We start from the raw sequence: 230686 nt of genomic DNA, 5'->3' as shown, positions 1-230686 counted from the left end.
CCGGGAAGCTAGCTGGCTGATAATTTTTCCATGCCTGCCAGCGAGCTGGCCGCATTTTAGTGCTGACATTACCCTTGACCAATCGCACTATCATATCAAGGTGTTCAACGCGCAAGCTTCTCCAGCAATGTTAGGCCAGAATCTATCAAGCCAAACGCTATCAAGCCAGACCCTATCAAGTCTGTCCCTATCAAGCTCAAGCCAAGCCCTCACTGCAACACTGGATGGCGTTTACTTAGTAGAAACAGGGGTTGGCATGCCTATTAGGGTGCCGCTAGATAATCAGCATCATCAACTAGAGATAGTTATCCGGCGATGCGCCCCTGCATAATGACGATGCGATGACTAATTATTTAATTTCTTGTATAACTTTTATGAATGTATTTCTTTATACGTTAGGGGAGCAATTACTCTACGCGCCCCTAGCAAGCAAGCGGGGTCTTTCGTTCAAATTAATTTTTTGAAATATTTCTAGTTTGCGATTGAATCTCTCGAAACAGTGTATTAGCCTCGTGAGGGTACAAGAGGCGTACAAAAGAGCGTCAAATTTAATACAGCACAGCATTTGTAAACGTTAGCATCTGTAAACGTTAGCATCTGAAACCGTTAGCATTCACAAGGAGTCGTGGCATGCAACCTAACCAGCTAAGCGATATTTCCCGAAAAGGCCTCCAACTGGCCATTCAAGAGATCAGGGAAGAAATGTTTGATACCCCAGAATGCGATTACACCATCGCCAAACTGCTTAGCCATTGCGGCCAGTTTGAAACAGCTGAACGTCATATCGACGAAATGTTGCTGAAGTGGGGTGCATCACCAGAGGTAACTCGTCTGACCGAGCAGGCCTACACCGATCTAGTGACGTTTAGTGCTGATAATACCGAGTCATTATCTTCTAGCGCGCCAAGCCGTCATTCCTCTGCCGAAGTGACTTCTCAACTACCTGCTATTGCATAACCAATATCGGCGTGTACTAAACAAAACGGCTTGCCCTAATCCCTCAGAATCAACAGTGAGGACGCTGCTAAGGCGGCAAGCCGTTCGATTTTTTTAGTCGAGATGATCCAACGTCACCACAAGATCCTGGGTTGATACGTCTACATTCCAAAAGGTGTAACTATCCTCATCTTCATCAACTAAACGAATATCGAAGATAGGACTGTTGTAACCCGTAATTGTCACCCGTTGTGTGTCACCATCCATCAGAACATCATTGCCGAGTACATCTTCTTCCCAGCTTTTCGAGTCTGCGGGGCTTACGTACATATAGTAAAGGGTATAACCCGTACGATTAGTAATATCTACGTAATAGTCAGCAGCCATGACAAGCGAAGAGCTACACAGCATCAGCAGTGCAGCCAATAACACTTTTATGCGCATTGATATGTTCCTTATTTTTTTTCTTTTGAGAGAAACAGCAGGTCACAACGTCATCGCTAAGTGCAAAACCTAGCCACCGGCGCAGTATATCGATAAACACTCATTTAAGTGAGCCGCTACTTAACATTTTTTATCACTGCAATGGCCGAGTTCTGCGTAACGATGCCTTTCCTGACCAATGGTGGCAACGTTCTGACCAATGGTGGACACACTCTACAATTGACATCCCACTGTTCTTTATATAGAACGTTCTATAAAAGGAACAGTAGGGTAGCAGTATGGATAAGCACTCATTAATCACGTTAGGTAAGCATTTGCAGTCTTTGCGTCAAGCGCAAGGCTGGTCACTCTCCTATTTAGCTAACGCCGCTGGCATTGCCAAATCAAACCTGTGTCGTCTTGAGCAAGGTAATGGTAACCCCACCCTGGACACTCTCTGGCGATTAGCCGTTCAGCTTAATGCGCCGTTTGGCACGCTAGTGGCGCCTATTAGCGTTCCCCTTGGCGAAGATGGCGTGCAGGTGCAGCTGATTGATCAGGGCAAAGGTTCACCACAAGTAGATGCTTACTGGATGCGCTGCGCGCCCCATACCCTGCGCCACGCTGAAGCTCACACACTTGGCACCCAAGAAACGCTAACCCTAATTAGTGGCTGGCTGGAAGCAGGTCCAGTGGGAGCCACCACCGTGCTAACGCCCGGAGAGACCAAAACGTTTCCCGCCGACCAGCCGCACTGCTACCGCACCCAAGACCATGAGGCCACCCTGCTACTCACCGTTACTTACGGTGAACAAAGGGACGCGCCATGAATCATGCCATCCATTCCCCCTGGCGTAGCGCGCTGCAAGGCGTGCGCGAAGCCATCCCGCTGTTGGGCGGCTATATTCCAGTGGCACTGTCGTTTGGGTTAGTGGCTAGCCAAGCAGGCTTCAGTACCTTGGAAGCCACCGCTATATCCGCACTGATTTATGCAGGCGCTTCGCAGTTTCTGTTTGTAGGCATGATCGCCACCGGCGCGCCGCTATGGCTGGTAGTGGCGATGACGCTACTAATTAACGTGCGCCATGTGGTGTATGGCCCCAACCTTGCTGAGCTGTTGCCGCGCAGCCGCCACTGGCCATGGCTAATGCATGGCCTCACCGACCAAGTGTTTGCCTTGGCCTTGACCCGGCTTCCACAGCTGCCTGACGTAAAGCGCTTTAGCTGGTTTGTCGGCGCATCACTGCTTGCATGGGGCGCATGGATTGTGGGTACAACGGTGGGGGCCACGGCGGGCGAGGCCTTTACCGCCCGCTGGCCACTACTCGGGGAGATCATGCCTTTCGCACTGCCTGCTCTATTCTTAACCATGGTGGCACCCCGCTTCACCAATAAACGCTGGGCAGCCGCCATGGGGTGCGCCATTCTGGCCGCGCTAGGTTTAACCATCGCGGGGTGGAGCAACGTGGCTATTCCGCTGGCTGCCGCTTGTGGCGCGCTATGCTTCTATACCGTCAAACTCCAAGCCCAGAGGCGACCAGTATGAGCTTCGAACTATGGCTAGCCGTGGCGGTTTGCGCTATTGGTACCCTACTGATGCGCGTGGTGCCGTTCTTATGGATGCAGCGCCGTCTGGGTAGCGATACAGGCATTAACACCATGCCCCAGTGGCTGGGTATTCTTGGACCATTAATGATTGCCGCCGTGCTGGGAGTTTCCATTGTGCCGGTCAACCCAAACGCCATTTCATGGCTAGCCACCGCCATCGGGCTTTCCGTGACGTTACTGGTATGGTGGCGGCTACGCTCGTTAGGCTGGCCCGTGGCGGCAGGTGTTGCGGTGTTCGGCTTGGTGGAGATCGTTGCGACGCTTTAACGCGTCGCTGATTGCTCCATCAAATACTCCGCGACGGCTTGATAAGCGGGAAGGGAAGTAGGGTCGTTAGCCGCATTGCCCGCCACGGGATGTGAGGCAAAGCGCACAATGACCATCTCAGCGGTGGGGTCAATGTAAATCGTTTGCCCATGCACGCCTCTCGCAGCAAAGGCACCATGTTCGTTATGCAGCGACCACCACATACCCCGGTAGCTGCCGCCCGGTAAATAGCGGTAACCCGCAGCGGCAAATGCCTGTCTGTCACCCCCTTGACGAATACGCTCAACGGCCGCTGCAGGAAATAGCCGCTCGCCATTCATCACACCTTCATTAAGCACTAACTGTCCTATCCTGGCCATGTCCCTCAGCCCTGCACTTAAGCCGCCACCCGCAAACGGCGTACCGATAGAGTCCACGGTAAAGTAGCCATCCTGTTCAGCCCCCATGCGTTGCCAGATGCGTGATGAAAGCAGCGATGTCACCGACTCTCCCGCGGTACGCGCAATTACCCACCCCAGCGCATCGGTGTTGATTGTTTTATAGCCAAATACCTGCCCATGCTCACCTTCCGGCTCTACCGTCGCTAAATATTCGTAATAAGTGCGCGGCCCGGTGTAATCGTCTGGCTTAGGTAGTGGGCTTGCTGCTGCATTGTAAGCCCAGATTTCAGCGTTAGGGTCACTGTAATCTTCGCTGTAAGCAAGGCCCGTGGTCATCTCAAGTAGCTGTTTTACGGTGGCGCTACCAAAAGCACTGTCGGCCAGTTCTGGCAAAATATCGCCTACCAGCGCCTGCTCATCCAGTGCGCCTTCGGCCACTAGAATTTCACCTAGAAGCCCAGTCATGGATTTAGTGACCGACATTGCGCCATGCTTGCCCGCTTCATCCAAACAGCCGGAATAGGTCTCATACACCACCTGCCCCTGATGAAGAATCAGCAGACCATCGGTGTAGTTTTCGTTTAGCGATGCCTGCCATGTCATAGGTTCGCTGCCGTCTATCGGCGTAAAAGTAACCTCGTTGATTGCATCGTCTAATGCATAGCTAAACGGCACCGGAGCGCCCAAGCCACGACTAACCTGCTTAGTAGGCAATAGCTCGCGGAAGTGACACACCGTCCAGCGCATTTTGGGGAAGCTAAAGTAGTTAGAGTCCGGCTGGCCAATCACCCGCTCTGGGGCGGGCGGAAAGCCCTGCATCCATCCCAAGCGGTTAGGGTCGGAATCTTCAGCACTTAACAACACGGTGCTGGCCTGCTGGGCGCTAACAGAGGCTGCCCCACTAAGGAACACAGCGGAAAGCATAAGCGTGAATACAGAGGTAACGTGGCAGCGTAGAGGTGGCATCACCGACTCCTTGGTTAGCTGTTTAACACCCAATTAAACAGGCGATGCACCCAGTATAGATAGAAACGCCGTTTGCTTAACAGCATGACGGACATGCGAACACCACAACCCCAGCCGTTAGCTGGGATTGTGGTGCTAGATGAATAATAAATTGGCGCTGCTTTCCTTGCAGCGCGCAGTGCAACGTCCTGTTTAGGCAGCTCCTTTGCCCCACTGATACTGATAGTAGGCGTTAAATTAGTCGCCTACTGTGCGTTGGCGAACACTAGCGAAGAAATAGTGATAGCTGACTGTATTTATATCGCCCCCATCGGCTTAAACAGCGCTATGTGCGATAGCGTACAGAGATTGCCTCCTGAGCCTCTATACTTGAGAGGCATGTGCCTATCACTAGCCTTACATAACCAACTGTAATCAACACTTGCGTGACAGCTAGGAATAATCGGGGGTATTCAATGCTTGAACCGCATGTTTTTCAGAAAAATGCATTGCTTGGCTTATTACCAGAGGAAGAACTAAGACGCCTAATGCCCCACTTTGAGGAGGTGACGCTTACCTTGGGGCAGTCACTATGTGAATCAGGACAGCACATGAATCATGTCTACTTTCCGCTGGACTCCATCGTCTCGTTGCTATGCGTAATGGAGAACGGTGCCTCAACGGAAATCGCCGTTGTCGGCTATGAAGGAGTAGTGGGCGTGTCGCTATTTATGGGCGGTGAGACCACGCCCAGCCGAGCGATTGTGCAGAGTGCTGGAAAGGCGTTACGTCTAAAGGGCCAGCTGCTCAAAAACGAGTTCTACCGCGCAGGACCCATGCAGCGACTGCTGTTACGCTATACCCAAGCCCTGCTAACACAAATGGCTCAAACGGCGGTTTGCAATCGCCATCACAATCTTGATCAGCAGCTATGCCGCTGGCTACTGCTCAGCCTAGACCGGCTGTGGGGCAATGAACTGATCATGACACAGGAATTAATTGCCAACATGCTGGGCGTTCGTCGTGAGGGGGTTACCGAAGCAGCAGGTAAACTGCAAAGGGCTGGCCTGATCTCTTATCACCGTGGGCATATTAATGTGTTGGATCGGCAAGGCCTTGAAGAGCGTGTATGTGAGTGCTATTCGGTCGTCAAAGACGAGTACGACCGCCTGCTTAACCACCATAACGTTATGTGAACAATTAGGCGCAGCCACCAACGTATTACAAAAAACAGCAGCGCCTTGTGTACGCTAGCGTGCCGACGCTTGATTAACCTAATGGTAATATGTAGGTAGGCCGTTGCTGATAAATGATGGCCTATCTGCAGCCGACATCGAAATGATTACCCCCCTCATTGTGCCGTTTGCCAGGTTTTTCTAATAACCGGAGAGGCACATGACATCTGTTTTTCACGCTACCGATGCCAATCAATTACTAGCTGAGCTACCTACCGCTGAGCGGGATGCGTTGATGGCCATCTGCGACACCGTACAGCTCTCATTTGGAGAAGTGCTGTTCCAGCCCACCGATACCATCACCCATGTCTACTTCCCCATCGATAGCTTCATTTCACAGATTGTTATTCTGACGATGGACAGTCGGCTGGAAGTCTCGATGGCAGGACGTGAGGGCATGCTAGGCATTTCACTGGTGCTCGGTATCGCAGAAACACCGTTGCTCGCATTAGTCCAAGGTGAAGGGCTAGCTCTGCGCATTAACGCGGCCAGCTTTCAACAGCTGCTGCTAAACGCACCTGTATTGCACCAGCGGCTAAAACGATACCTCTACGTGGTTATCAGCCAACTGGCTAACTCAGCGGCCTGTATTCATTTTCATCGAATTGAAGAGCGCCTCGCCCGCTGGCTTTTAATGACCCAAGATCGCGCCAAGTCGGATAGTCTGCAGCTTACCCACGAGTTTCTAGCCATGATGCTAGGCGTACGCCGAGCTGGTATTACGCTCGCGGCCATTGCGCTGCAAACACGCGGTCTTATCCGTTATCACCGTGGTGAAATTATCATCATTGATCGCTCAGGCTTAATCAAAGCCGCCTGCAAATGCTATACCGATGACTGCGAACTTTATACTAGGATGTTGATGCGCTAGGGAAACGCTGACCGGTCTACGCCCTGGCCCTGCTAATAAACCAACTCACCTCGTCGCCCTTATTTGAACTGGCGACGCTTTTCATACCCAGGGAGATAAGCGAAAGCACCGCCCTAAGGCGATGCTTCCTCTACTTCAATGTTGCCAAGGTACGGCTACTTAAATTTTACCCAAGTACTGCATCTCATCCAGCATGTGAGTAGGTACATCTTCAATCAATACCAACGTGATTTCAGAGTCGCCATCGGTAGTGGTAGCTACGCCTTCACCTAGCGATGCATTGAGAGTATCAGGCGTAAGGTTGTACATTGCGCCAGTAAGAGGGTCGACAATTAACCAACCAATTAGACCACCGAAAATTATGTTTCCGCCGATATACCAACCATTGGGGCTGGAGTTAATCATCATTGTGCGGCTTTCATAACCCTCTTTGGCAATCTCAACGGTATATGTTTTACCGCCGAAATAGCTTCCATCTGATTTACGCAACTGCACTGTTGTTGGTGTATTTCCAGAATGCACTTGCATACTGCGCTCATCCGTAATTATCACATTTGCATTGCTCGGACTGCTGTTGATCGTGATGCTTTGCTCCTTTTCGCCTACAATAGTGGCGCACCCTGTCATCAACGATACGGTGGCAATAGCAGCAGTCATCTTAAGCATTTTCATTACAATGATCCCTTTTGATTCATGTTCTTCTTAGCGGCTTCTGCCACTTTTCTATTACGCGGACACCATGGCCGCACATCTGGCGTTATGCCAAATTCTTTATTCTCAATAACGTTCTCAAACCACTTGAGTATTATTCTTGCCCTAGCGGAACCCATCGTGGGTTTATAATAATCTGTAAAGTAAGTGGTTAATGCTTTAGTTATCCAGTGGGAATAAAGTAACTTTTCACTTACTTCTCTCGTCTATGTGTTCCCACACCCGTCCGTAGTATATTGGGCACACAGGCTCTGGCCTCATAGTTACAGTACAAAGCTCATGGCATCTTTTAACACAACCTCATTATTACAATGGTCGATACCGCTCATAATCTTTCTAGAGGTAAAGACTGCCAGTGTCCTTATTTCAACTAAAGGCGGGGCAAAAAGCGTTGTAAGGAGAGCGAACGAAAGCTCCGACATTTCGTGTCTTATTATATCCAACATGCTAAGCATGTGAGCGCTTACTAATAATAGTGAGGATATCATTATACTGGCAGAAGAAAAAGTCTATCTTACCAACACTTAACTAAATCATTAGTATTAGCTTAATCAAGCAAAGCGACAATAAACGTAGGCGAACCGGACTTATTGGGAAAAATACTCTCTCGTGGGCTTTTTAAGCCATTTTTGATGCTAACACCGGCAGCCCATCAAAAATTCGAGTGCGACAGCACAGATGTTCAACCCAATCCATGTAGTGCCACACTATGGCATCGCCGCGCTTATTTAATAGCCGTAGAAACAGTGCCGTGTCCAAGAGAGTCGCTAAGTTTTGTGAGGCACGTTAAACTATATTAACTTTCATCATGACTGCTAGGGTTGGCATCACCGTGTCATATACTTGCGATCAGCTCTTTCGCCATATGACGCTTCTTCAGCTGATTCCACGTAACCCTGGTCGAATGACCACCCTAGTGCTGAAAAAGAGCTCTGCTGATTTGTTGTATATGCCTGAAACAGCAGGAGGCGCACTGCCCGTTCATAACACGGCTAAGTCACTTTAAGGAGATAGCCATGCTCTGCTTTGCATACGGCTCTAACATGTCTACCAAGCGCTTAGCAGCCCGCATTCCGGCACGCTTTGTGACCACTGCCCTGCTGCCTTCCTATCGCCTTGCTTTTCACCAGCGTGGCGGGGACGGTTCAGGCAAATGTGATATCGTGCCAGCATCAGAGCAATCAGCCGTGTATGGCGTAATTTGGGAAGTAGCTTCTCACCACAAATTGACATTAGACCGCTATGAAGGACTTAACGTTGCCTACGATGAAACCTGGCTAACGGTGACAGACCTCACTGGCGAAGGGCAGTTTGAAGTGCAAGCGTATGTTGGCAAAACGAGCGCTATCGGTATGCGACCTTATAGCTGGTACAAGCATCATGTATTGGCCGGTGCGTGTGAGCATGGCCTGCCAGCAGCTTATATTCGTGCACTTGAGCGCATAGAAGCCCACCAAGACCCCGATAACGAACGCCACGCACTTGAAATGGCCCTACACGAGCTCGATGAGCCGTTAATCAGGGGGCATCATGGATAATGATGCACGCTTACTCGCGTTTTATTATGGGGAGGGTCACGACCATAAAGGGCGCCATCTTGACGATATCTGGGCACTTTCTTCATTCTGGTTAGAACATACCCACGACTATATACAGTGGCTATTTCCAATTCCTGAAGCAGGCCGTTTTAATGGCTTTGCGCCGCTATTAACTCCTAAGATACAAGCAGCGTTTGAGCATGAAGCGCGTTTACGCCAACACCAGCAGCGCTCGCTTGATGTGATGCTAGCCTTCTATGGACTTCAGCGTGACGATAGCGTCATAACCGCTCAGCCCACCTTGTCAATTCAGACGCATAATTGGTTAAAAGCCGGTGGCCACAATCACCTGCGTATCACCCGCATCATTCGGTCGTTAGCGCTATGTCACCAGCCAAATATTGCAAGCGCGTTGCAGCACGCCGTTATCGATAATGGCACTCGTCATGGTGTGGTATCGGAAACGTCAATCCAGTTTTGGCGAAACGCCATTTAAAACAGCTTTCCATCTGTTCCTACTACCAACACTCTATTGAACAAGAAATAATGCAAAAATCGCCTACATAGAAGGCAGTATTGTTCCCCAGCTATTCGCCATTGAAGCCTACAAAATCAGCCATAGAAGCAATCTTCGTGCTAAAGGGCTTGGCCTGGCAACGTTTGGGCTGTTATGAATTGAAGGGGGGAGGTTTCCAAATGAGCATTTTTGAAAAACTGCAATCATCGCTTACTTACTCATCAATATAAAAACATAACCGCCGCAAAAGTTTCCATGTCATGCACCTATTCTGAGCGGACCAAAAGCAATCTCAGGATGTGAGAGTCGATCTGCCGTATTCCTTTAAGAGCAACTGGTAACAAAAAAAGCATCGACCAGCAGCATTGCCCCCCACCTATCATCATGCAACTCGCAAGAAAAGCTGTCCTGGATCAATGAAGCGACGGCCACTAATAAGGCAAGCTGAAAGCCTGACTTAGGAGAGTTCATCATGTATCGACTCACTCGGACATCACCCACGCAACGCACAGGAGGTCGCTGGCTGACCCTCCTGCTCGCACTGCTGTTGGCGATAGTCACGATGTCGAGTCACGGCGCCATGGAGAACCATCAAGTCGATTGCGGTGCCACTGCCGAGTGGATGTTGGATAATAGTCACTCGGTTGACGGCCGTTCAGGTGACAGCCAAAGCGTAGAGCATGACCATAACGCCTCATCCTGCGTCACCTGCACCACCGCCATGAGCCAGACGCGATTGCTCGTGCTTGGCCCGGAACGCCTAGCTAACTCACCGGCCATGGCATTATCCCCACAGTTTCCGCTTACCCCCAGACGCCCTCCCAGAACCTGATCGAACGTAGACGATCTGCCATCGGTTCGCGACACACACTCGCGTCCAACATTACGTTCATCAGGAGTTAAACATGTCTATACGTTTCTCATCGCTCGCAATAGCGCGCCAAGCATCCCTGCCTTCCCCATTTTCGCTCAACGGGAAGCAATGGCTCCTCGGCTGGCTCATGGCCGCTGGGCTGGCCCTATCCTCAACCCCGACGCTCGCCAGCGCCCTGCCCGCGGGAGTCGTCGTCACCGCCAACGAGCATGGTGCCTCCCTCACACACCTCAATTTGACGAATGGTGATGCCACTAACCAATCCATCGGCATTGCGCCCCACAATGTCCAGGTCAGCGCTTCCGGCCGTTACCTGATGGCCGTTGGCGAAGCGAAATCCAACGACCATGGCCACGGTGGCGAGCATGCCCACGGTGATGCCACCGGCAGGCTCAAGCTCTACCCAGCCAATGATCCAACCGGCAGCCCCGTGGCCAGTATCGAGGTGGGCAGCCATCCAGCCCATGTGGTCAGCGATTTGGAGGGCCGATTCGCTTACGTCACCAATGCCGGAGGTAACAGCCTCTCAGTCGTCGACCTGGAAGCTGGCGCCGTTATCAACCGCCATGACACTGGCCAGGGTCCCAACGGCGTGACCTGGGTTGGCCACTGAGGAGGTATGACCATGATTGCACACTGCACTGCCCTGATGGGCAACCTGCCCTGGCTGGCCTGGATCATGCCCGTTGCCATGCTCAGCTTGCTCGGCCTCGGCATCGCCGCCCTTGCCAAGTACCTCTTCTCTTCCTCTCGCACGTCCCGTAACCATCCGGAGGCCCGCTCATGAACTGTCTTGGCCCTACTCTCCTGCTCTCCGCCACCCTACTGCTGGGCACTGGCACCGCTCAGGCCGCCTTGCCCGTCGAAGCGACCATGTTTAAGAACCCACAATGTGGCTGCTGTGACGAATACGCTCGACAACTTGAGGATCGCGGGGTAACGGTGAAGATCGTCGACAATATTGAAGTGGGCAAGATCAAACAGAGCATCGGCCTGCCTTATGATCTCGGCTCCTGCCACACCCTCCAAATGGGCGACTACGCCATCGAAGGGCACGTACCCTTCTAAGCAGTGGAGAAGCTCTTTGAGGAACGCCCGGACACCCGTGGCATCGGCCTAGCTGGCATGCCTATCGGCACCCCCGGCATGCCGGGGCCCAAACAGGGTGACTGGGATGTCTATCAGTTCCGCAACGGAGAGGCCGCGCACTTCATGACCCTCTGATCGAAACTAGAACCCCACTAGCAAGAAATGCCGCTTCCACTAGTTGAGAAGCGGCGTTAATCACGTCTATCTAAGCTCCATCAGCTAGTAGGCCTCATGGATAATCCTTATGCCTATACGATCCGTCCGGCTAGCGTTGCTAAATTTCGACAGTCACGGCTAGAACAAGGGCTTTCACCCAATACCGTTAACCACGATATAGCTTATCTTCGCGCTGTTTTTAACGTACTCATACAGCTAGGGGAATGGCATGGTGACAACCCCTTTGCCGCGATCAAAGCCATACGGCTACCAGAACGCGAACTAAGCTACCTTACCCATGAACAGATCAAAGCTCTGTTTGAGCAGCTAGAGCAGTCGCGTAACAAGCACGTCACGCTAATAGCTACTTTATGCTTGGCTACTGGAGCCCGATGGAGTGAAGCCCAATTTCTGCGCGCTGAATTGGTTAGGGATGGCCGTGTTACCTATGTCGACACCAAAAATGGCCGAAGTCGTTCGGTGCCTCTCTCTGACGAACTTTACCAACGTCTCAAATCACACGGGCCGCAGATCGGACGGCTATTCCCACGCGATGCCTACTAAGCGTTTACCAATGCTATTAAGAACGCAGGTATTACCCTGCCTAAAGGACAGCGCACACACGTTTTGCGGCACACATTCAAAAGCCACTGCGTAGTAAACGGCGGTAACTTACTAACACTGCAAAAAATAATGGGACACCAAAGCATACAAATGACCATGCGTTATGCACATGTAGCCCCTGACCACCTGACGGAAACCGTCACGTATGGGCCAAAATTTTAGGCTGTAGACAGTTTGTAGACACTGGCAAAAAAGATACAGCGGGGGAAGGCACTTAGGAGGGTAAGTCTTTGATTTAATGGTGGGCCCAGTAGGACTTGAACCTACGACCAAGGGATTATGAGTTGGCTACTATAACAATAAGTTACTGACAAATAAAGGAAAGTAGCCGTAATTTAGAAAAAGGTACAGTTGTTTATAATCAGTAGTTTAGAGAAGTTAGAAGATAGCATGCGAAGCTAGTGTGTGTACCGATGGTGTACCTCATAGCGCATTATTTGAGGTATGACGCGATGTAGACTTTTTACCCACCACCTATTAGATGTCTTCAAAACACATATCACCTCAAAAAAACGAGCTTAAAAAGCCTTTTATTCATCTATTCCAATGAATTTTCTCTGCTTTTGTTTCAAAACTTTATAATCGATGCCAAAAACACTTCTAATCATATTATCAAGTGCATTACCTCTTGCACTAACTAAGAAGTCATCTAGCTGCCCTTCATTGTCAAACCTACCATAATAATTTTTATATCCCTCACATACGTTATCCAGCCTGGATAGAAAATGAGTTATTGTTATCCCCCTAGCATTACAATAATCAAGGTCGGACGTTTCTAATATTTTTGATCTAATTTTTTTAAATTGCTGACCGGTCAACTCAACACTATAACCTTCCTTTTTTTTCACAATCCCAAGACCTAGAAAATCAGCTGTATCGCCAGGTTTATATACACCTGACTTACTATCTTTTATATCCAGTCCAACTTTACCCAGCTCAGCTTTTATAACACTTTCTATCTCTTCACAACCACTTTCACTGTTTGAAAATGCGATAATATCATCAGCATATCTAACAACATAAAATCCTTTTGAAATCAGTGCATTATCAAATTTTTCTAAAAATAAATTGGCGAAAAACGGAGAAATAGGCATTCCTTGCCTTACACCTTGTCCAGGCACTAAGCCTTGGCGGCGCATTCTTTTTTCTTCTGTTTTCGTAGTAGCATCCACTTCTAGGTGTGCAGCAGAAATTATTAAATCATGAAGAGACCTATGCTTAACCTTTTTCTTTATTCTTTCTTGCAGTTGATCTCTTTTTATATTGTCGAAAAAAGATGAAATATCAGCTTTGTAAGCAAACTCTCTATTCTCCCTTAGCTTTGAAGCCTTTTTTAAAGCATCACTGACACTTCTTCCTCTTATAAAGCCATAGCTTATATTTGTTTCTGCCCTACAGCCATTATCGTATAGAAACTTCAATATCGCTCTCTGAACCAATCTATCCTGAACGACAGGAACGCAGATTAATCGATCTTTACCATCGGGCTTAGGAAGAAAAACAGGAGATAAATTCCAAAAAGAATAACATGAGTTTTTAAGGTCGTTGGATATTTTCTTTATAAACTCTTTCTTGTGTTCATGGAAAGAGCTGATGCTTACCCCATCTCTTCCTTTTGAGCCTCTTTTCCTTGAAGGTGTATTATTATACATATCTTGCCACACCATTTTTAAGTAATCAGGTGATGCGACGATTTTCAGAGCGCTTTTACTCATAGGTAGGATTCCTTACCCCGCTGTGCTCCTAGCCCCTTCAGCGGGTATCAGACATGCACCGCCCTGAGAATACGCGTCCAGGGTGTTTCCCTGCGTACGCTCAATGGACTTCTCGCGACTGCGATCACACGCGCTATCTCGATTGAGCCAATGTTTCGCCTTATCCGCAACCTGCGAGACTGCAAATTGGGCATGCGATTCAAATTCTACCCCAATGATGCGAATGCCTATCGCTTGCACTTCGATTTTCATTTGGAGCACAACTCCCGTATCGTTTTGGCTTATTTGAAGACCAATGTCTCCACTCAAGCCTACTAAGACCGCTATCGCGAGCAGATAGCGCTGGGCGGCATGCCACCAAAGTGCAAACCTGCCTCCCGAGCCCGCACCCTGCTTGGCGGCCGCTTTAAAGGCTTTACTGGCTCCCCGAGCAATAAGGGAAAGGAGCCTATTAACGATTGGCAACAGACCCTGAGAATACGCGTCCAGGGTGTTTCCCTGCGTACGCTCAATGGACTTCTCGCGACTGCGATCACACGCGCTATCTCGATTTCGCCAATGTTTCGCCTTATCCGCAACCTGCGAGACTGCAAATTGGGCATGCGAGATTCTGGTAAGAATAATTTACCACAACTTCAAGAAACTAATCAATTCCCCTTCAGTTTAAGCATATTTCACGCAGGGCATGAAAAAAAGAAGTAGCTAATTTATATAATATTTTTATCAGGGAAGATTCGTGAGCTATCAGGCATTTGGCGAGAAGCTCTATTTGCTCTTCGCCCTCATCTCCACCAAAAAAGACGTCCTATTAAACGCGCCCCAGTAGCTGGCGTTCAATCAAGCAGAGCCACATTTACGCTAAGGTCGCAAGGCTACCTCTGATGAAAAAAGCTCGGAGTAGAGATGAGTCCAGTAGCCGAACAGTCATTCAGCGATGAGTGTATCGTCCGGGTGTTACATTATCATCAGTTAGGCGCAGCTGGCCGAATGTAACAAAAACCGGTGTTAGACCTAGATGGCAGAGATGAATAGCATCGCTACAGAGGTTTTTTAATCACGCGTCTCCAAGCTTCAATCTTATGGCTCAAGAAGTCAGCACGATCATTGGAAGTATGCCAGTGCATTAATGGCTGCACCTTAACAAGCCTTTAAGCGATAGTTGTTATCGCCTTCATTGAACAGGATACGTCGAGCCCATCAGGGCGAGTAAGTTACAGGTAATTGCTATGCCGACGCTTGCGGCGGTATAGCAATTACACATCCTGCCCGCATCCAAAGCTACAATATTGTGCCCGCATAGCGACACCTTCATCAAAAACTGACAATTCAACCAATAAACTCGTGGAATATAGAATATTTATCAATATAAAAAGGCAGATTGATAACCATCACTTAATTAGTGTCGCTAAAGTGTCCTAATACTGTCTTTAATGTGTCATTAACGTGACCCAACCACATGTCTTTCAATAACTTACGATATATCGTAAGTGTTTGACTCGTCTCCAGCATTTATCATCCCAACTGTGTAATACGAGGATTACGCCGATGGGATTGATAGAAGAACTCCATGCTGCCAAGAAAAAAAGCCCAATGGGGAGTGGGAAAATTATTTTTTTTAGACATATGCATGAGATCGAAGAAGCCTTAAACCAAGGATACACCGCGATGGACATTTGGACCCTGTTACACAACAAGGGTGAACTCCAAATTAAATACAACCAATTTTCAGTTTATGTGAGGAAGTACATTAAGGAGAAAAACGATGAATAAGCGAGCTGCTACTTTTTTATTAATTGCAACTTTTACTGCTTCATCACCAAGCTTTTCAGGAGGCGGTGGACTCACTGGCGGGGCAACAGAAATAACCCAACTTTTAAATAACGCAGAACTTCTGGATATTGCAATTAGCGAGGCGCAAAACCTAGCTTATCAAATTCGCCAGTATGAAATTATGTATGAAAACATGCGTAATCTGCCCAGCCACATCAAACAACAAGCGTTGGCGGATCTCCAGGCGCTTGCCAGCATCGTCACCACCGGCCGAGCTGTAGCATATAGCTCTGGGCAGATCGACGAGGACTATCAGCGAGAGTATCGCGACTTCGAATACTACGCTCAACGCCAGCAAGGCAACCATGATGCATTGGCAGAGCGCTACAGAGATTGGTCTCAATCTAATCATGACAGCGTGCGTGGGGCACTACGTGCGGCTGGTCTACAGGCCCAGCAATTTGACCGGGAAGATTCAGCGCTTCGCACCATTGAAGCCCAAATGGAAAGCGCGTCCGGTACTAAGCAGCTTCTCCAAGCTGGGGGCTCTATCGCTGCCATGCAGGTGGAACAGCTCCAGAAACTCCGGCAACTACAAATGGCTCAGATGCAGCTACAGGCTAGCCATGTAGGGGGCCAGGTCGACCGACAGGCAGAGGATGACTCCGCTTGGCATCGAGCCGTTACGCCCCGTGATAACAACCCAGATACCCAGCAGCCCATCCAGGCCAATGATCTGTTTTGAGGAGTGAGACATGAATACTAATACCACAACTCTGATTGTCATTGCTGGATTGGTGGCGACTATCGCAACCGCAGCGGCCCTGTGGCAGAACGATAAGGCAGAAGAAGATGCCGCTTGGGAACGTGCCACCGCTCCACGTGAGAGCGAACCATCTTCTCAGCGGCCAATCACCAGCGATGATCTGTTCAGTTCAGAAGTCGGGGAGGATGAGCAATGAGACTTTGGCTATATCCGTTGCTCTATGCTGGCCTGGTGCTGCTCAGTGGGCCAGTCGCCGCTGCGGATGGCGATATAGTACGCGACCTTCAGGAGGGATTTCGAGACTCTGTAGCCTTGTGGTACGCCCCGTTGCAGCAGGTAGCTACCTGGCTACTGCTATCGCTGGCCGTGATTTCCTATACCTGGTCAGCAAGTCAAATGGTGCTGCGAAATGCTGATTTGGGCGAGTTCGTGGCAGAGTTCGTCAGGCTGGTGATTTTCACTGGATTTTTCCTGTTTCTGATCCAAGGTGGTCAACAATTGGCAGAAACCATGATCAAGGGCTGGGTCTGGATCGGCGGACAAGCTACCGGTACTAGCTTGAGCCTTAGTGTGCCGGAGATCCTGGAACGGGGATTTACCCTTGGGGGCGATGTTATTTCGGCAGGCAGTGGCTTGAGCCGGATCGCCTACACCATCCTGGCGCTGCCTGTTGTCATCCTGTACACGCTGATTGCTGCTTATGCCTTCTTTGTGCTGGCTGAAATGTACGTGGTCACGGCAGCAGGCATTGTTCTGCTGGGCTTTGGCGGTTCGCAGTGGACGGCGGATTACGCCAAAAAGTACATCACCTACACCATCAGCATCGGTGCCAAGCTCTATGTCATGTTCTTGGTCATCGGCGCGGGTGAGCAATTTATCCACCAGTGGGCTGTGAATCAGGATCATGAGTCGTTTCGGGCCATCCTCGCCATCATTGGGGTACTGTTGATGATGGCCATTCTGGTGAAGATGATTCCTGACGCGGTTCAAGGAATCATCAACGGGGCTTCTCTCGGCAGTGCAACGCCGTCTGTAGGCGGCATGGCAAGGGCTGCCGGATCTGTCGCGGTAGGGGCTGCTGTAGGCGCTGCGGGTGGCGCTATGGCCATGCGTGAAGCTTCCAAGCTGGCTGGTGAACAGCTCGGTGGCAGTGGCGCGCTCGCTTCGGCGGTAGCTCCAGGCGGTGGTAGCTCTACAGGTGCTGGAAATGGGCCGCTTCCCATGCCGGGCTCTGCCTCGTCGTCGAACGGTGCCGCTGCGGGCATGGGCCACGCTGGAAAGACTATGAAGAACCTGACAAAGGCGGCAGGTGAAACCTTGGGCGGTAAGATTATGGGTGACTACAACGCCAGTCACGGCTCATTCGGCGGCTCTATGGCTCAGAAACTCCGGGCTGAACGACTCGGCATGTCGGAAGGCGGTGGCGATTCAGCCCATATGGGTGGCCAGCAGAACAGCGGCCAGACAGGTGCCATGAGCGGTACTATCCGAGCTGCATCACCTTCTGACGGCGGCAGTACGCATAATCAGACCCCCCAAGCTACGCATAATCGCCCCCCCTTTGAATCGGCAAGTAGCGAGCATGGCGGCTCAGAGCAGCCCTACATGTCACCGGCAAGGAGCATAAACGATGAACAGTGAACGTCCGCAAGCCCCTGTTTGGTATCTAATAGCCTGGTTGGGAATAGTGCTGTTGCTGGTTGGCTTCGCTGTCATCGGCTCATGGATAGCCTGGCTGATGTTGCCGGTATGCTACCCCTTCATCATGAAAGCCGTCTCATGGCGGCCAGAGCCTCAAGATCGCCGCAGCAACCTTGATGCCTGATCGTGGCCATTGAGGCTATTTGTCGCGTAGGGGCGGTACGCATAATCAGACCCCCCTACGCATAATCAGACCCCCCCTACGCATAATCGGACCCCCCTACGCATAATCAGGCCCCCCTACGCATAATCAGCACCCCCTACGCATAATCGGCCCCCCCCTACGCATAATCAGACCCCATCGCTAAACTGGCATATTCCAACCATGTTGGGCGCTACCCGGCGTTTTAACTCCAAAAAGGGGCGGCGATATCAGCCGTGGTGTCGAAACCAGCCGGGTTATCCCATCCATAATAATAAGAAGAAGAATATTCTGATTATTATTATGGTCACTGGCATTCTTTTGATGCCGTCTTGCAGCGGCCTCAAGAGCTAGCCCAAGTAGCGTCAGGGTTTGGCACTGGCGCTGGGTGAAAGCCTTCCTTTTTGGCGTTCAATCAGCAAGGCCAGCTCGCGCCTTCCAGGCGCGGGCTGTGTCGCGCAGCGTAGTAGTTCTTAGTAACTACTAGTACGGATTTTATCGGATTCGCTAAAAGCCAGTACTGGCGGGCTTTCCAGCGATTTTTTGGGAGTATGGACGTGACCGTTAATACGGTAAAGCGTGACTGTTAATACGGTAGAACGTGACCGTTGATACGGTACTCGCGCTCGACTAACCGTGGGCGTTTGATGGTCGCTTTCGCAGTAGCTCCCCGACCATCGACCAGTACCTGCCAGCCATGCAATTTACCGATAGCATCCAGCGCTTTGCCGATCCGTTCTCGGCGCTTGCGATTGGTGCCAACAGACTTGCTGGGCGGCCCCCAGACCTTTTCAGCCAGCCGGTCAAACCGAATACTGTTGCTGGCTCCCTGCCGCAGCCATGCGGACAGCCACGCATGGGTGAGCTGAGCGGCATCGCTAAGCAGTGCCCGGCGTTCAACGAGTGATACATAAACATGATGCCCCGATAGCGCCTCGGCAAGGCGGGAATTCAAGGCGATATGTAGCTGACCCTCGGGCGTCTCCGCATAGGACAGCAAGCGCATTGACCAGTCGTAGCCGTCCTTACGGGCACGGCAACCCACCATACTAAGGCGCTCAAGACAGTCCTCCAGCCGATTGTATTCGGCCTTGCCATCTGCCATGCCTGCGGCCTGCAATAGCGCGTAGCGGGTCATTTTGACCACGGTGGCCTGATCCATCATCGCTAGATCTTCGGGTTGCAGCCGTTGCCAAAGCTGTTGTGCTCTGCAATGACTAATACCGGCATGTAACTCCTGCCTGCCTAGCACGCCTGCCAATGCAATCGTTGCCAGCAAGACAGATTGGTCGCGGGCATCCAGTGCCCGCCAGACATTAAATTTCAACTTAAACCCGTTGTGCTCATGTTCGATTGTAAGGCCGCCAGGGCGGCGGCCGCGACACATGGTACGAAACAATGAAGCAAGCCATAAAGCAGGGTCACAGCGGGCATACTCAACGCGAGTGAGTCTTTCAGCCGGTATAGACATTCGTAGCCCGCCCCTTTTTGGCGTTTTCTTGTTTGGCAGGGACTAACTCGATAGGTATCAACACGCCTTCTGCTTGGCGCTCGTACCAACGATCATCCATTTCTTCACCGTAATTAATTTTGCTGGTACCGAACCGCAAGAAATACTTACGCCGGTCATCACCAATTGGGCGACGATCAAAGGTGCGATCACTTAGCAGCTCAGCCTTCTCCTCCGTCATCCGTTCGACAAAGCCGCACCAGCGAGCATTGTCTATCAATGCTGACGCACCTCGGGCCGCTTGCTGCTGTCCGGTTTGGCCGTCTCGGGCACTGTTCTTATTTACATGGTGCAGGTAGAGCACTGAAGCGCCAGTGAGGTAGGCAATCTGTTCCAGACGAGACACCAGTTGTGCCATTTCACCATTGCTGTTTTCATCGAGATGATGCACTCGACTCAGTGTGTCGAGGACAATCAAGCGAGCGCCTTGGCAAAAGTCCAGAATCCTCTGCATGTGGCGTTCATCCATGATGTTGAGTCCCTTACCCATTATTGATTCCAGCACCAGATTCTTTGCTATGGCTGCTCTGGCGGCAGGACTCAGATGCTTGCCAATAGCATGGATACGTCGCAGCAATACTGGCTCTGGATCTTCACCTGCGAGGTAGATCACCCGCCCTGTTTTTGATGGATTTAGCTGCAGAACGTCGCCACCAGGAACACTGCTTGCGATACACATTGCCGCCTCAAGTGCCCAGTAGCTTTTTCCTGTCGCGCCAGGCGCAACCAGAGCCCCTACGGTGCCTGATAGAAAGCCGGACCAGATGAAGTCTAAGGGCGGCGGTTCATTCTCAAATGCCCACATCAGATCAATCGCCATGTCTCACCCCCTATCGCCGCAGAGCCGGTCACTGTCCAGCAGCTCGGCAATTTGCGAAGTGCGGAAATAGACACGCCGACCGACTTTCAGCTTTGCCTGGTTAATCTCTGCTGCCCAAGGGTTGCTTGTGCGTAGGCTTATCCGCAGACCGTCTGGTGAGCGGTCAAGAACAGTGGCCAGTTGGGGAAGGCTCAGTAGTGGGCCAAAACGGTCGAGAAGGGAATCCTCGATAGTCATTGTGTAATCCTCCGTAATTGATACTTGCCTTACGAAGGTTATGAATATCGGGCTGGTTTGTATACTTACGATATATCGTAAGATATTGAAAAATAAAGACTAAAGACACATTAGCGCCACATTAGTGACAGTGTAGAGACACTTTAAAGACACTCGATATACTGAGGCGATTAAAACTAGTATTTATATTCAAAAATATTCTAAATAATTTAGCATTATCGCTCATTACAGTATGTGTTGGCCTTCAAACTCCAACCGTGTCGCTGAAATGCGGTCTTGCTAGCGGGCAGGATGTGTAAATGGTCCACCGCCAGTAAGCTGGCGGCGTCCGTTTACCTATAACTTACTCGCCCTTGTAGGCTCGACGGTGTTGGTATTCGAGTGGCACAGACCTTACAAGTCTATTTCAGTCACGCCTTTGAGCGTCGCTGCTCAATAGCATCGAGCTGGTCTACCAGGTCTTCGGCGCGTAGGTGGGTGTAGCGCCGCAGCATTTGCATGGACTTGTGGCCGCTAATTGCTGCCACCTGCTGATCACTTAAACCAGCTTCGACTAATCTGCTCACAGCCTCATGGCGAAGGTCGTGAAAGCGGAAGTCATCCAGACCAGCTTGCTTCTTCGCCTGGTTCCATAGTTTGGTATAAGCATAGGGACCCCGCTTTCCATCCTGGCCAGGCTCACCGAAGAACACTAGATCACAGTCGAGCGGGCGAACTGGGTTATTAAGCGCTTGTTTGAACGCTTCGGTTGCCACTTGAGTCAACGGCACTAGGCGGGCTTCGTTGTTTTTGGTGTCTGTAAGGCGCACCACGCGGCGTTTAACGTCGACCTGATTGCGAGTGAGGGTCAGGATCTCTGAAGAGCGCATACCCGTTTCCAGGGCTACTCTGGCGATCCAGGCTAGCATTGGGTTGCTATGCTGCCGCAGAACAGCAAACAGCCGCTTTTCCTCGTCAGAATTCAGGCGACGGTTACGCCCTTCTCCTGGGCTAGGCTTGCGGATGTTCTGGACGGGATTATAGGTAAGTCCCAGTCCCCATTCCTGTATGGCCACGGTGTAAAGGTGTCCGAGTAAGGCAAGCTCCAGGCGCACGGTATTAGGGCTGATAAGCTGCCCACGGCGTCCTAGCGTGTTGAGTCGTTTATCACGGTAGTTGGCAATCAACTCCGGGGTCAGCGCTGCGAGGGAATACTTACCCAAATGCTCAATAAGCGTCGTCGCTTTTTGGCGTTCACTTTTTTGAGTACTGGGTTTCTTAGTAGGCGTTATATCGGCTAGGTAGCGCTGCAAGGCTGCTTCAAGCGTCATGCGCTCTGAGGCACTACGTTGGATATAAACACCGCGCACCATTTCATCTTCAGTGCGGCGTGCCCAATCTTGGGCGTCACGTTTGGTGCGGAAGGTCTTTGCGATGGTTGGCCAACCCGACTTGCGGATGACGGCTTTCCAGGTTGCAGAAGGGGTCTTGACGATAGTGGCCACAAAAAATCTCCAGGGTCTGAAAGATCGGCACTGTACCGAAACTGTACCCTTGGACTAGGGGACTCACCAGAGACAATTGCTAAGTTACTGATTTTAATGGTGGGCCCAGTAGGACTTGAACCTACGACCAAGGGATTATGAGTCCCCTGCTCTAACCAACTGAGCTATAGGCCCGCAAAGCGTGCATATAATAGCGAATGTGTTCGGGCGAGGCTACCCCCTGTAGCGCTATCTTGTGGCAATAGCAGCAATTTTTTAGGGGCACTTATTGAAAAGTATGGGGTCTGGTAGTGAGTTCCTACTGCGGAGACGCGCTGTGAAAGCTTTGATTGCTCTTATCCCGCTATTGTTGGCGGTGCCGGCACATGCGGATTGGCAGCTAGATCCTGGTCAGTCGCGGGTACAAGCGTCTATTACCCAATTAGATGGCGACGCTCCACAAACCCATCACCATCAGGTGAATAATTTGCAGGGCGATATTTCTGCCGATGGCACCCTGCGCCTGCCGTTGCGTTTGAGCCAAACGGATTTGCTGACTCGCTTTGGTGATTTGCCGCCGTGGGTGGGGTTACTGGCCAATACCCCGCTAGTCACGCTGGTCGCGCAGATGCCGCCGGAGCGGTTAGATGGCTTAGACATTGGTGAATCCATGGTGGAAACGCTTAGCTTTCGGGTGCAAACCGATTTGATCAACCAGGAAGAAGCGGTACCGCTGCGCTTTACCCGTGAAGGGCTGAACGAGGTGCGTGTTACCCATGCTGAACCCATGGCGATGGATGGCCGCGCGCTGATGGCTAACAGCACGGTGCGAACCGTGCTGTCGTTGCTGGGCTATCAGGAGATTGACGAGCATGTACCGGTCACCTTGAATGCGCTTCTAGTGAACCGCTAGTACGCTGTCAATCCCTCTCCTTTCAGTGGCTGAGTGTCTCCACATCTCCTGCCAGGGCAGCGCCGGTTTGTACTCGCCACTGGGCAGCATAGTGGCCATCAGCCGCCAGCAGACTTGCGTGGTTGCCGCGTTCAGCCACTTGGCCTTTCTCAATCACCACGATTTCATCGGCATGCACAATGGTCGAAAGCCGGTGGGCAATCATAATCACCGTGCGGCCATGGGCGATGCGTTTTAGCGAACGCTGAATAGCAGCTTCAGTTTCGTTATCCACCGCGCTAGTGGCTTCATCCAGCACTAGAATCGGCGGATCTTTAAGCAGCGCCCTGGCCAGCGAAAGCCGCTGACGCTGTCCGCCAGAGAGTAATACCCCTCGCTCGCCAACCGGGGTTTCCAACCCTTGGGGCAGCGTTTCAATAAAGCTCCAGGCTTCAGCGGTTTTGGCGGCGTCAATAATCTCGGCCTCCGAGGCATCGGGTTTGCCGTAAGCAATGTTATCTCGAATGCTGCCTTCAAACAGGTACACATCCTGGCTCACCAACCCTATCGCTTGGCGCAGCGAGTGCATGCTGACCTCCGTGATCGGCTGACCATCGACCAGTACGCGACCGCTGGCAGGGTCGTAAAAGCGCAGCAGCAATTTGATCAGGGTCGATTTGCCGGAACCGGTAGCACCTACCAGCGCTAGGGTGTTGCCTGCGGGCACGTGGAGATCAACGCCACTCACCCCCACCTGGCTAGAGGCATAGTGGAAGCTCACGGCTTCGAACTGCACCTCGCCTTTCACAGGCGCAGTAAGAGGCGTTGTACTTTCATCTTTCACCGTAATTGGCACTTCCAATAGGTCAAGAATCCGCTTGGTGCTGGCCATTGCGCGCTCGAACAGATCAATCACTTGGGCAAGGCCGGTGAGCGGCCACAGCAAACGCTGGGTAAGGAAAACCAGGACGCCATAAGCACCTACATTCAGGCTGCCGTTCAGCGCCATCATGCCGCCGACGGTAAAGGTGGCGAGAAAGCCCGCCAAAATCGCCATACGGATCACAGGTATAAACGCGGAGCTGACCTTTATCGCCCGGCGGTTGGCTTCTAAATAGGCTTCGCTGGCATCACGCAGGCGCTCGGCTTCCCGTGTTTCACTGGTAAAGCTTTTGATAGTGGCAATGCCGCTTAGATTATTAGAAAGGCGGCTGGCAAGGTCACCAACTTTTTCACGCACATCGCTGTACAGCGGCCCAGCTTTACGTTGGAAGAAGAAGGCACCCCAAATGATCAGTGGGATTGGGGTAAACGCCAATAAAGCGATAAGCGGCGACAGCACAAAGAACACCGCACCCACCGCTACTACGGTCACGCCCACTTGAATCAGCGCATTGGCACCGCCGTCCAGGAAACGCTCCAGCTGGTTCACGTCGTCGTTCATGGTGGCCACGAGCTGACCGGAGCTTTTTGATTCAAAAAATGCCATGTCCAATCGCTGGGCATGCTCGTAGGTGTCCTGGCGCATATCCGCCTGTAGCCGCTGGGCAAGGTTGCGCCAGAGAATTTGGAACAGGTACTCGAACAGCGACTCCCCCGCCCAGATAAAGAACGTCAGCACCGCCAGAATGGTGATTTGTTGATGGGGCGTTTCAAACCCCAGCCGCGCTACAAAGCTGTTTTCCTGATTTACCACCACATCAATCGCCACACCGATCAGAATTTCCGGAGCGATATCAAATAGCTTATTAATAATGGAGCAGGCGGTGGCCGCAGCAATCCGCCGCCGATAACCTCTGGCATAGCGCAGCAGCCGCACGAGCGCTTGAAAGCTTTGGTTTGAAGACGTCGCTTGAGCGTGAGGTGGTGAAGAAGCCACATCGGTTCCTTTTAGAAGTTATTGAGAGAATAGAGAGAGAACGAGAACTATGGGCTGAAGTTACTGAGTGGCACTTATGCCGACTGAGCCACGCGACGCACGTTAGCCAGCAAGGGGCTGCCGGTATCCGGGTCAAGCAGCAGCGTGCAATCTACCTGGTAAAGCTCGCGTACCAACTCAGGCGTCACCACCTCAGCGGGCGCCCCCTGAGCAATAATCTGGCCATCGCGCATGGCAATCAGGTTGTCTGAATAACGGCAGGCACTGGCGAGGTCATGCAATACCATTACGACCGTGCGGCCATGGCAAGCTAAGTGGCGCACTAACTCAAACACTTCAATCTGGTGGCCTAAGTCTAGCGCAGAGGTCGGCTCATCTAATAGCAGTAGCGGCGTTTGCTGGGCAATAGTCATCGCGATCCAGGCGCGCTGGCGTTGCCCTCCGGAAAGCGCTTCTAACGGCCGGTCGGCGAGGTCTTCCAAACCAGCAGCATCGAGCGCGTATTGCACCACGCGCTGGTCTTCCGCCGACCATTGACGCAGCCAGCCTTGGTGGGGCTGGCGGCCAAAGCGAATCAATTCAGTGACGGTTAGCCCTTCTGGAGCCACCGCCTCCTGGGGCAACAGTGCTAACTGGGTGGCTAACTGACGCGCAGGCAGGCGTTGAATATCCTGACTATCCAGCAGTACCGCACCGCTGTCTGGTTTGTGCAAACGAGCAAGGCCAGAAAGTAGCGTTGATTTACCGCAGCCGTTAGGGCCAACAATGGCAGTAACCTGCCCGCTGGTCAGGCTAACGCCCAGGTCTTCAATCACTCGGCGCTGGCCATAGCTCATGCACAGCGCATTGGTGGCAAGCATTGGTGAAACATGCTCTGGTGAAACATGCTCGGGGGAAATAAGTTCTGGTGAAATATGTTCTGCTGAAATAAGTTCTGGCGAAAGAGACGAGTTGTTCATGGGCGGCTCCGTTGTGGGCGCATTAATATCCATAGCAGCCAGGGCCCGCCTACCACCGCCGTGACAATGCCCACGGGAATTTCAATCGGTGCCAAGAGAGTGCGCCCAGCAAGGTCGGCCAGCACCATCACCAGTGCTCCCGCCAGCGTGGCGGCTAGTATGGGCACCTGGCGGGCGCTGGAAAGCGAGCGGGCAATTTCAGGGCCAATCAGCGCGACCATGCCCACCGGCCCCGCTACGGCAACAGCAAAAGCGGTAAGCACGACAGATAGCATCAGGATCTGTAGCCTGCGGGCTTTGACACGAACTCCGAGACCGCTGGCAGTGGCGTCGTTAAAGCGCAGTAGCGTCAGTGAACGCGCCAACGCCAAGGCGGCAATAATCCCCAATGCCAAGCCAATTCCCAACAATTGCACAGCACCGCCTGGCCGGGCATTGAGTGATCCTACCGTCCATGGGTAGGCGGCATTGGCGGTGTCAATCGCTACCCGTGCCAGCATTAATTGAGTGACAGCACCAAACATTGCCCCCACGCCAATGCCCGCGACAATAAATCGATACCCCTGCGTGCCACTGCCTGCCGCGAGGCCAAAGGTAAGCACGGCGGCGGTCGTCGCCCCAGCCAAGGCCATCGCTGGCGGTGCAATCGACACGCCCATGCCCACAATAGAAGCCACTGCAAACGCCGTCGCACCATTATCAATTCCGATAATACCGGGCGTGGCTAGGCGATTGCGTGCCAGGGTTTGCATCAAAATGCCTGAAAGTGCGAACGCCGCTCCGGTAAAGCAAGCAGCGATTAAACGCGGCAGACGCAGCTCCTGAACCATAAAGGCCGTCATCATATCGCCCTTACCTAACACGGCAGGAATAACCTCGCTTGGCACCAGCGGCACGCTACCTAAGCTTAGATAAAGCAAGCACGCTGCCAGCAGCGCAACCAACAAACCCATATTGACGGCTAGCGCGCGCTTTTCGAGCAAAAAACTATAGCCCCAACGGGGCAGCGCGATATGCCAGTAGCCCTCTGGCGCTAGTACGCTATCGGCATGTTCCGCGGCATGGTTTGTAACAGCATGGCTTCGGCGGGTGGCAACGCCCGTTAAAGACGAATGATTCGCCATTATTTTCATATCAACACATCACCAAAATGACACCACGATGCCTGATCGGCAGGGTGTTAAAAAAAGCGTCATAGCATGGGTAACCGTTTAGCACGCACCACCGCTATCAATACCGGCGCGCCACATAGCGCGGTGAGCACACCCAATGGCAGCTCGGAAGGAGCGACGACAACACGCGAGATAATATCAGCCGTGAGCACAACCAGGGGGCCAATCGGCAGGCAAAACCACAACGTGCGGCGAATATCGGGCCCTGCAAACGCGCGCGCTACAAATGGCACCACCAGCCCTACAAAGGCAATCGGCCCGGCAATGGCAGTGGCTGCGCCCACCAGCAAGGCCACGCAGCCTACGGCTACCCAGCGGATCAGTGTGGGGTGATGCCCCAAGCCACTCGCCGCTCGTTCACCGAGCGCCAGCGCCGCCAGTGGCCGCGCCATAATAACCACCGCGATGGCAGCAACCAGTAAACTCGGCAGCACCGCCACAAGATCATCCAACCGTCTTCCCGCCAGGCTGCCTACCACCCAAAAACGAATCTCATCGGCAGCGCGCTGGTCATACAGCAGCATTAATGAGGTGAGCGAACCTAACAGCCCAGAAAACGCCGCCCCTGCTAGCACCAAGCGCACGGGGTCATTCCCCACGCCGCGAAAACGCGCCACGCTGAGAACACAAATACAGCCCACCAACGCCCCTAACTGGGCAACCGAAATACGCAGCGTGGCAGCGCTAGCCCCTAGCACCAGTGCCAGTGCTACCGCAAAGGCTGCCCCGGCGCTTACCCCTAGCAAACCAGGTTCGGCGAGTGGGTTGCGGGAAATGGCTTGTAGCAGCGCCCCGGCAACGCCCAACGCAATACCAACAACAATGCCAATCAAGGTGCGCGGAGTGCGCAGCTCCCAAACAATAAACTGCGCTTCGCTGTCGCTTGCGCTAAGCAGCAACCCCAGCACTCGCTGCGGCCCCACCTCACCCGCTCCAATCAGCAAACTAACGACGCTCACCGCCACAAGGGCGGTGAGCAGAATAAGCATCCATGTACGGGGAGCATAGCGCCGACTGGCGCTGCTCACTGCGCTAGGTAGTGATGTCACGGCATCTTTCACGGCAACAATGCGTTCTCAATATCATTCAAAATAGCTTGGGCGGCTAAAGGGCCATTAGCACTGCTCCACAGCTGGCCATTCACCGGTACGACCTGGTCTTGTTTAACTACGTCCAAACGGGTGAAAGCGGCGCTTTGCTTGGCGGCATCTAAGGCCGCTTGGCCATCGGCGTTAAGCGTCGCTAAGAACAGCCAATCGCCGTCCACTTGGGAAAGATTTTCAAGACTGAGTATATCGCTATGGGGGTGCCCTTCATCGACCAGACCGGCATCCTGGACCTCTAACCCCACTTTCGCTAATAGCCCAGTGGCGATCAGCGCTTTGGACATCACCATCGGGCCATTGGGCATCCAGCGCGCCAGCACTGCAGTACCACCTGCGTTAGCATCATCAATCGCGGCGGCTAATTCGCTAATACGGTGATCAACGGCTGAAATGGCATCTTCGATTTCCGCTTCACGATTGAGCGCCTGGCCATAAAGCCGCGCTTCCGCTTCCCAACTATCGGGCGCTAACGGCTGAGCATGCGGCACCACAGTGGGAGCGATGCGAGAAAGTAAACGATACTGCGGTTCTGGTAGCTGAGCAGCCGCCAGAATTAAATCGGGCTGCTGAGCCAGTACGGCTTCAATATTGATTTCACGTACCACACCGACAATCTCAGGACGCTCGCCACTGAAGTGAGCTTCCACGTACTCAGCAACATTATCGCCACCGCGGGTGGTGACTGCGCCAACGGGGGTAACGCCTGCCGCCAGGGCGGCATCCAGCGCGCCTTCATATAAAGTAACAACACGCTGTGGTGCATCGCTAACCTCAACGTCTCCGTAAGCGGTATCCAGCGTGCGTGCGTGAGCAACGCTTGCCAATGTTCCACTCACTAACGATCCACCTAACAACAGTCCGCTTACTACAATCCCCATCAATCCCTTGCGTAGTGACGAGTAATCCATAAGTGACGCTCCTGAGAATTTATAGCCATGATAATAACGATTCTCAAAAGCACTTGCATTACTATTCCAACGAATCGCACGTTCCAGATGCTGCAACTCGCGTTGAATTCGTTTTTCTAACAACGTCTATCACTATGCTGCTTATGCCCCTAAACGCGTGTTCGATAGTTAGCAACACAGCGTTCGATGAAACAAACTCGCATATGGGAACTTTTCTTTTTAGAATCACCACCTCGCTTGATAACCATTTTCATTAGCAAATAAGTTTCATCTCAGGGGATCACCATGCCACGCTTTACTCGCACCGCCTTAGCCAGCGCCGTCGCTCTTAGCGTCTCCGCCACCGCGGCCTTAGCCCAAGAAGCAGAACAACTGGACAATATTGTTGTTTCTGCCAGCGGTTTTGAGCAGGCACTGGTTGATGCTCCTGCCAGTATTTCCGTTGTTTCTCGTGAGGAACTGGAGCGCAAGCGCATTACCAGCGTGGCTGATGCGTTACGTGATGTAGAAGGTGTTGATGTTGGTGGAGCAGTCGGCAAAACCGGTGGCAGCAATATCAGCATTCGCGGGATGCCTAGCGACTATACGTTGATTCTTATTGACGGCCGTCGGCAGAACGCAGCTGGCAGCGTCACACCTAATGGGTTTGGCGAAACGTCTACCAGCTTCTTCCCACCTGTTTCTAGCATTGAACGTATCGAAGTGATTCGTGGCCCAATGTCGACGCTATATGGCTCTGACGCCATGGGCGGAGTAATCAACATTATTACTCGCCGAGTAGACCGCGAGTGGGTTGGTTCTGTAGGTATTGAAAATACATTTAATGAAGATCGTGATTTCGGTGACCGCCGCGAAATCAATCTTTATACCAGCGGACCGCTTATTCAAGACACGCTTGGCATTCAGGTACGCGGTCGTTTATATGAGCGGGACGCATCAGAACTTACTTACACTGACGGCAACGGCAATCCCATTGAGGTTAGCCAGCGTGGCCCCAGCCCGGTAGAAGGCGATGTCTATAACCTGGGTGGTAAGCTAACTTGGACGCCCAATTCAGACCATGATCTTTGGGTAGATGGCGAAGTTAACCGACAGCGCTATAACAATGACGAATGCCAGCTCGGCACATTGGATGGCCGCTCCCGTAGCTGTGAGCCGGCACCTGGTGTCGCGAATGGCTACGCTGACGAGCTGCGTTTTGAGCGTCAGCAAGTTGCTATTGGCCACACAGGCCGCTTTGCATCAGGTACGCTTGAAACTAGCTTAATGCGCAACCTCACAGAAACCAAAGGCCGCACTATTCCTGGTGAAAATGGCGTTGCCTATGACGGCTTCCCGGGCATCGTGGGCGGCGCGCCTCGCGAACTAGAAACCACCAATACTGTGTTAGACAGCAAGTATGTCATGCCACTAGGCGACCACATGACCACGGTGGGCTTGCAATGGTGGGACGCCGAACTCGACGATGGTTTGGCAAATGAAACCTTTGAGCAAACCACCTGGTCGCTCTTCGCAGAAGATGAGTGGTTGATACGTGACGATTTGGCGCTAACGCTTGGCGGCCGCTACGATCACCACGACGCTTTTGGCAGCCAGTTCAGCCCACGTAGCTATTTGGTGTGGAATACCACTCCAAACTGGACACTAAAAGGTGGCGTCAGCCGAGGTTACAAAACGCCTACGCTGAATGCGTTACATGCGGGTATTAATGGCGTCACGGGCCAGGGCACCATACTGACGATTGGTAACCCAGACCTAGAGCCAGAAACCAGTACCAGCAGCGAAATTAGTGCTCATTACGACAGCCAGACAGGCTTCACCGCTAGCGCCACACTGTTCTATAACGAGTTTGACGACAAAATAGCCAGCGGCAACGACATTGTTGTTGAGAACGATCCGCTCGTGCCTGACGGTGTTTATAGCCAAGACATCAATATTGATGAGGCCGTCACCCAAGGTGTCGAGCTTGCTACTAGCTATCAGTTCACACCAGATTGGCGTTTATCGGCCAACTACACCTATACCGATAGTGAACAGAAAAGCGGTAACAATCGTGGCGAGCCACTGACCGACACGCCAGAGCATGCATTCAATGCTACGCTGCGCTGGCAAGCCACGCCTCAGCTGGACACGTGGCTTTCCGCTGAGTATCGCAGCGAGCGTTACCGTAACCGTGAAAGCGTTAGGGGCGCGCCCTCGTTCGACGACCTAGGCGACTTCAAAACCTATTCACTGTTCCACTTAGGCGGCAGCTACGCATTTACCGAACAATTTAACGTCAGTGCCACCATTTATAACGTGTTCGATAAAGATTTTGTTGATTATCGCGCTTACGGTGACGGCACTAGCTTTGGCAATGTGTATGCCAATAGTGAAGAAGGACGTCGATTGTGGCTATCTGCACGCTACGAGTTCTAAACGCTGCTAGCTAGAAGTTTCTGTTTACTGTTTCAATGAAACCTTGCTGCCCTGGCCATGTGCCAGGGCTTTTTTACGCCGTAAAGTTGGGCGGTAGCCAACCTCTATGCTGGCAATTCATTAAGTTAATCTCTCGTAAGCGTAAAGCTTAGGTACTATTAACCAACTTCCACGCCCGCTTAACAGCGAATTCGATGTTTATTAGGAAACTGTCTGTTATGACCGCGTACCCGCTCGTCCGCTATCTCGCCTTGGTGCTACTGTTGCTCGGCGGCCTAATACTCTCTAGCGCTTCCTTCGCGCAATCAGCCCCCAGGGTCGAACTAGCCCCTGTAAACCGCGAGCCAATTTATACCGAAACAAAGCTGGTTGGCACAGTGAACTCCCTGGAAGATGCCCTGCTCTCAGCATCCGTGGCAGGGCTTATTATTCAGGTAGCGGTTAATCCTGGCGACCATGTTGCCAAGGGAGACACGTTAATCGCGTTGGATGACGACTTGGCTCGTTTTGACCTAGCAGCAGCGGTCGCCGCAGAACAGGAGGCCCAGGCCACTCTGGCAGAGGCCGAACGATTACTACAGGAAGCAGAATCGGTGGGTGTGGGGCGCAACATCGCGGCGACTGAAGCTAGCGCTCGGCGCAGCGCCGTTAATGTGGCCCGCGCCGCACGCTCGCGTTTAACAGCAGAACAAGCGCGTTTAAGCGCCCTACTGGCTCGCCATGAAATCAACGCCCCTTTTAATGGTGTCGTCAGCGCTCGCAGCGTTAATCTTGGCGAGTGGGTCACGCCAGGGGATAGCGTTGCGCGCCTCGTTAATCTTGATGAACTGCGCGCTGACTTCCAAGTACCTGAAATCTTTTATGCCGCCCTTCAAGACGAAGCGTTTATCAGCCTGCGCGTGGGTCAACACACCTACGAGAGCACTATCGCCACGATGGTGCCGATCAGTGACACCAGCGCCCGCACGTTCCTATTACGCGCCCATGTGCCTGAAGCAGCTGCACTGTATCCAGGTAATGCAGTGGATGCTGTGCTGCGGGCCTCAACCGGTAGCGATGGGCTGACGGTTCCCCGCGATGCGTTAAGCCGCTACCCAGATGGGCGAGTCACCGTATGGGTCGCCACGCCTAACGAAAACAACACGTATCAGGTTACTGAACAGCGTGTGCAGTTAGGCATTAATTTTGCCGACCGTGTGGAAGTTGTCGAGGGTCTCTCCGGTGATGAGCAGGTCGTCGTTCGTGGCAATGAATCGCTGGTCGAAGGGGTCAGCGTAGAGAATATCGCTGTTGAGAATGACGCGGCGGGGAGCGAGTAATGTTTGCAGCCCTACTGCGCCAGCAAACGCTGGTCACGGTTATCGCGCTGATTTTCCTGCTGCTAGGCATTGCCGCCACGCTGCGCATTCCCGTTCAGATGATTCCCGACATTGAAGCCCGCACCATTACGGTCGAGACGCGCTGGGCGGGAGCGACACCCCAGGATATCGAAAAAGAGATCCTCATTGAGCAAGAGCAGTACTTGCGCAATGTGCCGAACCTTACCCGCATGACAGCCATCGCCGAAAGTGGCAGCGCTGAAATTGAGCTTGAATTCCCGTTTAGCGTGGATATGACCGCCGCACTGATTCAAGTCAATAACGCGCTTAGCCAAGTATCGTCCTATCCCACCAATGTGGACCAGCCACGCATTGTTTCTGCCGCTTTCTCGACAGACGCATTTTTGCGTTTTCATGTGGGTACGCTACCCGGTAACCCTAAGGCGTTAGATATCCAATTGATGAGCGACTTTATCGACGACCGCGTTCGGCCTCGCATGGAAGGCGTCGAAGGCGTGTCGGAAGTCGGCGTAAATGGCGGCGCTCAGCGGCAGCTACAAATTTTGGTCGACCCTGGAGCGCTGGCTCAGCGCGGGGTCTCACTTACCGAATTACGCGATGCCATCACCCAGCGTAACCGGGATATTTCAGGGGGCGAATTAGAAGCCGGTAAACGCCGCTATCTGATACGCACGCTGGGCCGCTTTGATGACGCGGAGGCCTTGGCGCAGTTGGTTGTCTCTCGCCAAGGCGATAGCATCGTGCGGCTTGCTGACGTTGCCGAGGTTCGCCAGGGGCAGTCTCGCTTAAGCCAGCTATCGTTTTATAACGGCCAGCCAGGCATTGGTATGGATCTTCGGCGGGAAAGCGGTGCAAACGTCATCGATATCAAATACGCCATTGAAGAAGAAATAGCGGCCATTAACGACAGCATTCTGCGTCCGGCGGGAATGGAAATGGTGCTGACTGCCGATGACGTGCGCTACGTGGAAGCCTCGGTCAGTAATGTATGGAGCAACCTGCTACTTGGGGCGGCCTTTGCAACGTTGGTGATGTACCTGTTTTTGCGCTCTGCTCGCGCCACCTTTATTGGCGTTATTGGCATCCCCTTTTGCACCATTGCTGCTTTTTTAGGGCTGATGCTAACGGGGCGCACGATCAACGTGATTTCCATGGCAGGCATTGCCTTTGCCATTGGCATGAGCGTCGATAACAGCATTGTGGTGTTGGAAAATATTGAGCGCTACCGCCGTTTAGGGCTCGACCGCATCGAATCGGCGTTACGTGGCGTGCAGGAAGTCTGGCCCGCGACGCTGGCATCGACAGCCACCACCATTTTGGTGTTCCTGCCGATTCTGTTTATCGAAGAAGAAGCTGGGCAACTGTACTCTGATGTGGCCATTGCCGTTTCCGCCGCTATTTTTGCCTCAATGCTGGTGGCAGTTACCCTAGTGCCGTCACTGTGTTCGCGCTTTAATTTTTCGATGCGCAACGAGCATGAGGATAGCTCTGCGGCCTCACGCCCTTCGTGGGCTGGGGAACGGCTTGAGCGAATAATCGCCACCCCTTTTCGCCGCGGAGCGATCCTGGTCATCACGGTAGTGATCAGCGGTTGGACTATCGTTGTCCTCACGCCACCCGCCGAGTACTTGCCCGAAGGTGAGGAACCTAAAACCTTTGCGGTGATGAGTCCCCCGCCTGGCTATAGCCTGCAGGAAATGGCGGGAATCGCTGCGCAAGTAGAGGATTACTTTTTACCCCATGTAGACGCTGACCCAGCGGCTTTTTTAGCGGGCGACACTGAGGTGCCACCGCTGGCTTATATGAATATGCGAGTCGCTCCTACTCGGCTATTTATCGTCGCGGAAGCAGCTGACCCAGGTAACATCGAAGCGTTAATGGACGCACTTACCAACTACTACGAACGCTTTCCAGGAATGCGCGCGTTTGCCTCAAAAGGCTCGATTATTTCAAGTAACGATGGCGGTACGCGGAGTATCAACCTGGATATCGCCGGACCAGATTTGGCGACTGTTTATGAAGCCGCCAATAACCTCTATCGAGAAGCCCGCAATGAGTTTGGCAATCCGCGTATTCAGAGCCAACCCTCATCGCTATCGCTGGATCAGCCGCTAATACAAATTCGCCCAGATTGGGCGCAGGCGTCAGCGCTTGGCTTAGCGGCAGAAGACGTCGGGTTTTCAGTCGCTGCACTCACCGAAGGTGCCTATGTGGATGATTTCTTTCTCGATGACGAAAAGATCGATATTTATCTTTATGGCCCCCAGCTGTCGCTACCTCTGGACCAACTATCCAACCTTCTGCTTCATACTCCTAGCGGCGCGACGTTGCCGCTCTCTGCCGTCGCCAGCATTGATGAAACCATGGACACCAGCGTTATTCGCCGGGTCGATAGTAGCCGCACGGTGACCCTGAATGTCATCCCACCACCCAGTATCGCCCTAGAAGCAGGGGTTGAGCAGGCCGAGAGAATGCTGGAGCGTCTACGCCGTGAGGGGGAACTACCCTCGGCGGTGGATATTTCGATTTCAGGAGCGAGTGATCAGTTGAATGCCACGCGAGACGCGCTAATGGGCAACTTCTTGATTGCCATTGTGATTGTCTATTTGCTACTGGTAGCGATTTTCTCTCACTGGGGGTACCCGCTGCTGATCCTTACCTCCATCCCTTTGGGCGTGGTGGGTGGCATTATGGGTCTGGCAGCTATGAACGCAGTAGGCAGCCTGCTGCCACTCATTGGCATCGCTCCACTAAGTCAGCCCTTCGATATGATTACTATGCTGGGCTTTTTGATCTTAATGGGAACCGTGGTGAATAACCCTATCCTGGTGGTCGACCAAGCACGCCGACGGCTACACGATAAGCAGCTATCCGTTCAGGAAGCCGTGTTTCAGGCGGTACAAACCCGCTTGCGACCGATTGCGATTACCACGCTGACCACCCTGTGCGGGCTTTCGCCGCTGGTATTTTTACCCGGTGAAGGCACCGAGCTTTACCGTGGCGTGGGGGCGATTGTCTTATTTGGCTTGCTGGGAGCCTCCATCGTGACGGTGACGTTCCTGCCTGCTTTAATGATAAGCGTACTGACGCTTACCCAACGACATACCCAGCCTGGCCGAAGCCAACACCCTTAAATAAACGCTTGGGCCACTTAAACATGCGGCCACCTGATCAGGTGGCCGCAACGTTTAACAAAAAGGCTAAACAAGTACTAAAACGCCACGTTGAGCCCTAACCATACACGGCGGCCATCGTCCACATAGCCGTACTCTTCATAAGTAATACGTTCATCAAACATATTATAAATACCGGCGTTTACCGTGGCGCTATCGTTGAGCTTGTAACCCACTCCTGCATCAACAAAGGTGTAGGAAGGTGCCACCACAGAGCGGCTGGATGGGCCGGTAGTGGGCTGGCTCTCTTCACCACGATAACTGACTTTTGTCCATTGACTGAATCGCGAATTAACCTGCCAATCAAGCGTCGCTGAAACCTGATGACGCGGTAGCTTCGTTAAAGGCTCGCCTGCATATTGACCACTTTTTTGTTCAGAGTCAGTGAAGGTATAGCTGGCCGTTAGCGCTACTGCATCTGTCAGCGGCGCTGCCAGACTGGCTTCTACCCCTTGTGTAATCGCCTCATCCACGTTGACGCGATAAGTAGGGTCGCTGCCAAAATCATTACGGCCATCGGTACAGATATCGATAGGACAAGCAATACGAGTAATTTTATCTTCAAAGTCGTTGTGGAACAGCGTCAAACTGCCGTTTAGACCTGCCTCGTTGGCGTAGAGCAACGCAATCTCTTTGTTAAGCGACGTTTCAGGTTTAAGGTCTGGATTACCGTAGATATTACCACCGCGGCTGATCTGCCCCCAATCGGGGGTGATTTCACGCAGGTTTGGCGAACGATAACCGGTTGAAACGCCGCCTTTAAGCGTCCAATCAGGCGTTATATTCCAAACGCTGTAAAGACGCGGACTAACGTGACTGCCATAGTTATCATCGTCATCAACGCGCAAACCGCCAGTCAATGCCCAAGTGTCCGTCAGCATCCATTCATCTTCTACAAACAGCGCCCGCTGGCTACTGTCGATTTCAGTCCGGTCAGATATCTTGTTGGTGGTGGTATCGCTCAGCGACTCCTCTTCGTAGCTCGCTCCAACAGTCACTAAGTGCGTACCTAGTGGAATCACCGCGCTGGCTTTAGCGGTAGTGTTGGTAATTTCGATATCGCGGGATTTGTTGTCGCTACGCTCACGCTGCACAAAGGTTTCGCTGGTGCCCCAGTCAAAGCGGCCACTGTGGGTAACGGCAACGTGAGTGTTGGTGTATTCGCCGATACTGTCGGTGCAACCACCTTTGCAACCCTCAGCAGCGCCAGAGCGCCCTACCCGTGAGTAGCGATCCTGTTTGGTAATGCCAGCTTCAGCAGTGAAATCGTGATTATCGTTCGCCGCGAAGTTCAGCCGCGCGGTTAGACTTTGCAGGCTTTTTTCTTCGTAGCCGTTCAAAATATCATCTTCATCCCGCTCAGAGGCACGTCCGAAAAGCTGTAGGCCTAATCGCTCACCCACTAACGGCCCGCTGAGGTAGAAATTTGCTTGGCGGCTGTCTCCAGAAGCGCTGTTTTCTTGAAGCACGGTGTCGAGCTGCACATTGCCGTGCCATTCATCAGACACCTTGCGGGTGATCACGTTGATTACCCCACCGATAGCATCTGAGCCGTAAAGTGTCGACATTGGCCCACGCACCACCTCAATACGCTCAATCGCTTGTAGCGGCGGAAGCCAGTCTTGTTCAAACCCCGCGCTACCGTTCGGGCGTGATTCCCGAGAATTTTGCGGACGTCCATCCACCAAAATCAAGGTGTACTGGGAGGGCATACCACGAAGTGAAATATCATTGCCACGGTCACCTGCGCCACCACCGGTAACAACCACACCCGGCACGTCACGCAGGGCGTCGGTGATATTTTGATAGTGGCCACGCTCAAGCTCTTCCCGAGAAATAACGCTGATAGATGCAGGCGCACTGGTAATTTGCTGTTCAAAACCTGAAGCGGTCACCACAACATCATCTAGCCGAGGCGTTTCTTGAGCCCATAGGGCACTACAGGCCAACGAAGAGATGGCGCTGGACAATAACGCGCGACGCAAACGAGTGGACATAATTGGGTTCCTTAATGTGAAAGAGCTCTTGCAGTCAAATGCGAATCGTTAGCATTATTATTTTTGCATAATCTTTGCACAAATAGGTTGCACAGCACGTTCAACCAAGCGGAACACAAATGCCAATTATTTGCATTACCATCGTTAGATGTCACAATAGCGCTTCGATTGTTGCCTAGTGGCCCCGACCATGTACGATTTTGATGAACTTGCCGCCTTTGCCGATGTGATGACCACCGGTAGCCTAACGCGCAGCGCACAAAAACTAGGGCTTGCTAAATCGACGCTGAGCCGCCGTATTAGCCAGCTAGAAACACGATTGGGCCAGCCGCTGCTCAGGCGGCAAGCCAATCGGCTGATTCCTACTGAGGCAGGCTTGCTGTTTCATCACTACTGCACAGAACTGCTGGCATTGGCAGCCCACAGTCATGAAGCATTGGCAGAACTGCGCGAGGAAATCAGCGGAAAAGTAACCCTGGAAGTACATGGGGCGTTGGCACGAGGTTGGATGGCAGGCGTTGTGGATGCGTTTTTAACCCGCCACCCTAAAGTAGAATTAACCCTTCATACCCGCGAAACACCCCCAACTAAAATGCACAGTAACAGTGTGCACATATGGCTAGGGGCAACACATGAATGCGGTCTTAATCAGGAGCGCTTGGGGCACTTGACCCGTGGCCTTTATGCCAACCCCAGCTATCTTGCCAACGCTGGTTACCCTCAGCACCCAAGCGAGCTAGAAGAACACGCGTGGATTGATTTACTCGATAGCGCTTCTAGCGGCCTACTGTTACACCATACCCATCACGATGACTTTCTCTTTCATGCGCCCCGCTCGCGGCTGCGAGTCGATTTAACGGTGCTTCAAATTGATGCCATTGCTTATGGTCAAGGCATTGGGCTACTGCCCCATTGGATGGTCGAAAAACGCGAGCAGCATCATCCTGGCGATTTAGTCAGTTGTTTACCTGGCTGGGAACCCGCCCCACTACCAATCACCATGTTGTATGCTTACGGTCATCACTCACGGCGGGTTAATGCGCTGCTAACATTTTTACGTGAACAGGTTCCCGCTGCTTGGCAAACCCATCACTCCATAGTTAACGCCAATTAACCAATTCACCTTGCCAGTTAGCGGCCTAATTAACGACAATGAGCCGCTAATAATCGTCAAGGAATGGGAATGCTCGCCGAACTTTTTGCCGTGATGGCGCCAGTACTCGCTGGCGCTGGACTGGGATATTTATGGGTCCGCTTAGGGCATCCCTACCCGGTCGATTTTATTACCCGCTTAGTATTTAACATTGGTACACCTGCGCTTGTGCTTACCTCACTGTCTGGGGCTACTATCGATGCCAGTAGCTTTGGGCAAATGATGCTTGCAACGGCCCTGGTGATTCTCACTATGGGCGCGGCGAGTTTTGTGGTGGCCAAACTATTGCGCCGCAGTTGGCGTGTATTACTGGCACCAATGATGTATCCCAACACCGGCAATATGGGGCTACCCGTTGTACTGTATGCGTTTGGCAGCGCTGGATTTGCCTATGGCATTACGGTGATGGTGACGGTATCGCTGTTTCAGTTTACGTTAGGGGCGGTGCTCAATAGCAACGGAAATCCGATTAAGACGTTGCTTAAAACACCCACGGTGTATGCCATTTTAATTTCGATGGCACTGCTGTTAACCGATACCTCATTGCCTGCTTGGTTAGACAATACGGTAGATCTGATGTCTGGATTTACAGTACCGCTCATGCTCATCACACTGGGTGTTTCACTCGCCAGTATTCAGGTAAAAAGCTTACGCTCGGGCCTTGGATTCAGCCTAGTGCGTATTCCTCTTGCCGCTGCAGCGGCATGGTTGATTGCTGGTTGGATTGGTCTTCCACCGTTGGCCCAAAGCATTTTGGTACTACAAATGTGTATGCCTGTGGCGGTATTTAACTACTTATTTGCCCAGCGTGCTCAGCGCGAACCCGCCTATGTCGCCAGCTTGGTTTTCTGCTCTACGCTGCTTGCCCTGGTATATTTACCAATTTTGCTGGCTTTTTTGATGTAGCGATTTGGCTATAACATTCTGATATGTCAATAAAAGGAGGGAACCCCGTCCAGGTTAAGCAGTCACTGCTAGACTTGAACATGACCATCACCCGCTATCACCGCAGGAGTAACGCTAATGCGCCAACCACAAACACAAGACCGCCAGGCAGCGTTAACGATTCTCTCTTACCGCTGGTGTCTGACCGCTATTAGTGGGCTAGTGCTGACAGGCACGCTTAGTAATGTCCAGGCAGACATGGTGTACGAGGCAATGGAAACCGAACAGGTAACTTTTTCGCTTGAACGCGTGGCAAAGGGGTTGAGCAGCCCTTGGGCAGTCGCTTTTTTGCCTGACGGTCGCTTTTTGGTCAGCGAACGCCGTGGACAGCTTACGCTGGTGGATCAAGACGGAAGTCAACAGGCGCTTGACGGATTACCCACGGTCAGCCACCAGGGACAAGGTGGGCTTCTCGATATTACTCTTCACCCGGCTTTTGGGGAGGGAGAACACGACTGGATTTATTTCACCTGGAGCAAACCCGACGGCAATAACAGCCGTTCAGCGCTATCACGGGTGAAGTGGCAGGGTGATTCATTGGGTGAGGTCGAACACCTTTTTGAACAGGACCGCGCCTCTTCCCCCGGACGCCATTACGGCTCTCGTTTGGCATGGCTAGCAGACGGTACGCTATTAATGAGCATTGGCGACCGAGGCGTTACCCCGGCCCGTGCCCAGGCAAGCGATGATCATGCAGGGTCAACACTGCGCTTAACAGATACAGGCGGCGTCCCTGACGATAATCCTTTTGTGGACGATGATAGTACCCGGGATGAGATTTATTCCATGGGCAACCGCAACATTCAAGGCATGACGGTGCTTAGCAATGGTGAGCCCTGGGCGAGCGAACATGGCCCGCGCACAGGTGATGAACTTAATCACATCGAAGCGGGCAGCAATTATGGCTGGCCGGAAGTTAGTTTAGGTAATGATTATCGGACTAATGAGCCGATCGGAGTCGAATCAATGCCTGGCATGGTGGACCCGGTTTACCGCTTTGAGGGTCGCTTTGCACCTTCAGGCCTGACTGAAGTCACCAGCAACACGTTTGGAGACTGGCAGGGGCAGCTATTAGCCGGTGGTTTAGCCAGCGAGACCTTGTTACGCCTGCAACTGGAAAACGGCCGTGTTGTGGATGAAGAGGTCATTCTTGACGGCCAAATTGGCCGCATTCGCGATGTGCGCCAGGGCCCTAACGACGCCATTTATTTGCTAACCGATGGTGATCAGGGCAGCCTTTATCGTTTAAAGGTGGTTAATTAACCCACACTAACGTTATCTGAAGCGCTACTCTTTATACTGCCTACATACACTGTTTATGCTGTTCACTGATGACCGGCTGTTATTCACACGGATGCATAATGCGACTTCGTAATTTAATTATTTTGACGGTCATCGTGCCGCTCTTTGTCGTTTTAGTGGTATTTAGCCTGGTGGCCATCAAGTCGCTGGAAGATAATGTGCGTTCCAAGCTGCAGACTGAAGTTGAAATTATCACACGGGCACTGAGCACATCGCTGAGCTATGCCGTCGCTCGTGATAGCGACACGCCGTTAGAAGAAGCACTGCAATCCGCTTTTTCATTTCATCGTATCTATGGTGCTTATGTGTTCGACACCCAAGGCCGTGAAGTTTATGGGCTGGGCTTGGGCAAAGATCTGTTCACACCGAGTGAAATTCAGCAGGTTATCGAACAAGATGACCTCTACAGCAATTACCGCCAGCAAGAAGGTTGGACGTACTACTCAGCATTGATTCCGCTACGGGCGCAAGACGGCACGGTGCAAGGCGTCCTGCAGGTAAACCGACTTAATACCGGCATTGAAAACTATACGGGCTTTATCAGCATTGTGGCGGTGTTGGTGTTTGTGATCGGAGCGGCCGGTATTGTATTTAGCATTTGGTGGGGCTTTCGGCACTATATTGAGCGGCCACTTAACCGCCTATTGCACGTGATGTTACTAGTAGAAGATGGCGACCGTAGCCAGCGGGCTACGGTCGATGGCCCGACAGAGTATCGCCGCTTAGCATCAGGGTTGAACGGCATGCTGGATGCCATGGCAGATAAAGATCGCGACATAGATGCTCGTCGGCAGCGCGAAATCGAACTTGAAAAGCGCTTGCGCAAATCTAAAAAGCTGGCCGAACTGGGTGTTTTGGCGGCTGGTGTGGCCCATGAGATTGGCGCACCGTTAACCGTCATCAATGGCCAAGCTCAGCGTTTAGCCCGTCGGAATGTTATTGGCGACGACGAACGCGCACGCCTTAGTCGTATTCGTGGCGAAGTCGAACGCATTGTCCAAATTGTCCGCCAGTTAATGGAGCTGGGGCGACAACATAACGTAGAGAAAGGCACGCAAGCCCTCGATCAGCTTATTCTGAGTGCAAGTGAACTCGTGGAAGAGGAGCTGGAGCCACGAAATATCCGTTTAGATATTGACCTTCCTTCCCCTCCCCCCCATTTATTAGTCAATGGTCAGCAAATTGTGCAAGTGCTCACCAATTTATTGCGTAACGCAGCGCAAGCGCCAAACGTAGGCCACGTACGTCTTAGTGCCAAACAATACGGGGAAGAGTTAACGCTGTGGGTAGAAGATGATGGGCCTGGCATTCCAGCATCACAACATCAACAAGTATTTGACCCTTTTTTTACAACTAAACCGGTGGGCCAAGGCAGTGGCTTAGGGCTCTCCATGGTGCATCGCATTATTAACGACCACGGCGGGACGATTGGCGTATTTAATAGCGGCCTTGGCGGCGCTGGATTTGAAATTACGCTCCCCCTTAGTGAAACCGCATCCGCTTGAGGAAAACGTTTGTGACCCATCAGGAACACCTTTTACCTTTATTGGTGGTGGAAGATGACGCCGCTATACGTGAGTTATTGGAAGAAGAACTTAACGACGCGGGCTACGATACGCTAGGCGTGCCCAGCGCAGAAGATGCCTTGGCGCTACTTAGCCATACCCCTGTTGCAATGATGATTACGGATGTTCGTCTTCCTGGAATGACCGGCATTCAGTTACTTCAGCAGCTTCGCCAAAGTGGCAGCGAGCTGGGTATTATTGTCATCACTGCGTTTGGCACCATTGACCAAGCTGTCGAGGCGCTAAAACTGGGCGCCGATGATTTTCTAACCAAACCATTAGATCTAGATGCAATTCGCGAAGCGGTCTTTCGCGTCTTAGAGCGCCAGCGCTTATCGCTTTCCCACGATACTGAATTGAGCCACTTCCACGGCATTGTTGGCAAAAGCCCAAGCATGCAATCCCTGTTTCATGATGCTTCTCGGCTGGCTAAAAGCGATGCGCCTATTTTGATTCTAGGCGAAAGCGGTACCGGTAAAGAGCTATTGGCCCGTGCTATCCATCAAGAGAGCAAACGCCATGATGCACCTTTTGTGCCCGTGAACTGTGCCAGCATTCCTGCTGATCTAATGGAAAGCGAGTTTTTTGGCCATGTAAAAGGAGCGTTCACTGGGGCCAACGAAGCGCGCAGAGGTCTGTTTCATAGTGCCAAGGGCGGCAGCCTTTTCTTGGATGAGATTGGCGAAATGCCCGTTAATCTTCAGGCTAAATTGCTGCGCGCATTACAAGAAAAAACCGTGCGTCCGGTTGGCGGCGAGCGCGAAGAACCGGTTGATGTGCGTATTATTGCAGCGACTCACCGAAATCTTGAAAAAGAGATCGAGCAGGAAAACTTCCGAAGTGACTTGTTCTATCGACTTGAAACATTCTCGCTACGCATCCCTCCGCTGCGCGAACGGGGCACCGATATAGAACATCTCGTGTTTGCATTAATTGACAAACATGCCGAAGCGCAAAATAAACAAATTGAACAAATTGAACCTGAAGCGCTGAACAGCCTGTTGAACTACCCCTATCCTGGTAACGTGCGCGAGTTAGAAAATGCCATTATGCGTGCCGTAACCCTGAGCGAAGAGGGTGTATTGCAGCACAACGATTTGCCAGAACGGCTACGCGAGCAGGCCAGCCAACATAACGGCTCGGAAATAACGCCGACCCTTAGTGGCGAGGTGTTGCCCGGCACCCAGGTGCCAGCGCCTGCACCAGCGCGTTGGCCAAGCTTGGAAGAAGTAGAGAAGCGCTATATTCGCAAAGTGCTAGAAGCTACTGGCGGCAATAAGCGGCGTACTGCTGAAGTGCTGGGTATTGCTCGACGAACGCTCTATCGGCGTTTGGAAGATAACGAGGATTAACGTAATAGGATAAACCGGTCACACACCAAAGTGACCGGTTCAGCTTTCTATAAGACGCCAGATTATTCGGTAACGCCCTCTCCTGGCGTTTCTTCAGGCGTGGTTCCATCATTAGCCATCGGCCCCGTGCCCATCGGCTCTTCTATCTCTTGCTCTGCATCGGCGTTAGGGGGTGAATCATTGCCACAACCGGATAGCACACCAGCAACCAGCAATACACTCAGCAGTAACGCTAATAATCGTACAGTAGGTTTCAGTGACATCATGTCGTTCTCCTTCCTTGATTGATTAATTGCAAAGGCGCTTTTTACACCCACCGCCTCTTAACCTTAGTGACTATTTGCTAGGTTGCCAAAAAAGCATGGGTGGGAAGACCCGCTCTACAAACTCTGCAAAGCCAGTTGTAGGCGCTGGTATTGTTGCCATAAAATAAAAAAAACCCCCGCGGGCGCGGGGGAAAAAGATGATAAATCGGGTGGAGCAGCCGCAGGGAACAGACAGCTGGGTCGATTTACCATCGTAGGGAGCGTTAACGATTACTGACCGCTATTCATCTCGTCGTCATTCTCATCCGTGTCATCTTCATCCGTGGTTGGCATTGGTTCAGTACCTTCACCAAAGCCTGGGTTCTCTTCAGGATCTTCTTCTCCAACATTTGCTTCTGCTTCTGGCATCGGTTCTTGTGAAGCCGCTGCATCATCGCTTAATCCAGGGTCTTCATTCATAGCGGAGTCTTCTGCCACGTCAGGATCATCGTTCATCATAGGATCTGAGGTGGTATCCATGGCCGTATTGTCATCACCAGACGACACTTGATCCGTTGAAGAAGTGGCATCCTGCTCCATGGTTTCTGGCTGTTCTGCAGGCGGCATGTCGTCGTCACCGTTGCCACAACCGGCGAGCGCAAGCGTGCTTACGGTGGCCGCTAACATGCATAGTGTAAGTACACGTGGGCGTTTAGTAACTTGTTTAGCGTGCTTATCCATACGACTTACCTCCCTTCCAACATAAAAGCTGTCAATCGTAAAAACTGTCAATCATAAAGCTGTCGACCAAAAAAAGGTTCAGTGACAAAGACAGTTTAAAAATAAAATCATTACGTTACTTATAATCTTGCATAACCTATGCCTACACTCAGATAAAAAACAATTATTGTTAAAAATCATAAATTTAAATAAAAAAAAACCCTCCAATCATTAACAAGCAGTGAACGGACGTGGGTTCAAACTGGCACATGTGACGACATTGGACGCCTAGCACAGGAGGCGTTGTGACACACCTTGTCTACTTATGTATAATAAATATTAATAAATAACCGAACCCAAACTTAAATTTCAATTATGAACCGTTTTGTGTCGCTGTTTGCAGGGAAAGCCATCTGGTCACTAGGAAGCGAACTGAGCAACGACACAAGGCTGCTCATTCACGCAATAGGCATCGCTGATGGACGAGACACGCCCTGTCAAAATTCAGGTACGCGGCTTAAGCAAGGTATTTGGTAAGCAGCCAAAAAAAGCCCTTGAGCTCCGCGACCAAGGCTTAAAACGCCCTGAAATCCTTGAAAAAACGGGTCAAACGCTAGGCCTTTCCAATATCTCTTTCGATGTCTATGAGGGCGAACTGCTCGTCATCATGGGGCTATCAGGTTCTGGCAAGTCAACGTTGATTCGTTGTTTAAATCGCCTGATTGATACCACCGAAGGCGAGATAGTGATTGATGGTGAAAATATTCCCACGCTGGGCGAAAAGGCGTTACTGGAGTGTCGTCGCCGTCATTTTTCTATGGTGTTTCAAAACTTCGCGCTATTTCCTCACCGCACAGTGCGTCAAAACGCTGAATTCGGACTTGAAATTCGCGGCGTAGATAAAGCGGAACGTAAGCACATTGCCCAAAACGCGCTAACACAAGTAGGGTTAGATGGTTGGGAAGAGGCTTACCCTAACCAGCTTTCCGGTGGTATGCAGCAGCGTGTTGGCCTAGCCCGTGCGCTAGCGAATGACTCCACCGTACTATTGATGGACGAAGCATTTTCAGCGCTTGACCCTCTAATCCGCAAAGATATGCAGCAAGAGCTGCTGCAACTGCAATCTAAAATGCAGAAAACCACCGTCTTCATTACCCACGACTTGGATGAAGCGCTCAATATTGGTGACCGTATCGTACTGCTGAAAGATGGCGAAGTCGTACAAATCGGCACCCCGGAAGAAATATTGACCCAACCAGCCGATGACTATGTACGCCGCTTTATTGAAGGTGTCGATCGTTCGAGGGTACTCACTGCTGAAAGTGCTATGCGCCCAGTGCGCTCAACTGCCCGTGACAGTGATGGCCCACGTACGGCTCTACATCGCATGCGCGACCATAGTATTGATTCAATATACGTCACTGACCGTGATCGCCGCCTAATCGGCTTGTTAGAGGCTGAATCGGCAAGCAGAGCGATTGATGCCAAGTCAGAAACGATTACTGATCACCTGACTCAAGACTTCCGCAAAGTCCCTCCCGAGGAACCCCTGCACAATCTGTTCGCTATGTTTAGCGATAAAAGCTTCCCCATCGCCGTTGTTGATGATCAGCAGCGGTTACTTGGCGTTGTTGTGAAGGGTGCGGTACTGGATGAATTAGCACGGGCAGGAGAACAGTAATGGATATTCCAAGCATTCCTCTTGGCGATTGGATTGAGAGCGGCTTAACCTGGTTAACAAGCGAGTACTCGTCTGTAACGCGGGGCATCTCTCGCTTTACCCAAACGGGCATTGATGTATTAAACGACAGCTTGATGTGGCTACCTGAATGGGCGCTACTTGGCTTGATCGCACTACTTTGTTTGAAGTTAGCGGGTGTCCGCTTAGCACTTGGTGCAGTGGCTGGGTTAGCCTTAATTTGGAACCTAGGGCTCTGGAACCCGATGATAGAGACCCTCACGCTGGTGGTCTTCGCCACCCTGGTGGCCGTGGTTATCGCATTGCCAGTAGGCATTGCGGCAGCCCTATCAAATCGGCTTTACCGCCTGATCATGCCCATACTGGATTTCATGCAGACCATGCCTGCATTTGTGTACCTGATACCCGCCATTCCATTTTTCGGTATTGGCTCTGTCTCCGCCATTTTTGCGACCGTAATTTTCTCGATGCCGCCTGCTATTCGCTTTACAACGCTTGGCATTCGTCAGGTCCCGGTTGAGCTTATTGAGGCCGCTGATGCCTATGGCGCAACACGCAGTCAAAAATTATTCAAGGTACAACTTCCGCTATCACTACCGACAGTAATGGCAGGGATTAACCAGACTATTATGTTGGCACTTTCGATGGTGGTTATCGCCGCCATGATCGGCGCGGATGGCCTGGGGAGCGAGGTGTGGCGTGCAATTCAGCGACTGCGTCCCGGCGATGGTTTCGAAGCTGGAATCGCTGTTGTCATACTAGCCATGCTACTTGACCGTTTAACGCAATCGCTACGGAAAACGCGTCGTTCGCAATAAGCCTAGTTAAGACGGGGCTCGCAGCTATCAAAAATACTGCGTTGACCAGTCTACTTGATTCACTCTGCTGGCATCCGCATGCTAATGGTGTGATCTAAATTTATAATTAAGCAGCGCTTGTTAGCTTGTTTATTACAGTCGTGGCACTTACTCGCTGTCTATTGTGAATTGTCTGTTGTAATAGAGACAACGATAGAGAAGAGATAAAAGCCACTACTTTTACCAAGGAGCACAAGTATGAAAACTCGTAAGTTAAATCACCGCATCCGCCTCGCCTCATTAGCCCTAATTGCTGGTACTGGCATGACTGCCGGCAGTTTGGCTTATGCCCAGGATCAGGGCACGATCAACCTTGCCTACGTTGAGTGGTCGTCTGAAGTGGCTTCTACCAATGTCATGGCAGCCGTACTCGAACAAGCAGGGTTTGAGGTTGAGCTAACATCACTTTCGGCCGCCGCCATGTTCCAGGCACTTTCAACAGGGGATGCAGATGCCATTGTTGCCGCTTGGCTGCCGACTACCCACGCTGACTACATGGAGCGTGTAGGAAGTAACGTTGAAGATCTCGGCATGAATCTGGATGGTACCAAGCTAGGTCTAGTTGTGCCGTCTTATACCGACGTTGATTCTATCGCTGACCTAAACGATAACGCCGACAGCTTTAACGGCGAGATCATCGGTATTGACCCCGGTGCAGGCCTAATGGCGCTTACCGAAGAGGTTGTGGATACCTATGATCTCGGACTGCGTCTGCGTAGCGGTAGCGGTGCTACCATGACCGCAGCGCTTTCAAGCGCAATTAACAATGAAGAAGATGTCGTGGTGACTGGCTGGACACCGCACTGGATGTTTGCTCGTTTCGACCTGAAATATCTTGAAGACCCAGAAGAAGTGTATGGCGGTGCCGAGCAGATTCACACCGTGGTACGCCAAGGCTTAAAAGATGACATGCCAGAAGCCTACGCCATTCTTGATGCCTTTGAGTGGACACCCGAACAGATGGGTGAGGTCATGCTGATGAATCAGGAAGATAACAGCGACCCCTACGAGAATGCTAAACAGTGGGTAGAAGATAACCAAGATGTTGTAGAAACGTGGCTCAATTCCTAATAGTACCTAAACTGTACAAGGTATAGTGTCATAAGCCGCTGAACTGGAGAGTTTGAAAACACCGGTTCAGCGGCTACAGCCATTCACTCTATTGATGTGTCCAGTGTCATCAGATGCTCGAAATTCAGTGTAGTAACTACGCCGTATCGAGCACCCAGATAGGCCACTCTAGGAGCTTGCCATGTTTAACAACATTATGGTGCCTGTAGACCTTGCCCACCTAGAAACTCTTGAACCCTCGTTACGCGTTGTTGCTGACCTTGCCAAACAATATGACTCGCATATCACCTATGTCGGCGTCACGGCTAATACGCCAACCAGCATCGCCCGCACACCCCAAGAGTATGAGCAAAAGCTTGAGGCTTTCGCCCAAGAACGGCACAGCGTTCATGGCCAGCCCGTTAGCATCAAGGTGTATAGCTCAACCGACCCCATTGCTAACGTTGATTCGCTGCTGGTGAAAGCAATTGATGAGGTAGGGGCAGATTTAGTCATGATGGCTACGCATTTACCACGTCACCTAGATGCCATTATGCCGTCTCATGGTGGCAAGGTTGCCACGCATACGGGTGCCTCCGTTTTTCTCATTCGGTTGCCGCAATAAAGAACATTGCGTTGTAACGCTTACAATTTCGATAATTAAGGGAGCAGCTTTGTGGATAAAAAACCGCAAAATCTATCACCCGATGAACCAGCCTCAGAGGGTATTCCAGCCCCAGAGGGGCCGGCAAATCTTATCGACACTGATTATGTGATCGGTCAAGACAATATCACCACAAGTACAATGGGAGTTAACCTTGACTTGCATGGCAAGGTATTCACGATTTCATCGATCGTCATCCTCCTGTTTGTCATTCTAACACTCGCTTTACAGGACACCATTGCTCCCGTTTACGATGCTATTTTTAGCTTCTTGACCGGCAATTTGGCGTGGTTCTTTATTCTTGCTGCCAATATTTTCGTTATCTTGTGCCTTGGGTTAATTATTTCGCCACTGGGTAAAATTCGCATAGGCGGCGCTGATGCTAAACCAGACTTTACCTATGTGGGCTGGTTTTCAATGCTTTTTGCCGCAGGTATGGGCATTGGCCTAATGTTCTTCGGCGTTAACGAGCCGTTGACCCACTTTGGAACGTCTTTTGACGGTGGAAGCTGGGCACCCTTAGCGGGCGCTGAGGGTGATGCAGCCGGTGCTGCGGCGCTAGGTATGGCAGCGACTATCTTTCATTGGGGGCTTCATCCCTGGGCAATTTACGCGGTAGTGGCACTGTCCCTTGCCCTGTTTTCGTTTAATAAAGGCCTTCCCCTCTCTATGCGTTCGGTGTTTTATCCCCTCCTGGGCGAACGCGTGTGGGGATGGCCAGGCCATCTGATCGATATTCTCGCGGTCTTCGCCACGCTGTTTGGTTTGGCTACATCGCTTGGCTTAGGGGCCACCCAGGCAGCCGCAGGGTTGTCCTACCTGTTCGGCGCACCGGAAAGCGATATCACCATGATCCTGCTGATCATCGGTATCACAATTATTGCCATCGGCTCTATTTTAGCGGGTGTGGATAAGGGCGTTCAGCTGCTGTCGAAAATCAATATCGCGATGGCAGCGGTGCTACTCTTCTTCGTGATTGCCGTTGGTCCAACGCTGCTCATAGCCACAGGTTTCTTTGAAAACTTGCTTAACTATGTTGTTCACCTCCCTGCGCTCTCAAATCCATTTGGCCGTGAAGATGCGAACTTTAGTCAAGGTTGGACAGCCTTCTACTGGGCATGGTGGATTTCCTGGTCTCCGTACGTCGGTATGTTTATTGCACGGGTTTCCCGCGGCCGTACCGTACGCGAGTTCTTAATTTCGGTACTGTTGGTGCCATCCATTGTATCGGTACTCTGGATGACCACCTTTGGCGGCACCGCTATTGATCAGTACGTTAGCCAAGGCATTGAGGCCGTGCGTGATGCAGGCGTCGATTTACAGCTGTTTGTGATGCTTGAACAATTGCCGCTGTCACAAATTACCTCGTTTGTGGCAATTCTGCTGGTCATTATTTTCTTTGTGACCTCTTCTGACTCCGGCTCGTTGGTTATTGACTCCATCACCGCAGGCGGCAAAGTAGATGCGCCTAAGCCACAGCGTGTCTTCTGGGCCATTATAGAAGGGGCTATCGCTATTGCGTTGCTATTGGGCGGTGGTTTAACCGCGCTGCAAACCATGGCGGTGTCTACCGGCTTCCCATTTACCATTATTTTGCTGGTGGCATGTTATGCCATTATCAAGGGTCTAATGAGCGAGCCTAAAGCGGTATAGTAAATCGTTAATACTTGTACTAAATCGCAAACGGGCAGCCATTTGGCTGCCCGTTTGCGTTATGCACCGCCCTACTTTTTACGCCCTACTATTTAGGCTCAAACGACACTTACTCAAACCCAAATATCACTCAAGGGTGTTTCTTTCGTGTAGTGATAACTAACTTGAGCTTGTAGTAACTCTGCTGTCGCAAGTGCATCCACCAACGCATGATGACCTTGATAAGCTGGCAAAGAGTAGCGTTCACGGCTGGCATTTAAACGAATCGATACTGGCGGCTGCCCTAACCAACGTCGAAAGCGTGCCCACAGCGTTTGTCTATGCATGCGCGCCTCCAACGACATGGTGTCAATCATCGGGAACAGCAGCCCTTCTCCCCGTCGTGCTTTCACGGCAGCATCAAGAAACGGGCGCTCGATATTGCGAAAATGAACCACCACCACGCGACCAGCTAGCACCGCTAATAAATCATCTAGCACGTCGTCTAGGTCAGGCGCACTGGCAATTTCGGAGTGGGTAATATGATGATAGGCAATAGACGCTTCATCTAACGGCCGTGGCGGCTTCAATACCCAATAACGACGCTGAGCTAGTGGGATGCGGTCCAATGTAAAAGGTACCACCCCTATGCTAACAATCGCATGTCGCCGCTCATCCAGGCCTGTAGTTTCCATATCCAACGCCACCATCGGTACCTGAGAGATAGGGGTATCCGGGCTGGGCAGCGGCGTCGCATAAAATTGCTTTAGCGCACTATTGTTAGATAACTCAGCACGCTCAGCCATATAATCTAACCAGTTAGCTTGAACCACTTTTTGACGAAGCCGGATTCCATGCATATTATCGCCCCTGCCGTTGGGCAGGTAAGGGATAGCGGAATTTCAGGAATTTTTGCGCATTACTGAGTACTTGAAAGGCATCTTTCAGCGTATGGCGCTCGCTATCGTCAACATTCTCCGGCTCGATATTGTTATCGGGCGTGCGGTCTTCTTGGAGATCAATCATTTGGTGGCGAATTCGTGACATGCATAAAAACTCAAACGCGTAGCTGAGCTTGTCACTAACACCGGTTGCCAATAGCTGGGTATTGCTAATATCGTTTAAGCGCTGAAACGAGTTCTGCGCTTTTGAGCCACAGGCCAACGCATGAATTCGAATAAGATCGACCATGGGGGCAGTACCGCGCCGTTTTAAGTTAATGGAGTTGTTATGCTTTCCATCTTTTTCCATCACAAAGGTACGGAAGAACCCTAGCGGCGGCGTTCGATTTAGCGCATTGCGGGCCATGGCTGCCAAAAACAGCGGCGACTGTGGAGCAGTGTGGGCTATCAAGTCTTGCAGCGCTTCGACAAAATGGTCTTCGCCATAAATGCTGTCTAAATCAAAGAAGATCGAACTATGCAGCAGCCTTTCAGGGGTTGGATTGGCCATCCAGTCTTGAAAATAGCGCTTCCAAACATGTAACGGCTGACGCCACTGGCGGTTAGTCGCCATCACATCGCCTTTGCAGTAAGTATATCCACAGGCATCTAAGCCATCGCTTACAAAGGCGGCTAACGCATGAAAGTAGTCGTCATGTTCCTCAGGATTAAAATCATCTGATAAGATCAGCGCGTTATCCTGATCAGTGACGATACTTTGCTCATTGCGCGCCATGGAGCCATTGACCATGAAGCAGTAAGGTACTGGCGGTGGACCCAGCGTTTCTTCAGCAAGCTCTAACAAACGTCGGGTAAAACTACGCCCAATGGTCGATAAGGCACTCCCCACCATTTGTGAATTAGCACCTTCTTGCACCATTCTTACGAAAGCAGCACGTACATCTGGAGCGAGTCTCGCTAACCCCTGGGCGCTGGACTGGTTGAAAATATTACTTACCAGATACAACCCACTTTGCGTTTCGTAGCGAATAATATCAGAAAGGTGAACAACCCCTACCGGTCGCTGGCGATAAAGCACGGGTAAGTGGTGAACATTGTTACGTAGCATCGTCAGCATGGCCTCATAAACCGATGCATCTGATTGAATGGTGATTAGCCGCTCAGAGATGACGTCGCCAATCGCCGTTTGAGCTGATAAACCTTCTGCCACCACCCGAGTGCGAAAATCGCTATCCGTCAGAATGCCGCACATTTGCCAGGTTTTGCCTTCGCTATCTTGAAAGCTGTAACGAGGATTATTACTGCCCTCATTAATCACCAGCACCGCAGATGCCTGAGCGTCGCTCACCTGTTGAGCCGCTTGCTGGACAGTGATTGTTGACTCAACCATCACGGGATAGCGCGTTACCAATTTGCGTATCCTAGTGACCATCATGTCATTGGACTTTTTTTGCTGCTCTGCAGCGGTTTCTAAGCGAGGGCGTTCAAGTTCAACGAAGTCAGCAAAGTCATCGTCTTCTTCGCAAAGCCGCTGGAAGACGTCATTAGGTATAAAATAAATTAGCGTATCTTCGATCGCCTTCGCGGGTAACCGCACTTTATGGTTTCGCAGCAGGCTAAAATGGCCGAAGATATCCCCTTCTCCCAGACGGTTATAAAGCTCGCCCTGACGGCGGTAGACTTCTACCGCGCCACTGCGGATATAGCATAACTCTGTAAGCGTATCGTCAAACTTTAATATATCGCTCCCCGTTTTGTAGTAGCGTACTTGAACGTGCTCAGCAATGGCGTCTAGCAACGCATCCGATAAACCATCAAACGGGGGATACTGCCCCATATGCTGACGTATTTCTAATAGCTCAACATCCATGCGATCTCCTGCACTTGGCGCGACAGCATTAACAATAGATGAAGTTTGTCTTGGATAGCGTGAACCGTAAACCCTCAGGCCATCAATGGGTGGTAACAAAAGCAAAAAAACCCAGCGCAGAACGCTGGGTTTACATTGGATCAAACACGTTATGTTAGCTAGATTTTTATGTTCAAGGAGAACTCACTATAAAAACCTGATTGCCATAACATTGACTAAACTTATGACTGGTTAGCCATTTCCTGAACACGCTGCATCATTTCAGGGTCTTGCTGAATTGACTGACCAATGGCGTTAAAGGTATCAACATCTAAACCGCTATCTTCAACGACTTCGATCATACGGTCGTTAGCTTCAGCGCGAACTTCCTGTTGAGTGGATTCATCTTCTGCTTCCTGCAGACGCTGTGTGTACTCTTGAGAGATCACGGCGATTTCTTGAGAAGCATCGGCGAACTGCTGTAACTGCTCATCAGAAAAATCCTGGGCTGGTGCTTGCTGGGTAGCCATTGGATCTTGAGCCGGGTCTTGAGTTTGCTGCGCATGCGCGGTACCAGCCAGTAGACCTGTAGCGAGAAGAGCAGCAGAGAACAAAGCAGTCATACGTTGCATAGTAAGAAACCTCATTGATGCGTTATGAATGTGCTTCGTGTGACGCGCTGTTCAGCTACAGGTTCAAATTTTCATGTAAAAGTTAGTAACAAAAAGAACGCAATGTAGCAATTAAGCGCACAGAGAGCGCCTATAATGAGGAACTATGTCTAAAAGTATCAATAACTTAGAAAATATCAATATGGCCTCTTTAAGCCTTACAGCCATGCCTGGACTATTTGTTTTACTCTGGAGCACAGGGTTTATTGGCGCAAAATTTGGCCTGCCCTACGCAGAACCATTTACCTTTTTGTTTGTTCGATTCGTGCTCACTCTTATGTTGCTGATTCCATTGACGTGGCTAATGCGCATTGCATGGCCGTCATCACCCGTGCTTTGGCTACATATAGGTGTTTCAGGGCTGTTGGTACACGGCACTTATTTAGGTGGGGTGTTTTACGGGATTTATTTAGGTATGCCTGCCGGTTTAGCGGCGCTTTTGGTTGGCCTGCAACCATTGCTAACCGCTGCCTTTGCTGGCCCATTATTGGGTGAGCGTTTAACACCCCGCCAATGGTTGGGGCTACTGCTTGGCCTTGTGGGCATCTGTCTTGTGTTAGGCAGCAAGCTAGAGTTCGGCACCTCGCTGTTTTCGGGATTTGGCCTTGGCGCCTTAGTTAGTGTTACCGCTGCCTTGCTAGGCATCTCATTAGGTACGCTTTACCAAAAACGCTACTGTACAACGATGCCACTTCTTTCAGGGGCAGCGATTCAATATATCGCGGCGGGGATACTGCTGGGGAGTGGGGCACTGCTGTTTGAAACTCGCCAGATTGAATGGAGCCTAACGTTTGTGCTCACACTAGGCTGGCTGGTACTGGTGCTCTCTATTTCCGCCATTCTGCTGTTAATGGCGTTAATCAAAAAGGGGGAAGCATCGCGAGTGGCCAGCTTATTTTACCTGGTGCCACCGGTTACCGCGCTACAGGCGTGGTGGCTGTTTGATGAGCGTTTACCCCTGCTTGGGCTAGTAGGCATGGCTATTGCTATCGCAGGGGTCGTGATGGTGGTACGAAAACCAAAAGAGCGAAAACTAAAAGAGAAAACCTGACGCGTTACAGGCGCTCTAAATAACGGACACCACCTAAATTACGCATCTGCTGTCGAATCCACTGGCTACGGCGCTCGACCTGAGCGTCTGGCCGTGAGGCGCTGCGGGTACGCGGGCTAGGAAGAATAGCCGCTAGTAGGCTTGCTTGCCGTTCGGTCAAAGCACTTCCAGACGCACCAAAATAGTGATCAGCTGCAGCTTCCAAACCAAAAACACCGGTGTCCCACTCCGCAACGTTCAAATACACTTCCAGTATACGTTGCTTGTCCCACAAGACTTCTATCAGCAGCGTAAACCACGCCTCTAGCCCTTTACGCGCCCAGCTTCGACCGCTCCATAAAAACACATTTTTGGCCGTTTGCTGGCTTAACGTACTCGCACCACGTAAACGTGCTCCATCTCGGCTAGCTTCCCAAGCACGACGCATTTCCACTAAATCAAACCCTCTGTGCTCGGGGAAACGCTGGTCTTCAGCCGCAATCACTGCCAGCTTGGCATTGCTGGATAGACTATCCCAGCTTCTCCATTGGCGTTGTATATCGATAGGTTCACTGTTGATCCAGCTTTGTACTTTACGCTCTACCATCACCATTGAGCCGGGGGGCGGCACAAATCGGAACAGCATCACCAGTGCAATCGAGAGGACAATAAAAACTAGCGCGCCACGCCAGATAAGACGCCATATCAAACCAAGAGAACGGCGCAACGCGCGATTGAGCATTTCGATATCCTTAGCGCTTCATGAGGTGGTCTGCATGATAGCGTAAATGTTCCTCGATAAACGAAGCGATAAAGAAGTAGCTATGGTCGTAGCCTGGCTGGCGACGAAGTGTCAGTGGGTGATCATGTTCTTCACACACCGCTTCCAAACGCTCCGGCATCAATTGTTCATCCAAGAACTGGTCGGCCTCGCCCTGGTCGATAAACAGCCGCTGTCGCGAGGCGCCATTCGCCACTAGCTCGCAGGCATCATACTGACGCCAACGGGATTGGTCATCGCCTAAATAACTAGTGAACGCTTTTTGTCCCCAGGGGCAGTTCATGGGGTTAACAATCGGCGCAAAAGCGGATACCGAACGGAACCGGCCTGGGTGACGCAACGCCAGGATTAGCGCACCGTGGCCGCCCATGGAGTGACCACTGATCGACTCGCGCCCGTTCACCGGGAAGTGCTGACGTACTACCGAAGGCAACTCTTCTATCACATAGTCGTACATGCGGTAGTTAGACTTCCAAGGAGCTTGCGTGGCATTTACATAAAAGCCTGCACCTGACCCTAGATCATAACTTTCATGTTCACCGGGCAGCTCAGTACCACGAGGGCTGGTATCGGGGCAAACAATCGCCACTCCTAGCTCAGCAGCGATGCGATGCGCGCCAGCTTTCTGCATAAAGTTTTCATCGTTACAGGTTAAACCTGACAACCACCAAAGCAGCGGTACGCGCTCATTCTCTGCCTGAGGTGGCAGGTAAACCGCAAATACCATGTCGCAGTCCAGCGCCCGGGAGTAGTGGCGGTAGCGCTTGTGCCAGCCACCAAAACTACGGTTGGCAGACACTAGTTCTAAAGTTTCGCTCATGCTCATGGGCAAGCTCCTTGAAAAGATGAAAACGCGGCGGGTTTCCCCTACCGCGCTCCTTTACTCTATAACCAATAATACTCAGTAATGCAGTACGGTACGAATGCTCTTCCCTGCGTGAAGCAAATCGAAGGCTTCATTAATTTTCTCAAACGGCATGTCGTGAGTAATAAAGTCGTCAATATTCAGCTCGCCATTCATATAGCGCTCGACGTATCCCGGTAACTCACTGCGGCCTTTAACACCGCCAAACGCAGAGCCTTTCCAAACACGCCCGGTGACCAGCTGGAAGGGGCGCGTGGAGATCTCTTCGCCAGCGCCCGCTACACCAATAATAATCGACTCGCCCCAGCCTTTATGGCAGCACTCAAGGGCCGAGCGCATTACATTAACATTACCGATACACTCGAAAGAGTAATCGACACCGCCATCGGTCATATCGACAATGACTTGCTGAATCGGGTCGCTGTACTCTTTCGGGTTGACGAAGTCAGTCGCGCCAAACTGTTTAGCCAATGCAAATTTATCGGGGTTTACATCGATGGCAATAATCTTAGAGGCCTTTGCCATCACCGCCCCCTGGATGACCGCTAAACCAATCGCGCCCAAGCCAAAAACCGCAACCGTCGAACCTGGCTCTACCTTTGCCGTATTCAGTACTGCACCAATACCGGTAGTTACACCGCAACCCAACAGACAAATTTTATCCATGGGTGCTTCTTTGGAGACCACCGCCAGCGACACTTCTGGCAGTACGGTGTACTCACTAAAGGTCGACGTGCCCATGTAGTGATGGAGCATTTTGCCCTCTAGTGAAAAGCGCGAGGTACCATCAGGCATCACACCTTTACCTTGAGTAGCGCGCACGCTGCCACACAGATTAGTTTTTCCGGATAGGCAGAATTTACATTTTCCGCACTCTGCAGTGTACAGCGGGATCACATGATCACCCGGCTTAACACTGGTCACTCCCTCGCCCACTTCTTGTACCACGCCAGCACCTTCGTGACCCAATACTGCAGGGAAATTACCTTCGGGGTCAGCGCCAGAAAGGGTATAAGCATCGGTGTGGCATACGCTAGTCGCAGCCATCTTAACCAGCACTTCACCCGCTTTAGGGCCTTCCACATCGATCTCAACTAATTCAAGCGGTTTACCCGCTTCGAGTGCTACAGCGGCGCGTGATTTCATAAAAACTCCTAACAATTAACTGAGTGCGCCTTGCAGCAGGCGCCTTCGTTGAGATTTGCGTAGTGCTATTCGTCGGTAGTGACCGGGCCAAACTCAATGGGCACCCAGCGATAGCCATCTTCACCTTTGACGACATGACCAATACCAGGGAACGGCATATGCGCACCGGCGACCCAGTGCTTATCTTCTGCGGCACTTTCCAGCACTGTTTCACGGGTACGAATGGCTTGTTCAGGATCAGTATCAAACTCAATCGCTACGCTGGGGTCGGCAAACTGAACGCCGTAGCTGTGGACGACGTCGCCCCATACCAGCATGGCGTCATCATCGCTGTTAAGCATAAAACTTGCGTGTCCAGCGGTGTGGCCGTGGGTATCTTGCGCCACGACTCCCATCAATAGTTCATCACCGGGCGTAAAAGGGTTAAAACGATCGGCATCTTGATAAGGGGCAACGGCTTCTTGGGCCATAATAAAAAAGGCACGATCGGCTTCTGGCAACGCTTGGGTACGCTCTTCATCCAGCCAAAAATCCGCATCATCCTGGCTAGCGCGCAGTTCCGCATTGGTATAAATAGCATCGCCGTTATCGTCGACTAACCCACACACGTGATCGGGGTGTAAGTGTGTCATCAGGACGGTATCAACGTCCTCTGGCGTATAACCAGACGCGCGCAAGCTCTGCTCTACTTGGCCTAATGTGGGGCCAAAGCAAGCGGCCGAGCCAGCGTCGACCAGAACCAGATTTTCACCAGTGTGAATTAAAAAAGCATTCACGGCTGTCTGCATACCACTGTCAGCATCAATAAAGAGAGCATCAAGATGGCGAAGAATATCGTCTTGCTCCATGCCTTTTAGCAGCGATGTATCTAGAGTGGTATGACCATCGTAAAGTGCAGTGACTTCATATTCGCCTACCATCATCCGGAACCAGCCTGGCGCTTGCTCTAGCTGCTGAGCAGGTAACTCGGCCTGAGCTGCCGCAACCCAGCCTGCACCGATAGCAATAGCCAACCCGCGGCGAGTCCAGCGTGAAGAGTTCATCGACATAAGCAAAGCACTCCGTAAGGCATCAAAGTTGATTGCAGTGTAGGCCAGCTAGGCGAGTGGGATAAAGCGGGATACACTCACAAGATTATTGTCACTGAGCAACAATTAGAGATTAACTAAGGGTAATTCGTGCAACGCTGGGATCGTATCGAGGCATTTGTCGAGGTGGTCAGGCTGAGTACCTTCTCGGCCGCCGCACGCCACTTAAAAGTATCGACATCGCATATCAGTCGCTTAGTGAGCCAACTGGAAAATCAGCTGGGCGTTCAGCTTTTGTATCGCACCACACGGCAAATTCGTTTAACCGATGCTGGGGCAATCTACGTTGAGCATTGCCGTCATCTCTTTGATGGCCTTCGCGATGCCGAGCAAGCTATCAGCGAACTTCAAGCGAATCCGCGTGGGCTGCTGAAGCTGACTTCTGCGACAACGTTCGGCGAGCGCTATATCGCGCCACTCGTCAATGATTTCCAGTGCCTGCACCCACAGCTTGAGGTGCATATGCACTTCACCAATCGCTCTGTAGAGATTATTGAAGAGGGCTACGATATTGCCATTCGCATGGGGGTGCTCAAAGACTCAAGCCTGATTGCGCGAAGGCTGTGCGAACGACGTGAGTATGTGGTGGGATCGCGGGCTTACTTTCGCCAAGCCCCTAGACCACACACGTTATCGGAACTTGGCCAGCACCGCTGCTTGATGGGGTCACGCCCCAACTGGTTATTTGAGGTCAATGGGCAGCGCCGCGAAGTTAAACTGGAAGGCTGTTGGAGCGGCAATTCTGGCCCCGCGCTGCTTGATGCCGCGCTGAAAGGGCTAGGGCTGGCCCAGCTGCCGGATTACTACGTCGCCCCCTACCTTGCCAGCGGTGAGCTGGTGTCCGTTTTAGAGCCTTTCCAACACAACGACACCGCAGTATGGGCGGTCTACCCCCGCCACCGGCATCTATCGCCCAAAATCCGCCAGCTCGTTGATTACTTAGTGGCCAATATTAGCGCCACGCTGCCACCCTACCCGCCCGTTTAACACTCAACGGCATTAACAGCCAAGCCGCCCTTTGACGTTTCTTTGTATTTATCTTGCATATCCCGGCCAGTATCACGCATGGTGCGAATCACTTTGTCCAATGATACAAAATGCTCACCATCACCATGCATCGCCATACGTGCAGCATTGATTGCCTTCACCGAGGCAATAGCGTTTCGCTCAATACACGGCACTTGCACCAACCCCGCTACAGGGTCGCAAGTAAGGCCAAGATTATGCTCTAAGCCAATTTCAGCAGCGTTTTCCACCTGCTTAGGCGAGCCACCCAGCACTTCAGCAAGTCCCGCTGCGGCCATAGCGCAAGCTGAGCCGACTTCCCCCTGACAGCCAACCTCAGCACCGGAGATCGACGCATTCTTTTTACACAAAATACCCATAGCACCCGCCGCCAGCAAAAAAGTTACTACGTCATCGTCACAGGCATTTGGCTCAAATTTTAAATAGTACGCCAATACAGCAGGCACAATACCAGCGGCGCCGTTCGTTGGTGCAGTCACCATGCGTTTACCTGCGGCGTTCTCTTCATTCACTGCCAGCGCAAACAAATTAACCCAATCCATCACCGTAAAGCTCGATACGATTAAGCGTTGGTTCGGCGGAGGTGAAAGCAGCTGTTGGTGAAGCCCATGGGCACGCCGCCGAACGTTCAACCCTCCGGGCAAGTGCCCCGTCGCTTTTAAGCCATTTTCAATACTGGTGCGCATGGCTTCCCAGATCGTCAGTAGCTCTGTGCGAATCACCCCTTCACTGCGCCATGCTTTTTCGTTTTCAAACATTAGCTCACTGATACGCAGCCCATTTGTTTGGCAAAGCGCTAACAGTTCATTTGCCGTTTCAAATGGGTAAGGTAGTGCCGTTTTGTCTTCGTCTAACCCTCCCTGATCGGCACAGGCTTGGTCGACATAAAAGCCACCACCAAGGGAATAATAGGTATTTGTCGCAATAACCTTATCGTGCTGATAGGCCGTTAACATCATGGCATTCGGATGAAAGGGTAAACAATGTTCGTCCCATTCAATATCATGGGCACGATCAAACGTTAGCGCTTGACCATTGGGTAGCGTTAACAGAGCGCCCTCATCCAGTGCGCGCAGTCGCTCGGCAATAGTATCTGGATCAATTGACTCTGGCATTTCTCCCATCAAGCCCATGATGATGGCACCGTCAGTACCATGGCCGATGCCGGTAGAAGCTAATGAGCCGTGGAGCCTAATCACCATACGCGTCAGCGACGGTGAAGTAACCGACTGGCTAAAATCCCGAGCTGCACGCATCGGCCCAACGGTATGAGAGCTTGATGGGCCAATCCCAATTCTAAAGAGATCAAAAACGCTTATCGCCATTGTATTTTCCGCCCCTCAACGGTAGTGGTTGATGTCCTGATCGCTACGTTACTGTGCAGCTTTATCCTCTTGTTAGTCGAGCGGTCGACCTTAAGTTCGACGTGCGAGCATAGAAGGGTGACGATATAATGGATATTCTTCTATACATGCTTTTGAGCATCTCTCTTATAACGTCATTTCTCCGATAAGGATGTTGGTATGCCCTCCACCCCACCGCAGTGGCCCATTAGCTTTGGTTATGCGCTTCTGCGTGCAACGCTTTATGTATTTTTTATCGCTGGCATTGCCCAGGGCGGTTATTTTGAAGCGCTCTATTTACCTGACGTACGCTATACCGAACTAGGCTTTACGGAGTTTGCCCAAACCCTGATATTGGCCAGTTGTTGTGGCTTATTAATTTATGTGCGCCAAGTACTTAAAGTGTGGCCTACTGTCACCCTTTTGCTGCTGGCATTTGTGGCTTCTTCGCTGGTACGCGAACAGGATTACTTTTTAGATTACTACGTTGCGGAACACACCTGGAAAGTACTGGTATCGTTAATTGTGATACCCAGCCTAGTGTGGGTCGTCGTGCAGCGTCGCCGATTTATTGAAGAGTTTTCACATTATAGCAACACGTTTGCGTTTGGGCTTTTTACTGCTGGCGTATTGGTTACCTACATTTTTTCTCGTCTTTATGGTCGCCAAGATTTTTGGCGAGCCGTCATGCAGGACAACTATATCCGCGAATTTAAGGATGTTGCAGAGGAAGCCATCGAGCTTTTGGGCTACAGCTTGATTCTATTTGCCATGATCGAGCTTTTGTTGATTACACGGCGTATTTACAAGGCGCGCCAAAACGCTCGCTAACTCTCCTCTTAACTCTTGCTAGCCACTCTTCGCTATCGCCGCCTTACGCTCTGCGTAGGCGGCATTTCATTTTTTACATCTCGTTATACACAAAGCCATTTGCGACCCTGTTGGCTTCAACGTAGTGTCGTCCGTCAGACTCATGGGCATTTTTGCTGAAAAACAACCTACTGACGACACAAACCTTATGACAAACTCACAAAATCGCGAAGAAAACCTAAAGCGAGGTGCGTTTACTCGCTTTCTTGATAGCATTGAGTGGCTGGGCAACCTGCTTCCACATCCTGTTACCCTATTCGCTATCTTATGCGTGCTGGTAGTAGTCGCCAGCGGCATCGCCGGTGCGTTAGGGGTATCTGTTGCCGACCCTCGCCCTGCTAATGAGGGTGAATGGATAGCGGTTAATTCACTGCTTAATGCAGAAGGCCTGCGCCGTTTAGTCACAGAGATGGTAACCAACTTCACTAGCTTCGCGCCGCTGGGCACGGTATTGGTGGCCATGCTGGGGGTCGGCGTTGCAGAACACTCCGGCCTGCTTTCAGCCAGCATGCGCGCACTAGTACTTAACCGCTCGCCGCGCATTGTCACCTATGCCGTAGTGTTTGCTGGCATCATGTCGAACATGGCAGCTGAGCTCGGCTATGTGGTGTTGATTCCTCTAGCGGCCATGATCTTCCACTCATTAGGGCGGCACCCATTAGCGGGCCTTGCTGCTGCGTTCTGCGGCGTTTCTGGAGGCTACAGCGCTAACCTACTGATTGGTACCGTTGACCCATTACTGTCAGGCATTACTCAGGAAGCAGCGCGCCTTCTCGACCCTACTTACATTGTAGGCGCCGAGGCAAACTGGTTCTTTATGTTCGCCAGCACGTTCTTTGTCACGCTTATTGGTGGCTTTGTTACCGAGCGCATTGTAGAACCCAAGCTTGGTAAGTTCGATTCTGCCTACGCTGATAGCGATATTGAAAACCAGCGCATGGAAGGACTATCAACATCAGAAAAGCGCGCCTTAAAAGGGACAGGGCTTGCAACACTAGCGTTAGTCGCTCTAATCGCTGTCATGGTCGTACCTGAAAACGGCATATTGCGTAACCCCGACACAGGGTTGATTAGCGGCTCGCCCTTTTTGCGTGGCATTGTAGTGATTGTCGCGGTGTCGTTCACTGTATTGGGGTTTGTTTATGGCCGCTTGGCAGGCACCATGCAAAACGATCGCGATATTGTCGATGCCATGGCAAAAAGCATGAGCAGTCTTGGCCTGTATATCGTGTTGGTCTTTTTTGCGGCGCAGTTTGTGGCGTTGTTTAACTGGAGCAACTTTGGCACCGTGACGGCCGTTGCTGGCGCTGATCTGCTGCAGTCCCTGGGTCTACGTGGGCCAGGCTTATTCGCGCTATTTATTATTATGTGTGCGTTCGTCAACCTGTCCCTAGGCAGCGCCTCTGCTCAGTGGGCAGTAACGGCTCCTATCTTTGTACCGATGCTAATGCTGATGGGCTATGCCCCTGAAGTGATTCAGGCGGCTTACCGGATCGGCGACTCCGTGACCAACCTGATTACGCCAATGATGAGCTACTTTGGTTTGATTCTGGCGGTAGCAACCCGCTATCGGAAAGATATGGGCATTGGTACGCTGGTAGCACTTATGCTGCCTTACACGCTATTTATGCTGATTGGCTGGAGCCTGCTGTTCTTTATTTGGGTATTCGTTTTTGGCTTGCCTGTTGGTCCGGGGTCAGCCACGCATTACACGCTATAAGCATTTTCATCGTATAACGCAGCATAACGCAAAAACCCGCCGTTCATAGAACGGCGGGTTTCTTATCAGCAAACCCAAAGGCGGCTAAACTTGTGCCTCTGGTCTACCTACTCGTCGAGGAACGAGCGCAGCGGTTCAGAACGACTTGGATGACGTAGCTTGCGCAGCGCCTTCGCTTCGATCTGACGAATCCGCTCGCGGGTTACGTCAAACTGCTTACCCACTTCTTCTAACGTGTGGTCGGTATTCATATCAATACCGAAACGCATGCGAAGCACTTTCGCTTCACGAGCGGTTAAGCCACCAAGGACGTTACGCGTCGCTTCGATCAAGCCTTCGCCAGTCGCCATATCAATCGGCAGCAACATCGTGCCGTCTTCGATAAAGTCACCTAGGTGTGAATCATCGTCGTCACCAATCGGCGTCTCCATAGAGATCGGCTCTTTGGCAATTTTCAACACCTTGCGCACTTTGTCTTCCGGCATTTCCAGACGTTCGCCCAACTCTTCCGGCGTTGGCTCGCGGCCCATTTCCTGCAGCATCTGGCGAGAAACGCGATTGAGCTTATTGATCGTCTCAATCATGTGTACCGGAATCCGGATGGTACGCGCCTGGTCAGCGATAGAGCGCGTAATCGCCTGACGAATCCACCACGTGGCATAGGTCGAAAACTTGTAACCACGGCGATATTCGAACTTATCCACCGCTTTCATTAGGCCAATGTTGCCTTCCTGAATCAGATCCAAGAACTGCAGGCCACGGTTGGTATATTTCTTAGCAATCGAAATTACCAAACGCAGGTTAGCCTCAACCATCTCTTTCTTAGCACGACGCGCTTTCGCCTCGCCGATAGAGAGCTTGCGGTTAACTTCTTTGAGGTCAGCCACGGTGAGCTGCACCATGTCCTCTTCAAAGGCAATTTTGCGCTGAGAGCGAGCAATATCGGCGCGCAGTGGCTCAAGGCGGTCAGCATACTTGGGCTGCGCCTCCTGGAAGGTGTCCAACCATTTTGGATTAGACTCGTACCCAGGGAACGACTTAATGAACGTCTTACGTGGTACTTTAGCTTTCTTCACGCACAGCTGCATGACCGCTTTTTCTTGGGCACGCACCTGCTCAACGCTAATACGTACCTGACCGACTAGTCGCTCAAAATGCTTCGGCACCAGCTTAATAGGCGAAAATAGCTCGGCTAAGCGCGCTTGCTCATTTTTAAGCTCAGCACTGCCACGACCGTATTTCGCGAGCGCAGCTTCGACAGCGGCGTTCTGTTCACGGATTTGCTCGAAGCGAGCTTTCGCTTCTTCCGGATCAGGTCCACCTTCGCTGGCAGTGCTGTCCTCGTCCTCGTCGTCACCGTCGCTGTCGAGATCATCATCATCGCTCAGTTCGGTTTCCACTTCGGGCTCAGGCACTTCGGCTTCTGCAACGCCTGGAATCCCTTCGTCCGGGTCGATAAAACCAGAGAACAGGTCAGATAAGCGGCCAGGCGCTTCTTCGTCCTGTGTGGCATCGTAAGCATCCAGGATAGAGGCAACCGCGCCAGGCAAATAGGCCAGCGCCGACATCACTTCCCGTGTGCCTTCTTCTATCCGCTTGGCGATTTCGATCTCACCTTCGCGGGTTAGAAGTTCAACCGTGCCCATTTCGCGCATATACATGCGCACAGGGTCGGTAGTGCGACCTACGTCGCTTTCCACGGCGGCGAGTGCCGCGACGGCCTCTTCCGCAGCGGACTCGTCCGTGGAGTGATCCGACATCATCAAAGTGTCTTCATCTGGCGCTTCTTCAACGACACTGATACCCATGTCGTTAATCATGCCAATGATGTCTTCCACTTGATCCGGGTCGGCGATATCCTCGGGTAGATGGTCGTTGACCTCGGCATAGGTCAGGTAGCCCTGTTCCTTGCCGCGCGCGATCAACTCCTTCAGACGTGACTGCTGCTGCGCATTTCCAGCCATAGAAACCCTATCTCGACGAAGAAGAATGAAACACCTGGGGCGCTGAATCGATTAAACTCAACAAGCCGAACAGTATAGCGTAAATAGCAGGAATTTTTCCAGCGAAACGTATTTGCGCGGTCATTCAGGTGTGTTAGGTTGTTCGGTTAGGTCAGCGCCTGGCGACTGACCCTTTATGTGGTGCCAACGTTAGGGAAATTCAACCCTAGCGCCTAAAACTCTGATCATTAGCCCTGGTCATCAGCTCTGATCATGCAGAGACAAACGCCTTAGTCCCTGCTTAATGTCGTTTAACAAGTTCCATTACCAAGCTTGCCAAACGTTGCCGCTGTGCTTTATCTAGCTTTTGCCCAGAACGCTCTAAATCCAGCAACGCTTGGTACTCTTCCTGTGGTGAGCGCTTGCGCTGAACTTCCACTAAATGCTCAACCAATCCTGTCAGCTCGGCTTCTCGAGTTCCCTTGGGAATCAGCAGCTCTCGTGACGCCAACTCAGCTAATACCTGCCCTTCATAGCTACCCTGAAAATGTGCCAACACCACCTGCGGGCTGCGATAACGCCCGGCACGTAGCAACTCAATCAAGTCGCGACATAGCGGTGTTTCTTCACTCTCTGGCAACCAGTCCAAGGAATCCGGTAGTGCTGCCACTAAGCTAGGCTCATTCAACAGTAGCTGTACAATCCGTGCCACGGTCGAAAGCACTTGCGGGCGATGCTGCAGTGCCTGCCTTTGTGGTGACTTTTTCTTACTGGAGCCTGAAGGTTTAGGTTTGGCGCTGACCAACGGTCCCTCATGATGCTCAAATGGCATCATGTCAGGCGACTCGACCTGCTCCCAGTACACGGCCTCCTGCGAAGACGCCTTCTGCGCCTCTTTTTGTGCACTGACAGCCGCACGCTTATCAAGCAGGTTTTTTAGCTGCGATTGCGCCAATCCACTGCGCTTAGCTAATGCCTCTAACAGTAACGATTTGAGCATTCCTTCAGGCACTTTGTTCAATGCCTCAAGCACCTGACTTGCAAACCGCTCTCGCCCCTCCACGGTATTCAAGTCACGCCCCTGCGCTGACTGCTCAAAGAGAAACTCAGACAGCGGCATCGCGCAGGTAACGCGATTTTGGAACGCCTCACTACCTTCACGACGCACCAACGTATCCGGGTCATCACCTTCTGGCAAAAACAGGAAGCGCGCTTCACGACCGTCAATCATCTGCGGCAATGCTGTTTCTAAGGCACGGCTGGCGGCTTGGCGCCCTGCTCGGTCGCCGTCAAAGCAAAACACCACACGGCTGACCAAACGAAACAGTCGGCTTAGGTGGTCTTCTGTCGTTGCCGTACCCAGGGTAGCAACTGCGTTATTGATGCCGAACTGCGCTAGCGCGACGACATCCATATAGCCTTCCACAATAACAAGCTGTTCAAGCTTGCTTGAGGCTTGGCGAGCCTCATACAGCCCATACAACTCACGCCCCTTGTGAAAGACAGGCGTTTCTGGCGAGTTCAAGTATTTAGGCTGGTCATCGCCCATTACCCGACCGCCAAACGCAATGGTTCGCCCCCTTAAGTCCCGAATGGGAAACATCACACGATCACGAAAGCGGTCATACGTCCGCCCTGTGTCTTCACGGTGAATAAGCAAGCCATACTCTACTTGGACAGGCTCACCAATACCCCGTGCGCTCAAGTGCTGTTTTAGGGCTTCCCACCCACCAGGCGCATAACCAATACCATAGGTACTAACGACGTCCTGCGATAACCCACGGCCTTGCAGATAACGCTGCGCTCCCTGCCCCTCCTGCATTTTTAGCCGTTCTCGGTAAAAACTGGCAGCAAGTTCAAGAAGGTTAACGCCCTCTTTGCGCTTTTTTTCGCGCTGCTGAGCGCGCGGATCATCGGCACCCTCACGAGGAACCTCTAACCCTAAACGGCTAGCCAATTGCTCAACCGCATCGGGAAAGGGTAGTTTGTCGTATTCCATTAGAAAGCGTAGCGCATTACCGTGGGCACCACACCCAAAGCAGTGATAAAACTGTTTATCAGCGCTGACCGTAAATGACGGAGTTTTCTCTTGATGGAAAGGACATAGCCCAGAATAGTTACGCCCGGCCTTTTTAAGCTGCACACGCTCACCAACCACCTCGACCACATCTACACGGCCTAAAAGGTCATCAATGAAACGTTGTGGAATTTGGCCTGCCATGAACTGCGGGCATCCTCGCGCAAAGCGCTAGATCACCTGCCTAAGGTCATCAGGCATGTTGCCAGATCACCATAAACAGCGATGAATCAAAACAAAAACAAACGGCCACCTAGTGGCGGCCGCTTGACATCCCTCTTGAGACGGCCAGCTAACTGCTCCGGCCCCCTCGGGTACGGATCAATAGAGCCGTTCGAAACGCTTTTGCTCACGCTGAATCTTCTTGGCGTGGCGTTTTACGGCAGCTGCCGCTTTGCGCTTACGCTCAGCAGTCGGCTTCTCATAGTGCTCGCGGCGGCGTACTTCAGAAAGAACACCGGCTTTTTCGCAAGAACGCTTGAAGCGACGCAGGGCGACGTCAAACGGCTCGTTATCACGTACTTTTACAGAAGGCATTAAGCACTCACCTACCTTAAGGAGTCTTGAGTTCGGATAGTTCGTACACTGACAAAGACACAGTATACGACCCAGTTTTACAGCGCACAGTAGTCTAGTCGTGGTTGATGATCTTTGCAAATGCTTACGCGCTTCAAGCATGAGAATGCTAAACTAGTCTCCTGGTTTCCAGCACTGTTTTTACCTACGATTTTCAACTGACAACGAGTTCTTCAGCTATGCGCGTACTGGGCATTGAAACATCTTGCGATGAAACGGGCGTCGCGATTTATGATACTTCGCACACTGGAGGCAGCGGCCTGCTTGCCGACGCGCTATATAGTCAAATTGCCATGCATGCCGAGTATGGTGGCGTGGTGCCTGAACTTGCCTCTCGCGACCATACGCGCAAGCTGTTACCGCTGATTGAGCAAGTATTGCACGACGCAAAGCTGACGCGTAACGATCTAGACGGCATTGCCTACACCGCAGGCCCGGGGTTAGTGGGCGCACTAATGGTTGGCGCCAGCACAGCGCACGGCATGGCACGCGCCCTGGACATCCCAGTACTTGGCGTACACCACATGGAAGGCCACCTGTTAGCCCCTATGCTGGAAGATGACGCTCCTGACTTCCCCTTTGTCGCCTTGCTTGTCTCTGGCGGGCATACTCAGCTTGTCGAAGTGCAGGCGCTTGGGCACTATCAGCTACTCGGCGAATCGGTTGATGATGCAGCGGGTGAAGCCTTCGACAAAGCAGCCAAAATGCTTGGGCTTGCCTACCCCGGCGGACCTCACGTGGCTAAACTTGCTGAGCAAGGCGACCCAAAACGTTTCCGCTTTCCACGACCAATGACCGACCGCCCTGGCCTAGACTTCAGTTTTTCCGGCTTAAAAACTCATACGCTGACCGCTATTCGCCAATTGGAAGCAGCTGGAGAACTAGACACCCAAGCCAAAGCCGACGTGGCGAGAGCCTTTGAAGAAGCTGTCGTGGACACCCTGGTTATCAAATGCCGACGCGCATTAGACCAAACCGGTTTAAAGCGCTTGGTGGTCGCAGGTGGCGTCAGTGCTAACCAACGCCTGCGTGAGCGCCTAGCGGTCGAAACAGAGAAACGTAACGCGCGGTCTTATTACCCTCGCGGGCGCTTTTGCACCGACAACGGCGCAATGATCGCTTATGTCGGCGCCCAACGCCTAGCGGCGGGAGAGCGTGATGATAACGGCGTTATGAAGGCGACGCCGCGTTGGCCGCTGGACACCTTAACGCCCACCTAACTTCTATAGCGTCCCCTACTAGCCGCGTAAATGCGGCTCTTCTCCTCGACGCAGGCGACGAATATTCAATCCATGCCGCGCGAGCACCAATAGACTGAAACCACTCACGACCATAACGTAGTCGGGTGCTAGCCAGACGCAGGCCAGCGGCGCAACAAATGCACTAATAAGCGATGCTGCCGCAGCCATTCGCAGCCGCCAAGCAAGCAGCATCCAGCATATGGCACTAAGCAGCGCCACGCTGGGCACCAAGATCAGTAGCACGCCAAACGCACTGGCAACCGACTTACCACCGCGAAACCTATGCCAAAGAGGATAGCTATGACCCAGGAGAACGGCTAATCCTACTGCCCCCTGTAGCCAAACAGGTAGCCCCAGCCATTTGGCTGCCAGCACTGCAGGCGCCCCTTTTAATGCATCTAGCAATAGCGTGGTGACTGCTAAGCGCGGCCCGTAAAGGCGCAGCACGTTCGAAAACCCAGGGTTACATGAACCTTGATAGCGCGGATCAGGCACGCCTGCCAACCGACATACGCTCAGCGCCGCTAACCAGCTTCCGCTTAAGTAGCCCACCACGATCCATATCATTCCGCTCACCACCTTGGCTCCTACCCAGCGTTAGACCGTACTCAGCTGTCGTTTCGCGCTATCCTCAAGTACAATCGCCCGCTTGTTGACGCTAGGGGAAAACCTGTGGATCGCATTTTGATCGAAGCGCTGGCAGTAGATACCGTCATCGGTGTGTACGACTGGGAGCGCACCATTGTTCAGTCTTTAAGCTTGGACTTATCGCTCGCAACGGACATACGTCCCGCTGCCGCTACAGATGACTTGAGCTTAACGCTTGATTATGCAGCCATTTGCCAGCGAATCCAGCGCTTTGCTGACGAGCACCAATTTGCTCTCGTCGAGACCTTTGCAGAACGCCTGGCTGAGTGCTTACAGCAGGAGTTCTCCATTACCTGGCTGCGCCTTACCGTACGCAAACCAGGGGCAGTTCCACAAGCCGCTAGCGTGGGTCTTGAAATTACCCGTGGCACGCTTCCATGAGCTTGGTTACTCTCAGTTTAGGCAGCAATATCGATCCTGACACTCATATTCGCCTGTGCCTAGACGCGCTTGAAGATACCTTTGGCACCCTGCAAATATCACGTGTTTTTGAAAGCGAGCCGGTGGGTTTTAATGATAATCGCAACTTTTATAACCTTGTAGTTGCGTTTGATAGCGACTGGACGGTGGGTGAGCTTCAAGCGTGGTCTAAACAGCTTGAAATCGCCCATGGTCGTACTCCCGACATGGTTAAGTGCAGCTCACGGGCATTAGATATTGACCTACTTACGGTGGGAGACGTGTGCGCCACCATTGATAATGTCACCCTACCCCGAGAAGAGATCACGCACAACGCCTTCGTTCTACAGCCCTTAGCCGAACTGCTACCCAATCAACGTCACCCCCTCTGTGGCCTGCCTTACGCCACATTGTGGCAACGCTTCGATATGGGCAGCCAACGCTTATGGGCCATCGATTTTCAATGGCGTGGCCGCTGGGTTTCCCAGGCAGACCCCGCGCCAAAGAAGGCATCTGTTCGCTAACCAGAGTTCACAGTTAACGCTTAGCGCATCTCCAAAATTGCGTTCGCCACTACCTGCTGTCGGCGTTCACGTAGCGCCTGACCTAAGGCTGCTCCGCGATAACCCTCTTGCAATAGTGCTTGTGGGTCTACGCTTTGTGCGGCATGCCACGCTCGGCTCAGCGGTTCAACCGCCTCTTTAGCTAAACGCTTGATGAGCTGTAACTGCGCATTAACCTGCGTAGGCTTACGCCAGCCATCCAAACGCTCTAGCCAATGCAGAACGCGTTCGTCGCTTAATGGCTCGGACAATACATGCATACTAAGCGCTACATGGTGGGCAAGTTGTGTCACCGCATTGGGTAGCCGCAACCTTACCGCCAGCTCATCACGCTGTGAATCACTCAATACCGATACCATCAACGCGTAGCGCCAGTGAGCTAGTGGAAGAGAGCTGTCGATTGCCACTTGCTCGGCTGCCTCCAGCGCCATTGCTTCAAGCGCACTTTTCAGTACCACCTCATCCGCCAGCTCTGGCCACCAAGTTACCAGCGCCTCGCAATCGTTCAGAGCAATGAAATAACAATCGGGGGTAGGTTCGCCCAGCGCTTTTTCAGTTTCCACCCACACTCGCTCAGCAGCAAGGTGGATAAGCTCTCCACTACGGCTCACCTCTCGCATTAGCGCTAGGGTTTCAGGCGCAATGGTAAACCCTAAGTGTGCGTAACGGGCAAGAAAGCGTGCCGTGCGCAATACTCGTAGGGGGTCTTCACTAAACGCTGGGGACACGTGGCGCAACAGGCGCTGCTCAATATCCCGCTGACCGTTAAAGGGATCGGTCAACTCGCCATCAAAGCGCTGCGCAATTGCGTTGATGGTTAAATCACGTCTTGAAAGGTCTTCTTCCAGGGTTACATCAGGGCTTGCGTGTACTTCAAAGCCGCCATAACCGTGGCCAGACTTTCTTTCAGTTCGTGCGAGCGCATACTCTTCGGCAGTATCAGGATGCAGAAAAACCGGAAAATCGCGCCCCACTGGTTTAAAACCCCGCTGCTGCATAACGTCTGGCGTGGCACCGACGACGACCCAATCATTATCAACTACCGGCCAGCCTAACAGCGCATCGCGCACTGCCCCGCCAACACGATAAACGTCAAGCCCTTTGGTTTTCGCATCCACCTGAAACACGGCTATCGCCCTTTTTTTCAATGTCTCGTGTTTTAATGTCTCGTATTTTAATGTCTAGGCCGACGGCTAGGTACGCTGATGCGCTCACCCGACTCCAGATTGAGAGCGGTTAACGACCCACCCCACACGCAACCCGTGTCCAGCGCCTCAACATGAATCGCGGCATTCGGGGTACGGCCCTCTAATGCGGCCCAGTGTCCGAACAGCAGCTGTAGCGTATCCGCCCTTGGGTACTGAAACCAGGGAGCAAATCCGTCGGGAGCACTTTCCAAGCCTTCCTTAGCAGCAAAGTCCAGCTTGCCGTCGCTATTGATAAAGCGCATACGGGTAAAAACATTAACGAGACAGCGCATACGATCCATCCCTTCCAGGTCGTCACGGAACTGGTCAGGCTGATTACCAAATAGTTGCGTTAAAAACTCGCCTGAACGCTCACTGAGCAAAGCCGCCTGAACTTCTTGGCTAAACGATATCGCCTGCTCTGCGCGCCACGTGGGCAACACGCCCGCATGGGTCATCAGTGTATTATTTTCATAAATTGCCAATGGTTGGCTTTGCAGCCAGTCCAGCACCTGTTCGCGCTGCGGTGCTGCAAGAATATCGCTGAGGGTGTCGTTTTTTTTCAACTTTCCGCCACCGCGTGCCACCACCAGCAGATGAAAATCGTGATTACCCAGCACGCAGCGGGCAGCACCGCCTAACGCCTGCACTTCCTTCAAACAGGCAAGCGACCCAGGGCCGCGATTGACTAAGTCGCCAACCAGCCAGAGTGTGTCGTTTGCAGGATTAAAGCCAAGCTGCTCTAGCAAGCTGACAAACTCAGCATGACAGCCGTGCAGATCACCAATGACATAAGTGCTCATGGCTACCCCTTTTAGAGAATGGTCAATGAAGCTGACGCGGCACCGCTAGCCTAAAAGGTGCAATGGGCACATCAAAGGCCCGCTGGGTGTAGGTATTGAGCAACGTATAAGCACCTTCCATAACACCTACCGGCGTTTGCAGAATAGCTCGACTGGTGTAGCGAAAACGCTGTCCTGGGCCAATTAACGGTTGCTGGCCCACCACCCCTTTGCCACGTACCTCTTGGCTATCGCCGTTACCTTGGGTAATTTTCCAGTAGCGCGCCATGAGCTGCACGCTATGAGGGCTTTGGTTATGCACCGTTACGGTATAACTAAACACAAAACGCGACTCACTGTCGTTTGACTCTGCCACCCGGTACTCAGGCGCAATGCTAACCTCAATGGCTAAAGCACTCACGCGTCGTCACTCCCTTTGTTACTAAGCGCTTCGTCCGCCGCCACTTGATTAGCGATAGTTACGTACTCAGCAACCGACAGGGTTTGCGGACGCCGTGCGGGATCAATGCCTAACGCCTCTAATGTTTCTGCGCTCACTCTACCTTTTAAGTTATTACGTAGTGTTTTGCGCCGCTGACCAAACGCTAACTTGACCAGCTCAAACAGCAGCGCTGGGTCATCTGCCGTTTGGGGCAAGCTTTCATGAGGCGTCAGCCTAACAATGGCGGAGTCAACTTTCGGCCTCGGAACGAAGGCTTCTGGCGGCACGATAAACAGCTGGTCAACATGGCAGTAATACTGCGCCATCACTGACAGCCGCCCCCAATCAGTGCTGCCTGGCTCAGCGGCCAAGCGCTCAACGACCTCTTTTTGCAGCATAAAGTGCATATCGGCAATCGCATTACCCATGGTCAATAAATGCACAATAAGCGGTGTCGAGATATTGTAAGGCAGGTTACCAACCACTCGCAGCGCTGGGCCATCCCCTTTTAGCGCAGTGAAATCAAACTTCAGTGCATCACCTTCATGAATCACAAAGTCAGGGTAGTTAAAAAACTGCACCCTTAAACCAGGAATCAAGTCACGGTCTAGCTCAATGACTTCAAGCTTTCCTGTCGCCTCTAACAACGGAGCAGTAAGCGCGCCTTGTCCTGGGCCAATTTCGACGAGTCGGTCGCCTTCGCGAGGTCCAATAGCACGGACAATACGCGAAATGATGCCGAGGTCACGCAGAAAGTTTTGACCAAAGCGTTTACGAGCACGGTGCTGCTGAGGCACTTGAGACATCTAACAGTGTTCCTTGGAGGGTTGATTCATAAAGCAATGGAGGCATTGGCGCGCCGTGCAGCAATTTGCTTTGCTAGCGCAAGGGCCACACCTAAGCTATTGGGGTCGGCAATTCCGCGGCCAGCTAAGCTAAGCGCGGTGCCATGGTCAACGGAGGTTCGTACCAACGGTAGGCCAAGCGTAATATTCGCCGCTTGACCAAAGCCTGCGTATTTTAACACCGCTAGCCCTTGGTCATGATACATCGCCAGTACTGCATCAATACCCACCAAATGACGCGGTGTAAAAAGCGTATCGGCCGGAAACGGGCCTTGAACATCTAGGCCTTCAGCACGCAGCGCCTTTAACGCGGGAATAATAACATCGAGCTCTTCGTGCCCTAAATGGCCATCTTCACCCGCATGGGGGTTTAGCCCACACACCGCAATGCGAGGAGTAACAATGCCAAACTGGCGCTTTAGATCCGCCGCGAGCAGACGGCTAACACGGGTGATTTTATCGTAGGTAACCGCGTCTGCCACCTCACGCAGCGGCAGATGCGTAGTCACCAGCGCCACGCGCAGATCACCACTACCCTGCCAGTGGCTGGACTGGGCGTGCAGTGCTTGATCAGTGGCTAACAACATCACGACCTCATCAACCCCACACGCATCGCGCAGCCATTCAGTATGACCAGTGAAGTTGGGGAAGCCACCTTCAATAATCACACCTTTATGAAGCGGCGCAGTAACCATTGCTGCTGCATGGCCCTGTTGGCAGGCGTCTACAGCAATTTGCAACGTTTCTAGCACATAGCCTGCATTGGCAGGATTAAGCACGCCTGGAAGCGCTGGCTCGCGAAGTGCGGCGGGCCATACGACCAATCGCCCGGGTGAAGACACCTCTTCGCTTCCAGGGGCTGCTTCTACCACATCGAGCTGAAGCCCGAGCAGTGCCGCGCGCTGATTTAGCAACTGGATGTCGCCAATCGCTACGGTGTTATTCAGTTGGCCATTGGCGGCCAAGATCAGCGTAATCTCTGGCCCGATGCCTGCGGGTTCGCCGGTAGTAATTAGCAGCGGTGCAGCACTATTGCTCATTGCGTTGGCTCATGGTGATTGCTCGTTAGAGGCGAATATCAACGAACGCCTGTTCCCGCATTTCACGCTGCCACGTCTGCAGTTCTTCGTTAGCACGACGCTGGAAAATGGCTTGGCGAACCTGTTCACGACGGCTCTCTTCCGTTACGTCTTGACGGCGACGCTCTAGCACTTCAATGACGTGGTAGCCAAACTGGGAACGCACTGGCTCAGACAGCTGATTAGTATTCAATGACCCCATGGCTTCTTCGAAGGCAGGAACGGTTTGGCCGGGGCGTACCCAACCCAGTTCACCGCCATTCATCGCACTGCCGCGGTCGTCACTAAACTCGCGGGCCACGGATGAAAAGTCTGCCCCCTGCTGTAAACGCTGTCGAGCTTGTTCGGCGCGAGCACGGGCTTGGTTTTCATTGCGCGTTGGCGTTAGCTCTACTAAGACGTGGCGGGCACGCGTTTCTTCAATAAACGCTTGTCCTTGCTGAGACGGCTGCTGACTCAAGAAGCGATCAACGTCACGATCAGACACGTTGACACGCTGACTAATTTGGCGCTGCTGCACTTGGCGCATCAGCATTTCTCGGCGGACTTCTTCTCGCACGTCAGCCAGGGTCATGCCGTCCGCTTCTACGGCATCAGCAAATTCGTCAAGCGTCATGCCGTTAGACTCTGCGATGGTACGCAGCTGGCGGTTAAGCTCCGTGTCATCCACGCTAAGATTAGCTTCACGGGCCATCTGAAGCTGAATTTCGTCCATCACCATGCGCTCCAGCACCTGCTGAGCCAGCTGGCTGCGTGGCGGTAAGTTACCGCCCTGGCTTTGCGCCTGCTGCTCTACCTGGGCGATACGGTCATCAAGCTCACTACGCATAATGACACCGTCATTAACGACAGCCACAACACTATCCAGCATTTGCCGCTGGGTCGATTCAAAATTTTGTGCGTAAACCGATAGCGGTACAAGTGCAGCACCTGCTCCAAGGCAGAGCACCATCATGCCGCCAGCAGAGAGCAGCTTTGCCCGCTTTTTTAAGGCACAGGTCAGCAGGGTCTTTCTGGTAGTCATAAAAATTCTCTTTCAGTCAGCCACCATTTAACGACATCGTTACAGGGGCGTAGGGCGGTAGCCAGGAATGGCTTGTTCAAAGTAGCCGTCAGCCTGTTGGCCAACGCCACCAAGGCCACGGAATACAAAACGTACAAATAGCCCGCGGTCGTTAAAGTCATCGCCTATACGGGCGGTGTCGTTATCATCTACCCATTCACGCCAGACCAGCTGTAAACCATAGCAGCAGTCATTCCACTGCACGCCGGCCAGCTGCTCAAGCGCACGGTCGTTGGTTTGATCGTGCAGGTAGCGACCAATCAAATCAATCCTCGGGCTGGCTTTCCAAGCAAGTGACAGGTCCCACTCTTCTCGACTGTAATCTCTAAAGCCGTCATCGCCTGGCACAACACCTGGATCAAAACCTTCGATCTCCCAACGGTAACCAAGGTTCACTACGTGACCAGCGGGATGACGATAACGGGCATCAACGCTAGAGCGTTCAGTCTGCTCACGCTGGTCGTCGTATAACCACTCATAACCTGCACTCCACCGATCATTAATCTGCCAATCGAGACGAGTTACCACTGGAGAGCGGTCCCGCGTGGCCTGATAACGGCTCAGCGGATTCACGTTTGCACTATCTTCCGGACGTGCAGGTAATGTATCTGGGTCACCGTCGCTATCAATACGACGGTCAGATAGATAAATGCTTTGCCCGACACCAAGGGTTAACCGATCTTGCCCAGAAGCATCTTCAATAAAACGTGACTCTACGCCTAACGACACACGATTCAGGTCACCTAAACGGTCAGCACCTGAAAAACGATGAGGCGACCATAACTGGGCCCATGAGAAGGCTCGTTCACGGCTATCAAAATCAGGTAACTGCGTTTGGTTAGTGCGCGGCACGTAAGCATAGTTCAAACGCGGTTCAAGGGTTTGCCGATAATCACGGCCGCGTAGTTCCAGTTCACGTTCAAACACAAGGCCACTATCGATTGATGTGACCGCCGCACTGCGACTGGGAGACGTACCTCGGTCAGTGACACGATCGCCATAATCTAGCTCATAGGCAGTGTGCCATAGCTCGGTACGCGGCTCGATGTACCCCCAGGGCTGCTCAAAGCGCCAGCCAATTGCTGGCGTAAGATGCAGACGCGTACCAATGGCGGCTTCACGCTCAGGCACGCGACGCTCATCAACATCACGCCAGAAATAAGTCGCGTTAGAACGCCACTGAGTATAAAGGCCACTGCCCAGCTGCCAATCAGAATTGGCTGTCAGGCTTGGCAAACGATAAAAAGGCTTATCGGAGTCACTTAAGGGATCTTCTAAACGCTGGAAGCCTTGAGCGCGTGCATTTAGCTGCCAACGCTCACCGCGATAATCTACCTGTGCCAAACGCTCCATACTAACGCGTTCACTATTGCCAAACTCATCACCAAAATCATCAAAATAGCGCCCGTCGCTTGCGGCACCATAGCGTAATTGATAATTACTGCGCGGGGTCAGGCTACCTGCGTGCTGGGCATCAATATACCAACGGTCATCACCCTCAAAGCGGTTATCACCGTTGTTACTGCCATCATCGCTACTGATATACCCACCTTCCACCGTTCCTTGGCTCTCTTCAAGCAGGTAGCGGTACTCACCATTGAGCAATAAGCCACGATCCGACATCCAACGCGGCGTAATAGTAGCATCATGATTCGGCGCTATATTCCAATAAAAGGGCTGAGCATAATCAAACCCGTCATTGGAAAAACTGACGGAAGGCGATAGCAGGCCTGTATGGCGGCGGTCGTCAATAGGGAAACGCAGCCAGGGCCAATAAAAAATCGGTACATCTTTTACTTCAAGGCGTGCGTGACGCGCGGTGCCAAAGCCTTCTTCTTGGTTTAATTTTATATCGCTGCTAACGAGCTGCCAGCTATTAGTGTCTGGATCACAGGTCGTGAATGACGCGTTTCGCAGGCGATACTCCCCATCACCGGTTTGCTCTAACTGACTGGCCTGCCCCCTCAAGTGTTGCGCATAAAGCACATAGTGGCTATTGCGCAACGACGCTTGGTCGTTATTGAGCATTAGTGTCGCTTGTTCGCCACGCACCAGTGCCTGGCCATCACGTATGGCCAGATTACCCTCGGCGTCGACTCGCTGACGGTCTGCGGGCAGATACATCTGTGCCGCCTGTAGCTCAGTATTGCCACGGCGCAGCACAACATCACCGCGCAACAACGCCTCACCATCTGCCGCGTAATCAACTTCTTGCGTCTCAACCGACAACGTTTCGGGGTTATCTTCCGCTGGCAAGCGGTAGTCTGGCATCACATAACGCCCTCGACACAGCTGGTGCGGTGCTTCGTCTTGACTCCAGGCCTGCCAGTCCAGCGCCTCGGCAGGTAGCGTCTGACCTTGCGCCACCACTGAAAATGAGGCGCCAGCGAGCAAACTGCCCAACAGCGTGTGCGCAACCGGTACGGTACGCGAGATTCGCTTGCCCATGTTCGTTATCCTTGGCATCCATAATCGGTATTATACAGCCCGCATGATGCCCGACCAGCAAGGAGCTTGCATGTCCTCTTCTCGGATTGACGCCCTCACCCAGTGGGCGGCTGAACAAAATGGCCTAAATAGCGCCGCTATCCGCCTTTCTCCAGCGGGCGGTGACGCAAGTTTCCGGCGATATTTCCGGCTGACACTGCCCTGTGGCAGCACTCGCATAGTAATGGATGCCCCCCCCAACCAGGAAGACTCAACGCCGTTCGTCGCTATCGGAAAACGCTGGTACGCGGCAAAACTGCCCGTGCCGCATATTTACGCCGCCGATCTCGACGCGGGTTTTTTGCTGCTTGATGACCTTGGAGATACGCCGTTACAGACGCTATTCACTGATGAAGCGCGCATTCAAAACAGCCATTTCGATGCGCTGGCTTTGATTGCCAAGTTACAAAACCACGCCAACCCTGCAGTGTTGCCGCCTTATGATGCGACGCTGCTGAATCGAGAGCTCGACCTTTTTCCTGAGTGGTGTTTAAACAATTGGCTGTCGCTACCAACGCCAGACAGCTGGAGTGCGCTGCGTGGACACCTCGTTAAGCAAGCGCTCGATCAACCCGTCGTCAGCGTACATCGCGATTACGATGCGATGAATATCATGGTGCATGACCAGCAGCTTTACATGATTGACTTTCAAGACGCGGTGGCTGGGCCAATCAGTTACGACGTTATTTCCTTACTACGCGGACGCTACTGCCGTTTTTCTCAGGCGCAGTTTATGCAGTTCGTCGACGCTTTTTATCGCCAAGCGCGTCAAGATGGGCGTCTCTCTCGCCATGTCAGCAATGATGAATTTCTTACCCAATGCCAAGCGATGGCCGCTCAACGCTCGCTAAAAGTGCTGGGAATTTTTTGCCGCTTAACGCTTCGCGATGCAAAACAAGGCTATTTATCACGTCTGCCGCATTTTTTGGCGCATTTAGAAGATAGCCTAACCGCGCTCCCCCAGCACAGCGAGTTTGCTGAATGGGTAAGCGGCACACTGCGTCCCGCCATTGCCCAACGTTTAGCGGAAAATACGTTATGAAAGCGATGATTTTAGCCGCAGGCCTTGGCAAGCGAATGCGGCCACTTACTGACCACTGCCCAAAACCACTACTACCGGTAGCTGGTAAGCCACTTATTGTGCATCACCTCGAACGGCTAAAGCGTGCTGGTATTGACGAGGTGGTCATCAACGTGAGCTATCGGGCAGAGCAGATCATGGCCGCACTAGGCGATGGAAGCGCCTTTCAGCTACGGATTCACTGGAGCCTTGAAAAGACCCCTCTAGAAACCGGCGGCGGTATTCAAAAAGCGCTGCCCCTGCTGGGCGAAGCCCCGTTTCTACTGGTCAATGGGGATGTCTGGTGCGATTACACGCCACCAGCATCACGACTACAGGGTAACGACTTGGCCCATCTAGTGCTGGTCGATAACCCTTCTCATCACCCTAGTGGTGATTTTGGCCTCATTAATGGTCGCGTTGCGCCAGCAAGCCACACGCGTCTTACCTTCGCGGGTATTAGCCTGCTACATCCAGATCTTTTAGCCGACCAGCCGCCTGGGGAATTTGCCCTGGCACCGCTACTAAAGCATGCGATGACAAGCAACCTGGTTAGCGGCGAGCACTTTTCAGGCCACTGGGTGGACGTAGGCACGCCTGAGCGCCTGAACGACCTTGAGCATTATCTTTTAGCAGCGCAGTAACGCAGACGATGAGCCGTGCGCCTAACGCTAGAAATGTTATGCTGCGCAACTTACCTTTCGTCGCCTAGATGAGGAGAGCAACGTGAAAGCACGGGTAAAATGGACAGACGGCCGCCAATTTGTTGCGGAATCAGGTAGCGGGCACAGTGTCGTGATCGACGGCCCACCTGATCTTGGTGGCCGCAATACCGGTCCCCGCCCAATGGAAATGCTACTGATGGGTATGGGTAGTTGTACTGCCTTTGATGTCTTGAATATTCTTGATAAAGCTCGCGCTGATGTCACCGACTGTGTTGCAGAGCTTAACGCCGAACGTGCTGATGATGTGCCTGCCGTATTTACCAACATCCACGTGCATTTTGTGGTGACTGGCCGTAGCTTAAAAGAGAAGCAAGTACAGCGGGCAGTTGAGCTATCTGCAGAAAAGTACTGCAGCGCGTCCATCATGCTGGTAAAAGGCGGCGTCGAAATAACCCACTCTTTTGAGATTGTCGAAGCTTGAGCGACTCAAAGCGTCATCTTTCTCATGTATCAACGACATATGTATTAAAAAAAATAGCGCGGCTGGATGCATACCATGCGCTTGGCGGGCATAATATGCTCGCTTGTTTTTACCCCTACTGCGTAGCAGACGGCCGCTTTGCAAAAAGCGACCCCAGCATCACGGTGACAAGTTTTTATCGGTTCCGGCGCTGGCTCGTCGGGGTGTCTTCATCTGCCATAGGGAGGTTCGGACGTGTCAGATAATCTCCGACTCCACGGGTTTAATAACCTGACTAGCTCGTTGAGCTTTAACATTTACGACATCTGTTATGCCAAGACCGAAGAGCAGCGTGCGGCTTATATCGACTATATCGATGAGCTCTACAACGCCGAACGTTTGACGCAGATTTTAAAAGACGTCACCAATATTATCGGCGCTCATGTGCTTAATATTGCTCGTCAAGATTACGAACCCCACGGGGCCAGTGTCACCATTCTGATTGCTGAACACGAGCTGGATGAAGCAAATCCAGAGCAAACGGAACCAGGCCCAGGCCCACTGCCTGAAACAGTTGTGGCGCATCTTGATAAAAGCCACGTGACAGTACACAGCTATCCTGAGTCGCACCCCGACAATGGCATTAGCACCTTTCGATTGGATATTGACGTATCTACCTGTGGCCATATCAGCCCGTTGAAAGCGCTGAACTACCTAATTCACAGTTTCGACTCTGACATTGTCACCATGGATTATCGAGTTCGCGGCTTTACCCGTGATGTCGATGGTAAAAAGCTGTTTATTGATCACGACATTACCTCGATTCAGGATTACTTGGCAGAAGATACCAAGCACGCCTATCAGATGATCGATGTAAACGTGTATCAAGAAAACATGTTCCACACCAAAATGTTACTGAAAGACTTCGAACTTGATAACTACTTGTTCGGCACATCGCGCCGCGACATTACGTTTGAAGAAGCACGAGATATTGAAAGCAGGCTGCGTAAAGAGATGCTCGAGATTTTCTACTCTCGAAATCTGGACTAGCACCTTTTTTTCAAACTAATGAAAAGCCGTTCTGCGAGTTCGCAGAACGGCTTTTTTTGTTAATCATCCGCCGCTAGTAAACGCTTGGCTCGCCTTCCGGGCGGGTCTTAAAGCGCCGATGCAACCATAAGTACTGCTCAGGATGTTTGCGTATGGCCTGCTCGATAAATTCATTAACCCGCGTGGCATCGGCCACCTCATCCCCACTTGGGAAGTTATCAAGCGCGGGCAAGCAGGTGATGGTATACGTCTGATTATCGGGATTACGGTGAAACATTAGCGGCACCACTGGCGCACCTGTCATGCGAGCGATTTTTGCAGTCAGTTTAATAGTGGCTGCTTGCTGACCAAATAGCGGTGCGAACACGCTAACGTTACGGCCAAAATCTTGGTCCGGGGAGTACCACACAATGTGGCCTGCTTTGATCCTGCGTACAACGCCACGCAAATCATGGCGGTCGATAGCCTGACCAAAAATGCGCGAACGGGCGCGGGTCATGAAGCGCTCGAACAGGGGATTGTTATGGGGTCGATACACCGCATCGGCTGAGAAAAATAGCGAGTGCAGCGCGCCGCCTAAATCCAGCGTTGAGAAATGTATTCCCACCACCAACACACCTTTACCCTGCGCTTTTGCTCGGGCTAAGTGTTCCTGGCCATGATAGGCCACACGATGACGCAATCCCTCCGCATCACGACACCAGCCCGTAGCAGTTTCTACCAGCCCCATCCCATTAGCTATAAACACTTGTTTTACTAAGTGACGCTGCTCATCAGCACTTTTTTCAGGAAAGCAAAGTGCAATATTTGTCTCGGTGATATGCCGCCGACGCTTAATAAAACGCCATGCAAGCAAACCGATTATTTTTCCCACCCACAACTTAAAGCGCCAGGGTAACCAGGCAACGACATGCATCGCACCTATCGCCAGCCAGGTTGACCAATAGCGCGGGTGTGCAAACGACTGTGGATAAGAGGTTTTAGACATTCTGATAACCGTTTAAGCGAAGGCCCCGTAATAGCGCCGCGGCGCTCTTGGCAGTACGCCTGTTAACAGGGTATAGCTGATGGTATCGCAGTAACGTGCGACTTCATCGATAGGCAATACAGTACCGTTGTTGGCGGCTCCCCACAGCACGACCTCGCTACCAATGTCAGCCCCAGGCACATCGGTAACATCGACGGTTAGCATATCCATTGAGACCTTACCGGCAATTGTACAGCGCTGGCCGTTAACTAACACCGGGGTGCCATCTATGGCGTGACGATCATAGCCATCGCCATAACCAGCGGCCACTACGGCAATTTTAGAACGCCGTGGCGCGCACCAGCGACCTCCGTAGCCAACAGGTTCACCCTCCTCAAGCTCACGAAGTGCAATAATCTCAGAACGTAAACTCATGACTGGACGCAGCTGGCCGGTAAGCTCATTGGCTTCTTCTAGTGGGTCACTGCCATACAACATGACACCGGGACGATTCCAATCACCATGAGCAACAGGCCATGCCAGTGTCGCGGGTGAATTGGCCAAGCATAGAGGCGCATCGAGCGCTTTTGCCAAACTCGTTAAAGCTGCCATTTGCCGATTGAAGTAACTTCCCTCACGGGCATCTGCGGTAGCAAAGTGGCTCATCAAATGTAGCGCTGTCACCTGTGGCGCATTCACTAACCGCCGCCAAACGTTAGGCGCTTCCTCTAGAGAGAACCCTAGACGATGCATACCAGAATCGACTTTCATCCATACGGGAATCGGCTGCTGGGGAGAAAAAGCGAGTAAAGCAGCCACCTGCCACTCACTGTGGACGCTGATCCAGAAACTGTATTGATCAACCAGCTTCAGCTCGTCAGCGGTAAAAATACCTTCAAGCAATACAATGGGTTTTTTAATCCCCCCTTTACGCAGGCTGATCGCTTCTTCTATACACGCGACAGCAAATGCGGGCACATCGGCTTCTAGGGCGCGCGCGCATTCAAGCGCACCATGACCATAAGCATCCGCTTTAATAACGGCTACCGAGCGACTTTGGGGCGCGCAGCGGCACGCTAGCTGATAGTTATGACGCAGTGCGTCTAAATCAATATGGGCCACCAGGGGGCGCATCACGTTTCTCACTTACACAGTCAATAGTTAACAGGTGATCAACCAAAGGGCGTCAAAAATAACGCACCGAGCAATGAACTCGGTGCGTTATAGTCGGTGTGGCGCAATAGCTTACCGCGTTTAGCTCTCGAAAATAGCGTTGAGGGACAGGCCCTGCTTTTCCAAAGAGCGACGCAGCTTCTTTAGCGCCTCTACTTGAATTTGCCGGACGCGCTCGCGTGTTAGACCAATTTCAGCGCCAACTTCCTCTAACGTGGCGGCTTCATGGCCTCGTAATCCAAAGCGGCGAACTACCACTTCGCGCTGCTTCTCACTAAGCTCATCCAGCCAGTGGTCTACGTGCTCGCGTACATCACCATCAACTAGACATGCTTCCGGGCCTAGCACTTCGTCGTCAGTTAAGGTGTCGATTAACGGCTTATCACTTTCCCCCCCCATAGGGTAATCAACTGACGAGACGCGCTCATTGAGCCCGAGCATCTTCTTAACCGTTTCTACTGGCTTGTCGAGATGATCGGCAATCTCTTCTGCCGTTGCTTCATGATCAAGCTTTTGGGTTAGCTCACGCGCTGCACGCAGATAAATATTCAGCTCTTTAACCACGTGTATGGGTAGACGTATGGTACGCGTCTGATTCATCAAAGCGCGCTCTATAGTTTGCCGAATCCACCACGTGGCATAAGTAGAAAAGCGGAACCCCCGTTCAGGATCAAACTTTTCGACGGCTCGAATTAACCCGAGGTTTCCCTCTTCAATCAGATCAAGCAGCGTCAGCCCGCGGTTTAAATAGCGTCTGGCAATTTTCACTACCAAACGCAGGTTAGACTCGATCATCCTTGAGCGGCCAAGTGGATCGCCTTTACGCGCTAAACGGCCATAATAGACTTCTTCTTCCGGCGTTAATAATGGCGAAAAACCAATTTCATTAAGGTAGATTTGTGTCGCATCCAAGCTTTGAGTCGATTGACGCTCATCACGGCCTAACGCTTTTTCAAAAGCATCCTCCTCCGCAGTGACCTCTTCATCGGCACCATCCAGAGCCTCTTCAACAGCGTCCAGGTCAACCTCCTGTAGATCCTTCTCCAGCATACTCATGGTAGTATCCCCCGTTATTTCGCCTAACCGCCATTAAGAAAAGTAAAGGTGGCCGCACTCCCTGTGCGCTTGCACCATTTATTGTTATATGACGCCCTACTCCAGCTAGTCGGGTACTCCAAACAATCCAACCAACAGAATTGCTTAGTAGTGGTTAGCGAGACGGCAGATAGTCCAAGGGGTTTTGAGGCTGCCCATCGCGACGCACCTCAAAGTGTAATTTGACGCTGTCTGCATCACTATCACCCATTGAGGCAATCACTTCTCCCGCTTCAACCACATCGTTTTCTTTAACATTTAGACTATCATTATGCGCATAAGCACTTAAGTACTGATCGTTGTGTTTAAGCAGTATTAAGTTGCCATATCCTCGTACACCACTACCTGCATAAACCACGATGCCTGGACCCGCCGCCTTAACAGGTTGCCCCTTTTGGCCAGCGATATCAATCCCAGCCGTAATGGAGCCACCCTGGCCAAACTCTCCAGTCACTTGACCTGCCGTTGGCCATTGCCAGTTAATATTTTCGACCGGCGTAAACGTACGCGAGGAACGATCAACGCGTGCAGGTTGGCTCGGCTCTGCAGACTCAACAGGCGGCGCTGTTGCTGTGGTCTCTGCCTCAGGTTTTTGCTCAGGCTCTTGTACAGGTTCAGATGTTGGCTCGGTTTCTTTGGTGGGTTCAGGCTGAGCCTCTTCAGATGCTTCACCTGTAGGCGTAGCATCGCGATTGGACGTGCTTGCACTATTAGCAGTGCTTGCGCTGTCGGCCACTTGCTGCACGGCGGCCACCGATACTTGTTCAGCACGCTCCGCTCGCTCAGCCGTTAACCGTTGGTTCCGCTCAATCGCACTTTCATCAGGCAGCAACCAGTCTAACTGTTGATCGTCACTGGCGACGGAGGTGGTTTGAGGGTTTAGCCCCGTTGCCACAGCACCCGAGACACGACGTTCTGAAGTAGCAGCACCTGCTGACTGATTGCTTGATGCCTCCACTCCTTCACGTAGCGCGATAGTTTGGCCTGGAAATATCTGATAGGGCGCATCGATATTATTGATTTGCGCTAACTCGCGGTAATCAAGATTGTGCTGCCATGCGATGCCATAGAGGGTATCACCTGCTTTAACGGTATACTGAGGCGAGTCTGCTACCGCGCGGCGCGCTTCACTTAAATCACGCACCTGAGGCGTGTTGTGCTGCTGATTGGCACAACCGCTGACGGCGAGTGCCAAAACTGACATCATGAAGACCTTACGCATGAAAACCCTACTCCTTTTCAACGTCGCGCGCGTTTCCTATTGACCTATGCTCGGCATAGTGAGCTGCGCGACGGTTTAATAACACTACCAATAGTGCGCCAACCATCATCAGTGCCACAACGCCTACCGACTGAGCAGAGCCTCCAGACAGTACCGCATAATCACTAGGTAACAGATAACGATGAGCTAACGGAATCATTTGTCCATCAGGGCCAAGCTGGTAACGCAACAGCTCTTTCCAAGGCCACAATACTGGCAGCGAGCCAATAATAAACCCTAGTAAAAGCTGCATAGTGGCATCATGGTGACGGCGTAATAACCATGATAACAATCGCGAAAATAGCGCGAGGCCAACAATACATCCCATACCGAACAGCATAATAATGCCAATATCAAAACTTCGAATAGCCCCTAAAATAGTGCCATAAAGCCCCATCGTCAGCAGCAGAAAACTACCGGACACTCCCGGAAGCAGCATCGCGCTAATAGCAATCGCACCGGCAACCATAACTACCACCGCTTCATTACCGATAAGTAACACTAACGGCATCATGCCTGGCAGCGATTTAGCCAGTAATAGCCCTACCACCAGCGGTAATAGATACCAAAACTTCCAACGCCCACCTGCCTGGGCAACGACAAACCCTGACGCAGCTACCAAGCCAAAGAAAAACCCTTCAATTAGCAGCGGGTGAGCCTCCATTAGCCAAAGCGCTAAATGCGCAACGCTGAAAAGGCTCACGGCAACGCCCAGCAACAATGGCACGATAAAGGTTATATTCAGGTGCTGAGCTAACGCCAGCCAACCGCCTTGCCGCCAAGCAACAAAAGCGCTGGGGCCAAACTGCTTGATAGTATGAATAAACTCTTCATAAATACCGGTAATAAACGCGATCGTTCCGCCTGAAACACCGGGCACCGCATCGGCCGCCCCCATTCCTGCGCCTTTTAAAAACAGTTCTACAAATCGACGCTTCAATCCACCACTCCTTGCAATAGGGGTACAAAACGCACGGGTTCAAGCCGACGCTTTTCAAAGGCACTGCCAATGCGTTTTATTTGGGTAAGCCATTGACTGCCATCAGGCTCTTCTAGCGGTGCAATCAGCACACCATCATGGCTAAGCTGCTCCAATAGTGCTTCTGGCAGCGTTTGGGCGCAGGCAGTTAACAAAATCACATCAAAGGGCGCAACTTCTGGCCACCCTTCACCACCATCCGCCACTGCCAGCATTGCTGGCGCATCAAGCCGCCAAAGACGTTCTGCGGCTCGCTGGTGCAAAGCGTGAATGCGTTCAACCGAATAGAGCGTAGGCACTAGCCTGGATAGAATTAGTGTTTGATAACCCGAGCCAGTGCCCACTTCCAGCACACGCCTAGGCCCCGCCCGCACCACAAGCTCTGTCATTCGCGCAACTGTCAGAGGTTGCGATAATGTCTGCCCAAAGCCAATAGGTAACGAGGTGTCTTCATACGCGCGATGGGCCAACGCTTCATCGACGAACAAGTGCCTTGGCTCACCCGCCATAACATTGAGCACTCGCGCATCTTGAATGCCTTGCTGCTCAAGCCGCTTTACCATGCGATTTCGAGTGCGTTGAGAGGTCATCCCTCTACCGCGCAGCTCGCTAGGCGAAAGCTCAGGCAAAAGCATCCAACCAGTCCTGCACGTCACTACGCGCGGGATGGCGCGTTAGATCTGTTTGTAACGGAGTAATCGATATATAACCTGCTTCGATAGCAGAAAAGTCGGTATCCTCGCCATCATCAGCGTTAGCGGCGACCGGAGCTATCCAGAAACGCGTGCGTCCGCGTGGGTCTTTAACAGGCACCGGTTTCTCTGCTGGCCCACGATAGCCTAAGCGAGTCACTTTAACGCCTTTAATCTCTTCCCACGGCATATCCGGCACGTTAACGTTCAGAAGGGTACGAGGTGGCAACGACAGCTGATCGGCAGCTCCGATTAAGCTAGCAGCTACCTTGGCAGCCGTCGCAAAGTAACGATCACCACATAGCGACATTGCTATGGCGGTCATGCCCAAGTTGCGCCCTTCCATAGCAGCGGCTACCGTGCCTGAATAGAGCACATCATCGCCAAGGTTACTACCGTGGTTAATTCCTGAAATCACCAAGTCAGGACGCTCATCCCAGACACCGTTCACGCCCAGATAAACACAGTCTGCTGGCGTACCATCTACGCTATAAAAGCCGTTATCCAGCGCTGTTAAAGAGAGCGGACGGGAAAGCGTCAGCGAGTTACTGGCGCCACTGCGATCTCGATCAGGCGCTACCACGCGTAAATTCGCATGGGCAACAAGCGCATCATGCAGTGCCCGCAACCCTGGCGCGTGGACACCATCGTCATTGGAAAGCAGCAGTCGCCGCATTCGTGTCTCCTTTAAAGATGCCGCATTAAGATAAGTGTATATGGGGCGCGTTAAGCAAAATCCGGATGCGCGATTAACTCACTGACCACGGCGGTCGCAAAGCTCCCTCGTGGCAAGGCAAACGAGAGTAGCACGGCATTGGGCAATGTCTCGATACTAGGCGAAATTAACCTTACTCGTAGCGCTCGATGGGAACGCTTAACGCCACTTTTCACTAACCCCTCGCACAGCATCGGATGGCATGTTAACAGCCGCTTTTCATAGTCTGCCACCTGATATTCAGCAAGTCCCCCTGCGCCCCACAGAGCACCGGTCGGATGGATATCAAGCGCAGCGGCACGTCTTATTAAGTCGTCCTCCACGGCATCAACGGTAAAAACACTGTGCGTGCCATCCAGCATGAGCATATCGCCCGCTAGAGGCTGGCACCATGTCCCATCCGCCAGACGGTTGCTTAACAACTCGTTAAACAAGAAACTACGAGCCGTGGAAAGCATCATTCCTTGGCGGTCATCGCGCTTGCGCCAGCCTTTCGCTAAAAGTGCTTCTGCACGCTGTAAATTGCGGCCTTCAGGCCCAAAACGCTGAGGTCCAAAATAGTTAGGCACCCCTTGGCGACAAAGCGCCTCCCAGCGGTCAAAAAAATGCTGGCTTTGAAGCGCTTCACCGCTAAGGCGCAACGTGAAGTGATTAGTGCGATGGACACCGCGCTTCAACTTTCGGGGATGTCTTGCCTGGGCCAACACCTTAATCCCCAATGCCGCTAATGAGTCACCCAAGTCGCTAGGTGCCTCGCGCCCTGGAAGATGTACGCTTAACCACTGCCGGGTCACTGCGACTCGGTCCTTCATCCCGGAGTAACCCACATCTCGGGGTGTGACACCACAAAGACGGCTGACGCTTTTCACCACATCTAACGTGGTTTGATGGCGCTTTTCAAGCCGTAACCACAGGTGCTCACCCTGATTTTCAGGCGTAAAATTCAGTTGCTCGTCAACCACAAAATCTTCTGGCTGAGCGCGATAATGGCCCGGTTTAGGAGCACCGAATTCAGCATCTAAGCAGCGCTGCCAAGCGGGTAAATTAACCATTCAGCGCCTCTTGGTGCTCCAGCAACACCACTGCCTCAGCGGCAATACCTTCCCCCCGTCCGGTAAACCCGAGCCGTTCGGTTGTCGTGGCTTTAACATTGACCTGACCAAGGCGAATACCTAAATCTTCAGCAATGACCGCGCGCATCGTATCAATATGCGGCGCCATTTTAGGTGCCTGTGCCATTAACGTGGCATCTAGATTAACCACGCAGAAGCCTTGTGCATGCACCAGCTGAACCACATGGCGAAGTAAATGGCGGCTATCTGCACCAGCCCATGTTGGGTCGGTATCGGGGAAGTGCCGCCCTATATCACCGAGTGCACAGGCACCCAGCAGTGCGTCACTGATAGCATGCAGTAACACATCGCCATCCGAGTGGGCAACAAAACCATGTTCAAAAGGCAGCTTAATGCCACCAATCATCAAATGGTCGCCAACGCCAAATCGGTGCACATCAAATCCGTGGCCAATTCGCATTAACAACTCCTTTTAGATTCAGAAAATTGGGCAGATTCAGAGGATTGAGCAGAATCAGAGGCTTGAGCGACTTGCGACGCCATAATAGCAGCAGCAAGGGCAAGGTCATCAGGATGGGTGACTTTAAGATTATCGCGACGTCCACTAATCAGCCTGGGTGCATGCCCTAGCGCCTCAACAGCGGAGGCTTCATCGGTAACAACACACTGACCAGTGACGGCATGTTCAAGAGCACGACGCAAAAGCGCGTAGCGAAAGCTTTGAGGCGTTAGCGCATGCCATAGCCGATCACGAGACTCAGTGGCAGCACTTAACTGCTCGGCATTGGCTCGTTTCATGGTATCAGCCACCGGCATCGCCAGAAGTGCGCCACTAGGGTGCTGCTGGGCAGCGTGATACAGCGTCAGCAAATCAGACGATGTCACGCAGGGACGCGCAACATCATGCACCATCACCATATCGTCTTCTTGCGCGTTTATAGCGTGCAGCGCATTTAAGACGCTATCCATCCGCTCAGCACCACCGGTCACTCGCTGCCACTGGGCAAATGGCACCCATTCAGGGTTGAACCAGCGATCATCACTGTCCAGACACAGCACAAGATGCGCAGCGGGAAAAGCACGGTGCAGCCGACTAAGCGTATGCGCCAGGATCGGCTTTTCACCCAGCGGCAGATACTGCTTCGGCTTATCGGCTCCCATTCGCTTGCCTTGCCCGGCGGCGGGTACGATTAACCACAGCGGGTGACTCATTCGTCAGCACCTTCACTGGGCAAACCTGGTTGAGTAACTAGCCCCGCATTAATCCCTACGAGTTCGGCTTCAATCGCCACACCAGGCACCCAAAAAAACTGTTCATCGCTACGCACCATACCCATATCGCTTCGGGCACGCTCTTCAACAGCGTCTAGGCCGGTTTTCAGATCGGTGACTTCAGCTGCTAACCGCGCGTTACGCTCTCGCATGGGCACATTGGCAGCTTCTTGAACGGCAACGCGCTCTTCAACCAGCTGTAAATCTTCCCAGCCACCGTTACCTAACCAGAGCTGGTATTGGAGAAACCCCAATATCGCAAGCAGCGCAACCGTAAGCCATTTATGCATCACCGCCTTCCTTTGTTTAGGCCTAAACGAAGCGCATTATGCCATTAAGGGCTATTTCCAGCGAGTTACGCCTTACCTAACTGATTTTTCACCTAACCGGATTTCATTTAAACGGTAATGCATCGTTCGCGGCCTCACGATAGGCGCTAATATGGGCACCCTCTTCATGGCAGAATTGAGCAACGCCTGCTGCCAAGCCAGGGTGTACAAGGTAGTGCAGCGAACGTACCCGTTGAGGGGCAAAGCCACGCACCAGCTTGTGTTCACCCTGGGTTCCGGGGTCGAATAAAGAGAGCCCGTTTTCCAGACAAAATTCAATTCCTTGGTAATAGCAAGCTTCAAAATGGAGACAGTCAGCAACCACTTCGCTCCCCCAATAGCGGCCGTACAAAGTGTGCTCGCCACGAAAATAGAGTGCGGCGGCAACGGGCTGACCATTTAATAGCGCCTGAACCAACACAAGTGCCTCAGGCATCATATGGCGTAACCGCTCAAAAAAAGCCTCATTCAAGTAAGGCGGGCGGCCCCGCTCGTGATATGTGATCGTGTAGCAGCGAAAGAAGTGCGCCATGGCTTCTTGAGTAATTGCCTTGCCCTCTAAGCGCCGTAACGTAAAGCCTTGCTCGGCAACCAAGCGCCGTTCGCGCTTAATCATTTTGCGGCGTTTCGACGTAAGGCTCGCCAAAAAACCATCGAAATCGCCAAATCCACGATCTCGCCACTGAAACTGAACGCCCTCTCGCGCAATTAACGCTGGAAACTGCCGCTGCCAGGCAGCCACTTCGTCATCCTGCGCAAACAGCAAATGCCAACTCGACAACGCTTGCTCTTCACAATGCGCTTGCCACGTCGCTGCTAATAATCCGCGAACATTTTCGGCATTAACATCATCAGCAATTAAAGTGCGCGTGCCAGGAACCGGGGTAAACGGAATAGCGCTCAGTGCTTTAGGATAATAGTGGCCGCCTGCACGCTCCAGCGCATCGGCCCATCCCCAATCAAACACATACTCACCATAAGAGTGGTGTTTGCGATACATGGGCAACGCCCCCACCAAACGATTATCTTGCCATACGCAAAGGTGGCAAGGCTCCCACCCGGTCGCGCGACAGACAGCACCACTACGCTCTAACGCCTGTAAAAATGCATGACGTAAAAAAGGTTGTTCACCGCTGACCAGCGCATCCCACTGGGCGGCGTCCACAGCGTCGATAGCGGGTAGCATAATGCATGACAGTGAGTGCGAAAGCATGATGCCTCCCAAGGCGTATCGTTAGAAATATTAGTACATGACCTTACCACTAACGAGACGCTCAGTGCGTTTGTTGATGCTGTCATTTCTGTGCGGAGTACGGTATTCAAGTAGTCACGACAACCGTCTATTGTTATTAAGAGTTGACTAAAGGAGCAGCCATGAAACGCGACTTAACGCGCCTGTTGCACGCTCAGCGTCATGCGGCTAACCGCACTTTTGCCACTTTAAGCATGCGTAGAAAGCGTTTAGAACGTCTTGCACAAATGACAAAACATCACCAGCGGGACATCATTCACGCCATTCAAGCTGACTTCGGCAAACGTAGCGAAACGGAAATACGTTTGGCAGAAATTAGTGCGGTGTTACAAGCCATTGGTCATGCACGGCGGCACCTCTGGCACTGGATGCGTCCCTGTGCGGCTACTATGCCGTGGCGCTTATGGCCTGCCCGTGCACGCATTACACCTCAGCCGCTTGGTGTGGTCGGCATTATGTCGCCTTGGAACTACCCGTGGAGCTTAGCATTGATGCCGGCTATTGATGCTGTCGCAGCAGGTAATAGCGTCATAATCAAGCCCAGCGAGTACGCTCCCAATACCAGCGCTCTTTTGGCAAAGCTGGTACCACAATATTTTACTGACGAAGAGTTGTGCGTTGTTGAAGGCGGTCCAGATATCGCCAAAGCGTTTAGTGCCCTGCCTTTTGATCATCTAATTTTCACCGGATCAACGGCGGTGGGCCGTCAGGTTGCGCTTGCCGCTGCCGAACAGTTAACCCCGGTAACTCTAGAGCTGGGTGGCAAATCACCTGCTATTGTGGCGAGCGACGCTGATCTAGACCGCGCCGCTGCCTCAATTATTTTTGGCAAGGGAATGAACGCTGGGCAGACCTGCATAGCGCCGGACTATGTATTGGTGGAAAGCCGCCACCTTGAAACACTTATCCAAGCGCTTAGTCGAGCCATCGAGCAGCAGCGCCCAACCGATAAAGAGGCCACAGGGTTCGTCAGCCCTCATCATCAACAGCGTAGCGAACGGCTGATAGCGCAAGCGAGAGATCACGGCTGTCGCATTATTGATAGCGGACCCCATGCTCCCGCGCTGGTCATTGACCCAACACAAAACCTTGAACTGATGCGTGAGGAAATTTTTGGCCGTGCTCTACCGCTGATCAGCGTTAAAAGCATCGATGACGCAATTGCCTTTGTGAATACCCGACCACATCCACTAGCGCTGTATGCTTTTACCAACGATAAATTGCTGCAAACCACATTACGTCTCTCAACCCGCTCTGGCGCACTGGTATTCAATGAAACGTTGCTTCACCACGCGGTTCCTTCGCTACCTTTTGGTGGCGTTGGAGACAGCGGCATAGGGGCGTATCACGGTCGCCACGGCTTCGAGCGTTTCAGTCATTTAAGAAGCATTTTTTATCAATCAAAACGGGCTTCAAGCTCACTCATAAGGCCACCCTATAAACGTTGGCTATTAAAATTACTGAGGATTAGTTAAAGCTTGTTCAAAAATGACCGATAATTATTAATATTTAATGTTTGATTGTCTCTTGGGCACTCTATTTTTGAACGACTTATCTTCTAGGACACACAATGCAAGCCGCAGACTTTCCTGAGAATGAACACCAGCGTTTAGCGGCATTGCATGCTTTACAGGTGCTTGACACCCCTGCTGACGAAGCGTTTGACCGTATTACCCAGTTTGTCTGTGACTTATTTGATGTACCTATTGCACTCATATCACTCGTTGATACAAAACGCCTATGGTTTAAGTCCCAGCAAGGACTGTCTGCCAGTGAAATGTGCCGAGATATTTCGCTGTGTGCACATGCTATTGCACTTAACGACATGCTCGTTGTTGAAAATACGCTTGATGATCCACGCTTTGCTGACAATCTGCTCGTCACTGGGACGCCACACGTTCGTTTTTATGCTGGCCAGCCGCTGCAACTGGCGGATGGCCTATCAGTAGGCACACTCTGTTTAATCGATCGTCAGCCGCGTTCGTTTAGTCAACGCGACCGAGGCATTTTAAAAAGCATCGCGGGACAAGTGGAAGAGCTGTTGCGTCAGCATCAAATACGCAGAGCCTTGGCTCAAACCACGCGCCGTTATGAAGCGCTGTTTAACGAAAGTGCCACGGGTATCGTGCGTATCGACCGTTCTGGCCATGTGTTAAGCATTAATCCTTTCGCACTCACGATGCTGGGTTATCAGCAGCACGAAGTGGTTGGTAACAATGTCGCGATGTTTACGCCTGAAACAATCAGCGCACATCACGACAGTTTTCTTGCCAATTTTTTAGCAGGCAGCGAGCCAAAGGTGATTGGTCGAGGCAGAGAAGTGGAAGCACTTCATAAAGACGGCCATTTAATTCCCGTTCATCTTGCTGTCAACGCCATCCATAATGAGCAAGGAAATGTTGCTGAATTCCTGGGCATTTTAACTAATCTAACCGAGGTTTATAATGCCACCCAACAAATCAATAAAGAACAAAGCCTGCTAAAAGTACTTCATCAAGGTATTACAGATTACCAAGCACTCATGTCGGTTGAGCAGCTATGGACATTCTTAATGGAAGCGCTGCGCGACCTTACCGATAGCGATTATGCGCTCATTGGAGAAGTGTTACCTACTGATACGACTAACGCACTTAAGATACACGCCATCACTGACCTTTCATGGAGCGATGATTCCAGGCACCTAATGGAGCGCCTACGTAGCGGTGACATGACGCTCACCAACCCTAACTCACTGTTAGGAAGGGTATTCGCCCACGGCGATGTCATTATGACTGACGACGTTTATCGCCATACGAAGCGCGGTGGTTTCCCACCAGGGCACCCACGTTTAGGCAATTATTTGGGCGTACCTATTTTCAGTGGTGATAACCTCATTGGCATGTTTGCCATTGCAAACAGTAAACAGCCCTTAAACCAAGCGCTTTTAGACTGGCTTCAACCATTTACCGATACATGTGCACTGCTCATTAACCTTTATCGCCAAATGGCCGAGCGCGAACAAGTTACCTGTGATTTGGCAACCGCTAGAGATCAGGCAGAGCAAGCCAATAAGGCAAAAAGTGAATTTCTGTCTTCAATGAGTCACGAACTGCGTACACCGCTTAACGCCATTATCGGCTTTGCTCAGCTGCTCGCAAAAGGTCGCCGTGATCCACTGAGTGAAAAGCAGCAGCGCCAAGTAGGGCAAATCGAGAAGAGTGGACAGCACCTGTTAAGCCTAATTAATGAAGTGCTGGATTTAGCAAAGATCGAAGCGGGTTACATAACTCTTTCGCTAGAGCCCATGTTAATTGAAAACGTATTAGACGATGCCTGTACCACGCTAGAGGCGAACATCGATGCAGCAAATATTACGCTAACGCGTCATTCAGTGTCGCCAGCCTGCATGGTGTTAGCAGATTACACACGGGTAAAACAAGTACTGCTCAACCTGCTTTCCAACGCAATTAAATACAACCGAGCAAACGGCACTATTCACGTTAATATCGAGCCGGTTGGGTCCGAACTAAAGGTTAGCGTTATCGACTCAGGGCATGGCATTGCGCCAGAGCGTCAGCATGAGCTTTTTGAACCCTTTAACCGGTTAGATGCCGAGTATGGAGGCATTGAAGGCACTGGCATTGGCTTGGCCATTACGCGCGAACTGGTAGAGCGGATGAAGGGAAGCCTTGGTGTTGATAGCCAGCCGGATAAGGGCTCTACTTTTTGGTTTACGCTGCCCATTGCCGAAGAACAACCTAGCGAACACGAACAGACCTCTCTTCCTAGCGCCATGGACACTGCCAGTAACGTCCAACCTTTCTTCACCCTGCTATATATCGAAGATAATCCCGCCAACCAGCGGCTTATGGAAGATATCATAGACGACTTTCACTCGATAAAACTGCAGGTTGTCGCAAGCGCCGAACTTGGTTTAGATATCATGCGCCACTCACCCCCTAATCTTGTTCTAATGGATATCCACCTACCGGGCATGAATGGGTTTCAAGCATTAGATATTATTCAAAACGATTCGGCGCTGAAACATATTAATGTAATTGCGTTATCTGCCAACGCGATGGAACGTGACTTACAACATGGACTAGCAGCAGGGTTTGCTGACTATCTGACGAAACCTATCGATATTGATAAACTAACGGCCTCACTTAATCGATTCATCACTACTGCACCCCCAAGAGCGCAGCCATGAGCCTGAACCACAAACACATCCTTGTGGTGGATGATAATTCCATTAATGTCAACCTGTTATTAGACCTGTTGGATGAGCATGGTTTTGAAAATGCCCATGGCCTAAACGACCCACGCGAAGTACTAACACATTGCCAGCAAACGTTACCTGACCTGATTCTGCTGGATATACGAATGCCTTACCTGGATGGGTATACGGTTATTAATCAGCTGCAAACAGAGTTTGGGCATAATACCCCGCCAATTATTATTCTCACCGCACAGATTGATGATGAAACCCGACACCGTTCACTCAGCATGGGCGTGCGCGACTTCGTCACAAAACCGTTCCAACATGACGAAGTGCTGCAGCGCATTCGCATTACATTGAACGTTGAACACCGTTATCAGGTTCGCAATCAACAGGCAGACACGCTAGAACGCATGGTGGCAAAGCGTACCAAAGAGCTGAATCGTCAGTCTCGTACCGACCCTATTACCCAATTAGCTAATCGTCGCGCGCTCACCCAAATGCTCCGCGAAGCAGCATTGCGAGGAACGGGAACGGGGCTACTTTTTATTGTACTGGATCACCTAGACGATGTGATTAAGCTACATGGTTACGGTGTCGCTGATAAATTAATGATGCATATTAGCAGTCAGTTGTCAGCCAAGCTCAGCGAGCAGTGCCAACTAGGCTTATGGGGTGGTAGCGAATTATTAGTGATTACTGATCACGCTGATCTTGAAACATTAAGGCAGTCTGCGGCTCAACTATTGAGTTGTTTCGATCAAGATCAGGCACTGGGTGGTCTGCTTCTGCCTTTAAATGCGCGGATTGGTATTAGCTGGGCAGATGCCCATTTTGAAATTGAGCGCCTTGTCCATATGGCTGCCTTAGCGCTACCACAAAGCGGCACGCTACGTATTCAATGTTATAACGAAACCTTAGAAGCCCAACAGCGTCACCGTCTAAACCTTCAGCAAGCGATTCGTGGTGCAACCGAACGTGGTGAGATGTCGCTGGCTTTCCAACCTAAAGTTTCACTGACAACGCAGTGCGTCATTGGAGCCGAAGCCCTGCTGCGCTGGCACCATCCGGAGCTAGGCCATATTTCACCAGCGGACTTTATTCCCCTTGCGGAAGCAAGTGGTGATATCCTTTCTATTGGTGAGTGGGTGCTTGAGAAAGCAATGCAGCATATCGTCGAATGGCGGCTAAAAGGCTTGCTGGATGATCACTTCCATATTGCGGTGAACGTTGCAGCCCGCCAATTGGCGCGAAAAGACTTCGCTCAAACGTTGCTTTCTAAACTGGCAGAGCATGAGATCCCAGCCCCCTTTTTCGCCTTGGAAGTCACAGAATCAGGTTTATTAAGCGATATGCAAAACGCCCGTACGCAGCTGGCTCAGCTTGCTGAGGCAGATATTGCCGTAGCCATTGACGATTTTGGTACTGGGCACTCCTCGCTTGCTTATGTTAAGACATTGCCTTTCTCCACGCTAAAAATAGACCGCGCCTTCGTTATGGACCTAGAAGATGACGCGGTGGATCGTCATTTAGCCTTAACGATTACCCAGCTTGCCCATGCGGTTGGGTGCGATGTGGTAGCAGAAGGCATTGAAACATCTGCCCAGGCGGACTACTTACGTTCTATTGGCTGTGAAGCGGCGCAAGGGTATTACTATGCTCGCCCGCTAACCGCCGACGCTTTTTTTACCTGGTGTACAGAATGGGCACCCAACGCTCAAAAAAATATTGCCATGGAGGCTGTTGATGGCGCATGACCTGCTTGACCGCTTACGCGAACGCTTAGAAGAACTCAATCGCTCTGAACGCAAAGTTGCCAATGTCATCCTGGAGGACCCGGCGGTAGCCACCAGCCTAAGCATCGCAAGCCTTGCCCAAGCGGCCAGCGTCAGTGAGCCCACGGTCAACCGGTTCTGTCGCAATTTCGGTGCCAAGGGCTACCCAGATTTCAAAATTAAACTTGCCCAAAGCTTGGCGGGCGGAACGCCTTATGTCACACGGGCTGTAGAGCCTGGAGATACGGCAACACAGTACACTCACAAGATTTTCGGCGCGACGATTGCCGCCCTAGACGAAGCCCAACGTGAGGTCGACATGGCCGCCGTGGAGCGCATGGTTGACTACCTTACTCAAGCAAAACAGATTCATTTTTTTGGTTTAGGTGCCTCTGGCGCAGTCGCCCAGGATGCCCAGCACAAGTTCTTCCGTTTTAACTTGCCCGTGGTTGCTTATGTGGATGTGCTGATGCAGCGTATGGTGGCCGCTGCCTGCCATACAGGAGATGTGGTAGTGATTATCTCGTACACAGGCCGCACTAAAGAATTGGTCGATATTGCACGCGTTGCCCGTGAAGCAGGCGCCGTCGTGCTGGGGATTACCGCTCCTCATTCTCCTCTATCCTTGGAGTGTACCGCGACGCTCGAAGTCGCCACCCCCGAGGACACCGACCACTATATGCCCATGACCTCGCGGATGATTCAATTAACGCTGATTGATGCCTTAGCTACCGGCGTTACCTTAAGGCGCGGCGAAGATTTTCTGCCACACCTGAAGAAAATCAAAGACAGTCTTCGCGATACCCGCTTTCCAGTGGAAAAGACGGGTAAGTAGCCTGCAAACCATCAATCACTAATGCGGGCAACTTAACTGCTAACAGCGGTAGTAACCGTAATTTCCACTTTTAACTCATCGGCAGGTAGCGGCGCGCAGACACAGGTGCGTGCCGGTGCATAACCTTCGGGCACCCAGGCATCCCACACCTCGTTCATTGAGGCAAAATCATTGCCATCTTTAAGGTAGATTGTCGCGCTTAACAGCTGCTCACGGCTAGAACCAATCTCTTTTAGCAGTGCATCTACCCGTGCCAGCATACTTTCTGTTTGCGCTTTAATGCCGTCATGGCGAGCCTCGGGCCCCGCTACCTGACCACACAAATAAGCCACACCTTGATGAATAACAGCACGGCTCATACGAGCTTTTGTATCATGGCGCTGAATTGTCATGGTTCAATCTCCTATATAAGACAAAAAAAGCAGTGTAAACCGCCGCAGACTAGTTGCCTATGCCTTCTTCATCAAACGCGCTCAGTGGGCACAGGGCGATGCTCGAAGACTCGTCGCAAAACAAAACTCGTATGAGCGCCCGTCACCCCTTCGATACGGTTAATCACATGCAGTAAAAGATGCTGATAGTCATCCATATCACGAACCAGTATCTTGAGCTGAAAATCCGCCGCCTGACCGGTAATAATTAAACACTCAATCACGTTGGGAATTTTACGGATGTGACGCTCGAAGTTATCGAAGCGTTCGGGAGTATGTTGATCCATTGAAATATGCAGCAACACCATCAGTTGATAGCCCAACTGGCGCGCATCAACCTCAGCCCGGTATTGGGTAATTAGCCCGTGCTCCTCTAGCGCACGTACTCGGCGCAAACAGGGCGAAGGAGACAACCCGATGCGCTCGGCTAGCTCCTGATTACTAATCCGCCCTTCCTGCTGTAACACATTTAGAATATGGCGATCAAAACGATCAAGCTCAAGCGGCACAACAGGCATGACAGCATCTCCTACCAATAAAAATCAAATAACCAATATTTAATGCCAATTATTGGCGTAAAAACCATATTTTCGCAATAACCTTTCGCCTTCTATCACGTAGACTGTAATGACTGTCACAAGCAGCCCCTATAAGGTGTCTTACCCGGGCACCGGTTAACGCGGCTTACGCCACAAGCGGCCGCCTAAATAATTCACCGCCTTCAGGAAACTCACCATGTCTGCTTTTGATCATCGCAAATATCGCCCTGCTCCTCGCGTTCCTGCATTCAACCGCCAATGGCCGGACCGTGACCTAACGCAAGCGCCCATTTGGGTAAGTGAAGACCTACGCGATGGCAATCAGGCGCTATTAGAGCCGATGACAGTTGAGCAAAAGCAGCGCTTTTGGCACCAGATTATCAAGGTGGGCATTAAAGAAGTGATGGTCGGCTTTCCCTCGGCTAGCCAGCCAGACTACGATTTTGTACGTTGGCTAATTGAAGAAGACCAAATTCCAGACGATGTCACTATTGCGGTACTTGTTCAGTGCCGCGAACATTTAATCGAGAAAACCTTTGCCTCGCTGGTGGGCGTCAAACGTGCCATTATTCACCTTTATAACTCCACCTCCACTATCCAACGCGAGCGTGTATTCGAGATGGATCGCGACGGCATTACCGATATTGCCGTACAGGGCGCTACCTGGGTGAAGACCTATGCTGCCCAATACCCAGGCGTTGATTGGCGCTTCCAGTACTCGCCGGAAAGCTTCTCTAGCACTGAAATTGATTTCTCATTGGCCATTTGCGAGGCGGTGATGGATGTTTGGCAACCAACGCCAGACAACAAATGCATCCTCAACTTGCCCACCACGGTAGAAGTTGCAGGGCCGCATCATCATGCTGACCAGATTGACTACTTTTGCCAGCACATTAGCCGTCGCGACAGCGTAATTATTTCGGTGCATACCCATAACGACCGTGGTGGCGCTGTCGCTTCGGCAGAGCTTGCGTTGCTGGCAGGTGCCGACCGCGTTGAAGGCACCCTACTGGGTAACGGCGAGCGCACCGGCAATATGGATATCGTCACCCTGGCGATGAACCTCTATAGCCAGGGCATTGACCCTGAGTTGGACCTTTCCAACCCAGACGAAATTGTCCAAGTGGTGCATGAGTGTACCGGTATCACTATGCACCCGCGCCACCCCTGGGTCGGCGAGATGGTGTATACCGCGTTTTCCGGCAGCCATCAGGATGCTATTCGTAAATCACTCAAGCATCAAAAGCCCGACGAGCCGTGGCAAGTGGCTTACCTACCCATTGACCCGCATGATATTGGCCGCGACTACCAAGCCGTTATCCGGGTGAATAGCCAGTCTGGGAAAGGCGGCATGGCCTTTTTGCTGGAGCGAGACTACGGCATTAATTTACCGCGTTGGATGATGCTGGCACTTGCTCCTTACGTACAACAAGAGAGCGAGCGCCGTAACGGCGAGCTTTCCAGTGAAATTATTCGCCAAGTGATGTTTGATAATTTCACTCAGGATGCGCCACTGGCATTGGCCGATTACCGGCTATCTAAAGGGCAGTACGAGGGAATAGAAATAACCCTTTGGCAAGGCTCTGAAACACTGCGCCTGTCAGGTACCGGCAACGGCGCGATGTCATCGTTCACCGATGCTTGGAAAAAACACTCAGGCAGCAATGTAGCAATTATTGACTACAGTGAGCATTCACTCGGCGGCGACAGCGAAGCCAACGCGATTGCCTTTGTTCAGCTGAATATTGATGGACAACGTCTTTGCGCCGTGGCCGAAGATAGTGACACCGTTAGCGCATCGCTGAAAGCGCTGCTGTCAGGCATTAATATGGTGCAGGCCACCAAACAGCATCAGCAGGAAAACGCCGCCATCGAGGCATAACCGCTTATTCGGCACACTTGATACATTTCAGCACTAACGGGTCCCAGGTGAGGCGTTTGGCACCAATCCATTCGCCACACTCAATGCACTCGCCAAAGTTCTGTTGTTCAATACGCTGCAAGGCGCCGCTAATACGCTTAAGCGATATTTGACGGCGCTGCTCCTCTGCCTTTGCCATGGCTTGACCCTGCAGCGCATCCATACGTGACAACCGCCCTACCGTCGTTTGATCAAGCTCCACCGTCTCTCTTGAAGACGCGCTTTCAATGCTTTCTTCTCGCAAAGAAACCTCTAGGGCCAACAGCTTTTGGCGTATCGCGGCTATGTCTACCTCAGGGTGATTCATCTGCCTCTCCTAATGACTTCAGCGCAGAATCAGCACCGGCAAATGGGCATTGCGCAACATGGCGGTCGTCGTGCTGCCAACCAGCAAATGACGAATACGCGAATGACCATAGGCACCCATGACCAACAAATCGATACCGTGCTCTTGCTTATAAGCGCGCAACGTTTCTTCTATTTCACCAGCGCGAATTACCCCTTCAGCTTGGTGACCAGAAGACTCAAGGACATCAATTGCCCACTCAAGCTGTGACCGGTTTTCTGCAGTCTCAGCGCCCACGATCACGACATGGCAGGCAGCACCTTCAAAAAGCGGGCTTTTGGCTAGCATTTCAACGCCTTTGCGAGCTGTTTTGCTCCCATCAAACGCCATCATCACGTTTTTCGGCTGCGTAAACTGCTTAGGCACCATCAATAGAGGGCGATGCATCTCGCGCACGACACGTTCAAGATTCGAGCCTAGATGGCCACTAGCTTGATGCGCGGTTTCGCCACGCTTGCCTAATACCAATAAACGCATCTCTTTTTCGTTCTCAACCAAAGTCTCTACCAACGTACCGTTGCGCTGGAGGCAGAGTGGATCAGCAATACCGGCTTCCATTGCGCGTGCTTTTGCCGCATCGAGCATATAACGCCCCTGCTCACGGGCAACTTTCGCACGCTGCTCTTCAATATCAGATAGCTTTTCTAGCAAATGCTCTCGGGTCCCTAAGCCTAAATTCCCGGTTAGATCAGGCTCTGTCACCTGAGGGTGGTTATCCAAGGTATGAATAAAGCTTAATGGCGCATCAAGTGCCTTGGCAGCCCAAACAGCATAATCACAGATGCTTTCTGAATACTGAGATCCATCAATAGCGGCAAACACGCGATCAGACATAAAAACGACTCCTTGAGCGGGTGCGTTAAGATTTTTATTATTCTCATTCTTTTTTACACGAACTTATTGACCAGCGACACCTTAACGCACTCTTTGTGTTCATCCCTATCGTTATAGGGTGAGTGGTACACTTAACGGCCTATTAACGCGGCCAGTTAAAGGAGTCACGATGGAGCATGGTATCGCGAGCATGCTACTGGTAGCCCTAGGCGGCGCGTTGGGCGGCATGAGTCGCTATGCTGTTTCTAGCCTTATGGCCTACCTGCTGGGTAACACCTTTCCTTGGGGCACCTTACTGGTGAATGCCAGCGGTGCGTTTATAGCGGGCGGGCTACTCGGATACTACGGCGTGCCAACCACACAGCCACTGTGGCTATTTGCTATCGCAGGCTTGTTAGGTGGCTACACCACCGTTTCATCATTTAGCTTACAAACTATTGAACTGTGGCAAAGCGGCCAAGCGCTGCGTGCCGCCTTGAATATTGCCGCCACCTTACTGCTCGGCATGGTGATGGTCACGCTAGGCTGGCTACTAGCTAAGGAGCTGCTATGAGTTGGCAAGCCTATTTGGCAGTCGGTATTGGCAGCGGGATTGGCAGTGCACTTCGCTACGGGGTATCTCTCGTGTCTTTGGCAGCGCTTGGCGGCTATTTCCCCTGGGGTACGCTGCTGGTTAACGTACTGGGCTCTGGAGTCATCGGATGGGTTGCCGCTACCGCCTCACGTTTTCCTAAGGGCAAGCTTGCGCACTGGCAGCCGCTGTTAGTCGCCGGTTTTTGTGGCGGCTTTACCACGTTTTCACTCTTTAGCCTGGAAACCTTGCACCTTATTCAGCAAGGACTTTCTGGGCTAGCGCTGCTTTATATACTCATCAGCCTACCGCTTTGGTTACTGGCGGCCTGGCTAGGAGAACGTATAGCGCTTTCTCGTTTATAGCCGTAGGTATTTTATGCGCGAGCAGTTAGAGCGACAGCAGTCTTGGCTTTACCTAGGGTTTATCTGCTTAGGGCTTACGTTGGGTCTGGTAGCTCCCTTACTAGCGTCATCACTTGAACAGCTGTTATGGCCGCTACTCGGTATACTGCTCTACGCCACCTTTACTCAAATACCGCTATTACATATCAAGCAAAGCGTTACCGATAAACGCTTTATGGCAGCACTGCTGATTGGCAACTTTATCATCATCCCTGCGCTACTAGGGGCCTTGGTGCTAAGCCTTTTAGTACTGGGGCTACCGCTTCATCCACCGGTGATGGCGGGTGTTTTGCTAGTGCTGCTGATGCCCTGCACAGACTGGTTTATTACCTTCACGCACTTAGGCAAAGGCGATGCCGCCCGCGCTGTTGCGGCAACGCCAGTGCTGCTGATCATGCAAATGGTCGCGTTACCCGCTTATCTATGGCTATTTTTAGGCGGCGAGTGGTTTCAGTTAACGTTGTCTGCCGGCCTTTTCAGCGCTTTTACGGGAGTGATCCTGCTGCCCTTAGGCTTGGCATGGCTAACAGAGCTTACCGCCCAGCGCTATCACGCGGTTGAGCGAGCCACCGACCAGCTTGGCTACTTGCCAGTGCCGCTGCTGGCATTGGTCGTATTGGTCATTGCTGCAACACAGGTGAATAGCGTACTAGCGCTTTCTCACGTACTGATGCAAGTAGTGCTTATTTTTGTAGGCTATTTAGTAGTGGCGGCATTTATAGGTAAAGTGCTGGGCAGGCTATTTAAGCTTCCCGCCACTAGCGCCCGAACACTTGCCTTTAGTTTTAGTACGCGCAATTCGTTTGTCATGTTGCCTATTGCGCTTACTCTGCCCAATGGATGGCAAGCCGCGGTGGTAGTGATTGTTTTTCAATCGCTAGTAGAGCTATTTGGCATGGTGGCGTTTATACGCTGGGTGCCAAGCAGGCTAATTCCGAGCCGCCTATAAAAAACGCCGGCCCCTTTGCGTGGTGACCGGCGTTAAAGTGTGCGTATTGATTAACGTAATATCAGTACCGGAATTCGGCTGCCACGTAGCATCGCTGTTGTGGTGCTCCCCACCAGCAAGTGACGGATACGCGAATGGCCGTAAGCGCCCATCACTAGCAGGTCAATAGCATGCTCCTTCTCGTACGCTTGCAAAGCGTCGTCTACCTCACCGGAACGGATGGCTCCCTCGGCTTGGTGACCTGCATCGAGCAGCGTACTCAACGCCCATTCAAGCTCACTGCGATGCTCTGCAGTGTCAGCACCCACAATTAGCACATGACATTCGGTACCCGCGAATAAAGGCGAGCGCGCCAGCATCTCGACCCCTTTCCGGGCAGTTTTGCTACCGTCAAACGCAATCAGTACCTTTTCCGGCTGCTTAAAGGCTTTAGGCACCATGAGAATTGGGCGGTGCATTTCACGCACCACACGCTCAAGGTTAGAACCTAGGTGGCCGCTGGCATGGTGAGCCGTTTCGCCACGCTTGCCTACCACCAATAAACGAATGTCTTTCTCTAGCTCTACCAAGGTTTCGACCAGCGTGCCGTTAAGCTGGCGAACAATGGGATCAACGACCCCATCTTCCACTGCCCGTGCCTTAGCAGCTTCCAACATGAGCTTGCCTTGCTCACGGTTCACCTTAGCGCGTTGCTCATCAAGCTCGGAAAGCTCTTTCATCAAGCGCTCGCGGGCACCAAACCTTAGGTTACCCGACAAATTTTGTTCTTCTGGTACATCAGAATGATTATCCACCACATGCACAAAGCTAAGCGGTGCATTTAATGCCAAGCTTGCCCAGGCGGCGTAGTCACAGACGCTTTCTGCATATTGGGAGCCGTCAATCGCGGCGAGTACGTGTTCAGTCATATCGCTCTCCTTGCGGTAGTTAGTGGCCGCCCATCAGCTTTTCAACAGCTTCAGGATCGTTGTGTACCGCGTAACGATCTACCACGGTGGCACTGGCTTCACTCAAGCCCACTAGTTCGACCTCGGTACCTTCACGGCGGAACTTAATCACCACGCGGTCCAGGGCCTGAACAGCGGTAATATCCCAGAAGTGAGCACGGGAAAGGTTGATGGTGACCTTATCGATGCTCTCTTTAAAATCGAAGGCGGCAATAAAACGCTCAGAAGAGGCAAAGAACACTTGGCCAACCACTTGGTATTCACGCTCTTTACCGGGCTCTACTTCTTTCGAGCCGATATACATGATGTTGCCGACTTTGTTAGCAAAGAACATCGCCGCCAACAGCACACCAACAAACACGCCAATAGCCAAGTTGTGTGTGCCTACTGTTACGACAACGGTAGCTACCATCACAACGTTGGTGCTCATCGGGTGTTTTTTCAGATCGCGAATCGATTCCCAACTGAAGGTACCAATCGACACCATGATCATGACTGCCACCAACGCTGCCATGGGGATCTGCGAGACCCAATCAGCAAGGAAGACCACCATCATTAATAGCGCAATACCAGCGATTAACGTTGAAGTACGGCGACGGCCACCCGATTTAATGTTGATCACTGATTGGCCAATCATCGCACACCCCGCCATACCACCGATCAAACCAGCACCGATATTAGCGATACCTTGACCTTTACACTCGCGGTTTTTATCACTTTTGGTGTCGGTTAAATCGTCAATAATGGTGGCTGTCATCATGGATTCCAGCAGTCCCACCACGGCCAACATTAGCGAGTAGGGCAATACGATCATTAATGTTTCGAAATTCAGCGGCACATCAGGCCACAAAAACATTGGCAAGCTATCCGGCAGTTCACCCATGTCACCTACACTGCGAATTTCCATGCCAGTCACCATGTAAACAACAGTGAGGACGACAATACATACCAACGGCGATGGAATGGCTTTGCCAACCACAGGCACATAGGGAAAACCGTAAATGATGGCTAAGCCTGCAATCGTCATGACATATACATGCCAAGTAACGCCGGTTAACTCAGGCAATTGGGCCATAAAGATAAGAATTGCTAGCGCGTTTACAAACCCGGTAACCACCGAACGAGACACAAAACGCATTAGCTCAGCAAGCTTTAAGTAGCCTGCAATAATCTGTAGTACACCAGTAAGCAGCGTGGCCGCCAACAGGTACTCCAAACCGTGCTCTTTTACCAGCGTAATCATCAACAACGCCATGGCACCGGTTGCAGCAGAGATCATACCCGAGCGCCCACCAGTGAAGGCAATGATGACGCAGATCGCAAAGGAAGCATAAAGGCCCACTTTGGGGTCTACGCCCGCAATAATTGAGAATGCAATGGCTTCAGGAATCAGCGCAAGCGCAACGACAATCCCCGCAAGGGTGTCGCCCTTGAGGTTAGAAAGCCAAGATTGTTTAAACTTTTCGTACATGCGAAGGGTCCATGGTTAAGGTTTGAAGATTGGCCAAAAGCGGGCAGACAACGCCACCAAGCATTGGCACGCTGAGGATGTACCACTTTTTATTGTGAAGATAAGCTGGCGTTTGATACTGAGACGACCACGCACTACATGAGATGAGCGCGGCTAAATTTAAGTACCAGAAAGCAATGACAGCGCGATGAATGCGCAGCCATTGCCTTAAGAAAGGCGGGGAGCTAGGGCGGAGTCATCAGCCCAGAAAAGATGTGAGTAAATGCGGTCATTAGTAATATTCTGTACGGTTGCAATAAGCAAGGTGCGACAAAGCGCAATATTCTAACAGCATCATAGCCGCATTGCATCTCACGTTATTCTCAGTAGCCCACGTTCTGACACACGCGGATGCGCCGTCACCGCTACTTAGGCAGGGTGACCTATCACCTGATTGTGGCGTACCATTGCGCCACCAGAAACGATGACAATTGCCAACGTTTTGTGTTGAAGCGGCACATATATGCACGTGCCGAATATGCCCGCCAAAGAGGAGAAATGGATGATGAGCCAGTCAATTGCGGTGATTAAAGGCGACGGTATCGGCCCCGAAATTATGGATGCAACCCTGCGCGTGCTTGATGCGCTGGAGTGCGGCCTGAATTATGAGTTTATCGATGCTGGCTTGGCGGCGCTTGAAAAGCACGGAACGCTGATTCCTCAAGAATCGCTTGATACCATCGAGAAGTACGGTATTGCCCTGAAAGGCCCGCTGACCACCCCCATTGGCAAAGGTTTCTCCTCCATCAACGTGCAGCTGCGTCGTCACTTTGACTTGTACGCCAACGTGCGCCCAGCGATTAGCTTCCCCGGTACGCGTTCGCGTTACAACGATATCGATATGATTACAGTGCGGGAAAACACCGAAGGTGCTTACCTCTCTGATGGCCAAGAGATGATTGACGATGGCAACACCGGCATCTCAGTTATCAAAGTGACTCGCCAGGGTTCCGAACGTATTGTGCGCTATGCGTTTGAACTAGCAAAAAATAACGGTCGTAAGAAAGTCACCGCTGTACATAAAGCTAACATCATTAAAACCAGCTCTGGACTATTTTTGGATGTCGCGCGGGAAGTCGCCAAAGAGTATCCAGAAATCGAATTCCAGGAAATGATTGTGGATAACGCCTGCATGCAGCTGGTGATGAACCCCCACCAGTTTGATGTGGTTGTCACTACCAACTTGTTTGGCGATATTCTTTCCGACCTCTGTGCAGGGCTAGTTGGCGGGTTAGGTCTGGCACCCGGAGCTAACATCGGCGAAAAAGCCGCTATTTTTGAAGCAGTTCACGGCTCGGCACCGGATATTGCCGGACAAAAAATCGCCAACCCTTGCGCCCTACTGCTAGCAGCGGCCCAAATGCTCGACCACTTGGGCATGAACGAAAAAGGCGACGCTATTCGTCACGGAATTCGCGCGGTGCTGGAAACACGCCGCGATATGGTGACACCCGATATGGGCGGTACTGGCACCACCGATACCTTTGCCCAGGCGCTGGTTGAACAAGTAGCTGCCTAATTCCCTCCTGCTCATTTCCTCTCAGTCAACACTATAGAGCCCTATCCATCATCGCAGCATTCGCCGCGGTGATGGATGCTTTAGCCTGCCTCTCTCATCTTTCACCCTAAATAGTTACACAGCCTTCCTTTTTATCGACTCAATTTGCTATACAAAACCATTACAAAAAAGTGCCTTTTATTAATCCTTGGTTTATTATTCATTTATTAACAGATGACAATAGACTGGCTTAAGGGACTAATAATGCTCGAATATCTCACTTTTAACGCCTTACGTAGCGCTCTTTCTCACCATACCGCCTGTATCTATTTTTCATCTGAAGGCATTATCCAAGAAGCTAGTGAGCCATTTCTAACCATGATGGGCTACTCTCTATCTGACATTAAAGGTAAACACCATCGTATTTTTTGTTTGCCTGAGGAAACATCTACTCATCAATATATGGCGTTTTGGACATCCTTGGCAGCTGGCGAAAGCCAACAGGGCCGCTTTCGGCGCGTGAACGCACTCGGCGAAGAAGTTTGGCTTGAAGCGACTTATGTACCGATTAAGAACCGTCGCGGTAAGGTTGTAAAGATTTTCAAAGTCGCCAACGACGTTACTCAAAAGCACCAAAACGCCGCCGGTGAACGCTCCATCCTTCAAGCTCTAAATCACTCAATGGCAGTGATTGAGTTCACAACTGACGGCTATATCTTGGATGCCAATACCAATTTTGAACATGCAATGGGATATCCACTGCACACTCTTCGCGGCGAGCATCACCGCATGTTTTGCGATGATAGCTTTTATCGTGAACATCCCGATTTTTGGAAGTGTTTAAGCGAAGGAGAGTACAAACAAGGTAAGTTTTTGCGCCATAACGCGAAGGGCGACACCGTGTGGCTGGAAGCAACTTATAATCCAATCTTTGATGAGGAAGGTAACGTCGTTAAAGTAGTTAAATTCGCCACCGATATTACTCAAGCAATGTTGGCATCTGAGGCGGCTAAAGCCACGGTCAGCAGTGCCCAAACATCCTCTAGCCAAACCGAACGAATTGCTCAAGATGGATTGACGCATTTACAAACCGTGCTTTCCGAATCACAACATGCCGCTCATGCACTTAATGAAGCACAACAGCTTATCAATGCGCTCAATAAACAGGCCGAGCAAATTAATAGCATTACCGCATCCATCGCGAAAATTGCCAGCCAAACAAATTTGCTTTCGTTAAATGCAGCAGTAGAGGCAGCAAGAGCAGGCGAACAAGGGCGAGGATTTGCGGTCGTGGCGAATGAAGTGCGTCAGTTAGCAAAAGGTTCCAGCGAAGCGGTTAGTGAGATCACTCGGATACTTAAAGAGAATAACGCACTGGTAGCTCGCACTACTCAAGCAATGCAGCAAGTCGTCCAGCAAGGCGAAACCAGCCAGACTAGCGTTAAAGAAATAGAGTCTATTGTCAGTGAGATCTTGCAAGGCGCAAAAAGCGTTTCACACTCTATCGAGCAACTTGCTTTAGACCCAATGTAAGACAAGCTTGTCCATAAGTTTCCCCGCCAGCGCGGCTAAAAAGCAGCTAGCGGGGAAACACGCGCTAATAAGCTAATATGTTAGCGTAATTTCGTTTTACGCAGGTACGGCAGAACGGCGTCGAATTCACCAAACTTCTGCTTGGCATCTTCATCGGACACGCTTGGCGGAATAATAACGTCTTGACCCACTGTCCAGTCAGCGGGCGTTGCAACGCCATGTTTTGCCGTGGCTTGCAGAGCATCTAGCGCGCGCAGGATTTCTGCGAAATTACGGCCTACCGTCATGGGGTAAGTCATCGATAGCTTCAACTGCTTATCCGGCCCGATAATGAACACCGAGCGAACAGTAGCGCTATCAGCCGGGGTGCGGCCATCTGGCAGATAAGCATCTTCTGGCAGCATATCGAACAGTTTGGAAACCTTTAAGCCTTCATCGGCAATAATGGGGAAGCCAACCGTATTGCCGCAAACTTGCTCGATATCGCTTGCCCAGCGTTTGTGATCTTCAACGCCATCCACAGAGACACCAATGACTTTGGTGCCCCGTTTTTCCCATTCGGGGGCCAGTGTTGCCACTGCACCGAATTCTGTGGTGCAGACCGGCGTGAAATCTTTAGGGTGAGAAAAGAGGATCGCCCAGGTATCGCCGATCCAGTCGTGAAAACGAATCGGGCCTTGGCTAGTTTCTGCTTCGAAATCAGGCACTACCGCATTGATACGTAATGACATCGTTCCTCCTTATTAGGGTCAAGTGACCTTAATACCTTATATGACTTTCAACACCTTCACTATAGAACGTTTCGCGCTATAGCAATGAAGTATTCGCTGTGGTCAATCAAGCGGTTTGTCGTCTTTCTCTTCCCGCTTAATGCGTTTTACCCAGCGCTGTTTTGCATAATGGCGCAAGTTCGCCACACTATCGGTTTCATCGACTATATCTTGTCCTAATATCGTCTCAATAATGTCTTCCAGTGTAATAAGACCCACAAAAGTGCCGTGTTCATCATAGACCACCCGCATGTGTAAATGGTCCTTCAACATTGATGTAAACACCTGCTCGACATTGTTCGATACGTCGACACTACCAATCGGATGCATCAGCTCGCGCATAGTTTTGGCGTCATCAGCGTGATACATATCGGCCTTATGCACATAACCAAATGCCTGCTCGCCGTTATCCATTACAGGGAAACGGGTGAAGGGCATTTTGCCATACTGTTCGTCAAACTCCTTAACCGTCATGTTAGGCAATACCGTTTCACAGACAGTACGGGGCGTCATCGCTTTATTGACCGCAATTTCATGCAAATTCAGCATGTTAATAATAGTGCGCGATTCGTCCGCATCTAATACTTTCTCTTCCAAACCTACCCGCGCCAGCACTTTAATTTCATCGCGCAAGTCAACATCATGCTCTGACTTTCCTAAACGGCGCGTAATCTGTTCGGACATCCAGATAAACGGCAGCAACCCAATGATCATTGGGTTCAGTAACCGTGGTAACACGGGTGATAAGCCTCGCCAATAGGTAGCTCCAATCGTTTTGGGTATGATTTCGGAAAGAATTAAAATCAGCATGGTCATAACGGCAGACACAATGGCAATAGATGCTTCGCCAAACACGACCGCAGCCTGCGCCCCTACTGCCGTTGCACCGACAGTATGCGCAATGGTGTTAAGGGTTAAGATCGCGGCCAACGGCCGATCAATATTGGTTTTTAGCTTCGTCAGCGCCGCATGAAGCTTGGGATTATCTTCTTTTTGCTTGGCAATATAGCTTGGCGTAATAGACAGCAGCGCTGCTTCAAGGATAGAGCACAGAAAGGAGAACGCGATTGAAAGAGTAGCAATCGTGATGAGAAGGAACATGGGAGCTCATAGTGATGGATGATGCGTCGTATATAAGGCCATGAATGCTTGGTGTCAATGTGTAAACACATCTTTATTTTCAGACAGCCTGCTAACATCATTTCTCGTGAGCATTTCTCACCACTGCCACTCGCTTCTCGCCACCGCATCGTGGGCATGCAAACTTTCTGCGTGAACTACTTTTAGCTGGTACCCAGAAATATCAGCCATCTTTCTAAGTGCAGCATCCAGACGTTTGGCTGCATCTTCACAGAACATAAGATTCTGGCCATTGGCGAGGGCAAATGCCTGCTCATCGATACGTTTAACGGCTGTCTGTAACGCTGTCCCTAGAGCACTCTCAATACGCTCAATAAGTTCGGCAAGCGGTATGCCATCGTTTCCTGCCAGCCGTATGGAACAGTGGGCGACGCTGCGCTGGCTATGCGGCGTCGCGAGAACACCCTCTTCACTTCCCAACCACGCAAGTACGGCCTGTTTGGTTAACGGTATCTCTTCAAAATCTTCCGCAAACGCTTGCTGAATTAGCTGCCGCGCTAATGCAGCGGAACAGGGGCATGTTGAGGAGTAACCAACGGCTACGTCTAACTCTACCTTGAAACCTGATGGTGTGAGCTGGCTGCGCAGTGTAAACGGATAGCCTTTCCAACCTGACAAAGGGCTGATGAGCGCGTCACGTTTAAGTAATACCTCCCCACTGAACGTTAGGTAAGCGTTTTCTGATAATGCTTGGTGACTCTCTAAAAAGGCCGCAAGAACACGATGAAGTAACGTAGGCGTTAGTGGCTGGTGTTCTAATGCATCCAATGCGGTATACAGCCGTGACATGTGGATACCACGAGCACAGGTTTCCTCAAGGCTAACACCAGCTGACACATTGGCGTTCACTTGGCTCCCCGCCAGCTGTACTGGCAACGCAATGCCTTCCATACCAACCCAGGAAAGCGTGCCCGGCAAACGTGAAGGTTGTTGGGCAATATCGGGTAACGTAAAAGCCATCATTGCATTGCCTCGTTAGTTGATGAGTTAAAGGGTGTGAAAAAACGATAAAGCTGCGCCACAGTGGCAGGCGCGACATTTTGAGTAATGAAGACAAACCGAGAAATGCGGTCATTAACACACTGCATCGGCAGAGGCGTCGGCGGATGGAAAATGTGCTGGACGCCGTGCAGTGCGAGCGGTTCATCGCGATCGGTAAGGTGCACAATCGCTTTAATGCGTAGCATTTTCTCGCCCATCAACGACATCAATAGATTCAGCCAGTTTTCCAAAGCGTCCGGGGTAATTAGCGCCTCCACACAAAAACAAAACGCATTGATATTTTCACCATGGCGAGTCAGCGTTGGCTGGCTAGTGGGCTGTACAAATGCAGCACTATTGTCCCCATGACGACTCCTCTCGTGATTGACATCTTCAGCATGGATAACGCTGTAACGTGCCGACTTAAGCCACTGGTCTACCTGGTAACGTTGAGAATCCCGACGAAAGAGCCCTGCGCCTACCAATAACTTGGGTGAAAGGTTACCGTTCACCACCTGCCACTGCTCTGCTGCCGGGTTAATGGACGCCAGTTGGTTAGCCAGTGGTGTTAGGCGGACTTCGTCGACCAGGTCAGTTTTGGTGATGAGTAATCGGTCTGCTATCGCTATCTGGCGCTGTGACTCACGATGCGCCTGCAACGTTGCCTCACCGTTCGCGGCATCAACACAGCACACCACGCTATCCAACTGAAAACGGTGAGCAAGCCAGTGATCGGTCATTAACAGCTGTAAAATGGGTGCGGGATCGGCAAGTCCTGTGGTTTCAATAACAACACGGGAAGGTGCTGGTTTACCCGCGGCCAACAGCGAATCAATAGCCTGCTGTAGTGTGCGGCTCAAGTCTCCTCTCAATGTGCAGCACAAACAGCCGCTGCTCATCTCCACCACGGCTTGCTCATCGCTTTGCGTAATCAACTGATGATCAAGACCAATATCACCAAACTCATTAATCACGATCAGCGTGTTTTGCATTGACGCTTGGCGTACCCAGCGATTAAGTAATGTTGTCTTACCGCTCCCTAAAAAGCCGGTCAGTACATTAACTGGTGTCAGCATGGAGAATTGCATCACTCCACCCGTGCCTTGCGGAAATGGTGCTCTTTACGCTCTTGGCGCTCCTTCGCTTCAATGCAAAGTTTTGCCGTTGGACGAAAAAGTAGGCGTGGAATACCAATGGGCTCGCCAGTTTCTTCACAGAAGCCGTATTCACCATTTTCGATACGCTGTAAAGCTGCATTAATATTATTGACCAACCGACTTTCGCGATCTGCTTGGCGAAGTGACAACCGTAGCTCCTCCTCAAACGAGGCCTGATCAGCCTCGTCGCTATCTCTCTCATGGGAGGCGATAGCCGTTTTCACCTCTTTTAAATGCGCCTCAAGCTCCGCACGTTCGTTCAAAAGCCGCTGACGGAAAAACGCAAGCTGTACGGCATTCATGTACTCGTCTGCTGATGAGGCCAACAGCAAAGCCTCCTCAGCTTTTTTTGCATCTAGGAATTCAGCGCCATTGTCTGTTCTGGCAGTTATTGACTGAGTGATATCGGGTTGCAATGTATAGCCTCCTATTGATAAAAACGTTATAACATAACAAATAGAGCTCTGCGACCTAACCTTTCTCAATGCTAATGCACTGCCAAACGTAACAGGAGATCTAAATGCCTACCCCAGACTCCCATCAAGCTGCATCTTGGGTGCTACCACAACACGCCGCACTGGATACCGACATCAGCGTACTTCCGCGTATATTTGAAGAACAGATTAACATCGCTATTCTGCACCGCGCTCTGCCCGCCGATGTGGCGCTAAGCGCAAACGCACAGAGCCAGACATCGCGAGACTGGCAGTACGCATGGCTTGGCAGCCCTAAAGATGACTTTAAAAATGACTTGCGCCGAAAGCTCCCAGAGCCGTCAGCGGGTGATGCACTGGTTGATGATATAACCATCATTGCTGAAGCTATCGCATTCCTGTTTGATACCGACACTGTGGGCATTCGTTTACGCTTACTAACGGCGGCGATGTGCCCACGCTTTCACTGCGACAACTTGTCGGTACGCTTAGTAACCACCTATGTTGGCCCAGGCAGTGAATGGTTACCTGAAAGTGCCATTAACCGCGCCGGGCTAGGTGCACCAACATCTGATCGCCCAGAGATTATCAACGACCCAACTGCCATTCAGCGTTTGCAGGCTGGTGACATCGCGTTAATAAAAGGCAGTGGCTGGGTAGGCTGTGAAGAACACGGTTTAGTACACCGCAGCCCCTCTTTGGAGGCAGGTCAAAAGCGGCTACTGCTAACCATTGATCCCGCTTAACGCCTTGAACTTGTCACTAATCCGTCATTCCCCCCTGATAAGGTTTAATAAATTAAATCGCTCATGGGAATGGTCATGCATAACAAACTACTGCTTGCAGGTGTCATAAGTCTCTCGATGTTAACAACCACGGCGTTTGCTGAGTCATTAGGCAACCTAGCCTTTTCTGAAACAACGCCCTATTCCTCAGCAATGACCCTAAAAGATGATTTCACCATTGTAGGTGATGACGAATTAATGGCGATGGATGCCATTAATAGCAATGGTTTTGCTAACGCCATTATCGAGATACCAACAGGCACATCTGCCAAATGGGAAGTTAGCAAAGAAGACCCAAACGCGGTTTATTGGGAGTATAAAGACGGCGAGCCGCGCGTCGTGAATTACTTGGGTTACCCCGGAAATTACGGCGCCATTCCTGGTACTGCCCTGCCCAAAGAACTTGGGGGTGATGGTGACCCATTGGATGTCATTGTATTGGGTCAGGCGATACCGCGCGGTGAGATTGTTGATGTACGTGTTATTGGCGTTTTAAAAATGTTAGACGACGGCGAGCAAGACGACAAACTGGTGGCAGTGCTTACCCAGGATTCACCGTTTGCCCATATCGAAAGTATGCAGCAACTCGATAGTGAGTTTCCTGGCGTTAGCCAGATCGTTGATATCTGGTTTGCGAATTACAAAGGCCCTGATGGTGGCATGGAAGGTCTAGGGTTTGAAGACGCCGAATCTGCATTAACCGTACTAGAAGCAGCGGCTGAGAATTTTTCAGCCCCACAATAAACTTATCGAATAAGACCGCCAAAATTTACGTCGTTTAACCGTCACTGCTCTAAACAATAGAGCAGTGACGTTTTCTTATTTATACATTGTGCTCATTAGCGCTGTTACTTGCATTTATCGCGGCCAAAACACCATGACGTTGATACGTTCTTAGCATGCTCTCGAGGGCTGCCTGCAGGTAGTGAGTAGATGCGGGGCCTTTGGAGTCTTTGGTGAGATGGCTCGGTTTGCCATCTTGTAGCAGGCTGATCTCGCCTTTTTCTAGTGCCACTGAGGTGGCTGTTTTCAGTTGTTCAAAAGACACTGGGGTTTCCAGTAACTTGGCCAGAACCATAGCAAGCGGGGAAAGTGCCACCATTTCATGCCAGGGCGAAGTTGCCCAGCCATTACCATGGCGAATGACCCCACTGTGCCACTGCCACTTAACTGTTGCGGGATCAGCTTCTGCCTCTGCATTTACTGTCGCCATTTGGCTAGCCACGTGTGTGCGTATGCGTACGTGACCACGAATCACATAGGTTTCCAGAAACGCTAAAGCGAGCGCTCGGGCATCCTGCCCAGTAGAAAGCTGGCCGCTGGCAATAAGCGCGGCGGTCAGCTGGTCTACGTTAAGGGTAGCAGGGTAGACTTTCGAGAGTGCTTCCATAAATGCATATTCTAGGGCACTGCCCGGTATGACCTCACCGCCCCGCCAATCCGTGTAAGTTTTAGGCTGACGCGTATCACTGGTAATCTGATGATCAAAGAAGACGCCAGCAACGTAGAATTTCTGCAAGCGCTCAGCATCCAGTGCATAGCGAATTTTTGCCTGTTGAGATTTATGCACTAGCAGGGTCTGCCGGAAGGCACGATTACGCACAAAATCAAGGTACTGCTCTAGCTGCTCTTGATGGGTAACTTCTTTACTTAATGGTTCGGCAATAGAGGAGGCATAATTGCTTAGGAACATAGTGTTGGGCTCAGCTTCTGCCAGATACCCCAGTCCATACTCACCTGCCAGCGCCATAAAGTCCTTGAAATACATCGGCTGGTTACAGGGCTCTAGGAACTCGTGGAGCAGGTAGCTGGCTTTACCTTGGCGGATGTGGTCGGCATTTTCATCCAGCACTTTCCGTAAAACGCTATTATCCAGGCTGACCTGCTGAAGAAAATCCACCATGCCCATAGCGTAGGAGAGTTTTTCTTCCGGCGTGACGCGCTCAGCACCCCGCAACAGCATGGCATCACGGATGATCTCCTTGGTTTTCCAACCTGGGTACGTGTTGTAGCTGATATAGGCAATACCGCTTTCGCTCAAGTTTTCAGAGCAAACTCGTAAAATAGCCTGCTGTACTGATGTGGGCACCCAGCTAAACACGCCGTGACAAATGATATAATCATAAGGCTGCTCAGCCTTACCTATCTCTTCAATATTAACGGCTTGTAGACGCACATTGGCTAACCCAATCTCATTTAGCCGCGCTTTGCCATGGTTAATCTGCACGTCGGAAAGGTCGATACCCACCACCTGAGCCTGGGGGTTACGAGCGGCATAAGGGAAAATATTCTCCCCAGCAGAGCAGCCGATTTCTAGCACCCTTGCCGTTGCTGGGTCTGGCGCGTCAAGGCCGAATAGAAAAGCCAGTGCATGAAGATGCTCTGGTGCTGTTTGCGGAAAGGGATGAGATTCGTAGGGTACGCTGTCGTAGCTCTGCTTCAACAGGGAAACGAGGTCTTTTGTCATATTCGTTACCATAGTCGTTACTGTGCGAAAGGCGTACCCTTCTACTGCTTAGCACGCATGGCTCAGAATATACGAACGATGTGATTTGTCGTGCATTTGGTTTACTTATGCCGTTTAAGTACCGTTTATCGATAACGTTGCCGCATCTATCTCCAGACAAAAGCACCCAGGGTTAGTGTTAAGCCCGCAGTGGTAGTGCCGCGCCAATAGCGACAAAAATACCTCCACAGGTGCGGTTGAAACCACGGCCAACACGCTTCAACCAATGACGAATGCGGTTAGCCATATTGGCAAGCAAGCCTTCAACTAAGCATTCAATGATCACAAAGGTGCCTGCCAGTACGAAAAACTGCAGGATCAAGCTACGTTGCGGGTCAATAAACTGAGGTAAAAATGCGCTGAAAAACAGCAGCACTTTTGGGTTAGTGATGGATGACAGTGCGCCTTGGCGGTATAGATGCCAGCCACTCTTCCAACTGGCATTCACATCAACTTCCCCACTGATAGGCGGTGAACGCCATACCTGAATACCCAACCATACAAGGTAGGCTCCGCCGACCCATTTCAGCACGGTTAGCCACACCACAGACGACTTAACCAGCGCCCCAATACCAAACAAACACAGGGCGATGATCAAGATAAATCCTGTAGCGCCCCCGGCGATAGTGAACAGTGTTTTTCGGCTGCCATGCAGCGCCCCGTGGGTAAGCGCCAGCAGGCCGTTCGGCCCTGGTGAAAGCGACAAGCCTATGCAGGCAATGAAATATAGCAACCATGTATCGAATAACATGTTAATGCACCACCCACTGATAAGTACGCTTGAGTTGCCAGCATGTCACTGCCACTCAGCGTTTTCCACCAGTTAATAGACTAATACTAAAACGCCTCCAAAAAGGAGGCGTTGGACGAACAAGTCGCGCGCTGGCATCTAACGTTTACGCAAATACTTGGTTCCATTCACTGCGCTTAGCCAGCAGGTCTTTAGCAAGCTCTTGGGCACCTTCCAGGCTGTGACTGGCGGCCCAGCCGCACTGCATTTCATTACAGGCGGGTACTTCCGTTGCGGTTAGCACATCATTTAGCGTCTTCTCGATGATACTTAACACATCGTCATAATCATCGTGGTTGATCATTGCGATATAAAAACCGGTTTGGCAACCCATCGGGCTAATGTCAACCACCTTGTCGGTGTGATTACGCGACATCTCAGCCATCAAGTGCTCTAAGGAGTGCAGTGCCGGCATCTCCATGTGCCCTTTATTAGGCTGGCAAATGCGCAAATCATACTTATGAATGCGGTCGCCATGTTGGCCTTCTTTAATATCAGCCAAACGTACGTAAGGCGCTTTTACCTTGGTATGGTCCAGGTTAAAGCTTTCGACGTTCATTTTCTTTTCGGTCATATTGGCTCCGTCATCTTGGTATATCGCTTGCGTCGTCTAAACAACCGCTAGTGCTTTTTACACCTTAGGAGCGTCAAAGTTCCACGGCTCGTCGGTATAGACACACACGTTTGCATCTTCAATGTCGCCCTCAGGGGACTCAACGTGCTTAGCGAAAAAATCTTGAATCTCTTTACGCTGGCAATGGGCCTCAAACTCTTCACGGCTGGCCCAAATTTCGTGAAATACAATTGGATAGCTGGTGCCTTGGGCAAACGGGTTATCAATCTGCCGCGTGACGGTGTAGTGAATACAGGCATCTTCGCGATGGGTGTTAGGTTCCAAAGCTTGCAGTGCCTTAAATACCGCTTCTTCTTTTCCGGCCTTGGGCTTAAAGCTGGCGATACAGTAAATTTTTTCTGACATAGTTATATCCTAAGCGGTTGAGTGGGCATCATTATGCGGCCTGTCGATGCGGGTTCACAACCTAACGACTCATTCGGTCCGCCAGCGCTTCTAAATCAGTTACCGTCATATCCGGTTCACCTCCCCAGGGGTCAAACGGAGCGTCAGAGTGACGGCGCACCCAGGCGCTGCGCAAGCCAGCATGGGTTGCCCCAATGACATCAAACGGGTTGCTGGAAATCAGCCAGGTGTGTTCTGGGCGTGCTTCTAAGCGGGTGCGTAAATAAGCATATACGGCGGGGTCCGGCTTGAAGCGTTTAACATCATCAACACTGACCACGTCATCCATATGGCTTTCCACGCCCGCGCGCGTAAGTAGCTTAGTGACGGCTTCTTGAGTGCCGTTAGAAAACGCCACGCAGCGAATACCCGCATCACGGAGCTGGTCAAGCGCGGGGATCACATCGGCAAATGCAGGCAACTCAGCATAGACGGCCATTAAGTGGTCTTGGTCGTTATCTGATAGGCCCGTTTGCAGCGCGCGGTCGGTGAATACTAATGCCTCCCGCGTGCATTCCGAAAACGGCACATAAGCCCCCATCAACCCATGACGAAAGCTATATTCCAGCTGTTTTTCCCGCCAACGCTTAGCAAACTCTGCTGCTTTGGTGGCATCACTAAGGCGGCGTTCCAACTCTACCGATACCCCTTGGGTATCAATAAGCGTGCCGTATACATCAAAGGCGAGTACTGGTTGCATGACAGCTCCTGGCGTGGTGGATAAGACAATCATTGGCGATAGGTGGTTTTATTTCTCTAGCATAGCTGCCCTCTTAAAAAACAAAAACGCCGCTGCGTCGGGCAGCGGCGTTTGGCTAGCAATACGCGTTATTAAATTGTAAAAGCGGCTTCTTGCTGACCGGTTTTAAGATCGCCAGAACGCACCAACTCATCAGTCACGCGATCAATGGCACGCTTGGCACGACCAATCATTTCGTCAACTTCAGAGCGGTTAATAGTCAACGGTGGCGCAAAGCCCAGAATATCGCCTTGCGGCATGGCACGGGCAATCAGATTCTCTTCCATTGCTGCTGCTGCGACACGCGGTCCAACTTTAAGTGCTGGGTCGAAATGCAGGCGCTGTTTGGCGTCTGGAGAGAACTCTAGCGCGGCCATTAGGCCAACACCGCGTACGTCACCCAGCAACGGATGACCCTCAAAGGTGGCCTTGAGCTGCTGCTGGAAGTAACCGCCAGTTTCGGCAGAGTTACCTACTAGATTTTCGCGCTCGATAATATCCAGGTTAGCAAGGCCTGCGGCACAGCCCAGTGCGTGACCTGAATAGGTCCAACCATGACCGATGGGACCAAATTCGCCGGTTCCCTGCTCCAGTACCTTCCATACTTTGTCGCCAACAATCACGCCAGAAAGCGGCTGGTAGGCGCTAGTTAGCCCTTTAGCAATGGTGACCAAGTCAGGCTTCATGTTGTAGTGGTGGCTACCAAAGTCTGAACCGGTACGGCCAAAGCCACATACGACTTCGTCAGCGATCAATAGTACATCGTACTTATTCAGTACCGCTTGAATGGCATCCCAATAGCCTTCTGGCGGCGGCACGATACCACCGGTACCCAGTACCGGCTCACCAATAAAGGCCGCCACGGTGTCGGGGCCTTCTTCCAGAATCATCGCTTCCAGCTTATCGGCACAGTAGCCAGAAAATTCACGCTCGGTCATGCCGTGCTGTTCTGCCGCGCGCAGATAGTAATGCGGTGCTTCGGTATGGCGAATGGTGTCAATCGGCAGATCAAAGTGGTCGTGGAACGCTTTCAAACCGGTGAGCGAGCCGGAAGCGATGCCGGAACCGTGATAACCACGCATACGCGAGATCACTTTTTTCTTCTGCGGGCGACCCAGCACGTTGTTGTAGTAGCGCACAATTTTGAGCTGGGTTTCGTTAGCGTCAGACCCTGACATGCCGTAGTAAACCTTAGACATGTTCATACCGGCAATTTTCAGAATGCGCTCAGAAAGCTCAATCTGCGGCTCGTTCGAGTGGCCCACATAAGTATGGTAATAAGAAAGTTCTAGCGCTTGCTTATAGATCGCTTCGGCTACTTCAGTGCGGCCATAGCCGATATTGACGCAGTAAAGACCCGCAAAGCCATCGATAAACTCACGACCATCTTTGTCGACGATGTTAATACCCTTGCCGCCGGTAATAACACGGCCTGGTAAATCACCATGGGCGAAGTCGCGAAGGTGGGTTGAGGCGTGAAAAGTGACTTTACGGTCGCGTTCGATCAGATCCTGATGCAAGCTCATAACGTTCTCTCTATACAGTAAACCTCCCCATTGGTTGGAGAGGGTGTTTTATCATTGGTGACTCATAATTTGCGCACCTAGCGAACCTTTCGCCCGGCGGAGCCAACCTCCCACAAGCGCTCTAGCATTACTAAGTTGCGGTTATGGGAGAGCGTTTTAGCGCGCGACGGTTAGCTTCCCGAGACGGAACCTAGCGCCCCTAGGCAGTAATACTTTGTTTCTAAATACTCATCGATACCCGTAGCGCCGCCTTCACGGCCCAGGCCGGACTGTTTCACGCCACCAAAAGGCACTGGTGGTCCAGTCATTTTCACTGAGTTGACGCTGACCATGCCATACTCAAGCGCACGCATTAGCTTCCAAATGCGGCGAATATCGTGGGTGTAGATATAAGCTGCTAAGCCATACTCAGTGTCGTTGGCCATCTCAATGACGTCGTCGTCGCTACTATAAGCGGTAATACCGGCCACAGGTGCAAAGTTTTCTTCACGCCATACTTTCATCTGCGGCGTCACGTTGGTTAACAGCACCGGCATAAAGAAGTTATCACCCGGCGCTTGGCTTTGATCGCCTGCAATCATCGTGGCGCCTTTGGAAATCGCATCATCGACAATCGATGCCGCTTTTTCGACAGCCTGACGGTGGATAAGCGGGCCAAGGTCAACTTCCCCATGCAGGCCGTTACCCACGGTCAGTGCCGCCATGCGCTCAGTAAATTGCTCAACGAATTCATCGTGGATAGATTCGTGTACCAGAATACGGTTGGCTGCCAAGCAATCTTGTCCTGCCGTCTGGAATTTCGCCGAGACTGCGGCATAAGCGGCCTCTTTAGGGTCCATATCAGGCCCCACGATAAACGGCGCGTTGCCACCTAGTTCCAGCGATAGGCGTTTAACCGTGTTTGCGCTCTGTTCGATTAACAATCGGCCAACACGGGTGGAACCAGTGAACGAAAGCGCGCGAATACGCGGCTCGCTGCACAAAATTTTCGAGACCTCGGCAGGATCACCCAACACGACGTTAAAAATACCGTCTGGAATACCTGCCCGCTCGGCAAGCTCCGCCAGCGCCAGCGCTGAAAATGGCGTTTCATTGGCAGGCTTAATGATTACCGGGCAGCCAGCCGCCAATGCCGCTGCGGCCTTGCGGGTAATCATGGCCAGCGGGAAGTTCCACGGCGTAATCATCGCCGCAATACCGACCGGCTCCTTAATGGTGCCAAGTGAGGCGTTGGGGATATGGCTGGGAATGGTTTCGCCGTAGGTGCGTTTACCTTCTTCAGCGAACCAGCGCACGAAACTGGCACCGTATTCGACTTCACCACGAGCATCCGGCAGCGGCTTACCCTGCTCCAACGTCATGATGGTCGCTAGATCTTCACGGTTCGCTTGAATCAAGTCGTACCATGCCAGCAGCCGCTCGCAGCGTTCGTCAGCACGCAAGGCGCGCCAGTGAACAAAAGCGGCTTCGGCCGCATCAACTGCAGCGGTAATTTGTTCGGCTTCCAGCAGCGGAATGTGCCCAATGACTTCGTTCGTCGCGGGGTCGTAGACGGCTTCTTCACGGCCAGCATCGCCATGCGTCCATTTCCCGTCGATGTAGGCGTACTGCCGGAACAGGCGCGGATCTTCCAGGCGTTTAACAAGCGTCGTCGATAGTAGGGTCATGGGCACCTCCCCAGGTTGCAGCCATTTACGGTGAAGCCAAGCATGGCCAGCAAGCCGTTGCGCATAAAACGATAGGTCATCAGCTCAGCTGAAAACTGAACTGATTCAGTGTGTGTAGGTTAAGGGAGTTAGCGCACGAAGTGTTTTTGAAAGCGCCGGAGAATTCCGGCACTTTTTTTGTGAAAGTCTATTTTGAAGGGTGTTTTTTCGGGGCGGTCCTTTAAATCACGGCAGCGACAAACCGCGGCAACGACAAACCACTACAGCGACGTGCTGCAGTCCACACCGATAGGTTCATGCTTAACTGTTTTCGTAACGATGTAGGTAAAGTAGCGCTCAATACCCGCATCAGATACCAGCCATTTGTCGATTAAGCGCTGATAGCTATCAATGGTGCGGGCTTCAAACTTAACTAAGTAATCGACGCCGCCCCCTACTGCCACACACTCAGTTACTTCTGGCGTCTGCATGACCAAGGCTTCAAAGCGGGAAAAACTTTCAGCGTTGTGCTGTTTGAGTTCAATCTGCACCCAAACAGGGTTGCGCGGCACCAATACCTCGGCATTGATGCGCGCAGTGTAGCCCTCAATCACCCCGGCATTTTCCAGCCGTTTCACCCGCTCCCAGCAGGGGCTAACCGAGAGATTAATCGCTTCGGCGAGCTTCGACTTGGTTATCCGGCCATCCCGCGCAAGAATATCAAGGATCTTTAGGTCATAACGGTCTAGTTTCATCATGCCGGATGTTACGCCTCCAGGCGTTCAACAACATCGGCAATCACCGCTAAGGTGTCCCCCATATTGATTAACGATGGCGCTCGGCGAGCCATTAAAATACCGTCGCGTTCCGCTTTATAAGCCACTGGCGCGGTACCGCTGCGGGTCATGTCGTACACATAGGCAATGGTTTGACCATTTTTCACTTCATCACCCAGCGCCACCAACAGCTCTAACACCCCAGAGTGCTGGCTTTGCACGTAGCAGCTGGCATCCGGCATATCGAGGTACATCTGCCCGCCTGCAGGCATAGTGATGGTGCCTTCCACCAGTCCGTAATGAATTAAAAAGTTGCGTACGCCACGCTCTGCAATCGCAATACTTTGGGGAGTAGACGTGCCGCCGCCGCCAAGTTCGGTAGCCACAAACACTTTGCCCTGACGCTCACAGGCAGTATCGAATAGCTTTTCTGCGTCTAGCTCGAACATCACCATGGCGTAGGGGGCACCGAATGCTTTGGCACCCTCTAGTGCCGCCTGCTGTTGAGCCTTGTCGTCTAACACATGGGAGGCGCCAAACGGCAGAATATCCAGGGTACGCCCGCCAGAGTGCAGATCGAGCACGACATCGCTCATGGGCACCAATACACGGGTAAAATAATCAGCAATTTGCGATGTTACGGTACCGTTAGGATCACCGGGAAAACTACGGTTCAGATTGCCTTTATCCATCGGCGACGTGCGCTTGCCCGCCATAACTGCGGGGGTATTCATACACGGCACAATAATTACTCGGCCACTCACCTCTTCAGCTTTCAACGTGGAAGATAGTTTAAGCAGCGAGGTAATGCCTTCGTATTCATCACCATGATTACCGCCAGTTAGTAGTGCCGTGGGGCCTTCCCCATTTTTCACTACGGTGATAGGAATCATCACCGCGCCCCAGGCAGACTCATCGGTCGAAATCGGCAGTTTTAAAAAGCCGTGTTGAATGCCGTCGGCGTCGAAATCAACGGTGGCAGAAATAGGGCTTGGCCGCAGTTGGTTCGGTTGAAGCGTCATCGTATGTCCCTTGTATTGTATAGACAGCTACTTAACAAACAGCTGGCGCGGAAAATTAGCCAGGGTTTCACAGCCATTTTCAGTAATCAGAATGCTTTCGGTAATTTCTAGCCCCCAATCTTCTACCCAGAGGCCAGGCATGAAGTGAAACGTCATGCCTGGTTGAAGAATAGTGTCGTCTGACGGACGTAAGCTCATTGTGCGCTCGCCCCAGTCCGGCGGGTATGAAATACCGATAGGATAGCCACAGCGTGCGCCACCACGGTCAAAACCGTACTTATCCATCGCCGCACCCAGCGCCATGGCAATATCCGCCGTACGATTACCCGGCTTAGCCACGGCAAGTCCACTCTCGATGCCTTCCAGCAAAGCAGATTCAGCACGAATGAAGTCTGCCGGGGGCGTACCTAGAAAGACGGTGCGCGACATCGGTGCGTGGTAGCGCTTGAACACACCGGCAATTTCGAAAAACGTACCTTCGCCTTTGCGAAATGGCGTGTCATCCCAGGTTAAGTGTGGCGCTGCGGCATCTTTTCCAGTGGGCAGCATAGGCACAATGGCAGGATAGTCACCACCAAACACCTTACCGTTCTCGTCAATAAACCCTTCGATGCCGACGCGGTAAATTTCCGAGACCAGCTTACTTTTTGGCAGCCCAGGTTCAATGACTTCCAAAATGCGCGTATGCATGCCTTCAACAATTTTTGCCGCCACGCGCATGTAGGCGATTTCTTGAGGCGACTTAATCGCTCGGCACCAGTTTACGAGAGCGTTGGCATCCATAAAGCGCGCATGGGGAAGCTCACGCAAAAGGCTTTGGTAGGCTTTAGCAGAGAAGTAGTAGTTGTCCATCTCCATGCCCACCACGCCGGTATGCCAGCCACGGTCGGGCATTATCGACTGGGCCAAATATTCCATCGGATGCATGTCTGGATTTTGGACATAGTAGTCTGGATAGTAGGTGATATTGTCGGGGTCTATCCAGCAGGTTCGCAGAGCGCCGTTAGCATCCATACGGCGACCAAACCATACAGGCTCACCTTCAAGCCCCACAAGTACACACTGATGCACATAAAAAGACCAGCCGTCATAGCCGGTTAGCCATGCCATGTTGGAAGGGTCACTGACGATCAATACGTCAATTCCACGGACAGCCATTTCTGCACGCACCTTCCACAAGCGATTAGCATACTCTTTACGCGTGAAAGGCAGGGAAACCTCAGTCATCGGGCAACTCGCCATCAAAGATCACTAAGAACCAGCGCCTTCACTTGTTATAAGTTAGTTACGCTGGGCCACAGGATCGACCTGGCCACCGCCGCAGTAGGCCCGCCAATGTCGTCTTAGGGCGATACTAGCACCGACCCTTGGTTGCCGGTCAAAGCCTTTATGACAAAAATTGTGACGCACCGTGGTAGCGTAACCATAGTTAATCTGCTGTGAGGAGGAAAAATGAAAATAGTTGTACATATCGACGATGCGGCCCAGTGGCAAACCGCCCTTGCTGAGGCCTTGCCACAGGCAACCGTACTTACCAGTGATGCCCCTGAGAATGAGCGCCAAAACGCAGACTATCTCGCGGTTTGGAAAGCACCGGCTCATTTACTTAACGAGCAAATCCAACTAAAAGGCATTATCAACCTGGGTGCCGGTGTCGATTACTTGCTGAAAACCCCAGGTTTACCAAGCGACGTCCCAATCGTGAAACTGCGCGATGCGGGCATGGGCGAACTTATGGCAGATTACGTGCTATACGGTGTACTGCACTTCTACCGTAGTATGGACCGCTACGCTTCCCAACAACAGCGCGCCAGTTGGCAGCCCCACGCTGTGCCTGAAAAAGCTCAGTGGCCTGTGGGTGTTTTAGGTCTTGGTGCCATTGGCAGTTTTGTGGCGACTTCCCTTTCGCAGGCAGGCTTTCCTGTCGTCGGCTGGAGCCGCTCGCCTAAACAGATTGACGGCGTGCGCTGCTTGCATGGAGAACAAGGGCTCGATGAGCTGCTTCGACAGGTGCAAAGCGTGGTCACTATTTTGCCTGACACCGCTGCTACTAAAGGCATTCTAAACGCTGAACAGCTAGCGAAATTGCCTAAAGGCGCCAGCGTGATTAATCCGGGTCGTGGCAGCTTAATTGATGAGCAGGCGTTACTTGACGCGCTAGGCGATGCCAAGCATCCCGGACACCTGCGCGGTGCATTGCTCGACGTTTTTTGCGAAGAGCCTTTGCCTGCCAATCACCCTCTATGGCAGCACCCCAGTGTTATCATCACGCCTCATATGGCTGCGCCTACACCGCTAAATGACGCCATTGATCAAGTGGTGTCGTATATCAAGGCATTTGAGGCGGGCGAATCGCTGGCAACGGTCAGCCCAGAAGCGGGTTACTGACGCTTAGGCAAGTGCACGCTATACTGCACAGGGAACCAAGCGCTTGCTAAAGGCTCTTAGGAGAACACGTCACAGGGAGGAAGGGCCTTTGCGTCATGTCACACTTAGCAACAGGCAGCGTACGTATGCAAGCGCAATATTAGGCGCCTGCATACTTACCCTGTGCAGCTTAGCGGCAGCAGATACACCTGATGAGCAAGCTCTTCAGACGCCTCACCCTTTTCAGGCTCAATATCGCTTAGAAATACGCGGATGGCCAAGCGCGACGATAACTCACACCTTAAGTAATGAAGGACAGCACTGGCTAAGCAGTATGAATTTTGCGGTCGCCGTTGCCCGTGGTGAAGAGCGCAGCCGCTTTTCAATAGACGATGCCACCACTCATTCGTTGCTTTATAACAGCAGCTATTCACTGTTGGGAGTCGGTGACAGTTACCAACTCAACGAAAGCGATATTAGTTCGCTTGATCGCCAAACTGCGCTCTTTGATCTTTCCCGACGGGCAGGGCGCCAAGGCTGCACAGAAAGTGCCCCTTGCGATATCGAGTTTGTTGATCACCGTGGGCGTGATGAACACTTTCAGTACTATGTCGATCAGCAAACTGTTAACGGTTCCACTACTATTAGCGTCCCTGCAGGTGAATTCGAAACAACGCGCGTCACGCTAATTGATAAAGAAAAACCAGACCGGCATCTACAAATAAACTTCCACCCAGATTGGCCAGGCCTGATTCTTACGGCAGAATACCAAAAAGAGGGACGTCGACAGACCTCTCTTACCCTCACTCACTTCAACCCTGCTGGGGATAGCGCTCCTTAAATGCTTTCTGGCTTACTGATTGTTTTATTGCCCCTTTTCCTGGGCTACCTAGTACGCGTTCGCTCTCCCCGCTTACTCAGTCTCATCAACCGAGCCGTTAGTGGCTCGGTTTATTTAATCCTACTATTTATGGGGATAAGCCTCGCTGGGCTTGAAAACCTAGGCAGCCAGCTTTCAAGGCTAGGCGGAAACGCGTTGCTACTGTTCAGCATTACTACGCTGTTCAACCTTGGGGCACTCTGGTGGTTATCCCGTCGCGTGGCACTTAAAGCCGGAAGCTCACCTGTCGTGAAAAACGCCCCCACCAGCAAACTCGCCGCTATGCAGGGTTCATTAATGCTGGTGGGCGTGGTGGCAGGGGGCGTGCTGGTTGGGCTACTGCTCGGCCCGATTATCGGTGACGTGCTGTTTACTACCGCCGACTGGTTAGCAGAGTGGGTACTATACGTATTGCTAGTACTGATCGGCTGTCAGCTACGCAATTCCGGCATGCCGCTTAAACAAATTTTACTGAACCGCTTGGGGCTTGCCATCGCGATCACTCTGGCGCTGAGCTCATTGCTGGCGGGCTTACTAGCAGCCCCGCTTCTTTCGCTTAGTTGGAACGAAGGCTTAGCCATGGCATCAGGTTTTGGCTGGTATTCGCTTTCGGCTATTTTGATTGGCGACCAACTTGGCCCATTAATGGGCGGTGTGGCATTTTTCAATGACCTGACCCGCGAACTGTTGGCATTTATCCTGATTCCTCTCGTTATTCATCGCCACACAGCACTGGCCATTGGCTATGGCGGCGCAACCTCTATGGATTTCACCTTACCGGTGATTCAACAGCACGGTGGTGTTGCCTGCGTTCCGATTGCGGTGGTTAGTGGATTTATCCTGTCTTTGCTGTCTCCCCCCCTGATTCTATTTTTTCTTTCGCTTTCAGGTTAGCGATAGCAGGCTTTCATTGGGTAGGATAAACAGCGTTCTCTGTTTAAAACGCTTTTCGTTCACTGCTCAGGATGCCTGCATGCCATGCTAAACGGAATTTGGTTAAGTTTTTTTATTGCTGCGTTTGCGGCGTCTTTGTGGCAGTGGTTAATCGGTGGCGATAGCGAGGTTTTTGCGCGCCTAGTGCAGTCACTGTTCGATATGGCGCGGGTCAGCGTGGATATTATTTTAGTGCTGCTAGGCACGATGACCCTTTGGCTAGGCTTTCTTTCGATTGCTGAAAAAGCGGGCATGATTCGCCTACTAGGCCGCGTACTTGATCCGCTTTTCTCTCGCCTAATGCCAGAAGTGCCCCGCAATCACCCTGCCATGGGGCTAATTAGCATGAACTTTGCAGCTAACATTCTCGGCTTAGATAACGCTGCCACACCGATTGGTATTAAAGCCATGCAATCGCTGCAAAGTCTCAACCCGAGCCGCGATACCGCTAGCAACGCACAAATTCTGTTTTTAGTGCTCAACACGTCATCACTGACGCTGCTACCCGTCACGATCTTCATTTATCGCGCCCAACAAGGCGCGGCTGAACCCACCCTGGTTTTTCTGCCGATTTTGTTGGCCACCAGCGCCTCTAGTTTGGCTGGACTTCTAGCCGTGTCGCTGATGCAGCGATTAAAACTTTGGCAACCCGTGGTGTTGGCTTATTTAGTTGCTGTGGCCCTGGCGCTAGGGCTATTAATCACCACGTTGGCGGGGATGTCGGCCCAAGCACTGGCGGCAGCTTCAACACTGGTAGGTAACCTGACGCTGTTCTCTATTGTAATGATGTTTTTAGTGGTCGGCGCACTGCGGGGGGTGAGGGTATATGACGCCTTTATCGAAGGCGCAAAAGAAGGCGTAAGCTTTACGGTCACCTTACTGCCGTATCTTATTGCCATGCTGGTGGCGGTTGGCGTACTACGCGCCAGCGGCGTTCTAGATGCAGGGCTAAGTGGCATCCGCTGGTTGGTGGAAGGGGCTGGTTGGGACACTCGTTTTGTGGATGCGCTGCCTACCGCCTTTGTAAAACCCCTTTCTGGTAGCGGCTCGCGGGCCATGATGATCGAAACCATGAACACGTTCGGGGTCGATAGTTTTCCTGGTCTGCTAGCCGCTACTCTGCAAGGCAGCACCGAAACAACCTTTTACGTGTTAGCAGTCTATTTCGGTGCGATTGGCGTCACCCGTATTCGTCATGGGCTTGGCTGCGCGCTGATCGCAGATGCCGCTGGCATTATCACCGCCATTGCTGTCTGCTACTGGTTCTTTGGCTAACGCAGCTTGGTAGCTAATTTACAACACTCGTAACAACACTCGTAACAACAATAGATCAGGTAATTTGCTTCATGCATGCTCAACACGCAGCATTACATAACGAGCTACACGCGAGGCCGCCCCTCTATTTTGAGGGGCCTGCTTGTCTTCATCATTACGCCTTTACGCTTGAAGGCGATAACGTTACTACGTTGCTTAACCGCCTAGCGGAAGTAACAGACATCACGATCACACCCGATCAGGTGCAACAAATAGTCAGTTGCCAGGGCTGCTTAATCAAATGGGAGCGGCACACCGAGTTTTTTACGCTGACCATTAAGCACGATAACAACAGCAACCCTCGCCTATGGCCAACACCACCTACTTTTTTAGCCCGTGTGCTAGCGGAGTTTGCCGAGCAAATCATCAGCGCCAGCGTATTGCGCGTGGAAACTGCCCATCGCTGGGCAGGCAGTGTGGACGCCTATGGGTTAGATCAGCCAGCAGGCTCTCAGGTAGGCGGCGGTGACGCCACGGTGTGGAGCGATTTCAACCTCGATGATCAACAAAGAAACCGTCTACTGCTGGTTAACGATAGTCTGGATAGCTATCGACTAGGCAGAATGGCAAGACGCTTATTTGATATTGAAACCTATCGTATGATGGCGATGCTGGCGCTCCCGGAAGCCAAAGCGCTCAGTCGTGAGTTGCAGCACTACGAAATGGAGCTATCAGCGCTCTCTCATCAGCACGCCGAACAGCACACCTCACCTGCCGAGCCATTGCTCAACGCCCTAACGCTACTCTCAGCGAAACTTGAGCGCTGCGCTGTACAAACACGCCAGCGATTTAGCGCCACCGATGCCTATGCCAACCTTGTGTTGGCACGCATTGATGAACTGCGCGAAGAGCGACTAGGCAATTATCCTCGGCTTGGCACGTTTATTTTGCGCCGTTTTGAGCCGGCGGTGCGTTACTGCGATGCCATGAACCGCCGGGTGGAAACCCTAGCCACTAGTGCCACACGCTTAAACGACTTGTTACGTACCCGCACCCAGGTCGAAATCGAGAGGCAAAACTACAAAATTTTGCAGAGTTTAGATGCCCGCGCTAGCAGCCAACTCAAAATCCAAAAAGCCGTTGAAGGCCTCTCGATCATCGTCATCAGCTACTACATTTTCAGCTTGATGAAATTAGGGCTAGAGAGCTTAAGCGCTCTAGGTGTCGATATCGAACCTAATGTGGCCGCCTCCATCATCGCACCACTGAGCGCACTCATTATAGCTATCCTAATCTGGCGAATTTGGAAGGTGAAAAAGCACTAGCAAGCAATTCGTTAGCTGCACTCGCCTCGTAGCGAGCCGCCAAGTGCCTTGCGCAGTGCAGGGCCGCTTATTCCACGACCTAATAGCACCGTCAGTTTCGCAACGGCGGCTTCCAGCGTGATGTCACCTCCCGCAATCACACCGGCTTGGTTCAGCGCCGCGCCGGTGGCGTAGGCTCCCTGCACGACTTCTCCTTGGGCACACTGAGTCACGTTGAGCAGTGCGACCCCTCGTTCATTTGCAGCCGTTAACGCCTTTAACAGCTCGCCTTCAAAACTAGGCGGGTTGCCCACGCCGTAGCTATGCAGAATCAAGCCTTTTAGGCGTTCATCGGCCAGCAGCAACTTGGCGCGGCGCAGCGACATGCCAGGATGAAGTGGCAAAATTGCTACCGCCTCATCATCCACCTCGATGGGCGCAAAGTTAGGCAGTCCGCTCAGTAGCGCAGAGGGCTGTGGAAATGTCATACCGATGCCAAGCTCGGCAAGCCAGGGGAAATTAGGAGAGTCAAAGGCATCTAAGCCCTGAGTGCGCACCTTGCGCGCACGATTACCGCGCAGGAGTCGGTCGTGAAAAACCAGACTTACTTCACAAGGTGTTGCAGGGTGGACCACCAATTGCAGTGCGCTAACGAGATTATTCAGCGCATCGCTGCGAAGCTCCCCCAAAGGAATTTGGGCGCCGGTGAAAATCACCGGCTTGTTGAGTGCGCCAAGCATAAACGACAGCGCGGCAACGCTATACGCCATAGTATCGGTACCGTGTAGCACCACAAATCCATCGTATGCTTGCCAGTGGCTTTCTAACTGTGCCACTAAACGGTTCCAGGCGTCGGGCATTAGCTCGGCGCTATCAATCAGAGGCCGCATTTCTAGCACATCAAACGATGGCAGCCTGTCGGCGTTGCTCAGCGCTAAGTGCGCGGTTAAACGCTCGGCCAGCCCCGCGCAAGGCACATACCCATGTGGCGATGGCTGCATACCAATGGTACCGCCGGTGTAGAGCATGAGTACGCGGGGCATAGTCTCTCCTTATCTAATAGCGTTCGTGCATGCGAGGGCTTACTTAGCGGGCGCGCTTTCCAGACGCTGCTTTAACGCTTCGGCCTCTTCAGGCTCCAGCTCCCAGGCTTTCGGATCTAGCTCAAGATCTGGGTGTTGATTAGCATCGAAAATCGGCTGTTTGATGCCCTGGCGACGCTGGCTATCGTAATCGTTAAGGATGCGTAGGCCGCACTTAAACAACAGAATCAGCGCCACAAGGTTGACCACTGCCAGCAGGCCCATCGTGACATCGGCAAAGCCGAACACAGTGCCAAGATCTGTTGTTGCCCCCCAGCACACCAGCAACACAATGGCGATTCGGAAAGCATTAAACAGATTCTGGTTGTCGCGGCTAAAGAAGTTGAGGCTGTTCTCGCCCAGGTAGTAGTTGTACAAAATAGTACTGAACGCAAACAGCAGCAGCGCGAGACTAACAAAGGTGCGACCCCATTCGCCTACATGGTCGGCAAGCGCCGCCTGAGTGAGGGCGATGCCTTCAACACCAGCACCTGCGGCCGGGTCGTACACACCGCTGAGCAGAATCAAAAACGCCGTGGCCGAGCAGATAATCACGGTATCGATAAACACCGAAAACGCCTGCACAATACCTTGGTTGGCTGGGTGCGGTACGTAGGCTACCGCCGCCACATTGGGCGCACTGCCCAGACCCGCTTCGTTAGAAAACAGGCCTCGCTTTAAGCCCATCATAATGGCCGCACCAATACCGCCACCCACCACCGGCTCAAGGCCAAAAGCACTTTTTACAATTAGCGCAATAACGCTGGGGATTTCACCAATGTTCATGGCAATAACCAGCAGCGCAATGGCGATATAGCTGACCGCCATAAAGGGCACCAAATACTCCGAGATGCGCGCGATACGTTTGATACCACCAAAAATAATCAGCCCTACCAGCATGGCCAGGGCAATACCACTGTAAAGCACCGGCACACCGAAGGCGTCACCAAACGAGGTCGCTACCGCATAGGATTGCAGTGCGGTAAAGGCAAAGCCAAAGGTTAGCAGCAATAGCACCGAGTAAAACGCCGCCAGCCAGCGCCACTGTTTGCCTAACCCTTTAACGATGTAGTACGCCGGGCCACCGCGATACGTGCCATCGCCTTCCGCTTCTTTGTAGGTCTGCGCCAGGGTGCACTCTAAGAAGCTAGTCGCCATCCCCATCAAGCCCACCAGCCACATCCAGAAAATAGCCCCTGGACCACCTAACGTAATTGCGACCGCCACGCCGGCAATATTACCGCCGCCCACGCGACCCGCCACGGACAGAACAAGCGCCTGAAAAGAACTTAAGTGGCCATGTTTATTACGCTTAAAGGCCTGACCTGACCCCAGTATGCGAAACATTTGGCTAAAATAACGAAACTGCACAAAGCGGGAAGCAACGGTAAAACCGATGCCAACGCCTACTAGCAGCACTAGCAGTACCTTTCCCCAAAGGAGCTCATTGAGCATATCAAGCATGTGATGTTCTCCGCGTTCTTGTATTAGCGTTATGTTGGAATTCGCGTCGTTTTATGTCGCGCTTCTTAAAACCGCGCCGCGGAGAACGTTTTACCAAGCATAGGAAAGAATTAAATTTGGCGCAGCGATGCAGTTGTATGCACTAACTGCGCCATTTGCTGCACCACAGTGCATCACATAAAAAACGGTGCGCGCCTTTTCAGGCTGCGCACCGTGCGATTTTACCTCTGTGGACACGGCCAACTAGAGGTTCGCTTTTTACTTACCCGCTTTAGCCGCCCGCGCCGCGTGAAGCTTTTTATAGCTTTCGATCAAGCGCTGGTGGCGTTCCAAGCCTTCTAGCTGCATGTTAGTCGGCGTTAAGCCATGGAAGCGCACTTCACCACTCACCGACCCCACGACCGCTGCCATGGTCGCTTCACAGAACATCCGCTGAAAATTGGGCAGGTAATCGTTGAGCTCCAGCTCATCATCCAGCGTGATCTCTAACACCGCGTTTACCGCCTGATAGAACAGACCCCGCTCAACGGTGTTGTCGTTGTACTGCAGGAACATCTGCACGCAGTCCAGCGCTTCTTCATGGCGTTGCAGCGCAAGGTAAACCAGCAGCTTCAGCTCTAGGATCGTTAGCTGCCCCCACACGGTGTTTTCATCAAACTCGATACCAATCAGCGTGATGATATCGGCGTGGTCATCCATCTGGCTCTCTTCCAACCGCTCCACCAGATCAGTAAGTTGAGCGTCATCCAAGCGGTGCAGATTGAGAATATCTTCGCGGTAATCCAACGCTTTATTGGTGTTATCCCAGATCAAGTCTTCAATCGGGTACACCTCTGAGTAGCCCGGCACCAAAATTCGGCACACCGGCGCGCCCAGGTCTTCGTGTACGGCCATGTACACTTCGGCCCCCAGCTCTTCAAAAATGCCAAACAGCGTCGCGGCCTCTTCCTCATTGCTGCCAGAGAAGTCCCACTCGCTGAATTCAAAATCGGGCTTGGCACTAAAGAAGCGCCAAGAAACTACACCCACCGAGTCGATAAAGTGCTCAACAAAGTTGTTGGGTTCAGAAACGGTTTGCGAGTTAAATGTTGGTAGCGGAAGATCGTTTAGCCCTTCAAAACTGCGGCCTTGCAACAGCTCCGTCAAGCTGCGCTCCAGCGCCACTTCAAAGCTTGGGTGCGCGCCAAACGAAGCAAACACGCCGCCGGTACGTGGGTTCATCAAGGTGACGCACATAACCGGGAACTGCCCACCCATAGAGGCATCTTTTACCAACACGGGGAAACCCTGGGCTTCCAAGGCGTTAATGCCTTCTACGATATTCGGGTAGTTTGCCAGCACCGCTTGGGGCACATCCGGCAGGGTTAACTCCTGCTCGAGGATTTCACGCTTCACCGCCCGTTCGAAGATTTCCGACAGGCACTGCACCTGGGCTTCCACCAGGGTGTTGCCCGCACTCATGCCGTTACTTAGGAACAGGTTTTCAATTAGGTTGGAGGGAAAATAGACCGTTTTGCCATCGGACTGACGCACAAACGGTAGCGATACAATGCCGCGATCTTCACGGCCAGAGTTGGTATCGATCAGATGTGAGCCACACAGCTCACCTTCAGGGTTGTAAATATCGCGACAGTGTTCATCGAGGATTTCAGCGGGGAGTTCATCGTTCGGCCCCGGCTGAAACCACTTCTCATTGGGATAGTGAACAAAGTTGCTATTGGCAATTTCTTCACCGAAGTACTGATCGTTATAGAAGAAGTTACAGCTTAAGCGCTCGATAAACTCGCCCAGTGCGGAGCACAGCGCGCTCTCTTTGGTCGCCCCTTTGCCGTTGGTAAAACACATTGGCGAAGCTGCATCGCGAATATGCAGCGACCAGACGTGGGGCACGATATTCCGCCAGGAGGCGATCTCGATTTTCATGCCTAGATCAGCCAGCATCGCGCTCATATTAGCGATAGTTTGTTCTAATGGCAGGTCTTTACCTGGGATATAAGTAGCACTGCCCTCCGGCGCGCCCATCAGCAGTGCCTGGGCGTCCTCATCGATGTTTTCTACCGTCTCGATCTGAAAGTCGGGGCCGGTTTGAACAACCTTCTTTACCGTGCAGCGGTCGATAGAGCGCAGAATGCCCTGGCGATCTTTTTCAGAAATATCTTCAGGCAGCTCAACCTGGATTTTGAAAATCTGCTTATAACGATCTTCCGGGTCGACGATGTTGTTCTGGGATAGGCGAATATTCTCGGTAGGAATATCCCGAGCGTTGCAGTAGACCTTAACAAAGTAGGCGGCACACATCGCCGATGATGCCAAGAAGTAGTCGAACGGACCGGGAGCCGAGCCATCGCCTTTATAGCGAATCGGCTGATCGGAGATAACGGTGAAATCGTCGAACTTGGCCTCTAAGCGGAGGTTATCGAGGTAATTGACTTTAATTTCCATGAACGGGCATCCGGAGCAATGAGTGTGCCTCGGCTATTAACATCATAAGCCGATAGGCGGATTGCCGCCCATTATCCAGTTTTTCACCCGCTTCGTCTTGGGAAGCATTGCACTGACTGGCCCAAAGCGTCACATTAGCCGCACCGCCGCTTTCTGAGAACGTTGAAACCGCCCCCATGCATGATGATTTTGTGGCTAACTTACGCCTACTGTGCAGCTACTACCCATCCATTGCGGATGTTTGCCGCCGCTTATCCATCAACCGTGCCCAGTTTAACCGCTACCTTAGCGGGCGTTATTATCCAAGCCACGCCGCGCTACAGCGTATTTGCCACTTTTTTGGAGTAACGCCCGAAGATATCGCCCTACCCCACCACGATTTCCGAGCGCTGGTGCAAACAGGCCAGCTCAATGCGGATGCCTCACCTAGCACGCTACCCTGGCCCAATGCGCTCATTCAGCGGGGTAGTGAAGGCATGGAACGTTATCTGGGTCGCTACTTCGAGCTTTATCACTCGATGTCGCGCCCTGGGCATTTGATGCGCACGCTGGTGTGTTTAGAAGCCAGAGAAGGAGGCGTGGTGTACCAGCGCACAGAAAGAATGCACGTTGCGCCAGACACGCGTCCTTGCCATAACCGCTACGTAGGCACCGCTGTTAAACTTGCAGACCGACTATTTTTAGTTGACCACGAAACACTCAATGGTCATGAAATTACCCAAACTATTCTGTTTCCCAGCTTTCAAAGCCAAGTAACGCGTTTAACCGGGCTAAAAATGGGCGTGGCAGATAACAGTGAGCGGATGCCCTGTTGTGTGCGAGTGGTATACCAGCGCTTAGATGAACAGATAAGCTTGCGGTCTGCGCTAGCTCAATGCGGCCTGCTGTCACTTGACGACCCGTCGCTAGATGAGTCGCTGCTGGCAGCCGTGTGCAATGATGTGGCTAGCGGAGAGCACCATTTTCGAGCACGTCACTAGCAGTGTACTTCGCAGGACGGCGATGGTGTCAGTACATGGGCAAAGAGAATCGACTCAAAGTGCTCCATTGGAACGACTGACTTAAGCGTTTTAGCGCGTAGTATGGCACCTTCCCACCCGGATAATATAAAACTGGCAAGGGCTTCTGGAACAATCGCCTTATCAATATCGTTCTGATTTTGCGCATCTTTCAGACAGACGACAAAACGTTGTTCCCAGCGCTGGAACACTAGATTAAGGGCATCACGGAAGGTGTCGCTTTGGCCAGAAAGCTCCTGGCCAAGGTTACCAATCAAGCAGCCAGTGGTGTGGTCGCAGCCCAACATATGCTCACGCCCTGTGGCGAAGTAACGCCGTAGCCGCTCTAACGGCGGCAACGAAACGTCTTCAAGCAGTGTTGCCAAACTTTCATCGTACTCGCTAGCAAATCGCTCTATCACCGCCAGCCCAAAATCTTCTTTGCTGGAAAAGTAGTGGTAAAACGATCCTTTAGGCACACCGCAGGTTTTTAAGACGGCATTAATACCCGTCGCATTGTAGCCCTGCTGGGCAATCAGTTCGGCACCGGTTTCAATTAACTTATCGCGAGTGGCGGTGTTTTTCATGACGTCACATTAACCAGTGAATTTAGTGCTTTGCAAAATAATAATGACAGGTATTGTTAGGCCCGTCAGCGGTTAGACAGCACGCTGCAGCGATGCTTAATGGGTTGCACGCTATTTGCACATTGCTTACCTAATCATTGCTTGCGTATCGGTGATGCTAGCATGATACGCCATTTTCTCTGGAATTTTCGCCCTTAGCCAACGGATGCCGCGCGGTAATGACCTCCTCCCACTCTTACGCACCCTCTCAACAAGGCCGTATCGGTTTCGGTGCCTTGGCAGCGCTACTGGTCTTCGCCTGCGGTTTAGCCTTGGCTTGGTGGATTATCAGCCAGCCACCCCGCGTTGAGCGACGGCCGCCACCGCCCGCCGCACCACCCTTAGTGGATGTCATTACGGCGGAAGAGCGGCTGCAAGCTCCCATACTTAATGGCTTTGGACGAGTAGAAGCAGAAAAATCCACTATGCTTGCCAGCCGAGTTGCCGGCCAGCTAGAACGCTTTGGGGAGGGCGTACTCCCAGGGCAGGTCGTCGAACAAGGAGCGCCGGTTGCGTATATCGATCAGGCTGATTTACGCCTAATTCTCGAAGATGCTGAAGCGCAGTTGGCCAACGCTCAGGCGCAGTTAGCGCTAGAACAAGCGGAGCAACAGCGCGCCCGAAGTGAGTATGAATCTTTTGGCCGCCAACTTAGCGCCGAGCGCCGCGCCCTAGTACTACGTGAACCACAGCTACGCCAAGCTCAAGCTCAACTGACGCAAGCACGGGTAGTCCGCGACCAAGCGGCGCTTAATCTTGAACGTGCCACGCTAGCTGCCCCTTGGCGAGCGATGGTGCAAGAGCGCTTGGTTGGTGCAGGAAGCTTGTTAAGCCAGGGCACTGAAGTACTCAGTTTGGTTGGTGTCGAGCAGTTTTGGGTCCGCGCTTCGTTGCCGGGAGATATCTTGGGCTGGCTAACACCCGGCAGCCGCGTCACGCTTACCAGCCAAGGCTGGCTGGAAGGCGCAAGCCGAGAAGGCAACTTAATTTCTATTCTGCCCAACCTAGAAGAGAATGGCTTACAGGCGCAGCTTTTGATTGCCGTGAATGACCCATTATCACTTGAGCACGATGGTCCCGCGCTGCGCCTTGGCGATGTGCTACGCGTTACCTTTCATAGCACAACCCAAGAGCCGCTCATCGCCCTGCCCTCTGCAGCATTGCGCCCAGGCGAGCAGGTATGGTGGGTAGATGATGAAGATCGCTTACGCAGCACCCAAGTCACCCTGGCCTATCGCGGGCAGGAAACGGCTCTGGTACGCAGCGGTTTAGTGCCCGGACAGCGCGTGGTAATTGCTGGTTTGGCTCAACCTCGTGAAGGCCAGCAAGTCCGTATTCGTCAGCGGGGAGACACCCCAGCCAGTGATGAGGACAGCCCATGATTCGCCGTGGCCCGCTTGCCTGGATGGTCGACCATGGCGTTGCCCCTAACCTGATGATGGTGCTGTTTATCGTCGGCGGTTTAATGGCATCTCTGGCCATCAAAAAAGAGGTTTTCCCGGAATTTGAAACGGAAATTATCCAAGTTAGCATCAGCTATCCTGGCGCCACGCCGGAAGATGTTGAGCAAAGTTTGCTGCTACCGGTTGAAGCTGCCATTGCTGATGTGGAAGGCATCGATGAATTAACCGCCAGCGCTGGTGAAGGTAGCGGCGTGGTCAGCGCCACGCTGATCGACGGCGTTGATGTAATGCGGGCCTATCAGGATATCCAGCAGGCTGTGAATGCTATCACGACCTTGCCTAACGCAGCAGACCCACCGCGCTTTACCCTGGCTGGCCGCTCTCGCAGCGTGGTGAGCTTGCAGGTGTATGGTTCCGTGGGCTTAGCCGCACTGCATGACGCCGCCGAGGATGTGCGCGCAGAATTACAGGCCACCAGCGGCATCTCCCGTGCAGAGCTCTCCGGCAATCGGGAACGTGAAATCCAGGTGCTTTTAGATGAGGAAGCTATCGAGCGCTTTGGGTTAGACCATCAACAACTTGCCAGCCGAATTGCCGAAGAAGCGCTTGATCTCGCCAGTGGCCAGCTTACGACCGCCGAAGGTGAGTGGTTAATTCGCTACCAGGGCCGCCGCAACAGTGCGGATGAGTTTGCCGCACTCCCCATTCTCACCACCACCCAAGGCTCTCCCGTTGTGCTGGGCGATATCGCTCGCGTAAGAGAAGGGTTTGCTGAAACCGACCGAGAAGAGTTCTATAACGGCGAGCCAGGCTTATCGGTGGATATCTATCAGATTGGCGATCAGACGCCGACCAGTATTTCCCAAGCGGTTTACGGTGAGCTGGAGCGGCTGCGCGCCAACCTACCCAACGGGGTGCGCCTGGATGTTTCCAGAGATAGCTCAGAAATTTACGAAGACCGCCTGAACCTGCTGCTAAAAAACGCCTGGATGGGCTTGGCACTGGTGCTAATTCTCATGGCACTATTTCTTGAGGCACGATTGGCCTTCTGGGTAACGCTGGGCATCCCGACGGCATTTTTGGGCGCAATGCTATTTCTGCCTTGGATTGGCGTCTCACTTAATATGATGTCGATGTTCGCCTTTATTATCGCCCTTGGCATTGTCGTAGACGATGCCATTATGGTCGGTGAGAATATTTACAGCTACCGGGAGCAGGGCTATTCCCTTCGCGATGCCGCGGTAAAGGGTGCCCAAGAAATCGCCACACCGCTTACCTTTGCGATTCTGTCTAATATTGTTGCGTTCCTACCGCTGCTGTTTTTACCCGGCTTTTTAGGGCTTATTTTTGCCACCGTGCCAGTGGTTGTTATCACGGTATTTATTATTTCCCTGGTGGAAGCACTGTTTATACTGCCTGCCCACCTCGCCCACGCCCGTAAGCCCCGCAAAACACCCGTATGGCAGCGCCCCATTGAAGCCGTTCGTTTACGTATGCAAAAGGGCCTGCATCACTTTACTTATCAACAGTTTGAACCATTCTTACAGCGGGCGCTTAACCAGCGTTTACTAACGGTATCGCTAGGCATCGCCTTACTATGTGTCGCACTTGCCTGGGCAATGAGTGGTCGACTTGGCTTTTCACTCATGCCCAGAGTGGAATCAGACCAAGTTCAGGCCAGCGTTACCCTGCCGATTGGCAGCAACATTAGCGTTAGCCGTGAATTGAGCCAACAACTGCTGGATGCCGCCGAGCAACTAAGCGAACGCGAGGCAACCCTCAGCTTTAGCAGTACCCGAAGCCGCTTGGATGGCGAGAGCCTAACGGTGCGTTTAGACATCGCCAGTGAAAGCCTGGATGACTGGCCACCATCGCGCATTGCACGAGAATGGCGTGACTTAACGGGCGATTTAGTCGGCGCGCAATCCGTGCGCTTTGAGTCAGATTTCGGAGGCCCCGGTAGTGGTGCAGCGCTGAGCCTGCGTTTATCCCACCCCAACACCCAAGTGTTAGAAGCAGCCGCTGCGCAGCTGGCGGAACAGCTGGCTGAATATGGGTTAACCGATATCGATAGCGGTCTGGGTGACGGCAAACCGCAGCTTGAAATGCGCCTGTCTGCCGAAGGGCGCGCGTTAGGGCTAACCGGGAACGAACTCGCCCAGGCGCTACGCGGCCCGCTACAGGGAGCTACTGCCATCGAGCAGTTTATCGGCCGCCGAGAAGTCAGCGTAGAGGTACGCCTGCCTGAGCAAGATCGTGACAGCCTCAATGAGCTTTATCGACTGCCGATCCAGACGCCTGACGGCCTAAGCGTCCCGTTGTCTCGCGTAGCCGATATTACGTTAAGCCAGGCCTCTAGTAGCCTTCAGCGAATCGATGGTCGTCGGATAATTACGGTTACCGCTGACTCCGAGGGTGACCAAGCGATTAATCAAGTGCTCGCCACACTGCAAGAAGATGTTTTCCCCACTCTTAGCAATACCTGGACAGGGCTTGAAGTGAGTATGGGCGGACGACAGCAAGATACCGCCGACAATTTAGCCACGTTGCGCAACGCCATGTGGCTAATGCTGGCCGCGCTGTATGCATTGTTAGCCATCCCTTTCCGTAGCTACCTTCAGCCACTTCTAGTACTGGCGGCTATTCCGTTTGGTATTGTCGGTGCCGTCGCAGGCCATATGTTGATGGGGTTCGGATTATCGATTATCAGCTTACTCGGTATGCTGGCACTTTCCGGCGTGGTGATTAACGATGCCCTGGTACTGATTGACTATGCTAACCGTAAGCGTCGTGAGGGCATGGATGCCCGCGAAGCGATCGTCGCCGCGGCGACCCGCCGCCTACGGCCGATTATGATGACGACCCTCACCACGTTTTTAGGCTTGGCACCAATGATTCTAGAAACCTCTCGCCAAGCGCGCTTTATGATACCCATGGCTATTTCACTAGGGTTTGGCATGCTATTCGCCACGGTTATCTTGTTACTGGTAGTGCCCTGCCTCTACCTGGGGTTAGAAAACCTGCGTGAACGGCTCAGCAAACCACCCCAACCAAGCCATGAGGGAGTCAGCTAATGAAACTGCTCGCTTCACTACGCCAGTGGCGCCCCTCCCAACTGGGTCTAAAGCTTTTTGTGGCTATTTTAAGCGTTAACGTAGCCATTGCAGCGAGCGTGTTTTTAGCAGTGACTTACAGTATTGATCGCGGCTTTTTAGAATATCTAAATCAAGCCCAAGAGCGGCGCGCTATGCTGCTGGCGGATGGGCTAATTACTCGCTGGGAAACTCAGGGTAGTTGGCAATGGTTGGAGCAATCGCCAGAACGCTGGCCCTATATTGTGCGCTTTGAGCTTGGCCAGGAACACCGTGATCGCCCTTCTCCTCTCGGCGAGACCCAAGACTTCGCGTTACGCAATAGCGATGGCCGCTTCGTCATCCCACCTGCTGAAACCGCACGCGGCTCAAACGGTTGGCGATGGCTCACCCTTTATAGCGACGTGACCTCAAGCGGAAACAATGAAGCGATTGGAGAACTTGGGTTTCGTCCTCCACAAGATATGATGGAGCGCATGGAAAGCCGTTTTCTAGAGCGCCAGCAGCGCAATTTAGTGCTTATTGTTGTTTCTCTCGGGTTGGCATCGCTGTTACTGGCAGGAGGGCTTTCCTGGTGGCTAGGCCGACGTACCCGAGCATTAGCAGGGGCAACGCTACGTTTAACCGAAGGTGATTATCACACTCGGTTACCAGAACGCGGCCGGGATGAACTTTCCAGTTTGGCACGCGACTTTAACGTGCTAGCAGCCACCTTAGAAGCTAGCCGCGACGCCAGAGCACGATGGGTATCTGATACTGCCCACGAGCTACGTACCCCGTTAGCAGTGCTGCGCGGCGAAATCGAAGCGATGCAGGACGGGATTCGTCCGCTAAACCAGGAAAATCTTAGCTCACTGGCTCAAGAAGTGGCTCAACTGGAACGGTTAGTCACTGACCTGAGACTGCTTTCCCAAAGCGATGCAGGCGCATTGGATATTCAGCTAGCGCCAATGAATCTCAGCGAAAGCTTAAAAGGCCGTTTATCCGATGCTGACCGCTGGCTAGAAGAGAGCGGCCTGACCTTGTCATGCCAGCTTACCCCCGACATCATGATACAAGGGGATGCCCAGCGTTTGCGTCAATTATGGAGCAATCTGCTGGATAACAGCTGCGCCTATACGCAGCCACCAGGAGCGCTACGGGTTTCGTTAATCTGCGAAGCTAACCATGCCGTTATTATTTGGGAAGACAGCTCCCCAGGCGTGCCTGAATGCGAGCTTTCACGCTTAACTGAACGCCTGTACCGCGTGGAGGGCTCACGTAACCGCGCAAGTGGCGGCAGCGGGCTGGGGCTCTCAATTGCTAGCGCGTTAGTCAATGCCCATGGCGGCACGCTTTCGCCTGGCGTTTCTGAGCTAGGCGGTCTGAAATGGACGCTGCGCTTCCCGCTATTTATTGCCTCTTAACCTAAGCGAGCTGACTATGTCTGAGAATAGTTCACCCCAAGACGCCTCACTGCTCATTGTTGAGGATGAACCTAAAATCGCCCGGCTAATGGCAGACTACCTGGAAAACAATAATTTCACCCCGACCATTATTGCCAACGGCAACGATGTTATACCCTGGCTAACCCAGCAGCTTCCGGCACTCATACTGCTAGATGTGATGCTGCCTGGTAAGGATGGACTAACGCTATGTCGAGAAATCCGTCAACACTGGCCTAGCGTTCCCATTATTATGGTGACTGCAAAAGTCGAGGAAGTTGATCGTTTACTAGGCTTAGAGCTAGGTGCAGACGACTATGTATGCAAACCTTTCAGCCCCCGCGAAGTGGTTGCCCGCGTAAAAGCGGTATTACGCCGCAGTCAAGCCGCTGCGCAAGTCGATGACGCTTCAGCCACCACCCCGCAAGCACCGGTGACACTCGATGAAGAGGGCTGGCAGGCGCTCGCCAATGGGCACGACCTTGGCCTCACCGCCGTAGAGTTCCAACTGTTGCGCGTCATGATGCAGTCCCCGGGACGTATCTTCAGTCGCGAACAGCTAATGGATCACATGTATCGGGATAACCGCATTGTCTCGGAACGTACCGTGGACAGCCATATTAAGAAGCTACGCAAAAAAATCCATGAAGCACTCCCCGAACTAGAGATTATTCGCTCCGTTTACGGCGTTGGTTACAAATATCAGCCAGAAGGATAATCCGTCTATTTGCTATCAACGACCTGCGGCTGAACCTGACGATTCAAGAAGGCGATACCGGCTTCGATCGCGCTATCACGAAGCAGGAAGCTGGCAAAATGACCATAGCCACGCTGTAAGTACAGCTCGCTTTCGGTGCCCTGGGCCTGGAGTGCTTGATAGAAGTCAGTCGCGTGATCAACGGGCACTAACTGATCCCAGCTGCCATGAAACAGAAAAAACGGTGGTGCCTGGAGTGTGATTTGCCGCGCAGGTGAAGCCAACGCATAGGCCTCTGGTTTTTCGGCGCGGGTGCCGCCAATAAAGTCGACCACCAAACGACCATCATCAAACTTCAGTAGGTCGCTGGGTAGACCGCCAACTAGCACCGCTGCTAGCGTTGCGTGCTCGCCGCCATAAGGTTCGCCCAGCGGGCCTTCATTGCCAGCTAAGGCAAGCAGGCTTATTAAATGCGCACCGGATGAAAAACCAACGCCCACGATGCGGTCAGTATCCACTTGCCAACGCTCAGCGTTACTATGAAGCCAGCTCATCGCCTGCTGTAAATCATATAGCTGTTCAGGGAATCGGTACTCGGGAGCAAAGCGGTGCTCAATATTCACTGTCACATATCCCTGCGCGGCTAACTGCTCAGCAATCGCCTCCATGTCGTCAGGACCACGGTTGCGCCAGCCACCGCCATGTACAATGAGTGCCGCTGGTCGACGCTCTGTCGCTGAAGTGTTTGGTAACAGCACCTGGGCGCTCAATGTTTGCGCCCAACCATCAGGTGTATAATGCTGGGTGGGTAGTCGAGTAAAGGTTTGCGGCGTATTCAGCATCCCCTGCTCAATGGCAGGTAGACCCCGGCTGGCTTGATGCGTTGCACCGCAGCCGCTCATCAAAAGAGCTAGCGCGCTTAGGCTCAGATATCGACGCATAAGACGTAAATCTGGCATTTAAAACTCCTTAATATGCCCCCTCAATACGACGCTTCCTCAACACGTTTATTTAACACGTTTCTTTGACGCAACGTTTCAACATGTCTTTTCGATACGTGTTTTGAAAACCGTAAGCCCCCGCCCAAGCGATTGTGACCGCGTAAGCTAAGATAAGATCACGGTTGTTGCACACTTTGTGCAAACGTTTTACACCAAGCCCTTAGATACTGATATCGACAACTTACCATTTTTAGAATGTTTCGAGGTTTGCTATGAACATATCATTACGCCAATTATTTGCGCCTGCGCTACTTGCCGTTGCCCTTATGCCTTTAGCCTTCAGCGCCAATGCTGGTCACCACAACAGTGCAGGTATTGACCGCGAAGCGATGCAGGAGCGCATGGAAGAGCGCCGTCAAGACGTTTATCAGCGCGCCGGTTTAAGTGAAGAGCAACAAACTGCCTTAAACGAAGTACATGCTGAACATCGTGATGCCATGCTGTCGCTGCGCGAAGAGCACCAAGCCAAGGTGGCCGAGATCCTAACCGAAGAAGAGCAACAAGCGCTGCGCGATGCCATGCGCGAGATGCATGCTGACAAACATGACGAGCGACGCCATAGTGAAGGCGGTCATGGCAAGCGCGACCATGAACGTCGCGGACACTACGGCGAAGCTGCTGAGGAAGACACAGCAGAATAAGCGTTTATTAAACGTCAAACCTTGCTCTAACGCCCGGCCTAGCCGGGCATTTTTGTTTCTATACTCCTGAAAAACGCTTTTAACGATGGGCTGAAAGCTCCCCATCGACTTGAAGTAAGCTCTTAAACCACGTATTTTATTTGAACGTTCATTCAAAAATAACGCTGTTTTTAATCCTTGTCTTAACAACAGGAGTCCGCCTCCATGGCGAAAGACAACCCCAACCTCCCCTCACGCGACCGACTCAATCCTGTGGTTTTCCACGGGAGTGTGGCGGGCATTCTCATCTTTTTAGTATTGACGATGCTATTTACCGAGCAGGCCGGCACTTTTTTCGATGCCGGTCTTGCTTGGGTAAGCAAAACGTTCGGCTGGTACTACATGCTGGCGATTGTGGCTTATCTAGTCTTTGTCGTGATGATTGGCATGTCGCGCTTTGGCAGCATTCGCCTTGGCCCAGATCACTCACGACCTGAGTTTTCGCTATTATCGTGGTCAGCTATGCTGTTTGCTGCAGGTATCGGTATTGACCTGCTGTTCTTCAGCGTTGCCGAGCCGGTTGCCCACTATTTAGCGCCGCCTGATCTAACGCCTGAAAGCCAAGAAGCTATGCGCCAGGCCGTCGTTCAAACCTATCTGCACTGGGGGCTTTCCGGTTGGGGGCTGTACGTGTTGATGGGTATGGCGCTGGCCTATTTTAGCTATCGTCACCGCTTACCGCTGGCGATCCGCAGTGCGCTTTATCCGCTGCTGGGTAAACGTATTCACGGCCCTATTGGTAATGCAGTTGATATCACGGCCGTCATTTCAACTGTGTTTGGTATCGCTACCAGTCTCGGTATCGGGGTTATTCAGCTTAACTACGGGCTGAATTATATGTTCGATGTGCCTGAGTCCCTAACCGTGCAAGTTATATTAATTGCGATGGTTGTCATCCTGGCGACTATCTCTGTGGTGACAGGCGTGGAAAAAGGCATTCGCCGCTTATCCGAGTTCAATATGCTATTGGCGCTCGGCCTGATGCTATTTGTACTGTTTTCCGGCGACACGCTGGTACTACTTGATAAAGTTGTCAATAACGCTGGTGATTACCTTTCTGGCTTTGTAGGTGCCAGCTTTGATACCTACGCATTTGCCGATGAAGGCGCCCAAGAGTGGAAGATGTGGTGGACGATCTTCTTCTGGGGCTGGTGGATTGCTTGGACGCCGTTTGTCGGTCTTTTCTTAGCGCGTATTTCCCGTGGCCGTACTATCCGCGAATTTGTCGCTGGGGCGTTGTTTATACCACTGGCCTTTATGATGGTGTGGATGTCTATTTTTGGTAATAGCGGCATTGAGCTAGTCGCTAACCAAGGCGTAGCCGAGCTAGGTGAACAGGCGCTCAACACCCCGCAAACTACACTTTATACCCTGCTTGAGTACTACCCTTATGTAGGCATTACAGCAGCAGTAGTGACAGTATTAGGAATTGTGTTCTTTATTACCTCTGCAGACTCTGGTGCGCTGGTACTGGCCAACTTCACGTCTATTTTGAGTGACGTTAACCATGACGCCCCGATACGTCTGCGTATTTTCTGGTCGGCAGTAATTGGCTTGATCACCATTGCCCTGTTAATGGCTGGCGGCTTAAACGCTCTGCAAAGCGCCGTGGTAATTACCGCTCTGCCCTTCTCATTGGTGATTTTCGCGGTGATGGTGGGAATGTATAAAGCCCTGAAACTGGAAGGCAGCAAGGCCGACGCACGCCGTATGATTGCTGGTAGCGCCCCAGGTGGCGACTGGCGTGAACGTTTAGATCGCGCGCTGGACACCTCCAACCGTGCGGGTGCCGCGGCAACCATTCAGCACTCTATTCGCCCAGCAATGACGCAATTTGCCCAGGAGCTTGAGAGCCGTGGTCAAACCGCCAACGTTACCGAAGAGCATCTTGATGGCGAGTCGCTTCCAAATCTGACGCTGCAGGTTGACCTGGGCGACGCCACTAGCTTTGTCTATCAGGTATGCCCGCACCGTATGCGCACACCAAGCTTTATACCTGCGGATGACGACTTCTATGTTCGTTTGGACGTATATTTAGCTGAGGGCGGTCAAGATAAAGATCTGAACGGCTATACCCGTGGGCAAGTGATTGGTGATCTCGTGGCAGAGTACGAGCGCCACCTACACTTCCTTACTCTGGCGGGTCAGCAAATGGGCCACGTACAAGCAATGCCAGGTACCATCGGCGAACCGCCGGGAGATTCCCAGATGCAATGATCCGAATACCTCAATCAAAACCCCGACCATTTGGTCGGGGTTTTTGTTAGCGTGCAATAAACAAGAGCTGTTCACGCTACATCAGCCCACCATATCAAGCACAATACGGCCTTCTATCTTGCCGTCGATCATACGCTGGAAAACGTCGTTGATATTATCTAATGTGTCGGTCGCCACGGTCGCTTTGACTTTGCCTTCGGCAGCAAAATCCAGCGCTTCTTGAAGGTCACTGCGCGTACCCACAATAGAGCCACGAATAGTAATACCGTTAAGCACCGTGCTAAAAATTGGCAGCGGGAAATCCCCCGGTGGTAAACCATTGAGCACCAACGTGCCGCCACGACGCAGCATGTTTTGCGCTTGATCAAATGCCTTCGGCGATACCGCGGTAACCAGTGCCCCATGGGCACCACCAATGGTTTTCTTCAGATACGCCGCTGGGTCGGTTTTCATCGCGTTAACGGTCACCGTGGCGCCTAGCCGTTCGGCGAGGGCTAATTTACCGTCGTCAATATCAACAGCAGCGACGTTGAGCCCCATCGCTTTCGCGTACTGTACCGCCATATGTCCCAGGCCGCCGACGCCTGAAATAACCACCCACTGGCCGGGGCGAGTGTCGGTCATTTTCAAGCCTTTATAAACCGTTACGCCCGCACAAAGCACCGGAGCTATTTCAATGAAATCAACGGCGTCCGGCAGGCGACCCACATAGCCCGCATCCGCCAAGGTATAGTCAGCAAACCCGCCGTTGACTGAATAACCGGTATTTTGCTGAGACTCACACAGGGTTTCCCAGCCACCTAAACAGTGTTCACAGTAGCCACAGGCAGAATAGAGCCAAGGCACGCCGATACGATCGCCCTCTTTCACATGGGAGACGCCTTCACCGACCGCCACGATATGCCCTACCCCCTCATGGCCTGGAATAAAGGGCGGCGATGGTTTCACCGGCCAATCGCCGTGTGCTGCATGTAAATCAGTGTGGCAAACGCCAGAGGCCGCTACTTTCATCAGCACCTCTCCCCGTTTGGGACGAGGCACACTTACTTCTTCTATCGTTAGCGGCTGGCCGAACTCACGTACGACTGCCGCCCGCATTGTGTTATCCATGATGCGACTCCTGATGGTTGTCGATGTGGCAACTTGTGGTTGCTCTTATCGTTACAGTAAGCGTCAGGGGAGTAGCAAAACGCCCGGCAGTGGCCGGGCGGTTTCATTGCAAAGCTGGCTACTAGAAGAAGCCTAGTGGATTAATATCATAGCTGACCAGCAGGTTTTTGGTTTGCTGATAGTGCTCAAGCGCCACTTTATGGGTTTCGCGTCCTACACCTGATTTCTTATAGCCACCAAACGCAGCATGGGCAGGGTACTGGTGGTAGCAGTTAGTCCATACGCGACCTGCTTGAATACCACGCCCCATACGGAAGGCGACGTTGATATCACGGCTCCATACGCCTGCACCCAGACCGAACTCGGTATCGTTGGCAATGGCCAGCGCTTCTTCTTCATCTTTGAAGGTGGTAACAGCGACCACAGGACCAAAGATCTCCTCCTGAAAGACGCGCATCTTGTTGTCGCCTTTTAGCAGGGTTGGCTGGATGTAGTAACCGCCGTTGATGCTGTCATCCAGGCTCTCTTTATCACCGCCAGCCAGGAACTCGGCACCTTCGTCACGGGCGATATCCATGTATGACATGATTTTGTCGAACTGCTCTTGAGACGCCTGAGCACCTACTTGCACATCGGTATCTAGCGGATTGCCACGCTTGATTGTCTTAGTGCGCTCAACCACCTTGGCCATAAACTCGTCGTACATGCTCTCTTGAATCAACGCACGAGAAGGACAGGTACATACTTCGCCTTGGTTGAAGAATGCCAGCACTAAACCTTCGACAGCTTTATCAATAAACGTCGGCTCAGCGTTCATGATGTCGGCAAAATAGATATTGGGCGACTTACCGCCCAGCTCTACTGTCGAGGGAATAATATTTTCTGCGGCACATTTAAGAATATGCGAACCAACCGGCGTTGAGCCGGTAAAAGCAATTTTGGCAATACGCTTGCTGGTGGCAAGCGCTTGGCCAGCTTCTGCGCCAAACCCATTAACGACGTTCAAAACGCCCGGAGGCAGCAGGTCGCCAATGACTTCCATCACTTTTAAAATGGAAGCGGGCGTTTGCTCAGCTGGCTTCAATATGACGCAGTTACCAGCGGCCAGTGCAGGGCCAAGTTTCCAAGCCGCCATTAAAATCGGGAAGTTCCAAGGAATAATCTGACCAACAACGCCCAGCGGCTCATGGAAGTGATAAGCCACTGTGTTGGCATCGATATCCGCAGCCGTACCCTCTTGTGAACGCAGGCAGCCAGCAAAGTAACGGAAATGGTCAACGGCAAGCGGGATATCTGCATTCAGAGTTTCACGAACCGCTTTGCCGTTATCCCAGGTTTCTGCGACAGCAAGCATTTCAAGGTTTTGCTCGAGACGATCGGCAATCTTAAGTAGGATGTTACTGCGCTCTTGAACAGAGGTTTTACCCCAGGCAGGTGCTGCTTTATGAGCTGCATCCAGCGCTTTCTCAATGTCTTCAGCGCTAGAGCGGGGAATTTCACAGAATACTTGGCCGTTAACAGGACTGATATTATCAAAGTATTGACCGTTGACCGGGGGAACAAACTCACCGCCAATATAGTTGCCAAAGCGTTTTTCAAAGGACACAACGGAACCAGCATCACCTGGGTTGGCGTAGATCATGGTAAAGCTCCTGAGTATTATGATTATTAAATAAGGTGCCTATCCAGTGTTGTCTACACGCGCCAATTACGATATAGCCCGATGGCAGGACTCACCCTCATCCCTTGGTAGGAGACGCCATGTACTCGTTGTTAGTGGCAGATGACCATCCACTGTTTCGCGATGCACTGCACGCGGTGATTAGCGCCGGATTAACAAGTGCCCAACTGTTGGAGTCAGACAGCTTAGCGGCAGCTATTTACACGATAGATAACCACGATGAGCTTGACCTGCTGTTACTTGATTTAAGCTTGCCCGATGCCGATGGGCTAGAAGGGCTGACAATACTTCGCGAAAGGTTTCCATGGCTTCCTGTCGCTATTGTCTCGGCGCATCAGGAGCGGCAACTGGTGTTAGATGCGATCACTCAAGGTGCCGTGGGCTATATTCCAAAATCAACCCCTCGAGAGCAGCTGTTAGCAGCACTCAACCAAATCCTGCAGGGGCAACTCTATCTGCCTGCGGATATTATGCGCCAGCCACCCCCTCGCATGGAGTCATCAGCGCTGGCATCTTCTTCATCGGAGCCGCCTCGTGAACGCCTTATACGCTTAACCGACAAACAGTTAGATGTATTGAGCTGCATGACTCAAGGAATGTCGAATAAGCAGATTGCTCGCGAGCTGCTAATTGCTGAAACCACGGTAAAAACCCATGTCTCAGCGGTTTTGCGCAAACTAGGCGCAACCAGTCGAGTGCACGCTATCGTGATTGCTGGTGAAGAAGAACTCGGGGCTTATCTTGCCAAACGCACTTCCACCAACTAGCCATCAACGTCTTGTTAAATGTGGCTCTCTAAGAGCGTTCCTAACAGCATCTTTAAGCGCAGTGGCTTAAGCGGTTTTAACAAACAGTGCATACCTGCTTCACGGGTGGCCCGCTTCAAAGCAGCTTCATGATTGGCAGTGATGACCACGGTGGCTAACCCTGGGTAGCGACGACGCAACCGTGCTGCCAGATCGATTCCATTTTCACGATGATCGCCCAGATGGTAGTCCACCAACAGTACGGCCGGATGCTCACCGTCACTCGCCGCTTCTAATGCACTCACTGTCGCCGCTGCCCTCACCCGACACCCCCAACTGCCCAGCAGCGCCTGCATCCCTTCTATAATAGCGGGATCATCATCAATCACCCATATGACACAGCCTTGCAAGGGATCCTGCTGCCAAGCTTCAGACATCGGCAGCGCTTTTTGAGCATACACAGCGGAGGATGAGCCTGCGCTTGAGGCTGCATGAGTTACTGACACAGAAAAAGGAACCAGCACAGAAAATAGAGAGCCATGCCCAAGCTGCGAGATAAGAGAAACAGGGTGCTCTAACATCGTGCTAATTCGGTCTACGATCGCTAGCCCTAGCCCAAGCCCACGGCTGTGATTGCTAGGAGATTGGTTGGCGCGGCGGAACTCCAGAAAAATCGCCTGGCGCTGTGGCTCCGGTATACCCGGCCCAGTATCGCCTACCATAATTTCAAGACCATTGGCGCGTCGTCGACAGCCCAGCAGTATGTGGCCCTGCTCAGTGTAGCGCACAGCATTGCTGAGAAAATTGCGCACGACACGCGCCAGCAGCGCTAGATCAGACTCGACCACCACGCTCGACGGTACGTAGTGAAGCGTCAGTCCACGAACGGTGGCCACCTGCCGGTACTCTTCTGCTAAGGCATCTAGCAGTGTACTTACGGCAAAAGGTGCTTTGTCTGCGTGAAGCACACCTGCATCTAAACGGGAAATATCTACCAGGGTGCCTAAAAGCCCTTCGACATCTTTTAACGAACGCCCTATGTGTCCCACCAAGGCTTGGGAGTCATCCGGCAACGCATGGGTTTCTAATGCACTGGCAAATAATCGCGCAGCGTTTAACGGCTGTAGCAGATCATGGCTAACCGCTGCCAAAAACTTGGTTTTAGAGAGATTAGCTGCCTCAGCTTCGGCATTAGCTGCCAGCAGCCGCGCATTCACTTGGCTGAGTTCGTCTAAAGTGCGGTGGAGTGCGTCGGTGCGTTCACGCACTTGCTCTGCCAGCAACACCGAACGCTCAAACGCTGCATAGGGGGCGCTGTTGGGGCTGGCGCCCGACTCCACACGCTCCATTAACGCTTGGCATACCTTACGCAAACGGCGGTTTTCCTCGCGTAGTGCGGCGTTATCCGCCGCTATTTCGCTATTCGCCGCTAGTTGGAAGAGCGCCAAAAGCCACCCCCGTAAACGTTTGATTCACATGCATGCCATGGTGCTGTTCACCGTAGGTATTAAACCCAACCACCCGTGCCTGCCGAAGCAGTGCGGATGCCTGATCTAGCTGTTGCAGGGACTCAAGCGCCATACGCCGTAAGAAGCAGTCACAGCCTATAATCGCAGGAGTTGCCCCTAGGCGCTGCTGCATACGCTTTAACATTGCGTCTAAATCGGAGAGTAGCGGCGCAGGCTGCATCGCCGTTAGCACAATGCCCGTTTCTACCGCACAGTAGAAGGTGAGACTGGCGTCTTCATTCACGCGTTGTATTGAACGGATATAATGTTGTCCGCCAATACAAACCGCTAGCGGGTGCTGAGCAAAAATGGATGGCGATAGTGCATCAACAGAACACTCTACTAGCGCTGCGTACACTTCCGCAGCAGGCAAACCGTTCAGCTCTAACACTCGCCGCTGATCTCGGTCAGCTTCTGTTACCACCAACTTATGGGCAAGCGGTTCAAGATGGTGGGTAGAAAACACCTCAAACGGTAGTCGCGTGTTAAGCATTACCACCACGGCGGCGCGGGTATGAAACTGCCCATTCGCATAAACATGGGTATGGGTAAGATGGTTATCATCACCGGCTGAGCCGCCAAAGCTGGGAATACGGCCAAGAGCAGCATCTAAGGTTGCTAATACCTGTTCTTCACGACTGGACAAACCATCTAACAACGTCAGTGCAAAGCTATGCTCATTCACTGGCGCGACCGCCTGCAGACGACATCGCTCCAGCAAGGTATCGATGAGGGGTTGTGCCCGGCTAAGGTCAAAGTGATCAAGGTCATCGATTAACGCAGTTTCAATCGCAAATAAGCGACTATCAAAACCTATCGCAACCACTGATCCTCGATCGTAGCCTTGCGGTGTAATTTCGCCAGCTGTTGTGCAGCCACTCATCGGCACTTTATCAAACACACCATCAAGGGCAGCGGCTAGTTCCTCTAACGGATACTCAGCACTACAAAAAAACAGTACAAACCCCAAGTGCTCATGAACTAGCTGTTGACCAAGTTCGTGGGCGGCTTGGGAGGGGTTTAGCTGGTTACTTGCGGCGGTCTCAATACCGCTATTCTTCGGTGCTGTCATCACGGCGCCATTTCTCCAACGCTGCATGGGTTCGCGAAGCGGTTTGTCTCAGTAGGCTCAGGCTTTCAGTCAAATCCTGCGATGAAGCAGTAGTGTTACTAACGAGTATTTCTAGCCGTTTTGCCTCGGCGGCCAAGCGTTCCGCCCCTACGCCAAGCGATTCACCGCGCAACTGGTGGGCTAAGCGCGCCACTTTCTTGGCTTGCTCTGTTGTTAGCAAGGCGGCACTTCCCAGGTAGGCAGCCAGCTGCGCAGAGTAATCACTTACTTGCTGGTGATATAGCATGATGAGTTGATCGATCCTTTCAGTCCCCAACGACACAGTCAACGTATCGAGTGTTTCACGGTTAAGTAAGGGCTGTGATTCATGCTGATCCTGATATGAAGGCAAGGCTGGCAATGCGTAGGGACGCGAAACCGTAAAGAGCTGCAGTGATAGCACATTGCTAAGGGCGAGTAAGGACAACGGTTTAGTAATGTAGTCGCTCATTCCTGCTGCCAAACAGCGCTGGCGAACATCGTCTATGCCACCAGCGGTCATGGCCACAATGGGTACGTTAGCCAACCACCCGCCTTGAGAGCGAAGACGCTTAGTCACAGTGATACCATCGATATCCGGCAGTTGGATATCCATAAAGATGAGGTGCACTTGCTGAGCCTGCACCATTTCCAGGGCATCTTGACCATTTTCAGCACAGACTACATCGCACCCGAGGCGCGCCAGTAGCCCAGTCGCGACTTTACGATTGACCGCATTATCTTCTACCAACAGTAAGGAAGTACCCGCAAAATCCAGCATCGGTTCGGACGGCAACGGCGCAGATACGGGGCTAGCTTCTACAAGGGGCAGCTCACACCAAAATGTGCTGCCCTGCCCTGGTATACTTCGTACTCCTAAGCGCCCCTGCATGGCTTCGCTCAAACGTTTACAAATCGCTAGCCCTAGCCCAGTCCCGCCGAATCGGCGAGCCACTGACTCGTCCGCTTGCTGGAAAGGTTCAAATAGTGATGCTTGCTGCTCCTCACTCAAGCCGCAACCAGTGTCACAAATCTCAAATGACAGGTAATTGACGGTGGAATAAATATGTATATTGACCTCTCCGTGGTCAGTAAATTTAATGGCGTTAGCAATGAGGTTAAGCAAAATCTGACGCAGCCGGCTAGCATCAATCATTACCCAGGCAGGCACCAAAGGATCAATAACTAACGTTAACTGCAGGCCTTTTGCTTTAGCACGAGGCGCAAAGAGTGAGATGACACTATCGACGAGTGGTTTAAGGGCGGTCGGCGAAGTTTCAAGTGTTAGGTGCCCCGCTTCGATCTTTGAAAAATCTAGAATTTCATTGATCATCGCCAGCAGCTGATTGGCGCTGTCATGAATCGTACGGGCATAGTCTTCCACTTGCGCAAGACTAGCTGGTTCACGCAACAATTCACTCATACCAATAACGCCATTGAGCGGCGTGCGAATTTCATGGCTAACCATCGCTAAAAAGTCAGATTTAGCATGATTCGCAGCTTGTGCCTGCGTGGCAGTGACTTCAAGTTGGCGGCTCAGTTGCTCTTGCTCACGCCGAGCAGCAGCGCTTTCTCTCATTTCACGCACAAGAAACACAATGACTAGCAGTACAGCGAAACTCATCCCCACCAGTAGCGACATTAGAAGCTTATATAACACACTTAATAAAGCGCGCTCTTGCGTCGCAGACTCGGCTAAAAAACCATTAATCGCGATCACAAACCGCTCTGTTAACCGAGTGAGTGCCAGTAGTTCCGTCTCTAGTTCAGCAACCGGCAGTTGAGGAAGTGACGCGTGGGGTTCAAACATTGGATCTAGCGTTTCTAGCTGCTGCTGTATTTGTGCTAATAGCGAGTTCGCCATGCTAATGTTTTCTAATAACAGGCTTACTTCGCCCTCTTGTAACAACGTCATACGACTATAAAGCAGCTCGAAACGCAGGTTGAGCTCATCTTGATCGGCAGGTGAAAGGGGCCCCCGGGTAGAGGCAAGCAGGTGATTGAATAGTTGAACGGCGTCTCGGTCAAGTTTATAGACGACCCAGGCTGTATCCTCTCTCAAACTTTGCGTCAAATTATCTTGACGCCAAGCCGCTAAGGCAGCCACTACCAAGGCTGCCGCGAATAGCAGGACGGTAATCATGGCAACCACTTTAAAGCGCCGTGGATAACGCAACAGCCGGGGGGCCCGTGCTATAGATCGGCTAACGGACATTTATCTGCATAACTTGCCAAACCGCTCTAAAACGCATTTTTTCACTCAGTAGTGCTTTATCTTGACTGAAGGGATAGAGCACCCAAAGAGGCCCATACTCACGGATTGGGATACTTTTACCTTCACGCTCTACTGCCAAAATCACGTCATACTCATAAAAATCACTGACCGGGATTTGTGCTTCGTACCCATTTAAGGCGGAGACATGAACACTGTTTTCGGTGTTATCTCCAGAAAGACCAACGTGCTCTAATAGCGTGCGCATTAGCGGCCCACTGTAAGCACTGCTGCCTTCTGTCCAGGGTGTGCCTGTTTCAAAAGAGTGTTGTGGCAAGGCTTGTAACATAGCGCGGTCAAAACGCGCCTCCTGTGCCGTATTAAACTGCTCAATGTTTCCCTTAATTGTCAGAATAACAGGCCCTTCTGGCGCAGTTAGCATCCCTGCCCCCTCTTCCACTTGACCCGCTTGGGCAGCGCTGAATGCCAGCATAATCCACGCAAATAAAAACGCTTTCAAAACCTTTACCTCACAACACAAGGGCCAGCATTATGGCCTACCTCTGGGTAACCTTCTGGACAGGCAGGGCTCGTAATAAAAAAGAGATAGCGTACAGATTACGCTATCTCTTTTACCGGGTCAGGTTAACTACTATTTTACTTAACGACTAGCGTTTGAAACTCAATGTTTTTATACCGATTACCAGTGGTCATATCAGGTATTAAGTCAGATCTTGAGTCAGGTCTTGAGATTTTCGACTGTCTCAATACGAACTAAATCTTCATAGGCATGCCAGCTTGCATGGCCTAGTACAGGTAGTATTAGTGCCAAGCCAATGTAAAAGGTCATCACACCAACCAGTACGCATCCAGTCAGAATAGCAGCCCACAACAGCATAGGACGGAAGTTTTTGGCAATACAACGTACGCTAGCTTCGATTCCTTCCATAAACGTAAGGTCTTGATCCATTAATGTTGGGATAGCCACTGAACTAATCGCAAACGCGCCGAAAGCGAGAATACCGCCTGCTACTGACCCTACAGCAATCATACCTAAGCCTTCAGGCGTAGTAAGCAAAGAGGTGTAAAGGGTTGCAGGGTTAGGTACCTCAAACCCAAAGAATAGCGCGAACAGCAGCGTTGCAAGACGAATCCAGGCGAGAAAGAAAATCATCATCATCACGCCCATCATTGCTAGCTGACCTGCGTGAGGACGCCAACTACCGAACGCATCTCCAAGATTAGGAACCCTTCCTCGCTCAAGAGCGAGACTAATACCATAAGAACCTACCGCTACCAGCGGCCCCACAAACATAAATCCCGCGATCATGGGTAACAACCAGTACCAATAGCCGAGTGTTATTGCGCCCGCGGTAATGGCGATGCTTAAACCCACCCAAAACATGCCGTAGGTCAAACTGATAGCCGTTGCACGACGAAAATCTTCAAACCCCGCGGCAAGCCATGCCCGCGGCCGATCCATTCCCACCTTATTAATCGTAATTTTCACGTTAGCCGTATCTGCTCGGTCGTGCGTTTTTGTTGTAGCTGCATTCATGGCATGACTCCTTAGATTGACCCCCACTACAGAGGTGACTTTTCAAACTCAATTCAGAAGAGAAGCACAACGTACCTATCACCCTGAAAAAGTAGCCACATGCATGAGTTCGTTAACCCTGAGTTAATGGCTTAACGTCTATTTAATGTAGCTGAGCATTGGCAGGCTAGGGCCACCTAACGACATCGCGTACAAAAAATCCTGCTTTCATGCTCTTACCGCCAATTTATTCGATGCGTTAGCCAACGTTGATATACCCCACAAGCAAAAACTCCAGGCCAAATGGCCTGGAGTTCGCTTATCAACCAATCTTTACTGAAGAATCAGCGCACAATCATTACTGATACTTTGGCATGATGAACCACATGTTCCGCGTTGGGACCTAGCACGTAGTCGACAAATTTTCGCTTGGTGTGTGATGCCATCACGATCAGGTCGATATCTAGCTTTTTACCCACCTTAATGATGGCTTCCCAGGGAGATCCGTCGACAATCACACTCTGAGTCTTAATTCCCTCAGGCACATGTTCCTGAATAAACTTATGCTGCGCTTCTTTCAACGCGGCATGGGCTTTTTCAGAAAAGTTCTTTGGAAAGTACGCGCCGACCATGGGCATCGTAAACTCCGGAAGCACTGTAACCACGTGGAGTGAAGCTCCGAAGGTTTGGCATAGTGTAATGGCCGTGGGCAGCGCCTTTTTCCAAGACGCCTCCTCGTTCAAATCAACCGGTAGTAGCACTTTATGATACATAGCAACCTCCATTAGACAGTAGCGGCCGTCTCATTTTCTATCTCTTGACGACGCCGACGACGCTGCATAAGTACTACTAAGCCGAAGACCCCAAGTGCAGGTAGCCACATCCATTCTTTGGTCCAGCGATCTACCGGTGCGAGAACCTCAAGAATTTCCTGATCAAAATCGAAGCCTAGATCAGCCGCTTGGCTACCAAACTCAACAAAGTCGACTAGCGTCTGATCGCCATCAACATAGAGCTCTAAACCAAGATTGGCCAATCGCTCTTCGCCATTTTCGCCACGCGGTACAGGCACCAGAATATAGGTAGTCATTGGCGAGCCGAAATCATCTTCACCAGCGATCTGAACACGTAAATTACTACCGTCATCCACACGATCTAGGGCTTCTGTAAACTGCGCAGGCGGCACCGATTCGTAGGGGTCATGGATTTTATCCATCCAAAAACCAGGGCGGAACAGCGTGAAGGCAATCAATAACAACAGTAACGACTCATACCACCGATTACGAGTGACCATATAACCTTGGGTGCCTGCTGCAAAAATCAGCATTGCTGCCGTGGCTACAATAAACACCACTATCCCCTGCATCACCGTGACATCGATTAATAACAAATCCGTGTTAAAAATGAACAGGAACGGCAGTGCTGCTGTGCGCAAGCTGTAATAAAACGCCTGGAAACCAGTGCGCAACGGATCCCCACCGGACACCGCAGCCGCCGCAAACGATGCCAACCCCACAGGTGGTGTCACGTCAGCCATAATGCCGAAGTAAAAGACAAACAGATGCACAGCAATAAGGGGGACAATCAGGCCATTTTGCTGGCCCAGCAGCACAATGACAGGAGCCATCAGTGCTGAAACAACAATGTAGTTAGCGGTAGTTGGTAGTCCCATCCCAAGAATCAAACTCAGTAGCGCCGTCAGCAGCAGAATCATCATCAGGTTACCCCCTGAGAGAATTTCCACTACGTCGGCCAATACAAGTCCTACGCCTGTTTGCGATACTGCACCTACTACAATTCCTGCTGTCGCCGTGGCAATACCGATACCGATCATATTGCGCGCGCCGGTTACCAACCCATCCCATAAATCTTTGAAGCCTTCTTTAATATCAGCCGCCATTTGGCTACGACCACGGAAGATGGCAATAACAGGCCGCTGGGTCACCATGATAAAAATCATAAACACGGTCGCCCAGAAAGCCGAAAGACCTGGTGAAAGGCGCTCTACCATCAAACACCACACCAACACGACGACCGGAAGAATATAGTGTAACCCCACCATAACGGTTGGCCGTGTTTGCGGCAGCTCCACAAACTCAGAATTGGGATCATCCATCTCAAGCTCGGGATAATGAGAGCTTATTTTCAGCAGCCCAATATAAATAACAGCTAAGCCTATAGAAACAACCCACGGCGTTGCATCACCCAAAACGGGCTTTAACCAGCCAAGGCCATAGTAAACAGCAATCGAAAGTCCCATCAATAACAGTAGACCGGTCAAAAAACCAATCACTTTATTTAATAACGGGCGAGCAGGGTTACTTGAGGGTAGCCCTTTCATATTGGCTTTAAGCGCTTCAAGGTGAACAATATAAATCAGCGCAATATAAGAGATAAGAGCCGGTAAGAAGGCATGCTTAATGACTTCTACATAAGAAATACCAACATATTCCACCATAAGAAACGCTGCGGCGCCCATGACAGGTGGCATAATTTGGCCATTCACCGAAGAAGACACCTCAACGGCACCCGCCTTTTCTGCACTAAAGCCGACTCGCTTCATCATCGGAATCGTAAATGTGCCTGTTGTTACCGTGTTGGCAATCGACGACCCCGAGATCAAACCGGTCATACCGGAAGCAACAACCGCTGCCTTTGCAGGGCCGCCTTTAAAGTGGCCAAGCATTGAAAATGCCACTTTGATGAAGTAGTTACCTGCTCCCGCTTTATCTAGTAACGCGCCGAACAGTACAAAGAGGAAAACAAAACTCGTTGATACACCAAGGGCAATACCAAATACCCCTTGCGTTCCCAGCCACTGGTGGTTGATTAAACCACCCAGGCTGACACCACGGTGCGCCAAGATGCCTGGCATGTACGGCCCAAACAGCGAATAAATAATAAAAATAGCCGCCACGATCATCAACGGTGGCCCCAGGGCACGCCGCGTGGCTTCCAGCAGCATCAAAATGCCAATAATACCAACAACGATATCCTGGGTGATGGGTAGCCCTGGCCGCTGAGCCAAGTCCGAGTAAAAAATAAACAGATAGGCGCCACAGAATGTTGCGACTGCCGCTAATACCCAGTCAGCAAGAGGAATTCGGTCCCGAGGCGAACGCTTAAACGCTGGGTACGCCATAAACGCTAAAAACAGCGCAAACGCCAAATGAATTGAGCGTGCTTCTGTGGCACTAAATACGCCAAACCCCACCATGTAAGGAACTGGCGACGCAATCCACAGCTGAAAGAGCGACCAGATGGCTGCAATACTGACGAGCAGCTTACCGGGTACGCCAAGGGGCTTTCTGGCCCCAGTGTCGCTCGATGCGACCATATCCTCCAGGTCACTATCAGCAACTGCCGAAGGTTTTTTGTCATCACGCATACGCTTGCCCTGCCTAATGGTCAGCGCTGACAATCAGCGCTTTCAACAAGAAACGCGGACACCCAGGATGCCCGCGCTTTGCAAATCAAAACTGACACTATTTACCTTGTGCTAATAGCGCCCTTTATAGCCTTACTCGATCCAGCCACGCTCACGGTAGTAACGTGCTGCGCCGTCATGCAGTGGTGCGGTCAGGCCGTCTGAAATCATGTCTTCTTCATTGAGGTTTTCAAACGCGGGGTGCAGACGCTTGAAGCGGTCAAAGTTTTCAAAAACCGCTTTGACGGTTTCATAAATAACATCTTCATCAACGGCAGTAGAAGATACAAACGTTGCCGCTACACCAAAGGTTTCCACATCTTCATCGTTACCACGGTACAGACCGCCCGGAATAACAGAGCGAGTGTAGTAAGGATACTCTTCAATCAGGCCGTCAATCTCGTCACCCGTCACCGATACTATGCGTGCATCGATAGTCGTGGTTGCTTCCTGAATAGACCCATTAGGATGCCCAACGACATACACCATGGCATCAATGTTGTTGTCAGACAGCGCGGCAGCCTGTTCAGCAGCATCTAACTGAGAAGCCAGTGCGAAAGTGTCTTCGTCCCAACCAAACGCATCCATGACAACATCCATGGTATTACGCTGACCAGAACCAGGGTTACCGATATTGACGCGCTTGCCAGGGAAATCGCTGATGTTCTCAATGCCGGAATTGGCACGGGCAACAACGGTCAGCGGTTCGCCATGCATAGTAAAGACAGCGCGCATATCTTCCCAAGCACCATCTTCTTCAAAGTTAGCTTCGCCGTTATACGCGCGGTATTGAACATCAGACTGGACAACGCCCATATCCAGTTCACCGCTCTTCATACCGTTTACGTTTGCAACTGAGCCACCGGTAGACGGTGCGTTACAGCGAATGTTGTGCTCATCACTACCGCGGTTCACCATGCGGCAGACCGACTGGCCTACCACGTAGTAAACGCCCGTTTGACCACCGGTGCCAATCGTGATGTAACGATCTTGCGCTACTGCCGGAGAGGCAAAGCTTGCCGCGGCAATCAACGCGCCGGAAAAGGCCGCCGTAGAAAATACATGGCGTTTCATAAACATACCTCTTTATCTTGATGTTGTGAGCGTTATGCGCTTTGAGTTCACCTGCTGAACGATTCCCTCAGGTGTTTTCTTCCAAAACGTTTTCAAGACAATCTGTTATCTCGCCGACAAGTTATGTCGACTGTTACTACTTTAGCGAAAAAAAACCTACTTGGCGAAATACGCAGCATGTCATTGCTGGTATATCCCCGACACATCCGAGTGCTTGTCATTAAGTTTCACTGTTTCGCAGACAAACTTTCTACTTAAAACAACGCACACAAAATGTTACATTGACGATTAAAACAACTCAGCCAATGCAATTAGATTACCTACCCATAACGTTTAGTTACCGTTAATTACCATGCCGTATTCGCATGGGGTATAGCGAATCAGGCAACGGCGACGTTCTAAAAGATAGAATTACTTACGCGTATATCAGATGTTATAACCAAGCACTGTCGGTAACCACAGGGCAATGCTCGGAAAAATAGCCACTAAAGCTAGTGCACACCCCATCGCTACAACAAACAGTAATGCCCAGCAGAGCGTCTCTTCCAAACGAATTTTGGCAACCTCTGTGGTGACCATCAAATTGACTGCCACCGGCGGGGTAAATTGCCCAATAGCAATATTCATAGCTAGCAGAATGCCGAACCAAACTGGGTTCCACTCAAAGTGTTGCATGACGGGAATCAGCACCGGCATCATGATGAGATAGATAGAGATAGCGTCAAGCAGCATGCCGGCGACCAATACCGCTAGCATGACAAGTACCAAAAGCAAAATACCATTGTCCGTTAAGCCAATAATCCACTCTGCCAAATGGCGGAAAGTACCCAGCATTGTGCCGGCCCAGGCAAAAATACCCGCTAGGGCGATAATCAACATCACCACACCAGAAATAATTGCCGCCTCTCCCAACAACTCCCACAGGTCACGTAACGAAAGCTCCTTTGTTAGCAACAGCCCCACAAGGGTGCCATAGGCAACCGCGACTACGGCAGCTTCGGTCGGGGTAAATAGACCTGAACGCAGGCCTCCTAAAATGAGCACGGGAGCAAACAAGGCGGGCAACGCCTGCCTAAACGTTGTACGAACGGTTAAGGTTTCAGAGCCAGCTATCGGCGTCCCCTCCCAGCCATAACGTTTAGCGACAATCATCGCAGGCACCAGCAGCGCTAGCCCTGCCAAAATGCCGGGAAAAAGTCCTGCAGCAAACAAAGCGCGCAGATCGACACCAGGCACTACAATCGAGTAAAGAATCAACGCCACGGAAGGAGGAATTAAGATAGCAGTGGATGCAGAGGCTGCGATGAGAGTTGCGGAAAATGGCTTTGGATAACCCGCTTTTGTCATGCTTGGCAGCATTACCATGGCCACTGCCGCCGCATCCGCTGGGCCGGATCCGCTCATACCTCCCATTATCATACATACCAACACCGCGACCAGTGCCAGGCCGCCATGGCGAGGCCCTATCAGCGCTTGGGCAAAACGTACCAAACGTAGCGCTACCCCCGAACGCTCAAAAATCAGACCGGTCAATATAAATAGCGGTATCGCGATTAAGGGGTACTTGGCAATGCTGTTGTAGGTATTGGTACCCAACGTTGCCAGCATATCGGGCGAAAGCCCAGCCACAATACCCACCGAACCAGCCAACGCAAGTGAAAAAGCGACTGGCACACCTGCTATTAAAAACCCAGCGAAGGCAAGAATCATCCACACATCAGGCGTCATTATTCAGCCCTCCCTTTAATCGGTCATGGGTTTGCTGAACGAGACGCCATAGCATGGCAGCTGACAATATCGGCAGCCATACTAGGTACCACCACTGGGGCAACCCTAATCCAGGCGATAACGATTCCCACTGATACTCTTGCCAGGCCAATTTCCCGCCGTACCAAGTCACCAACCCCAATACAGTCAGCCCACACAACGCCTGAAATAAAATCAATGCACTACGCCAACGCGCAGGCAGGGCACGCTCTAAAAATCCGATACGGATATGACGGTTTCGTCTAATCGCCACCGATGCCCCCGCAAACGTAAGCACCACTAGTAAAAAAACAGAAAACTCTTCAGTAAACGAAAAGGAGCCGCCTGTTAAATAACGCGTAACCACATTTCCCAAGCTAATCAACGAAATAATAATAAGAGATAGCGCGCCCAGCCAGCGTTCAGGGCGTGCATCGGGAAAGCCTTTCATGGCAGCCTCACAACGAAAAGCTACCGGCCTTGAAGGCCGGTAGTTAAAGTAGTTAAAACTCTATGGGCGTCATTAACGCGCGTCGATCGCCGACTGAGCCGCGTTAACCACGTCTTCTCCAATACGTGGCGTCCATTTTTCATATACAGATTGTGTAGCGTCAACAAAAGCTTGGTACTGCTCATCGGTCAATTCAGTAACGGTCACGCCGCGTTCTTGAATGGCCGCTAGGCGCTCGCTTTCTTCCTCGCGCGTCATAGCAATTTCCCATTCACCCGCTTCAATTGCCGTTTCACGCAACAGCGCTTGCTGTTCTTCGTTCAGCGATTGCCATACCTGCTGGTTTACCGCAAAAATCAGCGGATCATTCATATAATTCCAGAGCGTTAAATGTACTTGCCCTACCTGATCGATACGCGCAACATCAAATACTGAAAGCGGATTTTCTTGTCCATCAACTGCGCCAGTCGTTAACGCCGGCTGAGCATCTGTCCAGCTCATCTGCGTTGGGTCGGCACCAAGGGCAGAGAAGGTATCCTGGAACAGCGGTGAACCTACAACGCGAATTTTCAGGCCATCTAAATCCGCTGGCTGGCTGATCGCCCCACGAGAGTTCGAGACCTGGCGGAAGCCATTTTCGCCCCAGGCCAATGGCATCACACCGCGCGACTCAATCGCTTCAAAGACCAATTCACCCGCTTCCCCACCGGTAACCGCATCGACAGCCGCCTCATCGGGAATAAAAAATGGCAACGAGAATAAGTTAAGTTCAGGCACCTGGGGTGACCAGTTGATGGTCGAGCCTACCGCGGCATCAATAAGCCCAGAACGCATAGCGGAAAACTCCCGGGTTTGATCTCCCGATACTAACTGGGAGTTTGGGTAAACTCGCAGCGTTAGTTCACCGCCACTGCGTTCTTCTACTAGCTCCGCCCACTTTTCCGCCGCCTGCCCCCATGGGAAAGCGTCAGACAAAACAGTGGAAACCGAGAGCTCACGTGCTTGCGCAGAAAAAGCAGCAGATAGCAGGGCAACACCAGCCAAGCCTACCGTTAAACGAGCTATAGAGCGTGTCAGCGTCATTATTGTCGATCCTTTTTTTATCAGTTAGTAGTCAGCGAGCGCGTTTATTTACCCACCGTACTCCGCTATGTTGCTAAACAAGCTGTCATACGGGCAACGCTACATTGTAGGCACTCATGAACTTAAGGGAAGCCAATCATTAGCCTCAATACTCAACGTTGGGTAGTTGAATACTGAGCCATTACGCTGCAGTAGCACTTACTGATATGCTAAAGCCACTTTTTATATATTACCTACGGACATTAACGTGCCACTACGCGATCTGATGCTAGGCCTGTTGGTTATCGCCATTTGGGCACTGAACATTATTGTGATTAAAGTCGGCGTAGCAGAGCTACCACCGCTATTAATGACGACCCTACGCTTTATGCTAGTCGCTGCACTACTGGTGCCTTTCTACCCCGTCGCTCGTGCTCAGCTACCTTTTTTACTCTTGCTTTCCATCACGTTTGGTAGCCTGCATTTTGCGCTGCTGTTCATCGGATTGGGCCAAGCTGAAGCAGGCACTGGCGCACTGCTGGTGCAGATGGGCACCCCCTTTGCCACACTGCTGGCGGTGGTATTTCTTAAAGAAAAACTGGGGGCAAAGCGTATAGCGGGGCTGTTACTCTCTTTTTCTGGCGTGATTGTGTTGGCTGGTGGGCCAACACTACCCTCACCACTGCCACTGACCATTCTGTTGTTAAGTGCCTTTGGTTGGGCCGTTTCCCAACTATTAATTAAGCGCGGCCCGCCCATTGCCCCTTTGGCATTGGCAGGCTGGGTGGCGCTATTTGCGATCCCCCAAGTGGCGTTAGGGTCGTGGCTATTTGAAACCGGCCAGTGGCAGGCCATTCAGCAAGCAAGCTGGCGGGGGTGGGGAGCAGTGGTCTACACCGCGGTAATGTCGTCTATTGTGGCATACGGCATTTGGTATGCTTTATTGCGCCGTCACCCTGTCAATCGCGTAGTGCCTATGACCTTGCTAGTACCCGTGTTAGCAGTGGGCTTGGGCGCGCTATTGATGGGCGACAGCTTAGGCATTCACAAACTATTGGGCGGAGGGCTCGTGGTGGCCGGTATCGCGCTGATCGTACTCAATGTTGGCCAACGTCGACCGGCTACAGCTTAACAGCACACTTATTTTGACGGATACGCTAATTTCGCACCTTTTAAGCATCTAAGCGTCAGGACGGCAAAACCCTGCCAGAGCGGGAACAGATACGCAGTCACCCACCTGAATACCGCGCTCGGCGAAGTAGCCAGCATTGACCTCGAGCGCCGCATGATAAGACGCGCCAGCTGGATAAGAGGGGCATTCGCGGGGCGTATCGGATGTACAGGGCTGCATGGTGTTAATCGCCACAATGCGTCCTTCACCATCAATATAAGCAATATCTAACGGAATTAACGTACGGTACATCCAGAAGGCATTGCCTGCGGGCTGCTCACTTTCAAACCGAAACAGCATGCCACGCGCTTCTGGCAGGTGCTCACGTTCCATTAAGCCACGCTGTCGCTGGGAGGCGGTCTCCGCCACTTCAACGTCTAATCGATGGGGGCCGTCTTGGCTGTGGATCGCCAGCGGCAGTGTCGTGGTTTGCGCTTCGGCTGCCCAAACGTTTAACAGCGACATCGGCACGCTCGCCGCTAGCGAAACACCCAACGACGTTTTAAGCAGTTGACGACGAGAAAGGATCATGACGGGTTCCTTTTGTTATTAGGAGACGTGCTATTTCTTATAAGTGCCATTTTTCTAAGTGCTATTTCATCTAATGGGTGATATCAATACTCGCTATTCAGTGACGATACGCTATTCAACGCGTTAGCCACAGCCTCCTCCGAGCCTGACATAAGATAAACGCCTTTCGCCAGAAGCGACACATGTACCTGCTCTCCCAACGCTAACTGGTTGCGTCTAGCAGCATGAGTAGCAATATCAAAACGTAGCCTATCGCCATGAGAAACACGCAGCGAGATCGACGTAATACCACCAAGTACTACCATCTCATCCACTGTGGCGGCCACAGGATTTTCACGCTCACCCTGTGAAGGTCGATCACGACGATGTAACACAATATCAGAAGGCGGTAGGTACCAGGTGACGCTTTCCCCAAGCGACAAATCGTCGAGACCTCCGGCAACTTCTAAACAGTACTTTCCCCACTGCAGTCGACGCTGGCCGTTGCTGCTGACCACCTGCCCTTCGAAAATATTGTGACGATCTAACAACCTTGCCACCAACGGCGAAGCTGGCCGCCGAAACAGTGCTTCGGGGCTTCCTTGCTGCAAACTCACGCCGTTATGTAACACGCAAATTTGATCTGCCAGCGCAGCGGCTTCTTCTAAATCGTGGGTCACCAGAATAATCGGGATAGAGATCTGCTGGCGCAGCAGTGCCAGCTCGCGCTGGAGCCGGCGGCGGGTCACCTGATCAACGGCTGAAAAAGGTTCGTCTAACAGCAGTGCCTGCGGCTCACGGGCCAAAGCGCGCGCAAGCGCCACCCGTTGGCGCTGCCCGCCAGAAAGCTGGCTAGGGAAGCGTTTTTCCAGGCCTTCCAAACGCACATTGGCAAGCCACTGTTTTGCACGGAGCTGGCGTTGAGCCTGGGGCAGATGCCCCATGGCAAGCTGGACATTCTCTAACGCGCTGAGGTGGGGGAACAGGGCATAATCTTGAAACACCATGCCGATTTTGCGCTGCTGGGGGGTAAGGGAGTAGCCTCGCTCAGTTGCCAACCACACGTTACCCGCACACGCCACAAGACCCTTTTCAGGCTGGTACAAACCAGCGATGGTACGCAATAGCGTGGTTTTGCCACTGCCAGAAGGGCCTACCAGCGCTAACAGCTGGCCTGCCGGGCAGCTAAACGACGCATCCAGCGGGATCGGCCCGCACTGCTTGGCCACCACCGTCAGTCCATTGCCTGTGATTATGTCAGCCACGCACCCACCTTCGCCTACCAGCCAACCCGTAAACTAAACCAAGGGTTGTTAACGACACGAACAACAGCAGTGCCGACATGCGCGCAGCACCTTGTTCATCAAACGCCTGTACTCGATCATAAATGGCAATCGCCAGCGTGCGGGTTTCCCCATCAATCGCGCCGCCAACCATTAAAATCACCCCGAACTCCCCCAACGTATGGGCAAACGTTAAGGCAGCTGCAGAGAGAATGCCCGGCCACACCAGCGGTAGCTCAATGCGTACCAGTGTCTGCCAAGGACTCAGCCCGCTGCACCAAGCAGCTTCTCGCAGGTTAGTTGGCACGTTCTCAAAGGCGCGCTGAATCGGTTGAATCGCAAAAGGTAAATTAGCGATTAATGAGGCTAACAAGATACCGCTAAAAGTAAAGTTGAGCCCACCTCCTGTCAGCGAGGCCCAAACGCCGCCTAAAGGCGCATCACGACCAAACTGCTGTAGCAAATAAAAGCCAAGCACGGTGGGCGGCAACACTAGCGGCAGCGCGATTAGTGCTTCACATAGCCCTTTACCACGAAACTGCGCCCTTGCGAGCGTGCGGCCAAGCCATATGCCTACGGGGAGTAAGAAAAGACAGGTTAAGCCTGCTAAGCGCAGCGATACTGAGAGCGCCGTCCAATCCATCACTCGGTACTAAAGCCATATTGCTGAAAAATAGCGATCGCTTCTTCTTCCTGGAGCCATTCATAAAACGCTTGCGCTACGTCACCCGCCTGTTGGGTGAGCACCATACGTTGGCGCAGCGGCGCATGCCACTCCTCTGGGATTAGCAGGTACTCACTACGTTCGGCAAGCGCCGGTGCCAATGCCAGTGAGTAAGCAACAAGACCACCACGGGCATCGTCTGCCAGCGCAAACTGAGCAGCTTGGGAGACATTCTCGCCGAGCACGCGCAGCGGCTCGGTGGATTCCCATAATGCGGCGAAGCGCAGCGCCTGCTGTGCCGCCACGCCATAAGGTGCATGCTCAGGGTTCGCCAGGGCAATACGCTCTCGCGCCCCATTGGCGTAAGCAGCAACCGCTTGTTCAACGCCCGCTAATGGGTTGGCCTCATCCGGCAGATCGCCACGACCGGCGCGCTGAAACCATACCAATCTACCAACAGCGTAAATCACGCCTTGATCTCGCGTGTGGCCCTCTTCGTAAAGGGCAAACACATAGGCCTCATCTGCCGATAAGTAGAGCTCAAAAGGGGCTCCTTGGGCAATTTGACGACGAAAGTTACCCGATGAGCCAAAATTAAGCCTGACTTCCGCGCCTGTTTTTGCCGTAAACCGTTTGGCAGCTTCCGTTAAAGCGAACTGCAGGTCGGAAGCCGCCGCAACGATCGGTGTACTCGCCATGGCAGGCAGGCTGATTAGCAATGATAGCGCCAGCAACATGGCACGCATGCGTTACTCCTTGGCTTGTTCAACGTGCTGATCGTTAATCAACATCACCTTCATGGTATTGGTACCGCCATGAGCATTCATATGATCGCCTCGGGTCAGGATGACATAGTCACCAAGTTTAGCGACGCCCTGCTTAACCAGCAACGTTAGTGCTTCATCATTCAGCTCCGTAGCGCCCATTTCTGAGGTATCAAACGGAAGTGACACAACACCGCGATATAGCGCCATACGACGCTGGGCGATAGGGTTATGGGCAAGCCCAACAATGGGCAGACCTGAGCGGATACGTGAAGCAATCAACGGCGTGTAACCTGAGGAAGTCATACAGGCAATCGCCGTGACCCCTTGCATATGATTGGCGGCGTACATGGCTGAAAGCGCAATGGTCTCATCTGGCTGAGAGAAACCTTCATGAATACGGTGGCCTGATTCCTGGGCAGTTTTTTCTCGCTCAGCACCTAAACATACCCGAGCCATTGCTTCTACGGTTTCCACTGGGTAGTCGCCCGCAGCGGTTTCGGCGGAAAGCATCACCGCGTCGCTGCCATCCAGCACCGCATTAGCAACGTCGAAGACCTCGGCGCGGGTGGGCAGCGGCGCTGAAATCATACTTTCCATCATTTGCGTGGCGGTAATCACAGCGCGGTTAAGCGAGCGCGCGCGCTTGATCATGCGCTTTTGCACGCCCACCAGTTTAGCATCTCCAATCTCAACCCCTAAGTCACCCCGCGCCACCATGACCGCTTCAGACGCTTCGATAATACCGTCAAGAGTCGCCTCATCCGCCACCGCTTCGGCGCGCTCTACCTTTGCCACCAAGCCAATATCTTTACCTGCTTCACCAAGTAAGCGGCGCGCTTCTCGCATATCTTCAGCATGGCGGGGAAACGAAATAGCTAGATAATCGACGCCAATATCCACAGCGGTTTTTAGATCGTCTTTATCTTTTTCTGTTAAGGCAGGAGCAGATAGCCCACCGCCTTGCTTATTAATGCCTTTATGGTTGGAGAGCTTACCGCCAACCACTACTTGGGTATGCACCTGCTGGCCATCTACCCGGGTAACGTCCAACACCACACGGCCATCGTCTAGCAACAAGCGATCTCCGGCCGTGACATCCTGCGCCAACGTTTTGTAATCACAGCCCACCTGGTGCACATCGCCAGCATCGCCATCAAGCGCCATATCAAGAATAAACGGCTGCCCCTCTTTAAGTACCACAGCGCCTTCTTTAAAGCGCGCAATACGAATTTTAGGGCCTTGAAGATCCCCCAATGCCGCGACGCTGCGGCCTAACTGAGCAGCGATTTCACGCACGCGCACTAAACGTCGACGATGATCATCTGCGCTACCATGAGAGAAGTTCAAACGCACCACATCAACGCCCGCCGCAAGCATGGCTTCTAAGACACCTTCCCGATCGCTGGCGGGACCAAGGGTGGCGACAATTTTAGTACGACGGATCGACGAGAAGTGCAGTGCGTTCATAAGAATCCAACCATTTAAATTATAGTTAATGACACTAATAAATCAGTGTAACGCGTCCAGTATGACAGCGATGCAACACCGTGAAATGATTTATGCCAAGGTTATGCAGATCGCGATAGGGAATTCATCACAGTTGTTGCCATCGCCACCACGGTCTACCACTAAAAACTCGCCTTCACGCTCAAGCACCGACTGTATCGCGTGCCAGGTGCCGGCCCGGTAGTTAACGCCCTGGCGGCCGTCTGTGACAAAGGCGCGGACGTCCGCCTTATCAATGGTATCGCCAGGGGGAGCGACTACCACAATAAAGCGCTCTTGATGCAACGGCATAAAAGCTTGGCTACCTTGGGGATGACGCTCTAAAAAGGTTAATTCCAACGGCAGCGTAACTGGCTGGCTGACAAAAATATTGATCAGCGTATGGGCGTTTTCACCCAGCGTCTCTACGGTTGCCAGGTTGTGGTGTCGCTGGGTACGACCAGCATTAATGGGAAACGACGCTGACGTGCGGGCATCCAACACATCGCCAAAAGGCGCAAACGCCTCCGCTGTTAGCGGTTCAGCTATCAGTTTAATCATTATAACATCCTAAAATAACCTGCTTCGCTGGGGGAAATGCAGCGAAGCAGCCAACGTCATAGCCTAAGTACTGGAGAACAAGCACTGGAGAACAAGTACTGGAGAACAAGTACTGGAGAACAAGCACTGGAGAACAAGCACTAGAACTTGAGTGCGGCGTGGCGGTTGACGTCTTTGTACAGTAAGTAACGGAATGGCCCCGGGCCGCCGGCATAACACGCCTGAGGGCAAAATGCGCGAAGCCACATAAAGTCGCCAGCCTCTACCTCAACCCATTGCTGGTTAAGGTGATATACCGCTTTACCTTCCAACACATAAAGCCCGTGCTCCATCACATGAGTTTCATCGAAAGGAATCACGCCACCTGGCTGGAAAGTCACGATATTGACGTGCATATCGTGGCGCACATCGCCAGGGTCGACAAAGCGCGTGGTTGCCCAGCGACCCTCTGTGCCAGGCATTTCATTGGGGGCGATGTCTTGCTCATTGGTGACAAAGGCCTTCGGTACGTCCAACCCTTCCACAAACTCATAGGCCTTGCGAATCCAGTGAAAACGCACGGGCGCAGACGATTCGTTGCGCACCTGCCAGTGGCTGCCAGGGGGAATAAATGCATAGCCACCGGGGCGCATGGTGTGGCGCTCGCCTGCCAATGTGAGTGTTAACTCGCCTTCTACAATGAACAGCACGCCTTCGGCCTGGGGGTCTAACTCCGGCTTGTCACTGCCGCCTTCAGGCTGAACTTCCATGATGTATTGAGAAAACGTTTCAGCAAAGCCAGAAAGCGGGCGTGCCAGCACCCATAGCCGCGTGCCTTCCCAGAAAGGCAAGTTGCTGGTGACGATATCGCGCATCACGCCTTTAGGAATCAACGCATACGCTTCGGTGAATACGGCACGATCAGCGGTTAGCTGTGTTTGCGGCGGGTGACCCCCTGTAGGGGCGTAGTAAGGAGATTTATTCATTATATTGCCTTTCAGCGAGTTGGAGCGGGATGCTGCTCAGCCCAGTGGCGAGCGATATCCACACGACGTGCTACCCATACGCGATCATGGGCTTCGATATAGTCTAAAAAGCGCTGCAGCGCGCGCAAGCGCCCAGGACGGCCTAGCAACCGACAATGCATGCCAATCGAGAGCATTTTGGGCGACTCATCTCCCTCGGCATACAACACATCAAAGGCATCACGCAGATAGGTAAAGAAGTGATCCGCGGTATTAAAGCCTTGAGGAGCGGCAAAGCGCATGTCGTTGGTATCTAGGGTATAGGGCACGATCAGGTGATTATGCTCACTGCCTTGGCTGTCTGTCACAGAGGTCCAAAACGGCAAGTCGTCACCATAGTAGTCACTGTCGTAGAGAAAACCGCCCTCATCTAGAATCAGCCGTCGCGTGTTCGGGCTATCGCGCCCGGTGTACCAGCCTTGTGGTTTTTCACCATAAAGACGCTGGAAAATGTCCATGGCTTTTTGCAGGTGTTCTCGCTCTACATGCTCAGGAACTTCTTGATAGTGGATCCAGCGATAGCCATGGCAGGCAATTTCGTGCCCCAGCTCTTTAAATGCCTGAGCGACGTCGGGGTTACGCTCTAGCGCCATGGCTACCCCAAATACCGTCAGTGGCAAATCACGCTTTTCGAACTCGCGCAGAATCCGCCATACGCCTGCCCTAGAGCCATATTCATAGATCGACTCCATACTTAGGTGCCGGTCTGGATAGCTGGCCGCGCCAATGATCTCAGACAGAAATTGCTCTGACCCTGCGTCACCGTGAAGAACGCAGTTCTCCCCGCCCTCTTCATAATTCAACACAAACTGAACAGCAATTTTTGCCTTGCCTGGCCAATTAGCCTGAGGAGGGGTACGGCCATAGCCTGCTAAGTCACGCGGGTAGGTACTTAAGAGTTGATCAGATGAAGTCGACATTCAGCAGCTCCTTTCATGGATGCAGCGCATTTTATTAATATTAACAATATCGCAATACAAAAAATAATTGTATACAAGATAGCGGCATTTGGTAATCACTTCAATCCAGCTGCACGTTAATTAGCTGACTCTACTTACATTTTAGCGCTTACACAGCGCTAAGCAGTTGAAAGCTGAACAGTTGGTCAAATTAACACTTTGTTTTATGCCATATAAAAGAGCTTGCGGTCTACGCGAAACACCCCTATTTTCGTATACAAGATATATAAAATTGTTTACCTGAAGGATGACTAACGTGCACATACGCATTATTAACCCCAACACGACGGCTTCTATGACTGCTGCCATCCATCAGTCCGCCCTGCGTCAGGCAGCAGCATCAACCACCATTACCACCACCCAGCCCGATGCAGGGCCAGTGTCCATTGAGAGCCATTTTGACGAGGCGATTAGCGCGGTAGGCGTAGCCGAAGAAGTTCTTAAAGGAGAACGTGAAGGCGGCATCGATGCTTATGTAGTGGCCTGCTTTGGCGATCCTGGTTTACTCGCAGCCCGAGAGTTAACCCGCGCCCCGGTCATCGGCATTGCAGAAGCTGCCTTCCACTTAGCCACGCTGGTAAGCACTCGCTTCTCTATTGTGACGACATTAGGACGCACCGGCATTATTGCCGAACACTTGCTGGAACAGTACGGCTTTCGCCACCACTGCCGCCGCATCCGCGCTGCAGAAATTCCTGTTCTTGATCTTGAACACCACCCAGACGCAGCCTTTACCCGCATTGTCGAAGAGTGTTGCCGTGCTCGTAATGAGGATGGTATTGGCGCCATTGTCTTGGGGTGCGGTGGAATGGCGAACCTAACGGCCGACATTAGCCGTGAAGTAGGGCTGCCTGTCGTCGAGGGTGTTAGCGCCGCGTTAAAGCTGGCGGAATCGCTGGTTAGCCTGGGCCTTCATACCAGTAAACACGGCGATCTGGACTATCCGCGCCCGAAATCGTTTACCGGCAAGTTTGCCGCGCTATCTGACCTGCAACTTCCTACCTCAAGGTGATAACCACTTAACCATTAACCATGCACTAATAAATAGCTCAATAACTAACAACATAACCATTAAGAAACAGCCGTTTCGTCAGCACGCTACGCCGCAAGCACTTCTTGGGCACACAACGCGCCCAGGCTACCAATAACATCGATAATCTTGCGAGGACGGAAACATGAGCAACTCTAACCCTGCTCTTACGTCAGAAGAAGCCCCCATTGCGAACACCGCCATAGCTGAGAAAGCTATAGGCGCTGAAAGCCTTGCACCGCAAAGCACACGAATTATGGGACGAACATCCTACTTTTTAGCTTGGTTTGGCGGGTGTGTCTCTATTGGCACCTTCGCCATGGGTTCAAGTGTGGTTGGCACCTTAAACCTACTGCAAGCCACGTTGGCTATTGCCATTGGCTGTTTTGTGATTGGCATGGCACTGGCCATTAACGGTGCAGCGGGCTACAAATACGGCATTCCCTTTATGGTGCAGGCACGTAGCGCTTTTGGCTTTACCGGCACCCGCATTCCTGGCCTAGTAAGGGCCGTGCCTGCCGTGGTGTGGTATGGCTTTCAAAGCTGGATTGGCGCTGGCGCATTGAATATGGTCTCAGCCACTTTATTTGGCTTCGACAACCTCATTTTCTACTTTATTACCTTCCAGTTTTTGCAAATTGGTTTGTCAGTGTTGGGCTTTCAAGGCATTAAATGGCTTGAGAATATCGGCAGCGTCTTTATTTTGCTTTCACTGATGTACATGTTCTACGCCACGGTGCAACGCTATGGCGATGAGCTGTCGGCTAGCATTTTGACTATGGAAGGCTCTTGGGGCTTGCCGTTCTGGAGTGCCACCATGCTATTCCTGGGCATCTATAGCACCATGATGCTTAATGTCAGCGACTATTCGCGAGAACATAAGAAAGGCACGAAACAGAGCGTGTTAACCACTATCTACGCCATGTCGATTCTGCCCTGCACGCTGTTCATGGGCTTGATTGGCTATATGGTGTCAGAAGCGACGGGCACGGCTGACCCCATTCAAGTATTTGCCAATGCGGTTGATAACACGCCATTGCTGATGACCACGCTGCTTTTTATTGCCTTTGCCCAAGTCACTACCAACGTCCTTAACAACGTAGTGCCACCCACCTACGTATTAATGGACGTATTTAAACTTAAGTTTCCGGTAGCCACCGTTATTGTTGGCTTGCTAGCCTTCGCCACTTTCCCTTGGAAGCTGGTTCAGCCTGAGTCCGCCGCTGGCCTGCAGCTCTTCGTACAAACATACTCGGCCTTTCTTGGCCCTATCTTTGCCATTCTGGTCGTGGATTACTACATCATACGCCGCCGTACGCTAGACATTAGCAAGCTTTACGACCCTTCTGGCCCTTATCAAGGTGTCAACAAAGCTGCCCTAATCGCAACAGTAGTTGGTATTGTGGCCGCACTAACCTTCTCTTCGATCTCTTGGTACGCCAGCCTTATTCCTGCTGGGCTGACCTATTACCTACTGATGAAGCATTGGCCTGCCTGCCAGCGGTTTACCCAGTAATAGGGCCGCAACGCCCCTGCTGTGACTGCTCCTGAGGTGATGCTATCCCAATGCCCAGACAATATTGTCTGGGCATTTTTTAACTTTACGAAGCAACTTAACCACCAAAAATCTGCTGTAGATCTGGTACGTTCTCTTCTTCTTCGACCATCGAAAGTGATGCTTCAATCGCTTTAAGATGGCGGCTCATAAATGCTTTCGCTCGTTCGCCGTTGCCCGCTTCCAAATAGCCGATCAAGTCATCGTGATCATGGGATTCACAGCCTAAGTGACCGCGATGGCCGTAAACCGCCAGAATCAACGACGAGCGTGAGCATAGACGCTCAACAAACTCAGCAAGCGTTGCATTACCCGAAAGCTGGGCAAGGCGCACGTGAAAGTCAGCCGACAGGCGAATAGCGACGCTTTGTTGACCATTGCGTAGCGCTTGACGCTCCTGGCGAGCCATTTCACGCAGTTCGGCGGCCTCTTTCTCTCCGATCCGCCTTGCCACATCAGGCATTAGCCCACACTCAATCATCTGACGTGCATCAAACACATCTTTTGCTTCGTCTGCAGTGGGGCGCGTCACGCTAGCACCGCGCCGCGGCGTAAGCGTGACCAGCTGCTCTAACGCTAAGCGTTGCAAGATCTTGCGGATGCCGGTACGGCTGATGCCAAAAACTTCTGACAAAGCATCTTCACGCAGCCGAGCGCCTGGCTTTAGCCGCTGTTCGACAATAGCGTCGCTAACCGCGCGATAGATCGACTCGTGGCGCTCCTCACCTTCTTTTTCCGAGGGTCTTTGCTTTAACGCCGCCTGCGCATCACTCATAGGATCTCCTGTCTATGACTTTAATCACTCCTCCCACGCGGCAATGATATCGCGCTCGTCGTCGCTCATGTTGGTGATATTACCAAGAGGCATATAGCGACTCGCGACAACTTGCTGAATTTGCGTTTGATGTCCAAGAATATCTTCCCAGCTATCAAACGCATAACCTGCGGGCGGCGCTGAAAAACCGGCATGTTCAGGTTGACGAGCATGGCATTGAGTACAATGCTGATCAATTAACCCTGAAATCTGGGCTTGGCTGGGCGCACCTGAGATACTCGCATTACCTGCACCAGGGCTAGGCGCGGCCACCCAAAATGCTAATAGAATAAGCCCTATCCCAACGGCAGGATAGGCGGGTTGCGTCTTTCCAGCATGCATTAATACAAAGAACTGCCTAATCAGCGCGCCAGCAAAAATAAACAGCACCATCACTACCCAGGAAAGCTCATGGGAGTAGATGAACGAGTAGTGATTACTCACCATCAGCAGAACGACTGGCAGCGTAAAGTAAGTGTTATGCACCGAACGCTGCTTGCCACGCTTACCATCTAGCGGATTAGGCGTTTCGCCAGCCTTCATGGCTTTCACCATGCGGCGCTGACCAGGAATAATCCAGAAAAAAACGTTAGCCGACATGGCTGTTGCCATCACCGCCCCAGTTAACAAGAAGGCAGCGCGCCCTGTGAACATCTGAGTGCTTAAATAGGCGACCACTATCATCATCACCGCAACGGCAACGCTGAGAAGACCATCGCGGTCCATGTTAGGACTTATGCGCTTACAAAGTTCGTTATAAACCACCCAACCACCAAGCAAGAAAGCCAATGCCAGTAGATTGGCCTGCCAACCAGTCATACTAGCCGCCCACGCCCAGCTACTGTTGGGGTTAACTAGGTAGAAACCTGGGTTTGCCATATAAAGAATAACGAACAAAGCAAAGCCTGATAGCCACGTGGTATAGGCTTTCCAGAACGACCAATGAAGGTCGTTCGGCAGCTTAGCGGGTGCGGTAGCATACTTTTGATTATGGTAGAAACCACCGCCATGTACCGCCCACATCTCTCCAAATACGCCTTTTTCACGATCTTCGGCTGCTTTCGGCGTTCTTAGACCATTATCCAACATGACAAAATAGATCGACTCACCGATCCAGGCGATAGCCGCAATAACATGCAACCAGCGTAACAATAAATTTGCGAAATCAATAAGATAGGTTTGCATAACCGCCCCCCCTCAACTACCGCGGTAGGTAGAGTAGCTATAGGGGGACAGCAACAGTGGTACATGGTAATGCTGACTGGCATCCGCAACGCCAAAACGTAAAGGAATAACATCTAGAAAGCGCGGCTCTTGAGAAGCTATGCCCTGAGCGCGCAAGTAGTCACCCGCGTGAAAAACCAGCTCATACTCGCCTACTGTAAGGGCATCACCCTCTAAGATAGGCCCATCACAACGACCGTCACTGTTGGTGGTAACGCTGCCTAGGTGTTCACGCGTGTTCCCTGACAAGCGATACACCTCAATCGTGATCCCCTGACCGGGCTGCCCTTTGGCGGTATCGAGTACGTGGGTAGTTAACCGTCCCATAGCCACTCCTTAATAATCGCGGTTGTTGATAGTAGTTGTTCGACTTAACCTAGTGGTCAAAGAGTACCGTTGATACCATTTATTGTATACAGTATTTCCATTATTAAACACACTGGAGAGATTTTGTGCCTAACTCAACACCACTCACGCTTTCACCCGCCCCTAGCACATGCAGCTTGGAAACCTTTACCCACCATTATGGTGATGTGTATGAACACTCTCCTTGGGTAGCAGAAGCCGCCTGGAAGGAAGGGTTAAACAGTGCGCATGACGCACCGGACGCACTGGCTGATCTCATGGGCCTTATGCTTCAGCAGGCAACACCTGAGCAGCAAATTGCTGTTATTCAGGCACACCCTGACTTAGCAGGCAAAGCGGCAATATCGGGTGAGCTAACTCAAGATTCTACCCGCGAGCAAGCTGGTGCCGGGTTAGATCAATGTACGCCAGAGGAGTTTGCGCGCTTCGAACAGCTAAACGCAGCTTATAAAGAAAAGTTTGGCTTCCCCTTTGTGATTGCCGTGAAGGGGCTTGATCGTCACGCTATTTTGTACGCGTTTGAAAAACGCCTAAATAACGATCTTGCTGAGGAGAGAAAAACCGCCATTGAACAGATTATCCGTATAGCTCGCTTTCGGCTGAACGGGCGGGCCGAACAGCAGCTGTTGTAATTGGCATAATCTAAGTAGATACAAAAATGCCGCACCTAATTTCCAGCGCGGCATTTATCTACCAACTGATAGCGTTCAATCTTTTTCTTTCAAACGCTTATCTAAAGCATGGTGTATTACTGCTTTGTACTTTCCACTGCTTTCTTAGTGGTTTCTTCTGCCATTTTTTGGCTTTCTTGCATAAAGCTTTGGCTGATAGAAGTGACTTTCTCAGAGTCTCCCTTCATGCGCTCCATGAGGTCAGTTGCAGCTTTCTGCTGACTTTCCATGGCTTTTTTAAAGCTATCGGCATCTTTCACGTCTAACCATGTGCGTGCCTGTGCAATGGTCATATCGGAATAAGCGCGCGCTGCATCCATTTGCGCACTAACAATCTGTTGATAATAATCAAGCGCTGCCAGCGTATAAGAGCGCATGGGTGCTGAAATAACAGACTCAAACTGCTGACTGGTTTTCTCTGCGGCCTTGTTCATCACATAATCCCCTTGAGTGAGCTAGCGATTCGACTCGCATCGATGAGCGGTCGATGGTCAGGCGGTTGCCTTTACTAACAACTGCCTTTATTAGCTACTGTCTTTAGTAACTACTAACCTTAGTAACTACTACTTTCAGTAACTACTGTTTTCAGTAACTACTGTCTTAATAACAACAAAGCTAGCAGCGCTTTTTGTGCAGCGCAACATGATTTTTTCATAATCTTGCGTCAGATCATTAATATAAATATCCTGCTTTTTTGGCAGCGACGACTTAACGATTGCCAAACAAGTATTTACGCGCTTGTTCATCCATTTCTCCGCCTCCCTGCGGGTTGACGTCTTCGATCAAAGAATAAGCTTTTCGAACAGCAGGACGTTGCGCCACTTCATTAAACCATCGCTCTAAATCAGAAAACTCCTCCAGCGTTTGTCGCTGCTTATCCCATGGCACAATCCAGGGATAAATCGCCATATCAGCAATGGAGTAACAGTCACCCCCTACGTAGTGCTGCTGGGATAAACGCTGATCTAACACGCTATACAAGCGATGCGTCTCACGAACATAACGTTCGATAGCGTATTCAATTTTCTGTGGAGCATATTGGCAAAAATGATGGTTTTGGCCTGCCATCGGCCCAAGCCCACCCATTTGCCAATGAAGCCACTGCAACACGACATAGCGCTCACGCCCTTCTGAGGGTAGAAACTGGCCACACTTATCAGCCAAGTATTCTAAAATAGCGCCCGACTCAAAGAGCGCCAGGGGTTGGCCGCCATCTTTAGGCGCATGATCAACAATGGCGGGAATACGGTTATTAGGCGAAATGGTTAAGAATTCGGGATCAAACTGCTCCCCACGCCCAATGTTAATAGGTTTTACCCGATAAAGAAGCTTAGCTTCTTCAAGCATGATGGAGATTTTGTGGCCATTGGGAGTTGTCCAGTAATACAGGTCAATCATTGCCATCTCCTCTCACACAGACGGCGTAAGCCGCTTGCGTGGTTTTACTAGTACATACGATTGGTACAGGCGGCAACGCTGCCGCCTGACACATTATAAATCACGAATAGTGACGGCCTTACCCGCGACCGCGTCGTGCACCTCCAGCATACGCTTAAACCATTCATCCACCGGATCATTCGCATCAACTAATAGCTCAAGGGACACGGTATACGCCCACATCATGCTACCGAATAACAGGTAATCCGCTCCGCTAGGGGCTTCACCATCCAGAAACGGACTTGCTCGCAACTGATCACGCACTGGGGCTAATAGCTGCTTTAGCTGAGCTCTCCCTTGCTCTGGATTGTTAACCTCTTCTAATCGCATACCAAAACGGGCTTCACGGGTCTCTCTGAAATAAGCACGATCGTCAGGATGGATGGCCTCTAATAAATCTAATGCCACTGTTCGAAAAAGTGCCGGTGTAACGCTACGCTCAACATAGAGCTTAAAAAAGTGCACACGCTGATAACTCACTCCTTCTCCCAACACGGGGTTCGCAGGGTAGGCTTCATCTAAGTAACGCAAGATGTCAAAGCTATCGGTGACCACAGTGTCGCCATCGGTTAATACCGGCACTTTGTCGTAATCTGCAAAGGCAAGCGCCTCTTTTTCACGAAAACGCCAAGGGACCGTCGTATATTCTAGCCCTTTGTGTGCCAGTGCCATACGCACGCGCCAGCAGTAGGGTGAAAAACGTAAGCGCTCATCGCGCCCACATAAATCATAAAGGGTTATTGCCACGGTAGCGGTCTCCTTGTTGTTGAAGAGAGTAGTTAAAAAGTTGTTTAAGCAAAATTGTCACAACGGAAGCTCCAATTAACAACAATGGGCGCAAGCCATCAAGGACGCAAGTGGCTTTGCCCAGGCTGATCGTCCTCCATCAGCAGGCAAATGGTCTTTATCAAGGAAAGGATTTCGCAAACGTTGCTGGCTCTGCACCGCTTACTTGGATGGAAACTGTACTGTCTATTAGTCTAATAACTTGATGCCAGCCTCACTACATTGAGGAGATTTAAAAGCAAATAAAAACAAATCGTTAAAATTAAAAAAGTGGTTCAAAGCCTATACGAATAGCTCCTCATAATTGGTCTTACCAATTATCCAATATAGCCATTTTTTCTACCTAACCGTATCTTTCGCACTGACCCGACCAGCATTGCCACAAACCGCTGGCATCTGCCGAGCACACCAAATCAATAACAAGGGGCCATTCCTCACATGAATGAAACTACACTTGCACTTCTGGCATTTCTGCCGCTGTTGCTTGCCGGTATTTTGCTCATTGGTTTTAAAATACCCGCAAAAATAGCGATGCCGATTGTTTTCCTGACGGCAGCCATCATTGGTCTAACCGCTTGGGATATGTCGTTTAGCCGCGTTGCCGCGTCTACTATTCAAGGTCTGATCCAAACAGCAGGCCTTTTATGGATTATTTTTGGCGCTATCTTACTGCTGAACACGCTCAAACATTCTGGTGGCATCACTGCGATTCGTAACGGTTTTTCAGGCATCAGCCCTGACCGTCGCGTTCAGGCGCTAATTGTTGCTTGGTTGTTTGGCTGCTTTATTGAAGGTGCGTCTGGTTTCGGCACCCCAGCCGCGGTTGCTGCGCCATTGATGGTGGCACTCGGTTTCCCTGCGCTGGCTGCGGTTGTTGTCGGCATGATGATTCAGTCCACACCCGTTTCTTTTGGTGCCGTCGGCACGCCGGTTGTTGTTGGCGTTGGTAGCGGGCTGGACCGTGCAGGCATCACTGCACAATTAGAAGCAAACGGTTCTACGTGGGATGTGTTTTTCCAGCAGGTCACCAGCTCTGTCGCCATCACTCACGGCATCGTGGGCATTTTAATGCCGTTGATTCTGGTGTTGATTATGGTGCGCTTCTTTGGTGCTAACCGCTCCTGGAAAGAAGGTCTATCTATTGCGCCTTTTGCCATCTTCACCGGTATTTCGTTCGTTGTGCCATACATGCTGGTAGGTGTTTTCTTAGGCCCTGAATTCCCATCAATGATTGGCGCCATGGTCGGTCTGGCAATCGTTGTACCTGCCGCGCGTAAAGGCTTCCTATTGCCGAAAGACACTTGGGACTTCCCTGAATCAACGTCATGGCCCGATGAGTGGATTGGTAACCTACAAATCAAACTGGATGACGTTGCTGGCAAAGCGCCAATGTCAACGCTAAAAGGCTGGATTCCTTACGTTCTACTTGCAGTCTTCTTGGTCGCGTCACGTATTGTTGAGCCGCTGAAGTCCGCACTGACCTCTGTCAGCCTGAGCTGGACCAATATTCTGGGTGAGGCGGGTATCAGCGGTGGTGTGCAACCACTTTATCTGCCGGGCGGCATTATCGTTGCAGTGGTCATCGTCACTTACTTCCTGCACAGCATGAACCCGCAGAAAATCAGTGCGGCTGTCTCTGAATCGACTAAAACCATCTTTGGTGCCGGCTTTGTCTTGATCTTCACCGTTCCGATGGTGCGTATCCTGATTAACTCTGGTGTTAATGGCGCTGACCTTGTGTCAATGCCCGTCATGATGGCCCAAGCGGTAGCGAGCAGTGTTGGCGGTATCTATCCCTTCTTTGCGCCAGCCGTTGGTGCGATGGGCGCCTTTATTGCCGGTTCAAATACCGTTTCTAACCTGATGCTAGCGGAATTCCAGTTTAGCGTTGCCGAAACGCTCGGCCTATCCACCGCAATGATGGTAGCGCTGCAAGCAGTCGGTGCAGCAGCGGGTAATATGATTGCGATTCATAACGTTGTCGCCGCATCAGCAACAGTAGGTCTACTAGGCCGTGAAGGTACAACGATTCGTAAAACAATTATTCCCACCATCTACTATCTAATCTTTACTGGAATCATTGCGTTAATCGCTTTTTATGTGATTGGCATTACCGACCCATTAATGTGACGGTGAAGCGTTAGTCATTATTAAGCACTCTACGCTGGGTAGCCTTAGGGCTACCCAGCAGCCGTAAGAACGTTTTCAATGCTCAGCCATCTAAACCACGCCAGCATGTCTAGCCTTTTCACAGTATGAAAAAGTTTTCTAGTGCCGCTTTAGTTATTTATGGAAAGCTTTTCCATAAAGTGATTAGATACCTTCCTGCCCTCCTCATCCACAGGAGCTAACATGAATATTCATTTCGATGAACGCCTCGACGGCGAATTCATATACCGCGATAAAGCAGACGTATTAGAGGATCTGCAAAATGCAGTGCCCTCCTTAACACTGCTTCACAGGGAAGAGGATTTACACCCCTTTGAATGTGATGGCCTTGCCGCTTATCGAATCCTGCCAATGTTGGTTGCATTACCCGAAACGCTGGAACAGGTAGAAGGCCTTTTAAAGCGCTGCCATGCGTTAGGTGTTCCTGTGGTTACCCGTGGTGCAGGCACAGGACTTTCCGGCGGTGCCCTACCACTTGAGCGGGGCGTGCTGCTCGTCATGTCACGCTTCAACACCATCATTAATGTTGACCCAGATGCCCGCACCGCACGTGTGCAGCCTGGCGTGCGCAACTTAGCGATCTCTGAGGCTGCCGCGCCTTATGGGCTCTATTACGCACCCGACCCTTCTTCACAAATCGCTTGTTCTATTGGCGGCAATGTGGCTGAAAATGCGGGCGGCGTGCACTGTCTCAAGTACGGGCTCACGGTCCATAACGTAATGCGCGTTGATGTAATGACGATTGAAGGTGAGCGCATGACGCTAGGGTCCGAAGCACTAGATGCACCTGGCTTTGATCTTCTTGCGCTGATGAACGGCTCTGAAGGCATGCTGGGCGTGGTCACGGAGATCACCGTAAAACTGCTGCCAAAACCTGAAACTGCCAAAGTACTGATGGCCAGTTTTGATGATGTAGAAAAAGCGGGCCGTGCGGTTGGCGATATTATTGCTGCTGGGATAATTCCTGGCGGGCTAGAAATGATGGATAAACTTGCCATCAAGGCCGCAGAAGATTTCATCAAGGCAGGCTACCCCGTTGAAGCAGAAGCTATTCTTCTGTGTGAACTAGATGGCGTTGAAGCCGACGTGGATGATGATTGCCAAACCGTTCGCCGAGTCTTAGAAAAAGCCGGTGCAACCGATATTCAGCAGGCGCGCGATGAGGCCGAGCGTGCTAAGTTTTGGGCAGGGAGAAAAAATGCGTTCCCCGCCGTGGGCCGCATGTCGCCTGACTACTACTGCATGGATGGCACGATTCCACGTCGCGAGCTCCCCCGAGTACTCAAGGGCATTGCGGCCCTGTCGGAAGAGAGTGGGTTAGCGATTGCCAACGTTTTCCACGCCGGTGACGGCAATATGCATCCGCTGATTCTATTTGATGCCAACAAAGAGGGTCAGTTGACGCTCGCCGAAGATGTAGGCGGAAAAATTCTAGAGCTATGCGTGGCGGCGGGTGGCTCTATTACTGGCGAACACGGCGTTGGCCGCGAAAAAATCAATCAGATGTGCAGTCAATTTCACTCCGACGAATTAACGGTATTCCATGCATTGAAAGCCGCTTTTGACCCACAGCGCCTTCTCAACCCAGGGAAAAACATTCCCACCCTGGCGCGCTGTGCCGAGTTTGGAGCCATGCACGTGCACAACAACGAGCTACCGCATCCGGAACTACCACGCTTCTGATGCCACTCCTAGTCGACTAACCACTAGGAAGTATAATTATTAGGAATGACCATGACTGAACTAGCGATACATGCTGCCGACCGAGATATCGCTGCCGACCTGTGTGAACAGGTGCGCAGCGCCTATGCCGACCGCACACCACTGCGCATAGTAGGTGGCGACACTCGCGCTTTTTATGGCCGACCGGTAGAAGGCAACGCCCTCAACATGGCGGCCCATAGCGGTATTGTCTCTTATGACCCGGTAGAACTTGTGGTTACTGTTCGTGCTGGTACGCGTTTAAGCGAACTCAACGCTGCACTGGCTGAAAAAAATCAAATGCTGGCCTTTGAGCCACCCGCATTTAGCGATGCCAGCACCATCGGCGGCGCTGTTGCCACCGGCATGTCTGGCCCACGCCGCCCATGGGCTGGCGCCGCAAGGGACTTTGTTTTAGGCACACGGGTGATCACCCAGGAAGGTAAACTGCTGCGTTTTGGCGGCGAAGTCATGAAAAACGTTGCAGGTTACGACCTGTCACGCTTGATGGCTGGCGCTCAGGGCACCCTAGGTGTACTGGCTGATATTTCCTTTAAAGTACTGCCTATCCCCACCGCCAACCACAGCCTGCGCCTTAGCATGGGCCTTGAAGAAGCGCTGGCCAAACTCGCCGAATTAGGACGACAGCCCCTGCCTATTACCGCCGCAGGATGGCACTCAGGCGAGCTATTTATTCGCCTGGAAGGCGGTGCAAGCTCAGTTAACGCGACCAAAGAGCGCCTGGGCGGTGAGTCACTTTCTAACGACTTCTGGCAGCAATTGCGTGACCACCAACACGCCTTCTTTAAGCTGAATGAGGGGCAGGCATTGTGGCGTTTATCACTCCCCCCCAATACGCCACCACTCGTCCTAGAAATTCCTCAAAGCGATCTTTTTTATGACTGGGGCGGCAGCCAACGATGGGTAAAAACTCATATGACGGCTGACACATTGCGCGCGGCTTGCGAGCAAGCCGGTGGCCATGCCACCTGTTTCACTCCTTTCGCTCAAGGCGGAGCAGAATCGCCGTTTACTCCGCTCAACCCTGTAGTTGAAAAGTATCATCGCAATCTGAAGGCCGAGCTGGATGCCTACGGCATTTTCAACCCAGGTCGTCTTTATGCGGCGTTTTAATCAGGAGAGCTGACATGCAGACGCACTTTACCGATGCTGACCGCCAAAAACCGCATATTCAGGAGGCTGAGCGTATTCTACGCACCTGCGTTCACTGCGGCTTCTGTAATGCCACCTGCCCCACCTATCAGCTATTGGGCGACGAGCGTGATGGCCCTCGTGGGCGCATCTATTTAATGAAAGAGTTACTGGAGAGCCGCGATGACGATGACCAGGTCACTGAAGAAACGCGTCTACATTTAGACCGCTGCCTTTCCTGCCGCAACTGTGAAACTACCTGCCCATCGGGCGTGGAGTATCACAAACTTTTAGATATCGGCCGTGCAGAAATTGATCGCCGGGTACCTCGCCCAATGGCTGAACGCGCCCAACGCTATGCGCTACGTAAAATGCTGGTGGACCCTAAGCGCTTCAAAGCACTTCTGACATTAGGGCAAACCTTCAAACCTCTGGTGCCTGGCAAACTGCGTAGCAAAATGCCGCCAGCACCAGTAGATGCAGGCCAACGTCCGGATAGCCAGCGCCACCCTCGTAAGGTGTTAATATTAGAAGGGTGCGTTCAACCAGGCCTATCTCCGAATACCAATGCAGCGACCGCTCGACTTTTAGATCGGCTCGGCATTAGCGTAACGCCTATCAGCGAAGCAGGCTGCTGTGGAGCCATTGATTTCCACTTGAATGCCCAGGATGATGGCCGTGCCCGTATGCGGGCTAATATCGATGCTTGGTGGCCACAGATTGAACAAGGAGCTGAAGCCATTGTTCAAACGGCCAGTGGCTGCGGTGCCTTTGTTAAAGAGTATGGTGACATGCTCAAAGACGACCCAGCCTATGCAGAGAAAGCGCAAAAAGTAAGTGCGCTAGCGAAAGATATTGTGGAAATCCTGCGTGATGAGCCAGTAGAGGAGCTACAGCTTAAAGAGCATCAACGTCTCGCGTTTCACTGCCCGTGTACGCTACAACACGCCCAGAAGCTCAATGGTGCAGTTGAAGGCGTACTAAGCAAGCTGGGCTTTTCGCTAACACCAGTGAAAGACGCCCATTTATGTTGTGGCTCAGCAGGCACCTATTCGGTGACTCAACCAGAACTTGCTACCCAGCTACGCAACAATAAGCTCGATGCGCTTGAAGCGAGTAATCCTGAGGTTATCGTTACTGCCAATATTGGCTGCCAAGCCCATCTAGCTAGCGCCAATCGCACCCCGGTAAGGCACTGGGTAGAAGTGGTTGATGCCGCTCTGGTATAAACACTAATTCACTTTGCCGCGCTAATACGCTTTTACAAGCAACACTGGCGCGGCATTTTACTCCCCTTGATAAAAAGGAAAGATTGATGCAAACCAAAGCTGTTCTCGGCCAAACCGACGTTATTCAAGTGCTAGATGCTGCTCAAAAAGAAGCCGATAACAACGGATGGCCGGTCACCATTGCCGTAACAGATGATGGAGGACACTTACTTGCCCTGCGTCGTTTAGATAATGCTGCGCCGTTCAGTGCAGAGGTAGCGACCCAAAAAGCACGCAGTGCAGCGTTAGGTCGTAAAGAAACACAAGTTTTTGAAGAGATGATTAACGGCGGCCGTACTGCATTTTTGTCTGCTCCACTACAAGGCCTATTATCAGGTGGCGTTCCTATCATCGTAGATGGCAACGTCGTAGGTGCTGTCGGCATTTCAGGCGTAAAACCGGATCAGGATGTACAGATCGCCAAAGCAGGTGTAAGCGTTATAGCTTGATGCTACCGTGCAGCCTAATGGCTGCACGTAATGGGCTAAAGGTGCTAATTTATGGGAACTAATTTATAGTTCCTAACTTATACGCAATAAAAAAACCCAGATCATTGATCTGGGTTTTTTGAATTCGTTCGACTGACATAGCAAATCGATTACTTTTTTACATCAACAAATCTATAACAATAAACACTTAAATGGCGGACCGGACGAGACTCGAACTCGCGACCTCCGGCGTGACAGGCCGGCATTCTAACCGACTGAACTACCGGTCCACGTTAAGCGACTTCTTATCTACCATTAAGTTAGCTATCTATAAGCGGTTCAGAGGCGCTTAAAATATTAAACCAAATGGTGGGTGGTACTGGGTTCGAACCAGTGACCCCCAGCTTGTAAGGCTGGTGCTCTCCCAACTGAGCTAACCACCCAAGGCACTGCAAGCTTTATGCTTAGCAATGGTGCAACTAATGTAAGCTATCGTGGCGGACCGGACGAGACTCGAACTCGCGACCTCCGGCGTGACAGGCCGGCATTCTAACCGACTGAACTACCGGTCCGAATAGCGATAACTTATGCACAGTGATAATTGATGATGGCGGACCGGACGAGACTCGAACTCGCGACCTCCGGCGTGACAGGCCGGCATTCTAACCAACTGAACTACCGGTCCACTTAATGCATCAGTTACTACTGCTTCACGTTCCCAAACGACCAATTAAATGGTGGGTGGTACTGGGTTCGAACCAGTGACCCCCAGCTTGTAAGGCTGGTGCTCTCCCAACTGAGCTAACCACCCGCTGGTCACGTGGCGCTGCATTCTACAGAAGCTTAGTAATTTGTCAATACGATGCATTTAAATTTTTGATTTAAACCAGCGTAATGACTTTACTACACAAGCTCTGCAACATCTGCTTGATGAGCGCGGACGAAGGATGCCGCAAGTAGGGCTGCTTCGTCAATCAAAACCTGCTGATTTAACCCAGAAATACGTCTGGGCTTAAAGTCATGATCCCCATCCGCCAGCCAAACAACATTAATATTATTGGGCAAGCTGTAGTCTGAAACATCGCCTACGTCGCCAAAGGGGTCCCGTTCACCTTGTAAAATCTGTACAGGGCAACCAATAGCAGGAAAGTGCCCTAAACGACGTTTATCTGGTTTTTTAGGCGGATGAAAAGGATAGCCTGCAACAATAACACCTTGGCAATGCACCTGATGACCCACCATTTCACTGGCAAATAGTGTCGCAACACGTCCTCCCATCGATTTACCGCCTACCCATAACGGCTGATCGCTTAAAGGCGCGAGCAGTGTGGCCCATGCAGTGAAGTGAGCTACTGTTTGCTGAATGGGTGGTGGCGGACGACGCTTGCCCTGCTCGTTAATTTGCTGCATGTAAGGAAAATCAATTGCTAAGACCTGGATTCCTTGCCTTGCCAGTGTCGCGGCAAATTGCCGCATAAACGCAGAGCAATGACCCGCTCCGGCACCATGAGCAAACAGTATTCGGCCAACCTTAGGCATACCCAAAACAGTCAGCGGGCCGTGTCCAGCCACCATAAACCGCTGCACGGTAGGCTTAGCTAACGCATTATTCAACGCCTCTGGGGATATATCGACAAAACCAGAATCCGCGTAATACGACACGTTTAACTCCTAATAATTCAGCGTTACTTCTATTGGCGTGTTCAGCTTAGGGCGCGGCTGCGATAGAATCTAGAACGGATCTTGACCTGCATCATCAAGCGAGTGGTCGCACCCGTGCAAAATGCTAATGCAAAATGCTACGGGTTACCCCCTAACCGCGTTCGATGGGAACATGAAATGAGCACAGCACTGGAACACCCGACCTACAACTACAAGGTAGTTCGGCAGTTCGCGATCATGACCGTTGTGTGGGGCATTGTAGGCATGACGTTAGGCGTCATCCTTGCCTCCCAGCTAGTTTGGCCGCAACTGAATCTTGGCTTACCTTGGACAAGCTTTGGACGTCTTCGTCCGTTACATACTAACGCCGTTATCTTTGCTTTCGGCGGATCGGCACTATTTGCGACGTCATATTACGTCGTACAGCGCACCTGTCAGACACGTCTGTTCTCTGACAAGCTTGCAGCGTTTACCTTCTGGGGATGGCAAGCGGTTATCCTTTCTGCTGTGGTGTCCCTACCATTGGGCTACACCACGACAAAGGAGTACGCTGAACTCGAATGGCCTATCAACATTTTGATTGCGGTCGTGTGGATCAGTTACGCGATTGTTTTCTTGATGACGATTAAAAAGCGCACCACGTCACACATCTATGTGGCGAACTGGTTCTTTGCAGCGTTTATTTTAACCGTTGCAGTACTGCATATCGTTAACAATGCGGCGATTCCGGTCACCCCCATGTACTCCACCTCGATTTATGCGGGTGCAGTCGATGCCATGGTGCAGTGGTGGTACGGCCATAACGCGGTCGGTTTCTTCCTGACGGCAGGCTTCCTGGGTATGATGTATTACTTCGTGCCAAAACAGGCCGAACGCCCGATCTACTCCTACCGTCTTTCTATCGTCCACTTCTGGGCGTTAATCATGATTTACATGTGGGCTGGCCCTCACCACCTGCACTACACAGCGCTGCCTAACTGGGCGCAGTCGCTAGGTATGATCATGTCTATCATTCTTCTGGCACCTTCCTGGGGCGGCATGATTAACGGCATGATGACGCTATCCGGGGCTTGGCATAAGCTTCGCACCGATCCTACCCTGCGTTTCTTGGTTGTCGCACTTTCGTTCTACGGCATGTCGACCTTCGAAGGTCCGATGATGGCGATCAAGACCGTCAACGCGCTATCGCATTATACCGACTGGACCATTGGTCACGTACACTCGGGTGCACTTGGCTGGGTAGCCATGATTACGATCGGGTCTATGTACCACCTGATCCCGCGCTTATTTGGGCGTACTGAAATGCACTCGGTCAACTTAATTGCCGTGCATTTCTGGCTAGCTACTATTGGCACTGTGCTGTACATCGCCGCTATGTGGGTTAATGGCATTATGCAGGGCTTAATGTGGCGCGCAATCAACGCTGACGGCACATTAATGTATACCTTCGTTGAGTCTGTCGAAGCTAGCGGCCCAGGCTACTTTGTTCGCCTCATAGGCGGCCTGTTCTGGGTTGTCGGCATGCTAATCATGGCATACAACGTTTACATGACCGTCAAGCGTCGCGAAACGATTAGCAGCTATTCAGCGCCACAGGCCGCTTAAACCGGGGAAGTTGAGACCAATGAAACACGAGATTGTCGAAAAGAACGTTGGCCTGCTCGCCGTGTTGATCCTGGTTGCGATCAGCTTTGGCGGCTTGGCCGAAGTGGTGCCGCTGTTCTTTCAAAAGCAAACAACAGAGCCAGTTGAGGGGCTACGCCCCTTAAGCGCACTGGAGTTGGAAGGACGTGACATTTATCGCCGTGAAGGTTGCGTAGGCTGCCACTCACAAATGGTTCGCCCCTTCCGCGCAGAAACTGAACGCTATGGCCACTATAACGTAGCCGGCGAGCAAGTTTATGAGCATAACTTCCTATGGGGTTCTAAGCGCACCGGGCCTGACCTTGCTCGCGTGGGAGGACGTTATAGTGATGACTGGCACCGCGCGCACATGTATAACCCCCGCGATGTGGTACCTGAGTCGGTCATGCCTGCTTATCCTTGGCTATTTGAAAACACTCTGGATGGCGAATCTACACCGGCAAAAATGCGCACCCTACAACAGCTAGGGGTGCCCTATGACGATGAAGATATCGCCACTGCGACAGAAGACGTTCGCGGCACCCAGGAAATCACTGCACTGGTGGCCTATCTGCAGCAGCTAGGAACCGTGCTCGAGGGCACTCGTTAAGCTATGGATACGGGAACTTTCCGCGGTCTTATCACGCTGTTTTTGATCGTCGCTTTTATTGGCATTTTTATATGGGCCTACTCAAAGCGACGCAAACCAGACTTCGAAGAAGCGGCTAACCTGCCCTTCGCCGATGAAGATGATGATAAGCAACCGACCCGTGATAAGCATGCTTCGACTAAACACGAAGTGGATTCCCGCCACGACAGGGGAGATAAAAATACATGAATAATTTATGGGGTGACTCCCTATCCAGCTTCTGGAGCGCCTGGATTATTGTCATCACGCTAGGCACTATCGCATTAAGCGTTTGGATTCTATTTGCCAACCGCCGAACCGATAAAACGCCGGATGCTGATGGTAATGTCGAAACCACTGGCCATGCCGCTGATGGAATTGAAGAGTACGACAACGCATTACCTCGGTGGTGGTTTCAACTATTTGTACTCACCGTTATTTTTGCCCTGGGTTATCTAGTGCTTTACCCAGGCTTGGGTAACTACGCCGGCGTTTTGGGCTGGTCTCAAGAAAGTCAGTGGGAAGAAGAAGTCGCTGATGCTGAAGAGCGTTTCACGCCGATTTTTGCCCAGTACCAGGAAGTACCTATTCCTGAACTGGCTAGAGACGCTGAAGCAATGCGGGTAGCAGAGCGTGTTTACTTGAACAACTGTGCGGTATGCCACGGCTCGAACGCCCAAGGGGGCTACGGCTTCCCAAATCTGACCGATGATGATTGGCTCTATGGTGGCGAACCAGAAAACATCATGATGACGCTAAACAACGGTCGTAATGGGTTAATGCCTGCTTGGCAGCAGCTTGGTGAGAATAATATTGAAAACCTCACTCAGTACGTGCTCTCGCTCTCTGATCTGGAGCATGATGCAGAGCGTGCGGCTAGCGGTGAAAGTACGTTCCTTGCGGCTTGTGCGGCATGCCATACACCAAGCGGAACGGGTAACATCGCATTAGGCGCGCCCAATCTGACAAATGACATTTGGCTTTATCAGGCACCAGGCCAAAGCGTTGCCGACTCTGTCCGTCAAACGCTGCGTAATGGTCGTAATGGCCATATGCCAGCGCAAGCGGCTTACATTGGTGAAGAACGCGTTCACTTGGTCGCAGCCTATGTCTACAGTTTACGCTTCAACGACTAGCCTTTCGTTAGCGGTATAGACATTGGTGCATGACAGGGTGCGGTTTCATACCGCACCCTTTCTTCATCTATCGCTCATCCAGACAACTTCTCTATCCGTTACACTATGATTTAGCGACACGGCATACAGTTGCGTTATCTCTAACGTTACGGGTCTTAACGCCACGATATCTATGTTGCCGCCCACTCCTGCCTTATTGAGCTGTGATCATCGCCATGGAAAAAATACCTAGCCAAGATATTACACCGTCTGTGGGGCACCATACCCCTGGAGAGAGCACAACTCAGGATATGTATGCTAAGCGCCGTCATATCTATGTGCGCGAAATTAAAGGTTTATTTCAAAAAGTTAGACGCAGCGCTAACTGGGCGCTCATGCTCGGTTTTTTTCTGCTCCCTTGGCTAAACTGGGGTGATCGACCGGCGGTTTGGTTTGACCTACCAGGCCGTGAATTCCATATTTTTGCTGCCACCTTTTATCCGCAAGAGTTCGTCCTACTTTCCTGGCTACTTATTATCTGTGCCTTTGGGCTGTTTTTTATCACGGTTTTTGCTGGGCGCGTTTGGTGCGGCTACACCTGCCCTCAAAGCGTCTGGACCTTTTTGTTTATTTGGCTTGAGCATCGTATAGAAGGCTCTAGAAACCAACGTATTAAGCTCGATAAGCAGCCCATGACTGCTGATAAAATATGGCGAAAAGGGGCCAAACATACCGCTTGGTTATTGATAGCCCTGGCCACTGGCGTCACTTTTGTGGGCTATTTCACCCCCATTCGAACGCTAGTAATGGAATTACCGACGCTAGAAGCCCATGGCTGGTCCTATTTTTGGGTTGGCTTCTTTTTAGTATTCACCTACTTAAATGCTGGCTGGCTACGCGAGCAGGTGTGCATTTATATGTGCCCCTACGCTCGCTTCCAATCCGTCATGTTTGATCGCGATACATTAATTGTGTCGTATGACGAAGCACGCGGTGAACCAAGAGGCCGACGTAAAAAATCGCTTAGCCACACCCAGGCAAGAGAAGCTGGCTTTGGCGACTGCATTGACTGCGAACTATGTGTTCAAGTCTGCCCAACGGGTATCGATATTCGCGACGGGCTGCAATATGAGTGCATTACCTGTGCGGCTTGCATTGATGCCTGCGATAGCGTCATGGATAAAATGGGCTATCCTAAGGGCCTTATTCGTTACACAACAGAGAATGCGCTAGAAGGTAAAAAAAGCCATATTTTGCGCCCTCGGCTATTGGGCTACTTTGTCGCGCTGATTATCATGGTGGCAGCATTTGCATGGGCAGTTAATGACCGCATTCCGCTTAGCTTCGATGCCGAACGCGAGCGTACTCAGCTGTATCAAATGACTCGCGAAGGCCAGATCAGCAATGTTTATAGCATCACAGTACGTAACCTGGATAACGAACCGCATACCTATCAGATCAGCGTGTCAGGTCTGCCTAGCTTAACCCTGGATCATACGTCGATTAGCGTGCCTGCAGGCGAGTCGCGCATTCAGGTTGTGACCGTACTTGCGAACCCTCAAGACTTAAACCAGCCTAGCCACCCCATTACTTTTGCGCTTCAAGCAGTGCAAGATGAGCAAATCCGTCAGGAGCGTGAAGCTCGCTTCTTAGGTAATGCCAGGAGATAAATGCGTTATGTCAGATTCACCGATTACACCCTGGTATAAGCAGTTTTGGCCATGGTTTTTATTGGGCCTACTGTTTTCATCCATTGTTGTCAGCACGACCTTTGCAGTTTTGTCGATCAAAAGCTACGACGGCATGGTGGTACAAGAAGATTATTACGAACACGGCAAAGCAATTAACGTGGTGCTCGCAAAACAAGAGCAAGCACGGGCATTAAATTTAAGCGCCGAGCTACGCATTGATCCGCTGACCAGTGATATCGTTGTTGATCTTGCTGGCGATGCTCGTCCAGACAAGCTCTACCTCGATCTGATCTTTCCCACTGAAGATGACCGCGATCAGTCGTTTGTTCTAGAGCATGTCCGCGACGGGCGCTATATCACCCAAGGCCCAGACAATCTACGCTATCGCTGGTATCTACAGCTACAGCCAGAGCAAGGCGGCGACGCTGACTGGCGACTAATCGGCGAAGCACGCTTCCCTGATGAAAACACTATTGCACTACTACCGGGTGGACGCTCGGAGAACGAATGATCAAGACCACCCTTAGCTGCTATCACTGCGGTAACACGGTGCCCGATGGGGCACCGTGGCGTATTAATATTGACGACACCCCCCAACCACTGTGCTGCCCCGGTTGCGAAGCCGTCGCTCATGCCATCGTCGATGGTGGTTTGGAAAGCTACTATCGCTATCGCACCGAAATGCCCGAGCGCCCTGATGAGCGCCAAGCTGCCAAGGCAGAAACTTGGTCAGTATTTGACGACCCTGGTTTACAAGCGCAGTTTGTTCACCCCGAAGGAGATGAAGGAGAAGTAAGGGCCACACTGGCGATAGACGGTATCACCTGTGCAGCCTGCGCTTGGCTCATCGAACACCGATTGAACGCACTAGAAGGGGTCACATCAAGCGCCGTTAACCTAACCCATCACCGCCTTCGCGTTAGCTGGGACCCAGAGGTTATTAACCTTTCTCAATTATTCGCTGAACTAGCGGCCATTGGTTACGATGCGCAGCCCTACGAGCCTGACCAAGCCCAAATGCGCTTGCAACATGAAGAACGCATGAATGTGCGTCGCCTAATTGTTGCCGCCGTAGGCATGATGCAAGTCATGATGTTCTCTATTCCCATTTATGTATCGGGGCCAGGTGAGCTTAGCGAAGACTTTTACGCTCTGTTTCACTGGCTATCATTTGCTCTCGCAACGCCCGTGGTATTTTTCTCAGCGCAGCCTTTTTTCCGTAACGCATTACGCGACCTGAAAACAGGTGTGCTTGGCATGGATGTGCCCGTTTCATTAGCCATTGGCGGTGCTTATTTGGCAAGTAGTTACGCGGTACTGTTTAACGTTGGCGAGGTCTATTTTGACTCAGTGGCCATGTTTACCTTTTTCTTGCTGTTTGGCCGCTACGTGGAAGGCCGGGCCAGACGGCGCAGCGGCCATAGCGGTAATGCGTTGAGCGGTGTTTTACCTGTGTCTGCCATTCGCTTAGAGCAGGATGGTAGCGAACGCATCCTGCCTGCCAGCGAACTCACGGAAGGCGACCGAGTGCTAATTAAACCCGGCCACGGCGTGCCGGCTGATGGCATTATCGAAGATGGCGAGTCCAGCCTCGACGAGTCGATGCTCACTGGCGAGTACTTACCAGTGACCCGTCGAGTAGGCGAATGCGTGGTGGGTGGGAGCCAAAACATGGAAAACCCACTCGTCATGCGGGTTACCCATGCAGGAAACAGCGCCAGGGTTGCTAACATCGTTGACTTAACGGATCGCGCCTTTGCCAGCCGCCCACGCCTTGCCCAAATGGCGGCGCGGATGGCTCACCTGTTTGTACTACGACTACTGATCGTTACCGCCTGTGTCACCGTCGCGTGGTGGTTTATCGACCCCTCCCGTATGTTATGGGTACTGCTTTCCGTATTGGTAGTGACCTGTCCTTGCGCACTGGCACTGGCAACCCCCACGGCACTAACAGCAGGACATGGCCAGCTGCGCCAGCGAGGCGTACTGATTACCCGTGCCGACGCGATTGAATCACTCTCCAACGTCACGCGGGTTATTTTTGATAAGACCGGCACATTGACTCGCGGCGAAATGCAACTGACTCAAACTCAACCTATTACCCAACAGCCTCTCACCCACCACCATACCCCACTCAGTGAGGAGCATGCGCAGGCTATTGCCGCGGCGCTAGAGGCACATTCAGAGCACCCCATTGCCAGGGCGTTTCGACCGTTTCGGGATGCCACCCTGCAAGCACGCAACGTTAAAAGCGTGACCGGAAGCGGCCTTGAAGGCACGTTGAACGGCGCAACATGGCGCTTAGGCAAACCAGACTTTGCCACGACAGCCGCCCTGGCTCCACCAGGATTTGGTCAATGGTTGCTACTCAGTGAAGATAATACGCCACGCGCTTGGTTTAAACTGCACGATGGCATTCGAGAAGATGCGGCCCAAACCGTTGCTGCCCTTCAAGCCCGCGGGCTTGAAGTGGAGCTGCTCTCCGGCGACACGCAAGAAGCGGTAGAGAGTTTGGCAGAGCAGCTCAACATCACCACTTGGCAAGCTGGTAAATCGCCTGAAGGCAAGCTTGAACGGTTACGTGAGCTGCAAGCCAATGGTGAACGAGTCGTGATGATCGGTGACGGTATCAATGATGTACCGGTATTGGCTGGCGCTGACGTCGCCATTGCTATGAACGGCGCCACAGACCTTGCCCGCACACGAGCCGACGCGATATTACTGAGTCCACGTCTAATACGTATTTTTGAAGCCATTGATATTGCCTGCGCCACGCGTCGCATTATGCGTCAAAACATGATGTGGTCGGTTTGCTACAATTTTTCGGCTTTGCCCTTGGCAGCGATGGGGTTAATTCCCCCTTGGCTGGCCGCAATTGGCATGTCACTAAGTTCCTTGGTGGTGGTAGGTAACGCATTACGTCTCACGCGCTGGCGCACACCTTCTGTTACTCAGGCTGGCCTATCCACACCGGTGAGTGTATGACAATCTTATATTTATTGATTCCACTTTCACTGATTTTGCTGGGCCTCGCGGTGTGGGCGTTTTTCTGGGCCGTTAAGCATGACCAGTTTGACGACCTCGAAGGTCCCGCCCACCGTATCCTGTTTGACGATGATGAGAATGACCTGCCCCCCGAACAACGCGCCGAGCGTAAAAAAAACGTGTCTTCTTCTCAAGACAATCAAGAGCCACCCGTATGAATCCCACGGGATTTGATTTACCGCCACTACTCGCTGCGTTTGTCTTTGGCTTAATGGGTGGCGCTCACTGTATCGGCATGTGCGGCGGCATTATGAGCGCACTCACGTTTGCCGTACCACCTAGCATGCGGCACCCAGCCCGCATGGGTGGGCTACTGGTTAGCTATAACGCGGGACGCATTCTCAGCTATATGGTGGCAGGCGCTAGTGTAGCGGCACTTGGCACACTGATCTCTCTTTCACCAAACGCACGTATTGCGCTCCAGGCGTTCGCCGCAGTAATGCTGATCTTAATGGCGCTCTATATCGCTAACTGGTGGAAAGGACTACTAAAAGTAGAGGCAGTCGGACGATATCTTTGGCGTTATATAGAACCGGTGGGAAGACGCCTGATGCCGGTTGTGCATCTTCCTCAAGCCTTCGCCCTTGGCGCACTTTGGGGCTGGTTACCCTGCGGTTTAGTTTATTCAATGCTAGCTTGGAGCCTAGCCATTGCAGACCCAATCGACGGTGCTCTTCTAATGGGGGCTTTTGGCCTCGGCACCCTACCTGCCTTGCTGGCAACCGGCCTAGCAGCACAGCAGCTGAGCCATTTAATTCGTCACCCTGCCACTCGCAGCATTGCCGCACTGTCAATCATTGGCTTTGCACTTTGGCAGCTGTGGTCTCTAGCACCTTACACTGCGCATTAAGCAGCCCCCATAGCTTGATATAGCTCAACGCTTTCAAAGTGCTACTGCACTAGCATAAGGATCAACAGCTGAGCGACATCGCTCAATTTGATTACATCGCTTACTTTTCACTTTGGAGCGTTCATCATGTCAGCCCATGCTACTGCTGCCCTCTCATCAACATCGTTCTCATCAACACCCACTGAAGTACCTAGCGCAACTGCCTGGAATGAAGCGCTACTGCGGCGTTACGACAAAAGTGGCCCGCGTTACACCTCCTACCCGACGGCGCTTGCGTTTCATGAGCAGTTTGGCACCGCTGACTTTACCCAGGCGTTAGAACGCAGTAATGCAAGCCGCCGACCGCTTTCCCTGTATGTACATGTACCGTTTTGTCGAAAAATTTGCTTCTACTGTGCATGCAATAAGATTGCAACGAAGAATACCGCTCTTGCCGAGCCTTACCTATCCCGGCTAGATCGAGAGATGGTGCTGACTGCACGCCATTTAGACACATCGCGCCCAGTTCAGCAGTTGCATTGGGGCGGTGGTACTCCCACGTTTCTTTCTTTAGCACAAATGGGAGACCTGATTGATCGCCTCGACGCCCGTTTTGGTTTATCTGGTTCAGCGGACCGCGATTACGCGATTGAAATTGATCCCCGCGAAGCAGACGTCTTTACCCTGCGCCATTTGCAGTCGCTTGGCTTTAACCGCTTAAGCCTGGGCGTACAGGATTTAAACCCGCAGGTACAAAAAGCGATTAACCGTGTGCAGCCCCGGGTGCTTACTGAAACACTCATGGAAGAAGCGCACCGCCTTGGCTTTCGCTCGCTCAATCTTGATTTAATCTATGGGCTGCCCTTTCAAACGGAAAAAAGCTTTGCTGAAACACTGGGCCAGATTATCGAATTAAATCCTGCCCGCCTGTCAGTATTTAACTATGCCCATATGCCCACCCGTTTTGCCCCTCAGCGACGTATCAATGAAGCAGACCTCCCCAACGCTGACGAGAAGCTGGCAATATTGCATACCACCATTGAGATGCTAACTAACGCAGGCTATGTGCATATCGGGATGGATCACTTTGCGCGCCCAGATGATAGTCTTGCAATTGCTCAGCGCAACGGAACCTTGCAGCGCAATTTTCAGGGTTACTCTAGCCATGCACAGTGCGATTTAGTTGGATTAGGCGTCTCCGCCATTTCACGGATTGACGATGTTTACGCACAAAATCCGACTCAGCTTGATCAATACGAAACATCTTTAGATCAAGGTAGGCTGGCAACCGTCAAAGGATTAAGGTTAAATAAGGACGACCTAATACGCAGAGACGTCATTGAGCGGCTAATGTGCGATATGTGCATTGATTTAGCAGCCATAGGAAAGCGTTGGAACATTGATGCTAGCGACTATTTTTCCACTGCTCTTGAACAGCTGCGTAACGCTGAACAAGATGGATTAGTCACTTTTCATCAGCAAATGATTAGCGCCACCCCTATTGGTCGGCTGTTGATTCGCCATCTAGCAATGGCCTTTGATGCTCGCCTCGCGGATCAGTCGACCCAACGCTACTCAAAGATTGTGTAAGCTTCTTGAGACGTCTTGCCCCAGGGCCTATCATGGCTAACGAGAAAGGGAGAATGATATGCCACACCCCGTCAGCCAACGACGCTCACTGTTGCAAGAAGCACGCTGCCAAACTTGTAGCTTAAGCTCACTGTGTCTACCGCTCGCATTAGAACTTGAAGACATGAGCCAGTTTGATGCGATCATCCGTCGCCGTGCACCACTCAAAAAAGGCGAGCCACTGTTTCGTCAGGGCGACCGTTTTACCAGTGTGTATGCCGTTCGCTCAGGCAGTCTAAAACAGGTGACCAGCGAAGGTAATGGCAACGATCAACTGACAAATTTCTACCTGCCCAGTGAACTGGTCGGATTGGACGGCATCGATGAAGAGCACTACCCCGGTAGCGTGATTGCCCTGGAAACTACCACAGTGTGCGAAATTCCGTTTGATCGTTTGGATCTACTTTCTGAAGAACTTCCGGAACTGCGTGGACAGCTATATCGCAGTATGAGTAAAGAGCTGCGAGACGATCGGCGCATGATGCGCTTGTTATCACGCAAAACTGCCGATCAGCGCTTGGCCAGCTTTTTAGTCACGCTTTCAGACCGTTTTCGCCGGCGCGGGTACTCGCCTTACAGCTTCAGGCTTTCTATGTCCCGCGCAGACATTGGTAATTACTTAGGCTTAGCGGTAGAAACGGTCAGCCGAATTCTTAGTCGCTTTCAACAGCAAGAAGTGGTCGCGGTTTCGGGGCGCGAGGTTAATATTTTAGATATGCAGCGTCTTATTACACTGGCTGAAGAAGAAGAGCAGCCGACTGCTCTACGCTAAGACTCAACGCTAAGCGTTTGAATACGGCGCTCCATCAGCGCCGCCTGCTTGGCTTCTAGCCCTGTAAAGTCAAACAGCTGGCGATCTGCTAGCTGTGAAGGCGCCACATTGGTCACCGCTTTGAACATGCTTTCTAGACGCCCTGGGTGCTTTTTATCCCATTCGGCCAACATATCTTTTACAATTTGTCGCTGAAGATTGGGCTGAGAGCCACACAAGTTACAAGGAATAATGGGGAATTCCATTAGCCTGGAAAATTCCACAATATCAGCCTCTTTGCAGTAGGCAAGGGGTCGAATGACAATATTTTTGCCATCATCTGACAAAAGCTTAGGTGGCATTGCTTTTAAAGTGCCTCCAAAGAACATATTTAGAAACAGTGTTTCCAAAATGTCTTCACGATGATGCCCTAACGCAATTTTTGTCGCACCAATCTCTTCAGCAAAACCATAAAGTGAACCACGCCTTAATCGAGAACAAAGCGCACAGGTCGTTTTGCCCTCTGGGGTTTTCTCTTTCACCACTGAATACGTATCACGCTCTAGAATGTGGTACTCAACACCCAATTTATCCAAATACTGGGGCAGCACATGCTCTGGAAAACCTGGCTGCTTTTGATCCATATTGACAGCGACCAAAGAGAAGTTAACCGGTGCATTTCGCTGTAGGTTGAGCAGTATTTCCAGCATCGTATAGCTATCTTTGCCACCAGACAGGCACACCATCACCTTGTCACCTTCACCAATCATCTGATAGTCAATAATGGCATTGCCGACTTCTCGCCGTAAGCGCTTTTGCAGCTTATTGAATTCACGCTTCTGCTTAGCATCGTGATGGTCGGACTGCGCCTGAAGGTGATCAACAGAACACTTGTCTGCAGAAGTATTTTCAGACGCTGCGGGATCAAAATAATCAGGTGATAGCATAATGTGGGCACTGCCGATGGTAGAAGAAGCAGCGGGCATTCTAACAATACTCGTTCCCTGCACCCAACATAAACGGGCTAATTCAACGTTAATAGGAATAATACGCTAAACGTGCCGAGCTGCCTCACGTTGCAAACGTAGATACAAAAGAGCACTCGCCGTTGCATCCCCCAATACGCCGATCCATTGGAAAACTGGCATTTGCCAGCAAGCTAATGCTTCTGCAATCTGACTACGCATCTCACTCTGAGGATGTAGCCGGCGTAACTGGCGATAGTGCAGCTTTCCAACATCGACCTGGGCGTTAGGCAAACCAAATCCTATCCCTAATTTGAACAGATGGTTCAGGTGTTCCAACGAGCGCTCTAACTGCCAACCAATTAGCGGCCGATTACCAATAAATTCAGCCAACGCCCCAAGATGCTCGGCGTTAGGCATGAGCACTTTGTCAGTCGCATACAGCTGCTGGTGTCGCCGCAGCGTAGCGCTGTTGCTTCGCTCATCTGCCAAGGTTGCCACCCAAGCTTGGCTGGTATGCACTCTACCCGGGCTAAAGATAACCGCAGCTACACTAACCACGGGCGATTGGCCTGGGCTAACCTGACAAGCAAGCGCTACCATCTCCTCCCCCATGTAGGGCTGAAAAAGCCAAGCGTAGGAAGAGTCTGCCCAGCGTCTACGGTCGCTTTCACGCTGCATTAATGTACGTAGCGAGCCACTAAATAGTGACATATGCCGGTCTAACAAGCGCATTCCGCTCACGAATACTCCAAATGATAACGATGGGAAAGCCGCTGTTTAAAATCTTTCACGATATGCAGCGCCTCACGCAATAGGTCACGTTCAAGGGATGAAAGTTCTTGCACCACTACACGGTTACTACGCTGCTGATTCGACGCTTCTGCTGTTTGCAACTGCTGCTTTAAACGTAATTCAGTAAACAGTGCCAACGCTTCGCCCAGGTCATCAGCAAAACGGCGATCAAGACGACCATCTTCTGCTAGAGCGTCCAAGCGGTCTAGGGTGGACGTAGCGTTAATTCGTCGCTCAAGGGCCATTGTGCGCACCCCGTGGACAATCGGGAAGATGCCGCCTTTTTTGATATCAATGCCATGCTGGGGCTTCTTTAAGGAACCGAATAAGGTAAGCGGCGTAGAAAAACGCAGAGCTGCACGAGCAAAATATGACAGCAATAACTCATCACGCGAGCAGCGTTCAAATAACGCTGTACGCACACTGTTTAGCAATTTCGGATCTCCTGCAACACCATGAGCGTCCAACAAAATTGCTAACTTCATTAGACTATCGCCATCTCTTGCACTCACCCATTTGGCAATGTTGCTTTTCCACTGCGACACCGTGCCAACCCACTCAGGATTAGACACCATAATATTACCGGGGCATGGAGGATAACCGAGCTGAATTAACGTTTGAGTCAGCGCATTCATATCTTCGGCAAGCGAAGGCCAGTGACTATCATCAGCTAAAATAAGGCCATTATCTTGATCTGTTTTGAGGATCTGCTCACCGCGCCCCTCACTTCCCATGACCATCAAACAGCTTTGGGCGTGGTACTGCTCAGGAATGATAAATGACCATGCTTTGCTCATGATTCGGCCGTTCAATGCAGCCAATAGATCCATGGCAAAACGCAGCTTGACCCCCTGAGCCATCAGTGCATTGACCAGTTCAGGCGTGCGTTGGCTAGCAGCTGCCAATGCTTCCAAACTATTAGCCTGCTCCACCTGTAGACTAACCACATAGCTACGGCTAGAAAAATAACTAAGTACATCTGTCAGTTCCACCACCCCTTTTAAGGCATCCTGCTCCATGACTACTACACGCGTCACCTTATGACGTGTCATCAATACAAGTGCTTCAAATAGGTACTGGTTCGGCGTAACAGTTACCAGTGAAAAATGGGCCACCTTTTCGACGGAAGAAGTGTGATCATAATTGTCGAGCACAATACCATTGAGCAAATCAGTTTTTGTAACGATGCCAAACTTACCTTGAGTATTGACCAGTAGACTGTCGGCATGGCTATCGTTGAGTTGCCCCACTGCGCTAGCAATATCGGTAGAAGCATCCATAATCAGTGGCTCACGCATGCATTCACTAACTTTTGCCAGCATGAAGCCCGCCATCGTCACACCGCCTTCCGCTCGCTTCTCGGTCAACAGCCGCGCCTTGTGTGATAATGACTGTTTAAAGAAGCTTTCAAAGTCAGGATGATGACGGCAAAGCTTTATAAACAGCGCTTTTGGCATCACATAACACAAGCACTCCTGCTCAGCTTGGAAACGGTACCGACTCTTGCCATTCAGAATACTAATGGCACCGAACAAATCACCTGACGTGTAATGCCCAATCCGTGCACTAGATGCAGGCAGGGTGGGATCAATTTCAGCAACTTCACCTTTATGAATTAAAAACACTGACTCACCCGTTTGCCCCATCTCAATGATAATTTCATTGCGGTCAAAATAGGCGATGTCCATACCTCGACGAACGTGGTCACGCCCTTCATCATCGATTAATGTAAAAGGGAGCTGGGAAAGATCAACGTCAATCATAAATGACCCCACTTAATCGTGATGAAGAATAAAGATGTTTTAAAATACGGTTATTTGCTTGAAAGTTTCATTTGACCCTTTCACATTATACTTTTAGCTATAGAGCTAACGTCGAAACGACGTTAGCTTATCGACCAAAGTAGTGGCTCTCTTAATTAAGCTTGGCCAATTAACTCTGACGTTTATTAAAAGTAGCAAACATTGCTTTTGATCAACCCATAGACCATCGTCCTATCACAAGACAAAAAACGCTAAAAAAATATAAAAAAACTTCAAAAACAAGTCGTTATTTACCACATCAAACGTCATAATGTTTCAAAGAAGCTCATTGATACCAAAGTCTGGGATTTATTTTTTGCAATTATTGCCCACTATTAACAACGAGCCACACAGGGTAATCATGCGTTATTCGCACGATGCTTACCGATTCACTACACAACCGTAATCAATGCCATAATAGGCACTACCGCTTAATCAACAAGGTAATGCGCTTAACCGTGCTAATTCATCACAGATAACTAAAAAAGCGTTTTTCTATGACGGATTACCCTGATGGATCACACGCTATCCTGAGTTCACTTTCCAACCCTAAAAATCACAACTGGAGAGCAACACAATGGCAGATGACAAAGCTAATGCTGCTGAATACTGGAAAGCCAACGTTCGACTAATATTCGGATGTCTAGCCGTTTGGGCATTTGTTTCCTACGGATGCGCTATTCTTTTCCGCCCCCTGCTAGCTGGTATTCCCGTTGGCGGGACTGACTTGGGCTTCTGGTTTGCTCAGCAGGGCTCCATCCTCACTTTTATCGTGCTGATCTTTTTCTATGCCTGGAAAATGAACAAGCTTGACGAAAAATTCGGTCTTGGGGAGTAAGTCAGCATGAGCCAGTTTGCAATTAACTTACTATTTGTTGGCGCTTCATTTGCGCTCTATATCGGGATTGCGATATGGGCGCGAGCGGGATCGACCAAAGATTTCTATGTCGCTGGTGGCGGCGTTCACCCTATCACGAACGGTATGGCAACGGCCGCCGACTGGATGTCAGCTGCATCGTTTATTTCCATGGCGGGCCTGCTAGCATCCGGTGGATATGCTAACTCTTCTTTCCTAATGGGTTGGACCGGCGGCTATGTTATCTTGGCAATGTTGCTAGCGCCTTACCTACGCAAGTTTGGCAAGTTTACGGTGCCTGACTTTATCGGTGACCGCTTTTACAGCAACACAGCGCGCTTCGTCGCGATTGTGTGCTTGATTGTTGCTTCTGTGACCTACGTTATCGGTCAAATGACCGGTGCAGGCGTTGCTTTCTCACGCTTCTTGGAAGTGAGCAACACCTGGGGCATCTGGATCGCAGCATTGATTGTTTTCCTATACGCCGTTTTCGGTGGTATGAAGGGCATCACCTATACACAGGTTGCCCAGTACGTAGTACTTATCATTGCTTACACCATTCCGGCGGTGTTTATTGCCATGCAGCTTACTGGCAACCCGATTCCGATGTTTGGTATGTTCAGTACGCATACTGAATCCGGCATTCCGCTACTGACGAAGCTAGACGAAGTAGTTAATGCGCTTGGCTTCCGCGACTATACCGCTGACGTCGACAATAAGCTCAATATGGTGTTGTTCACACTCTCGCTGATGGTGGGTACAGCAGGTCTGCCACACGTTATTATTCGTTTCTTCACCGTACCTAAAGTTGCTGATGCACGTTGGTCCGCTGGCTGGGCACTGGTGTTCATTGCACTGCTTTACCTTACCGCGCCTGCGGTTGGTTCCATGGCACGCCTGAACTTGGCGACCACGGTGTTTCCAGAAATGGCGGGGCAGGTGGAAAACTACGAAGAAGCAGCCAACAATCCGATTCTCTATGAAGATCGTCCGGAGTGGGTGCGCACGTGGGAAGAAACCGGGCTTATCACCTTCAACGACCTCAATAACGATGGCCGCATCCAGATGTACAACGATGCTGTCGATTTCTCTGATCGTGGCTGGGAAGGTAACGAGCTAACGGTAAACAATGACATTCTCGTTCTGGCTAACCCTGAAATCGCTAATTTGCCAGGCTGGGTTATTGGTCTTATCGCTGCCGGTGGTATCGCAGCGGCACTCTCAACCGCTGCGGGTCTGCTCTTGGCAATTTCATCGGCTATTAGCCATGACTTGATCAAAACAATGATCAATCCGAAGATCTCTGAGAAAGGGGAAATGCTGGCAGCACGTATCTCTATGGGTGGCGCCATTCTTCTGGCTACCTATCTTGGGCTTAATCCGCCAGGGTTCGCAGCACAGACCGTAGCTCTTGCCTTTGGTATCGCCGGTGCATCGCTGTTCCCAGCGCTAATGATGGGTATCTTCTCTAAGCGCATGAACAGCAAAGGCGCAATTGCCGGCATGCTGGCAGGCTTAATCTGCACCTTGCTGTATATTTTCACTTACCTAGGCTGGTTCTTTGTTCCCGGCACCAACATGCTGGCTAACACACCAGACAACTGGATCTTAGGCATCTCACCACTGTCCTTTGGTGCAATAGGGGCAATGATCAACTTTGCAGTTGCCTTTGCTGTCTCTAGTGCAACGGAAGAGCCTCCACAAGAGATTCAAGACCTGGTAGAAAGCGTTCGTTACCCGAAAGGTGCTGGTGTAGCGGTTGACCACTAAGTCATAATCGACCCCTCCTTGGCGCACTGCCATCAGGTTCGGATCGATACTTATCATCGGGCTTCCTTAGGGAGGCCCGATGTCATTTAAGAAGGATAATTTATGATATGGCATCTTGTTGCCGCTGTATTCGCAGGGCTTGCCGCCGCAGGGATAGGCCTACTGCTTAGAACACTCACTCGCAAGCGGCTACCCAAGTGGATAGTGCCCGTCTTTGGTGGTTTAGGCATGCTGGGGTATCAGGTCTCCACCGAATATAGCTGGTTTGATCACAAGCGTTCTCAACTGCCCGAAACAGCTATCGTCATTTCCAGTGACACCTCCAGCGCGGTATGGCGGCCTTGGACGTTTGCCTATCCTATGACGACTAAATTCAGCATTGTTGATAGCGACAATGTACGCGCGCGCCGCGTTGACAATGAGCTCATCGCTGAGTTTATTCTTTACCAGTTTGAACGTCACCATACCGACGTACTGACCACACAGCCTTATATATTGAACTGCACTCACCGCGAACTAATGCCCCTAAATGCGGAGACAGGTGATGCTGAAGTAAGCAGACTACGCACATTGCGGGAAACGGCTCCTTTGCTGACAACCGTTTGCCAACTTGCCGCTGACCAGCAGCAGACGTAGCGGTCTGCCTTCGCTTAAAATGAAGCGTTTATTCGCGTAGTCGCTAAGTGAAGCTTTTAATGTAGGGAGACAACATGTTCCATGGCGGTCTACTGGTCGCAGTATCGCTGCTTTATATTGCAGTGTTATTTGGCATTGCCTGGTTTGGTGACCGCCGTGCACGTACCCATGGTGCCAGCCGCCGACGGCCAATTATCTACAGTTTGGCATTGGCAATTTACTGTACCTCGTGGACGTTTTACGGCGCGGTAGGGCAAGCAGCCACGGCGGGCTGGTCGTTTGCGAGTATCTTTGTTGGCCCGATCTTAACGTTTTTACTGTTTTGGCCTGTACTGGCAAAAATGATTCGCGTTGCAAAGCATCAAAACGTTACGTCAATTGCTGACTTTATTGCCTCTCGCTACGGCAAAACGCAATCTCTCGCCGCCTTTGCCAGCTTAGTCGCCCTTATTGGCACTCTGCCCTACATTGCGCTGCAATTAAAAGCGGTGTCTACCACGTTTAGTGTGCTTACCGACGCTGCGGATATGACCCATACGCCGCTGTTTGGCGACACTGCATTTTACGTCGCGATTGTCATGGCGATCTTCGCCATCCTGTTTGGGACACGTCATACCGATGCGACAGAGCATCACGAAGGACTAATTCATGCCGTAGCTTTCGAATCTTTGATAAAGCTATTGGCCTTTGTGGTACTCGGCGCTTTTGTTACCTGGGGCATGTTTGATGGCCTAGGTGAGCTAATGGGCCATGCCGAGAGCCAGTTAGAGCTACAGCGCCAGCTAGCCAACCAAGATTTTGGCCAAAGTTTCTGGGCACAAACGCTGCTTGCAATGCTCGCCATACTTTGTCTGCCACGCCAATTTCATGTCGCCGTTGTGGAAAATATCCATCCGGATGACGCCACAAAAGCACGCTGGCTATTTCCACTTTACCTACTCGCGGTCGCCTTTTTTGTTGTGCCTTTAGCGGCGGCCGGCCTGTTACTGTTTTCTGAAAGCGGGGTCGAGCCTGATACCTATGTACTTGCCCTTTCTATGGCATCCGGCCAGCAGTGGCTGACGCTTCTCACCTTTATTGGCGGTTTTTCTGCCGCCACAGGCATGGTGATTGTGGCGGCAGTGGCGGTTTCCATTATGATTTCTAATGAAATAGTGATTCCGGCGCTATTTAGACTGCGTTGGTTTGACACCAAAGCACGCGATTATGGGCGCTTGGTGTTACGCGCACGCCGTCTGACCATTGTCGCTGTCTTGGCGATGGCTTACGGCTTCTATCAACTCATTGCTGAGTTCACTTCTCTAGCGTCCATTGGCATGCTCTCTTTTGCAGCCGCCGCTCAGTTTGCGCCAGCGCTTATCGGTGGTTTGTACTGGAAACGCGGCAACCGACTTGGCGTGATTGTCGGCATGAATGCTGGCTTCGCCATTTGGACTTACAGCCTGCTAATGCCGGCAATGATCAACGCGGGCGTACTACCGCAAGCATGGCTAGCAGGCGGGCCACTAGGACTGACTTGGCTATCTCCCACGACCTTATTTGGCCTGAACTTAGGTGATCCGTTCACACATGGCGTCATGCTGTCGCTGGGAATCAACCTGTTTTGCTATATTTTCGTTTCACAAGTGACGTCTCAGCGCGTCGTAGAACGTATTCAGGCATCACTGTTTGTTGATAGTGTTGAAACTCGCCAAACCTCGGTTAACCGCCCCTGGACCGGTGCCACCACCGTTGGTGACCTGAAAGTGCTTTGCGAACGCTTCCTAGGCGCCAGCCAAGTGGAACGAGCATTCGAGGATTATGCACGCCGTGCGGGCAAGCCTATGGAAGATAGCTCCCGAGCGTCCATCGATGTTATTCAGTTTACCGAACGTTTTCTTGCCTCAGTGTTAGGCGCATCATCGGCCCGGATCGTGGTTAACTCAGCACTTCAAGGGCGTGGCATTGGTATCTCAGATGTCATCTCAATTGTTGATGAAGCATCCCAAGTGCTGGAGTTCAATCGCGCACTGCTGCAAGCCACTATTGAAAATATCAACCAGGGCATCAGCGTTGTAGACCAGAACTTGCGTCTGGTGGTGTGGAACCAACGGTATTTAGAGCTATTCCGCTTCCCAGACCATTTGATACGGGTTGGCGCACCGATGGACCGCATTTTTCGTTATAACGCCCATAACGGCGAATATGGCCCCGGCGATCCAGAAGAGCATGTCCAACTGCTGTTAGATAACATTCGTGACGGACAACCCCATCGATACGTGCGCTATCGCCAAGATGGCAGCGTGCTGGAAGTCCAGGGCAACCCGATGCCTGGCGGGGGGTTTGTCTATACCTATCAGGATATTACCCAACAGAAGCGAATCGAAGAAGCATTGATACGCTCTGAAAATAATATCCGTATTTACACAGACAATGTACCGGCACTGATTGCTTACTTTGATAAGGAGTGTCGCTATTTATTCACCAACCGCGCCTATGAACAAGCCTTCGACATAGATCGTAATGCCGTCATTGGGCGGCGCTACGAAGACGTATTGCCCGTTAAAAAGGCCGAAGAGCGTATGCCATGGGTACAGCGAACCCTAGCAGGCGAACGGGTAAGTTTTGAAGTCTCGATGCGTGTCAACGACGCCATGCGCTATATGCTGGTCACCTATACGCCCCACTTTGGCGACAGCCAATCGATCCTAGGCTTCTTCGCACTTTATCAAGATATTACCGAGCGCCGCCAAGCCGAAATCGCTTTGAAAGAGACCAACGAAACGCTTGAAGAGCGCGTTCGCGAGCGCACTCAGGCGCTTTCCGAGGCCAATGCGGCGTTGCGTCAGGAGAACCGTGTGCGCGCCGAAGCCGAACAGGCGCTGCGTCAAGCGAAGCAATTAGCCGAAGATGCTAACGCGTCTAAAACACGCTTTTTAGCTGCTGCCAGCCATGATTTATTGCAGCCACTTAACGCCGCGCGACTGTTTACTTCTGCGTTAATGCAAAACGTTACTGCCAGCGATACCCAACGCACCATTAGCCATATTGATAACTCACTTCAAGCGGCAGAGGAGCTACTGGGTACGTTGTTAGACATTTCTAAACTTGATGCAGGCGCATTAACGCCCCGCCGCAGCCACTTTGCATTAGCCGATATCATCCGCCCATTGCGGGCAGAGTTTGAAGTGATGGCAGAAGACAGAGGCCTGGATCTCGTAGTTGTACCAACGCAACAGTGGGTAGACTCAGATCCACAAATGCTGCGCAGAATTGTGCAAAACTTTCTCTCTAATGCAATCCGCTATACGCAAGAAGGCCGTGTACTGCTAGGTTGCCGCCGACAAAATGACCGCCTTTCTATTGAAGTATGGGATAGCGGGCCTGGAATACCAGAATCAAAGCTTACGGAAATTTTTCAAGAATTCCGGCGTTTGGATCAAGTATCACGCCATAAAGAGAGTGAGAAAGGCCTAGGCTTAGGGCTTTCTATCGCAGACCGTATGAGCCGCGTACTTGACCACCCTATTAAGGTTCGGTCTTGGGTCGGCGTGGGGACAGCATTCTGCGTCAGTGTACCTATTGTGGCCGCCCGTGAAGTAACTGTCGCGGATCAAGAACCTCAGAACCGGCGTAGCGGTAATAAGCTAGCGGGTACTCGCATAGTGTGTATTGATAATGAAACTCTGATTTTAGAAGGCATGACCGCCATGCTGACAGGCTGGGGATGCGAGGTATTTACAGCCACCAGTATTGGTGGTGCAAAATCGATTTTGCGTAATATGGACGGTGATCCTGACGCCATCTTGGCAGACTACCACCTAGATAACGAAGTGACCGGCCTAATGGCGCTTGAAGCCCTTAGTGAGCGCTTTGAAGGAGCGGTACCTGGTATTGTCATCACCGCCGACCGCACCGAAACGGTGGCAGAAGAGATCAAACGTGCGGGTTATCAACTGCTACTTAAGCCAGTCAAACCTGCCGCGCTGCGCGCGCTTTTAACTCGCACCCTTCAGGCTAGCCGGGCAGGAGGGAAAACGTAATGATACAGCATACCGCCATTCCCGAATAACGTACTAAACCGTCATTCCCAAATGTGATGCACCAAACCGTCATTCCCGAGTGGGGTTATCGGGAATCCAATTTGACCTTATCCGCTGATATGGGTGCGTGCTTCAAAATAGATTCCCGCTAAAAGCACGCGGGAATGACAGAGCGGCGAGACAGATGCATCACAACGCCATTCCCGAATGACGTACTAAACCGTCATTCCCAAATGACGCACCAAACCGTCATTCTCAAATGATGCACCAAACCGTCATTCCCAAATGATGCACCAAACCGTCATTCCCGAGTGGGGTTATCGGGAATCCAATTTGACCTTATCCGCTGATATGAGTGCCTGCTTCTAAGTAGATTCCCGCTAAAAGCACGCGGGAATGGCAAAGAGGCGAGACACGTATTAGCGAAAAAATATATTAATATTAATTAGCTATTAAGAAGAAACTTTCGGCGGCTCTACTTCCAGCTTTTGAGCAGCAATAACCGCCTGAGTGCGCGAATGAACACCTAGCTTGCGCAGAATAGCCGTTACGTGCGCTTTAATCGTTGCTTCTGAGACGCTAAGCTCATAAGCGATCTGCTTATTGAGCAGCCCTTCGGTCAGCATATTGAGGACCCGAAACTGCTGAGGTGTCAGCGAGGCAATTGCCTCTGCAAAACGTGACTCTTCTTCGCTGGTTTCATCTAATACATTTGCCAATGCTTCTGGCAACCAAACTTCCCCTTCCATAATCTCTCCCACCGCCTCAGCAATTAGCTGTAGCGATGATGATTTAGGAATAAAGCCTGATGCGCCATAATCGATTGCGCGTCGTACGACATAGGGCTCATCACTGCCTGACACAACCGCTACCGGAATATCTGGCATCTGACCTCGCAGTTGAATCAATCCCGAGAAGCCATGCGCGCCAGGCATGTGTAAGTCCAATAAAATCAAATCAGCATCTGGGTGCCGATTGACGACCTCAGTGGTGGCTTCCATAGTATCGGCTTCGACAATCTCAGCCTGGGGAGCTAATTGGCGCAACGCCTGGGTAAGCGCTGCACGAAACAGCGGATGGTCGTCAGCGACGATAAACTTATGGGCTACTGCCATGGATATTCCTCCGGTTCCTCGAGCAGCGGGGTTGTTTGCCGCCGCGACGCTAGGCTCATACGGTTGAAGCATGGTACCCCATGGGCTTCGTCATTCCCAAGCATCACATGCATAATTTGTCATCGATACGTCATTAGAACCAAAATAACAGTGCCGGCTTGATAGCCGGCACTGTAACAGACTGAACTAGTTTGCCCTAATTAACATAGCAACCAGTTGACATCCGTCATTAAAAAGCACTCCCCCAACAAGGCAGGGGGAGTAAAACATCACTGGTTGGCACGGTGCTCAATGAGTTCATCAACCACCGATGGGTCAGCTAGTGTACTGGTATCCCCCAAGCCGTCGCACTCATTCGCAGCAATCTTGCGTAGAATGCGGCGCATAATCTTACCTGAACGCGTCTTAGGAAGGCCTGGCGCCCACTGGATCACATCTGGCGATGCGATTGGACCAATATCTTTACGCACCCACTGGGTTAGCTCTTTCTTAAGTTCATCGGTAGGGTCAATACCATCGTTTAGCGTGACATAGATATAGATACCCTGACCCTTAATATCGTGCGGGAAGCCAACAACAGCGGCTTCTGCCACTGCTGAATGAGCGACTAAAGACGACTCGATTTCAGCAGTACCCATACGGTGTCCAGAAACGTTAAGTACGTCGTCTACACGGCCTGTAATCCAGTAATAGCCATCCTCATCACGGCGGCAACCATCTCCTGTGAAGTACATACCGTCGTAGGTAGAGAAGTACGTTTGTACAAAGCGTTCGTGGTCTCCCCAAATGGAGCGTGCTTGCCCCGGCCAGGAATCAAGGATCACTAAGTTGCCTTCTGCTTCACCTTCTAGCAGATGGCCTTCGTTGTCTACCAGTGCAGGGTTCACACCAAAGAAGGGCGTGGTAGCAGAGCCAGGCTTCAGATCAGTAGCGCCAGGCAGGGGCGCGATCATAATGCCGCCTGTTTCTGTTTGCCACCACGTATCCACAATCGGACATTTCTCATTGCCGATGACGCGATAGAACCACTCCCAAGCTTCTGGGTTGATAGGTTCGCCCACAGATCCTAACAAGCGTAGCGATTCGCGCTTGCTAGAATCCATGACGTTGTCGCCATGCGCCATAAGCGCACGGACAGCAGTAGGTGCGGTATAAAGAATATTAACCTGATGCTTATCAACAATTTCGCCCATGCGTCCATGGGTAGGATAGCTTGGCACACCTTCAAACATTAACGTGGTAGCGCCATTGGCAAGCGGTCCATACACGATGTAGCTGTGACCTGTCACCCAGCCTACGTCCGCTGTGCACCAGTATACCTCGCCTTCTTGATAGTCGAAGATATATTGATGGGTCATCGCAGCGTAGGTCAGGTAGCCACCGGTAGTATGCTTCAGACCTTTCGGCGCGCCCGTAGAGCCGGAGGTATACAGAATAAACAGCGGGTCTTCAGCATTCATGGTTTCGGCAGCACACTCGGTAGACTGCTTATCCACTAGCTCATCAAACCAGATGTCACGCCCATCCTGCCACTCAATATCACCACCGGTGCGCTTCACCACCAATACGTTTTTGCACACATCCGTGCCATCACGGGTTAACGCTGAGTCGACGTTCTCTTTAAGAGGAACGTGTTTGCCACCACGCACCGACTCATCGGCAGTAATCACCAATTTAGAATCAGCACCAATGACGCGCTGAGCCACTGCGTCCGGCGAAAAACCACCAAACACCACGGAGTGAACGGCTCCAATGCGGGCGCAGGCCAACATGGCCATGGCTGCCTCAGGAATCATTGGCATGTACAACGTGACTGTATCGCCTTTCTTAATACCCAGCGATTTCAGCCCGTTGGCCAGCTGGTTCGTGCGCTCGTAAAGCTCACGGTAAGTGATATTTTTTGAATCGTTGGGATTATCGCCTTCCCAAATAATCGCCGTTTGGTCGCCACGCTTTTCCAAGTGACGATCTAAACAGTTGGCGCTGACGTTAAGCTCACCATCTTCAAACCAACGGATATCAACGTTGTCTCGTGAGAATGAGGTATTTTTAATCTTGGTTGGCGTCTTGATCCAATCAAGCCGCTTTGCCTGTTCGGCCCAGAAACTCTCTGGATCGTTCATGGACTGTTGATACATTGCCGCATATTTATCTTTATCAGCCCATGCACTGGCAGCGATATTATCGCGCACTGGATAGACGTTATTATGCTCGCTCATGAAATTGCCTCTGTCCGTGAAAATGCACTTTCTGGAAATGTAGTCGGTATTATTATTAGTCGCACCGATACGTTAAATATTTATCTAGCATAAACCTCCCAAGGCCAGCTTCCCTTTAGACATTGGTATTAACATTTTTTAAATTAAAAACAATAGCTTAAATCACTTTCATGCTTTTTCAAAAGAGCTGTAGACCAAGGTCTGATCACAATGGCGGCAGCGATAGCGGCTCCCCTTTGCTACTAAAGCGTGACGCCTAGCGGTAAAACGATGTGTTTGACAACCGCATTGATAATAATAAGGGCGCGACTGTGCTTCCTTAATGTCAAAATGATGGGTCACCTTAGGGGTAAGACCAAACAGATCGCGCATGACAACTTGCCATTCACGTCCATGGGGTTTAAATCGCGCACCATTTGCTAAATGAAAAACCAGCCAATGTGCCATTTCATGAGGAATCACCTCGTCAAAAAAGGCTTGCCGATTATTACTCAGCAAAACAAGATTAAAACGTAGTCCTCCACGCCCCAAATGCGCCTGCCCTGCCGAGGCACCTGTTAGGTCGAACCACAGCATTGGTGCAGGCAACGTAGGATAGACTTCTTGACAGCGTTTTAAGGCTTCATCAGCCCTTTCTCGCACAGCGTGCTTGAGCGCCTCTGACGATAGCATCGCGAGTTTTTCAGCAGGCCAAGGGGGCAGTGGTAGCGTCTTCATTAGTGATAAACTAGCTCATAATGATGTCGCCAACGATTGTTGCCGATTAACATCGTTTTCTCAAAGTCGATTTTTATGATGAGGCCCCCTATGGCAGAGCGCAATAATGTGCCCGCAGCAACGTCGCCCACTACTACCCCGCCTCAGCCGCTGCTTGACGATGAGCAGCTTGATAGATTGGACGACTTTCTCGATTCAGAGCAAGTGGGCGAAGATGCATTGGATCTTATCTCTGCCCATGGCTTTTTAGTGGCACTGGCAGTCGCCCCTAGCGAATTACCCTCCCAGCAATGGCTAAATGAGCTATTTCAGGGAGAGCCCAGCTACCGTGACGATGCCGAACGAGACGAGATTACCCAATTACTAACACTGCTGCGTGATAACGCAGTTGCAGTGCTTGAACAAGGTGGCCTACCAGAACTACCCTTCGAGCTAACGCTAGACGGCATTCCCGCAGAGGAAACACCGATCGGAGACTGGTGTGCGGGCTTTATGGAAGGTGTCTTTAGTGATGAAAGCGCTTGGTTTGAGGAAGACGAAGAGGCCGCAGCCACTCTGCTGCTGCCCTTTATGTCGCTCTCAGGGTTATTCGATGATGAGCCCGAAATGGCAGAAATGGCCCAAGATCAAGCCAGCCAGGAAACCTTTGCCGCTCAACTGCCAGAATTAGTACTGGACCTTTATCTACACTACCGCGTGCCTCCTGAAACACCAAAACCCAAGCCACGCAAGAAAACGCCAGCCAAAAATAAAAAGCGTAAATGAGCGGTCTTTATTTAAGGCGGGTGACAATCCCATCTATAACACCATAAACCCACTCTCGGGCCCGCTGCCCCCAGGGCCGTGCGGCCCAGGCAGTGGCATCGACTTCTTGGCTAGCGGCGAAGTTACGCTCAAATAGCGCCTGAACCTCGCAGGCAAAGGCTGAGCTGTCTATTTCTTGGTTAGCTTCAAGGTTCCAATGCAGGTTCCAGTGATCGAAGTTACAGGACCCAATGCTGACCCAATTATCTGCTAGCACACACTTGGCATGAATAAACGTAGGTTGAAACTCAAAAATTCGTACGCCTGCTTTTAACATTACTTGGTAAAAGCGCTGCCCTGCATAACGCACTCCTGGGTGGTCATGCTTACTCCCTGGCAACAACAAACGAACATCAATGCCACGGCGTGCCGCCCGAATAAGGCGTCGGCGTAGCGTGAAGGTCGGGACAAAATAAGGCGTACACAACCAGAGCCGCTGGTTTGCCTTATTTACCTGGGCATAAAGCGAGTGGCGAATTGCTTGATAACGATACCCTTGCGCTGACATCACACGGCCGCATATACCATCAGCATAATGCTCTGCTGTCCGCTGTTTTGGCAGCGCGCGACACTGCCTATCGCCTGCTCGCCGGGTTAGCCGGGAATGCCATAAACGGCGAAAAAGCCTTTCCCAATCGGCCACTACCGGGCCTTCAATACGCAGCGCAATTTCATACCATGCTTCCAAAAACTCATCTACCGCGCCAAACCCGCCAGTAAAAGCAATCTCCCCATCAACGACAACAATTTTGCGGTGGTCACGACTTAAGTTGCGAGCTAACGAGTGAAAACCGATAGGATTGAAGAACCTTAACACGACACCTGCTTGCTCTAGGCGTTTACGGTCATGACGCTCCAACCCCATTGAGCCATAGCCGTCGAGCAATAAATACACCTCCACGCCGCGCTCGGCAGCGTTAATCAGCGCATCACTTACTTGGCTCGCTAGTTTACCTGACTCCATCAAATAGAGTTCTACCAGCACATAGTGCTGCGCCTGGTTAACAGCTTCAAACATAGCAGGCAAAAACCGAGTCGCTTCTGGCAGCAGGGCAATACGGTTGCCTTCTCGCCACACGTGCTGCATAGAGACTCCCTCTCTTGATGAAACGGCTTAGCGGCGAATCAACGAACGATGTACGTACAAATCGTAACGGCTCGTTTTACCTTCTAGCGTATGCTGTGGTGCAGGCCCAGCAATCGGAGGCGCTTTACGAGGTCGTTTAACCACCACGCGATGTGTCGCTACATCCAGCGCGGCTTCTAATAAGCGCGGAGCATCAGCATCATCCCCCGCCAGCTCTCGAAACAAACGCATCTCTTTTTTGACTAATGCCGATTTTTCACGGTGTGGAAACATCGGATCAAGATGAATAACGTCAGGAGCAAAAGCTGCGCTTGCTACAATAGCAGCAAGCTGCTCGGCTGCATCGCCATGGCGAAGCGTCATACGCGATGCAATCTCTGCTGTCGCGTCTGTTTTTGCGGCACGGGCGAGGCCATCTTGAAGCAACGCGGCAATCGCTGCGACGCGCTCAATCAATAACACCTGAGCGCCCAAGCTGGCTAACACAAAGCTATCACGCCCTAACCCCGCCGTGGCATCCACAACACAAGGGGTAACACCTTTAGCCAGCCCACAGGCTCTTGCCACTAGCTGCCCGCGCCCGCCACCAAACTGACGCCGATGAGCCGCTTTACCAGCGGCGAAATCGACGCTTAGGGGATTTCCGTATTGGCGCTCATCCCCTGACAGGGCCAACTGGCCATTCACATAGCTAAGCGCTAACCCCGTCGGCAACGCAAGCGAGGAGGGATTCACCACCTGACTCATGTTGACTTTTTCCAGGCAACGTCATTGCGCAAATAAACCGGCTGTACCTCATGGGCCGCTTGGCCCAAACCCGCTTCTAAATCGCGAATGGCCAACCATGCCACCTCTTCCGCCCGAGGTTCAAGATCAGTGAGGTGCTGAGACATTGCCGTTTGTGTGCTTAACGTAAACTCATCCCACAGTGTAAAACCTGACCCCACTCCTACCCAGTCGGTTTCGCTGGCAGGTAAGCAAAAATTTGTCGGCGCGATGACAATCTCATCGCTTTTTAAGCTAAGGGTGTCGTTAAGGCAGTGCCAAGTAGCCGCATAAACTTCTCCCATTCGGGCATCTAACGCGGTGACTACATGGCGAAAATGGTAGCGGCGGTGGGCCTGCAGAGCGAGTGCTTCTAAGGTAGAGATACCCAGCAATGGACAATCCAACCCAAACGCCAAGCCTTGCGCTGCACCCGCAGCAATACGCAAGCCAGTAAATGAACCGGGCCCACGCCCAAACGCGACAGCATCTAACTGCTGGGCCGATATATTGGCTTCAGCAAGTATGTCATCCACCATCGGCATCAAACGCCGAGTATGAGCTCGCGGTGTCATCTCAAAACGCGCCAAACAGTCACGCTGATTACCCTGTTGACGCAACAAAGCCGCTGAGCAGGCACTAGAAGATGCATCCAGTGCGAGAAGGTATAACGATGACATCGGTTCTGCACTCCCTAAAATAGTCGGCCATTATACCTTTACACAGCTCTAACGACGATGGCCCGCAGGAAACCTGCGGGCCATCGTACAAATCACTAGCAACCGTTACTTAGCAAAGCGCTTCTTTTACTTGCCGAGTAATGTCAGCCACACTGCCCACACCTTCTACGCGATGATACTGCGGCGCAGCCTCAGGGTCTTCTTTCGCCCATTGCTGGTAATAGTCAACCAGAGGAGCGGTTTGGTCGTGATAAACCGATAAGCGGTTACGCACGGTGGACTCTTGATCGTCTTCACGCTGAATCAGTGCTTCACCTGTGACATCATCCTTACCCATCTCTTTGGGTGGATTGTGGTCGACATGATAAACACGCCCAGACGCTGGATGTACACGGCGACCTGCCAGACGACTAACAATTTCTTCGTCTGGTACGGCAATTTCCAGCACGTGATCCAGCTTAACGCCAGCTTCTTTCATCGCATCAGCCTGCGGAATAGTGCGCGGGAAACCATCGAACAAGAAACCGTTTTCACAGTCAGGCTGGCTGATGCGCTCTTTAACAAGATCGATAATGACATCGTCAGACACCAAACCGCCGCTGTTCATTATCTCTTTTACTTTGAGCCCTAGTTCAGTGCCATCCTTAATGGCTGTGCGCAGCATATCCCCGGTGGAAATTTGCGGGATCTTAAATTGCTCACAGATAAACTGAGCCTGAGTTCCCTTCCCCGCGCCGGGGGCACCCAACAGGATTAAACGCATGGCACTGCTCCTTGAATGTTAGTCGTTAGATATAAGTAATGTTGAACAATGGACTGACAATAACCGTGCCGTTCGGACGACACAACTCCCCAAAAGCCTGATAATGCATTTTTTTAACATTTTCTTAAGCAAAAACAGTGAACTGGCAACTCCTTGTACTTTGGTCACCCCTGCTTCGCTGACCTATCGAACCGTTTTAAACACAAGCGGCGCCCTAGTGGGCGCCGCTTGTGGCTTACTGTGAGACGATTACAGTAGTAACCGGCGAATATCCGTCAGCACATCGGCCAGGAAGGCCGTAAAGCGGGCGGCATCCGCACCGTTAATTGCGCGGTGATCGTAGGAGAGCGACAACGGCATCATCAGACGCGGCTGGAAGGTACTGCCATCCCATACCGGTTTCATCTGCGCTTTCGACACCCCCAAGATCGCCACTTCCGGCGCATTAACGATCGGCGTGAACGCGGTTCCACCAATTGAGCCAAGGCTCGAAATGGTGAAGCAGCCACCGGTCATCTCATCACGCTTAAGCTTCTTGGTTTGCGCTTTCTTGCCTAGCTCCGCCATCTCCTTGGCTATCTCGATCAAGGATTTCTTATCAGCGTTACGCACCACCGGCACCATCAAACCGTCCGGCGTATCCACGGCAATCCCAATATGCACGTAGTTTTTCCATACCAGCGTTTCGCCGTCGCCTTTGAGGCTAACGTTAAACTGGGGAAATTTACGTAGTGCAAAGGCACAGGCTTTGACCATAAACGGCAACGGTGTCAGCTTGGCACCTTGGGCTTCGGCCTCGGCTTTCATAGCTTTACGGAAGCTTTCAAGCTCGGTAATGTCGGCCTCGTCGAACTGCGTCACGTGAGGTACATTGAGCCAGCTGCGGTGCAGATTGGTCGCGCCCATTTTCAGCAGGCGGCCCATCGGCTTCTCTTCCACTTCGCCAAACTGACTGAAGTCGACTTCTGGGATCGCAGGAATACCCGCACCACCACTCGCTGCAGGAGCAGCAGCCGGTTGCGCTTTACCCTGGCTAGCAATCGCCTGTTTCACGTAAGCATGGACGTCTTCTTTCAGCACGCGCTCTTTCGGGCCACTAGGCTTAACAAGACCAAGGTCAACGCCAAGCTCACGAGCCAGCATGCGCACCGCAGGGCCTGCGTGCACCAGTTTACCATCGCGAGGCTTATGGGCAGCCATCTGCGCTTCTGGGCTAGGCGTTCCTTCTGGTGAAGCTGCTGGCCTAGCACTTGATTGACTGGTACTTGACTGACTGGTGCTTGACTGATTAGCACTAGAGGACTGAGCTTTCTCCGGCGCCGCTTTCTTAGCGGCAGCCTTTTTGGCACCAGCCACTTCCATATAGCCAATCACATCGCCTTCAGAAACGGTGTCACCCTCTTTCACGGTAAGCTCTAAGAGCTTGCCTTTGTAAGGGCTAGGCACGTCCATAGAGGCCTTGTCAGACTCCAGGGTGATCAGCGGGTCTTCTTCGTTGACCTCATCCCCTGCCGCGACACCAATTTCGATAATCGGCACGTCAGAAGAACCTGACAGATCAGGTACGCGAATCTCTTTGCGCTCAGGCTCACCGCTACCGCTATCTTCTTCAACGGCAGACTCTTCTTCCGACGCGCTGCTGGCTTGGCTAGCGGCTTGCGGCGCGTCTTCTTCTTCAGCCGATGCATCACCGCCTTCGTCCGCGATTTCCATCTGGCCGATCACGTCGCCTTCCGAGACGGTATCGCCTTCTTTCACCGTGAGCGCAACGATCTTACCGCCGTGCGGGCTGGGTACATCCATCGAGGCTTTATCCGACTCGAGGGTAATCAGGGTGTCTTCGGCGTTGACGTCATCGCCGGCGCTGACCGCCACTTCGATGATTTCAACGTTGTCTGAACCACCCAGGTCCGGCACTTTAATATCGACCGTTTGTTTACCGCCACCGGCTTTCTTCGCTGCCGGTGCGGGGGCGTCTTCCTGCTTTGGTGCGGGGGCTTCGTCGGAGGAGCTGTCAGCCGCTGCTTCCGGCTTGGCATCGCCACCGCCTTCAACCTCCAGCTCAACGATGTCGTCACCTTCCGAGACGGTATCGCCTTCTTTGACCAGCACTTTGAGCACCTTGCCGCCTTTCGGGGCCGGGACGTCCATGCTGGCTTTGTCAGATTCCAGGGTGATTAGGGTGTCTTCCGCTTCAATGACGTCGCCTTCTGACACCGCAATCTCGATGATTTCGACATCGGTGTCGCCACCGATATCGGGAACTTTGATGATTTCGCTACTCAAGGTCGCGCTCCTTCCAAATCGGATCGAGCCGGCGGGCATCTGCCCGCCGGGCAGCGGTTTAGCTGGTCAGCGGGTTCGGCTTGTTGGCGTCAATGCCATATTTCTTCAGCGCTTCGCCGACATGCTTACGATCAAGCTCACCGCGGTCTGCCAGCGCACGTAGCGCCGCGACGGTGACGAAGTAGCGGTCTACTTCAAAGAAGTAGCGCAGCTTCTCGCGGGTGTCGGAACGGCCGAAGCCGTCTGTACCCAGCACGGTGTACTCGCTCGGCACCCAGGCACGTACCTGGTCAGCGTAGAGCTTCATGTAGTCGGTGGAGGCAATCACCGGACCGTCACGACCTTCCAGGCACTTCGTGACGTGGGGCTTGGTGGCCTCAACGTCCGGGTTTAAGAAGGCTTCACGCTCCAGCAGTAGTGCTTCGCGGCGCAGTTCGTTAAAGCTGGTGACGCTCCAGATATCCGCGCCAATGCCCCAGTCGTTGGCCAGCAGTTCTGCGGCGGCTTCGACTTCGCGCAGGATGGTGCCGGAGCCCATCAGCTGTACGCGGCCTTTATCGCCCTGCGTTTCGTTGAGCAGGTACATGCCTTTGACGATATCGTCGGTGGGCACGTTGTCGATGACCGGATGCTCGTAGTTTTCGTTCATCACCGTCAGGTAGTAGAAGCAGTTCTCTTTGTCGGTGAACATGCGCTTCAGACCATCCTGGAGGATGACCGCCACTTCGTGGGCATAGGTGGGGTCATAACTGCGGCAGTTGGGGATGGTGGAGGCTTGAATCAAGCTGTGGCCATCCTGGTGCTGCAGACCTTCGCCGTTGAGCGTGGTACGCCCGGCGGTGCCGCCGACCATAAAGCCGCGGGCTTGCAGGTCACCGGCGGCCCAGGCCAAATCACCAATCCGCTGGAAGCCGAACATCGAGTAGTAGATGTAGAACGGCAGCAGGGTGACGTTGTTGTTGCTGTAGGACGTCGCGGCGGCAATCCACGCGGACATCGCGCCGGCCTCTCACTAATCCCCTCTTCGAGGACCTGACCTTTCTGGTCCTCGCGGTAGTACATGATCTGGCCTTTATCGACCGGCTCGTACTTCTGCCCTTCGGAGGTGTAAATGCCCAACTGGCGGAACATGCCTTCCATGCCGAAGGTACGCGCTTCGTCTGGAATAATCGGCACCACGTGCTTGCCAAGCTTCTTATCCTTCACCAGGCCGTTGAGAACGCGCACAAACGCCATGGTGGTCGAGACTTCGCGCCCTTTGGAACCGCCCATTTGCGAGGCAAAGGTTTTGTCTTCCAGGCTGGGGATTTCCAGCGCCTCAAAGTCACTGCGGCGGCTGGGCAGGTAGCCGTTGAGGCGTTCGCGCTGCAGGTGCATGTACTTAAGCTCGGGGGAGTCTTCTTCCGGCTTGTAGTAGGGCACGTCTTTGAGCTGCTCGTCGCTGATTGGAATACCAAAGCGATCGCGGAATTTACGCAGCGCTTCGTACTCCATGCTCTTGACCTGGTGGGCTTCGTTGGCGGCTTCGCCATCGCCGCTGCCCATGCCATAGCCTTTGACGGTGTGCGCCAGAATGACCGTCGGCTTGCCGTTGGTCTGGTTGACCGCTTCATGGTAGGCCGCATAGACCTTGAACGGATCGTGACCACCGCGGTTGAGCTTCCAGATGTCTTCGTCAGACAGGTCGTTGACCATCGCTTCGGTTTCAGGGTACTTACCGAAGAAGTGCTCACGGGTGTAGGAACCGCCGTTAGCCTTGTAGTTCTGGTACTCACCGTCGACCGCTTCATCCATGCGTTTTTGCAGGATGCCTTTCTTGTCCTTCTCGAACAGCGGGTCCCAGTGACGTCCCCAGACGACCTTGATGACGTTCCAACCGGCACCACGGAACACGCCTTCGAACTCGTCCATCACGCGGGAGTTACCGCGCACCGGACCGTCCAAGCGCTGCAGGTTGCAGTTGATGACGAAGATCAGATTATCGAGGTTCTCACGTCCCGCCAGGGAAATCGCGCCCAAGGATTCCGGCTCATCACACTCGCCGTCGCCCATAAAGCACCAGATCTTGCGGTCGTACATATCTTTCAGCTCACGGTGATGCAGGTACTTCATCACGTGGGCTTGATAGATGGCCTGAATCGGGCCGAGACCCATAGACACCGTGGGGAACTGCCAGTAGTCCGGCATCAGCCACGGGTGCGGGTAGGAAGAGAGGCCATCGCCGTCGACTTCGCGACGGAATTTGTCCATCTGCTCTTCTGACAACCGGCCTTCCAGGTAAGAACGCGCGTAAATACCCGGGGCGACGTGGCCCTGGATGTAAATCAGGTCGCCTTCAAAATCGCCCTTGGGCGCGCGGAAGAAGTGGTTAAAGCCGACGTCGTAGAGCGTGGCCGACGACATAAAGCTGGCAATATGGCCGCCCAACCCGGGGTTGGCACGGTTATTACGAATGACCTGAGCAATGGCGTTGTAACGGATCAACGACCGAATGCGGCGCTCCATAAACAGGTCGCCGGGCATCGGTGCTTCACGATGCACAGGGATCGTATTCCGGTGCGGGGTTGTCACCGAGAAGGGCACCTTCATCCCGTCCCGGCGCAGGCGATCCGCCAGGCGGGTCATCAGGTAGCGGGCACGATCTTCGCCCTCACGATCCAGGACTGATTCCAGGGAATCCAACCATTCCGTGGTTTCGAGTGGATCGAGATCTTCTCTTGTCTCCAGACTCATAGAGGTCTCTCCGAATGACGATAAATGACAATTAGCCCCGCTACCCCTCAGGGCCTGGGGCGGCTGCGGTGTTATTTAGTCACCACTAGCCAATAAGATGTTGGTGCCAAAGCACCCTGCAGAAGTTTTCGTTCTACATTCAACAAGCTACGTTCTTTTTGATGTAGTAAAGCTACATAATTGTCATGAAAGTTAGCCTTTTGTATAGGCGAAGATACCGCAAAGTCATCACTCTGCCAATTCTAGAAAGCGCTAAAAGGCTATCGAAAACAAACTATTGCACCGCAACATAACGAACATTGTATACTTTAGATGAACCTACTAACCGCCAAAAAATGTAGCTAAACTACCGTTTTATTTACTTACGACTTAAGCACTTAATTAGTTTTTTTAACTTTCTTAGGTGACTTAAGTACCCTAGGACTACCTGCTTAATTCTTGGTAATAATAAGCCCAATCAAAAGCTGGGCCTGGGTCGGTTTTACGCAGAGGTGCCACATGCGCATGGCTTGTGATACGCGTTTTATCCAGCAGTGGATAGCGTGCGATCAACCACTGGGTCACGGCTACCAGCGCCTGATACTGTGCGCGGGTAAACGGCGTCTCATCATCACCCTCTAATTCGATTCCGACCGAAAAATCATTGAGAGCTGTGCGCAATACCTGCTGATACGGGTCTAACCATGATGAACGCCCGGCATGCCAGGCACGTTGATTCGTGTCAACAAATTGAACGCAGTGGCCATCGCGGCGAATCAGAAAGTGTGCCGACACCCTAAGGTGGGCAATCTCAGCAAAAAAAGGATGCTCTTTTGACTTTAACTGGTTAGTAAACAGCGCCTCAATGGCGTCACCGCTAAACTGACCTGGTGGCAAGCTAATTGCATGGATAAGTAACAGCGACACCTCTCCATGGGGACGCTGATCATGATTGGGCGATATCACTTGTCTTGCTGTTGACCACTGGCCGTCACAAATTTCACTTTTCATTACACGCACGCTCTCCTCTACGTTGGCGTTCTCTTTCACTATAATGCTTATCACATTTGTTGACGCCCAGAGAAAGCAACACCATGCATTATGAAACCGCTCTTGCCGAAGAAGTCCGTGCTAGCGCCGCCCGCCTGTTGGCTGAGGATGTTGGCCCTGGCGATATTACCGCACAGTTGATTCCCGAAAATCAGTGGGCAACTGCTAACATTATTACCCGCGAGCCAGCGGTGCTGTGTGGCGTTGCCTGGGTAGACGAAATTTTTCGTCGCTTGGACAACCGCGTGACACTGCGCTGGCAAGCTGCTGATGGCGATCGCCTGGAAGCAGACCAGTGTTTTTTAGCGTTAGAAGGGCCTGCGCGTAGCCTTTTGACCGGAGAGCGGGCCGCGCTAAACGTACTACAAACATTGTCCGCCACTGCAACCGCAACGCGTCACTACGTTGATTTAATCGAGGGCACCGGCGTTCGTTTACTCGACACCCGTAAAACACTGCCGGGCATGCGCCTAGCCCAAAAGTACGCGGTAACTTGCGGCGGTGGCCATAACCACCGTATTGGCTTATGGGATGCTTTTTTGATTAAAGAGAACCATATAGCTGCCTGCGGCGGCATTCAGGC

General features: G+C 51.8%; 207 protein-coding genes, 6 tRNA genes and 4 pseudogenes (2 of these 217 only partly in view). 94 read left to right on the top strand and 123 right to left on the bottom strand.

All coding sequences use genetic code 11. The annotated features are described in order from the left end of the window. Positions 1-331 carry the 3' end of a GH36-type glycosyl hydrolase domain-containing protein gene (locus tag M0220_RS12045; protein ID WP_264017748.1) on the top strand. Its footprint begins 8594 nt before the window's first position, so only the last 331 of its 8925 coding nucleotides appear in the window; its start codon lies off the left edge, out of view; it ends in the stop codon at positions 329-331. 299 nt (positions 332-630) lie between these two features. After that, positions 631-957 (top strand): hypothetical protein, encoded by a 327-nt coding sequence (locus M0220_RS12040; protein ID WP_030073640.1) that lies wholly within the window; start codon positions 631-633, stop codon positions 955-957. 93 nt (positions 958-1050) lie between these two features. On the opposite strand, the gene M0220_RS12035 is transcribed toward M0220_RS12040, so the two are convergent. After that, a complete protein-coding gene (locus M0220_RS12035; protein WP_030073642.1) occupies positions 1051-1380 on the bottom strand; it encodes a hypothetical protein in 330 nt (109 codons plus the stop codon). Positions 1381-1658: 278 nt separating this feature from the next. Between M0220_RS12035 and M0220_RS12030 the strand changes: the two genes are divergently transcribed. The 3 genes from M0220_RS12030 to M0220_RS12020 are packed head-to-tail and all read left to right on the top strand — an operon-like array spanning position 1659 to position 3234. Then, a complete protein-coding gene (locus M0220_RS12030) occupies positions 1659-2189 on the top strand; it encodes a helix-turn-helix domain-containing protein (protein WP_264017747.1) in 531 nt (176 codons plus the stop codon). After that, on the top strand, positions 2186-2905 hold the full coding sequence (locus tag M0220_RS12025; protein WP_264017746.1) for an AzlC family ABC transporter permease: 720 nt from the start codon (positions 2186-2188) through the stop codon (positions 2903-2905). Before M0220_RS12030 ends, M0220_RS12025 begins: the two co-directional genes overlap by 4 nt. After that, complete coding sequence (locus M0220_RS12020) at positions 2902-3234, top strand: AzlD domain-containing protein (protein WP_030073646.1); 333 nt, start codon at positions 2902-2904, stop codon at positions 3232-3234. The genes M0220_RS12025 and M0220_RS12020 overlap by 4 nt, the downstream gene beginning before the upstream one ends. Here M0220_RS12020 and M0220_RS12015 read toward each other — a convergent pair. Continuing rightward, positions 3231-4580, bottom strand: a complete 1350-nt coding sequence (locus M0220_RS12015) for a serine hydrolase domain-containing protein (RefSeq protein WP_264017745.1) — start codon at positions 4578-4580, stop codon at positions 3231-3233. The two genes, M0220_RS12020 and M0220_RS12015, sit on opposite strands and share 4 nt — an antisense overlap. A gap of 455 nt (positions 4581-5035) precedes the next feature. Between M0220_RS12015 and M0220_RS12010 the strand changes: the two genes are divergently transcribed. Both M0220_RS12010 and M0220_RS12005 read left to right on the top strand, forming a co-directional pair. Then, positions 5036-5755, top strand: a complete 720-nt coding sequence (locus M0220_RS12010) for a Crp/Fnr family transcriptional regulator (protein WP_264017744.1) — start codon at positions 5036-5038, stop codon at positions 5753-5755. Between the two features lie 199 nt (positions 5756-5954). Further along, on the top strand, positions 5955-6665 hold the full coding sequence (locus M0220_RS12005) for a Crp/Fnr family transcriptional regulator (protein ID WP_264017743.1): 711 nt from the start codon (positions 5955-5957) through the stop codon (positions 6663-6665). Positions 6666-6824: 159 nt separating this feature from the next. Here the strand turns inward: M0220_RS12005 and M0220_RS12000 are convergent, their stop codons facing one another. Further along, positions 6825-7337 (bottom strand): peptidase associated/transthyretin-like domain-containing protein, encoded by a 513-nt coding sequence (locus tag M0220_RS12000; protein WP_264017742.1) that lies wholly within the window; start codon positions 7335-7337, stop codon positions 6825-6827. 1055 nt (positions 7338-8392) lie between these two features. On the opposite strand from M0220_RS12000, the gene M0220_RS11995 reads away from it, so the two are divergent. The 3 genes from M0220_RS11995 (at position 8393) to M0220_RS11985 (ending at position 10263) form a co-directional block, all read left to right on the top strand. After that, the gene (locus tag M0220_RS11995; protein ID WP_035536730.1) at positions 8393-8914 is read left to right on the top strand and encodes a gamma-glutamylcyclotransferase family protein; all 522 of its coding nucleotides are present in this window, start codon (positions 8393-8395) and stop codon (positions 8912-8914) included. Beyond that, positions 8907-9410 (top strand): opioid growth factor receptor-related protein, encoded by a 504-nt coding sequence (locus M0220_RS11990; RefSeq protein ID WP_264017741.1) that lies wholly within the window; start codon positions 8907-8909, stop codon positions 9408-9410. Before M0220_RS11995 ends, M0220_RS11990 begins: the two co-directional genes overlap by 8 nt. Positions 9411-9903: 493 nt before the next feature. Further along, on the top strand, positions 9904-10263 hold the full coding sequence (locus tag M0220_RS11985) for a DUF2946 family protein (protein ID WP_264017740.1): 360 nt from the start codon (positions 9904-9906) through the stop codon (positions 10261-10263). Between the two features lie 193 nt (positions 10264-10456). Here the strand turns inward: M0220_RS11985 and M0220_RS11980 are convergent, their stop codons facing one another. Together M0220_RS11980 and M0220_RS11975 are read right to left on the bottom strand one after the other, a co-directional pair. Next, complete coding sequence (locus tag M0220_RS11980) at positions 10457-10771, bottom strand: hypothetical protein (RefSeq protein ID WP_030073662.1); 315 nt, start codon at positions 10769-10771, stop codon at positions 10457-10459. Positions 10772-10831: 60 nt separating this feature from the next. Continuing rightward, positions 10832-11074: a hypothetical protein gene (locus M0220_RS11975; protein ID WP_264017739.1), complete on the bottom strand. Its 243-nt coding sequence runs from the start codon at positions 11072-11074 to the stop codon at positions 10832-10834. Between the two features lie 14 nt (positions 11075-11088). Between M0220_RS11975 and M0220_RS17415 the strand changes: the two genes are divergently transcribed. The 3 genes and pseudogenes from M0220_RS17415 to M0220_RS11965 all read left to right on the top strand — a co-directional run bounded on the left by M0220_RS17415 (position 11089) and on the right by M0220_RS11965 (position 12336). After that, on the top strand, positions 11089-11373 hold the full coding sequence (locus M0220_RS17415; RefSeq protein WP_404813834.1) for a DUF411 domain-containing protein: 285 nt from the start codon (positions 11089-11091) through the stop codon (positions 11371-11373). Next, positions 11374-11529 (top strand): annotated as a pseudogene (locus M0220_RS17410) (DUF411 domain-containing protein); the annotation flags it as partial. Between the two features lie 96 nt (positions 11530-11625). Next, positions 11626-12336 (top strand): annotated as a pseudogene (locus M0220_RS11965) (phage integrase). A 368-nt stretch (positions 12337-12704) separates the two neighbouring features. Here the strand turns inward: M0220_RS11965 and M0220_RS11960 are convergent. Continuing rightward, complete coding sequence (locus M0220_RS11960) at positions 12705-13889, bottom strand: reverse transcriptase domain-containing protein (RefSeq protein ID WP_264017738.1); 1185 nt, start codon at positions 13887-13889, stop codon at positions 12705-12707. 1545 nt (positions 13890-15434) lie between these two features. Here M0220_RS11960 and M0220_RS11955 point away from each other — a divergent pair. From M0220_RS11955 to M0220_RS11935, 5 genes are read left to right on the top strand one after another with little or no spacing between them, the layout of a single operon-like run. Continuing rightward, positions 15435-15659, top strand: a complete 225-nt coding sequence (locus M0220_RS11955; protein WP_264017737.1) for a TraK family protein — start codon at positions 15435-15437, stop codon at positions 15657-15659. Beyond that, on the top strand, positions 15652-16404 hold the full coding sequence (gene trbJ, locus M0220_RS11950; RefSeq protein WP_264017736.1) for a P-type conjugative transfer protein TrbJ: 753 nt from the start codon (positions 15652-15654) through the stop codon (positions 16402-16404). The genes M0220_RS11955 and trbJ overlap by 8 nt, the downstream gene beginning before the upstream one ends. A gap of 10 nt (positions 16405-16414) precedes the next feature. Beyond that, a complete protein-coding gene (locus M0220_RS11945; RefSeq protein WP_089691387.1) occupies positions 16415-16621 on the top strand; it encodes a hypothetical protein in 207 nt (68 codons plus the stop codon). Beyond that, positions 16618-18066 carry a P-type conjugative transfer protein TrbL gene (gene trbL, locus M0220_RS11940; protein WP_264017735.1) on the top strand — a complete coding sequence of 483 codons (1449 nt, stop codon included), beginning with the start codon at positions 16618-16620 and terminating at the stop codon, positions 18064-18066. Before M0220_RS11945 ends, trbL begins: the two co-directional genes overlap by 4 nt. Continuing rightward, positions 18056-18250 carry a hypothetical protein gene (locus M0220_RS11935; RefSeq protein WP_089691381.1) on the top strand — a complete coding sequence of 65 codons (195 nt, stop codon included), beginning with the start codon at positions 18056-18058 and terminating at the stop codon, positions 18248-18250. Before trbL ends, M0220_RS11935 begins: the two co-directional genes overlap by 11 nt. Positions 18251-18854: 604 nt before the next feature. Here the strand turns inward: M0220_RS11935 and repC are convergent. The 5 genes from repC to M0220_RS11910 form a co-directional block, all read right to left on the bottom strand. Continuing rightward, a complete protein-coding gene (gene repC / locus M0220_RS11930; RefSeq protein ID WP_089691378.1) occupies positions 18855-19739 on the bottom strand; it encodes a replication protein C, IncQ-type in 885 nt (294 codons plus the stop codon). Then, positions 19723-20598: a helicase RepA family protein gene (locus M0220_RS11925; protein WP_089691376.1), complete on the bottom strand. Its 876-nt coding sequence runs from the start codon at positions 20596-20598 to the stop codon at positions 19723-19725. Before M0220_RS11925 ends, repC begins: the two co-directional genes overlap by 17 nt. Positions 20599-20601: 3 nt before the next feature. Beyond that, positions 20602-20835 carry a hypothetical protein gene (locus M0220_RS11920; protein WP_009721470.1) on the bottom strand — a complete coding sequence of 78 codons (234 nt, stop codon included), beginning with the start codon at positions 20833-20835 and terminating at the stop codon, positions 20602-20604. A gap of 410 nt (positions 20836-21245) precedes the next feature. Next, positions 21246-22319 (bottom strand): tyrosine-type recombinase/integrase, encoded by a 1074-nt coding sequence (locus M0220_RS11915; RefSeq protein ID WP_264017734.1) that lies wholly within the window; start codon positions 22317-22319, stop codon positions 21246-21248. A 97-nt stretch (positions 22320-22416) separates the two neighbouring features. Then, positions 22417-22493: transfer RNA gene (locus M0220_RS11910), tRNA-Ile, on the bottom strand. Between the two features lie 142 nt (positions 22494-22635). On the opposite strand from M0220_RS11910, the gene M0220_RS11905 reads away from it, so the two are divergent. Continuing rightward, a complete protein-coding gene (locus M0220_RS11905) occupies positions 22636-23211 on the top strand; it encodes a hypothetical protein (RefSeq protein ID WP_264017733.1) in 576 nt (191 codons plus the stop codon). Between the two features lie 22 nt (positions 23212-23233). On the opposite strand, the gene M0220_RS11900 is transcribed toward M0220_RS11905, so the two are convergent. The 6 genes and pseudogenes from M0220_RS11900 to M0220_RS11880 all read right to left on the bottom strand — a co-directional run bounded on the left by M0220_RS11900 (position 23234) and on the right by M0220_RS11880 (position 29214). Beyond that, positions 23234-25069 carry an ABC transporter ATP-binding protein gene (locus M0220_RS11900; protein WP_264017732.1) on the bottom strand — a complete coding sequence of 612 codons (1836 nt, stop codon included), beginning with the start codon at positions 25067-25069 and terminating at the stop codon, positions 23234-23236. A 74-nt stretch (positions 25070-25143) separates the two neighbouring features. Next, positions 25144-25905, bottom strand: a complete 762-nt coding sequence (locus tag M0220_RS11895; protein ID WP_264019228.1) for an ABC transporter ATP-binding protein — start codon at positions 25903-25905, stop codon at positions 25144-25146. After that, positions 25877-25975, bottom strand: a pseudogene (locus M0220_RS17405) (hypothetical protein); the annotation flags it as partial. The gene M0220_RS11895 and the pseudogene M0220_RS17405, both read right to left, overlap by 29 nt. A 49-nt stretch (positions 25976-26024) precedes the next feature. Beyond that, a complete protein-coding gene (locus M0220_RS11890; RefSeq protein ID WP_264017731.1) occupies positions 26025-27161 on the bottom strand; it encodes a FecCD family ABC transporter permease in 1137 nt (378 codons plus the stop codon). Positions 27162-27220: 59 nt separating this feature from the next. Beyond that, positions 27221-28189 (bottom strand): FecCD family ABC transporter permease, encoded by a 969-nt coding sequence (locus M0220_RS11885; protein WP_030073734.1) that lies wholly within the window; start codon positions 28187-28189, stop codon positions 27221-27223. A 68-nt stretch (positions 28190-28257) separates the two neighbouring features. After that, entirely contained in the window at positions 28258-29214 is a 957-nt protein-coding gene (locus M0220_RS11880) for an ABC transporter substrate-binding protein (RefSeq protein ID WP_264017730.1), read from the bottom strand. 285 nt (positions 29215-29499) lie between these two features. On the opposite strand from M0220_RS11880, the gene M0220_RS11875 reads away from it, so the two are divergent. The 3 genes from M0220_RS11875 (at position 29500) to M0220_RS11865 (ending at position 36106) form a co-directional block, all read left to right on the top strand. Then, on the top strand, positions 29500-31632 hold the full coding sequence (locus tag M0220_RS11875; protein WP_264017729.1) for a TonB-dependent receptor domain-containing protein: 2133 nt from the start codon (positions 29500-29502) through the stop codon (positions 31630-31632). Positions 31633-31850: 218 nt separating this feature from the next. Next, positions 31851-32951, top strand: a complete 1101-nt coding sequence (locus tag M0220_RS11870) for an efflux RND transporter periplasmic adaptor subunit (RefSeq protein ID WP_030073739.1) — start codon at positions 31851-31853, stop codon at positions 32949-32951. After that, the gene (locus tag M0220_RS11865) at positions 32951-36106 is read left to right on the top strand and encodes an efflux RND transporter permease subunit (protein ID WP_264017728.1); all 3156 of its coding nucleotides are present in this window, start codon (positions 32951-32953) and stop codon (positions 36104-36106) included. The genes M0220_RS11870 and M0220_RS11865 overlap by 1 nt, the downstream gene beginning before the upstream one ends. A gap of 77 nt (positions 36107-36183) precedes the next feature. Here the strand turns inward: M0220_RS11865 and M0220_RS11860 are convergent, their stop codons facing one another. After that, entirely contained in the window at positions 36184-38142 is a 1959-nt protein-coding gene (locus tag M0220_RS11860) for a ligand-gated channel protein (RefSeq protein WP_264017727.1), read from the bottom strand. Between the two features lie 190 nt (positions 38143-38332). Between M0220_RS11860 and M0220_RS11855 the strand changes: the two genes are divergently transcribed. The 5 genes from M0220_RS11855 to M0220_RS11835 all read left to right on the top strand — a co-directional run bounded on the left by M0220_RS11855 (position 38333) and on the right by M0220_RS11835 (position 44459). Beyond that, complete coding sequence (locus M0220_RS11855; protein ID WP_264017726.1) at positions 38333-39256, top strand: LysR family transcriptional regulator; 924 nt, start codon at positions 38333-38335, stop codon at positions 39254-39256. 69 nt (positions 39257-39325) lie between these two features. Next, the gene (locus M0220_RS11850; RefSeq protein ID WP_264017725.1) at positions 39326-40201 is read left to right on the top strand and encodes an AEC family transporter; all 876 of its coding nucleotides are present in this window, start codon (positions 39326-39328) and stop codon (positions 40199-40201) included. Between the two features lie 117 nt (positions 40202-40318). Then, positions 40319-41503, top strand: a complete 1185-nt coding sequence (locus tag M0220_RS11845) for a PQQ-dependent sugar dehydrogenase (RefSeq protein WP_264017724.1) — start codon at positions 40319-40321, stop codon at positions 41501-41503. Between the two features lie 98 nt (positions 41504-41601). Continuing rightward, positions 41602-43047 carry a sensor histidine kinase gene (locus M0220_RS11840; RefSeq protein WP_030073755.1) on the top strand — a complete coding sequence of 482 codons (1446 nt, stop codon included), beginning with the start codon at positions 41602-41604 and terminating at the stop codon, positions 43045-43047. 11 nt (positions 43048-43058) lie between these two features. Next, the gene (locus M0220_RS11835; RefSeq protein WP_264017723.1) at positions 43059-44459 is read left to right on the top strand and encodes a sigma-54-dependent transcriptional regulator; all 1401 of its coding nucleotides are present in this window, start codon (positions 43059-43061) and stop codon (positions 44457-44459) included. 62 nt (positions 44460-44521) lie between these two features. On the opposite strand, the gene M0220_RS11830 is transcribed toward M0220_RS11835, so the two are convergent. Together M0220_RS11830 and M0220_RS11825 are read right to left on the bottom strand one after the other, a co-directional pair. Next, positions 44522-44725 (bottom strand): hypothetical protein, encoded by a 204-nt coding sequence (locus M0220_RS11830; RefSeq protein ID WP_035536739.1) that lies wholly within the window; start codon positions 44723-44725, stop codon positions 44522-44524. A 270-nt stretch (positions 44726-44995) separates the two neighbouring features. Continuing rightward, positions 44996-45445, bottom strand: a complete 450-nt coding sequence (locus M0220_RS11825; RefSeq protein ID WP_264017722.1) for a hypothetical protein — start codon at positions 45443-45445, stop codon at positions 44996-44998. A gap of 457 nt (positions 45446-45902) precedes the next feature. Between M0220_RS11825 and M0220_RS11820 the strand changes: the two genes are divergently transcribed. The 5 genes from M0220_RS11820 (at position 45903) to M0220_RS11800 (ending at position 51347) form a co-directional block, all read left to right on the top strand. After that, a complete protein-coding gene (locus M0220_RS11820) occupies positions 45903-47105 on the top strand; it encodes a quaternary amine ABC transporter ATP-binding protein (protein ID WP_264017720.1) in 1203 nt (400 codons plus the stop codon). Then, a complete protein-coding gene (locus tag M0220_RS11815) occupies positions 47105-47941 on the top strand; it encodes an ABC transporter permease (protein ID WP_030073762.1) in 837 nt (278 codons plus the stop codon). The genes M0220_RS11820 and M0220_RS11815 overlap by 1 nt, the downstream gene beginning before the upstream one ends. A 237-nt stretch (positions 47942-48178) precedes the next feature. Next, the gene (locus M0220_RS11810) at positions 48179-49051 is read left to right on the top strand and encodes a glycine betaine ABC transporter substrate-binding protein (protein ID WP_264017719.1); all 873 of its coding nucleotides are present in this window, start codon (positions 48179-48181) and stop codon (positions 49049-49051) included. 181 nt (positions 49052-49232) lie between these two features. Further along, complete coding sequence (locus M0220_RS11805) at positions 49233-49655, top strand: universal stress protein (RefSeq protein WP_030073764.1); 423 nt, start codon at positions 49233-49235, stop codon at positions 49653-49655. Between the two features lie 51 nt (positions 49656-49706). Continuing rightward, on the top strand, positions 49707-51347 hold the full coding sequence (locus M0220_RS11800) for a BCCT family transporter (protein ID WP_264017718.1): 1641 nt from the start codon (positions 49707-49709) through the stop codon (positions 51345-51347). Positions 51348-51460: 113 nt separating this feature from the next. On the opposite strand, the gene M0220_RS11795 is transcribed toward M0220_RS11800, so the two are convergent. From M0220_RS11795 to M0220_RS11785, 3 genes are all read right to left on the bottom strand, one after another. Next, positions 51461-52186, bottom strand: a complete 726-nt coding sequence (locus M0220_RS11795) for a 3'-5' exonuclease (protein WP_030073767.1) — start codon at positions 52184-52186, stop codon at positions 51461-51463. Between the two features lies 1 nt (position 52187). Beyond that, entirely contained in the window at positions 52188-54098 is a 1911-nt protein-coding gene (locus tag M0220_RS11790; protein ID WP_030073770.1) for a DUF294 nucleotidyltransferase-like domain-containing protein, read from the bottom strand. 221 nt (positions 54099-54319) lie between these two features. Next, on the bottom strand, positions 54320-54709 hold the full coding sequence (locus M0220_RS11785) for a DUF4168 domain-containing protein (protein WP_030073772.1): 390 nt from the start codon (positions 54707-54709) through the stop codon (positions 54320-54322). 145 nt (positions 54710-54854) lie between these two features. Here M0220_RS11785 and M0220_RS11780 point away from each other — a divergent pair, with 145 nt between their 5' ends. Next, a complete protein-coding gene (locus tag M0220_RS11780) occupies positions 54855-55799 on the top strand; it encodes a DMT family transporter (protein WP_264017717.1) in 945 nt (314 codons plus the stop codon). Between the two features lie 4 nt (positions 55800-55803). On the opposite strand, the gene mtgA is transcribed toward M0220_RS11780, so the two are convergent. The 4 genes from mtgA to M0220_RS11760 all read right to left on the bottom strand — a co-directional run bounded on the left by mtgA (position 55804) and on the right by M0220_RS11760 (position 59619). Continuing rightward, positions 55804-56520: a monofunctional biosynthetic peptidoglycan transglycosylase gene (gene mtgA, locus M0220_RS11775; RefSeq protein ID WP_030073777.1), complete on the bottom strand. Its 717-nt coding sequence runs from the start codon at positions 56518-56520 to the stop codon at positions 55804-55806. 10 nt (positions 56521-56530) lie between these two features. Beyond that, a complete protein-coding gene (gene fghA / locus M0220_RS11770; protein WP_030073778.1) occupies positions 56531-57385 on the bottom strand; it encodes an S-formylglutathione hydrolase in 855 nt (284 codons plus the stop codon). Between the two features lie 75 nt (positions 57386-57460). Further along, complete coding sequence (locus M0220_RS11765; RefSeq protein WP_030073780.1) at positions 57461-58570, bottom strand: S-(hydroxymethyl)glutathione dehydrogenase/class III alcohol dehydrogenase; 1110 nt, start codon at positions 58568-58570, stop codon at positions 57461-57463. Between the two features lie 65 nt (positions 58571-58635). Then, positions 58636-59619, bottom strand: a complete 984-nt coding sequence (locus M0220_RS11760; protein ID WP_264017716.1) for an MBL fold metallo-hydrolase — start codon at positions 59617-59619, stop codon at positions 58636-58638. Between the two features lie 129 nt (positions 59620-59748). Between M0220_RS11760 and M0220_RS11755 the strand changes: the two genes are divergently transcribed. Continuing rightward, the gene (locus M0220_RS11755; protein ID WP_264017715.1) at positions 59749-60645 is read left to right on the top strand and encodes a LysR family transcriptional regulator; all 897 of its coding nucleotides are present in this window, start codon (positions 59749-59751) and stop codon (positions 60643-60645) included. Here M0220_RS11755 and M0220_RS11750 read toward each other — a convergent pair. After that, complete coding sequence (locus M0220_RS11750) at positions 60642-62009, bottom strand: L-serine ammonia-lyase (RefSeq protein ID WP_030073786.1); 1368 nt, start codon at positions 62007-62009, stop codon at positions 60642-60644. The genes M0220_RS11755 and M0220_RS11750 overlap by 4 nt on opposite strands. A 198-nt stretch (positions 62010-62207) precedes the next feature. Here M0220_RS11750 and M0220_RS11745 point away from each other — a divergent pair, with 198 nt between their 5' ends. Together M0220_RS11745 and M0220_RS11740 are read left to right on the top strand one after the other, a co-directional pair. Next, positions 62208-62858 carry a hypothetical protein gene (locus M0220_RS11745; protein WP_030073788.1) on the top strand — a complete coding sequence of 217 codons (651 nt, stop codon included), beginning with the start codon at positions 62208-62210 and terminating at the stop codon, positions 62856-62858. A gap of 187 nt (positions 62859-63045) precedes the next feature. Next, a complete protein-coding gene (locus M0220_RS11740; RefSeq protein ID WP_264017714.1) occupies positions 63046-64617 on the top strand; it encodes an AbgT family transporter in 1572 nt (523 codons plus the stop codon). A 107-nt stretch (positions 64618-64724) separates the two neighbouring features. Here the strand turns inward: M0220_RS11740 and rpoD are convergent, their stop codons facing one another. The 3 genes from rpoD to rpsU form a co-directional block, all read right to left on the bottom strand. After that, positions 64725-66581: an RNA polymerase sigma factor RpoD gene (gene rpoD / locus M0220_RS11735; RefSeq protein WP_030073790.1), complete on the bottom strand. Its 1857-nt coding sequence runs from the start codon at positions 66579-66581 to the stop codon at positions 64725-64727. Positions 66582-66861: 280 nt separating this feature from the next. Beyond that, on the bottom strand, positions 66862-68781 hold the full coding sequence (gene dnaG / locus M0220_RS11730; RefSeq protein WP_264017713.1) for a DNA primase: 1920 nt from the start codon (positions 68779-68781) through the stop codon (positions 66862-66864). 177 nt (positions 68782-68958) lie between these two features. Continuing rightward, complete coding sequence (rpsU, locus tag M0220_RS11725) at positions 68959-69174, bottom strand: 30S ribosomal protein S21 (protein WP_007113641.1); 216 nt, start codon at positions 69172-69174, stop codon at positions 68959-68961. Between the two features lie 218 nt (positions 69175-69392). On the opposite strand from rpsU, the gene tsaD reads away from it, so the two are divergent. Then, positions 69393-70433, top strand: coding sequence for a tRNA (adenosine(37)-N6)-threonylcarbamoyltransferase complex transferase subunit TsaD (tsaD, locus tag M0220_RS11720; RefSeq protein WP_264017711.1), 1041 nt, complete (start codon positions 69393-69395; stop codon positions 70431-70433). A gap of 18 nt (positions 70434-70451) precedes the next feature. Here tsaD and plsY read toward each other — a convergent pair whose 3' ends face one another. After that, on the bottom strand, positions 70452-71021 hold the full coding sequence (plsY, locus tag M0220_RS11715; protein ID WP_264019227.1) for a glycerol-3-phosphate 1-O-acyltransferase PlsY: 570 nt from the start codon (positions 71019-71021) through the stop codon (positions 70452-70454). A gap of 105 nt (positions 71022-71126) precedes the next feature. Here plsY and folB point away from each other — a divergent pair, with 105 nt between their 5' ends. Both folB and folK read left to right on the top strand, forming a co-directional pair. Beyond that, entirely contained in the window at positions 71127-71483 is a 357-nt protein-coding gene (gene folB, locus M0220_RS11710) for a dihydroneopterin aldolase (RefSeq protein ID WP_030073800.1), read from the top strand. After that, positions 71480-72025, top strand: a complete 546-nt coding sequence (gene folK / locus M0220_RS11705; protein WP_264017710.1) for a 2-amino-4-hydroxy-6-hydroxymethyldihydropteridine diphosphokinase — start codon at positions 71480-71482, stop codon at positions 72023-72025. The genes folB and folK overlap by 4 nt, the downstream gene beginning before the upstream one ends. A 20-nt stretch (positions 72026-72045) precedes the next feature. On the opposite strand, the gene M0220_RS11700 is transcribed toward folK, so the two are convergent. Genes M0220_RS11700 through M0220_RS11670 form a run of 7 tightly spaced genes read right to left on the bottom strand, consistent with a single transcriptional unit; the run spans position 72046 to position 79910 of the window. After that, entirely contained in the window at positions 72046-73191 is a 1146-nt protein-coding gene (locus M0220_RS11700; RefSeq protein ID WP_264017709.1) for a polynucleotide adenylyltransferase, read from the bottom strand. A gap of 47 nt (positions 73192-73238) precedes the next feature. Then, positions 73239-74054 (bottom strand): symmetrical bis(5'-nucleosyl)-tetraphosphatase, encoded by an 816-nt coding sequence (locus M0220_RS11695; protein ID WP_264017708.1) that lies wholly within the window; start codon positions 74052-74054, stop codon positions 73239-73241. 22 nt (positions 74055-74076) lie between these two features. Next, positions 74077-74454, bottom strand: coding sequence for a Co2+/Mg2+ efflux protein ApaG (apaG, locus tag M0220_RS11690; protein ID WP_030073811.1), 378 nt, complete (start codon positions 74452-74454; stop codon positions 74077-74079). Continuing rightward, entirely contained in the window at positions 74451-75281 is an 831-nt protein-coding gene (rsmA, locus tag M0220_RS11685) for a 16S rRNA (adenine(1518)-N(6)/adenine(1519)-N(6))-dimethyltransferase RsmA (RefSeq protein ID WP_264017707.1), read from the bottom strand. Before rsmA ends, apaG begins: the two co-directional genes overlap by 4 nt. Before the next feature lie 26 nt (positions 75282-75307). Then, the gene (gene pdxA, locus M0220_RS11680; RefSeq protein ID WP_264017706.1) at positions 75308-76360 is read right to left on the bottom strand and encodes a 4-hydroxythreonine-4-phosphate dehydrogenase PdxA; all 1053 of its coding nucleotides are present in this window, start codon (positions 76358-76360) and stop codon (positions 75308-75310) included. 25 nt (positions 76361-76385) lie between these two features. Then, on the bottom strand, positions 76386-77423 hold the full coding sequence (locus M0220_RS11675) for a peptidylprolyl isomerase (protein WP_264017705.1): 1038 nt from the start codon (positions 77421-77423) through the stop codon (positions 76386-76388). Positions 77424-77462: 39 nt separating this feature from the next. Further along, a complete protein-coding gene (locus M0220_RS11670) occupies positions 77463-79910 on the bottom strand; it encodes an LPS-assembly protein LptD (RefSeq protein WP_264017704.1) in 2448 nt (815 codons plus the stop codon). A 70-nt stretch (positions 79911-79980) separates the two neighbouring features. Between M0220_RS11670 and M0220_RS11665 the strand changes: the two genes are divergently transcribed. The 4 genes from M0220_RS11665 (at position 79981) to speD (ending at position 83184) form a co-directional block, all read left to right on the top strand. Then, the gene (locus tag M0220_RS11665; RefSeq protein WP_264017703.1) at positions 79981-80991 is read left to right on the top strand and encodes an aminoglycoside phosphotransferase family protein; all 1011 of its coding nucleotides are present in this window, start codon (positions 79981-79983) and stop codon (positions 80989-80991) included. Beyond that, positions 80988-81653: an N-acetylmuramate alpha-1-phosphate uridylyltransferase MurU gene (gene murU, locus M0220_RS11660; RefSeq protein WP_030073823.1), complete on the top strand. Its 666-nt coding sequence runs from the start codon at positions 80988-80990 to the stop codon at positions 81651-81653. Before M0220_RS11665 ends, murU begins: the two co-directional genes overlap by 4 nt. Positions 81654-81735: 82 nt before the next feature. Beyond that, complete coding sequence (locus tag M0220_RS11655) at positions 81736-82155, top strand: OsmC family protein (RefSeq protein ID WP_030073824.1); 420 nt, start codon at positions 81736-81738, stop codon at positions 82153-82155. Positions 82156-82389: 234 nt separating this feature from the next. Further along, entirely contained in the window at positions 82390-83184 is a 795-nt protein-coding gene (gene speD, locus M0220_RS11650) for an adenosylmethionine decarboxylase (protein ID WP_030073826.1), read from the top strand. A 73-nt stretch (positions 83185-83257) separates the two neighbouring features. Here the strand turns inward: speD and lpxL are convergent, their stop codons facing one another. The 12 genes from lpxL to M0220_RS11590 form a co-directional block, all read right to left on the bottom strand. Then, positions 83258-84172 carry an LpxL/LpxP family Kdo(2)-lipid IV(A) lauroyl/palmitoleoyl acyltransferase gene (gene lpxL / locus M0220_RS11645; RefSeq protein WP_030073828.1) on the bottom strand — a complete coding sequence of 305 codons (915 nt, stop codon included), beginning with the start codon at positions 84170-84172 and terminating at the stop codon, positions 83258-83260. A gap of 12 nt (positions 84173-84184) precedes the next feature. Continuing rightward, entirely contained in the window at positions 84185-85285 is a 1101-nt protein-coding gene (gene alr, locus M0220_RS11640) for an alanine racemase (protein WP_264017702.1), read from the bottom strand. Between the two features lie 120 nt (positions 85286-85405). Beyond that, positions 85406-86380, bottom strand: a complete 975-nt coding sequence (gene rpoS / locus M0220_RS11635) for an RNA polymerase sigma factor RpoS (protein WP_030073830.1) — start codon at positions 86378-86380, stop codon at positions 85406-85408. Positions 86381-86534: 154 nt separating this feature from the next. Next, positions 86535-87641, bottom strand: coding sequence for a peptidoglycan DD-metalloendopeptidase family protein (locus M0220_RS11630; protein WP_264017701.1), 1107 nt, complete (start codon positions 87639-87641; stop codon positions 86535-86537). Between the two features lie 7 nt (positions 87642-87648). Then, the gene (locus tag M0220_RS11625) at positions 87649-88620 is read right to left on the bottom strand and encodes a DUF368 domain-containing protein (RefSeq protein ID WP_030073834.1); all 972 of its coding nucleotides are present in this window, start codon (positions 88618-88620) and stop codon (positions 87649-87651) included. Beyond that, positions 88617-89294, bottom strand: coding sequence for a protein-L-isoaspartate(D-aspartate) O-methyltransferase (locus tag M0220_RS11620; protein ID WP_264017700.1), 678 nt, complete (start codon positions 89292-89294; stop codon positions 88617-88619). Before M0220_RS11620 ends, M0220_RS11625 begins: the two co-directional genes overlap by 4 nt. After that, entirely contained in the window at positions 89281-90027 is a 747-nt protein-coding gene (gene surE / locus M0220_RS11615; protein ID WP_264017699.1) for a 5'/3'-nucleotidase SurE, read from the bottom strand. The genes M0220_RS11620 and surE overlap by 14 nt, the downstream gene beginning before the upstream one ends. 50 nt (positions 90028-90077) lie before the next feature. Continuing rightward, on the bottom strand, positions 90078-91118 hold the full coding sequence (gene truD / locus M0220_RS11610) for a tRNA pseudouridine(13) synthase TruD (protein ID WP_264017698.1): 1041 nt from the start codon (positions 91116-91118) through the stop codon (positions 90078-90080). Then, complete coding sequence (gene ispF, locus M0220_RS11605) at positions 91111-91599, bottom strand: 2-C-methyl-D-erythritol 2,4-cyclodiphosphate synthase (RefSeq protein WP_030073841.1); 489 nt, start codon at positions 91597-91599, stop codon at positions 91111-91113. Before ispF ends, truD begins: the two co-directional genes overlap by 8 nt. Further along, positions 91599-92351, bottom strand: coding sequence for a 2-C-methyl-D-erythritol 4-phosphate cytidylyltransferase (gene ispD / locus M0220_RS11600; protein ID WP_264017697.1), 753 nt, complete (start codon positions 92349-92351; stop codon positions 91599-91601). The genes ispF and ispD overlap by 1 nt, the downstream gene beginning before the upstream one ends. Continuing rightward, complete coding sequence (gene ftsB, locus M0220_RS11595) at positions 92348-92701, bottom strand: cell division protein FtsB (RefSeq protein WP_030073845.1); 354 nt, start codon at positions 92699-92701, stop codon at positions 92348-92350. The genes ispD and ftsB overlap by 4 nt, the downstream gene beginning before the upstream one ends. Positions 92702-92804: 103 nt before the next feature. Beyond that, complete coding sequence (locus M0220_RS11590; protein ID WP_030073847.1) at positions 92805-93953, bottom strand: GNAT family N-acetyltransferase; 1149 nt, start codon at positions 93951-93953, stop codon at positions 92805-92807. Positions 93954-94114: 161 nt separating this feature from the next. Between M0220_RS11590 and M0220_RS11585 the strand changes: the two genes are divergently transcribed. The 4 genes from M0220_RS11585 to M0220_RS11570 all read left to right on the top strand — a co-directional run bounded on the left by M0220_RS11585 (position 94115) and on the right by M0220_RS11570 (position 100800). Further along, positions 94115-95467, top strand: a complete 1353-nt coding sequence (locus M0220_RS11585) for an aldehyde dehydrogenase family protein (RefSeq protein ID WP_264017696.1) — start codon at positions 94115-94117, stop codon at positions 95465-95467. Positions 95468-95562: 95 nt separating this feature from the next. Further along, positions 95563-98181 carry an ATP-binding protein gene (locus tag M0220_RS11580; RefSeq protein ID WP_264017695.1) on the top strand — a complete coding sequence of 873 codons (2619 nt, stop codon included), beginning with the start codon at positions 95563-95565 and terminating at the stop codon, positions 98179-98181. Further along, positions 98178-99947, top strand: a complete 1770-nt coding sequence (locus tag M0220_RS11575) for an EAL domain-containing response regulator (RefSeq protein WP_030073854.1) — start codon at positions 98178-98180, stop codon at positions 99945-99947. Before M0220_RS11580 ends, M0220_RS11575 begins: the two co-directional genes overlap by 4 nt. After that, entirely contained in the window at positions 99937-100800 is an 864-nt protein-coding gene (locus M0220_RS11570; protein WP_030073856.1) for a MurR/RpiR family transcriptional regulator, read from the top strand. Before M0220_RS11575 ends, M0220_RS11570 begins: the two co-directional genes overlap by 11 nt. A 32-nt stretch (positions 100801-100832) precedes the next feature. Here M0220_RS11570 and M0220_RS11565 read toward each other — a convergent pair whose 3' ends face one another. Together M0220_RS11565 and M0220_RS11560 are read right to left on the bottom strand one after the other, a co-directional pair. Then, complete coding sequence (locus M0220_RS11565; RefSeq protein WP_264017694.1) at positions 100833-101192, bottom strand: RidA family protein; 360 nt, start codon at positions 101190-101192, stop codon at positions 100833-100835. A gap of 71 nt (positions 101193-101263) precedes the next feature. Next, a complete protein-coding gene (locus M0220_RS11560; RefSeq protein ID WP_264017693.1) occupies positions 101264-101749 on the bottom strand; it encodes an Lrp/AsnC family transcriptional regulator in 486 nt (161 codons plus the stop codon). Positions 101750-101966: 217 nt separating this feature from the next. Here M0220_RS11560 and M0220_RS11555 point away from each other — a divergent pair, with 217 nt between their 5' ends. Continuing rightward, a complete protein-coding gene (locus M0220_RS11555) occupies positions 101967-103652 on the top strand; it encodes a 2-isopropylmalate synthase (protein WP_264017692.1) in 1686 nt (561 codons plus the stop codon). Positions 103653-103656: 4 nt separating this feature from the next. Here M0220_RS11555 and M0220_RS11550 read toward each other — a convergent pair whose 3' ends face one another. Both M0220_RS11550 and M0220_RS11545 read right to left on the bottom strand, forming a co-directional pair. Next, positions 103657-103998 carry a TraR/DksA family transcriptional regulator gene (locus tag M0220_RS11550; protein WP_030073863.1) on the bottom strand — a complete coding sequence of 114 codons (342 nt, stop codon included), beginning with the start codon at positions 103996-103998 and terminating at the stop codon, positions 103657-103659. 18 nt (positions 103999-104016) lie between these two features. Next, entirely contained in the window at positions 104017-104871 is an 855-nt protein-coding gene (locus tag M0220_RS11545; protein ID WP_030073864.1) for a universal stress protein, read from the bottom strand. A 169-nt stretch (positions 104872-105040) separates the two neighbouring features. On the opposite strand from M0220_RS11545, the gene crcB (M0220_RS11540) reads away from it, so the two are divergent. Genes crcB (M0220_RS11540) through M0220_RS11530 form a run of 3 tightly spaced genes read left to right on the top strand, consistent with a single transcriptional unit; the run spans position 105041 to position 106795 of the window. Then, positions 105041-105424, top strand: coding sequence for a fluoride efflux transporter CrcB (crcB, locus tag M0220_RS11540; RefSeq protein ID WP_030073870.1), 384 nt, complete (start codon positions 105041-105043; stop codon positions 105422-105424). Beyond that, positions 105421-105807, top strand: a complete 387-nt coding sequence (gene crcB, locus M0220_RS11535) for a fluoride efflux transporter CrcB (RefSeq protein ID WP_030073872.1) — start codon at positions 105421-105423, stop codon at positions 105805-105807. Before crcB (M0220_RS11540) ends, crcB (M0220_RS11535) begins: the two co-directional genes overlap by 4 nt. Positions 105808-105820: 13 nt before the next feature. Continuing rightward, entirely contained in the window at positions 105821-106795 is a 975-nt protein-coding gene (locus M0220_RS11530) for an arsenic resistance protein (RefSeq protein ID WP_264017691.1), read from the top strand. A gap of 50 nt (positions 106796-106845) precedes the next feature. Here M0220_RS11530 and M0220_RS11525 read toward each other — a convergent pair whose 3' ends face one another. Both M0220_RS11525 and M0220_RS11520 read right to left on the bottom strand, forming a co-directional pair. Next, positions 106846-107703 (bottom strand): universal stress protein, encoded by an 858-nt coding sequence (locus M0220_RS11525; protein ID WP_264017690.1) that lies wholly within the window; start codon positions 107701-107703, stop codon positions 106846-106848. Positions 107704-107722: 19 nt separating this feature from the next. After that, positions 107723-109213 carry a SulP family inorganic anion transporter gene (locus M0220_RS11520; protein WP_009721393.1) on the bottom strand — a complete coding sequence of 497 codons (1491 nt, stop codon included), beginning with the start codon at positions 109211-109213 and terminating at the stop codon, positions 107723-107725. A 544-nt stretch (positions 109214-109757) separates the two neighbouring features. Here M0220_RS11520 and M0220_RS11515 point away from each other — a divergent pair. Beyond that, on the top strand, positions 109758-110771 hold the full coding sequence (locus tag M0220_RS11515; RefSeq protein ID WP_030073879.1) for an isocitrate dehydrogenase: 1014 nt from the start codon (positions 109758-109760) through the stop codon (positions 110769-110771). A gap of 243 nt (positions 110772-111014) precedes the next feature. After that, complete coding sequence (locus M0220_RS11510; protein WP_264017689.1) at positions 111015-112283, top strand: methyl-accepting chemotaxis protein; 1269 nt, start codon at positions 111015-111017, stop codon at positions 112281-112283. A gap of 80 nt (positions 112284-112363) precedes the next feature. Here the strand turns inward: M0220_RS11510 and M0220_RS11505 are convergent, their stop codons facing one another. The 5 genes from M0220_RS11505 to dksA form a co-directional block, all read right to left on the bottom strand. Beyond that, entirely contained in the window at positions 112364-113014 is a 651-nt protein-coding gene (locus M0220_RS11505; RefSeq protein ID WP_264017688.1) for a peroxiredoxin, read from the bottom strand. Between the two features lie 102 nt (positions 113015-113116). After that, on the bottom strand, positions 113117-114154 hold the full coding sequence (locus M0220_RS11500; protein ID WP_030073885.1) for a CNNM domain-containing protein: 1038 nt from the start codon (positions 114152-114154) through the stop codon (positions 113117-113119). 117 nt (positions 114155-114271) lie between these two features. Next, the gene (gene folE2 / locus M0220_RS11495) at positions 114272-115156 is read right to left on the bottom strand and encodes a GTP cyclohydrolase FolE2 (protein ID WP_030073886.1); all 885 of its coding nucleotides are present in this window, start codon (positions 115154-115156) and stop codon (positions 114272-114274) included. After that, entirely contained in the window at positions 115153-116262 is a 1110-nt protein-coding gene (locus M0220_RS11490; protein WP_030073888.1) for a CobW family GTP-binding protein, read from the bottom strand. Before M0220_RS11490 ends, folE2 begins: the two co-directional genes overlap by 4 nt. Beyond that, positions 116262-116747, bottom strand: a complete 486-nt coding sequence (gene dksA / locus M0220_RS11485) for an RNA polymerase-binding protein DksA (RefSeq protein WP_232222391.1) — start codon at positions 116745-116747, stop codon at positions 116262-116264. The genes M0220_RS11490 and dksA overlap by 1 nt, the downstream gene beginning before the upstream one ends. A 104-nt stretch (positions 116748-116851) precedes the next feature. Between dksA and M0220_RS11480 the strand changes: the two genes are divergently transcribed. Continuing rightward, positions 116852-117511, top strand: a complete 660-nt coding sequence (locus M0220_RS11480) for a DUF1826 domain-containing protein (protein WP_264017687.1) — start codon at positions 116852-116854, stop codon at positions 117509-117511. A gap of 75 nt (positions 117512-117586) precedes the next feature. After that, positions 117587-118294, top strand: coding sequence for an inorganic diphosphatase (locus tag M0220_RS11475; RefSeq protein ID WP_030073894.1), 708 nt, complete (start codon positions 117587-117589; stop codon positions 118292-118294). A 79-nt stretch (positions 118295-118373) separates the two neighbouring features. On the opposite strand, the gene M0220_RS11470 is transcribed toward M0220_RS11475, so the two are convergent. The 10 genes from M0220_RS11470 to doeA all read right to left on the bottom strand — a co-directional run bounded on the left by M0220_RS11470 (position 118374) and on the right by doeA (position 128800). Then, a complete protein-coding gene (locus M0220_RS11470; protein ID WP_051690189.1) occupies positions 118374-120017 on the bottom strand; it encodes a methyltransferase regulatory domain-containing protein in 1644 nt (547 codons plus the stop codon). Between the two features lie 178 nt (positions 120018-120195). After that, positions 120196-120807 carry a LysE family translocator gene (locus M0220_RS11465; RefSeq protein WP_030073898.1) on the bottom strand — a complete coding sequence of 204 codons (612 nt, stop codon included), beginning with the start codon at positions 120805-120807 and terminating at the stop codon, positions 120196-120198. A 145-nt stretch (positions 120808-120952) separates the two neighbouring features. Next, entirely contained in the window at positions 120953-121420 is a 468-nt protein-coding gene (locus M0220_RS11460) for an S-ribosylhomocysteine lyase (RefSeq protein ID WP_030073899.1), read from the bottom strand. A 57-nt stretch (positions 121421-121477) separates the two neighbouring features. After that, complete coding sequence (locus tag M0220_RS11455; RefSeq protein ID WP_030073901.1) at positions 121478-121825, bottom strand: putative quinol monooxygenase; 348 nt, start codon at positions 121823-121825, stop codon at positions 121478-121480. A 61-nt stretch (positions 121826-121886) separates the two neighbouring features. Continuing rightward, positions 121887-122564: a haloacid dehalogenase type II gene (locus M0220_RS11450; RefSeq protein ID WP_264017686.1), complete on the bottom strand. Its 678-nt coding sequence runs from the start codon at positions 122562-122564 to the stop codon at positions 121887-121889. 131 nt (positions 122565-122695) lie between these two features. Continuing rightward, complete coding sequence (locus tag M0220_RS11445) at positions 122696-124129, bottom strand: aspartate aminotransferase family protein (protein WP_030073905.1); 1434 nt, start codon at positions 124127-124129, stop codon at positions 122696-122698. 170 nt (positions 124130-124299) lie between these two features. Next, the gene (locus M0220_RS11440; protein ID WP_264017684.1) at positions 124300-125796 is read right to left on the bottom strand and encodes an NAD-dependent succinate-semialdehyde dehydrogenase; all 1497 of its coding nucleotides are present in this window, start codon (positions 125794-125796) and stop codon (positions 124300-124302) included. A 260-nt stretch (positions 125797-126056) separates the two neighbouring features. After that, positions 126057-126533, bottom strand: a complete 477-nt coding sequence (locus tag M0220_RS11435) for an Lrp/AsnC family transcriptional regulator (protein WP_030073909.1) — start codon at positions 126531-126533, stop codon at positions 126057-126059. An 8-nt stretch (positions 126534-126541) separates the two neighbouring features. Next, on the bottom strand, positions 126542-127573 hold the full coding sequence (gene doeB, locus M0220_RS11430) for a N(2)-acetyl-L-2,4-diaminobutanoate deacetylase DoeB (RefSeq protein WP_030073911.1): 1032 nt from the start codon (positions 127571-127573) through the stop codon (positions 126542-126544). Between the two features lie 27 nt (positions 127574-127600). Further along, complete coding sequence (gene doeA, locus M0220_RS11425; protein WP_030073913.1) at positions 127601-128800, bottom strand: ectoine hydrolase DoeA; 1200 nt, start codon at positions 128798-128800, stop codon at positions 127601-127603. A 225-nt stretch (positions 128801-129025) separates the two neighbouring features. On the opposite strand from doeA, the gene M0220_RS11420 reads away from it, so the two are divergent. The 5 genes from M0220_RS11420 to M0220_RS11400 all read left to right on the top strand — a co-directional run bounded on the left by M0220_RS11420 (position 129026) and on the right by M0220_RS11400 (position 134332). Then, complete coding sequence (locus M0220_RS11420; protein ID WP_264017683.1) at positions 129026-129961, top strand: 2-hydroxyacid dehydrogenase; 936 nt, start codon at positions 129026-129028, stop codon at positions 129959-129961. 88 nt (positions 129962-130049) lie between these two features. Next, the gene (locus M0220_RS11415) at positions 130050-130781 is read left to right on the top strand and encodes a hypothetical protein (RefSeq protein WP_264017681.1); all 732 of its coding nucleotides are present in this window, start codon (positions 130050-130052) and stop codon (positions 130779-130781) included. After that, a complete protein-coding gene (locus M0220_RS11410; protein ID WP_030073919.1) occupies positions 130782-131714 on the top strand; it encodes a lysine exporter LysO family protein in 933 nt (310 codons plus the stop codon). It abuts the gene before it with no gap. A gap of 84 nt (positions 131715-131798) precedes the next feature. Further along, positions 131799-133028, top strand: coding sequence for a nucleoside recognition domain-containing protein (locus M0220_RS11405; protein WP_264017680.1), 1230 nt, complete (start codon positions 131799-131801; stop codon positions 133026-133028). A 71-nt stretch (positions 133029-133099) separates the two neighbouring features. Then, positions 133100-134332 carry a DUF3422 domain-containing protein gene (locus M0220_RS11400; RefSeq protein ID WP_030073922.1) on the top strand — a complete coding sequence of 411 codons (1233 nt, stop codon included), beginning with the start codon at positions 133100-133102 and terminating at the stop codon, positions 134330-134332. Positions 134333-134343: 11 nt separating this feature from the next. Here M0220_RS11400 and M0220_RS11395 read toward each other — a convergent pair whose 3' ends face one another. The 3 genes from M0220_RS11395 to M0220_RS11385 form a co-directional block, all read right to left on the bottom strand. Further along, complete coding sequence (locus tag M0220_RS11395) at positions 134344-135354, bottom strand: asparaginase domain-containing protein (protein ID WP_264017679.1); 1011 nt, start codon at positions 135352-135354, stop codon at positions 134344-134346. A 39-nt stretch (positions 135355-135393) separates the two neighbouring features. Then, positions 135394-136857, bottom strand: coding sequence for an alanine/glycine:cation symporter family protein (locus tag M0220_RS11390; RefSeq protein ID WP_264017678.1), 1464 nt, complete (start codon positions 136855-136857; stop codon positions 135394-135396). Positions 136858-137115: 258 nt separating this feature from the next. Beyond that, on the bottom strand, positions 137116-139299 hold the full coding sequence (locus M0220_RS11385) for an OsmC domain/YcaO domain-containing protein (RefSeq protein WP_264017677.1): 2184 nt from the start codon (positions 139297-139299) through the stop codon (positions 137116-137118). A gap of 176 nt (positions 139300-139475) precedes the next feature. Between M0220_RS11385 and M0220_RS11380 the strand changes: the two genes are divergently transcribed. Beyond that, on the top strand, positions 139476-140279 hold the full coding sequence (locus tag M0220_RS11380) for a helix-turn-helix domain-containing protein (RefSeq protein WP_264017676.1): 804 nt from the start codon (positions 139476-139478) through the stop codon (positions 140277-140279). Here M0220_RS11380 and M0220_RS11375 read toward each other — a convergent pair. Continuing rightward, positions 140276-140884, bottom strand: coding sequence for a TetR/AcrR family transcriptional regulator (locus M0220_RS11375; RefSeq protein ID WP_030073931.1), 609 nt, complete (start codon positions 140882-140884; stop codon positions 140276-140278). The two genes, M0220_RS11380 and M0220_RS11375, sit on opposite strands and share 4 nt — an antisense overlap. Before the next feature lie 218 nt (positions 140885-141102). Between M0220_RS11375 and M0220_RS11370 the strand changes: the two genes are divergently transcribed. Genes M0220_RS11370 through M0220_RS11355 form a run of 4 tightly spaced genes read left to right on the top strand, consistent with a single transcriptional unit; the run spans position 141103 to position 147560 of the window. Beyond that, positions 141103-142305 (top strand): efflux RND transporter periplasmic adaptor subunit, encoded by a 1203-nt coding sequence (locus M0220_RS11370; RefSeq protein ID WP_264017675.1) that lies wholly within the window; start codon positions 141103-141105, stop codon positions 142303-142305. Further along, positions 142302-145400, top strand: coding sequence for an efflux RND transporter permease subunit (locus M0220_RS11365; RefSeq protein WP_030073934.1), 3099 nt, complete (start codon positions 142302-142304; stop codon positions 145398-145400). The genes M0220_RS11370 and M0220_RS11365 overlap by 4 nt, the downstream gene beginning before the upstream one ends. Beyond that, positions 145400-146824, top strand: a complete 1425-nt coding sequence (locus M0220_RS11360) for an ATP-binding protein (protein ID WP_264017674.1) — start codon at positions 145400-145402, stop codon at positions 146822-146824. The genes M0220_RS11365 and M0220_RS11360 overlap by 1 nt, the downstream gene beginning before the upstream one ends. A 16-nt stretch (positions 146825-146840) precedes the next feature. Then, positions 146841-147560, top strand: coding sequence for a response regulator (locus M0220_RS11355; RefSeq protein ID WP_264017673.1), 720 nt, complete (start codon positions 146841-146843; stop codon positions 147558-147560). Positions 147561-147565: 5 nt separating this feature from the next. Here the strand turns inward: M0220_RS11355 and M0220_RS11350 are convergent, their stop codons facing one another. Beyond that, positions 147566-148498 (bottom strand): alpha/beta hydrolase, encoded by a 933-nt coding sequence (locus M0220_RS11350; protein WP_030073940.1) that lies wholly within the window; start codon positions 148496-148498, stop codon positions 147566-147568. Positions 148499-148752: 254 nt separating this feature from the next. On the opposite strand from M0220_RS11350, the gene M0220_RS11345 reads away from it, so the two are divergent. Together M0220_RS11345 and betT are read left to right on the top strand one after the other, a co-directional pair. Next, positions 148753-149181 carry a type 2 periplasmic-binding domain-containing protein gene (locus M0220_RS11345; RefSeq protein WP_035536748.1) on the top strand — a complete coding sequence of 143 codons (429 nt, stop codon included), beginning with the start codon at positions 148753-148755 and terminating at the stop codon, positions 149179-149181. 204 nt (positions 149182-149385) lie between these two features. Beyond that, positions 149386-151437: a choline BCCT transporter BetT gene (gene betT / locus M0220_RS11340; RefSeq protein ID WP_030073944.1), complete on the top strand. Its 2052-nt coding sequence runs from the start codon at positions 149386-149388 to the stop codon at positions 151435-151437. 81 nt (positions 151438-151518) lie between these two features. Here betT and adhP read toward each other — a convergent pair whose 3' ends face one another. Further along, positions 151519-152547 (bottom strand): alcohol dehydrogenase AdhP, encoded by a 1029-nt coding sequence (adhP, locus tag M0220_RS11335; RefSeq protein ID WP_264017672.1) that lies wholly within the window; start codon positions 152545-152547, stop codon positions 151519-151521. A gap of 121 nt (positions 152548-152668) precedes the next feature. Further along, positions 152669-154189 (bottom strand): acetaldehyde dehydrogenase ExaC, encoded by a 1521-nt coding sequence (gene exaC, locus M0220_RS11330; RefSeq protein WP_030073945.1) that lies wholly within the window; start codon positions 154187-154189, stop codon positions 152669-152671. Between the two features lie 119 nt (positions 154190-154308). Here exaC and M0220_RS11325 point away from each other — a divergent pair, with 119 nt between their 5' ends. Next, entirely contained in the window at positions 154309-154995 is a 687-nt protein-coding gene (locus M0220_RS11325; protein ID WP_030073946.1) for a response regulator transcription factor, read from the top strand. Between the two features lie 14 nt (positions 154996-155009). Here M0220_RS11325 and M0220_RS11320 read toward each other — a convergent pair whose 3' ends face one another. The 11 genes from M0220_RS11320 to M0220_RS11270 form a co-directional block, all read right to left on the bottom strand. Continuing rightward, positions 155010-156422 carry a hybrid sensor histidine kinase/response regulator gene (locus M0220_RS11320; protein ID WP_030073948.1) on the bottom strand — a complete coding sequence of 471 codons (1413 nt, stop codon included), beginning with the start codon at positions 156420-156422 and terminating at the stop codon, positions 155010-155012. Next, positions 156394-157554: a nitric oxide-sensing protein NosP gene (gene nosP, locus M0220_RS11315; RefSeq protein ID WP_030073950.1), complete on the bottom strand. Its 1161-nt coding sequence runs from the start codon at positions 157552-157554 to the stop codon at positions 156394-156396. Before nosP ends, M0220_RS11320 begins: the two co-directional genes overlap by 29 nt. Beyond that, positions 157535-159787 carry an ATP-binding protein gene (locus M0220_RS11310; protein ID WP_264017671.1) on the bottom strand — a complete coding sequence of 751 codons (2253 nt, stop codon included), beginning with the start codon at positions 159785-159787 and terminating at the stop codon, positions 157535-157537. The genes nosP and M0220_RS11310 overlap by 20 nt, the downstream gene beginning before the upstream one ends. Beyond that, complete coding sequence (locus tag M0220_RS11305) at positions 159777-160277, bottom strand: molybdopterin-dependent oxidoreductase (protein ID WP_264019226.1); 501 nt, start codon at positions 160275-160277, stop codon at positions 159777-159779. The genes M0220_RS11310 and M0220_RS11305 overlap by 11 nt, the downstream gene beginning before the upstream one ends. A gap of 246 nt (positions 160278-160523) precedes the next feature. Further along, positions 160524-161342: a DUF2189 domain-containing protein gene (locus M0220_RS11300; RefSeq protein ID WP_030073956.1), complete on the bottom strand. Its 819-nt coding sequence runs from the start codon at positions 161340-161342 to the stop codon at positions 160524-160526. Positions 161343-161665: 323 nt separating this feature from the next. Beyond that, positions 161666-162094 carry a universal stress protein gene (locus M0220_RS11295; protein WP_030073958.1) on the bottom strand — a complete coding sequence of 143 codons (429 nt, stop codon included), beginning with the start codon at positions 162092-162094 and terminating at the stop codon, positions 161666-161668. 11 nt (positions 162095-162105) lie between these two features. Continuing rightward, positions 162106-164709: a TRAP transporter permease gene (locus tag M0220_RS11290; protein WP_030073959.1), complete on the bottom strand. Its 2604-nt coding sequence runs from the start codon at positions 164707-164709 to the stop codon at positions 162106-162108. A 132-nt stretch (positions 164710-164841) separates the two neighbouring features. Next, positions 164842-165822, bottom strand: a complete 981-nt coding sequence (locus M0220_RS11285) for a TAXI family TRAP transporter solute-binding subunit (protein WP_030073961.1) — start codon at positions 165820-165822, stop codon at positions 164842-164844. A 426-nt stretch (positions 165823-166248) separates the two neighbouring features. Beyond that, positions 166249-167550, bottom strand: a complete 1302-nt coding sequence (locus tag M0220_RS11280; RefSeq protein WP_030073964.1) for a TRAP transporter large permease — start codon at positions 167548-167550, stop codon at positions 166249-166251. Then, positions 167540-168019, bottom strand: a complete 480-nt coding sequence (locus M0220_RS11275; protein ID WP_030073965.1) for a TRAP transporter small permease — start codon at positions 168017-168019, stop codon at positions 167540-167542. Before M0220_RS11275 ends, M0220_RS11280 begins: the two co-directional genes overlap by 11 nt. Positions 168020-168091: 72 nt before the next feature. Next, positions 168092-169102 carry a DctP family TRAP transporter solute-binding subunit gene (locus M0220_RS11270; protein ID WP_264017670.1) on the bottom strand — a complete coding sequence of 337 codons (1011 nt, stop codon included), beginning with the start codon at positions 169100-169102 and terminating at the stop codon, positions 168092-168094. A 247-nt stretch (positions 169103-169349) separates the two neighbouring features. Between M0220_RS11270 and M0220_RS11265 the strand changes: the two genes are divergently transcribed. Continuing rightward, positions 169350-170213: a DMT family transporter gene (locus M0220_RS11265; protein WP_030073969.1), complete on the top strand. Its 864-nt coding sequence runs from the start codon at positions 169350-169352 to the stop codon at positions 170211-170213. A 48-nt stretch (positions 170214-170261) separates the two neighbouring features. Here M0220_RS11265 and M0220_RS11260 read toward each other — a convergent pair whose 3' ends face one another. From M0220_RS11260 to puuE, 8 genes are all read right to left on the bottom strand, one after another. Continuing rightward, positions 170262-170783: a DUF192 domain-containing protein gene (locus tag M0220_RS11260; protein WP_030073971.1), complete on the bottom strand. Its 522-nt coding sequence runs from the start codon at positions 170781-170783 to the stop codon at positions 170262-170264. Between the two features lie 83 nt (positions 170784-170866). Beyond that, entirely contained in the window at positions 170867-172027 is a 1161-nt protein-coding gene (locus tag M0220_RS11255) for an ABC transporter ATP-binding protein (RefSeq protein WP_264017669.1), read from the bottom strand. Then, positions 172020-172688, bottom strand: a complete 669-nt coding sequence (modB, locus tag M0220_RS11250; protein WP_264019225.1) for a molybdate ABC transporter permease subunit — start codon at positions 172686-172688, stop codon at positions 172020-172022. The genes M0220_RS11255 and modB overlap by 8 nt, the downstream gene beginning before the upstream one ends. After that, complete coding sequence (modA, locus tag M0220_RS11245; protein WP_264017668.1) at positions 172688-173455, bottom strand: molybdate ABC transporter substrate-binding protein; 768 nt, start codon at positions 173453-173455, stop codon at positions 172688-172690. Before modA ends, modB begins: the two co-directional genes overlap by 1 nt. Before the next feature lie 3 nt (positions 173456-173458). Next, on the bottom strand, positions 173459-174943 hold the full coding sequence (gene pyk, locus M0220_RS11240) for a pyruvate kinase (RefSeq protein WP_264017667.1): 1485 nt from the start codon (positions 174941-174943) through the stop codon (positions 173459-173461). Positions 174944-175033: 90 nt separating this feature from the next. Further along, complete coding sequence (locus M0220_RS11235) at positions 175034-175522, bottom strand: ureidoglycolate lyase (RefSeq protein ID WP_030073980.1); 489 nt, start codon at positions 175520-175522, stop codon at positions 175034-175036. A gap of 140 nt (positions 175523-175662) precedes the next feature. Further along, on the bottom strand, positions 175663-176487 hold the full coding sequence (locus M0220_RS11230; RefSeq protein WP_264017666.1) for a bifunctional allantoicase/(S)-ureidoglycine aminohydrolase: 825 nt from the start codon (positions 176485-176487) through the stop codon (positions 175663-175665). An 11-nt stretch (positions 176488-176498) separates the two neighbouring features. After that, positions 176499-177446, bottom strand: coding sequence for an allantoinase PuuE (gene puuE, locus M0220_RS11225; RefSeq protein WP_264017665.1), 948 nt, complete (start codon positions 177444-177446; stop codon positions 176499-176501). 295 nt (positions 177447-177741) lie between these two features. Here puuE and M0220_RS11220 point away from each other — a divergent pair, with 295 nt between their 5' ends. Together M0220_RS11220 and M0220_RS11215 are read left to right on the top strand one after the other, a co-directional pair. Continuing rightward, on the top strand, positions 177742-178497 hold the full coding sequence (locus M0220_RS11220) for an aspartate/glutamate racemase family protein (protein WP_318784684.1): 756 nt from the start codon (positions 177742-177744) through the stop codon (positions 178495-178497). Between the two features lie 163 nt (positions 178498-178660). Further along, the gene (locus M0220_RS11215; protein WP_264017663.1) at positions 178661-180031 is read left to right on the top strand and encodes an NCS1 family transporter; all 1371 of its coding nucleotides are present in this window, start codon (positions 178661-178663) and stop codon (positions 180029-180031) included. Between the two features lie 97 nt (positions 180032-180128). Here the strand turns inward: M0220_RS11215 and M0220_RS11210 are convergent, their stop codons facing one another. From M0220_RS11210 to uraH, 3 genes are read right to left on the bottom strand one after another with little or no spacing between them, the layout of a single operon-like run. Continuing rightward, positions 180129-180845 (bottom strand): GntR family transcriptional regulator, encoded by a 717-nt coding sequence (locus tag M0220_RS11210; RefSeq protein WP_030073988.1) that lies wholly within the window; start codon positions 180843-180845, stop codon positions 180129-180131. A gap of 24 nt (positions 180846-180869) precedes the next feature. Further along, on the bottom strand, positions 180870-182069 hold the full coding sequence (locus tag M0220_RS11205; RefSeq protein ID WP_030073990.1) for a urate hydroxylase PuuD: 1200 nt from the start codon (positions 182067-182069) through the stop codon (positions 180870-180872). Between the two features lie 12 nt (positions 182070-182081). Next, positions 182082-182435 carry a hydroxyisourate hydrolase gene (uraH, locus tag M0220_RS11200; RefSeq protein ID WP_030073991.1) on the bottom strand — a complete coding sequence of 118 codons (354 nt, stop codon included), beginning with the start codon at positions 182433-182435 and terminating at the stop codon, positions 182082-182084. A 125-nt stretch (positions 182436-182560) separates the two neighbouring features. Here uraH and uraD point away from each other — a divergent pair, with 125 nt between their 5' ends. After that, a complete protein-coding gene (gene uraD / locus M0220_RS11195) occupies positions 182561-183106 on the top strand; it encodes a 2-oxo-4-hydroxy-4-carboxy-5-ureidoimidazoline decarboxylase (protein ID WP_030073993.1) in 546 nt (181 codons plus the stop codon). A 116-nt stretch (positions 183107-183222) separates the two neighbouring features. On the opposite strand, the gene M0220_RS11190 is transcribed toward uraD, so the two are convergent. The 3 genes from M0220_RS11190 to M0220_RS11180 all read right to left on the bottom strand — a co-directional run bounded on the left by M0220_RS11190 (position 183223) and on the right by M0220_RS11180 (position 185329). Then, positions 183223-183579: a phasin family protein gene (locus M0220_RS11190; protein WP_030073995.1), complete on the bottom strand. Its 357-nt coding sequence runs from the start codon at positions 183577-183579 to the stop codon at positions 183223-183225. A 274-nt stretch (positions 183580-183853) separates the two neighbouring features. After that, entirely contained in the window at positions 183854-184543 is a 690-nt protein-coding gene (locus tag M0220_RS11185) for a glutathione binding-like protein (protein WP_030073997.1), read from the bottom strand. 93 nt (positions 184544-184636) lie between these two features. Further along, positions 184637-185329 carry a glutathione S-transferase family protein gene (locus tag M0220_RS11180; protein ID WP_264017661.1) on the bottom strand — a complete coding sequence of 231 codons (693 nt, stop codon included), beginning with the start codon at positions 185327-185329 and terminating at the stop codon, positions 184637-184639. 477 nt (positions 185330-185806) lie between these two features. Here M0220_RS11180 and M0220_RS11175 point away from each other — a divergent pair, with 477 nt between their 5' ends. The 5 genes from M0220_RS11175 to M0220_RS11155 all read left to right on the top strand — a co-directional run bounded on the left by M0220_RS11175 (position 185807) and on the right by M0220_RS11155 (position 192107). Next, positions 185807-187498 carry an L-lactate permease gene (locus M0220_RS11175; protein WP_264017660.1) on the top strand — a complete coding sequence of 564 codons (1692 nt, stop codon included), beginning with the start codon at positions 185807-185809 and terminating at the stop codon, positions 187496-187498. Positions 187499-187720: 222 nt separating this feature from the next. Then, positions 187721-189220, top strand: coding sequence for a glycolate oxidase subunit GlcD (gene glcD, locus M0220_RS11170; RefSeq protein WP_030074001.1), 1500 nt, complete (start codon positions 187721-187723; stop codon positions 189218-189220). A 51-nt stretch (positions 189221-189271) separates the two neighbouring features. Next, positions 189272-190372, top strand: a complete 1101-nt coding sequence (glcE, locus tag M0220_RS11165) for a glycolate oxidase subunit GlcE (protein WP_264017659.1) — start codon at positions 189272-189274, stop codon at positions 190370-190372. A 14-nt stretch (positions 190373-190386) separates the two neighbouring features. Continuing rightward, the gene (gene glcF / locus M0220_RS11160) at positions 190387-191619 is read left to right on the top strand and encodes a glycolate oxidase subunit GlcF (protein WP_264017658.1); all 1233 of its coding nucleotides are present in this window, start codon (positions 190387-190389) and stop codon (positions 191617-191619) included. Positions 191620-191705: 86 nt separating this feature from the next. Beyond that, complete coding sequence (locus tag M0220_RS11155) at positions 191706-192107, top strand: heme-binding protein (RefSeq protein WP_264017657.1); 402 nt, start codon at positions 191706-191708, stop codon at positions 192105-192107. A gap of 192 nt (positions 192108-192299) precedes the next feature. Here M0220_RS11155 and M0220_RS11150 read toward each other — a convergent pair. From M0220_RS11150 to M0220_RS11125, 6 genes are all read right to left on the bottom strand, one after another. Continuing rightward, positions 192300-192376 (bottom strand) — tRNA-Asp (locus tag M0220_RS11150). A gap of 77 nt (positions 192377-192453) precedes the next feature. After that, positions 192454-192529 (bottom strand) — tRNA-Val (locus M0220_RS11145). Positions 192530-192581: 52 nt separating this feature from the next. After that, positions 192582-192658 (bottom strand) — tRNA-Asp (locus tag M0220_RS11140). A gap of 36 nt (positions 192659-192694) precedes the next feature. Then, positions 192695-192771, bottom strand: a tRNA-Asp gene (locus M0220_RS11135). Between the two features lie 50 nt (positions 192772-192821). After that, positions 192822-192897: transfer RNA gene (locus tag M0220_RS11130), tRNA-Val, on the bottom strand. Positions 192898-192989: 92 nt separating this feature from the next. Further along, complete coding sequence (locus M0220_RS11125; protein ID WP_264017656.1) at positions 192990-193748, bottom strand: alpha/beta fold hydrolase; 759 nt, start codon at positions 193746-193748, stop codon at positions 192990-192992. Positions 193749-193925: 177 nt separating this feature from the next. Here M0220_RS11125 and ccoN point away from each other — a divergent pair, with 177 nt between their 5' ends. The 11 genes from ccoN to fnr all read left to right on the top strand — a co-directional run bounded on the left by ccoN (position 193926) and on the right by fnr (position 205080). Next, entirely contained in the window at positions 193926-195353 is a 1428-nt protein-coding gene (gene ccoN, locus M0220_RS11120) for a cytochrome-c oxidase, cbb3-type subunit I (RefSeq protein WP_030074010.1), read from the top strand. A 19-nt stretch (positions 195354-195372) separates the two neighbouring features. After that, positions 195373-195981, top strand: coding sequence for a cytochrome-c oxidase, cbb3-type subunit II (ccoO, locus tag M0220_RS11115; RefSeq protein WP_030074012.1), 609 nt, complete (start codon positions 195373-195375; stop codon positions 195979-195981). A gap of 3 nt (positions 195982-195984) precedes the next feature. Continuing rightward, positions 195985-196209, top strand: coding sequence for a CcoQ/FixQ family Cbb3-type cytochrome c oxidase assembly chaperone (locus tag M0220_RS11110; protein WP_030074015.1), 225 nt, complete (start codon positions 195985-195987; stop codon positions 196207-196209). Next, a complete protein-coding gene (gene ccoP, locus M0220_RS11105; protein ID WP_030074016.1) occupies positions 196206-197135 on the top strand; it encodes a cytochrome-c oxidase, cbb3-type subunit III in 930 nt (309 codons plus the stop codon). Before M0220_RS11110 ends, ccoP begins: the two co-directional genes overlap by 4 nt. A 215-nt stretch (positions 197136-197350) precedes the next feature. Beyond that, positions 197351-198784, top strand: coding sequence for a cytochrome c oxidase accessory protein CcoG (gene ccoG / locus M0220_RS11100; RefSeq protein ID WP_030074018.1), 1434 nt, complete (start codon positions 197351-197353; stop codon positions 198782-198784). Positions 198785-198791: 7 nt separating this feature from the next. After that, positions 198792-199316, top strand: coding sequence for a FixH family protein (locus M0220_RS11095; protein WP_030074020.1), 525 nt, complete (start codon positions 198792-198794; stop codon positions 199314-199316). Beyond that, complete coding sequence (locus tag M0220_RS11090; RefSeq protein WP_264017655.1) at positions 199313-201790, top strand: heavy metal translocating P-type ATPase; 2478 nt, start codon at positions 199313-199315, stop codon at positions 201788-201790. The genes M0220_RS11095 and M0220_RS11090 overlap by 4 nt, the downstream gene beginning before the upstream one ends. Beyond that, positions 201787-202008, top strand: coding sequence for a cbb3-type cytochrome oxidase assembly protein CcoS (gene ccoS / locus M0220_RS11085; RefSeq protein WP_030074024.1), 222 nt, complete (start codon positions 201787-201789; stop codon positions 202006-202008). The genes M0220_RS11090 and ccoS overlap by 4 nt, the downstream gene beginning before the upstream one ends. Beyond that, positions 202005-202700 carry a sulfite exporter TauE/SafE family protein gene (locus tag M0220_RS11080; RefSeq protein WP_264017654.1) on the top strand — a complete coding sequence of 232 codons (696 nt, stop codon included), beginning with the start codon at positions 202005-202007 and terminating at the stop codon, positions 202698-202700. Before ccoS ends, M0220_RS11080 begins: the two co-directional genes overlap by 4 nt. A 126-nt stretch (positions 202701-202826) precedes the next feature. Next, a complete protein-coding gene (gene hemN, locus M0220_RS11075; RefSeq protein WP_264017653.1) occupies positions 202827-204269 on the top strand; it encodes an oxygen-independent coproporphyrinogen III oxidase in 1443 nt (480 codons plus the stop codon). Between the two features lie 58 nt (positions 204270-204327). Beyond that, entirely contained in the window at positions 204328-205080 is a 753-nt protein-coding gene (gene fnr, locus M0220_RS11070; RefSeq protein WP_030074029.1) for a fumarate/nitrate reduction transcriptional regulator Fnr, read from the top strand. Here fnr and ttcA read toward each other — a convergent pair. The 3 genes from ttcA to M0220_RS11055 all read right to left on the bottom strand — a co-directional run bounded on the left by ttcA (position 205077) and on the right by M0220_RS11055 (position 208582). Continuing rightward, a complete protein-coding gene (gene ttcA / locus M0220_RS11065; RefSeq protein ID WP_232222395.1) occupies positions 205077-206045 on the bottom strand; it encodes a tRNA 2-thiocytidine(32) synthetase TtcA in 969 nt (322 codons plus the stop codon). The genes fnr and ttcA overlap by 4 nt on opposite strands. Positions 206046-206111: 66 nt before the next feature. After that, positions 206112-206759: a 3'-5' exonuclease family protein gene (locus M0220_RS11060; protein ID WP_264019224.1), complete on the bottom strand. Its 648-nt coding sequence runs from the start codon at positions 206757-206759 to the stop codon at positions 206112-206114. A gap of 5 nt (positions 206760-206764) precedes the next feature. Next, the gene (locus tag M0220_RS11055; RefSeq protein WP_030074035.1) at positions 206765-208582 is read right to left on the bottom strand and encodes a putative nucleotidyltransferase substrate binding domain-containing protein; all 1818 of its coding nucleotides are present in this window, start codon (positions 208580-208582) and stop codon (positions 206765-206767) included. Positions 208583-209198: 616 nt separating this feature from the next. Here M0220_RS11055 and M0220_RS11050 point away from each other — a divergent pair. From M0220_RS11050 to M0220_RS11035, 4 genes are all read left to right on the top strand, one after another. Next, positions 209199-209459, top strand: a complete 261-nt coding sequence (locus tag M0220_RS11050) for a DUF4212 domain-containing protein (RefSeq protein ID WP_030074036.1) — start codon at positions 209199-209201, stop codon at positions 209457-209459. A 6-nt stretch (positions 209460-209465) separates the two neighbouring features. After that, entirely contained in the window at positions 209466-211247 is a 1782-nt protein-coding gene (locus M0220_RS11045; RefSeq protein ID WP_030074037.1) for a sodium:solute symporter family protein, read from the top strand. 102 nt (positions 211248-211349) lie between these two features. Continuing rightward, positions 211350-211883, top strand: a complete 534-nt coding sequence (locus M0220_RS11040) for a hypothetical protein (RefSeq protein WP_264017652.1) — start codon at positions 211350-211352, stop codon at positions 211881-211883. Between the two features lie 74 nt (positions 211884-211957). Continuing rightward, positions 211958-215905, top strand: a complete 3948-nt coding sequence (locus tag M0220_RS11035; RefSeq protein ID WP_030074041.1) for a hybrid sensor histidine kinase/response regulator — start codon at positions 211958-211960, stop codon at positions 215903-215905. 452 nt (positions 215906-216357) lie between these two features. Here the strand turns inward: M0220_RS11035 and M0220_RS11030 are convergent, their stop codons facing one another. The 3 genes from M0220_RS11030 to M0220_RS11020 form a co-directional block, all read right to left on the bottom strand. After that, a complete protein-coding gene (locus M0220_RS11030; RefSeq protein ID WP_030074043.1) occupies positions 216358-217020 on the bottom strand; it encodes a response regulator in 663 nt (220 codons plus the stop codon). Positions 217021-217289: 269 nt separating this feature from the next. Further along, a complete protein-coding gene (acs, locus tag M0220_RS11025; RefSeq protein WP_030074044.1) occupies positions 217290-219239 on the bottom strand; it encodes an acetate--CoA ligase in 1950 nt (649 codons plus the stop codon). A gap of 168 nt (positions 219240-219407) precedes the next feature. After that, positions 219408-219956: a SprT family zinc-dependent metalloprotease gene (locus tag M0220_RS11020; RefSeq protein ID WP_030074046.1), complete on the bottom strand. Its 549-nt coding sequence runs from the start codon at positions 219954-219956 to the stop codon at positions 219408-219410. A gap of 90 nt (positions 219957-220046) precedes the next feature. On the opposite strand from M0220_RS11020, the gene M0220_RS11015 reads away from it, so the two are divergent. After that, complete coding sequence (locus tag M0220_RS11015) at positions 220047-220721, top strand: YecA/YgfB family protein (RefSeq protein ID WP_030074047.1); 675 nt, start codon at positions 220047-220049, stop codon at positions 220719-220721. A gap of 7 nt (positions 220722-220728) precedes the next feature. On the opposite strand, the gene M0220_RS11010 is transcribed toward M0220_RS11015, so the two are convergent. From M0220_RS11010 to ampD, 7 genes and pseudogenes are all read right to left on the bottom strand, one after another. Then, positions 220729-221847, bottom strand: coding sequence for a phospholipase D-like domain-containing protein (locus M0220_RS11010; RefSeq protein WP_264017650.1), 1119 nt, complete (start codon positions 221845-221847; stop codon positions 220729-220731). A gap of 27 nt (positions 221848-221874) precedes the next feature. Further along, the gene (locus tag M0220_RS11005) at positions 221875-222594 is read right to left on the bottom strand and encodes a class I SAM-dependent methyltransferase (RefSeq protein WP_264017649.1); all 720 of its coding nucleotides are present in this window, start codon (positions 222592-222594) and stop codon (positions 221875-221877) included. Then, positions 222591-223292, bottom strand: a complete 702-nt coding sequence (gene tsaB, locus M0220_RS11000) for a tRNA (adenosine(37)-N6)-threonylcarbamoyltransferase complex dimerization subunit type 1 TsaB (protein ID WP_264017648.1) — start codon at positions 223290-223292, stop codon at positions 222591-222593. Before tsaB ends, M0220_RS11005 begins: the two co-directional genes overlap by 4 nt. Before the next feature lie 109 nt (positions 223293-223401). Next, positions 223402-224055, bottom strand: a complete 654-nt coding sequence (gene adk / locus M0220_RS10995; protein ID WP_030074054.1) for an adenylate kinase — start codon at positions 224053-224055, stop codon at positions 223402-223404. Between the two features lie 249 nt (positions 224056-224304). After that, positions 224305-226341: a pyruvate dehydrogenase complex dihydrolipoyllysine-residue acetyltransferase gene (gene aceF, locus M0220_RS10990; protein ID WP_264017647.1), complete on the bottom strand. Its 2037-nt coding sequence runs from the start codon at positions 226339-226341 to the stop codon at positions 224305-224307. Positions 226342-226399: 58 nt separating this feature from the next. Further along, positions 226400-229074: pseudogene (gene aceE, locus M0220_RS10985) on the bottom strand (pyruvate dehydrogenase (acetyl-transferring), homodimeric type). A gap of 423 nt (positions 229075-229497) precedes the next feature. Beyond that, complete coding sequence (gene ampD / locus M0220_RS10980) at positions 229498-230064, bottom strand: 1,6-anhydro-N-acetylmuramyl-L-alanine amidase AmpD (RefSeq protein ID WP_264017646.1); 567 nt, start codon at positions 230062-230064, stop codon at positions 229498-229500. An 83-nt stretch (positions 230065-230147) separates the two neighbouring features. Between ampD and nadC the strand changes: the two genes are divergently transcribed. Continuing rightward, positions 230148-230686: the 5' portion of a carboxylating nicotinate-nucleotide diphosphorylase gene (gene nadC, locus M0220_RS10975; RefSeq protein ID WP_030074060.1), read on the top strand. Its footprint extends 316 nt past the window's final position; only the first 539 of its 855 coding nucleotides appear in the window; the start codon lies at positions 230148-230150; its stop codon lies beyond the right edge, outside the window.

Origin of the sequence: Halomonas qinghailakensis (assembly GCF_025820815.1) — a bacterium.
GTDB lineage: Bacteria > Pseudomonadota > Gammaproteobacteria > Pseudomonadales > Halomonadaceae > Vreelandella > Vreelandella qaidamensis.
This window is presented reverse-complemented; position numbering and strand designations above follow the sequence as displayed.

What these genes read in the sequence shown, in the direction of transcription:
- M0220_RS12010 (WP_264017744.1), top strand. Translation starts at nt 5,036, where the DNA reads ATGCTTGAACCGCATGTTTTTCAGAAAAATGCATTGCTTGGCTTATTA.
- M0220_RS11840 (WP_030073755.1), top strand. Translation starts at nt 41,602, where the DNA reads ATGCGACTTCGTAATTTAATTATTTTGACGGTCATCGTGCCGCTCTTT.
- modA (WP_264017668.1), bottom strand. Translation starts at nt 173,455, where the DNA reads ATGCGTGCCATGTTGCTGGCGCTATCATTGCTAATCAGCCTGCCTGCC.
- M0220_RS11550 (WP_030073863.1), bottom strand. Translation starts at nt 103,998, where the DNA reads ATGAATCACCCTGAGGTAGACATAGCCGCGATACGCCAAAAGCTGTTG.
- M0220_RS11060 (WP_264019224.1), bottom strand. Translation starts at nt 206,759, where the DNA reads ATGCGCTTGTTAGACCGGCATATGTCACTATTTAGTGGCTCGCTACGT.
- M0220_RS11815 (WP_030073762.1), top strand. Translation starts at nt 47,105, where the DNA reads ATGGATATTCCAAGCATTCCTCTTGGCGATTGGATTGAGAGCGGCTTA.
- mtgA (WP_030073777.1), bottom strand. Translation starts at nt 56,520, where the DNA reads ATGCTCAATCGCGCGTTGCGCCGTTCTCTTGGTTTGATATGGCGTCTT.
- M0220_RS11880 (WP_264017730.1), bottom strand. Translation starts at nt 29,214, where the DNA reads ATGGATTACTCGTCACTACGCAAGGGATTGATGGGGATTGTAGTAAGC.
- M0220_RS11980 (WP_030073662.1), bottom strand. Translation starts at nt 10,771, where the DNA reads ATGGGCTGGATGGCTGCCCACCTCGATACTGGCCACGGGGCTGCCGGT.
- M0220_RS11030 (WP_030074043.1), bottom strand. Translation starts at nt 217,020, where the DNA reads ATGGCAGTAGCCCATAAGTTTATCGTCGCTGACGACCATCCGCTGTTT.
- M0220_RS11585 (WP_264017696.1), top strand. Translation starts at nt 94,115, where the DNA reads ATGAAACGCGACTTAACGCGCCTGTTGCACGCTCAGCGTCATGCGGCT.
- hemN (WP_264017653.1), top strand. Translation starts at nt 202,827, where the DNA reads ATGTCAGCCCATGCTACTGCTGCCCTCTCATCAACATCGTTCTCATCA.
- M0220_RS11395 (WP_264017679.1), bottom strand. Translation starts at nt 135,354, where the DNA reads ATGCCCCGCGTACTCATGCTCTACACCGGCGGTACCATTGGTATGCAG.
- M0220_RS12035 (WP_030073642.1), bottom strand. Translation starts at nt 1,380, where the DNA reads ATGCGCATAAAAGTGTTATTGGCTGCACTGCTGATGCTGTGTAGCTCT.
- pyk (WP_264017667.1), bottom strand. Translation starts at nt 174,943, where the DNA reads ATGAACGCACTGCACTTCTCGTCGATCCGTCGTACTAAAATTGTCGCC.
- glcE (WP_264017659.1), top strand. Translation starts at nt 189,272, where the DNA reads ATGACTGAACTAGCGATACATGCTGCCGACCGAGATATCGCTGCCGAC.
- M0220_RS11480 (WP_264017687.1), top strand. Translation starts at nt 116,852, where the DNA reads ATGCCTACCCCAGACTCCCATCAAGCTGCATCTTGGGTGCTACCACAA.
- M0220_RS11390 (WP_264017678.1), bottom strand. Translation starts at nt 136,857, where the DNA reads ATGCTTGATATGCTCAATGAGCTCCTTTGGGGAAAGGTACTGCTAGTG.
- adk (WP_030074054.1), bottom strand. Translation starts at nt 224,055, where the DNA reads ATGCGTTTAATCCTGTTGGGTGCCCCCGGCGCGGGGAAGGGAACTCAG.
- M0220_RS11555 (WP_264017692.1), top strand. Translation starts at nt 101,967, where the DNA reads ATGTCTGCTTTTGATCATCGCAAATATCGCCCTGCTCCTCGCGTTCCT.
- M0220_RS11375 (WP_030073931.1), bottom strand. Translation starts at nt 140,884, where the DNA reads ATGAAAAACACCGCCACTCGCGATAAGTTAATTGAAACCGGTGCCGAA.
- fghA (WP_030073778.1), bottom strand. Translation starts at nt 57,385, where the DNA reads ATGAGCATGAGCGAAACTTTAGAACTAGTGTCTGCCAACCGTAGTTTT.
- M0220_RS11590 (WP_030073847.1), bottom strand. Translation starts at nt 93,953, where the DNA reads ATGCTTTCGCACTCACTGTCATGCATTATGCTACCCGCTATCGACGCT.
- M0220_RS11210 (WP_030073988.1), bottom strand. Translation starts at nt 180,845, where the DNA reads ATGAGTGATGCGCAGGCGGCGTTAAAGCAAAGACCCTCGGAAAAAGAA.
- M0220_RS12015 (WP_264017745.1), bottom strand. Translation starts at nt 4,580, where the DNA reads ATGCCACCTCTACGCTGCCACGTTACCTCTGTATTCACGCTTATGCTT.
- nosP (WP_030073950.1), bottom strand. Translation starts at nt 157,554, where the DNA reads ATGACAGCACCGAAGAATAGCGGTATTGAGACCGCCGCAAGTAACCAG.
- exaC (WP_030073945.1), bottom strand. Translation starts at nt 154,189, where the DNA reads ATGATCTACGCCAACCCAGGTGATGCTGGTTCCGTTGTGTCCTTTGAA.
- trbL (WP_264017735.1), top strand. Translation starts at nt 16,618, where the DNA reads ATGAGACTTTGGCTATATCCGTTGCTCTATGCTGGCCTGGTGCTGCTC.
- M0220_RS11670 (WP_264017704.1), bottom strand. Translation starts at nt 79,910, where the DNA reads ATGGGCAAGCGAATCTCGCGTACCGTACCGGTTGCGCACACGCTGTTG.
- ccoO (WP_030074012.1), top strand. Translation starts at nt 195,373, where the DNA reads ATGAAACACGAGATTGTCGAAAAGAACGTTGGCCTGCTCGCCGTGTTG.
- crcB (WP_030073872.1), top strand. Translation starts at nt 105,421, where the DNA reads ATGAGTTGGCAAGCCTATTTGGCAGTCGGTATTGGCAGCGGGATTGGC.
- rpoS (WP_030073830.1), bottom strand. Translation starts at nt 86,380, where the DNA reads ATGAGTATGCTGGAGAAGGATCTACAGGAGGTTGACCTGGACGCTGTT.
- M0220_RS11045 (WP_030074037.1), top strand. Translation starts at nt 209,466, where the DNA reads ATGAGCCAGTTTGCAATTAACTTACTATTTGTTGGCGCTTCATTTGCG.
- M0220_RS11665 (WP_264017703.1), top strand. Translation starts at nt 79,981, where the DNA reads ATGTCCTCTTCTCGGATTGACGCCCTCACCCAGTGGGCGGCTGAACAA.
- M0220_RS11050 (WP_030074036.1), top strand. Translation starts at nt 209,199, where the DNA reads ATGGCAGATGACAAAGCTAATGCTGCTGAATACTGGAAAGCCAACGTT.
- M0220_RS11850 (WP_264017725.1), top strand. Translation starts at nt 39,326, where the DNA reads ATGCTCGCCGAACTTTTTGCCGTGATGGCGCCAGTACTCGCTGGCGCT.
- rpoD (WP_030073790.1), bottom strand. Translation starts at nt 66,581, where the DNA reads ATGGCTGGAAATGCGCAGCAGCAGTCACGTCTGAAGGAGTTGATCGCG.
- M0220_RS11420 (WP_264017683.1), top strand. Translation starts at nt 129,026, where the DNA reads ATGAAAATAGTTGTACATATCGACGATGCGGCCCAGTGGCAAACCGCC.
- M0220_RS11355 (WP_264017673.1), top strand. Translation starts at nt 146,841, where the DNA reads ATGTCTGAGAATAGTTCACCCCAAGACGCCTCACTGCTCATTGTTGAG.
- M0220_RS11830 (WP_035536739.1), bottom strand. Translation starts at nt 44,725, where the DNA reads ATGATGTCACTGAAACCTACTGTACGATTATTAGCGTTACTGCTGAGT.
- ttcA (WP_232222395.1), bottom strand. Translation starts at nt 206,045, where the DNA reads ATGCCCGCTGCTTCTTCTACCATCGGCAGTGCCCACATTATGCTATCA.
- M0220_RS11470 (WP_051690189.1), bottom strand. Translation starts at nt 120,017, where the DNA reads ATGACAAAAGACCTCGTTTCCCTGTTGAAGCAGAGCTACGACAGCGTA.
- murU (WP_030073823.1), top strand. Translation starts at nt 80,988, where the DNA reads ATGAAAGCGATGATTTTAGCCGCAGGCCTTGGCAAGCGAATGCGGCCA.
- M0220_RS11975 (WP_264017739.1), bottom strand. Translation starts at nt 11,074, where the DNA reads ATGGTTACGGGACGTGCGAGAGGAAGAGAAGAGGTACTTGGCAAGGGC.
- M0220_RS11895 (WP_264019228.1), bottom strand. Translation starts at nt 25,905, where the DNA reads ATGAGCTATGGCCAGCGCCGAGTGATTGAAGACCTGGGCGTTAGCCTG.
- M0220_RS11035 (WP_030074041.1), top strand. Translation starts at nt 211,958, where the DNA reads ATGTTCCATGGCGGTCTACTGGTCGCAGTATCGCTGCTTTATATTGCA.
- ccoP (WP_030074016.1), top strand. Translation starts at nt 196,206, where the DNA reads ATGAATAATTTATGGGGTGACTCCCTATCCAGCTTCTGGAGCGCCTGG.
- tsaB (WP_264017648.1), bottom strand. Translation starts at nt 223,292, where the DNA reads ATGTCATCGTTATACCTTCTCGCACTGGATGCATCTTCTAGTGCCTGC.
- M0220_RS11110 (WP_030074015.1), top strand. Translation starts at nt 195,985, where the DNA reads ATGGATACGGGAACTTTCCGCGGTCTTATCACGCTGTTTTTGATCGTC.
- M0220_RS11780 (WP_264017717.1), top strand. Translation starts at nt 54,855, where the DNA reads ATGTCTAAAAGTATCAATAACTTAGAAAATATCAATATGGCCTCTTTA.
- M0220_RS11405 (WP_264017680.1), top strand. Translation starts at nt 131,799, where the DNA reads ATGCTAAACGGAATTTGGTTAAGTTTTTTTATTGCTGCGTTTGCGGCG.
- M0220_RS11205 (WP_030073990.1), bottom strand. Translation starts at nt 182,069, where the DNA reads ATGCAAACCTATCTTATTGATTTCGCAAATTTATTGTTACGCTGGTTG.
- M0220_RS11960 (WP_264017738.1), bottom strand. Translation starts at nt 13,889, where the DNA reads ATGAGTAAAAGCGCTCTGAAAATCGTCGCATCACCTGATTACTTAAAA.
- M0220_RS11360 (WP_264017674.1), top strand. Translation starts at nt 145,400, where the DNA reads ATGAAACTGCTCGCTTCACTACGCCAGTGGCGCCCCTCCCAACTGGGT.
- M0220_RS11580 (WP_264017695.1), top strand. Translation starts at nt 95,563, where the DNA reads ATGCAAGCCGCAGACTTTCCTGAGAATGAACACCAGCGTTTAGCGGCA.
- M0220_RS11515 (WP_030073879.1), top strand. Translation starts at nt 109,758, where the DNA reads ATGAGCCAGTCAATTGCGGTGATTAAAGGCGACGGTATCGGCCCCGAA.
- M0220_RS12005 (WP_264017743.1), top strand. Translation starts at nt 5,955, where the DNA reads ATGACATCTGTTTTTCACGCTACCGATGCCAATCAATTACTAGCTGAG.
- trbJ (WP_264017736.1), top strand. Translation starts at nt 15,652, where the DNA reads ATGAATAAGCGAGCTGCTACTTTTTTATTAATTGCAACTTTTACTGCT.
- fnr (WP_030074029.1), top strand. Translation starts at nt 204,328, where the DNA reads ATGCCACACCCCGTCAGCCAACGACGCTCACTGTTGCAAGAAGCACGC.
- M0220_RS11475 (WP_030073894.1), top strand. Translation starts at nt 117,587, where the DNA reads ATGCATAACAAACTACTGCTTGCAGGTGTCATAAGTCTCTCGATGTTA.
- M0220_RS11630 (WP_264017701.1), bottom strand. Translation starts at nt 87,641, where the DNA reads ATGCGTAAGGTCTTCATGATGTCAGTTTTGGCACTCGCCGTCAGCGGT.
- M0220_RS11985 (WP_264017740.1), top strand. Translation starts at nt 9,904, where the DNA reads ATGTATCGACTCACTCGGACATCACCCACGCAACGCACAGGAGGTCGC.
- M0220_RS11870 (WP_030073739.1), top strand. Translation starts at nt 31,851, where the DNA reads ATGACCGCGTACCCGCTCGTCCGCTATCTCGCCTTGGTGCTACTGTTG.
- M0220_RS12030 (WP_264017747.1), top strand. Translation starts at nt 1,659, where the DNA reads ATGGATAAGCACTCATTAATCACGTTAGGTAAGCATTTGCAGTCTTTG.
- M0220_RS11845 (WP_264017724.1), top strand. Translation starts at nt 40,319, where the DNA reads ATGCGCCAACCACAAACACAAGACCGCCAGGCAGCGTTAACGATTCTC.
- ccoS (WP_030074024.1), top strand. Translation starts at nt 201,787, where the DNA reads ATGACAATCTTATATTTATTGATTCCACTTTCACTGATTTTGCTGGGC.
- M0220_RS11695 (WP_264017708.1), bottom strand. Translation starts at nt 74,054, where the DNA reads ATGAGCACTTATGTCATTGGTGATCTGCACGGCTGTCATGCTGAGTTT.
- doeA (WP_030073913.1), bottom strand. Translation starts at nt 128,800, where the DNA reads ATGACTGAGGTTTCCCTGCCTTTCACGCGTAAAGAGTATGCTAATCGC.
- M0220_RS11810 (WP_264017719.1), top strand. Translation starts at nt 48,179, where the DNA reads ATGAAAACTCGTAAGTTAAATCACCGCATCCGCCTCGCCTCATTAGCC.
- M0220_RS11185 (WP_030073997.1), bottom strand. Translation starts at nt 184,543, where the DNA reads ATGATTGACCTGTATTACTGGACAACTCCCAATGGCCACAAAATCTCC.
- plsY (WP_264019227.1), bottom strand. Translation starts at nt 71,021, where the DNA reads ATGATATGGATCGTGGTGGGCTACTTAAGCGGAAGCTGGTTAGCGGCG.
- M0220_RS11095 (WP_030074020.1), top strand. Translation starts at nt 198,792, where the DNA reads ATGTCAGATTCACCGATTACACCCTGGTATAAGCAGTTTTGGCCATGG.
- M0220_RS12000 (WP_264017742.1), bottom strand. Translation starts at nt 7,337, where the DNA reads ATGAAAATGCTTAAGATGACTGCTGCTATTGCCACCGTATCGTTGATG.
- M0220_RS11995 (WP_035536730.1), top strand. Translation starts at nt 8,393, where the DNA reads ATGCTCTGCTTTGCATACGGCTCTAACATGTCTACCAAGCGCTTAGCA.
- M0220_RS11300 (WP_030073956.1), bottom strand. Translation starts at nt 161,342, where the DNA reads ATGAATGCAGCTACAACAAAAACGCACGACCGAGCAGATACGGCTAAC.
- M0220_RS11440 (WP_264017684.1), bottom strand. Translation starts at nt 125,796, where the DNA reads ATGACCCTACTATCGACGACGCTTGTTAAACGCCTGGAAGATCCGCGC.
- M0220_RS11865 (WP_264017728.1), top strand. Translation starts at nt 32,951, where the DNA reads ATGTTTGCAGCCCTACTGCGCCAGCAAACGCTGGTCACGGTTATCGCG.
- doeB (WP_030073911.1), bottom strand. Translation starts at nt 127,573, where the DNA reads ATGACGCTTCAACCGAACCAACTGCGGCCAAGCCCTATTTCTGCCACC.
- M0220_RS11760 (WP_264017716.1), bottom strand. Translation starts at nt 59,619, where the DNA reads ATGTCGATGAACTCTTCACGCTGGACTCGCCGCGGGTTGGCTATTGCT.
- M0220_RS11235 (WP_030073980.1), bottom strand. Translation starts at nt 175,522, where the DNA reads ATGATTAAACTGATAGCTGAACCGCTAACAGCGGAGGCGTTTGCGCCT.
- M0220_RS11080 (WP_264017654.1), top strand. Translation starts at nt 202,005, where the DNA reads ATGAATCCCACGGGATTTGATTTACCGCCACTACTCGCTGCGTTTGTC.
- M0220_RS11400 (WP_030073922.1), top strand. Translation starts at nt 133,100, where the DNA reads ATGCATGCTCAACACGCAGCATTACATAACGAGCTACACGCGAGGCCG.
- M0220_RS11740 (WP_264017714.1), top strand. Translation starts at nt 63,046, where the DNA reads ATGACAAACTCACAAAATCGCGAAGAAAACCTAAAGCGAGGTGCGTTT.
- acs (WP_030074044.1), bottom strand. Translation starts at nt 219,239, where the DNA reads ATGAGCGAGCATAATAACGTCTATCCAGTGCGCGATAATATCGCTGCC.
- M0220_RS11510 (WP_264017689.1), top strand. Translation starts at nt 111,015, where the DNA reads ATGCTCGAATATCTCACTTTTAACGCCTTACGTAGCGCTCTTTCTCAC.
- M0220_RS11190 (WP_030073995.1), bottom strand. Translation starts at nt 183,579, where the DNA reads ATGAACAAGGCCGCAGAGAAAACCAGTCAGCAGTTTGAGTCTGTTATT.
- M0220_RS11460 (WP_030073899.1), bottom strand. Translation starts at nt 121,420, where the DNA reads ATGACCGAAAAGAAAATGAACGTCGAAAGCTTTAACCTGGACCATACC.
- M0220_RS11505 (WP_264017688.1), bottom strand. Translation starts at nt 113,014, where the DNA reads ATGTCATTACGTATCAATGCGGTAGTGCCTGATTTCGAAGCAGAAACT.
- M0220_RS11560 (WP_264017693.1), bottom strand. Translation starts at nt 101,749, where the DNA reads ATGCCTGTTGTGCCGCTTGAGCTTGATCGTTTTGATCGCCATATTCTA.
- dnaG (WP_264017713.1), bottom strand. Translation starts at nt 68,781, where the DNA reads ATGGCAGGCCAAATTCCACAACGTTTCATTGATGACCTTTTAGGCCGT.
- M0220_RS11410 (WP_030073919.1), top strand. Translation starts at nt 130,782, where the DNA reads ATGCTTTCTGGCTTACTGATTGTTTTATTGCCCCTTTTCCTGGGCTAC.
- uraH (WP_030073991.1), bottom strand. Translation starts at nt 182,435, where the DNA reads ATGGGACGGTTAACTACCCACGTACTCGATACCGCCAAAGGGCAGCCC.
- M0220_RS11925 (WP_089691376.1), bottom strand. Translation starts at nt 20,598, where the DNA reads ATGGCGATTGATCTGATGTGGGCATTTGAGAATGAACCGCCGCCCTTA.
- repC (WP_089691378.1), bottom strand. Translation starts at nt 19,739, where the DNA reads ATGTCTATACCGGCTGAAAGACTCACTCGCGTTGAGTATGCCCGCTGT.
- betT (WP_030073944.1), top strand. Translation starts at nt 149,386, where the DNA reads ATGGCGAAAGACAACCCCAACCTCCCCTCACGCGACCGACTCAATCCT.
- M0220_RS11270 (WP_264017670.1), bottom strand. Translation starts at nt 169,102, where the DNA reads ATGACGCTGACACGCTCTATAGCTCGTTTAACGGTAGGCTTGGCTGGT.
- M0220_RS11490 (WP_030073888.1), bottom strand. Translation starts at nt 116,262, where the DNA reads ATGCAATTCTCCATGCTGACACCAGTTAATGTACTGACCGGCTTTTTA.
- M0220_RS11310 (WP_264017671.1), bottom strand. Translation starts at nt 159,787, where the DNA reads ATGTCCGTTAGCCGATCTATAGCACGGGCCCCCCGGCTGTTGCGTTAT.
- M0220_RS11305 (WP_264019226.1), bottom strand. Translation starts at nt 160,277, where the DNA reads ATGCTGGCATTCAGCGCTGCCCAAGCGGGTCAAGTGGAAGAGGGGGCA.
- M0220_RS11380 (WP_264017676.1), top strand. Translation starts at nt 139,476, where the DNA reads ATGCATGATGATTTTGTGGCTAACTTACGCCTACTGTGCAGCTACTAC.
- M0220_RS11570 (WP_030073856.1), top strand. Translation starts at nt 99,937, where the DNA reads ATGGCGCATGACCTGCTTGACCGCTTACGCGAACGCTTAGAAGAACTC.
- M0220_RS11825 (WP_264017722.1), bottom strand. Translation starts at nt 45,445, where the DNA reads ATGGATAAGCACGCTAAACAAGTTACTAAACGCCCACGTGTACTTACA.
- ampD (WP_264017646.1), bottom strand. Translation starts at nt 230,064, where the DNA reads ATGAAAAGTGAAATTTGTGACGGCCAGTGGTCAACAGCAAGACAAGTG.
- M0220_RS11990 (WP_264017741.1), top strand. Translation starts at nt 8,907, where the DNA reads ATGGATAATGATGCACGCTTACTCGCGTTTTATTATGGGGAGGGTCAC.
- adhP (WP_264017672.1), bottom strand. Translation starts at nt 152,547, where the DNA reads ATGGATAACACAATGCGGGCGGCAGTCGTACGTGAGTTCGGCCAGCCG.
- tsaD (WP_264017711.1), top strand. Translation starts at nt 69,393, where the DNA reads ATGCGCGTACTGGGCATTGAAACATCTTGCGATGAAACGGGCGTCGCG.
- M0220_RS12040 (WP_030073640.1), top strand. Translation starts at nt 631, where the DNA reads ATGCAACCTAACCAGCTAAGCGATATTTCCCGAAAAGGCCTCCAACTG.
- puuE (WP_264017665.1), bottom strand. Translation starts at nt 177,446, where the DNA reads ATGTCGACTTCATCTGATCAACTCTTAAGTACCTACCCGCGTGACTTA.
- M0220_RS11465 (WP_030073898.1), bottom strand. Translation starts at nt 120,807, where the DNA reads ATGTTATTCGATACATGGTTGCTATATTTCATTGCCTGCATAGGCTTG.
- M0220_RS11055 (WP_030074035.1), bottom strand. Translation starts at nt 208,582, where the DNA reads ATGATTGACGTTGATCTTTCCCAGCTCCCTTTTACATTAATCGATGAT.
- M0220_RS11785 (WP_030073772.1), bottom strand. Translation starts at nt 54,709, where the DNA reads ATGCAACGTATGACTGCTTTGTTCTCTGCTGCTCTTCTCGCTACAGGT.
- M0220_RS11885 (WP_030073734.1), bottom strand. Translation starts at nt 28,189, where the DNA reads ATGCTTATTCTGCTCACCGCCCTTGTGGCGGTGAGCGTCGTTAGTTTG.
- glcF (WP_264017658.1), top strand. Translation starts at nt 190,387, where the DNA reads ATGCAGACGCACTTTACCGATGCTGACCGCCAAAAACCGCATATTCAG.
- M0220_RS11455 (WP_030073901.1), bottom strand. Translation starts at nt 121,825, where the DNA reads ATGTCAGAAAAAATTTACTGTATCGCCAGCTTTAAGCCCAAGGCCGGA.
- folE2 (WP_030073886.1), bottom strand. Translation starts at nt 115,156, where the DNA reads ATGATGGCTTTTACGTTACCCGATATTGCCCAACAACCTTCACGTTTG.
- M0220_RS11520 (WP_009721393.1), bottom strand. Translation starts at nt 109,213, where the DNA reads ATGTACGAAAAGTTTAAACAATCTTGGCTTTCTAACCTCAAGGGCGAC.
- M0220_RS11860 (WP_264017727.1), bottom strand. Translation starts at nt 38,142, where the DNA reads ATGTCCACTCGTTTGCGTCGCGCGTTATTGTCCAGCGCCATCTCTTCG.
- M0220_RS11280 (WP_030073964.1), bottom strand. Translation starts at nt 167,550, where the DNA reads ATGACGCCTGATGTGTGGATGATTCTTGCCTTCGCTGGGTTTTTAATA.
- M0220_RS11620 (WP_264017700.1), bottom strand. Translation starts at nt 89,294, where the DNA reads ATGCTTTTGCCTGAGCTTTCGCCTAGCGAGCTGCGCGGTAGAGGGATG.
- M0220_RS11890 (WP_264017731.1), bottom strand. Translation starts at nt 27,161, where the DNA reads ATGAAAATAATGGCGAATCATTCGTCTTTAACGGGCGTTGCCACCCGC.
- M0220_RS11450 (WP_264017686.1), bottom strand. Translation starts at nt 122,564, where the DNA reads ATGCAACCAGTACTCGCCTTTGATGTATACGGCACGCTTATTGATACC.
- M0220_RS11765 (WP_030073780.1), bottom strand. Translation starts at nt 58,570, where the DNA reads ATGAAATCACGCGCCGCTGTAGCACTCGAAGCGGGTAAACCGCTTGAA.
- ispD (WP_264017697.1), bottom strand. Translation starts at nt 92,351, where the DNA reads ATGAGTCACCCGCTGTGGTTAATCGTACCCGCCGCCGGGCAAGGCAAG.
- M0220_RS11295 (WP_030073958.1), bottom strand. Translation starts at nt 162,094, where the DNA reads ATGTATCATAAAGTGCTACTACCGGTTGATTTGAACGAGGAGGCGTCT.
- M0220_RS11015 (WP_030074047.1), top strand. Translation starts at nt 220,047, where the DNA reads ATGGCAGAGCGCAATAATGTGCCCGCAGCAACGTCGCCCACTACTACC.
- M0220_RS17415 (WP_404813834.1), top strand. Translation starts at nt 11,089, where the DNA reads ATGAACTGTCTTGGCCCTACTCTCCTGCTCTCCGCCACCCTACTGCTG.
- M0220_RS11365 (WP_030073934.1), top strand. Translation starts at nt 142,302, where the DNA reads ATGATTCGCCGTGGCCCGCTTGCCTGGATGGTCGACCATGGCGTTGCC.
- M0220_RS11370 (WP_264017675.1), top strand. Translation starts at nt 141,103, where the DNA reads ATGACCTCCTCCCACTCTTACGCACCCTCTCAACAAGGCCGTATCGGT.
- modB (WP_264019225.1), bottom strand. Translation starts at nt 172,688, where the DNA reads ATGGATTGGACGGCGCTCTCAGTATCGCTGCGCTTAGCAGGCTTAACC.
- M0220_RS11525 (WP_264017690.1), bottom strand. Translation starts at nt 107,703, where the DNA reads ATGACTGAACACGTACTCGCCGCGATTGACGGCTCCCAATATGCAGAA.
- rsmA (WP_264017707.1), bottom strand. Translation starts at nt 75,281, where the DNA reads ATGTCTCAAGTGCCTCAGCAGCACCGTGCTCGTAAACGCTTTGGTCAA.
- ftsB (WP_030073845.1), bottom strand. Translation starts at nt 92,701, where the DNA reads ATGCATAAATGGCTTACGGTTGCGCTGCTTGCGATATTGGGGTTTCTC.
- M0220_RS12020 (WP_030073646.1), top strand. Translation starts at nt 2,902, where the DNA reads ATGAGCTTCGAACTATGGCTAGCCGTGGCGGTTTGCGCTATTGGTACC.
- M0220_RS11175 (WP_264017660.1), top strand. Translation starts at nt 185,807, where the DNA reads ATGAATGAAACTACACTTGCACTTCTGGCATTTCTGCCGCTGTTGCTT.
- M0220_RS11500 (WP_030073885.1), bottom strand. Translation starts at nt 114,154, where the DNA reads ATGTTCCTTCTCATCACGATTGCTACTCTTTCAATCGCGTTCTCCTTT.
- surE (WP_264017699.1), bottom strand. Translation starts at nt 90,027, where the DNA reads ATGCGGCGACTGCTGCTTTCCAATGACGATGGTGTCCACGCGCCAGGG.
- ccoN (WP_030074010.1), top strand. Translation starts at nt 193,926, where the DNA reads ATGAGCACAGCACTGGAACACCCGACCTACAACTACAAGGTAGTTCGG.
- M0220_RS11090 (WP_264017655.1), top strand. Translation starts at nt 199,313, where the DNA reads ATGATCAAGACCACCCTTAGCTGCTATCACTGCGGTAACACGGTGCCC.
- M0220_RS11795 (WP_030073767.1), bottom strand. Translation starts at nt 52,186, where the DNA reads ATGCATGGAATCCGGCTTCGTCAAAAAGTGGTTCAAGCTAACTGGTTA.
- ccoG (WP_030074018.1), top strand. Translation starts at nt 197,351, where the DNA reads ATGGAAAAAATACCTAGCCAAGATATTACACCGTCTGTGGGGCACCAT.
- lpxL (WP_030073828.1), bottom strand. Translation starts at nt 84,172, where the DNA reads ATGTCTAAAACCTCTTATCCACAGTCGTTTGCACACCCGCGCTATTGG.
- M0220_RS11820 (WP_264017720.1), top strand. Translation starts at nt 45,903, where the DNA reads ATGGACGAGACACGCCCTGTCAAAATTCAGGTACGCGGCTTAAGCAAG.
- truD (WP_264017698.1), bottom strand. Translation starts at nt 91,118, where the DNA reads ATGGTTAATTTACCCGCTTGGCAGCGCTGCTTAGATGCTGAATTCGGT.
- M0220_RS12025 (WP_264017746.1), top strand. Translation starts at nt 2,186, where the DNA reads ATGAATCATGCCATCCATTCCCCCTGGCGTAGCGCGCTGCAAGGCGTG.
- M0220_RS11040 (WP_264017652.1), top strand. Translation starts at nt 211,350, where the DNA reads ATGATATGGCATCTTGTTGCCGCTGTATTCGCAGGGCTTGCCGCCGCA.
- M0220_RS11945 (WP_089691387.1), top strand. Translation starts at nt 16,415, where the DNA reads ATGAATACTAATACCACAACTCTGATTGTCATTGCTGGATTGGTGGCG.
- M0220_RS11545 (WP_030073864.1), bottom strand. Translation starts at nt 104,871, where the DNA reads ATGTCTGATCGCGTGTTTGCCGCTATTGATGGATCTCAGTATTCAGAA.
- M0220_RS11855 (WP_264017726.1), top strand. Translation starts at nt 38,333, where the DNA reads ATGTACGATTTTGATGAACTTGCCGCCTTTGCCGATGTGATGACCACC.
- M0220_RS11750 (WP_030073786.1), bottom strand. Translation starts at nt 62,009, where the DNA reads ATGGCGATAAGCGTTTTTGATCTCTTTAGAATTGGGATTGGCCCATCA.
- M0220_RS11955 (WP_264017737.1), top strand. Translation starts at nt 15,435, where the DNA reads ATGGGATTGATAGAAGAACTCCATGCTGCCAAGAAAAAAAGCCCAATG.
- M0220_RS11020 (WP_030074046.1), bottom strand. Translation starts at nt 219,956, where the DNA reads ATGAAGACGCTACCACTGCCCCCTTGGCCTGCTGAAAAACTCGCGATG.
- M0220_RS11350 (WP_030073940.1), bottom strand. Translation starts at nt 148,498, where the DNA reads ATGCCAGATTTACGTCTTATGCGTCGATATCTGAGCCTAAGCGCGCTA.
- M0220_RS11875 (WP_264017729.1), top strand. Translation starts at nt 29,500, where the DNA reads ATGCCACGCTTTACTCGCACCGCCTTAGCCAGCGCCGTCGCTCTTAGC.
- M0220_RS11005 (WP_264017649.1), bottom strand. Translation starts at nt 222,594, where the DNA reads ATGAGTCAGGTGGTGAATCCCTCCTCGCTTGCGTTGCCGACGGGGTTA.
- alr (WP_264017702.1), bottom strand. Translation starts at nt 85,285, where the DNA reads ATGCGCCCCCTGGTGGCCCATATTGATTTAGACGCACTGCGTCATAAC.
- M0220_RS11445 (WP_030073905.1), bottom strand. Translation starts at nt 124,129, where the DNA reads ATGAGCTTGCATCAGGATCTGATCGAACGCGACCGTAAAGTCACTTTT.
- glcD (WP_030074001.1), top strand. Translation starts at nt 187,721, where the DNA reads ATGAATATTCATTTCGATGAACGCCTCGACGGCGAATTCATATACCGC.
- M0220_RS11215 (WP_264017663.1), top strand. Translation starts at nt 178,661, where the DNA reads ATGAGCAACTCTAACCCTGCTCTTACGTCAGAAGAAGCCCCCATTGCG.
- M0220_RS11935 (WP_089691381.1), top strand. Translation starts at nt 18,056, where the DNA reads ATGAACAGTGAACGTCCGCAAGCCCCTGTTTGGTATCTAATAGCCTGG.
- M0220_RS11790 (WP_030073770.1), bottom strand. Translation starts at nt 54,098, where the DNA reads ATGGATGTTGAGCTATTAGAAATACGTCAGCATATGGGGCAGTATCCC.
- M0220_RS11325 (WP_030073946.1), top strand. Translation starts at nt 154,309, where the DNA reads ATGTACTCGTTGTTAGTGGCAGATGACCATCCACTGTTTCGCGATGCA.
- M0220_RS11920 (WP_009721470.1), bottom strand. Translation starts at nt 20,835, where the DNA reads ATGACTATCGAGGATTCCCTTCTCGACCGTTTTGGCCCACTACTGAGC.
- crcB (WP_030073870.1), top strand. Translation starts at nt 105,041, where the DNA reads ATGGAGCATGGTATCGCGAGCATGCTACTGGTAGCCCTAGGCGGCGCG.
- ispF (WP_030073841.1), bottom strand. Translation starts at nt 91,599, where the DNA reads ATGCGAATTGGCCACGGATTTGATGTGCACCGATTTGGCGTTGGCGAC.
- M0220_RS11575 (WP_030073854.1), top strand. Translation starts at nt 98,178, where the DNA reads ATGAGCCTGAACCACAAACACATCCTTGTGGTGGATGATAATTCCATT.
- M0220_RS11275 (WP_030073965.1), bottom strand. Translation starts at nt 168,019, where the DNA reads ATGAAAGGCTTTCCCGATGCACGCCCTGAACGCTGGCTGGGCGCGCTA.
- pdxA (WP_264017706.1), bottom strand. Translation starts at nt 76,360, where the DNA reads ATGAGCAATAGTGCTGCACCGCTGCTAATTACTACCGGCGAACCCGCA.
- M0220_RS11675 (WP_264017705.1), bottom strand. Translation starts at nt 77,423, where the DNA reads ATGACTACCAGAAAGACCCTGCTGACCTGTGCCTTAAAAAAGCGGGCA.
- M0220_RS11345 (WP_035536748.1), top strand. Translation starts at nt 148,753, where the DNA reads ATGAACATATCATTACGCCAATTATTTGCGCCTGCGCTACTTGCCGTT.
- M0220_RS11435 (WP_030073909.1), bottom strand. Translation starts at nt 126,533, where the DNA reads ATGATGAAACTAGACCGTTATGACCTAAAGATCCTTGATATTCTTGCG.
- M0220_RS11285 (WP_030073961.1), bottom strand. Translation starts at nt 165,822, where the DNA reads ATGAAACGCCATGTATTTTCTACGGCGGCCTTTTCCGGCGCGTTGATT.
- M0220_RS11805 (WP_030073764.1), top strand. Translation starts at nt 49,233, where the DNA reads ATGTTTAACAACATTATGGTGCCTGTAGACCTTGCCCACCTAGAAACT.
- M0220_RS11155 (WP_264017657.1), top strand. Translation starts at nt 191,706, where the DNA reads ATGCAAACCAAAGCTGTTCTCGGCCAAACCGACGTTATTCAAGTGCTA.
- M0220_RS11010 (WP_264017650.1), bottom strand. Translation starts at nt 221,847, where the DNA reads ATGCAGCACGTGTGGCGAGAAGGCAACCGTATTGCCCTGCTGCCAGAA.
- M0220_RS11290 (WP_030073959.1), bottom strand. Translation starts at nt 164,709, where the DNA reads ATGCGTGATGACAAAAAACCTTCGGCAGTTGCTGATAGTGACCTGGAG.
- M0220_RS11385 (WP_264017677.1), bottom strand. Translation starts at nt 139,299, where the DNA reads ATGGAAATTAAAGTCAATTACCTCGATAACCTCCGCTTAGAGGCCAAG.
- M0220_RS11565 (WP_264017694.1), bottom strand. Translation starts at nt 101,192, where the DNA reads ATGACAATTCAGCGCCATGATACAAAAGCTCGTATGAGCCGTGCTGTT.
- M0220_RS11230 (WP_264017666.1), bottom strand. Translation starts at nt 176,487, where the DNA reads ATGAATAAATCTCCTTACTACGCCCCTACAGGGGGTCACCCGCCGCAA.
- folK (WP_264017710.1), top strand. Translation starts at nt 71,480, where the DNA reads ATGAGCTTGGTTACTCTCAGTTTAGGCAGCAATATCGATCCTGACACT.
- M0220_RS11260 (WP_030073971.1), bottom strand. Translation starts at nt 170,783, where the DNA reads ATGATCCTTTCTCGTCGTCAACTGCTTAAAACGTCGTTGGGTGTTTCG.
- M0220_RS11530 (WP_264017691.1), top strand. Translation starts at nt 105,821, where the DNA reads ATGCGCGAGCAGTTAGAGCGACAGCAGTCTTGGCTTTACCTAGGGTTT.
- rpsU (WP_007113641.1), bottom strand. Translation starts at nt 69,174, where the DNA reads ATGCCTTCTGTAAAAGTACGTGATAACGAGCCGTTTGACGTCGCCCTG.
- M0220_RS11745 (WP_030073788.1), top strand. Translation starts at nt 62,208, where the DNA reads ATGCCCTCCACCCCACCGCAGTGGCCCATTAGCTTTGGTTATGCGCTT.